The sequence below is a fragment of the Brevundimonas vesicularis genome (genome assembly GCF_027886425.1).
GTDB classification, from domain to species: domain Bacteria; phylum Pseudomonadota; class Alphaproteobacteria; order Caulobacterales; family Caulobacteraceae; genus Brevundimonas; species Brevundimonas vesicularis_C.
Window position 1 is genome coordinate 2,730,806 of the sequence record NZ_CP115671.1, and the last position, 219,784, is coordinate 2,950,589.

Genomic DNA, 219,784 nt, shown 5'->3' on the forward strand with positions numbered 1-219,784 from the left:
GCCAAACGCACCGTCGCCTTCTATGAGGTCGGGCGCAACGCCGACGCCGAGACCGAGCTGCGGTCGGGGCTGCGCACCGCCGTGGGCGATGCGGCCAAGATGTGGACGGCCCTGGCGCGCGCCATCCTGCCGGTCAACAACGGCGACGCCACGCGCATCGATGCGAACCGCTATCCGATGCCGGACCTGGCGCCCGAAGGCGGCTTCGTCATCGAGCGGGCGCTGGTCTATGCCCTGGCGCGCAAGGAGACCGACTTCAATCCCAACGCCCGGTCCAGCGTCGGCGCCTATGGGCTGATGCAGGTCATGCCGACGACGGCGGCCGAAATGACCGGCGATCGCACCTTCGTCTCGGACCCGACCAAGCTTCTGGTTCCGGCGGTAAACATGCGTCTGGGCCAGGCCTATATCAACAAGATGCTGGCCCTGCCGGCCTTCCAGGGCGATCTGCTGCGGGCCGTGGCCTCCTACAACGCCGGGCCTGGGCCGATGCTGGCGGCGGTCAGGAAGTTGGGCGCGGACGCCGACCCCCTGCTGCTGATCGAGACGATCGACGTGCCCCAAGCGCGCGACTACGTCGAAAAGGTTATGGCCAGCTACTGGATCTATCAGCGGCTGTTCGGCGGCCCACTAAAGACACTGGACGCCGTCGCGTCGGGCGCGCGCGCCGTTCCGATGGCGCTGGATTACGTCGCCCCGCCTCCGCAGGCCGAGCCGGTCCTGATCGCCGAGACCACGCCCATCGCCGGCGCGCGCTGACCTCTCAGAAGACCGCGAACAGCAGGCTGGCCCAAAACGCCGCCCCGACCAGGGCCGCAAGCCCATAGGCCATAACCGGATTGAGGCCGCGCTCAGCGGCTTGGGTCGGAGGGCTGGGCAGGATCGGGCTCGTCATCCCCATCGAGATAACAGCGTCCGCTTAACGCTGCGTCAGCCGGGATGGTTGTCGTGCGTTAAGCCCAGCGCGTCGGCTTCCCACTCAAGAAAATGCGGATGGGCCAGCAAGGTCTCGGCATAGGTCCGGGCCGTACCGTCGTCTCCATGGGCTGAGAGGTCCAGCTGGAAATGGCGGATGCGGGCGGCGACCGGCGTGAAGAAGGCGTCCGGCACGGACCAGTCGCCGAACAGATACGGCCCGCCCGCGCCGAACCGCTCACGCAGGCTCCGCCACAGTTCGACGATCCGGCGCAAATCCTTGGCCAGTCCCGGATGGTCCGGCGCGGATGCGCGACTGGGGCCGATCATCCAGTGATCCGGGCCGGTCGAACAGGCCGTGCGCAAGGCGGTGAAGCCGCCGTGCATCTCGCACGCCGCCGAACGCGCCAGCCAGCGCGCATGGGCGTCTGACGGCCAGAGGCGGGCTTGCGGATAGCGTTCGGCCGCCCAGACGGCGATGGCCATCGAATCCCAGATCACCTCGCCTTCGACCTTCAACACCGGGACAAGGCCGGACGGCGAATGCTCACGGATGCGCTGATCGGTGTCGGGCTGGTTCAGCGGCACGATGATCTCGTCGAAGGCCGCGCCGCAATGTTTCAGCACCAGCCACGGCCGCAACGACCACGTCGAATAGGCTTTGTCGCCGATCACCAGTTCCATCACGCGTCTCCTGTCGCCGCCATCAATGGCTCGCCGCCAGCTTCAGCACAACCAGGCCCGATGCGACCAGGGCGACGCCCGCGATCCTGAGCGGCGTCAGCGGCTCGCCCAGAAAGACCGCGCCCGCCACAAAGGCGCCGACCGCGCCGATGCCGGTCCAGATGGCGTAGGCCGTGCCCAGCGGCAGGGTCTTCATCGCCAGCGACAGCAGACCGAACGAACCGATCATGAAGACGATCATCCCCACCGTCGGCCACGGTCGCGTGAAGCCGGCCGACGCCTTCATCAGAAACGCCCAGACGACTTCGAGCAGGCCGGCGAAAACAAGGAATACCCAGGCCATGACATTCTCCCTGCATGGCGTCGGGTCGTCCCGGCGTTGGTCCCATGTGGGGGAGGTCGTCCTCCTGAAAGCGCGCTGAATCTGGGACAACGGCCTCCAAAGTCAACCGCGCCGTCCCGCAAACCTTGACTCCGCGCCCCCCACGACCGACACGACCCGCCCATGATCACGCGCTACTCCCGCCCCGTCGCCGCCGCCATCTGGTCCCAGGAAACCAAGTACAAGATCTGGTTCGAGATCGAGGCCCACGCCGCCACGAAGATGGCCGAGCTGGGCGTGATCCCCAAGGAATCGGCCGACGCCATCTGGGCCAAGGGCAAGGATGCGACCTTCGACGCCGACCGCATCGACGAGATCGAACGCACCACCAAACACGACGTCATCGCCTTCCTGACGCACGTCGCCGAGATCGTCGGCGAAGAAGCCCGTTTCCTGCACCAGGGCATGACCTCTTCGGACGTGCTGGACACCTGTTTCGCGGTTCAGCTGGCGCGCTCTTCGGACCTGCTGATCGAGGGCGTTGATCGGGTTCTGGCCGCGCTGGAGACCCGCGCTAAGGAGCATAAATACACCCCGACCGTGGGCCGTTCGCACGGCATCCACGCCGAGCCCGTCACCTTCGGCCTGAAGCTGGCCGGCTATCACGCCGAGTTCCAGCGCGCCAAACGCCGCCTGATCACCGCCAAGGAAGAGATCGCCACCTGCGCCATTTCGGGCGCCGTCGGCACCTTCGCCAACGTCGATCCGGCGGTCGAACAGTATGTCGCCGACCAGATGGGCCTGACGGTCGAGCCGGTCTCGACCCAGGTCATCCCGCGCGACCGCCACGCCGCTTTCTTCGCCGCCCTGGGCGTCGTCGCCAGCTCGGTCGAACGTCTCGCCGTCGAGATCCGCCACCTGCAACGCACCGAAGTCCTCGAAGCCGAGGAGTTCTTCGACAAGGGTCAAAAGGGCTCGTCGGCGATGCCGCACAAGCGCAACCCGATACTGACCGAGAACCTGACCGGCCTGGCCCGTCTGGTCCGTTCTGCCGTGACGCCCGCGATGGAGAACGTCGCCCTGTGGCATGAGCGGGACATCAGCCACTCCTCGGTCGAACGCGGCATCGGCCCGGACGCCACCATCCACCTGGACTTCGCCCTGCACCGTCTGGCGAATGTGGTCGAGCGGCTGAACGTCTACCCAGAGAATATGCAGAAGAACATCGACCGCCTGGGCGGTCTGGTGCACTCGCAGCGGGTGATGCTGGCCCTGACCCAGGCCGGCGTGTCGCGCGAAGACGCCTATGCCGCCGTTCAGGAGAACGCCATGAAGGTCTGGCGCGGCGAAGGCGCCTTCCTGGATTTCCTGAAGGCCGACGACCGCGTCACCCTGCCCGCCGACCAGCTCGAAGCCCTGTTCGACCTCGGCTACCACACCAAGAACGTGGACGTGGTGTTCAAGCGGGTGTTCGGAGACTGACGTCATGAGCGAGCGCACGATCCGGCTCAATCCCCGGCTCGATCCCCGCGACTATGCGGCGGCCTATGCGCGCGACGGCATGGTGCAGGTGCCCGATCTGCTGGATGAGGTCAGCGCCGAATGGTTGGAGCTTGCGCTCGAACACGACACGGCTTGGCATCTGTCCTTGAAGACGCCGGAAGGCGGCAAGCTGCTGTCGCCGCAAGACATGCAGGCCATGGGCAGAGATGCTATCGGCGCCCAGATGCAGCGCGCGCTGGGGGAGGGTCGCGACGGTTTCTCCTTCATCTATCTGGCTTATCCGATCATCACGACCTTGCTCACCGGCAAGGACGAGGGCCATGCGACGCACGCCCTGGTGCAGTTCTTCAACGACACGCCCTTCACCACATTCGCCAAGGCGGTGACCGGCGAAGCCAGCGTGACCAAGATCGACGCGCAAGCCACCTGGTTCCGGCCCGGCGACTTCCTGACCCAGCACGACGACACGGGCGTGGGCGAGCGACGGGCGGCCTATACGCTGGGTCTGTCGCGCGATTGGCGGCCAGATTGGGGCGGCCAGTTGCTGTTTCACGACGCCAACGGCGATATCGAGCGCGGGTTCAAGCCGGGCTTCAACGTCTGGACGGTGTTCAAGACGCCCCGCCAGCACTCCGTCGCGCCGGTCGCCGCCTACGCCGGCGGCAAGCGCCGCTCGATCACCGGCTGGCTGCGCGACGACCCGCCGGTCAAGTGACGGATCACACGGGCGATCGCAGGCTGGGGTTCGCACCCGTCGTCGATGCGGAAACCCGATTGTTGATCCTGGGCAGTTTGCCCGGCGACGCCTCGCTGAAGGCGGCGCAATACTACGCCCATCCGCGCAACGCCTTTTGGCCCCTGATCGGCGGTGTGTTGGGCGAGGACCTTGTAACCCTTCGCTATGAGCAGCGGCTGGATCGATTGACGGCGCGCGGCGTGGGCCTGTGGGATGTGATTGCGTCGGCGGAAAGGTCGGGCAGTTTGGATGCCGCGATCCGCTCGCCGGAGGCGGCTGATCTGCGCGGCCTGATCGGCAGCTTGCCGCGGCTGAGAGCGGTCGCCTTCAACGGCAAGCTGGCGGCCAAGTTGGGACGGCGCATTATCGGCGACGTCGCAGGCGTTCGCCTTATCGACCTACCCTCATCCAGCCCCGCTCATGCGATTCCACTGCCAAGCAAGGCGAACAGCTGGAATTCGTTGACTGATCTGGTAGAGTGATAGGTCTCTTGCTGCGAAGCAGCATAGAAATGCGCGCGAAAACTGAATGGTGAAGCTGCGATGTCTTGTCGCGCGGCATGCATCCATTGTGCGGTGTCGTGCGTAACGTTCCCGTTACCGCCTTGAGAGCGGCCCAAAGGGAACGAAACACATGACCAAACTTCGCAATCTTATGCTCGTCGCCGTCTCCGGCGGCGCGCTGATGGCGCTCGGCGCCTGCGGCAACGAGCCGGCCGCCACGACTCCGGCGGAATCGACCGCCATGGCTCCGGCCGACGGCGCCGCCATGGCCCCCGCGACCGACCCGATGGTGGGCGGCGCTGCCATGAGCCCGAACGAAACGATCGTCGCCAACGCCTCCAAAGCCTCCAACCTGACCACCCTGGTCGCCGCCGTGAAGGCCGCCGGCCTGGTCGACACCCTGCAAGGCGCGGGTCCGTTCACGGTCTTCGCCCCTGACAACGCCGCCTTCGACAAGATCCCCGAGGCGACGCGCACCAGCCTGATGCAGCCGGCGATGAAGGCTGATCTGACCAAGATCCTGACCTACCACGTGGTCGCCGGTCGTCTGACGGCCGCCGATATCGCAGCCCAGGCCGAGGCCAACGGCGGCACCGCCACGCTGAAGACGGTTCAGGGCGAAGAACTGAAGGTTTCGGCCGGCCCGAACAACACCTGGGTCATAACCGACGCCAAGGGCGGCAAGTCCACGATCACCCAAGCCGACGTGGGCCAATCGAACGGCGTCGTCCACGTCGTCGACACGGTTCTGATGCCGTAAAAATATTTGGTTTTGGGCGGCGACGCCTGAAACCAAATCTCGGCCCTGGTGTTCTTCAGGGGCGCGAGACGCACAGTACGCCGGGTGAGACATCCCCCCAACGTCCCCGGCAAGAAGAAAGGGCCGCACTTTCCCCCGGGTGCGGCCCTTTCGAATTCTCAGATCAGTCCAAAGACCGAGGCAATTACTCGCCGGCGCGAATCTGCTCGCGGGCGATCGAGGCCAGTTCGTCGATCTTGGAGCGAATCTCGCCCTCCGACACCGACAGGCCCGAGGCCTTGAAGTCGCCGGCAACCTTGCGGAACACGTCCTCGTCTCCCGGCTGTTCGAAATCGGCGCGCACTACGGCGGCGGCGTACTGGTCCGCGCTTTCGCTCGACAAGCCCATCTTTTCCGCAGCCCAAAGGCCCAGCATCCGGTTGCGCCGGGCGATGGCCTTGAACTCCTGCTCCTGATCGAGGGCGTATTTGGCTTCGAAGGCCTTTTCCCGATCGTCGAAGGTCGTCATTTCGCTCAGCAAAGCTCCGTCCACCCCGCTAACGTCGGGGCAAGCGCCGTCTATAGACCGCCCGCCCGCGAACGCAACCTGACTTCCGTCGCATGGACATCCTGTCCCCAATGATTGCGGCGCCGGCCATCCTCATTTGTATCGAGGGCCGCCTTCGGCTAAGGAGACCCCGAACGAGATTGACTGCCCGAACGATTCCGAAACGCGCCGCCAGGACCGGGTCTTCCCCCTCCACATATGGCCGCGCGATTTTTGTTTCTGGAGGGCGCCCGTAAGCCGGGACCGGACCATGAACAGCAAGCGCAAGAAGATCTACGAAGGCAAGGCCAAGATCCTGTACGAAGGACCCGAGCCCGGCACCCTGATCCAGTACTTCAAGGACGACGCCACCGCCTTCAATGCGCAGAAGAAGGCCGTTCTCGAAGGCAAGGGCGTGGTGAACAACCAGATCAGCGAGTTCATAATGTCGCGCCTGAACGGCATCGGCGTGACCAACCATTTCATCAAGCGTCTGAACCTGCGCGAGCAGCTGATCCGCGAAGTCGAGATCATTCCGCTGGAAGTCGTGTGCCGCAACATCGTCGCCGGCTCGATGAGCCAGCGCCTTGGCATCGAGGAAGGCACGCCCCTGCCCCGCTCGATCATCGAGTTCTATTACAAGAAGGATGAGCTCAACGACCCGATGGTCACCGAAGAGCACATCACCGCCTTCAACTGGGCCTCGACCCAGGAGCTGGACGATATGCTGGCGATGACGGTGCGGGTGAACGACTATCTTTCCGGCATGTTCAGCGCCGTCGGCATCACCCTGGTCGACTTCAAGATCGAGTTCGGCCGGGTGTGGGAAAACGACTTCAGCCGCGTCCTGCTGGCCGACGAGATCAGCCCCGACAGCTGCCGCCTGTGGGACGCCTCGACCGGCGAGAAGCTGGACAAGGACCGCTTCCGCCGCGATCTGGGCAATGTGATTGAAAGCTATACCGAAGTCGCGCGTCGCCTGGGCATCATGAAAGGCATGCCGACGGTGATTCAGGGAGGACTGCACTGATGGCCCCAACCGCTTCAAGCAAGGTCAAGGTTCACGTCTTCCTCAAGCCGGGCGTCCTGGATGTGCAGGGCAAGGCCGTCGAAGGCGCATTGCAAGGCCTGGGTTGGTCGGGCGTTTCCAACGCCCGCGTCGGCAAGCTGATCGAGTTCGACCTCGCCGGCGCCGAAGACCCGCAAGGCGAAGCCAAGAAGATGTGCGAGCAGCTGCTCGCCAACACGGTGATCGAAAGCTACCGCATCGAGGCGGCGTAAAGCCTGCTGTCTCCTCTCCCATGTCGCGGGAAGGAGACGGTTGCATCCTTCGGCATCGACGCCAGTTTAGCAGACGGCTTGATTGACGGAGCGCCCATGACCTTCACCCTCACCTCCACCGATATCCAGGACGGCGGCGTGCTGCCGGACGCCCAGGTGCACGCCAAGGGCAACCAATCGCCCCAACTGTCATGGTCCGGCGCGCCGGAGGAAACCAAGAGCTATGCGATCACCTGCTTTGATCCCGATGCGCCGACCGGCTCGGGCTTCTGGCACTGGACGGTGGCCAATATTCCGGCGGATGTGACCGAGTTGCCGTCCGGCGCCGGTTCGCCGGGCGGGCATCTGCCCCAAAGCGCCATCCAGGGCCGCACCGACTATGGTCAGCCCGGTTTCGGCGGCGCCGCCCCGCCCCCCGGCCATGGCCCGCACCGTTACATCTTCACCGTCTTTGCGGTGGATGTCGAAAGCCTGGACGTCACCGCCGACAACTCCGGCGCCGTGTTCGGCTTCAACCTGCATTTCCACACCTTGGCCAAGGCGTCGATCACGGCGACCTACGAAAACAAAGCGTGATCGTTGCGGGGCGGCGTCGCCCTTGTGGCGTCATGAACGCTGATTAGTGTGCAGCGCAACATGACCGACGCCGCCCTCGACACCCACCTTCCCGTCCGCTCACGCGGGGCGGTCGCCCTTGTGCTGATCGCCTTGGCCATGGGCGGGTTCGCGATCGGCGTGACCGAGTTCGCGGCCATGAGCATCCTGCCGGACTTCGCCGCCGGGCTTGGCGTCGATGCGCCGACCGCCGGCCATGTCATCAGCGCCTATGCCGCCGGCGTCGTGGTCGGCGCGCCGATCCTGGCCGTTCTGGGCGCGCGATATCCGCGCTGGCTGCTGTTGATCGCCTTCATGGCCCTGTTCGCCATCGGCAATGTGGCCAGCGCCTTGGCCCCGACCTATCACTGGATGCTGGTCTTTCGCTTCCTCAGCGGCCTGCCGCACGGGGCCTATTTCGGCGTGGCGGCCCTGGTCGCGGCCTCGATCGTACCCCTGCATTTTCGTACGCGCGCGGTCTCGACCATCCTGATGGGGCTGACGGTCGGGACCGTTCTGGGCGTGCCTGTCGTCAACATGATCAGCCATGCCCACGGCTGGCGCTGGACCTTCGCCATCGTCGGCGTGCTGGCGGTTCTCACCATGGCGCTGGTCGCTCTGTTCGCACCGCGGGATCCGGCCCACCCCGACGCCAGCCCCTGGCGCGAGTTGGGCGCCTTGAAGCGCAGCCAGGTCTGGCTGACGCTGGGCGTGGGCGCCATTGGCTTTGGCGGCATGTTCGCGGTTTACGCCTATCTCGCCTCGACGCTTGAGGCGGTGACGGGCGCCAGCCCCGGTGTGCTGCCGTGGGTCTTCGCCGTGTTCGGCGTGGGCATGTTCCTGGGCAATATCCTGGGGGCCTGGGCGGCGGATCATCTGGGGTTCAAGGCGGCCGGCGGCCTGTTGCTATGGAGCGCGGCGGCGTTGGCGCTTTATCCGCTGGCGGCGCCCCACCTGTGGGCCGTGATGGTCGTGGTCTTCCTGATCGGCGGCGGAGGCGGCCTGGGTTCGATCCTCCAGACGCGGCTGATGGACGTCGCCGGCGACGCCCAGACCCTGGCGGCGGCGCTCAACCATTCGGCGTTCAACACGGCCAACGCCATCGGCCCGCTGCTGGGCGGGATGGCGATCGCGGCGGGCTATGGCTGGGCCTCGACCGGCTGGGTCGGCATGGGCCTGTCCCTGGGCGGCTTTGTCATCTTCCTGATCGCCTGGCTGACCGGTCGGGCGCGCGCGACGGCCTGACAAGGCGAAAGAACCCTGCTAAAGGCCCGCGCCATGAGCGCAGCCGTCATCGTCTTCCCCGGTTCCAACTGTGATCGCGACTGCAAGGTCGCCGTCGAACGCTCCACCGGCGAGCCGGTCTCGATGGTGTGGCACGCCGAGACCGAACTGCCGCAAGGTCTGGACCTGATCGTCATTCCCGGCGGCTTCTCCTATGGCGACTATCTGCGCTGCGGCGCCATGGCGGCCCAGTCGCCGGTGATGCAGGCGGTCAAGAAGGCCGCGGACGACGGCGTCGCCGTGGTCGGCATCTGCAACGGCTTCCAGATCCTGTGCGAGGCGGGAATGCTGCCCGGCGCCCTGCTGCGCAACAAGGGTCTGAAATACGTCTGCAAGCCCATCGCCCTGACCGTCGCCAACGGCCAGACCCGCTTCACCGCCGGCTATCAGGGCCAGCGCGAAGTGACGATGACCCAGGGCAACGGCGACGGAAACTTCTTCGCCGACGCCGAAACCCTGGCCCGGATCGAGGGCGAGGGTCAGGTCGTCTTCCGCTACGTCGACAATCCCAACGGCTCGGTCAACGATATCGCCGGCATCCAGAACGCGCGCGGCAACGTTCTGGGCATGATGCCCCACCCGGACCGCGCCTTCGAAGCCGAACTGGGCTCCGCCGACGGCGCGACCCTGTTCCAGAGCATTTACGCGGCCGCCTGATCAGTCGGCGTCGTCGACGTCCTGAACGGCCAGGCTTTCGTCCAGTTCGTCAGCGTCGGTCGACGCGCCGTCTTTAGAGCCTTCGTCCTCATCCGGCGTAACCACGCCGCCCGGTTCGCGCTGGGCGGCCAGCTCGCGGGCGCCGACGCCGAGGCCCTGTTCGATGGCGCGGTTGGCGGCGACTTCGTCTTCGAGCGAGGGCTGGGTGTTTTCGGTATCGGCCATGATGGGCTCCTGCGTGTGGAATGCCTCTGACAACCACGCGGTCGAGCCGATTGTTCCTAACGGCCGAAAAACGGCTCCAGACTGGCGCGGGACAGCGGGCGGAAGATCAGGAACTGACCGTCCACCGTCACCGTGACCTCATGCGCTTGAGGGCGCTGCAGCAGAGCGGGATCGTCGAGCGACACGGCGCGGCCTGAGGCGATATCGCGCGCATCCAGCGCCGGCGTCGTCGGCCGCCCGTTCTCGTTGGCGAGAGCCGACAGGAAACCCCGCACCTCATTGGCCTGCTGCTGAGGCGTCAAGGCTGCGCGAACGCGTAACCAGGCGGTCTGGATCGTGGACGGCAGGGGCGCTCCGCTCGTCTGGGCGGACGCCTGGCTCGCTGCCACGACGATCGCGATCATCAGCGCCGGCAGGGAGGCTTTGAGCGTCATGTCGAGCAGGATGAAGCCGCCGCCCGCCAATGCAAGCTTCACTTTTATGCCGCTCGCGGTGAACCTTCTGGCGTGGCGAGGCGTAAAGGCGGGAACAAGCGTCGCATTGGAAATCGAATGTCCTCCATCATCCGTCCCACGCCCCGCCAACGCACCCGTCGTCTGGTCGTCCTGGCCGCCGCCCTGTTCGCCATCGTCGTGCCCCTGGTTCAGAACCTGGCGGGCCTGGGCCTGAACCAGGCCGAGTTCGCCGCAGACGGCAACAGCACCCTGCGCGTTGCGGGCTACGCCTTCTCGATCTGGGGCCTGATCTATATCGGCATTCTGGCCTATGCGATCCGTCAGGCCCTGCCGCAGACCGGCGAAAGCCCGCTGCTGGGCCGGATGGGTCTGCCGTCCGCCGTCGCCTTTTTCGGCATCGGCTTCTGGATCATCGTGGCGGCGCTGAACCTGAAAGCCGCCAGCGTGGGCGTGATCTTCGCCTCGCTGATCGCGTTGTTGCTGCCGATGCTGGCCGTATCCGGCCATATCCGCGCGCTGCGGATGTTCGATCGCGAGCGCATCCTGCTGGTCTGGCCGCTCGCGGCACTGGCGGGCTGGCTGACGGTGGCTGCGCCGTTGAACCTGATCACGACGGCGACCGCGTTCAACGCCCTGCCCGCCGCTCTGCCGCCTGACCTGTGGGCCATCGTCGCCATCGTCGCCGTCACGGTCGTCGCCTTGGCGGTGACGGCGGTGCTGCGCACCCTCGCCTATCCGCTGCCGACGGCCTGGGGCCTTCTGGGCGCGTTCGTCGCCGAACAGGCGGATAAGCCGACCGTCGCCTTTACGGCTCTGGCCGGCGCGATCGTCCTGCTGATTGGCGGCCTGCTGCTGACCTTCCGCCTGCGACCGGGCGTCGAACGCGCTCGCTAAGCCTCAGGGTTTGTCGGTGACCGCGTCGTCCTGAGGCGCATGGTCGTCGGCGCCCACGTCGAAGGCGCCGGTTTCGTCGAAGCCGACGCTGCCGACCCCGACGGCCGAACCGGTCAGCCGCTGACGACGGCTGGCCAGAGCCGCTTGCGGCGCCGCGGCGTCCATCTCCGCAGTGGTTTCAGGATCATTTGAACGATCCATCTGCTGGCCCGAGGCCGGGACGATGCGGTCGGTGTGGGGCTTGCTCACGCCTCGTCCTCCTCGGCATCATCGGCCTGTTTCTGAGCCCGCTCGGCCAAGGCGGAGGCGCCGGCGTCGTCGGCGGCGATCTCGGGCAGGTCGTCATCTTCGGGGGTGGCGGCGGGGTCGATGGGCGTGTCGGTCATAGAGGCTCCTTTGGCTGTCGACGAAATCAACCACCTGCGATGGACGATGTTCCCCGTTCTTGCGCCGCGCGGGCTGACATTCGGCCCATCTGCGGCTAGAAGCGCCGCCCATGAGCGCTCCGCAAAAGACCATGGCTGAACTGGCCGCCGAATACGGCCTGGCCCCCAATGAATATCAGGTCGTCCTCGACCGACTGGGGCGCGAGCCCAACCACGTCGAGCTGGGCGTCTTCTCGGTCATGTGGTCCGAGCACTGCTCCTACAAATCGTCCAAGATCCACTTGGGCAAGTTCCCCACGACCGGAGAGCGCGTCATCTGCGGGCCAGGCGAGAACGCCGGCGTGATCGACATCGACGACGGCGACGCCTGCATCTTCAAGATGGAGAGCCACAACCACCCATCCTACATCGAACCCTATCAGGGTGCGGCGACCGGCGTGGGCGGCATCATGCGCGACGTCTTCACCATGGGCGCCCGGCCGGTGGCCCTGCTGAACGCCCTGCGTTTCGGCGATCCCAGCCATGAGAAGACCAAGCGTCTGGTCAAGGGTGTCGTCTCGGGCATCGGCGGCTATGGCAACTGCGTCGGCGTGCCCACGGTCGCGGGCGAGACCAACTTCCACAAGGGCTACAACGGCAATATCCTGGTCAACGCCATGTGCGTCGGCCTGGCCCGCGCCGACGAAATCTATTATTCGGCCGCGCCGGAGGCGGGCCATGACGTGGTCTATTTCGGCTCCAAGACCGGCCGCGACGGCATTCACGGCGCCACCATGTCCTCGACCGAGTTCGACGACGAGTCGGAGGCCAAACGCCCCACGGTTCAGGTCGGCGACCCCTTCGCCGAAAAGCTGCTGATCGAGGCGACGCTGGAGCTGATGGCGTCCGGCGCCGTCGCCGCCATTCAGGACATGGGCGCGGCGGGCTTGACCTCCTCCTCCGTCGAAATGGCGGGCAAGGGCGGCGTCGGCATCGAACTGAACCTCGATAAGGTGCCCCAGCGCGAAACCGGCATGACGGCCTATGAGATGATGCTGTCGGAAAGCCAGGAGCGGATGCTGGCGGTGCTGAAGCCCGGCTATGAGGACGTCGGCTATCGCATCTTCCAGAAGTGGGGCCTGGACTTCGCTATCATCGGCGTGACCACCGACACCGGCCATCTGGTGCTGAAGCATCACGGCGAGACCGTCTGCGACGTGCCGCTGGCGCCCCTGTTCGACGACGCGCCCCTGTATGACCGCCCGTGGGTCCAGCCGGCGCTTCAGCCCAAGCTGAACCACTCGGACATTCCTGCGCCCGAAAACTGGGCTGATGCGGTGATGAAGGTCGTCGCCTGCCCCGACATGGCCTCCAAGCGCTGGATCTGGGAACAGTACGACCGCCACGTCATGGCCGACACGCTGCAGGACTCCTCGACCGGCGCCGACGCCGGCGTGGTGCGCGTGCATGGCACGGACAAGGGTCTGGCCGTCACCTCGGACTGCACCCCCCGCTACGTCCAGAACGACCCCTATGAGGGCGGCAAACAGGCGGTGGCCGAGGCCTGGCGCAACCTGACGGCCGTGGGCTCGCGTCCGATCGCCATCACGGACAACCTGAACTTTGGCAATCCGCAGCGCCCGGAGATCATGGGCCAGATCGTGCGCGCCATCGACGGGATGGCCGAGGCCTGCCGCGAACTGGTGTTCCCGGTCGTGAGCGGAAACGTGTCGCTCTATAACGAGACCAACGGCGTCGCCATTCCGCCGACCCCGACCGTGGGCGCCGTCGGCCTGCTGCCCAACTACGACGTGGTGACCGGCTTCTCGACCATGGCCGAAGGCGATGCGCTGGTCCTGATCGGCCAGACCCAGGGTGAACTGGGCGCCTCCATCTATCTGCGCGAGGTCCTGGGCCGTGAGGACGGCGCTCCGCCGCCCGTGGACCTAAAGCTCGAAAAGAAGACCGGTGATTTCGTGCGCGACCGGATCGAGGCGGGCGAGCTGACCGTGGTTCACGACCTCTCGGACGGCGGCCTGATCGGCGCCGCCGCCGATCTCGTGCTGGCCTCCGACGTCGGCGTGACCCTGGACGCCTCCAGCGCGGCCCACGCCCACATCTTCCTCTTCGCCGAGGATCAGGCCCGTTACCTGGTCGCCGTCCCCGACGCCGACGCCATCATCGCCAAGGCGCGCGAGGCGGGTCTGCACGCTTCGGTTGTCGGCCATGCGGGTGGCGCCGCCTTCGCCTCCAAGGGCGACAAGGGCGAACTGTTCAGCATCCCTATCGCCCACCTGCGCGAATGGCACGAAGGCTGGATGCCGGGTTGGCTGGGCGACGCCGTATGATCCGCGTCCTGACGCCGCTCGCCCTGCTCGGCCTGCTGAGCGCCTGCGATGGCGGCGGCGATCCGGTGCAGCAGGCGCTTCGGGATACCTCCGCCGCCAACCAGGCTGCGGCGGCGCGCACGACGGAACAGATGGAAGCCGCGGGTCATGCCGGTCACGACATGGGCGGCTCTACCCCCGAAGCCACGTCTGGAGATCGGGCCTTCGCCGCCTCCGAGGCCGAGATGCACCGCAAGATGGCCGCCGCCTCGGGTCAGACGATCGATCAGGCCTATGTCGCCAAGATGATCGCCCACCACGAAGGCGCCGTCGCCATGGCCAAGGTCGCCCTGCGCGACAGCCGCGACCCCGAAATCCGCCGCATGGCCCAGAGCGTCGTCGACACGCAGACGCGCGAGATCGCCGAGATGAAGGCCTGGGCGCCGACCGCCCCTCCGGCGAACTGAGATTGGCCAAGGGACCCTATCGCGGCGGCGGAAAGCCAGCGGCGCCCACCCGCATCAAGGCTCCGTCGACTGGGCGCCCGTCGTCCAAGCCTTCGCAGATCACCAAAGACGAGCTGAGGCATTTCGCCTTTCGTGATCGCTCCAAAGAGGCATTTCTGGACGAGCTCGACCCCCTGCTCCGCGCCTGTTTCAAAAGCGGCTTCACCCGGCCTAACGAGGTCGCCGGCCTGCTGAACAAGGCGGGAAAGAGCACCGCCTGCGGCCAGCCGTGGACGCCTCACCTGGTCTGGGGTCTTCAACGCTTCCTTTTCGAAAGGCGCGAAAAGAAGAGAGCGGCTCAAGCCGCGGCCCCCGCAGCGACGATTTCAAAACCCGCCGTGTCCAGCCAGCGCGCGAAAGATCTGGCTGCTGAAGATATGACGCGCTTGCTCGCCGCGATCGGCAGGGCGCGCCCGTCGCGTTGACTTCGCATTGATCCCGCATGAACGCAGGAGCCGGATGGCGCGTTTCAGAAGCGATGCGCCTGGCTGAACCGGCGACTTGAACAGGGAGCGTCTGATGGACGCGACGACCGCCGACACCATTTTCCGCCCTGCCATACCGCCCCGGCGCGCGGGCAAACCACTGTCGCTGCTGCCCTTCCTGTGGATCAGCTGGCGCGATCCGATCCAGATGTGGTCCGAGCGGCATTTCACCGAGCCGCAACTGCATGGATCTTCGGCCTTTGGCGAAATCCTGGTTGTCAGCCATCCCGAGGGCGTGCGGCATGTCCTGACCGAGAACGCCGCCAACTATGTGAAGGGCGATCTGCAACGGCGTGTGCTGGGGCCGATGCTGGCCGAGGGCCTGCTGCTGACCGAGGGCGAGGTCTGGCGTCGCGCCCGGCGTATCCTCGCGCCCCTGTTCACCCCCACCAAGATGGCGACGCTGAACGCCCGGATGGCCGAGGTCTGTCACACGCGCGTGGCCGCCTGGTCGCTGTCGGCGCGCGGGCGGGTGCTGGATATCGACAGCGAAATGTCGGGCCTGACCTTCGACATCCTGTCCGCGACCATGTTCTCGGACGAGCTGGGCGGTGAGGCGCGCGGTTTCGAGCGGGCGTTGAACCAGTTCTTGGCCAACGGCGCGCGCATCGATCCGCTGGACGTGCTGGGCGCGCCGGACTGGGCGCCGCGCTTGGGCCGGCTGGCCAGTTTCCGCTCGGCCCGCTTCTTCGAGCAGCGCGTCACGAAGCTGGTCGAGGCCCGACGCGCCCGGATCGAGCGTGGCGTCGAAACGGGCGATGCGCCGCCGGCCGATCTGCTCAGCGCGCTTCTGCTGGCGCGGGATGAGAACGGCGGTCCGGGTCTGACCGACGAAGAGGTCGCGGCCAACATTCTGACCTTCATCCTGGCGGGGCACGAGACGACGGCCCGCGCCCTGGGCTGGACCCTGCATCTGCTGTCGCGCCAGCCGGAGTATTTGGCGCGGCTCCAGGCCGAGGCCGACGCCTTCGACGTCTCCGATCCCAAATGGGCCGAGGCCCTGCCCTGGACCCGGGCCGTGCTGGAGGAGACGATGCGCCTGTTTCCGCCCGCCCCGACCATGGCCCGCAAGGCCCTGGCCGACGACGAGATCGGCGGACAGACGATCAAGGCCGGCGCCACCGTCATCATCTCGCCGTGGATCCTCCAGCGTCACCAGCTGTTGTGGGACGACCCAGACGCCTTCAAGCCCGAGCGGTTCCTGCCTGAGAACCGCAAGGCCATTGATCGCTACGCCTACATCCCATTCAGCGCCGGACCTCGCGTCTGCATCGGCGCCGCCTTCGCTCTGCAGGAGGCGATGATCGCCTTGGCCGCCATCCTGCGCATCGCCGATGTCGAGGCCCTGACCACGGTGGAACCCCGTCCGGTCCACCAGATCACCCTGCGCAGCCGCCAGCCCATGCGATTGCGGCTGAGGGCGAGGCGCAGAGGCTGACCGAGCAGCGCCGTCGCCGTTCCGCCACGAACCGTCTATAGGTCGCGCCGACCTTCCCACTGGAGGCGACCTTTGCGCACCGCCATCCTGCTCCCTCCGGGCTGCCTGTTTTCCGAAGCCCAGCCGAACTCGATGGAGACGGTGGTGCGGACGATGGCGGGCGTCGATCAGGGCGGCGAGACGCGCATCTTCTGCTGCCAAGGCGCGGACGACGGCGTTTCAGCAAGCGTGGACGCCCTGCCGGCGGGGCGTAGCCGCATGCCGACACTTGTCGAACGGCTGCGCGCCTTTCGACCTGATGTGATCGAACATCATCAGCAGGTTAAACAGGCGCTGGCGGTGCAGCAGGCCCTGCCCGATACGCCTCACCTGCTCTATCGCCACAACGCCCTGCGCCCGCCGCGCCACCCCATCGACCGATGGCGTTATCGGGCGCGTTATGAGCGGCTGGACGGCCTGGTCTTTGTCAGCGTGGCGGAGCGCGACGCCTTCGTGCGCACCTTCCCCGATCTGCATAACCGGGCGTTTGCGGTGCCCAACCCCATCGACGCCGGCGCGTGGCTGGCCTCGCCCGAGAATCGACAGACGGTGATCGCCTTCGCTGGTCGCGCCATGCCGGAAAAGGGCGTCGATGTGCTGTGCGCCGCCCTGCCCGCAGTTCTGGACGCCCACCCCGACTGGCGCGCGGTGTTGATGCTGAATGACTGGGACGACCACGCCCGATGGGCCGCCCGACACGTCGCGCCTCTGGAACGGCATGGCGACCGGGTGGAGGTGCTGAAGTCCGCGCCCTTGGCCGAGGTTCGCCTGCGGATGCAGACGGCCGCCATCGCCCTGACGCCCTCGGTCTGGGACGAGCCGTTCGGACTGACGGCGATCGAGGCCCATGCGGCCGGCGCAGCCCTGATTTCTTCCGGGCGCGGCGGCCTGCGCGAAGCCAGCGGTCCGCACGCCCTCTACATCGACGCAGTGACGCCGAAGACATTGGCGGCGGCGATGGACCGGCTGATCTCATCACCCGAGGAACGATTGGCGCTGGCGCGATCCGCACAGGCCTATGTGCTGGAGACCCATACGCCCGAGCGCCGCGCTGCCGAGCTGATGGCCGTGCGCCAGACCGTGATCGACCGTCGTCGGGCGCGTCAGACGACCGGGATCGCCTGAGACAACCGCCCGCCGACGCGGATCGGCTCGACCCGCTTGGCCAAACCCGTCCGGTCGTCGGTCTCGACGAAGACCCCGCACACGGTTGCCGGGCCGGAGGCCGGCATGTAGCGGCCGCCCGAAATCCGGGTGGTGAAGCGGCGAAGCGGCTCTTCCTTTTCGTTGCCGATCACGCTGTCGTAGTCGCAGCAGCCCCCGGCATCGGTCTGATAGGCCGTGCCGCCCGGCAGGATCTGGCAGTCGGCGGTGGGCACATGGGTGTGGGTGCCCACGACCAGCGACGCGCGCCCGTCGCAGAAATGGCCCATGGCCATCTTCTCGGACGTGACCTCGGCATGCATGTCCACGATGACGGCGTCGGCCACCGCGCCCAACGGCGCCGCCGCCAGCTCGCGCTCCACCGCGCCGAACGGATCGTCCATCGGGTCCATATGCACCCGGCCCAGCACGTTCATGACTAGGACCGTCCGGCCCGAATGGGTCTCGAACAGATTGGCCCCGGCGCCTGGCGCATCCATCAGGCGCGGATAGTTGGCCGGCCGGATCAGGCGCGGCTCGCGCACGATATAGGTCAGGGCCTCGCGTTGGTCCCAGCTGTGGTTGCCCAGCGTCAGGCAGTCGGCGCCCGCCATGAACAGCTCGCGCGCCGTGTTCTCGGTGATGCCGAAGCCGCCCGCGGCGTTCTCCGCATTCACGACCACGAAGTCGAGCTTCAGGTCCCGCTTCAGGCCCGGAAGATGATCGCTGATCCCGTCACGGCCGGACTTGCCGATGACGTCGCCGAAAAATGCCAGTCTCATGCAAAAAGTCTCATTCGAAAGCCGTATAGCCGGTCTCGGTCAGAACGCCATGCAGTCGAATGTCGTGCGGCTCCAACGCCAGCCGCTCGACCCTTTGGCCGGCGTAGGCGAAACCGATGCGGATGGCGTCGGGTCGCGCGGCGAAGGTCCGGTCATAATAGCCGCCGCCCTGCCCCAGGCGCCCGCCCTGATCGTCAAAGGCCAGCAGCGGCGTCAGGATCAGGTCCGGCATGACGACCTCGGCCAGCGGCAGCGGCGCGGGGCATCCGGCGGCGTCCACCTCCAGCGGCTCACCGGGCGACCAGGCGCGGAACTCCATCGGCGCGTCGCGCTGGACCACGACCGGCAGGCACAGCCGGCGGCCCGCCGCCTCCAGCGCCGCGGCCAGGGCGTCGGTATCCAGCTCCGACCCCATGGCGCGATAGAGCGCGACGATCCGAGCGGCAGGAAGCGCATCGACATGGTCCGCTGCCCGGCTGGCGGCCAGCGGATCTGCCTCGGCCAGACGCTTGCGCAAGGCGCGGGCAGCCGATCGAAGTTCGTGCTTGTCCTGGATCATCGAACCGCCCCTGCGAACGCGTGCTCATGCAGCGAGCCGCCGCGCGGCGAGCGATAGCACATCACGAAGGCGAGGAAGGTGGCGGCGCCGCGCGAACCGTGAAGAACGTTTAAATCCTCTCGACCTGGGTAGCCAGGTGGGCTCCGTATGCCCAAGCCCTCGAGCCCGGACAGGGACAGATCCCTATGAGTGAATTAAGGTCAGAAGGATATGTTGTCTTCGACGTGAGCCGCAGCAAGACCCGCCGTCGATCAAGATAGGCGTTCACCGGCCCCGACGCCAGCATCCGCAGACGAATAATCGACTACAGGTTTTGGGCGATCTTTTCGATCCGTGCGGCGACGGCGTTCAACGCCTCGGCGACCCCGTCCGTCGAGGCCGGAGCCGGGGCTGTCGCTGACGAAGGCCCTGCCTTGCCGGCGTTCAGCCGCGCCTCGTGCAGCTCGTCGGCCAGGATCAGCGCGGACATCAGAAACAGCCGCAGATCGCCGACATGGCCCACGTCGCCTGCGACCTGGCGCACCTGGTTGTCGAACTGTTTGGCCAGGATGCGGACCCGCTCTTCCTGCCCGTCGGCGCAGCCCACCGCATAGGGGCGTCCGTTGACCTCGACCGTCACCGTCGCCATCAGCCGGCCTCGCTTTCGGCCAGGACTTCGCGCACCGCTTGGGCGGCGCGGCCCAGCGCCTCGGACGCCTCGCGCCCGGCGGCCTCCAGTTCGGCGACGCGCTGGCTATCCGCACGCGGCGCGAACAGATCGTCGTCCGCGATCGCGGGCGCCGAGGCGGGCCGCGCCTTCAGCTCCAGGATCTTGCGTTCCAATTCGGCCAGGGCGCGATCGATACGCGCCCGTGCGGCCGTGGTGGCGTCTGCCATCGGTCGCTCCTTTAGATTCTGTATAGAAGCCGAGGACGCGCCGGGGTAAAGGGGCGCGCCCCCTTTTTCCGCCTTCCCAACAGAGGTCTCCACAGTGACCGACGCCAAAACCGCACCAAAGGCCACGCCCGAGCAGATGGCGAACGCCATTCGCGTCCTAGCCATGGACGGCGTCGAGAAGGCCAAGTCCGGCCACCCCGGCATGCCGATGGGCATGGCCGACGTCGCCACGGTGCTGTTTTCCCGGTTCCTGAAGTTCGACGCCTCCCGCCCCGACTGGGCCGACCGCGACCGCTTCATCCTGTCGGCCGGTCACGGCTCGATGCTGATCTACGCCCTGCTGCACCTGACCGGCTACAAGGGCGCGACGAAGGAAGAACTGTCCAACTTCCGCCAGTGGGGCTCCAAGACCGCAGGCCACCCGGAGTACGGCCATATGCCGGGCGTCGAGGTCACAACCGGCCCGCTGGGCCAGGGCCTGGCCACCTCGGTCGGTTTCGCCATGGCCGAGCGCCATCTGGCGGCGAAGTATGGCGATGATCTGGTCGATCACCGCACTTGGGTCATCGCCGGCGACGGCTGCCTGATGGAAGGCGTGTCGCAGGAAGCCATCGCGCTTGCCGGCCGCTACAAGCTGAACAAGCTGCACGTCCTGTGGGACGACAACGAGATCACCATCGACGGCAAGGTCTCCCTGTCGGACACCACCGACCAGAAGGCCCGCTTCAAGGCGGCCGGTTGGGCGGTCAAGGCGATCGACGGCCACGACATGAACGCCATCAAGGGCGCGATGAAGTGGGCCATGCGTCAGGACAAGCCCACCCTGATCGCCTGCAAGACCAAGATCGGCAAGGGCGCCGCCACCATGGAAGGCAGCCACAAGACCCACGGCGCTGCCCTGGGCGCCGCCGAGATCGCCGCCACGCGCCTCGGCCTGGCCTGGGATCACGATCCCTTCGAAATGCCCCAGACCATCGCCGACGCCTGGAAGAAGGTCGGCCGTCGCGGCGCCAAGGACCGCAAGAAGTGGGAGGCCCGCCTCGCCGCCTCGGCCCAGGCCGCCGACTTCACCCGCGCCATGAAGGGCGACCTGCCCGAGGGCGCCTTCGACGCCCTGAACGCCAAGATCGCCGAACTGGTCGAGACCCAGCCGGCCCAGGCGACGCGCCAGTCGTCGGGCGCGGCGCTGGACGAACTGTTCGCCGCCATTCCCGAACTGGTCGGCGGCTCGGCCGACCTGACCGGCTCGAACAACACCTTCGTCAAGGGCACGCCGATCCTGGATGCGCCGACCTATGAAGGTCGCTACGTCAACTGGGGCATCCGCGAGTTCGGCATGGCCGCGGCCATGAACGGCCTGGCCCTGCACGGCGGGGTCATTCCCTACGGCGGCACCTTCATGGTGTTTTCGGACTACAGCCGCCCGGCCATCCGCCTGGGGGCCTTGATGGGCGTGCGCGCCATCCACGTCCTGACGCACGACTCGATCGGGCTGGGCGAAGACGGCCCGACGCACCAGCCGGTCGAACATCTGGCGGCGCTGCGCGCCATTCCGAACCTGCTGGTCTTCCGCCCCGCCGACACCATCGAGGCCATGGAATGCTGGCAGATCGCCCTGCAGACCAAGACCGCGCCAGCGGCCCTGGCCCTGTCGCGCCAGAAGACACCAGCCGTCCGCACCGTCGCCGCGACGGAAAACCTGTCCGCCAAGGGCGCCTATGAGATCAAGGCCGCCAGTGGCGAGGCCAAGGTGACCCTGTTCGGCACCGGCACGGAACTGGCTCTGGCGCTGAAGGCCGCCGAGACGCTGGAAGCCGAGGGCGTGGCGACCCGCGTCGTCTCGGTCCCCTCGTTCGAACTGTTCGAACAGCAGGACGCCGCCTATCAGGCCTCGGTCATCGGCCGCGGCACGGTCCGCGTCGCCGTGGAAGCCGCGATCAAGCAAGGCTGGGAACGCTTCATCGGCGAAGACGGCGCCTTCATCGGCATGACCGGCTTCGGCGCCTCGGCCCCGGCCGAGGTTCTGTACGAGAAGTTCGGCATCACCTCGGACGCCATCGTCGCGGCGGTCAAGGCGCGCCTGTAACGCCCAAGTCCTCTCCCGTGGCGCGACGCTTCACGGGGGAGGATTTCTTTGAAAGCAGAAGCCATGAGCCGGATCGGCGCGATCACCCTGCTGGTCCACGACTATGACGCGGCCATCGCCTTCTATGTCGGCAAGCTGGGCTTCGCGCTCAGCGAAGACACCGACATGGGCGGCGGCAAACGCTGGGTGCGGGTCACGCCCAAAGGCGGCGAGACCAGCCTGTCGCTGGCGCGCGCCACGACCGACGCGCAGAAGGCTCAGGTCGGCAACCAGGCCGGCGGCCGGGTCTGGCTGTTTCTGGAAACCGACGACCTGATGCGCGACCACGCCGCCTGGCTTGCCGCCGGCGTCCACTTCCGCGAAACCCCGCGACATGAGACCTATGGCAAGGTGGTGGTCTTTGAAGACCTCTACGGCAACGCCTGGGACCTGATCGAACCCGCTACCGGAGCCTGACGCCCATGAAACTCGGCACCCCGCTTTCCGACACCGCCGTGCGCGTCATGCTGCTGGGCTCGGGCGAACTGGGCAAGGAGGTCGCCATCGAGCTTCAGCGGCTTGGCGTCGAGGTCATCGCCGTCGATCGTTATCCCAACGCGCCGGCCATGCAGGTCGCGCACCGCAGTCATGTCATCCCCATGACCGACGCCCAGGTGCTGAACGGCGTCATCCTGGCCGAAGCCCCACACTTCATCGTGCCCGAGATCGAGGCCATCGCTACCGAGGTCCTGGCCGATATCGAGGCCGCCGGCATGGCGACGGTCATCCCGACGGCTCGCGCGGTGCAGCTGACGATGAACCGCGAGGGCATCCGCAAACTGGCCGCCGAAGCGCTGGGCCTGCCCACCAGCCCCTACGCCTTCGCCGGCTCGGCCGAGGAACTGGCCGCCGGCGCCGAGGCCGTCGGCTATCCCAACTTCGTCAAGCCGGTCATGTCGTCGTCGGGCAAGGGCCAGTCCTTCGTCGAAAGCGCCGATGAAGTCGCCGACGCCTGGACCTACGCCCAGGACAGCGGCCGCGTCGCCGGCGCCCGCGTCATCGTCGAGGGCCGGATCGACTTCGACTTCGAGATCACGCTGCTGACCGTCCGCTCGCGCGGCGCCGACGGCACGACCCGCACCGATTTCTGCGCGCCCATCGGCCACCGCCAGGTCAAGGGCGACTACGTCGAAAGCTGGCAGCCGCAGGCCATGACGCCCGCTGCGCTGGCCGCCTCCCAGCACATCGCCGCCAAGGTTACTGCGGCCTTGGGCGGTTACGGCGTCTTCGGCGTCGAACTGTTCGTCAAAGGCGATCAGGTCTGGTTCTCCGAGGTTTCTCCTCGCCCCCACGACACCGGCCTGGTCACCTTGGCCAGCCAGACCATGAGTGAGTTTGCGCTGCACGCCCGCGCCATCCTGGGCCTGCCCGTCGACGTGAGCCAGCGCGAACCCGCCGCCAGCGCCGTCATCTACGGCGGCCTGGACGCGCAAGGGATCGCCTTCGAGGGCGTCGCGGAGGCCCTGTCGGTCCCGACCGCCGATCTGCGTCTGTTCGGAAAGCCCGAAGCCTTCGAGCGCCGCCGCATGGGCGTGGCTGTCGCCCGCGGCGCCGACGTCGAACAGGCCCGCGACCGCGCGCGCGAAGCCGCCGGACGGGTCAAAGTCGTTCGGAACTGACACCGCCGTCTCCTCCCCGCTAGCGGGGAGGGGGACCGCGAAGCGGTGGAGGGGTTCCTGAAGTCCCATTGGCGCTCGTGATCCTGTGGAGAACCCCTCCGTCTCTCCGCTGCGCTTCGAGCCACCTCCCCATGAATGGGGAGGAGACGTATTTCTACGACTTTAGTCGATTGGCCTTGTCCCGCATTGTGGTGCAAACCAAGGGCGAGGGTCGCAGTCAGCCGGCCGGGAGGGATCTGTCGTGGGCAAACTCAGCACACCCATAATCTTCGGCGCCATCGCCATCCTGGGGGCGGTGTCCCTCGGCATCATCGCCCTGCATCAGGGCGAAAGCATCAGCGCGGTCTGGATGGTGGTCGCCGCCGTCTGCACCTATGCGATCGCCTATCGGTTCTACAGCCGCTACCTGGCCAACAAGGTCATGCAGCTGAACCCCGCGCGCCTGACCCCGGCCATGCGGCGCAACGACGGGCTCGACTATGTGCCGACGCCCAAGAACGTCCTGTTCGGCCATCACTTCGCCGCCATCGCCGGCGCAGGCCCGCTGGTCGGGCCGGTGCTGGCCGCCCAGATGGGCTATCTGCCGGGCGTCCTGTGGATTCTGGTCGGCGCCGTGCTGGCCGGCGCGGTGCAGGACATGATGGTCCTGTTCATGTCCACGCGTCGCGACGGCAAGTCGTTGGGCGATATGATCCGCACCGAAATGGGCAACATCCCCGGCATCATCGCCCAAGTCGGCGTTTTGATGATCATGGTCATCATCCTGGCGGTGCTGGCCCTGGTCGTGGTCAAGGCCTTGGCCGAAAGCCCGTGGGGCACCTTCACCGTCGCCGCCACCATCCCCATCGCCATCTTCATGGGCCTGTACACCCGCTTCCTGCGGCCGGGCCGCGTGGGCGAGGTTTCGGTGATCGGCGTCGTCCTGCTGATCCTGGCCATCATCGGCGGCGGCCATATCGCGGCCGATCCGTTCTGGGGTCCGGCCTTCACCCTGACCGGCCCGACTCTGGCGATCCTGATGATGGTCTATGGCTTCATCGCCTCGGTCATTCCGGTGTGGCTGCTCCTGGCGCCGCGCGACTATCTGTCGACCTTCCTGAAGATTGGCGCGATCGTGGCCCTGGCCGTCGGCATCCTGATCGTGCGTCCGCACCTTCAGATGCCGGCCATCACCCCCTTCATCGACGGCACCGGCCCGGTCTTCGCCGGCGCTCTGTTCCCCTTCCTGTTCATCACCATCGCCTGCGGCGCGGTGTCGGGCTTCCACGCTTTGATCTCGTCGGGCACCACGCCCAAGCTGCTGGAGAACGAAGCCCAGATCCCCATGATCGGCTACGGCGCCATGCTGTGCGAAAGCTTCGTCGCCGTCATGGCCCTGATCGCCGCCACGGTTCTGGACCCCGCGGTCTATTTCGCCATGAACAGCCCGGTCGCCGTCATCGGCAAGGATGCGGCCTCCGCCGCCGCCGCCGTGGCCCAGTGGGGCTTCCACATCACGCCCGGAGAGCTGGAACAGCTGGCCCGCGACGTGGGCGAACATTCGATCTTGTCACGCGCAGGCGGCGCCCCGACCCTGGCGGTCGGCATGGCGCACATCCTGTCCGGCGTGATCGGCGGCAAGGCCATGATGGCCTTCTGGTATCACTTCGCCATCCTGTTCGAGGCCCTGTTCATCCTGACCACCGTGGACGCCGGCACCCGCGTCTGCCGCTTCATGATCCAGGATCTGCTGGGCGTCGCCGTCCCCAAGATGCGCGAGACCAAGTCCTGGGGCGCCAATGTCGTCGCCACGGCCCTGACGGTCGGGCTGTGGGGCTATTTCCTCTACACCGGCGTGGTCGATCCGCTGGGCGGCATCAACAGCCTGTGGCCCCTGTTTGGCATCGCCAACCAGATGCTGGCCGCCGTCGCCCTGATCCTGGGCACCGTCGTCCTGTTCAAGATGAAGCGCGAGAAGTTCGCCTGGGTCATGGTCGTTCCCGCGACCTGGCTGCTGATCTGCACCCTGACGGCGGGCTTCCAGAAGCTGTTCCACCCGGACGTCCGCATCGGCTTCCTGTCCCACGCCCGCAAATATCAGGAGGCGCTGGGCGCCGGCGAACTGATCGCCCCGGCCAAGAGCATCGGCGACATGCACCGCATCGTCGTCAACGACTACGTCAACTCGACCCTGACGGCGGGCTTCCTGTTCGTGGTCGTCACCATGGTTGTCTATGGCGTCCTGGCGTGCCGCAAGGCCTATGCGAACAACCGCCCGACGGTCCGCGAGTATCCGGAAAGCCACCAACTGACGGCGGCCGACGAGGCGGCGGATGCGGCCCGTGCCTGACGTTCAGGACGACCTGCTGTGCCTGTGTCGCGACACCGCCCTGCGGTGGGGTCGCGGCGTTCGGCGCACGGCCGGCGCCATGATCGGTCAGCCGGATTATCAGGCCTATGTCGATCACGCGGCGACGACCCATCCCGACCAGCCGCCGCTGGACAAGACCGCCTTCTTCCGCCTGCACGAGCAGCGCCGCTTCGGCGGCGCCGGCGGGTTCAAATGCTGCTGATCTAGAGGCCGCTGGCGGGCGTCGAAGCCCTCGCCCGCTCCTCCGCTCGAAGCGCGGCGATCGCCGCCTCCAGCGTCGGGTCGTCGCCCGCGCGGCGCTGGGCCACGGTGCGGGGCGCGGCGATGTCCGGGGTGACCCCCCGCTTCTCCAGCCGAATCCCGCCCGAGGTCACGAAGTCCGCCCGGCTGAGCGTCAGCCGCCCGCCGTCCGGCAGATTGGTCTCTTGGGCGATCAGCACCGATCCCCCCGTCTTCTCGCCCAACACGATGCCGCGCCGCGCCTCCTGCAGGGCGGCCGGTGTCAGTTCGGCGGCGCTGCGGCTGCCCTGATCCACCAGAACCGCCACATCATTGGCCAGGGGATCGCGCCGATCGCCGCAGTCGCCCGCCGCCCTCAGAACCACGGGCCGACCGCTGCGTCCCGTTCGCGTCGCCCAGACCTGATCGCGCGGCAGGAAACAGGTCAGGACCGATTCCGCCTCCATCAGCCGCCCGCCGGGATTGCCGCGCAGGTCCAGCACCACGTCGATATCCGGCGGCAAGCCTTCCAGTTCGCTGCCCATCCAGGCGCCCAGGCCCTTGTCGAACTGCTCGACGCGCAGCACCAGCACCCCCGGTCGCGACTTGTCGGCGGTGAATGGTTTGATGGCCTCCATCACCCGCGGCGTCAGGGCGATCTCGCGCCTCTGTCCCGCATCGTCGGTCAGCACCAGTTGCACCGGAACCCCGTCATAGCTCTCGACGTCCGGTCCCCAGGGCTTCCCGTCGACCGAGTTTAGGGCCCAGCCCATCTGCACCCCCGCCGCCTCGGCCGGTGAGCCGGGCCGGACACGCTCGACGGTCCAGTCGTCCGGCGTCTCGCCCCGCATCAGGGTCAGGCCCATCACGGCGCGCCGGGCGAACTGCGCCTCCTGACGCCGCACCGCCGCCGGCGGGCTGGCCGCCGCATGACCGTCGTCCAGCAGATCCAGCATCGCATTGATGACGCGGTACAGCCCCCGCTCGTCGCTCGCCGCCAAGGCCTGGGGCCGGAACGTCGCCCGCGCGGCGTTCCAATCCACGCCCTGCAGGGTCGGATCGTAATAGCCCCGCCGCACCTCGCTCCACACCCGGTCGAACACCCGCTGGTTCAACCGCGCGCGGTCACGCGAGGGCGCTGTGGCGACGACCGGATCGACAACCGGCGAATCGACCGGTTGGGCCACGGCCGGAACGCTCAGCGGCAGGCCGAGCAACAGAAGGCTGAAAAGCCGGGCGGAAACGCTCAGACGCATGACCATCATCTGACGCCAGTCGCCCGTCTCGCTCAAGTCACGACTGCGCGCTATTCGGGCACCCGCACCCCGTCCCAGGCGAAGACGCCGCCGCTGTCGGCCGGGCTCAGGTTCGACAGCACGGACAGCAGCCGCTCGGCGGAATAGTCGGCTGTGAACAACTTGCCCTCGGCCACCCCCTTCTGAAACGGCGCGCTCAGGTCCGTCGCCACCGTGCCCGGATGCAGACCGGCGATCACGGCCTGCGGATGGCTGCGCGCCATCTCGACCGACAGATTGCGCAGGATCATGTTTAGCGCCGCCTTGGACGCGCGATAGGCGTGCCAGCCGCCCAGCCGGTTGTCGCCTATCGACCCCACCCGCGCCGACAGGGCCGCGAACACAGCCCGCCGATCGCGCGGCATCAGCGGCAGCAGATGTTTCGCCGCCAGCGCAGGCCCCACCGCATTGACGCGGTAGTCCCGCAACAGGTGTTCCGCATCCAACTGACGAAACGACCGTTCCGGCTGACGCCCGTCGTGCAGCACCCCGGTCGCCACCACGATCACGGTTGGGGCCGGCCCCTGGCCGATCCGTTCGGCGGCCGACGCCAAACTGGCCTCATCCTCCAGATCGGCGGCCAAACCTTGCGCGCCCGCCACATCCGCGCCGGACCGCGACACGGCCCAGACTGTATCGAACGCGCCGTCCGCCGCGATCCGCTCGACCATCGCACGGCCGATGCCGCCCGTCGCCCCGATCACCACCGCCGATCCGTTCATCGCGTCTCCCTTCGTCGTTCGTCCCATGATAGGGGCGCGGCATGAGCATCACCACGGTCGGCCTCGATGCCGACGACACCCTCTGGCACAACGAGACGATCTTCCGCCTGACCCATGCGCGGTTCGTCGATCTTCTGGCCGACCACGGCGACGAGGCGACCATCGAGGCGCGCCTGGCCGAAACCGAGCAACGCAACCTGCGGCTCTATGGCTACGGCATCAAGGGCTTCACCCTGTCGATGATCGAGACGGCGATGGAGCTGACGAACGGCGAGGCTCCGCCCCATGTCGTGCGCGAGATCCTGGCCGCCGGTCGCGAGATGCTGGCCCATCCGGTCGAGACCCTGCCCGGCGTGGATGCGGTCGTCGCCGAACTGTCCGAAAAATACCGCCTGGTCCTGATCACCAAGGGCGACCTTCTGGACCAGGAGCGCAAGCTGGCGGCCTCAGGCCTGGGCGACCTGTTCAGCGCCGTCGAGATCGTCTCCGAAAAGGATCGCGCCACCTACGAGCGGGTCTTCAACCGCCACGGCACCGGCCCCGCCGAGGCCGTCATGGCCGGCAACTCCATGAAGTCCGACGTCCTGCCCGCCATCGCCGCCGGCGCCTTCGGCGTCCACATCCCCTATCACGTCACCTGGGCCCACGAGCTGGCCGACGCCCCGGTGGACGAGCCACGCTACGTCTCCCTCGCCCGCATCGACGAACTCCCCAACTGGATCGCGGCGATCGACCAATGAAATATCGACCAAGATGCGCGCTGGTCGATAATTAATTTCAGTCACCGAAATGCAGACGTGCTTCTTTTACGACAGGTTTTGAAATCCTTTTACCCGAGTGACAGTTTGATGATCGCGGCGCTTGACGCAGCCACCTGTGTCAGCTTTGTGCCCATCACATGGCGGTTTGAACATGTTATAGACTTCACAATGCCGCATCTGCTCAGGGAGAATTTATGCGCCATCTTCTTTTGACATCTACTGTCTTGGCGGGCGTGCTCGTTACGACCAGCGTCGCAGCACAAACGACTGAGCAGGAAACGCTCAACGCAGGACCAGTGTCGGCTCAGGCTCAGCCCGCAGATCAGGTTGCAGAAATCGTCGTTACCGGCTCACGCATCCGGCGCGACCCAGTGAACTCGGCGACCCCGCTCATTCAGGTTTCTGGCGAGCAACTGCTGACCACCGGCCAATCGACTGTCATCGACTATCTCGCTACGATTCCGGCCCTGTCGAACTCACAAGTGCCTTCCGACAGCACGGGCGTCCTCGGTATCGGCGGCCTTTCATTCGCCAACCTGCGCTCGCTCGGCGCCGGTCGTACCCTGACCTTGGTCGATGGCCGTCGCCACGTAGGTTCACAGGGCGGCACACTGTCGGTTGACGTCGACACCATCCCCCGACTGTTGATCCAGAACATCGAAATTATCACGGGTGGCGCATCGTCGGTTTACGGTGCCGACGCCGTCTCGGGCGTTCTGAACTTCGTCCTGCGCAAGGACTTCGAAGGTCTGGAATTGGACGCCAACTATGGCATGATCAACGATAACGGCGAAGCGACCCGCCGTGTTTCGGCCCTGCTGGGCAAGAACTTCTTTGACGATCGCCTGAATGTCTACGGCTTCGGCGAATACGAGAAGCTTGACGAAGTGCAGTCGATGGACATCGACTGGCTTCGTAATGCCCGTGGCCTGGTCGGCATCGACGCCGATCCGACCAACGCTCGTTATGACGGCGACCGCGACAACCAGCTGTTTTACGGTTACCGCACCCTCCAACGCCCGCGTTGGGGCCAGACGACCTTGGCTAACAACCAGCAGGCCAGTTCGCTGAACGATCCGGACGTGCCGTACGCCAACTGCGCTAGCGTCGTCACCGCGATCGGCGGCAGCAGCGCGAACTGCTTCTCGGTCGAACCGGGTCGCACCTGGGTGTTCGATGGCACGACCGCCCGTCTGGCCAACTTCGGCCAACGTATCGGCAACACCGGAATCAACCGTCCGCTGACCATCGGCGGCGACGGCGATCAACCGGCCGAGTTCTCGACCATCACGCGCGTCCCCGCCTCGGAGTCTCAGCGTTATCAGGTCGGCGCGAACTTCAAGGTCACCAACGACATCCTGGCCTTCGTCGAAGCCAAATATGTGACCGAAGACACGCACTTCTCGTCTCAACCAGACTTCTACGACTTCATCCTCGGAGATGACCTGCCGAACAGCTTCTACGGTACCGCGACCACAGCGAACCAGATCGGTTCGAACTACAACTTCTTCAATCGCCAAGGTCTGCGTATCGCCGACAACGCCTACATCCCTGACAATCTGCGTCAGGCGATCTACGCAAACCGTATCACTCTCTACAATCCGCCAACCGCGACCGAGCCGAGCACTGTCGCTGGTACGGCCGCAGCCCCTTATGCGCGTCACACCCTGTTCGGCGAAAACCGCGACCAATACAGCACGCGTGACCTGCTACGCTTCGTGGCCGGCGTTCAAGGCAGCTTGGACTCGGTGTCCTTCGTCAAGAACGTCGATTGGAGCCTGTCCTACACCTATGGTCAGGTCGAGGTTGAAGAGACGGAAACCGGCACAGATGCCCTACGGGTCAACTTGGCGGCCGACGCCGTGCGAGACACGGCTGGCATCCTTGGCACGCCCGGCGCCATTGTGTGCCGTTCGCAACTGCTGAACGCTCAAGGCCTCCCGCTAGACGACTACTTCCTGCCCTTCAATGATCTGCGTGACAGCCAGGTCGGTCGTGACGCGGTCGCCAACTGCCAACCGCTGAACATCTTCGGCGTCGGCAACCAGAGCCAAGCTGCTCGCGACTACATCAATGCGTTCGTCAACTACACCGAGCGTAATGAGCAGGAAGACGCCATCGCATCGGTTTCCGGCCAGCTGTGGGACTTCTGGGGCGCCGGTCCGATCGGTTTGGCGTTGGGTTACGAGCATCGTCGCGAATACACCGAAGCTGTCGGACGTGACGCCTCCACTGCCGGGCGTGCGCTGTTCCTGAACGGTGGTCCGGACTTCCCGGGTGCGGAATATACTAGCGACGAAGGTTTCACGGAACTGTCGCTGCCGCTGTTCCGCGACTCCATTCTAGGCGAGTACGCTGAACTGAGCGGATCGTATCGTTACTTTGACTACAGCACTGCGGGAACAGGTGACGTTTACGGCGTGAACCTGATCTATCGTCCGATCCGCGACATCACATTCAAGACCAGCTTCAATACGTCCTTCCGGGCACCTGACCTCAGCGAAAACTTCTCCCCGCTGGGCGAAACTTTCGCCAACGGCTTTGTTGATCCCTGCGCCACAGCAAATATTGCTTTGCAAACGGCGGAAATTCGCGCCAATCGGATCGCCAACTGTACGGCCCTGGCGCAAGCTAGCGGCCTGACCTTCGACTTTGCCGGAAATACTGCAACCAACACCGATGACTTCAACCCGGTGTACGGCAGCGGCGTATCGGGCGTAACGGGTGGCAACCCCAACCTGACACCCGAAGAGTCGGAATCCTTCACCTTCTCGACCGTATTGCAGCCCCGGTTCATTCCGAACTTCAGCTTGGTGCTCGATTACTATGAAATCGAGATTACGCAGGTGATCGCCTTCGTGTCGGCTCAGACTGCCGCCAACAACTGCGTCAATGGCCCGGGTCTGAATAACTCCGCCTGCGCCACCATCTTCCGTAATAATCCGCAGATTCCGTTCGGCTTGGGCGCTCCGGCGAACGATCCGATTGGCGGTTTCGTCGAAGGCGCGCTGAACTATGCGGCCCTGACCACGCGTGGTCTGGACTTCACCGCACGTTATGGTTTCGACTTCGACGAGATGGTTGGCCGCAACTGGGGTCGCCTGGATTACTCGCTGGCGGGTTCTTGGCTGATCGAGCAGGAAAACTTCCTCGACTCTACTAATGCCGCCAACTACACAAGCGACCGTGGCAATCTGTTCTTCCCGAATGTCCGCTTCACTTCGTCGCTTACCTACACGCCCAATGATACTTGGAGTGTCAACTGGTCGGTGGATTGGCAGTCTGCTCAGAACATCAACCGCAACCGTGACTTGATCTTGAACGCCGACAACCGCGCGCAAGATTTGAACAACACCGGTAACTTCATGCGCAACGATTTCACCGTCCGCTACAATGTCCGTGATAATCTGTCGCTGCGTGCTGGCGTCACGAACGCCTTTGACGCGGAACAGGCGCCGCAGTTGGGTCAAACGCTTTACAGCAACTTCGACCCCTACGGCCGTCGTTTCTTCATCGGGCTTAACTACCGCGCCTGGTAAGACGACAAACTGAATGACGAGAAGGGGCGGCCTATGGCCGCCCTTTTTTTATAAGAGCGCCACCTCCCTTGTCAGGCGGCCCCTCCCTCTCTAAACGGGCCGCTTAACCGACAAGCAGACGTGAGCGTCGCAGGGCCAGGCTCTGCGGGGGGCTTCTCGCGCGCGTAGAGAACGAAGGACGACGCACTCCCTTGGACGCCTCGGACATCCGTCATGACGAACGCGACGCCATGGTGCGCGCGGCGCTGGCCGAACAGGGCGACAGCGGCGTGACGCCGCGCCATACGTTGTTTTACTTCTATGGCGAGGGCGACCACGGCGACCTGAACGAGGTCGCCCGGCGCGCCGGCTTTCTGACACGCGGCGCCGACGACATGACGGTGCTCGAAACGACCATGGCGGTGGACGAGGCGTCTTTCGCGGCGACCTCGGCCATGATGCAGACCTGGGCCGCGGCCTTCCAGCTTGAGTATGACGGCTGGGAATGCGCGGTCGTGACCCACTAGCGTTCAATAAGAAGAAGAGCTGGCGATGCCCAAGCGCACAGACATCAAGTCCATCCTCATCATCGGCGCCGGCCCGATCGTCATCGGCCAGGCGTGCGAGTTCGACTATTCCGGTGTTCAGGCCTGCAAGGCGCTGAAGGCGGAAGGCTACCGGGTCATCCTGGTCAACTCGAACCCCGCCACCATCATGACCGACCCGGAGGTGGCCGACGCCACCTATATCGAGCCGATCACGCCCGAGATGGTCGAGAAGATCATCATCAAGGAAAAGCCCGACGCCCTGCTGCCGACCATGGGCGGCCAGACCGCGCTGAACACCGCCCTGGCCCTGCATGAATCCGGCGCGCTGGCCAAGCACGGCGTCGAGATGATCGGCGCCAAGGCCGAGGTCATCGACAAGGCCGAGGATCGCCAGAAGTTCCGCGACGCGATGGACAAGCTGGGCCTGGAATCGCCCCGCTCCAAGGCCGCCCATTCGATGGAAGAAGCGCTGGAGGGGCTGGAGTTCGTCGGCCTGCCCGCCGTGATCCGCCCGTCCTTCACCCTGGCCGGCACAGGCGGCGGCATCGCCTTCAACCGCGAGGAGTTCGAGGAGATCGTCCTGCGCGGGCTGGACCTGTCGCCGACCACCGAGGTGCTGATCGAGGAATCGGTCCTGGGCTGGAAGGAATATGAGATGGAGGTCGTCCGCGACACCGCGGACAACTGCATCATCATCTGCTCGATCGAGAACGTCGACCCGATGGGGGTCCACACCGGCGATTCCATCACTGTCGCCCCTGCCCTGACGCTGACCGACAAGGAATATCAGCGGATGCGGACGGGCTCGATCAATGTGCTGCGCGAGATCGGCGTCGAGACGGGCGGCTCGAACGTCCAGTGGGCGATCAACCCCGCCGACGGCCGCATGGTCGTGATCGAGATGAACCCGCGCGTGTCGCGCTCGTCGGCCCTTGCGTCCAAGGCCACCGGCTTCCCCATCGCCAAGGTCGCGGCGCGTCTGGCGGTCGGCTACACCCTGGACGAACTGACCAACGACATCACCCAGGTGACGCCGGCCAGCTTCGAGCCGTCGATCGACTATGTTGTCACCAAGATCCCGCGCTTCGCCTTTGAGAAATACCCCGGCTCGGAGCCCCTGCTGGGCACCTCGATGAAGTCGGTGGGCGAGGTGATGGCCATCGGCCGCACCTTCCAGGAATCGATGCAGAAGGCGCTTCGCGGGCTTGAAACCGGCCTGTCGGGCTTCGACGAAATCGAGATCGAAGGGGTGGCCGGCGCCGAAGACGACGCCACGGCCCGCGGCGCCGTCGTCCGCGCCCTGGGCGTTCCGACCCCCGACCGCATCCGCGTCATCGCCCAGGCCTTCCGCCACGGCCTGACGGTCGAGGAGGTCAACGCCGCCTGCGCCTACGAACCCTGGTTCCTGCGCCAGATCGCCGACATCGTGCGCGAGGAAGGCCATGTGCGGGTCAAGGGCCTGCCGACCGACCCGACCGAGTTCCGCCGCCTGAAGTCCAAGGGCTTCTCCGACGCCCGTCTGGCTCAGCTGACCGGCCAGAGCGAAAAATCCGTCCGGACCGCTCGTCGCGGCCTGCACGTGCGCCCGGTGTTCAAGCGGATCGACACCTGCGCCGCCGAGTTCGCCAGCGCCACCGCCTATATGTATTCGACCTATGAGACCGGCGCTCTGGGCCAAATCCCCGAGTGCGAGTCCGAACCGACGAACAAGAAGAAGGCCATCATCCTGGGCGGCGGTCCGAACCGGATCGGCCAAGGGATCGAGTTCGACTACTGCTGCTGCCACGCAGCTTTCGCCTTCGACCAGATCGGCGTCGAGAGCATCATGGTCAACTGCAACCCCGAGACCGTCTCGACCGACTACGACACCTCCGACCGCCTGTATTTCGAGCCCCTGACGGCCGAGGACGTGCTGGAGCTGATCGAGGTCGAGCGCTCGAACGGCGACCTGATCGGCTGCGTCGTCCAGTTCGGCGGCCAGACCCCGCTGAAGCTGGCCCACGCCCTGCAGGAGGACAATATCCCCGTCCTGGGCACCAGCGTCGACTCCATCGATCTGGCCGAGGACCGCGAACGCTTCCAGCAGATGCTGGAAGGCATCGGCCTGCGCCAGCCGCCCAACGGCCTGGCCCGTTCGGCCGAGGAGGCCGCGCAGAAGGCCGAAGAGGTCGGCTATCCCGTCGTCCTGCGCCCCTCCTACGTCTTGGGCGGTCGCGGCATGATGATCGTCCACGACCGCGAGCAACTGGACCGCTACGTCCACGAGGCCATGCGCGTCTCGGGCGACGATCCCGTCCTGATCGACCACTATTTAAACCGCGCCACCGAGGTGGACGTGGACGCCCTGTGCGACGACGAGACGGTCTTTGTGGCCGGCGTCCTAGAACATATCGAGGAAGCCGGCGTGCACTCGGGCGACAGCGCCTGCTCCATGCCGCCCTTCTCGCTGCGGCCCGAGATCGTGGACGAGCTGAAGCGTCAGACCACCGAAATGGCCAAGGCCCTGAAGGTGCGCGGCCTGATGAATGTGCAGTTCGCCATCGAGGAGCCGCACAGCGAAAGCCCGCGCATCTTCGTGCTGGAGGTCAATCCGCGCGCCAGCCGCACGGCACCCTTCGTGGCCAAGACCATCGGCCAGCCGATCGCTTCCATCGCCGCCAAGGTCATGGCTGGCGTGCCGCTGAAGTCGTTCGGTCTGACGGACCAGCCTTACGACCATATCGCCGTCAAGGAAGCCGTTTTCCCGTTCGCCCGTTTCGCCGGGGTGGACACCGTCCTGGGCCCGGAGATGCGTTCGACGGGCGAGGTCATGGGCCTGGACTTTAAGCGGCCGGGAGAGGCCGACATGGCCCCCGCCTTCGCCCGCGCCTTCGCCAAGTCCCAGATCGGCGGCGGCACCACCCTGCCGACCTCGGGCTGCGCCTTCATCTCGGTCAAGGATGAGGACAAGCCCTTCATCGTTGACGCCGCCAAAACGCTGCTGGCCGAAGGCTTCAGCCTGATGGCCACCGGCGGCACCCACGCCTATCTGGTCGAACAGGGGCTGGAGGTGAAGCTGGTCAAGAAGGTGCTGGAAGGCCGCCCGCACATTGTGGACGCGATGAAGAACGGCGAGGTCCAACTGGTCTTCAACACCACATCGGGCAAGCAGTCGCTGCAGGACAGCTTCAGCCTGCGTCGCACCGCCCTGATGATGAAGATGCCCTACTACACCACCACAGCCGGCGCCCTGGCGGCGGCCCAGGCCATCGGCGCGATCAAGGCTGGCGACCTGGATGTACGGGCGATCCAGGACTACGCCTGACGTTGACGAAATCTCCGGTTTTCGGCCGCACGCTGCAAGGCTGTAGCGGCCGAACGCCGGAGCCACGCCGATGTCCAATCTCGACCTCGCCCTGATCGCCATCCTGTGCGGCGAAGTCTTGGGATTTCTCGCCTTCGCCAGGGACAAGCAGCGCGCCAAGGCCGGCCTGTGGCGGACTCCGGAATCCACGTTGTTGCTGCTCGGCCTGATCGGCGGGCTGGGCGCCTGGATGGGTCAGCACATCTTACGCCACAAGACCCGCAAGGAGCCGTTCAGGACGCAGTTCGGCCTGGTCGTCCTGCTTAATCTAATCCTGCTGGCGGGCGGCGCCGCCTGGGTCATTCTGTAGCGCGATCGTCCTCGCCCGCTCCATCTTCGCCCGCCACGATCCGGGTCGCGGCCAGGTCGGCGGTGACATTGCCGACGGTGCGGAAGATGTCGGGGATGACCTCGACCGCCAGCAGCAGCGGCAGCACGCCAAGCGGCAGGCCCATGGCCAGGCAGATGGGGCCGATGGCGGCGAAGAAGCTGACCTGGCCCGGCAGGCCGACCGAGGCGATGGACACGGCGATGGCTGTCAGTCCGCCGGCGATCAGTACGCCGAGGCCTAGCTCCACCCCGTGCAATTGCGCCACGTAGAGGCAGACCGCCAGGTTGGCGACCGGGCTTGTGATGCGGAAAACCGCCACCGCCAGCGGCAGCACCAGACCTGCCGACGTCTGCGGCACGCCCAGCCAGTCGCGCGCGCGCTCGATCATGACCGGCAGGCTGGCCAGCGACGACTGGGTCGAGACGGCGACGACCTGGGCCGGGGCCACGGCGCGCGCGAAACGAACCAGCGAAATCCGCCCCCACACAATCGCCACGACATAGATGATCAGGATCAGCCCCATCTGGCTCAGGCAGACGATGGCGACGTAGTGGGCCAGCGTCCCCGCCACCCCCAGGCCCGCACGCAAACCCACGCCCAGCGCCAGGGCGAACACCCCGAACGGCGCGGCCAGCAGCACCCAGTGGACGATGACCACCATGGTCTCGGCCACCGCCTCGAAGAAGCCGGCCAGAGGTCGCCGCAGCTCGGCCTTGATCCGTGTCGCGGCGAAGCCGAAGGCGACGGCGAAGACCACCACCGCCAGCACCCCGTCGTCGGACGCCGCCTTGATGACATTGGCCGGCGCCAGACTGGCCAGGAAGGCGCGCAGGCCGTCGGTGCGCGCCGCCTCGCCCACGGTCGCCAGCGATTCGGCGCTGACGCCCGCCAGCAGGCCACGCCCCGCCTCCGGATCGATCGGCCAGACCGCCAGCAGGCCCAGGCCCGCAAGGATCGCATAGATCGTCGCCCCGACCAGCAGCACCGCGAACACCACCAGCGACCGCACCGCGATCCGGCCCGTCGCCGCCGCATCGGCGATGGAGACGATGCCGGTCACCAGCAGGCTGAACACCAGGGGAATGACGGTCATGCGCAGGGCGTTCAGCCACACCTGGCCCAGGCTCTCGACCACGCCCAAGGCGCCGGTCAGCCAGGCGGCCTGCGACCCTTGCGCCAGGGCGCCGACGACGACGCCGGCGACCAGGGCGGCGATGACGAAAAAGCTCAGAGAGGTGAAGAAGGCGGCGATGCGGGATTGGCTCATGCCCTAGCGCTAGCACCGCTCGGCGCGTCGCGCGCGCCAAACCTTCTGTGGGTCGCTGACAGTTCATGTCGTCGCAGGGCGAACCCCGATCACGCACGGCGCGTTGGGACGACGAAAGGAACTCAATCATGTCCCGTCTGAACAAACTCGTCCCGTTGATCGGCAGCCTGCTGCTCTCCAAGGGCGGCCGCCGCGTCGCCGGTCGTCACGCCGGCAAACTGGCTCTGGCGACCCTGGCCTATGAGGTCTGGCGCGACCGCCGCGAAGGCGCCAAGCCCAAGGTCGCGCCGCAACCCCGCGGACGCTGGAGCGGCCGCCGCCCGCGTTGAGGCCGCAATCGCCGCTCGACTTCTGGGGCGGCGTTGCGAATAGTCACGCCTCGCCGCCCGGAGCCGACCCATGATCAAAGTCCACCATCTGAACGACAGCCGCTCGCAACGCGTCCTGTGGCTACTCGAAGAGCTGGGCCTGGACTATGAGGTCGTGCGCTATGAACGAAACCCCGGAAACCGGCTGGCGCCCCCCGAACTGCTGGCGATCCACCCGCTGGGCAAGTCGCCGGTCATCGAGGACGGCGCGGTCAAGGTCGCAGAGACCGGGGCCATCGTCGAATATCTGCTCGATACCTATGGTCAGGGCCGGCTGCGTCCGGCGGCGGGAACCGAGGACGGCCGTCGTTTCACCTATTGGCTGCACTATGCCGAGGGGTCGGCCATGCCCCCTTTGCTGCTGAAGCTAGTGTTCAGCATGCTCCCACGCCGTGCGCCGGCCCTGCTGAAGCCGATCGTCAATGGCGTCGCCAACAAGGCGATCACCAGTTTCGTCGACCCGCAACTGCGCACCCATGTCGTCTTCTGGGAGGACGAACTGGGCCGCTCGGAATGGTTCGCGGGCGATCAGTTCACCGCCGCCGACATCATGATGAGCTTTCCAGTCGAGGCCGGCGCCGACCGCGCCTTCAATGCCGAGACCAAACCTCATCTGAAGGCCTTCTTGAACCGCATCCACGCGCGGCCTGCCTATCAACGCGCGCTCGAACGCGGCGGTCCCTACAGCTACGCGTGATCGGATCGTGATCGCGGCGGCGCAACCCGCCGTGGTCGAGGGCGTTAAGGTCTCATGCGCCTTCAAACCATTCAGATCGTCGCCGGATTGGCTGCGGCCGTCGCCTTCGTCCTCGCCTTCATGGCGGCAGGAGCCGCCCTGATTTCCGGCCTGTTCATGCTCGCCGGCCTCGCCGCCGTCGGTTGGCTGGCCTATAGCCTCATAAAGGGCGTCCTGCGCCGCGACCACAAGCCCGAACCGCCGGCCCGCGCTTGAGCGGTCAACCGGCGCGGGCATCGCGCTCTTGAATTCCTGAGCGAGAAACCCTAGTCTTGATGCCCGGCCGCGCCCGCCCCGCGGCCTTTTGTGTGCTTATCTCGCGTCTTTCCAGTCTCCGGGCGAACCAGAAAAATCACGACACAAATGGAAAAAGTGCCGATGACGGGCGAGGGCTACCGTGCCCTCGACGATCAACTGAAGCAATTGAAGTCGGTCGAAAGGCCGAGCGTGATCGCCGCCATTTCCGAGGCGCGTGAGCACGGCGATCTGTCCGAAAACGCTGAATACCATGCCGCCAAGGAGCGTCAGGGCTGGATCGAAGGCCAGATCGCCGAGATCGAGGACAAGATCAGCCGCGCCCAGGTCATCGACGTGTCCAAACTGTCGGGCAGCCAGGTCAAGTTCGGCGCCACGGTCACCGTGGTGGACGAAGACACCGAGGAAGAGGCCACCTATCAGATCGTCGGCGAACACGAAGCCGATGTGAAGAAGGGCAAGATCTCGATCGCCTCGCCGATCGCGCGCGCCATGATTTCCAAGGAAGTCGGCGACGTCGTGGAGGTCAACACCCCCGGCGGCGTGAAGGCCTACGAGATCCTCAAGGTCGAGTGGAAGTAACAGTGATGGCGGGGGCAGCGTCCGCGCGCCCCCTCTCGCCCAATCCTTTGGCCATCTGGGTCGTCTCCGACGGCCGCGCTGGCATAGAGAATCAGGCGCTGGGTCTCGCCGAGGCCGTTCAGCGCCTGACCCTGGCCGAAATCACGATCAAACATATCCGCTGGCGGCCGATCTTCGACCGCCTGCCGTCGGCGTTGAAGACCCCGGCTATGCTGGCGTCCGCGCCGCTGACCGGCCCCTGGCCCGACCTATGGATCGCCACGGGTCGTGCGACCCTGCCGCTGTCGACCCGCGTCAAGGCCTGGAGCGGCGGCAAGACCTTCGTCGTCCAAACCCAGGATCCACGCTGGGCCAACGATCGCTACGATCTGATCGTCGCGCCCGCCCATGACGGTCTGTCGGGCGACAATGTCTTTGAAATCACCGGCTCACCCCATCGCATCACGCCGCAGCGGATCGCCGAGGCCGCGCCCGCCTTCGCCGACCGGATCGCCCCCCTGCCTCATCCGCGCGTCGCCGTGCTGATCGGCGGCAAGTCCAAGGCTTTCGACCTGACCGAGGCCCATGCGGCGGACCTGGCCGACCAGATCGCGGACGCCGTGCGAGCATCTGGCGGCGCACTGATGCTGACCTTCTCACGTCGCACGCCCGATGCGGCCAAGGCCGTCATGACCGCTCGCCTGTCGGATCTGCCGGGCTGGATCTGGGACGGGGCAGGCGACAACCCCCTGTTCGGCTTCATGCATTTCGCCGACCACATCCTGGTGACCGAGGACAGCGCCAACATGGCCGCCGAGGCCGCCTCGACCGGCAAGCCGGTCCACGTCCTGCCGATGATCCCGCTGAAGGCCGGCGACAAGTTCGCTCGCCTGTACGACGACCTGCAATCGCGCGGCGCAACCCGTCCGTTCGACGGCGCGCTGGACGGCTGGACTTACGACCCGCTGGCCGAAACCGACCGCGCCGCGCGCGCCGTTCTGGAAGCGTTGCAGACCCGATAGCGAGACCCACCTCCGTTCCTGACGCCGTCACGCCCTATGGTGACGGCCGTCATCAGGAGGCTTCTTCAGAACAGTTCGCAAAAATCTGCACAAAAGTGCACTAAAAGATATTGGAGTGGCCTTTCAGTCGCCGCCACCCCCGCCGCCGCCGTCACAGCCGCTGTCCCCGCTGCAGCCCGAGCCGCTGGGCTGGGACGTATCCGATGACGGCATGACGGCGCCGCCGTCCGATCCGCCGCCCTTTTTGGCCTTCATGTTCGCCGCCCCCATCAGGGCCACGCCGAACCCTGACCCCATGGCGGTGCCCAGGGCCAGACCCAAGGCGACGTTGTCCAATGCGACGCCCAGCGCCACTCCGATCGACAGGCCCATGCCGATCCCGATCGGCAGGAAGGCCACGCTCTTGTTCGTCATCCCCATCTCCCTTGTGGTCCGATGAGACTAGCATCGCGCAAACGGGAATCACCGCCTAAATAGGGGCCATGACCCAAGCTCGTACCGTTCGCGTCGCCATCATCGGTTCCGGCCCCGCCGGCTGGACCGCCGCCATCTACGCCGCCCGCGCCTCGCTGAACCCCGTCGTCATCGCTGGCATCCAGCCAGGTGGCCAGCTGACCATCACCACCGACGTCGAGAACTATCCCGGCTTCGCCGACACCATCCAGGGCCCCTGGCTGATGGAGCAGATGCAGGCCCAGGCCCTGCATGTCGGGACCGAAGTCATCCACGACATCGTGGTCTCCGCCGACCTGTCGCAACGCCCGTTCCGCCTGACGCTGGACAGCGGCGAAGAGATGCTGGCCGAGACGGTCATCATCTCCACGGGCGCCCAGGCCAAATGGCTGGGGCTGGAGAGCGAGGCCGCCTATCAGGGCTTTGGCGTCTCGGCCTGCGCCACCTGCGACGGCTTCTTCTATCGCGGCAAGGAAGTCGTGGTCGTCGGCGGCGGCAACACCGCCGTCGAAGAGGCGCTGTTCCTGACCAACTTCGCCTCCAAGGTCACGGTCGTTCACCGCCGCGACGAGTTCCGCGCCGAGAAGATCCTGCAGGACCGGCTGTTCGCACACCCCAAGGTCGAAGTTATCTGGAACTCGGCGATCGAGGAGATCGTCGGCGTCGTGGACGGCATGGCCAAGAACGTGACCGGCGTTCGGCTCAAGAACGTCCAGGACGGCTCGACCCGGGAAATCCCCGCCGACGGCGTCTTCATCGCCATCGGCCACGCCCCGTCGTCGGAACTGTTCAAGGGTCAGTTGGAGACAAACGCCGGCGGCTATCTGCGGGTCAAGCCCGGCACCGCCTCGACCGAGATCGAAGGCGTCTGGGCCGCTGGCGACGTGACCGACGACGTCTATCGCCAGGCCGTCACCGCCGCCGGCATGGGCTGCATGGCCGCCCTGGAAGTCAGCCGCTTCCTCGCCGAAGAGGACCACGCCAAGGCCCACAACCCCATCAGCCATGCCGAGGCGGAGAAGATCGGGGTCTGGTGACCCCGATCCTGCGCGATCAGTAGGCCGAGGCCTGCGTCAGTTCAGCCAGATCCTCGTCCGACAGCGTCAGAGTCGCCGCCTTCAGCGTGTCGGCCAGTTGGTCGGTCGAGGTGGCGCTGACAATCGGGGCCGTCACGCCCGGCTGGGCCAGCAGCCAGGCCAGGGCGACCTGGGCGGAGGTGGCCTCATTCTTCTGGGCCACGGCGTCCAGAACCGCTAGGATACGCACGCCGCGCTCGTCGAACTTGTCCTTCAGCATCCCCTCGCGCTTGGTCCCGGCGATCTGATCGACGGTCTTGTATTTGCCGGTCAGGAAGCCGCTCTCCAGGCTGAAATAGGTGATGACGCCCAGCCCCTTCTTGACGGCCAGCTCCTGCAACCCGCCCTCGAAGGTGTCGCGGCTGTAGAGGTTGTAGTGCGGCTGGATCGTCGCATAGGCGGCCAAGCCCTCTCGGTCGGAGATCGCCAGGGCCTCGGAGACCTGTTCGGCCGAGTGGTTCGACGTGCCGATGGCCCGCACCTTGCCGGCTTGCACCAGCTCATCCAGCGCGCGCAGCGTCTCCTCCTGCGGCGTCTTCGGGTCGGGCCAGTGGGTCTGATACAGGTCGATATAGTCGGTCTGGAGCCGGCGCAGCGACGCCTCGACCGCCGTCTCGATCCAGGCCGGCGACAGGTCGTTGTGACCCTGCCCCATGTCCGATCCGACCTTGGTCAGGATTTTGACGTCGTCGCGCCGGCCGCGCGCCTTCAGCCACTTGCCGATGATCGTCTCGCTTTCGCCGCCAGAGTGGCCCGGAACCCAGCGCGAATAGGCGTCGGCGGTGTCGATGGCGTCGAACCCGGCCTCGACGAACCCATCCAACAGGGCGAAGGAGGTCGCCTCATCGGCCGTCCAGCCGAAGACGTTGCCGCCGAACACCAGGGGGGCGATGTCCAGGCCGCTGGAGCCGAGCTTGCGTTTGGTCAGGGTCGTCATGGGGAGGTCTCCTTGTAGGGAGGCCTCGACATATGCCGCATGGCGGCGACCGCAACCGCCTAGGCGGTGGTCAGGCGAAGAGTTGAAGACCCGGGGGCGCGTAATCGACCGGCTGCCCCTGGCGACGACGCAGGGCGTAATCCACAGCCGTTTGGACCGCATGTTCGTCTGTCGGTTTGGACAAGACGCCGATGGTGCCGGCGACGCCGTCGCGCACCATGCCGGGGTTCGCCGTCATGAACAGGACGGAGACGCCCATGTCCTGGCCCAGTTCGCGACCCAGGTTGATCCCTGTAGGACCATCGGAAAGGTGGATATCGACCAGCGCCAGATCAACGTCTTTCTCGCTCACCAGATCGCGCGCGGCCTGTGCGGTCGCGGCGACGCCCAGAACCTCGTGACCGAGGTCCTCAAGGACGAACCTAAGCTCCATCGCAACGAGAGCTTCGTCTTCGATGATGAGGATACGCGCAGTCATGGGTTCAATCAGTGCTCGGGAGCGTACGTAACGTCAGTGTGAGGCATTAGTTTCAATAGAGAACTAATTTGTATGTCCGCCCGCCGCTCGGCGTCGGGACAGAGCCGTAGCGGGCAGGTCCACGATGACCTGAAGCCCTTCTGGCCGCCATTCGCGCGACAAACGCCCGCCGAGCTGTCCCTCGACCGAGAGGCTGGCAAGGGATGAGCCGAAGCCGGTGCGTTGCGGCATGCCCTGGACGACCGGACCGCCCGCTTCCGACCAGGTCAGGACGAAGCGGTCCTCCTGCCGTTCCGTCGTCAGGGTGACCACGCCGCCACGCTCGGAAAGCGCGCCATATTTGGCGGCGTTGGTCGCCAGTTCGTGGAACAGCAGCGCCACGGAGGTCGCCGCCTGATCGTCGAAGACGGCGTCCTCGCCCTGAATGACAACGCGCGCCCCACCCGTCTCGTCCGCATAGGCCTTGAACAGGTCGGACAGGAAGGAATGCAGGGTTGTCGCCCCGATCGTGGTCTTGGACGTCTCGGTGTGCGGCCGCACGAACTCATGCGCCCGGGCCAAGGCGGCGATGCGCGTGCGCAGCGAGGCCGAAAACGCCTTGGCCTCCGGATACTGGCGCGCCGACAGGGCGACCAGGGCGGTGACGACGGCGAAGATGTTCTTGATCCGGTGGCTCAGCTCCTGGCTGACCAGCTCGCGGCCTTGCTCTAGCCGCTTCAACTCATCGATATCGGTGAGGGTGCCGAACCAGCGGGTGATCTCGCCCGCCTCGTCGCGGATCGCCACCGCGCGGCCCAGGGTCCAACGATAGACGCCGCTGTGATGCTTCAGCCGATATTCGATCTCATAGGGCTCGCCGGTTTCCAGCGAGTTGCGCCACACGGTCCACGCTCGATCGCGGTCGTCGGCATGGAACATGTCGTTCCAGCCCTCGCCGTCCGTCGAGCCCAGAGGCACGCCCGTGAATTCGTACCAGCGCGCATTGTAGTAGTCGTGAAAACCGTCCGGCAGGGTGGACCACACCATCTGCGGCATGGCGTCAGCCAACACCCGAAACCGACTCTCGCTTTCGCTCAGGGCCACGGCGGTTTCGGCGAGGTCCGTCTCGATGGTCTTGCGTTCGGTGATGTCCACCGCGACGCCGGGGAAGCGGATCGGCTTGCCCTCCGCGTCGAAATAGACCTGACCGCGCGCCAGAATCCAACGCACGTCATCGCCTTGGCCCAAACGATATTCGCTGACGAAGGCACCGTCGTCCGTCATGGCCCGGTCGATCTCGTCGGTGACGCGTTGGGCGTCGTCGGGATGGACGCTGGAGGTGAAAACCTCGATGGCCGCGCCCTCGCGCGCCGCTTCGGGATCCACGCCATACATCCGCGCAAAGCGTTCGTCGGCGATCACGCGGTTCTCAGGAATGTCCCAGTCCCAGGCCCCGACATAGGCTGAGGCCTCCATCGCCAACCGCGCGGTGCGGTGGCTGAGGTCCCGGTCCAACAAGGCGCGACGCAGCTCCAGTTGCGTCATCACCTGTTGCGCCAGGGTCTTGAGCGCCATCAGCTGAAGCTCGGTCAGACCTTGCGGGCGCGGCGTGTCGTCCAGCACGCACAGGGCGCCCAGCGGCACGCCGTCAGGCGTCCTCAGCGGATAGCCGGCATAGAAGCGGATGTGCGGCGCGTCCGTCACCAGGTCATTGTCGATGAAGCGGTCATCCTGCATCGCGTTGGGGATGACCATGACGTCGTCGCCCAGCATCGCGTGGGCGCAGAACGACAGCGGGCGCGGCGTTTCGCGCACTCCCAGACCGACCTCGGACTTGAACCACTGACGCTGGGAATCGACCAGACTGACGGCGGCCATCGGCGCTTCACAGATGCGCGCGGCGAGCGACGCCAGATCATCGAACGACCCTTCGGGCGTCGTATCCAGTACGCCGTAGCTTGTCAGGGCCTTCAGACGGTCGGCTTCGTCCCACCTCGGACAATCGACTTCGGGGTGGGTCAAGCAGGCGTCCTCGCTGGGCCGGTCAGGTCCGGCCATCGACATCAATGCTCGGAGTGGCGAAGCGTTGCAATGCAGGATGTCAGTTCGCGGGGCGACCGACTTCCTCCACGTCCATCGTTGTGACGCCTGTGGGCGCTGGGGCGGCGGGTTTGGTCGACGATGCTGGCCGCTCCAGAACGTTCAGGCGCGCGTTGATGGCCGCAACCTCGTCACGCGTTGGAAGGCGCCGACCGCCCAGGCTGACCACGCCGACGACCCGCTGCTGACCATCGATCTCGACCGTCTTCAACGGCGCGTCTTTCAGCGGAGCGTCGGGATCGGCGCCGCCGGTTGCAGAGCCGGCCGCGATCGTCATACGGGGACGCGAAAAACGCGCCTCGTCGATCGCCGGCTCGCGCCCATTGTAGGTTTTGCGGAAGGCGGCCGTTTCGCCATAGACGCCCTTCCAGCGATAGAAGATGTGCGCGCCGATTTGCGTCACCTTGGCCACCGTCGGCGCCCACCAGGGATGCACATAGTCGGCGTGATAGTGTGTGGCGGTCCCCACCTCCTGAGCCACGGCGCCGTTCAGCGCACGCTCCGCCACCTTGCGCGCCCGCTCCCAAGCCCAGCCGACCGGCGCCTGGCCCAGCGAGCCGTCGCAGGTGAAGCTGAACTGACAGCCGGTGACGCGTTCGGCGCCCTCGAACACCACGCCGCAGACGGTGTTGCCGTAGTTCGGATCGCGCACGCGGTTCAAGACCACCTGCGCCACGCCCGCCTGGCCGTTGTCCGGCTCAAGCGCCGCCTCGTAATAGACCGCCTGAGTCAGGCAGCGCAAAGCCCGCCTGCGATCCTCGGCGCTGCCCTTGAACACGAACGGCAACGCGGGACGCAATGCGCCGGACGCGGGCGCCATGGCCGCGTTCAGACGTTGGGCCTCAAGGCCGCTCTTGCCCGATTCCAGACCTGGCTTGCCGGCCAGCGTCAAGCTCTCCCAGCCCGGCGTCAGTCCGTAGAGAGCCGGCTGCAGAAGGTTGGGATCATGCCGCATGGCGACGGCCAGCTGCGACGCCGTCAATCGCCCCTTGATCGCGGCCAACCCGCCCGCGCCGAGGTCGCCGCCGGTGATGCGCGAGACAGCCTCTGCCGTCCGATCCATATCGGGTCGCACGCTGGACCCCGCCGCCATGGCGACGCCCAGCACCGCGCCGGCCGCGGGCAAGGCCGCCGCCGAACGCCGCAGCGCCTTCCACATCGTCTTCCAGGGCAACCGGGTCATTCAGGGTCCAATAGTCGCGATCGGCGCACCGGCCTTTCGCTGAGATCGCGCGTCTAGTCCGACTTATAGGCCATTTTCCGGCGTCACGACGACCGCCGTTATCAAACCCCCTGCGCGTCAGGGGTGGTCGCTCCAAACGCAAGGTGTAAAACTATGTTCCAGCGGAGCAAACGCGTCGCTGGTGGGGCGAACCGACGATATGAGCGCAGGCGGATCGAAACGGCGGATCGCGGTCATGGATCGCTGGCTGATCGGCCTGGCGCGCTTGTCGACGGCCTCGCCGACGCATCGCCTTTTGATCGGGATCGGCATCGCTCTCGCGGGTCTGGCGATCCGGGCGGCGGCGTCGCCGCTGTATGGCGAGGTGACCGGCTTCACCATCCTGTTGCCGGCGGTGACCCTGGCCGCTCTGGCGGCCGGCTGGACCGGAGCTTTGACGGCGCTGGCGGTGTGCACCGGCGGCGGCTGGGCGATCGTCGCGCTGACGGCCACCGGACGGGATGGCGTGCTTGACGCCATCGGTGGTGCGGCGACCTGGAATTTCGTTCTCGTCGGCCTGTTCATCGCGGCGGTGGGGGCGTCGCTCCGCAAGGCCCTGTCGCGGCTGAGTGAAAGCGAGACCCGGTTCCGCGAACTCGCCGATACCGCCCCCTCGCCGATCTGGCTGCTGGACGCCAAGGGCGAGTTCGAGTTCGTCAACGCCGCCGTCTTCACCCTGCACGGGCTGGACATCGAGGCGGTGCGCGAAGGCGGCTGGAAGACGGCCGTTCACCCCGACGATCTGGAGACCGTAAAGGCGGCCGAGAAGGCCGGTGCCGCTGATCGCAAGCCGTTCCAGATGGAGGCGCGCGTTCGGGGGCAGGACGGCGTCTGGCGCTGGATGCGGGCCGTCGTGCGGCCGCGCTTCGACGGCCAAGGCGTCTTCGTGGGCTATGCCGGCATTTCCTTCGACGTGACTGAAACCCGCGAGGCGCTGGATGCGGCGGCGCGCGCCGCGCGACGTCAGGCGTTCCTGCTGGACCTCAGCGACCGGCTCCGCGACCTGACCGATCCTGAAGACATCATGGCCGACGTGGAGAGCACGCTCGGCGCCCTGCTGGATGTTGAGCGGGTGGGCTATGGCGAGGTGGATCAGTCGGCGGGCGTCGTGTCCATGAGCCGCGATTGGACCGCCGGCGTCGAGAGCGCTCAGGGTCAGTTCAGCCTGAACGCCTTTGGCGAAGGTCTAATCTCGGATTTGAACGAAGGCCGCACCATCCAGATTTCAGATGTGCGCGAGGACCCTCGCACGGCGGCGGTCGCCGACGCCTTCGACGCCATCCAGACCCGTGCCCTGGTGCGCGCGCCGCTGATCCGGACCGGACGTTTGCGCGCGTTTCTCTATGTCCATTCGGCGACGCCGCGCGACTGGACCGAGGCTGAGGTCAGCCTTGTCGAAGAAGTCGCGGCGCGCACCTGGGCCGAGGTCGAGCGCGCCCGCGCGGAAAACGAGACCCGTGAGAGCGAACAGCGGTTCCGCGCCATCGCCGACACCGCGCCGGTGCTGATCTGGGTCACCAAACAGGATCGCACACGCGCCTTCGTGAACCGCGCCTATGTCGATTTCCACGGATCGGACTATCAGACCGTCCTCAACCTGGATTGGCGCAGCGCGCTGCATCCCGAGGATCAGGCGCGCGTCCTGGCGGAATCGATTAACGGGGAAGCGACGCGCGAGCCCTTTTCGATGGAGGCGCGCTATCGCCGTCACGACGGCGAATGGCGCTGGCTGAAGTCCTTCTCCCGTCCCCGTCTGGCCGGTCAGGAGGTTGTCGGCTTCGTGGGCGTGGCGTTCGACGTGACGGACATGCGCACGGCTCAGGCGCGCCTAGAGGAATCCGAGAACCGCTTCCGCACCGTCGCCGACAGCGCGCCCGCCCTGATCTGGATGAGCGACGATGCCGCCCAGATGGTGTTCGCCAACAGGCGCTACCGCACCTTCTTCGGCGTCGAGGCGGACGCGCATCTGCCCGATAGCTGGCGACGCCTGATCCACCCGGACGACGAAGGGGTGTTCGCCGCCGCCTTCATGCGCGCCTTCGAGGCCCGGGATCGATTCGAGGCGCTGACGCGGATCAACCACCCGACGCTCGGTCCGCGCTGGTTGCGAACCGAAGGCGTGCCGCGCTTTGACGCCTCGGGCCTTTTCCAAGGCTATGTTGGCGCCTGTCTAGATGTGACCGACGCCAAGCGGGCCGAAGACGACCTCAAACGCATCAATGAACTGCTGGAAGAAAGGGTTGACGAGGCCCTGATCGAAAAGGCCCAGGCCGAGGCGCAACTGGTCCATGCTCAGCGGATGGAGGCGGTCGGGCGGCTGACCGGCGGGGTCGCACACGACTTCAACAATCTGCTGACCGTGGTGATCGGGGCCCTAGACATCATCCTGCGCAGCGAGGATGCAGCCAAGCGCAAGAAGCTGGGCGAGGCGGCGTTGGCGGCGGCGCGACGGGGCGAGAGCCTGACGCATCAGTTGCTGGCCTTTTCGCGTCGTCAGGCTCTGCGGCCCGAGCCGATCGATCTCAACGCCCTGATCCGCGAGAGTGAACCGCTACTGCGCCGGGCCGTCGGCGAGGCCGTGGACTTCAAGGTCAAGCTGAAACGCGGCGGCGCGCCCGCCAATGTCGATCCGGCCCAGTTCGAAGCCGCGCTGCTGAACCTGATCGTGAATGCGCGCGACGCCCTGGGCGATGTGACCGGGGCCAAGGGCCGCCAAGCCCGCATCACCGTGCAGACGCGGGCCTGCACGGTCGAGGCCGGACAGATCGCAGAGCTGGCGGCCGGCGACTATGTCTGCGTCAGCGTCGCCGACAATGGCGAAGGCATGTCGCCGGACATCCGCGACCGGGTGTTCGAACCCTTCTTCACCACCAAGGGCGTCGGCAAAGGGACGGGCCTGGGGCTGAGCCAGGTTTATGGGTTCGCGCGCCAATCGGGCGGCGGCGTCCAGATCATCTCCGAGCCGGGACGCGGGGCCGAGATCTGCATCTTCCTGCCGCCGCTGTCGGCGGAAGACGCCGCGATGACGTCCAGTCTGGTCGCCGCCGATGGCGCCCCCTTGGTCGAGGGCGGGCGGATGTTGCTGGTGGAGGACGACGCCGGCGTCGCCGCCATCGCGCTCGAAATCCTGGAAGGTTTCGGGCTGGAGGTCGACTGGGCCGAGACGGGCGACGATGCGCTGAAGTTCCTTCAGGCCGACGACTTCGATCTGATGCTGACCGACGTTGTGATGCCCGGCGGCATGAGCGGCATCGATTTGGCGCGCGAGGCGGCGGCGCGCTGGCCGGATCTGCGGATCGCCCTGACCTCGGGCTACGTCGGCGAGGACGTGGATGCGGTGCTGGCCGACACGGTCTGGCCGCTGCTGCGCAAACCCTATTCGTCGGACCAGTTGCGCGCCCTGCTGGAACGCCTCAGCGCCGCGACGACGAACTAACGAAGCAGAACCCGACGGCCAAAGAAAAACGCGCCGCAGCGATGCGGCGCGTCGATCTGTTTGGAGCCGCAGCTGGATTTAGCGGCGGGCCTTGCGGGCGGCGTAACGCGCGTCGCGCTTGGCCTTCTGCTCTTCCTTGGTTAGCTGCTTGCGCGCCTTGCGGTCGGCGCGCTTTTCCGCGTCGATCTCTTCCTGGGCGGCGAGTTCGGCGGCCAGACGCGCGGCTTCCTTTTCAGCCTTTTCACGACGCTGCTCGGCCTTGGCTAGTTCGTGCTGCTGACGCAGAGCTTCCTTTTCGGCGGCGCGCTTTTCAGCCAGACGCTCGAACTCGGGATCGGGCGCGGCGGCCTTGGGCTTGAATTTGGCGAGCAGGGCCTTCTTGGCCTCTTGCTGGGCGGTAATGCGGTCGGAGAATCCGGTCTTCAGATCTTTCATGCGAAAGCGTCAGGGTTCCTTGTGAGCGACCAGGGCGGTCGTCGGGGGTCAGGCTGCGCCACGCACGGCCCGAAGCGGGGCGCACAAAGCCGATAAGCGCGCGAAAATCAAGGTTCGCAGCCCGCAAATCGGCCTGATGCGTCATTTGAAGCGTCGCGGCGGCGTGGCCGCAACACTTCGATCAGATAGGCGCGGCAGCCCTGATCGCAAGCGCGGCGATAAGAGCGTGCGTCGACCGAGGTGGTCTTAGTTCGGCTTTTGCGCTTGGCCGACAGCCGTCCCGGCTGCGCCGCCCACGGCAGCGCCGACCGGGCCACCGACGACCGCGCCGGCGATAGCGCCGCTGGCGGCCTTCTGTTCGATGGTCGCGCCGCAGGCGGACAGGGCGAGCGCAGCCGCAGCGGCTGCGGTCAGGGTGATCATTTTAGTCATGGGCTTCTCTCCAAAGGCCACGCTTGAACGCGAACGCGGCATAGCGGTTCCTGCCTTGGGGTCTAGTTTCGCCGACAACCACCGCCACAATTCTAAACAGCTTTGTTCGCTCCATTTAGTTTGCTGCGATGCAGCATATCTAGACATAACAAGTTCAACAGTTGATGGATACGGTATTCGGCCTGTAGATTTATCCAGTTTTGCCGTTTTGCAGCCACACGGGTCGCCGCGACTGAAAAATACCTACCGAATCCGATGCGTTAACCATCGGATTGCGAATCGAACACATTGAGGCCATAAAAGGCTGGCTAAAGGCCCGTCCTCGACGCCCGGGCCACTGAGCCGAGCGCCGGAATTTGCAGGCTGGACCGCGACCGCAATGGGTCGCCTCGCCGGCAAGACTACCCCGGGGGCCGCGTTTCTCGCCCTGCTGAACAGGACTACCTCGTTGTCGCATTCCTCGCAGACGCGCGCCATTTTGCGCGCCGATCGTGTGGCCAAGATCAAGCCCATGACGGCTGCTGCAGCCTTTGGCGGTCTGTTGGGACTGGCGATCGGATGCGCCTATCTGGGCGGCACGACGGCGCGCGCGACGACGCTGCGCGCCCAGGCCGAACGGATTCAAGGCGCCACCGCCGCCGGTTTCACGGAAGAAGCCCTTGCCGCCGCCGCCGGCGGCCTCGACGCCAGCGCCCTGACCATTGCGCGTCGTCATGATCCCTACACCAGCGCGGGCTCGGCCCAGCGCGATCGCCAGGCCGAACTGCTGGCCGCCCGTCTCGAACAACTCCGTGCGCCCGGCGATCCCAACCTTCGCCGCGCCAGCCTAACCGCACCGACCGCCGCGCCCGCCTTCCGCGTGGCCAACGCCCTGGACGCCAGCCGCGATCTCGATTGCCTGACCCAGGCCGTCTATTATGAAGCCCGCGGCGAAGGCGCCGACGGCATGAAGGCCGTGGCCCAGGTCGTCCTGAACCGCGTGCGCCACCCCGCTTTCCCCAAGACGGTCTGCGGCGTCGTCTTCCAGGGCGCGGCGCGCAGCACCGGTTGCCAGTTCTCCTTCACCTGCTCCGGGGCGATGCGCGGCCGCGTCAACCAGGCTGCCTGGAACCGCGCCAGGACCGTGGCCTCGAACGCCATGTCGGGGTCGGTCTTCTCGCGCGTCGGCAATGCGACCCACTTCCACACCACCGCCGTGACGCCGGGTTGGCGTTCGTCGCTGGTGCAGGTCAGCCAGGTCGGCAGCCATCTGTTCTATCGCTTCGGCGGCCGCTCAAGCACCGGCGGGACGTTCACCTACGCTGCACGCCGCGCGGCGCCGGCGGACCAGCCGCGCCTGATCCAGGCCGGCCTCAACCCGGTCGAAACCGCGCGTCAGGCCGGACAGGCGGTCGCCTATTCGATGGTGCTGGCGCAGGAAGGTCGCGCCCTGCCCGCGCCGGCGGCCCAGTCGACGACGTCTTCGCCTGCCGCCACGCGCGCCGCTGCGGCCCAACCGGCTTCGCGCCCTGCGCGGGCGAACGAAACCTCGGCCAAGACCGACGTCGCCGAAACGGCTTCCAGCCCCGCCTGATCGGCGGAGGCCTGGAGGCCGTCAGAGCGCGTCCAGGCCGATATCCAGAACCGGCGCCGAATGGGTCAGGGCGCCAACCGAGATGACGTCCACCCCCGTCTCGGCGATGCCGCGCACGGTTGTCAGATCGACCCCGCCCGAGGCCTCAAGAACGATCCGCCCTGCGACGCGCGCCACGGCGGCGCGCAGGTCGTCGAGGCTGAAGTTGTCCAGCATGATGACATCGGGCGCCGCGCCCTCGTCGATCAGGGCCAATACGGCGTCCAGCTGATCCAGCCCATCGACCTCGACCTCGACCTTCATCAGATGCGGGGCGAAGGCTTTGGCCCGCCGTACCGCCTCGGCGACCCCGCCGCAGACGGCGACGTGGTTGTCCTTGATCAAGATGGCGTCATCCAGGCCGAAGCGATGGTTGATCCCGCCACCGCAGGCCACGGCGTGCTTCTCCAGCGCGCGCAGCCCCGGCGTAGTCTTGCGCGTATCCGCGATCCGCGCCTTGGTCCCGGCGACGGCCTCGACATAGGTGCGCGTTAAAGTCGCCACGCCGCTGAGCCGTCCGACAAGATTAAGCGCCGTCCGCTCGGCCGAGAGGAAGGCGCGCGCGTCAGCCTCGACAACAGCTAGCATGGCGCCCGCGTCAAAGGCGTCGCCGTCCCTCAGCCGCAAATCGACCGAGGCCTTGGGGTCCATGGCCAGCACGGCCAAGCGCACGCAGTCGATGCCGGCCAGCACGCCGGGTTTCCTGGCCGCAAAGGCCGCCTTCATCCGCGCACCCTCAGGGATGCAGGCCATGGCGGTCACATCGCCCGCCCGTCCCAGGTCCTCGGCCAGCGCCAGCCGCACGACAGGCTCGATCAGGACTTCTGGAAGTCGTCTCATTCCGCCGCCTCCAGCGCCGCCGGGTATGGGATCCGCACTCGCGTATGCACCGCCGCCCCATCCGTTTGCGAATACTCCGACCGGTAGTGCCCGCCCCTGCTCTCGCGCCGGTCCAGCGCCGCCTGGGCAATGAGCCTCGCCGCCAACAGGACGGCCGCCGGCCCGTGCTGGCTCTGCAGCCGGTCAATCAGGGAGATGAGGGTCTGTAGTCCCTCCGCATCACGCACCACACCCGCATGCGCCGTCATGGCGGTCCGCAGTTCGGCCATCGCCGCATCCGGCAGGTCAGGCGAGATATCAGCCGCCAACGCGGGGCCGCCGCCGACTTCCTGGGCCGCCGACCGGCCCGCGCGCCGACCGAAGGCCGCCGCTTCCAGCAGAGAGTTGGACGCCAGCCGGTTGGCGCCGTGAACGCCGGTCGCCGCGCACTCCCCGACCGCATAAAGGCCCGCAACCGTCGTGCGTCCGTCCGCATCGGCGGTGATCCCGCCCATGTGATAGTGGCAGGCTGCCATCACCGGGATCGGGCTGACGCGCGGGTCTAGCCCGGCGCGCATACAGGCGGCGAAGACGGCGGGAAACGCGTGCGGAAACTTGTCCCCGATCGCTGCCCGCGCATCCAGAAAGGCCCCTCGCCCGTCGGCGCGCGCCGCATGGACCGCCCGCGCCACCACGTCGCGCGGTTTCAGATCGGCGTCGTCCGCCTCGCCCAATAGAAAGCGCCCCTGACCATCGATCAGTCGCGCGCCCTCGCCCCGCAAAGCCTCGGTCGCCAGCGGCGCGGGGTCCAGTCCCACGTCGATAGCCGTGGGGTGGAATTGTACGAACTCGGGATCGAGGATTTCCGCGCCGGCGCGCGCGGCAAGGGCCATCCCCTCGCCCTTCAACGCCGCCGGGGTCGTGGTCGCTGCGAACAGACCGCCCGCCCCGCCCGTGGCCAACACCACCGCCGTCGCCGTGATCTCGACCTGGTGGTCGCCGCGCACGACCACCGCCCCGACCACTCGGCCGTCGGCGTCCTGCGACAGGGCCTTCAGCCGCGCGTCGTCCCAGACCTCGATCAACTTCTCGGCTCGCACCGCTGCAACCACGGCAGACAGGATAGCCCGGCCTGCGCCGTCGCCGCCGACCCGGGCCACGCGGGGAACGGAATGGGCCGCCTCCAGGCTGACGACGAAGCCGCCGTCCGCATCCCGGTCGAACGGCGCGCCCAGGGCCGCCAGCCACTCGACCGTCTCGCGCCCGGCGTCGGTCAGGGCGCGCGCCGCGACCGGCTCGACCAGACCCGCGCCCGCCGCCTCGGTATCCCTGGCGTGCAATGCGGCCGAGTCCTGCCCTGTCAGCGCCGCCGCCATCCCGCCCTGCGCCCAGGCGGACGAACAGGCGTTCAGCAAGGGCTCAGGCGTCACGACCAGCACCTTCGCGCCGGCCTTGGCCGCCTCAAGCGCAGCCGAAAGCCCCGCCAGGCCCGCCCCGACGATCAGAGGTCCGTCATGCCGCGTTCGGTTCATCGTCCAAAGCCCAAATAGTTGAGGCCCAACTGCACCGCGCCGGCCGGATCGCCCGCGGTCATCGGCATCAGGGCGCCGACGGCCGCCGCCGCGCACACCGCCAGGGTCAGCAGATAGAGCGCCAGGCTCTTGCCCGCCTCGGACCAGCTCAGCGTGCCCCAGGCCGCACGCCAGACGCCGCGCCGCAGATGCTGAAACAACGCCAAGCCTAGGAAAACTGCCAGGATTGGACGACCAGTCGAAATCCCCCACCAGACCACCGCCACGCCGATGAGCAGCAGCACGATCTGCTCCAGACGCGGATGCACACGCGTCAGCACCGGGCCTAAAGCCTTGGACCCATCCAGAGGCGGGGCCGGCACGAGGTTCACCAGATTGAGCATGGCGATGAAGAAGGCGCCCATCAGCCATTCGTCCTGCCCCAGAACCATCCAGACCGCGACGAAGGGGATCATCGCCAGCAGGCCGAACGCCGGTCCGGCCAGCGACACCAGAACCCCGTCCCACTCGCTCTTCGGCTCCCGCCGCGCCTTGGCCAGACCGCCCAGGAACGGGATGATATAGATGCGGGCCGGCCCCATGCCGAGCTTGTTCGTGGCCAGGGCGTGGCCCGCCTCGTGGACGAACAGGCCGATCAGCACCGCGCCCGCCACGATGGCGCTGCCCGTGATCCACCACAGGAAGCCGCCCATCAGCGCCGTGGACAGCATCGCCCAGACCAGGCTCTGGTCCTTCTCGACCGGCGCTTGGGCTGCGGGCGCCGGCGCAGTCTCACGCGCCGATGTCGTGTCGGGCTTGGCGTCCCACGGTCCCGGCGTGCGGCCCAGAGTACGGTCAGGCGTCTGATCTGTGGTGTCTGTGTTGCTCATGGCGTCCAGATGGGCGCGGACGACCGCCCCGTCGCCGGGACCGATCGCCGCGTCACGCTCAGATCAGCTCCACATCGACGTGGTGGCGCGCCTTGACCAGGTCGTAGCGCGCCGGAATGGCGGGCGGCGGCAGGTCGATCATTCGCTGCACCGCCAGGCGTCCGCGTTCGATCATGTCGGCTGGCACGGTCACCTCGAACTGCATGTTCAGGAGGCAGTCGTGGATGTTCTGCAGCGTGATCCGCTTCATGTGCGGGCACAGGTTGCACGGGCCGATGAACTGCACGCCCGCCACGTCGCCGGCCACGTTCGAGGCCATCGAACATTCGGTGATCATCACCACCTGTCTGGGCCGGCGCGCCTCGACATAGTCGGTCATCGCCGCCGTCGAACCGGCGAAGTCCGCCGCCGCCAGCACATCTTCCGGGCATTCGGGGTGGGCCAGGATTTCGGCGCCCGGATAGGCGGCGCGCATCTCGGCGATGTCGTCCACCGTGAACCGTTCATGCACCTCGCAGCGGCCCTTCCAAGCGATGATCCCGACCGTCGTCTGGGCCGCGACATTGCGCGCCAGGAACTCATCCGGGATCAGAATGACGCGGTCCACCCCCCATTCCCTGGCCGCCCATTCGACCACCTGAACGGCGTTGGCGGAGGTGCAGCAGATGTCGGTTTCAGCCTTCACATCGGCGGTGGTGTTCACATAGGTCACGACCGGCAGGCCAGGATAGCGCTGCTTGATCAGCCGCACGTCCGCCCCCGTGATCGATGAAGCCAGCGAGCACCCGGCGCGCAGATCGGGGATCAGCACGGTCTTCTCGGGCGACAGGATCTTGGAGGTCTCGGCCATGAAGTGAACGCCCGCCTGAACGATCACCTTCGCATCCGACCGCGCGGCTTCCTTGGCCAGGCCCAGGCTGTCGCCGACGTAGTCCCCGACCCCGTGGAAGATCTCGGGTGTCATATAGTTGTGGGCCAGGATCACGGCGTCGCGCTCACGCTTCAGTCGGTTGATCTCGCTGATCAGGCGCGCCTGCGCGGGCCATTCCAGCGGCGTGACGTGATCCTTGACCTTGGCCCACACCCCGGCGGTTTCCCGCTCCAGCTCTTTCGTCAGACCAAAGGCGCCGTCAGCCATGATCATCTCCATACCCTTATGCTCACATTTAGCATAAGCAGGCGCAATGTAGGCCTATGCGGGCGCTGTGCAAGAGGAAATGCATGCCGCTCCTATCCGCCACCGAAGACAAAGATTTGCAAAAACCGTTCCCATTTCGGCGAATATCGCCTAAACGGCAGCCCACTTCTTTGCTTCCAAGCGCCTATCCGCAGCATTTCCATGCAGGACATCATCCGCCGCATCCTCACCGCCCGCGTCTATGACGTGGCGGAGGAAACGCCCCTCGACCCGCTGCGCCGCCTGTCGGCCCGGCTCGAGCGGCCCGTCCTGCTGAAGCGCGAGGACTTGCAGCCGGTCTTCTCGTTCAAGATCCGCGGCGCCTACAACAAGATCGCCGGCCTGTCGGAGGATGAGTTGTCCAGGGGCGTCATCTGCGCCTCGGCCGGCAATCATGCGCAAGGAGTGGCCTTGGCGGCCGCTCGCCGCAATACGCCTGCCACCATCGTCATGCCCACCACGACACCCGGCATCAAGGTGGCGGCCGTCCGGGCCCTAGGCGGCGAGGTGGTTCTGCACGGCGACAGCTTCGACGAGGCCTACGCCCACGCCCGCGAGCTGGAGAGCCGGACCGGCGCGGCGTTCATTCATCCCTTCGACGACCCCGACGTCATCGCGGGCCAGGGCACGGTGGGGCTGGAGATCGCCCGTCAGCACGCCGACCCGATCGAAGCCATCTTCGTGCCCATTGGCGGCGGGGGTCTGGCCGCAGGCGTCGCCGCCATCATCAAATTTCTGCGGCCCGAGACCCGGATCATCGGCGTCGAGCCGGTGGATGCGCCGACGATGAAGTCCGCCATTGACGCGGGCCAGGTCGTGACCCTGGACGAGGTCGGTCTGTTCGCCGACGGCGTCGCCGTGCGTCGAGCCGGGACCGAGACCTTCCGCCTATGCAAAGACCTGCTGGACGAGATCGTGCTGGTGGACACCGACGCCATCTGCGCCGCGATCAAGGACATCTTCGACGACAGCCGCGCCATCGCCGAGCCCTCGGGCGCCGTCGCGCTGGCGGGGCTGAAGGCCTGGGCTGCCGGCCATCCCGGAAGCGGGAGTCTGATCGCCGTCAACTCGGGCGCCAATCTGAACTTCGACCGGTTGCGCCATGTCACCGAACGGGCCGAGATCGGCGAGGGCGCCGAGGCCCTGCTGGCCGTGGCGATGAAGGACGACCGCGACGACTATCGCCGCTTCCTCGACAGTCTGGATGGCCGTTCGGTCACCGAGTTCAACTATCGCTGGTCCGGCGACGGGCAGGCGCAAATCTTCGTCGGCGTCGCCCTGCGAAACGGTCCGCACGAGCGGGACGACCTGATCGCGGCCCTGCGTTCGGGCGGTTACGCCGTCGAGGACATGAGCGACAATGAGACCGCCAAGCTGCACGTCCGCTACATGGTCGGCGGCCGCACGGTGGGCCTGCCGCACGAGCGCATCCTGCGCTTCCAGTTCCCCGAACGCCCCGGCGCCTTCCTGCGGTTCCTGAACAGCCTACAGCCCGCCTGGGCCCTGACGCTGTTTCACTATCGCAACCACGGCGACGACGTCGGCCGGGTGCTGGCGGGCATCAGCGTGCCGCCCCAAGAACAGGATCAACTGACCGCCGCCCTGGCCGATCTGGGCTACCCCTACGTCGATGAAACCGCCAATCCGGCGTGCCGCCTGTTTCTGGACGGCGCGTAACTACGTAGTACGCCCTTAACCGGGCGTTTGCGGGCGGCGGCGCATGAATACAGGCCTACGGAGCCCGTCATGTTCTCGTTCAATCGCCTGTCCATCGCCCTGAAGCTCGCCGTCGTGGCGGGGCTTGCCATCGGCGCCCTGATGATCGTCGCGGCCATCGGCGTGACGGCCTATTCCGGCGCGATCGTCCGCGACATGGCCGGCCGATACGCCGAAAGCGCTGCGCTAGAAGCCTCGCAAGAGATCCGCAACGAGATCGTCTCGGCCGGCACGGGCGCCAAAACCCTGGCCGCGACCTTGGGCGCCGCACGACAGACGGGCCTGACCGACCGCGCCGCCTTCATGGCCTTGGTCAAGCCGAACGCCGAAGCCACCGATCAGGTCATGGGCGCCTGGTTCATGGCCGCCACTGACGCCGTCGGCGCAGACGCCGCCCACATTGGTGATGCGGCGAGCAGTTCGAACGTCAACGGACGACTTTCAATCTATTGGGTGCGTCGTGACGGTCAGATTTCCTTGGAGCCTGAGGCAGACGGCTCGGACTTCGAACAGGCCTATTATACCGAACCGATGGCCAGCGGCGCGCCGGTCGTAGTCGAGCCGTACGAAGAGAACATTGGCGGCGGCAAGGTCGCGATGACCTCGGTCGCCTATCCGGTGCGCGCCAACGGCCGCATCATCGGCGTCGCGGGCCTGGATATCACCTTGGCCAACCTGTCGCAGCGCTTGGCGGCGATGAAGCCGCTGGGCACGGGCCGCGTGACCCTGGTGTCGAACAAAGGCGTCTGGGTCGCCCATCCGGACGCCGCCGTGCGAGGTCAAGCCTATGCGGATGCTGGCGCGGACATCGTGCGCAACGTCATCGCCAAACGCCAGGCCCAGGCGGTCGAGGGCGTCAGCGTGAACGGCGAGCCGGTTCGACGTCTGGTGCAGCCCGTGATCCTGCCCGGTCAAAAGGCGACCTGGGCCGTCGTTCTGGACATCCCCGTCGCGGTGATCGAGGGTCCGGCGCGGCAGTTGGCCTTGATGCTTCTGGTCGGCGGCGTTCTGATCATCGCCGCCATCATCGTCGCCCTTCTGGTCACCAGCGACCGTTTGATACGACGCCCACTTGCGCGTCTGACGGCCGATGTTCGGACCATGAGCGAAGGACGTTATGACGTTCCCGTCGCCGGTGCGGACATGGCCGACGAACTGGGCCAGATTGCGCGGGCGCTCGAAGGGTTCCGGCTCGAGCTTGCGGACGGCCTGGCGCGGCGCGATCAGCAACAGCGAGAACGTGCGGCCGCCGAAACCGATCGTCGCCGGCACGCCGAGGAGACGGAGCTTTTCGCCGCCTCGCAAACGCGCGCCGTCGAGACTTTGGGCGAAGGTCTATCGCGCCTCGCCGCCGGCGACCTAGCCTGGCGGATGCCCGAGGCGGGCTTCACCGCCGACACGCGTCGCATCCCGGAAGATTACAACGCCGCCCTGCATCAGTTGCACTCGACGATGACCGGCATCTGGACCACGGCCCAGTCGATGCGCGGCGGATGCCAGGACATCGCCGCCGCCGCCGACAGCCTGTCGCGCCGCACCGAGCAGCAGGCCGCCGGTCTGGAGCAGACCGCCGCTGCGCTGGACGAGCTGACGCAGACGGTACGCAGCAGCGCCGAAAACGCCGAGCGCGCCCGAGACATCACTCAGGCCGCTCAGGCGGCGGCGGACAAGGGCGAGGCCGTCGTGCAGGACGCAATCGGCGCCATGTCGGAGATCGAGCAGTCCTCGACCCAGATCAATCAGATCGTCGGCGTCATCGACGAGATCGCCTTCCAGACCAGCCTTCTGGCCCTGAACGCCGGCGTCGAGGCCGCCCGGGCCGGGGAAGCCGGACGCGGCTTCGCCGTCGTCGCCTCCGAGGTGCGGGGCCTGGCCGAACGGTCGGCCAGCGCCGCCAAGGAGATCAAGGCGCTGATCGCCCTGTCGCAAAGCAATGTGCAGCGCGGATCCGATCAGGTGTCGCTGACGCGCGATAGCCTCAGCGCCATCGCTGTCCAGGTTGCGGAGGCCAACGCCCTGGTTCGCACCATCGCCGCCGCGACGCGCGAACAGTCGGTCGGCATCGGCGAGATCAATGTGGCGATCAATCAGATGGACCAATTCACCCAGCAGAACGCCGCCATGGTCGAGGAATCCACCGCCGCCAGCCACGCCCTGACGAACGAGGCCGGCGAACTGGAGGGGCTGATCAGCCGCTTCGACCTGGGTCAGACGGCGCAGTCGAGACGCGCCGCCTGATCAGGGAACGGGCGCCGCCCACAGCGCCCGTCTGTCTTCACGCCTTATCGATGGCGGCGGCGATCTGATCGCTGGAATGGCCCGTCAGGTCCTTGGCGATCTCGCCGACCAGCTTGGCTTGAAGGTCTTTGTGCCAATGCTTGCGCAGTTCGCCCAGCGTCTTGGGCGCGGCGATGACCAGCAGCTCGTCGATTTTGTTTGTGACCGACCATTTGTTCAGCACCTCGGCGACGCCCATGGCGAAACCGTCCTCGGCCTGGGTGTCATTGTCTGGGTTCGCCTCATTGGATCGACGGCCGGCCGAACCCGACACCCGATCCGCAATGACCGGGGTTTCCAGCGGCGTCAGCTTCATGTCCGAAGCGTTCGTATTCTTGAACAGGGCCAGCTTCTCGCCATCGACCACCGCCACCAGCGCGCCATTGGAAAGTTTCATCGTCGATACTCCAGTCTGTAGGGATCGAGACAACGAACCGGGACGCAGGCCGTTGCCTCGCGCCGCCGATCCCATAGTGTCGCGCGACAAAACCGCCTGGAGATCAACCATGCCTGACGTCCTGCCACTGGACCGCCGCCGCCTGATGGCCCTGGGCGCATCGGGCGCTGCGGCTGCGATTCTGCCGGGGTGCGCGACCATGACGGCTGCATCACCGCGCCAGACGGTATGGACCTTCGATCGCCTGGCCGACATCGGGGGGATCGAGACCCGCGTGGAGGGCGCGCCGGGCCTGATCGACAGCCCCTTTGGCCGAGCGGTTCAGTTCGACGGCGTGGACGACGCCCTGTTCATCGATCAGCATCCGTTGGCCGGAGCCGAGACCTTCACGTTCGAGGCCCTGTTCCGACCCGACGGCGGCGCCTTCGAGCAACGCTGGTTTCATCTCGCCGAAGAGGCGCCGGCCGGTCAGCCGCCGTCGCAGACGCGCTTCCTGTTCGAGATCCGCGTGGTTCAGGACCGCTGGTACCTGGACGCTTTCACGCGCGGGCCTGGCTACAACCACACCCTGATTTTCCCCGAGCGGCTCCATCCGTGCGGACAGTGGTTCCACGTCGCGCAAACCTTCGACGGCGTCCTGTACCGGGCCTATGTCGATGGGGTCCTGCAGGGCGAACACCCGGTGCCGTTCAAGCCGCAAGGGCCAGGCCGCGCCTCGGTCGGTTGCCGCATCAACCGCGTGAACTACTTCAAGGGCGCGATGCGTCAGGCCCGCTTCACCCACGCCGCCCTGCCGCCCGAACGGTTCACGCGGGGCTAAAGCAGCCGGCCGCCCGCTTCATGCGCCAACAGCCAGCGTTTGCGCTCAAGCCCGCCCGCATAGCCGGCCAACGTTCCATTCGCTCCGATCACGCGGTGGCAGGGCACGATGACGCCGACCGGATTGGCGCCGTTGGCCAGGCCCACGGCGCGGACGGCCTTTGGCGCGCCGATGGCCGCAGCGAGCTGACCGTAGGTGCGGGTCTCGCCGGTCGGAATGTCGTGCAAGGCCTTCCACACCGCGCGTTGGAAATCCGTGCCGCCGGTGCGGACCGTGATGGCGTCGAAGGCGGTCAGGTCGCCGCCGAACCAGGCCTCGACCGCCCGACGGATCGTCTCCTGCGCGCGGCCTTCGGTCAGTACGACCTCACCGTAGTGGCGGCGCAGCAGCAAGCGCAGACGGGCTTCGTAGTCGTGGAAGTCCAATGCCCGCACCGCGCCGTCGGCGTCGGTGACGACCAGCAACTCGCCGACGGGGGACGGGATGCGATCCAGGGTCAGATGCATGTCAGGCTGCTTGGTCATCTCGCCGCTCTTCGCTCAGGGCCCAGTAGAGTGCGCCATAGCCCCGCCATGGCCGCCACGGCTCGGCGCGCGCCAGCAGCGCGGCGTCTGTCGTCGTCAGCCGGTCGCTGGGCGCATCCGCACCGGCATCGATCCAGTCGCCCGCAAGCCGCAACCCCGGCATGGCCGTGATTGCCGCGCGCAGCACGGGGTCGGCCGACAGGTCGCGCGTGATCGCCTCGGGATCGGCGGCGAGATCGAACACCCGTCGAAGCCGCGACAGCACGCCCGACAATGCTTTCAGATTGTCGATCCGCGCCTCGATCGCCGCCTTGCCCGGTTGGGCGGGGCGCACCGTCACCGCACCCTCCGCGCCATCCACGTCGGGGCGCAGCCGCCGCGTCCAGGCGCCGTCCACCACCGCCTCGTCCGCGACATCGCGCGTCGCCAAGGTCGTCATCATGGCGTCCCAGTCATAGGGCGGGCGGTAGGACAGACCGATCTTGATCACCCCGCCCGGTTCCGCCTCGACCTTGCGACGCCGCAGGTCGGACGGTGCGCGCCCATACAGGGCCTGAAACGTCTCATTGAATCGTCGCACGCTGCCGAAACCCGACGCCATCGCCACCTCGGCCATCGACAGGGTGCTCTCGTGGATCAACTGTTTGGCCAACAGCACGCGCCGCGTCTGGGCCACGCTGACCGGGGCCGCGCCCAGATGCTGGCGGAACAGGCGGCGCAGCTGCCGCTCGCCCATGCCCAGCCGTGTCGCCAGTGCGTCCGTGTCGCCGACATCCAACGCCCCCGCCTCGATCAGGGCCAGGGCCCGGCTTACAGTGTTGGACGTGCCGCGCCAGGCGCCCATTTCCGGCGCCGTCTCGGGCCTGCACCGCAGACAGGCCCGCAAGCCAGCCGCCTCGGCCGCTGCGGCGCTGGGGTGAAAGGCCACATTCTCGCGCTTCGGCGTCCGCGCCGGGCAGACGGGCCGACAGTAGATGCCCGTCGAGGTCACGCCGGTGAAGAAACGCCCGTCGAAACGGGCGTCCCGCGCCACGACGGCGCGCCAGCAGGCCTTCTGATCCAACAGCTGATCCATGCCCGCAGGATGCGCCGCCCGCCCGACGATGTCTCGCGGTTTTCGGACATGGATCGGATCAGTCTCTCAGGAAGAACAAGGCCTCCACCGTCGTGTCCAGGGCCCGCGCCAGTTCCAGGGCCAGCACGGTCGAGGGCACGAAGACGCCGTTCTCGACCGTGTTGATGGTCTTGCGCGAGACGCTGGCCTTGTCGGCCAGCCCCTGCTGCGTCAGGCCTGCGGCGGTGCGCGCCTCCTTCAGCCGCGAGCCGAGCCTGGGATCACCCATCGCGACCGGCCTCGCGATCCAGCCAGGCGAATCGCAGACCCGCTGACGCCCCGCCCAGCGCCAGGACATAGGGCAGAGCCAGCACGCCATAGTCCGCGCGCCACAGACCCAGACCCAGCGCTACGGTCACCCCGCCCATCAGCACGACGAAGGCCAGGATCATCGATCGCGCCCGCAGCACCTGCGTCAGCTCGTCTTCCATCAAGCGGCGATTTTTCTGCGCATTCCAATCCCAGCCCATGACGAGCACGGGAATCAGCCAGCCGTACAGAACCGGCAGCAGGATCTGCACATAGGCGCCGAGGTTGTGGTCGCCGCCCAGGACCCTCTGCATGGCAAGATGCGCCTGAGCCATGAACAGCAGCAGCACCAACGGATAGAGGACCAGCTGTTGCGTACGCCCCCGCTGCAGCTTTTCGCGGCGGGCGCCGTCACGGCTTTCCGCCACATCGATCGGCTGACCGGGGCGGCCGCACCAGGCCATCATGGCGCCGATGATCATCAGCCCGAAACCGAAGCCGGCCGCCACCCCCGCGGTCGTCGCCTGATCGCCCTCCGTTCCATGCATGAGCGCGAAACCGGCGCCGCCGGCCAAGGCGGCGGCGCCGATGACGAGCATGGCGACGCCGCCCCACCAGTATCGACGCCGGCTCGACTGCACCCGCAGAACCGCGGCGTTTTCGTCCTTGTTCACGACTTCCTCCTGAAGTAACCTTGAGGTGACATATCACCTATAGGTTACACGCCGTCAAGAGGAGATGTCGCCTTATCGACCGACGACCAGTCGCGCCGCCGCCCGGATGACCCGCACCACCTCTGCGGCGAAGGCCCAGACGACCACGACCATCAGGATCGTCGCCACCCCGCCGACATCGTCGCCGGAGCGGCCGATGAGAACCCGAATCCGATCCACGAAGTCGGTGACGCTGCCGACCCAGATCAGCGGCGACAGCGCCGACCAGAACCAGACCCACAGCAGGCCCCAGGCGGCGGCGATCCCGAAAGCCAGGTCGCCCAGCGCCGTGACCCGCACATTGCCACCCGACGCCGCTCGCATCAGATCGAAGCCGATACGGCAGGCGGCGAACAGGGCGACCGGCCAATAGGCGACCCGCACTATGTCGGCCAGAATGCGCCCGTAATCGACGCCGTCGACGACTCCGGCCAGTTCCTCCGGCCGGATCGGCGCGACCTGCAACAGGCCCGTCCACCACAGCAGCATCACGGTCCAGCCGATGGCGCTGGCCACCGCACGCGCTACGGGCGACATCTCGGCGCTCTTGCGCACGGCGCGGCCTGACTTGGCCTGACCCATGTTCCGTCCCGACCAGTCGCCGTTCGCCAGCTTCTGTCCCCACTGTTCGGCGTCGAAATCGCCACCCAGCTCGAACAGGCCCAGATCCTTGACGCGCCATTTGGCGATGAAGTCAGGCTTCTTAGACTGACGCTCCAGCACGAAGCCGACGGCGGTGAGCAGGCCGACAACCGTGATCGCGCCGCTGATCAGGCTGGAAATGCCCTGCCCGATCGCCTGGCCCACATAGACGTCGCCGACCAGAACCCGCACCGCCAGGCCGATCAGGGTGACGGCCGCCATCACCGTCAGCCCGACCTTCAGCCCGAACATCCACCACGGATAAAGCTCAGGCCCGATCAGCGCCTGCGGTCCTGCGCGATAGCGCGCCGCTACGCTCAGCGGGTGACCGACTTCGCGCAGCAGGCCCTCGACCTCGTCGTCGGTCGGCGCCCGGCCCAGATGCGCCTCCAGCGCCTCCAGACGCCCCATGATCTCGTCGCGCAGCTCGGCGACGATGTCGTCACGGTTGTCCTTCGGCAGCTGGGCCGCCACGGCCTTCAGATAACGCTCGACCAGGTCCATGCCGGTCTCTCCCTCTTTCCCGATGTTCACAGCATCTTCTCCAGCGAGGCCGACAGGCCGCGCCATTCCACGGCGAGCCGTTCCAGCATCGCCTCCCCGCGCGACGACAGGCGGTAGAACCGCTTCTTGCGCCGCTCCTCCTCGCGCCATTCGCTGTCCAGCAGCCCCTGGCTCTCCAGCCGGCGCAGCAGCGGATAGAGGGTGCTCTCCTCCATCTCGACCCCGACCTCGCCCAAGGCGACCCGCAGCGAATAGCCGTATTGCTCGCGTCGCAAGCTCGCCAGCACGGCCAGGATCAACGACCCCCGCCGCAGCTCCAGCCGCAGACTCTCGAACAGCAACGCCTCGTCCGTTTCGCTCACCCGCCACCTCTGTACGTCACATAGTGTGTGATACACAGTGTATGGGACATACGGTGCGAGGCAGTCAAGCGGGGCGTTGCTTTAGATCAAGCCGCCCCGCTACATTCGCGCCATTGGGGAGAGCGTAATGCGTCTGAGTTGGAACGAGATACGCGCTCGCGCGGCGAACTTCGCACGCGAGTGGACCGACGCCTGTTACGAACGTGGCGAAACCCAGAGCTTTTACAACGACTTTTTCGAGGTCTTCGGCGTCAAGCGCCGCCTGGTCGCCACCTTCGAGGAGCCAGTCAAGAAGCTTGGCGAGCGCCAGGGCTTCGTCGACCTGTTCTGGAAAGGCAAGCTGCTGGTCGAGCACAAGTCGGCCGGCCGCGATCTGGACCGCGCGCGCACCCAGGCGCTAGACTACTTCCCGTGCCTGAAGGACCACGAGCTTCCGCGCTACATTCTGGTCTGCGACTTCCAGACCTTCCATTTGATCGACCTGGACACACGCGAGGAGACTCGGTTCGCCCTGGCGGATCTGTCCGATCATGTCGAGGCGTTCGGCTTCGTCGTCGGTATCGAAAAGCGTATCTTCAAGGATCAGGACCCGGTTAACGTCGTCGCCGCCGAGTTGATGGGCAAGCTTCACGACGCGCTGAAGGCATCCGGCTATGACGGCCATCCGCTGGAACGGCTGCTGGTGCGCCTGCTGTTCTGCCTGTTCGCCGACGACACCGGGATCTTCGATCAGCTGGGCCTGTTGGAGACCTACATTCAGGACCGCACGGCCGAGGACGGCTCGGACCTGGGCCCCAAGCTGATCCACCTGTTCCAGGTGCTGAACACTCCGACCGACAAGCGGCAGAAGAGCCTGGATGAGGATCTCAACCGCTTCCCCTACATCAACGGCGACCTCTTCGCCGAGGTTCTGCCCATCCCCGACTTCGACCGGGCCATGCGCGAGCGCTTGCTGGAGGCCTGCGGTTTCTCTTGGCAGAAGATCAGCCCGGCCATCTTCGGCGCCCTGTTCCAGTCAGTGATGAACGCCAAGGAGCGCCGGCAGAAGGGCGCCCACTACACCACCGAAAAGAATATCCTGAAGGTCATCGAGCCGCTGTTTCTCGACGACCTGCGCAGCGAGCTGGCGCGCATCCTCCATCTTAAGCGCGGCCGCGACGCGGCCCTGCGCGCCTTCCAGAACAGACTGGCGGGCCTCAACCTGTTCGACCCCGCCTGCGGCTGCGGCAACTTCCTGATCATCGCCTATCGCGAACTGCGCCTGCTCGAGATCGCGGTGCTGAAGGCGCTCTATCCGTCGGGCCAACTGGACCTGGAGGCCGCTGCCCTTTCCAAGGTCGATGTCGATCAGTTCTACGGCATCGAGATCGACGAGTTCCCCGCCCGCATCGCCGAGACGGCCATGTGGATGATGGACCACATCATGAACAACCGCCTGAGCCAGGAGTTCGGCCGGGTCTTCGCCCGCATCCCGCTGAAAGCGGCGCCCCGTATCGTCCACGGCGACGCTCTAGAGGTGGATTGGACGACTGTCCTGCCGCCCGAACGGTGCAGCTATGTGCTCGGCAATCCCCCGTTCCTGGGCGCCAAGGTTCAGTCCGACGCCCAGCGCGAACAGGTCCGTCGCATCGCCGCCCTGGGCAAGTCCGGAGGCACGCTGGACTTCGTCGCCGCCTGGTTCATCAAGGCATGCGCCTACGTGCAGGGATCACGCGCGAGCATCGGCTTCGTATCGACCAATTCGATCACCCAGGGCGAACAGGTCGCCCAACTGTGGCCCATCCTGTTCGACCGCTACGGGCTGGAGATCGCCTTTGCTCACCGCACCTTCAATTGGGGGTCGGACGCACGCGGCAAGGCCCACGTCCACGTCGTCGCCATCGGCCTCACCCGCCGCGACGACGAACCGGCCGAGAAGCGGCTGTTCAGCTATCCCGACATCAACAGCGAACCGGAAGAGAGCCGGCACGCGGCGCTGTCGCCATATCTGTTTGATGCGTCGAGGCTGGCGAATCGGCATCTAGTGGTGCGAGAGACGGCTTCCCAACTATCAGGTCAACCGGCCCTCAAGACGGGAACACAGCCGATTGACGATGGTGCCTACCTTTTCGACGACGCTGAAAAAACGGGGTTCATCCTGGCGGAGCCAGCTTCGGCGGAGCTCTTCGTGCCGTTCTTGGGGGCCGTGGAATACATCAATGGCAGGCCAAGGTGGCTCCTCAGGGTCCAACTCGCCTCGCCACAGTCGCTTAGATCAATGCCGCTCGTTGTCGAGCGCATGGATCGAGTCCGTCAGTTCCGGTCCGGTAGCGATCGGTCCAGTACCAAGGCGATCGCTGACTACCCCGAGAAGCTAAACGTTGAGGTATTTCCGACTTCGCCCTACCTCGCGATGCCTGAGGTAAGTTCTGAGCGGCGCGACTACATACCGATAGGCTGGCTGGAGCCCCCAACTGTTCCTAGCAACAAGCTTAGGGCCCTTATGAATGCGTCGCGGTGGCAATTTGCTGTGCTGACAAGCCGCATGCATGTCGCATGGTCGCGGTTCATCGGAGGGAAGCTGAAGAGTGATTTCCAGTACTCTGTCGGTTTGAACTACAACACCTTCCCCTGGCCCACGCTCACAGACGCCGACAAGGCCAGACTCGACACCCTCGCCCAGACCGTCCTCGACGCCCGCGCTGCCCATCCCGACGCAACCCTGGCCGATCTCTATGACCCCGACGTCATGCCCGCTGACCTGCGCAAGGCGCACCGCGCGCTCGACCTGGCGGTGGACCGCCTCTATCGCAAGGCGCCGTTCGAGAGCGACCGTGAGCGGGTCGAACACCTGTTCATGCTCTACGAAAAGATGACCGCCGGCCTGCTGGCCAAGCCCGCCAAGCCCAAACGCCGCAAGAAGACCGATGCCTGATGGCCACCATCGCTGACGTTCCCGCCTATCACCTGTTCATGTGGCCGATCGTCGAGCGGCTGCGGGCCAAAGGCCGCTCCATGACGATCGAGGAGATGGTCGATGACGTCGCGACCCACATGGGCCTGTCGGACGAGGTGCGGGCCGTCACCCACGGCAAGTGGCAGGAGAACGCCGTCGCCTATCGCATGGCCTGGGCGCGCAGCTATCTGAAAAAGATGGGCGCCCTTGTGAACAGCGAGCGGGGCGTCTGGACCCTGACACCCAAGGGCGCCGGCATGACCGAGGCGGAGATCGCTGGGATCAAACAGGCCGTTCAGAAGCTCGGCGCCACTGAGCGTGCGGCGAACGCCGCGTTGGCCTCAGTCGTGGAAGATGACCCCGTGCCGGCTGATGTTGGAGCCGACGACTGGAAGGACCGCTTGATGGCCCTCCTGCTCGCGTTGGAGCCGGCCGCCTTCGAACGCCTATGCCAGCGCCTGTTGCGCGAGTTCGGCTTCATCAAGGTCGAGGTGACCGGCAAGTCGGGCGACGGGGGCATCGACGGCACCGGCGTGCTGCGGGTCAATCTGCTGTCCTTTCACGTCCTGTTCCAGTGCAAACGTTATTCCGGCTCGGTCGGCGCCGGAGCCGTCCGCGACTTCCGCGGCGCCATGGTCGGGCGGACCGACAAGGGACTGATCATCACAACCGGGACCTTCACCGCCGATGCGCGGCGCGAGGCCACGCGCGATGGTGCGCCCGCCATCGATCTGGTGGATGGTGATGCCCTGTGCGATCTGCTCAAGGATCGCCGCCTGGGCGTGGCCGTGGAAATGGTCGAACAGGTCACGGTGAACGAGGCCGCCTTCGCGGGGTTCTGACCGCCCGCAACCCTTGCTGTCGTGCGGCGCTATGGCGGGAGACCTTCTCACGCACTAAGTTCTGTTCATGAACCGTTCTTCGACGCCGAAGCCCGCCGCCGCCAAGCCGGCCAAGCCCGTTCACGTGCCCAATCCGGGGGTGCAGGAGGCGTCGGCCGCCTTCCTGCGCGACACGGGCAAGATGCCGATGTTCGCCCCGGTCGCCGGCCCGCGCCTGACGCCGGAGGAGCCGGTCGCCGCGCCCGTCGACTGGGTGCCGCACCGCCCCTCGCACGAGGGCAAGAAGAAGGGCGGCCGCTTCCGGCTGGAAACCAAATACACGCCCGCCGGCGACCAGCCCGCCGCCATCGCTGAACTGGTGGCCCAGGCCCAGGCCGGCGACCGCGATCAGGTGCTGCTGGGCGTCACCGGCTCGGGCAAGACCTTCACCATGGCCAAGGTGATCGAGGAAACCCAGCGCCCTGCCCTGATCTTGGCGCCGAACAAAACGCTGGCGGCCCAGCTCTATTCCGAATTCAAATCGTTCTTTCCCGACAACGCAGTCGAATACTTTGTAAGCTACTACGACTACTATCAACCGGAAGCTTACGTTCCGCGTACGGATACGTACATTGAGAAGGACTCAAGCATCAATGAGCAGATCGACCGGATGCGGCACTCTGCTACACGGGCTATACTAGAACGCGAAGACGTCATTGTTGTGGCGTCGGTGTCCTGCATTTACGGCATCGGGTCGGTTGAGACCTATACGGCGATGACGTTCACGCTGAAGGTGGGGGACCAGATCGACGAGGCGAAGCTGCGGGCGGATCTGATCGCGCTGCAGTACAAGCGCAACGACCTGAACTTCGACCGAGGGATGTTCAGGAAGCGGGGCGATGTGATCGAAATCTTCCCGGTCCACCTGGAAGACCGGGCCTGGCGCATCAGTCTGTTCGGGGACGAGCTGGAGGCGATCCAGGAGTTCGATCCGCTGACGGGCAAGAAGACGGCCGATCTGAACGAGATCACCGTCTATGCGGCCAGCCACTATGTGACCCCGCGCCCGACGCTGAACCAGGCCGCCGCCGGCATCAAGGCGGAGCTGAAGGAGACGCTGGACTGGATGGTCGAGAACGGCAAGCTGCTGGAGGCGCAACGCCTGGAGCAGCGCACCCGGTTCGACCTGGAGATGATGGAGGCCACCGGCAGCTGCGCCGGCATCGAAAACTACAGCCGCTGGCTGACCGGCCGCGCGCCGGGCGAGCCGCCGCCGACCTTCTTCGAATACATCCCCGACAACGCCCTGCTGTTCGTGGACGAGAGCCACGTCACCATCGGCCAGATCAACGGCATGTTCCGGGGCGACTACCGCCGCAAGTCGACGCTGGCGGAATACGGCTTCCGCCTGCCCTCCTGCATCGACAACCGCCCGCTGAAGTTCGAGGAATGGGAGGCCATGCGCCCCCAGACGGTACACGTGTCAGCCACCCCCGGCCCGTGGGAGATGGAACAGGCGGGCGGCGTGTTCGTCGAGCAGGTCATCCGCCCCACCGGCCTGATCGACCCGCCGGTCGAGATCCGCCCCGTCTCGGGCAAGACCCGCAACCAGGTCGACGACGTTATCGACGAGGTCAAGGCGACGACGGCCAAGGGCTATCGCAGCCTGGTCACCACCCTGACCAAGAAGATGGCCGAGGACCTGACCGAATATATGCATGAGCAGGGCATCCGCGTCCGCTACATGCACTCCGACGTCGACACGCTGGAGCGGATCGAGATCCTGCGCGACCTGCGGCTGGGGACGTTCGACTGTCTGATCGGCATCAACCTGCTGCGCGAGGGTCTGGACATCCCCGAGTGCGGCCTGGTCGCCATCCTGGATGCGGACAAGGAGGGCTTCCTGCGCTCGGAGACCTCATTGATCCAGACCATCGGCCGCGCCGCGCGCAACGTGGACGGCCGCGTCATCCTGTACGCCGACCGCATGACCGGCAGCATGGAGCGCGCCATCGCCGAGACCGACCGCCGCCGCGAACGGCAGATGGCCTACAACGCCGAACACGGCATCACGCCCGAAACGGTCAAGCGCGATATCAAGGAGATCATGGACAGCCCCTATGAGTCGCGCGAGATGGATCGCCTGACCAAACCGGGCGTGGCCGAAGCCTCCAAACCCTTCGTCGGCTCCAACTTCCAGGCCGCCCTGCGCGACCTGGAAGGCCGCATGCGCGAGGCCGCCTCCAACCTGGAGTTCGAGGAAGCCGGCCGCCTGCGCGACGAGATCAAGCGCATGAAGCTGATGGACCTGGAGTTCGCCAACGAAGCCCTGACCGGCGCCGGCGAAGCCGTCGACAAGTCGGCGCCCAAACGCTGGCGCGCTGAGGCGGCGGCGGAGGCGCAGGAGCGGTTTAGGAAGGGGCGGTAATTTTTGCCAAACTAAGCAAAATACTTATTATAGAGCGCCTCTCCAAGCTTATTGTATTGACTGGATTTGTAGTCCGCAAAGACAAACTCGTTCAGGCCTTTAAGGGATTTATTATAGGACGCAACATCCGTCACCTTACCATTACGAACAATTCGTCTAAAAAGACTCAAACACCCGTTGATCGTTGTTGTCGTAAGGAAATAGCCTGGAATTTTACGGTCAGTAGTCCAACGCTCAGGCGAGACTTGGGATTTCACCGAAGACATAAATTTCGCCACCTCCATTGAGCAATAGGAAACATAATCTTCTAGAAGAGCGTCATTGCTTCCTTCTTTTAAGTCCTGCTTAGATGGAGACGTCCACGCGTTGAAAAGAGAGTCTGGACCTCCAATACGAACAAGATGAGCTAGCGCATAGCTAACAATAGAAGTCGTTTTCATTTTATCTTGGTCGTAAAAATACTTTTCAAACTGATTTCCTAAAGCACCGCCTCCTTCATTAAGACGATTAATAACTCTTTTTGCTATAGCAACCGCCGAATAAGGCCGTAACAGTATTTCGATTTCTTGCGTAAGGTCAGACTTAACAGCCGTTTGAGTAGAGTTTATTTCCAAGAACAAGTTTGCTTGGAAGCGCATCTTTTCTTCTTCCGACATGCCATTTGGGAATATGATCCCCGTGACAAGTAGGTTTTGTCGCTTTCTGAGGACAGCAATCTCGGCCTCCCCCGACCCTCCTTCGTGGTACGAGAATAACCTATGTTGCCCATCAATAATGCCTATAGTCCCTATTTCGTTGGGTATCTGAATTCTGGCACGTTTAGTCTTTGTAATCTTGGCTGTATCTGTCGTTGCGCCGTTTTCATCAACAATTTTCGTTGATTCAGGAAGGGTAGCGATCACGTTATTTATGAACACCCGTTTTTTTGACCGCAAGTAACGCCGAACTTTCTCAATCTTGGCACTCGAAATCATGCGTTGATACAAGCTCGCCCCTACCCGCCATCCATCTCGCCTGAGGACGTAAGCTCGCTTTAAAAGCGCATCAGGATCGATGTAGAATGAGACGACTTTAAAACCAGCGCCATAGTTGGAGTGCGACTCTGGCAGCACAGAGCCATCATAAACCGATGCTGCTGCTGACGCTGGATCAAGCACTGCCGAGCCGAACTCTGTAACGGGGAGTTCTAGAAATTCCAATATTTCATATCGAGCCGTATGTTTTACTGCTCGAGAAACGCTCTCTAGATATCTCACCACATTGTAGTCGAGGTATTTTACGCTTGGGACTTCGGCTTTTGTCTCATTTGCAACTGGATGACGTGATGCATAAAGGATAAATACTCGACACTGGTCGAGATCATATATACCTGACACGGCCTCCACGAAGGCAGGGAATTTTTCCTTAAGATATACGAGAAACTCTGTCGGCTTCTCTACCATCTTTCGAAACGGGACGGACTTCTTTTTAAGATGTGTCGATACATCGTTCGAAACTGTATATTCTACAAAAACGATCACGTTTTCTAGGTAAAATACATCATCTATGTCGCAGGTGCTCCCATCAAAGGTGAACTCCTTGTCCATCATGCTACCGATTCTTTTGAAACCGGATAAACGGAAGAGCGCACGAACCCTGCTGAAGTGATCACGCTTCAGTATATCTTGAGCGGAAGGCGGAGCTTTCACCTTTTTTATTTTTATGGTCTTTTTCATTCTCCCCTCCCCAGGCGAGTTCAGCCGGCTTCCCGCCATTCTTCCGGAACCAATGCGACTTTCTGCGATGTACTCGGAGCGCTCACAGGACGACCAAGCGGTCGAACTGGCAGGGTCCCGGCGGCGAGTTGCTTCAGGCGTGCGCGAGCGAGCTTTACAAAAACTGGATCGCGATCAATGCCGACGGCTCGCCTGCTTTGTTTCACCGCGGCCAATACGGCTGCACCCGTCCCCACGAATGGGTCTAGGATCAAATCACCTGGTTCGCTGAGCGCTAAGACGCAACGCTCCGCAAGCTCAATAGGAAATTGGCAGGGGTGGTCGGTCTTCTCAGGGTGATTGGCTTTAACATTCGGGATTTCCCACACAGGATTTTCAAGAAAGTCCTTTTCCGCAGAAAATTCCCAATAATCCGAAGGATTCTTGCCCCGTGGGTTCCCGCTCGGCAGGCCCGCTTTAGCCCCCTTACTTTTGGAGTGCCGCTTTCCCGGATACAACTGAGGAATGCGAACTGGATCGAGATTGAACTTATAATCATCCGATTTTGTGAACCATAGAACGGTTTCATATCGCCCAGAAAATCGTCGATCAGAGTTCAAACCAAAATTAAATCGCCAGATGATCCGATTTCTAAGCTTGAACCCGTTCTTCTTGAACAAGTCATAAAACATTATGTCGAGCGGGTAAATTTCTCCCTCTTTGACATAACTTCCGACCTGCCAGCAAACACTTCCAGATGGCTTAACTTTTTCGCAAACGGCATCAACTACAGACGTTTGCCAAACCTTATACTCTTCAAGGCTTCGAGGCTGGTCTCGTTCGTATATTTTACCGATATTGTATGGCGGAGATGAAACGACAAGATCCACCGACTCGGCCTCTACGGACTTGAGCGCTTTCACCACGTCGCCTTGGAGAATTTTCCCTTCCCCCAAGATAGATTTGGTCGGCTCTGAAAGCATGATCGGTCCGATTCGGATGAAGTTGCCCCCACTCTGCACAACCCTGAGGAAATTTCCTAGCGAAACGAGGGGCAGGGCATTCCCTGGCTTTTGACGCGGCAATGGGTTGTCGGCCTGGCAACTTGTCACAGCTCATCCAGCGTCTTGTCCCATTCCTCCATCGTCACGGTTCCCCGCAGCGGGCCCAGATAGAGGTCGATGCCCTGGGAGATACGGCGGTCCTGTTCGGGTTCGATGACGGGGTCGAGGCCGGCGGCGCGGAGCTGGTCCTCGAGCGCGGCGATGCGGCGGTCCAGCTGGACGCGGCGGGCCAGTTGGGCGTGGCCCCATTCGGTGTTGGCGCGCTCCAGCTTCTGCTTCGCCTGCCAGTACTGGCCGCGCAGTTCCCAGTCGCTCTTGTCGCTGGTGTTCATGGCGAAGCGGCGCTCGGCCTCGGCTTCATTGGTCAGGATGTCGAAGACCAGTTGCAGGGGCGCGGTCTTCACCGTCAGGCGGGCGGCGCGGCCGGGGCCGTCGCGGTCGGCCAGTTTGCGATAGGTCTCGGCCAGGGCCGCCAGGGCGCGGGCCTGGGCGAAGTCCTGGGCGTGCAGGGCGCGGCCCGAGGCCTGGGCGGCGGCGCGGGCGAGAGCCGCAGGATCATTGGGGTCGTCGGGCGACAGGTCGGCCGCGTCGTCGGGCGACAGGGGTTGGGGCGCGGGCGTCGCGGCCTCGTTGCGCGGATGGCGGGACCAGCCCTCCTTGGTCGCGCGAGCGCGAATGGAGGCCTCGGTCACGTCGTGGCGGGCGGCGACGGTCTTGGCGTCGAGGCCGGACAGATAGTCCTTTCGGACCTGGGTCCAGACCTCGGGCGGTTTGATTTTGTAGCGGCGTTTTTCCATGCGGGCATTATGGGGCGGTCGCTACCCCAGGCCGGAAGAAGGCCGATTTTCGAGGCTAGAGATTTGATTTTCCACATCGCGACATGTCAGGGGTCACGCGCCAGCTGTGCATGACGCGCGGGTGCGACCGATGATGACGCAGGGGCGTGCGACACCCCCGTCCCATGAGCCAGGGCATACATCGCAAGATCCGGCCGGACGCCGTCTGGGCCGAGGTCAGGAAGGCGTGGGAGGACGGCGAGACCGCGCGGTCGGTCGCCGCGCGCTATGACGTCGGGGTGCACGCCCTGTGGAAGCGGCGCGAGGCGGAAGGCTGGAAACGGCCCGAGCCGACGCTGGCGCCGATCGAGCCGGCGGAGGGCTGGGACCGGCATATCCAGGCGCGGCGCGACGCCTTCAACGCCCAGCTGGAGGACGCGCGGGCGCTGGCGGAATGTCTGGCGGCGGCGATGACGGACGAGCGGCTGAGCCGGGCGCCGCACTGGCATATTCCGTGGCTGTATCACTGGCGCGCGACGCATTTAGGGCCCGAGGCGACGGCGCGGGACCGGGCGCGGGCGATCGAGACGGGCCAGCCGTGGGCCGAGCGGTTCTGGGACGACGACGGGGCGCTGAAGCCGCTGGCGTGGCTGGATCTGGAGATGGCGCGGCTGCATCCCGAGGACTGGCGCGCGGCCATCGGCCTGCCCGACGGCCTGCCCGAGGCGGCGACGCGATACGCGCCCTGAGGGGCGCCGCAGTTGACTTATCGGCGATAAGCGCCCATTTGCGCGGCGTCGCACACTCGCGATCTCCGGCGTCTCCAGCGCGTGTGGGTCCCCTTCGGACCTGTCTGTAGAAGCCGCCGGCCCCTCATATCCATTCGCTGCCCGGACACGCGGGGCGGCGCCCGATCCACCCCGCAGGCCTCCTCCCCGAGGCCCCGTCGGGACTGGCGGTGCGCGGCCCGACGGCGTCATGCCATGGCTGATAGCGCCCTGCCGCTACGCGAAAGATAGACTGCCGTGAGCACCACATTCGAATCCATGGGCCTGAACAAGGCCCTGCTGCAGGCCCTGGCCTCGACCGGCTATACCAAGCCGACCCCGATCCAGGAAAAGGCCATCCCCGACGTCATGGCCGGCAAGGACCTGCTGGGCATCGCCCAGACCGGCACCGGCAAGACCGCCGCCTTCGCCCTGCCGATCCTGCATCGCCTGGCCGAAAACCGCATCGCCCCCAAGCCCCGCACCACGCGCGTGCTGGTCCTGAGCCCCACGCGTGAACTGGCGACCCAGATCGGCGACAGCTTCAAGGCCTACGGCGCGCACCTGGGCTTCCGGGTCGCGGTGATCTTCGGCGGCGTGAAATACGGCGGTCAGGAGCGGGCCCTGCAACAGGGTCTGGACATCCTGGTCGCCGCGCCGGGCCGTCTGCTGGACCACATTCAGCAGAAAAACCTGGATCTGTCCTCGACCGAAATCTTCGTGCTGGACGAGGCCGACCAGATGCTGGACCTGGGCTTCATCAAGCCGATCCGCCAGATCGTCTCCAAGATCCCGGCCAAGCGCCAGAACCTGTTCTTCTCGGCGACCATGCCCGGCGAGATCGGCAAGCTGGCGGGCGAGCTGCTGAAGGACCCGGTCAAGGTCCAGGTCACGCCGCAGTCGACCACGGTGCAGCGTATCAGCCAGTCGGTCGTCTATATCGAACAGGGCCGCAAACGCGCCCTGCTGACCGAGATGTTCTCGGATCCCGAATACACGCGCTGCCTGGTCTTCACCAAGACCAAGCACGGCGCCGACAAGGTCGCGGCCTATCTGGAAGCCGGCGGCGTCGAGGCCGGGGCTATCCACGGCAACAAGAGCCAGCCCCAGCGTGAACGCACCCTGGCCGCCTTCAAGGCCGGCAAGCTGCGCGTCCTGGTCGCCACCGACATCGCCGCGCGCGGCATCGACGTGGACGGCGTCTCGCACGTCGTGAACTTCGAACTGCCGCACGTGCCGGAAAGCTACGTCCACCGCATCGGCCGCACCGCGCGGGCGGGCAAGGACGGCACCGCCGTCAGCTTCGTCGCCGGCGACGAGATGAAGCTTCTGCGCGACATCGAGAAGGTCACGCGCCAGAAGATCCCGGCCATCGACCGCCGTAACGACAAGGCCCTGGGCCAGCTGGACGCCACCATCATGGCCACCGGCGTCGGCAAGAAGGCGACGATGCCGGAACGCGAGGGCGGCGAGCGCAACGAGGGCGGCCAGGGACGGGGCGGTCGCGGCCGTCGCGCGCCACACCGCGAGGGCGTGCGTCCGGAAGGCGGCGGCCAGCCGCACCGCCAGCGTCGCAACCGCCCGGGCGAAACCCCGGCGGCCCCGCGTCCCGAGCGCGCCTACAACCCCCTGGCCGGCGAGCGCGTCCCCTCGATCAACGACAACGTCAAACCGGCCGAGGGCGAAATGAAGCGCCGCCCCCGTCGCCGCCCGTCGAACGGCGGCAAGGGCTACGGCGGCGCCGCCAAGGGCTGAGCCTGAGGATCGGGGAGCGTTTGCTCCCCGACGCCTTCATGTTGAGACAATAAAAAACGGCGGCTCCTGCAAAGGAGCCGCCGTTCTTATGTCAGCCGGTGCTGAGCGGAACTTAGAAGTTCCAGGTCGCGCCCAGCGAGAAGCCGACGCCCGAGCCTTGCGCTTCGCCGCGCAGGTTCGAGATGACCAGGCCGTTGCCATAGACGTCGCGGGTGTCGTTGATCGTCGCGGTGTCGATGTCGATGTAGGTGACGGCGCCGTCGAAGGTCATCGAACCGATCGTCTTGGACAGACCGGCGGCGTAGAGCCAGCGGTCGCCGTCCGGAATACGGGCGGTGCGGTGATCGTCCGAGGTCGGGGTCGGGTCGTAGCCCAGGCCGGCGCGGAAGGTCATCGAGGGATCGATCTTGTAGTCGAAGCCGATCGCGCCGGTGGTGACGTCGTCATAGTCCTGAACGATGGTCGAACGGCCGTTCGCGCCATAGGTCACGCGGATAGCGTCGAACTCGCTCCAGCCGATCTGGTTGACCTGGGCGTTTAGCGTGAGGCGATCGTTGACGGCGTAGCGGGCCGAGACGGTGGCGTACCAGGGCGTGTTGAAGCTGGCCTGGCCGTCGGCCGAAACGTTCGCCGCAGCCAATGCGCCAGTCAGGCCGGAGATGTTCACCGAGCCTTCCAGTTCGTGCTCGATCTTGGAGCGGTACGACAGACCGAGGTCCAGCTTGCCGAAGTGCATTTGGGCGCCGGCGTTCCATCCGTAATCCCAGCCGTCGCCTTCGAGCTGGTTGCGGCCGTCGGTGGCCGAGGGGATCAGCACCAGCGGAGCAACGCCAGCAACGGTCGGCAGGTTCGGCAGCGCCGAGGACAGGGTCGCCTTGGCGTACTGGGCGTCGAAGCCGGCGCCGATGTCCAGCCAGTCAGTGACCGTCATGGCGGCGACCAGGCTGACGTTGGCCGAACGCAGTTCCGACGTCAGGGCGTCGTAGCGGGCGAAATCAGGCTGCTCGTATTTGGTGGTGAAGTTGTAGGGCGCCTGGACGGCCAGACCGACGTTGAAGCGGTCGCCGATCGGCATGGAGACGGCGAAGTTCGGCACGATGCCGCTTTCGACGACGTCGTGGACATGCGGGTCGCCAGCCACAACGGTTGAGCCGCTGAGGATGGTGCCGGCCGGGAACGGCGGCGTCGGGGCAGGCAGGTTGTAGCTGAGCGTGGAGCCGCGGTTGTCGACGTCGGAGTCCAAGATCAGGCCGTGCATGCCGACATAGACTTCGCGCTGGGTTCCGGCGATGGCGGCGGGGTTCCACCACAGCGACTGGACGCCTTTGTCGGCGCCGACGCCGGCGTTGGCGCGACCCTGGCCGCGGGTCGATTGTTCTTGGACATAGAAGGAGCCGGCCATGGCCGGGGCGGCGACGCCGGCCAGCAGGGCGGTCGTCAGGGCGATCCCGCCCACGCGGGCGAAGTTCCTGGAGGTCATTTCATACACCTAAGTAAGCGCCGGCCGCATTACGCGCGGTCGATCAGGGGAGGAGCCCTCTCAGCGTTCGCGGCGCGAAAGCGTTGCGGGCAAGGCCCCCATCGGACCGGAAACAGGCGAAACCGTGGCGCCTGAGCCGCACACGATCACGGCTTTGCGAGGTTACGCAGCGGCAACATCGATGCCCAGATTACGCAGTTCTGCGATCAAATCATGCGCCGCCGCACGGACATGATCGGCGTTGCGGCCACGAATAACCAGATGGGTTCCCATCTCGCCGACGCCGCCATGGCCGAACGGATAGCTGCCGAAGGACAGGTCGCGGTGCTGATTGGCCGCCGCCCGCAGCACATCGGCCACCGCCCCCTCGCCCACGCCGGTGACCTTCAAGGTTTGGACATGAACGATGGCGCCGGTGCGCAGGCGTGGGGCCACGTCTTCCAGCATGGTCTGCATGATCTTGGGCACGCCGGCCATGACGAAGACATTGCCAATCTGGAAGCCGGGCGCATCGGTGACCGGATTGGCGATCAGAACGCCGCCTTCGGGGATGCGCGCCATGCGACGGCGCGCGGCGTTGAACTCGTCGCCATAGCGGCGCGACAGGATCGCCAGCGCGTCGGGATGTTCAGGCAGGGCCACGCCGAAAGCGGCCGCCACGGCGTCGGCGGTGATGTCGTCATGGGTCGGACCAATACCCCCGGTGGTGAAGACATAGTCCCAGCGTGAGCGGAGGGCGTCCAACGCCTCGACGATCCGGCCGTGATCATCGCTGACAACCCGCGCCTCCAGCAGGTCGATCCCCAACGCCGCCAGAAAGCGGGCGATGGTGTTGGTGTTGGTGTCCTGGGTCCGGCCCGACAGGATTTCGTCGCCGATGACCAGGACGGCGGCGGTCGGGCCAGAGCGGTCGGTGTCAGCGTCGGTCATGCGGGAATCCGGGGGCGGGCTTGAGGTTTCATGCTATAACGCCCATCTGCGGCGAACGGATTGCGCCGTATCCCGCCTTTTGCAGACCGATCGCCCCATGTACGAAACGCCCGAACTCGAAACCGACGTCCTGGTCCGCTCCAGCGCCATCCGCATCCATGAGGCGGAAGACTTCGAGGGCATGCGCAAGGCCGGCCGTCTGGTCGCCGAGGCGCTGGACATGATCGCGGCGCATGTGAAGCCGGGCGTCCTGACCAGCACGATCGACGATCTCGTGCGCGAGTTCACCCTGGACAACGGCGGCCTGCCCGCCTGCCTGGGCTACAAGGGTTACGAGAAGACCGTCTGCACCTCGATCAACCACGTCGTCTGCCACGGCATTCCTGGCGACCGGGTGCTGAAGGACGGCGACATCGTCAACATCGACCACACCGTGATCGTGGACGGCTGGCATGGCGATTCCAGCCGCATGTATGCGGTGGGCGAGATCAATGCGCGGGCCAAGAAGCTGATCGACGTGACCTATCAGTCGCTGGATCTGGGCCTGGAACAGGTCAAGCCGGGCAACACCTTCGGCGACATCGGCTATGCGATCCAGAAGTTCGTCGAGGCCCAGCGCATGAGCGTGGTGCGCGACTTCTGCGGTCACGGCATCGGCCGCATTTTCCACGACAGCCCCAACGTCCTGCACTACGGCCGTCGCGGCGAGGGCGCGGTGCTGAAGCCCGGCATGTTCTTCACCGTCGAACCGATGGTGAACCTGGGCAAGCCGCACGTGAAGGTGCTGTCCGACGGCTGGACCGCCGTGACGCGCGACAAGTCCCTGTCCGCCCAGTGCGAGCACACCATCGGGGTGACGGAAGACGGACTGGAAATCTTCACGGCGTCTCCGGCTGGGCTGTTCCGGCCGAACTGAACCCTTGATCCCCAATCGCAATACGCACAGGTTGCGTTGAGCGGGAGGGATCATGCTCGACGACAAGGCGTCCGAAGTCGGCGACAAGCCCAAGCCGCGCCACAGCGGTCATCGCGACCGGCTGCGTGAGCGGGCGGCGAAGGGGGGCCTGGGCGCCCTGCCCGACTATGAGTTGCTGGAACTGCTGCTGTTTCGCAGCGTGCCCTACAAGGACACCAAGCCGCTGGCCAAGGATCTGCTGGCGCGGTTCGGCGGGCTGGAGGGGATCGGGGCGGCCAGCCATGAGGCGATCGAGGATCAGGTGGCGCGATCGATGGGATACGCCGTCGGCAAGGCGACCCGGGCGGTGGCGCTGGACCTTCAGCTGATCTTCGACGTGACGCGGCGGATCGCGAAGGAGCCGACGGCGAAGCGCCCGGTGATCTCGTCCTGGACGGCGCTCCTGGCTTATGTCCGGGTCGCCTTGCAGCACGAGCCGCGCGAGCAGTTCCGGGTGCTGTATCTGGACAAGAAGAACCAGCTGATCCTGGACGAGGTGCAGAACCGCGGCACGGTCGATCATGCGCCCGTCTATCCGCGCGAGGTCGTGCGGCGCGCGCTGGAGTTGTCGGCCAGCGCCCTGATCCTGGTGCACAATCATCCGTCGGGCGATCCGACCCCCAGCCGCGCCGACATCGAGATCACGAAACAGGTTGTGCAGGCCGGCCGCGCCCTTAACGTCGAGGTTCACGACCATCTGGTCGTCGGCCGCGACGGGGTGGCCAGCTTCAAGCAACTGGGCCTGATGTGACCGACAGGATTCTGACGACCGAGCGACTGGTGATGAGCCCCGTCTTGACCGACGATTTCGACGATCTGCTGACCCTTTGGGCCGATGAGGATTTCACGCGCCACATCATGGGCCGGGCGCTGGGGCGCGAAGAGGTCTGGTTCCGGCTGCTGCGCGATCTCGGCCATTGGGCGGCGATGGGCCATGGCAACTGGACGGTCCGGCTGAGGGACGGCGGCGCCTATCTGGGCAGCGTCGGGGTGTTCGACTATCGCCGCGAGCTGGAGCCGCCGTTCGATGCGCCGGAGCTGGGCTGGGGCGTGGCGCCGAGGTTTCAGGGGCGGGGCTATGCGGCCGAGGCCCTGACGGCGGCCCTGGATTGGACCGACCGGAGGCTGGAGGGGCGAACCGTCTGCATGATCTCGCCCGAGAACCTGGCCTCGCTGAAGCTGGCGGCGCGGGTGGGTTATCGCCCCTATGCGACGACGACTTACAAAGACCAGCCGGTCCAGTTGTTCGAACGCCCCCGCCGCGCGCCGTAGGTCGGCATTAAGGATTATCGGGCAAACTGGCGTCCAACGAAGTGTGAGTGCCCGCCATGCCCATGTCCGTGGAAACGCTGCGCCAGCATCTGGTCGAAGCCTTCGCCGACGCCGAGATCGAGATCGAGGATCTGGCGGGCGACGGCGACCACTATCGCGCGCGGATCGTGTCGAGCGCCTTCGCGGGCCTGCCGCGTGTGCGTCAGCACCAGATGGTCTATGCGGCGCTGAAGGGTCAGATGGGCGGCGAACTGCACGCCCTGGCGCTGGAGACCTCCGCGCTGGCCAAGGAGGGCTGACGGCCATGCGCTATCGCCCCTTCGGCGTCTCCGGCTCCGCCATCTCCAACCTGACGCTGAGTTTCGGCGCCGACGTGCTGAAGCGCGGGCGCGAGGCCGGGCTGGACCTGCTGTATTCGGCGCTGGAGGCCGGGGTGAACAGCTATCGGCTGGAGACCGCCGACCCGGTGGCGGCCGAGGTGCTGGGCGAGGCCCTGTCGCATGTGGATCGCAAGCTCGTCTACGTCAGCCTGATGCTGGGCGCCGGCGACGGCCGCGACCAGCAGCGCGACTTTTCGGCCCAGGGGATGACGGCGGCCATTGATCGGGTGCTGCACTTCTCGGGCCTGGGATGGATCGACGTGGCGGTGCTGCACGAGCCGGGCGAGACCGAACTGGCGCAATCGTCGCTCAGCGCGCTGAAGGCCATGCGCGCCACCGGACGGATCAAGCTTTTGGGCATCGCCGGCGGCGGCGACGTGATGGACGCCTATGTGTCGACCGGGGCGTTCGACGCCCTGCTGACGCCGTTCGACATCAACGCCGACTGGAAGATCCGAAACCGCATCCGCTCGGCGCGCGAGCAGGACATGGCGGTCTTCGCCTACGATTTCTACGCCGACCGGCGCGCCCGAGCGCCCGATGCGCCGATCTTCAAAAAGGGGCTGTTCGGCTTCGGCAAGGACAAGCGTCCCGTCGATACGCCCAAGAAGGACGCCTTCGGCTTCCTGTACCGCACCCAGAACTGGACGGCCGAGGCGATCTGCCTGTCCTACGTGCTGACCGACCCGTCGGTATCCAGCGTGATCGTCAATCCGACCGACACCGATCGGTTGGCGACATTGGCCGCCGCGCCCGAGCGGGACATGCCGCCGGGCCTGGCCGCGCAGATCGAGATGGCGCGCGTCGTGGCCAATCAGGCGGCCTGACCAGCCCCAGCGGCTGTGCAGAACGTCGCGGACGCCTTGACCGCGCCCGTTCGGCTCCCTAGCTGACGGGCTTCACGAAAGGCCCTTATCCGTGACCGACACCGCCCAAGCCGCCGATCCCGTTCACGCCTTCATCGGCGAAACCGTCGCCCAGAACGACGTGGTTCTGTTCATGAAGGGCACGCCGGACCAGCCGCGCTGCGGCTTCTCGTCCCTGGCGGTGCAGATCCTGGATCATGTCGGCGCCGGCTTCGTGGGCGTGGACGTGCTGCAGGACGAAGCCCTGCGCGAAGGCATCAAGAGCTTCACCGACTGGCCCACCATTCCGCAGCTCTATGTGAAGGGCGAGTTCGTGGGCGGATCGGACATTATCCGCGAGATGTTCCAGGCCGGCGAACTTCAGGCCCTTATGGTCGAGAAGGGCGTGCCGCTCGGCGAGGCCTGATGGCCAGGAAGACCCTCACGCCGCGCGAGGACCGCGAGGTCTTCGTCGTGCCGCTGGACGTGCGGCCCGAGCACATCGACGCCAACGGCCACGTCAACAACGTCGTCTATGTCGGCTGGCTGCAGGATGCGGGCACGGCGCACTGGAACGCGCGCTTCGACGAGGCGACGCGGATGAAATGGTCGTGGGTCGCGACCCGGCATGAGATCGACTATCTGCGCGGCATCGAGCCGGGCGCCGAGGGCGTGGTCGCCCGCACCTGGGTCGGCGATCCGCAGGGACCGCGCTTCACCCGCTATGTCCGCATCGAGGACGCCCAGGGCCGCGTCTGCGCCCAGGGCGTCACCGAATGGGTGCTGGTGGACGCTGCGACCCTGAGGCCGCAGCGCATTCCGCCAGACATGCTGGTCGTGTTCGAGACGCCTACTTCAGCGGATTGAGGATCCGGGCCGGCGTGCCGGGCTCCAGGCCCAGGTCGGCATAGGTCCAGCGCAGCTCGACGCCGTCCGGGACCAGGGCCTTGCACAGGTCCTGTTTGGTGCGGCGAAGCGTGATCTCGGCTGGCGAGCCGTCCGACACCGACAGTTCGAAATCCGACGCCTGGGTGCAGCCGTTGGAATCGACGCGCGCCCCCAAAGCGCCGTCGGCGAACCGGGCTTCGCGGATGGCCTCGGCCGGCGGGGCGTCGTCGCGGCGCAGGTTCACCGAGACGTTTTCGCCCGCGTCGCTGTCATAGATGACGCAGGCCGACAGCAGCGGCGCGACCAGGGCCGCGATCGCCAACCCCTTAATCATCGGGCCCTTGACCAGGCTGCGCATCACTGACCCGAGGCCGGCGCGGTGATGACGCGCGTGGTCGGCTTTTCAGTCGAGACGATGATACAGCCCGACAGCAGCGGGGCGGCGATGGCGATGGCGAGAGCGAGACGAAGCATTGGTGTGTTCCCCAGTTGAAGCTTGACCCTTTTGTGCCGCGTGGGCCGGGCGTGCACACGTGAATAATCGGAAAGCTGGGTGAACAATCGGAAAGGATCGGGGTTGAACGTGACCGCAACCGCCATAGCTACAGTCCCCCCTCTCCTGCCCCACGGATCGTCCTTCATGAGCCAGCTGTTCTCGCCCCGCGCCGTCGGCCCCCTGACGCTGAAGAACCGCGTCGCCATCGCGCCGATGTGCCAGTATTCGGCCATCGACGGCGTGCCCCAGCCCTGGCACGTGCAGCATCTGGGCCGACTGGCGATCTCCGGCGCGGGACTGGTCATTGTCGAGGCCACGGGAGTCGAGGCGGCGGGACGGATCACGCCGGACGACACCGGCCTGTGGAACGACGCGCAGGAAGAGGCCTTCGCCCGGATCATCCGCGACATCCGCACCTACAGCGACACGCCGATCGGCGTCCAGTTGGCCCACGCCGGACGCAAGGCCTCGACCAGCGCGCCGTGGAAGGGCGGCGGCGCGCTGAAACCCGAAGACGGCGCGTGGGAAACCTTCAGCGCCTCGGCCGAACCGTTCAAGGATGACTGGCACACGCCGACCGCCATGACCCCGGCCGACATGGACCGGGTCGTCGCCGCATTCGAAGACGCCGCGCGGCGCGCGGACCGGGCCGGGTTCGATCTGGTCGAACTGCACGCCGCCCACGGCTATCTGCTGACCCAGTTCCTGTCGCCGGTGTCCAACCACCGCGCCGACGAGTTCGGCGGATCCTATGAGAACCGGGCGCGCTTCCCGCTGCGGGTCGCCCAGGCCCTGCGCGACGCCTGGCCCCGGACGAAGGCGTTGGGCGTGCGCTTCAACGGCTCGGACTGGGTCGAGGGCGGCATCGCCTTGGACGAGGTGACGGCCTTTGGTCAGGCGCTGCACGACATGGGCTATGACTATCTGCACCTGACGTCGGGCGGGAATGTCGCGCGCGCCGACATTCCGGGCGGCGAGCCGGGCTATCAACTGCGGTTCGCCCAGGCCGTGAAAGCGGCGACGCCTGAGGCCGATGTGATGGCCGTCGGCATGATCTTCGATCCGCAGCAGGCCGAAGAGATCGTCCGCTCCGGTCAGGCCGACTTCATCGCCATCGCACGCGCGGCGCTGGACGATCCGCACTGGGCGCACCATGCGGCCGTCGCCCTGGGTGAGGATGAAGGCCTGCCGGTGCAGTATCGCGGCGCCGCCAAGGGCGTTTGGCCCGCCTATGATCGCGCCAACACCCCCGCCTGATCAGGCGGCCTTTTCCATCGAAGGGTCGACGGCCCACAAGACCCGTGCGGCCGCCTGGACTTCCGCCTCGGCCGTCTTCTGGGGGCGGCCGAGCAGATAGCCCTGGACCTCGTCGCAGCCCTGGTCGCGCAGGAAAGCCAACTGCTCAAGCGTTTCGACGCCCTCGGCCAGGACGGGGATATGCAGGCTCTCGCCCAGGGCCAGGACGGCGCGAATGATGGCGGCCGACTGAGGTCCGCCGTCCAGTTCGGACATGAAGGAGCGATCCAGCTTGATCTTGTCGAACGGGAAGGCGCGCAGGGTCGATAGCGACGAATAGCCGGTGCCGAAGTCATCCATGGCGATGGAGACGCCCAGCAGCTTCAACTGACGCAGGACGTGGGTCGTGCGCTCCATGTCGGTGATCATGGCTGTCTCGGTGATCTCCAGCTCCAGCCGCGACGGCGACAGGCCGGTCTCGACCAAAACCTGATGCACCAGGCGCGGCAGGTCGACGTGGCCTAGCTGCACCGGCGACAGGTTGACGGCGATCTTGTGCGGTTCGGTCCAGCTGGCGGCCTCGGCGCAGGCGGTGCGCAACACCCATTCGCCGATCGGCAGGATCAGGCCGTTCTCTTCGGCCAGAGGAATGAAGTCGGCCGGCGAGATGAAGGTCCCGTCCGGTTGGATCCAGCGCAGCAGCACCTCGTAACCCGTGATGTCGCCGGTATCGACGGCGGCCTGCAGCTGCCAGTTCAGGCTGAACTGGCCCTGATCCAGGGCCTCACGCATCTGTTGAGCCATGCGGCGGCGATTGCGCACCGCCTCGTCCATCTCCTCCTCATAGAAGCAGACGTCGGTCCCCAGCGAGGCCTTGGCGCGGTACATCGCCAAGTCCGCGTCATTGATCAGGGCCGACGGGTCGTGGGCGTCGTCGGGCCAGATCGCGATGCCGGTGCTGAGGCCGCAGGCGACCTCGGCATGATCCAGCACGACCGGGGCGGTGACGGCATCGCGCAGGCGCGCGACCAGATCCAGGGCGTCGTCCTTGTGCTGGATCGGCACGACGGCGACGAACTCGTCCCCGCCCAGGCGCGCGATGAATTCGTCGTGGCGCAGGCAGGCGCGCATCCGTTCGGCGATCTGGATCAGCAGTTGGTCGCCGGCGGCATGACCGTGAACGTCGTTAACCTCCTTGAACCGGTCCAGATCCATGGCCAAGAGGGCCACCTTGTTCGGAACGGTCAGGTCGGCGGTCTGGCGCGTCAGCCATTCCAGGAAGGACGAACGGTTGGGCAGGCCGGTCAGGCCGTCGTTGCGCGCCAGATGGGCGATGCGACGCTCCTGCGCCTGACGCATCCGCAGATCGCGCACGGCGTAGATCATGATGTGATCCATACCGCAGTCGCGGCGCACGGCGATCTCGACGGGGATGTCCGCCCCGCCTTCGGCGATCAGTTTGGACTGGCTCAGGCCGTTGACCGCCAGATCGGCGACGCCGGCGATCCAGCGCGACAGCGGTTCGCCGATCAGGGCGTGGTGAGGGACGCCCGCCAGATCGGCGAAGGCGGCGTTGGCGGCCAGGATGACGCCGTCCTGTTCGACCACCATGCCATCGACGCTGCCTTCGATCAGATGATCCAGGCGCGCCTTGGCCTGAAGCCGGGACTGGACGTCCAGGGCGTGGCTGGCGACGCCGGTGCCCAGCATCATCAATCCAACGGCGGAGACGGCGAAGGCCAGGACCAGATTGGTCGATCCGACAGCGCCCATATCGACCAGCGCGCCGACCGGCACGATCGTCATGGCGGCCATGCCGGTGAAATGCAGGGCCACGATGCCGAGGACCATCAGCACGACCGGAACGACCTTGCCGGACTGCCGGGCGCGATTGAACGCCAAGGCGCCCAAGACGACCGCCCCCGCCACGGAGGCGACGACATAGGCGGCCGACCAGTGGATGACGGCGTCGGTCGCAAAGGCCGCCATGCCGGTATAGTGCATGGCCACCACGGTCAGGCCGAACAGCACGCCGCCGATCTCGGCCGAGGCGGGCATCCGGCGCGAAGCCACCCACAGCGCCAGCGCGCTGCCGGCGATGGCGACACCCAGGGACAAGCCGGTCAGGACGGGGCCGTAGCTGATGGTGACGCCGGGCTCATAGGCGATCATCGCCACGAAATGGGTGCACCAGATCGTCGCCCCGGTTGCCACCGCACCCATGAAGGCCCAAGCCAGACGCGTGCCCTTTTCGGCGGCGCGCAGGCGGCGATACAGGCGGAAGGTGATGATCGAACCGATCAGGCACAGGCCGGCGGCCAACGCGACGAGCCAGAGATTGTGGTCGTCGGTCAGGCAGGTGAGAAAGCGCATGAAGCTACAGACCTTGGGAGGACGGTCTGTCGTCGTAGCGGACGTTGCTTAATCAGACGCGCTCGAACAGGCTTAACGAAACGCTACGGCCGTATTCAGGAGCGGGGCATCTGATAGGGGTTGTTGACGCTGACGGGCGAGCCGGGCGTCAGGCCCAGCTCCTCGAACGACCACTTCAGCTCGACGCCCTGGACCAGGTCCTGCTTGCACTTGTCCTCGTCGATGCGGCGCAGGGTGATGACGGCGCTGCCGCCCTGCAGGCTGACGATCGGGATCAGGTCTTCCTTGGCCGTGCAGCCGTTCGAACTGACCCAGAAGACGGCCTGGTCCTTGGTGAAGGCGGCGGCGTGGATCGGCTCCAGCGCGCCGGGCATGCCCGCGGTGGAGACGGTGGGCTCGCCGCGGCTGGCGCAGGCGGCCAGGCCCGCCGATGCGGCGGCGATCAAAGCCAAGCGTTTCATGATGGAGTCGCGCAACTGACGACCTCCCCTGCCTCAAAGCCTGAACCGGCCGAGAATGCGCCTGTTCGCCCTTGGAGGGAACAGGATAAAAAACGAAAGGCCCCGGACGAATCCGAGGCCCTCCAAACTGAACACTTCAAAGGGACCACCACGGGGCTCAAGTAGCCCGAAGGGCGATAGCCCCCTTGAAGAAGGCTTCGTAAGCTCCGCTTACGAAGCGTAGTATTCGACGACCAGGTTCGGTTCCATCTTCACGGCGTACGGCACGTCCGACAGTTCCGGCACGCGGACGTAGCGAACCGAGAACGAGCGGTCCGACAGTTCCAGGTAATCCGGCACGTCGCGTTCCGACGACTGCTGGGCTTCGAGCACCAGAGCCATGTTGCGCGACTTTTCCTTCACGGTGACGACGTCTTCCGGCTTCACGCGGTAGGAGGCGATGTCGACCTTCTTGCCGTTGACCAGGACGTGGCCGTGGCTGACGAACTGGCGGGCGGCCCAGACGGTCGGGACGAACTTGGCGCGGTAGACGACGGCGTCCAGGCGCGATTCCAGCAGACCGATCAGGTTTTCCGAGGTGTTGCCCTTGCGACGCGCGGCCTCGTCATAGGTCTTGGCGAACTGCTTCTCGGTGATGTTGCCGTAGTAGCCCTTCAGCTTCTGCTTGGCCTTCAGTTGCAGACCGAAGTCCGAGACCTTGGACTTGCGACGCTGGCCGTGCTGGCCGGGACCGTAAGAACGCTTGTTGACCGGCGACTTGGCGCGGCCCCACAGGTTCTCACCCATGGCCCGGTCGATCTTGTACTTGGCGCTGTGGCGCTTGGACATTCTATTCTCTTTTCGACGATACGGCCCGGCATCCCCTGGATTGGGAATGCGATCTCAACGGCGGTCCACGCATCTTCCGTCATTCATCCCGGCCCCGCCGAAGCGGACCCGTGGAAGGCGGCGCTTATGGCCAGCGAGGGCGGCGGAGTCAAGCACGGCGGGCCGTTAAGCACGATGGAATGGAACGATCCCGTCGCCCCACCCTTCCCTTGACGCAACCGAACCACGCATGAGGACAAGGAGGAGTGGAATGCAGCCCGAACCCAACAGCTTTCAGACCGGCCTGTCCGACAAGGCCATGCAGACGCTGAAGACGCAGCTGGTCGATCTGGTCGAGCCTTTGAGCGATCATCAACTGCTCGATCTCGCCGACGGCATCCATGAGATGCTGCGCCAGCGTCGCATGGTTCGCCAGCACCATGCCGAGCGCATGAATGCGCGCACCCGGCACGGCGTGGATCTTCGCATCTAGTCCTTCGCGGCCTAATCCTTCGCGGACTGGGCTTCGGAGATGAACATCGCCCGGCCTTCGCGGGTCGCGACCTTGCCCAGGCCCGGGAAGGGGAAGTGATAGGCGTAGATGTGGGCGCCGGAATTGCGCAGCGCCGTCACCTCGTCCAGCCGCGCCTTCAGGCCTGCCGCCTGATCGTCGTCATAGCCGACCTTCCAGTCCGGATGTTCGACCGACAGGATCCAGTGATGCATCAGGTCGCCGGTGTAGAGCAGCTGGTTCTGGCCGTCGGCGATCAGATAGGCGACGTGGCCCGGCGTATGGCCGGCCGTGTCCTGGGATTGGACGCCCGGCGCGACCTCGCCGCCCGGCTCGAAAGCCTGGACCTTGGGCGTGATGATCCGCATCAGATCGGCCAGTTCGGGATTGGCGCGGATGGACGCCCACTCCGCCTGCGACATCCGGATCGCCGCATTGGGGAAGGCCAGGCCGCCGTTGCGGATCAGGCCGCCGACATGGTCAGGGTGGACGTGCGAGATCAGCACGTCGGTGATCGAGGCCGGATCGACGCCCGCCTTTTGCAGGCTGTCCATCAACTGGCCCTTGCCCTCGCCCAGGCCCGTGTCGAACAGCATCGTGCGGGCGCCGTTCCTGACCAGAAGCGGATGGATTTCCAGCATGATCGGATCGGCCGGCTGTCCGGCGGCAGTCAGGGGCGCGGCGACCGCCTGCGGCGTCAGGCCGACGCCGAAGGTCTGGTTGTCGTTCTTGACCGGGTTCTCGCCATCGAACAGGGCGATGGCGTCCAGCGCGCCGATCTTGAAACGATAGACCGGCTTCTCGGCCGGGGCCGCGACGGTCTGGGTGGGGTTGGGCGGCGCGGGATCGCCGGACTTCTGCCCGTTCGCCTGAGGGTTACAGGCCGCCAGCATCAGAGCCGCGAAAGCAGCCCCCGTCATCATCATCCGCATCGCTTCGATCTCCGTTTGCGATGACGCAATCGAAAACGCCCGCCGGAGGTTCCGGCGGGCGTCGTCATCTCTCGATCTCTGGGCTGAACCGGCCTTATTTGGCGGCGGCGTAGAGTTCGTTGACCTTGTTCCAGTTCACCACCGTCCAGAACGACTTTAGATAGTCGGCGCGGCGGTTTTGGTATTTCAGATAGTAGGCGTGCTCCCAGACGTCGGCGCCCAGGATGACCTCGCCGCGCTCGTCCACGACGTCCATCAGCGGATTGTCTTGGTTCGGGGTCGAGGTGATCTTCAGCTTGCCGTTCTGCACGATCAGCCAAGCCCAGCCCGAACCGAACTGCGCGGCGCCGGCGGCGTTGAAGTCTTCCTTGAACTTGTCCATGCCGCCCAGATCGGCGTCGATGGCGGCCTTCAGCTCGGCCGAGGGCTCACCCGCCTGATCGGCCGGGGCCAGCAGTTCCCAGAACAGGCTGTGGTTCCAGTGACCGCCGCCATTGTTGCGCACGGCCTTGGGCGCCGTGGAGATGCTGGTGAAGATTTCCTCCAGCGACTTGCCCTTCAGGTTTTCGTCGGCGTCGACGGCCTTGTTCAGATTGTCGACATAGGTCTGATGGTGCTTGTCGTGGTGGAAGGTCATCGTCTCCTTGTCGATGGCCGGCTCCAGCGCGTCATAGGCGTAGGGCAGCGGGGGCAGGGTGAAGGCCATGGAAGGTTCCTCTCGCGACAAGTTTCCGATGCGCCTCATCTAGGCGCCCGTTCATGAAACCCAAGCGACAGCGCCTGGATTTGTTCCGACTTATCGACCCGTAACGGTCAAGCTGGCAAGTTCGCCTTCAGGCAATCGCGAACGGCGCGCTTCACATCGCCCGGCGCATTGGGCTCGTCCACGCCCTCCGCCGCGAAGACGGCGCGCACGGCGGCGTCCAGCCCCTTGGGCAAGGCCTCGATCACCCGCTTCTGCCCCTTGGCGTGCAGGCAATAGCCCACCTCGCGGCAAAGGGCGGAAAACATCGGTTCGTAGGGATCAGAAGCGCTCATCCCGGCCCCTTAGCATCAGGGGAGCAGACGCGACAGCCAGTGCATCAGGTTCAGCACGAACTGCTGATCGTCATGACCAACCGTATTCAGTCCCATGCGGACAGGCTCGCGATCCAGCTGGTCAGGAAAACGCACGACCTGGGCCGTGAGCATCCCCGCCTCTCCCAGCACGACCACCCGCCCCGCGCCAAAGCGCAACGCCAGACCTTGGGCGGGTAAGGCGGGCCGCGACAACTCGGCAAGGACGACGGCTGGATCCTGGCCGGCCCGAAGCCGCGTCCGGATCGTCTGCAAGGCTTCGAGATCGGGAGCCTCTCGCGCATCTGCGCTCATCGCCAGCAATACGGTTGCGTCTGCCGGCCCCGACAGCGACTGCCCGGTAAAGCTCTTGACGACCTTCAAGTGCTCGCTTTGTTCGCGGCCCTCGACAATCGGATGATCCGCGAGCGCCGGACGCGGAAAGACCAGATTGGCCGTAACGTCGTCGCCCAGGGGCTGGAAGGCGTAGCCCGTGCCCATCGCCACCCCGAATCTGGCCGCCAGGGCTTCGGCGGCGGAACCATGGGGCGCGTGATCGGCGGCCAGAAGCAACGCCCCGCCCTGCTCCACCCATCGGCGGATCGCCTCGATCTCGGCGTCGTCGAAAGCCGAGGCGCGCGAGCCGTCCTCAGGGCGCGCCGGATTGGCGATGACCAACACCGCCACGCCATCAAGCGCGCCGGGCGCATCGAGACGCCCCCGGCTGGCTTCGATCCGATATCCATCGGCCCGCACCAGCGCGGCGAAGCCGGCATAGCGACCTTCGATCGTCTGTTCGCTGCCGTGGCCCTGATCGACAAGCACGACAGGACCAACCATCGCATAGGCCGGCGAGACCACCTTTGGCCGCCAATCCAGATCGCCGACCTGCTCTTGCGCCAAGGCTGAGCCCGCCAGCAGCAGGACTACGACAGCGATCCAACCCCGGCGTCCCATCTGGCGCCTAGACCTTCAAGCGTTCGGCATGGAAGGCGATGTGGTCGGCGATGAAGCTGGCCATGAAGAAGTAGGAGTGATCATAGCCGGGCTGCATACGGATCGTGACCTTCTGGCCGGCGGCGTCGGCGGCGGCCTGGAGCAGCTCGGGCTTCAGCTGCTCGGTCAGGAAGCTGTCGGCGTCGCCTTGGTCGATCAGGATGTCGTCATAGACGCCGCGCGCCGCGCCGGCGGCGATCCGCTTGGCGGCGTCGTGGCGGTCCCACGTCGCACGGTCGTCGCCCAGATAGGCGGTGAAGGCCTTTTCGCCCCAGGCGCATCGGGTGGGCGAGCAGATCGGCGCGAAGGCGGAGACCGAACGGAACAGGTCGGGGTGGTTCAGCGCCAGCGTCAGGGCGCCGTGGCCGCCCATCGAATGGCCGCTGATCGAGCGGACGCCCGTGGTCGCAAACTCGGCGTCGATTAGGGCGATCAGTTCCTCGGTGACATAGGTCTCCATGCGGAAATGCGGCGCCCAGGGCGCTTGCGTCGCATCCAGATAGAAGCCCGCGCCCTGACCCAGATCATAGGCCGGATCGTCGGCGACGCCGTCTCCGCGCGGGCTGGTGTCGGGCGCCACGATGATGACGCCGTGTTCGACGGCGGCCTGGTAGGCCCCCGCCTTTGTGGTGAAATTATCCTCGGTGCAGGTCAGGCCCGACAGCCAGATCAACACCGGGAAAGGCCCCTCGCCCGCCGGCGTGCAGACCGACAGCGTCATCGGCGTGCCGGTCGCTGTGCTGTCGTGCTTCAGATAGCGCAAGGTTCCGCCGTGGACGGCGTGGGTCTTGGTGGTTTCCACTCAGTCGGTCTTTCGATGCATAGCGCAGATCTTGTTGCCCGAAGGGTCGCGCAAATAGGCTAGGATCATGGGGCCGAAGGGGCCCTTACGTTCGCCGGGCGGGTCCTCGATGGCGCGACCGCCGGCCGCGACGCCGGCGTCGTGGAAGGCCTGGACCATATCGGCCGTCTTGGCGTGAAAACCGATGGTGCCGCCGTTGGCGTGGCAGGCCGGCTCGCCGTCGATCGGCGCGCCGATCGCAAAGGCGCCCATGCGGGTGCGCCACCAGTAGCGGCCCTTGAGGTCCGGCCCCTGGCCCGGCTCGACGCCAAGCGCGCCTAGCGCGGCGTCATAGAATTGGCGCGACGCCTCGATGTCGTTGGCGCCGACGGTGACGTGGGTGAACATGGTCAGACCTCCCTCTTTCAGTCCGTTTTCTTAAACAACGAACCCGACGACGCGCAAGGCGTCAGAACACCACGACCGAGCGGATGCTCTTGCCCTCGTGCATCAGGTCGAAGGCCTTGTTGATGTCGTCCAGGGCGAAGGTGTGGGTGATCATCGGGTCGATCTCGATCTTTCCGTCCATGTACCAGTCGACGATCTTGGGCGTGTCGGTGCGGCCGCGCGCACCGCCGAAGGCCGAACCGCGCCAGACGCGGCCGGTGACCAACTGGAACGGGCGGGTGGCGATCTCCTTGCCGGATTCGGCGACGCCGATGACGACGCTCTCGCCCCAGCCGCGGTGGCAGGCCTCAAGCGCCTGGCGCATGACGACGGTGTTGCCGGTGCAGTCGAAGGTGTAGTCCGCGCCGCCGTCAGTCAGCTGGACCAGATGGGCCACGACGTCGGAAACCTCCTTCGGATTGACGAAATGGGTCATGCCGAAGCGACGGCCCCATTCTTCCTTGTCGCCGTTGATGTCCACGCCGACGATCATGTCGGCGCCGACCATCTTCAGCCCCTGGATGACATTCAGGCCGATGCCGCCCAGGCCGAAGACGACGCAGTTGGCGCCGGGCTCGACCTTGGCCGTGTTGACCACGGCGCCGACGCCGGTGGTCACGCCGCAGCCGACGTAGCAGGCCTTGTCGAAGGGCGCGTCCTTGCGGATCTTGGCCACCGCGATCTCGGGCAGGACGGTGAAGTTCGAGAAGGTCGAGCAGCCCATATAGTGGGCGATGGCCTGACCCTTGTAGCTGAAGCGGCTGGTGCCGTCAGGCATGACGCCCTTGCCCTGGGTGCCGCGAATGGCGGTGCACAGGTTGGTCTTGCGCGACAGGCACGACTTACACTGGCGGCATTCCGGCGTGTACAGCGGGATGACGTGATCGCCGACCGCGACCGAGGTCACGCCCGGCCCCACCTCGACCACAACGCCCGCGCCCTCGTGGCCCAGGATCGAGGGGAAGACGCCCTCGGAGTCCAGCCCGTCCAGCGTATAGGCGTCGGTGTGGCAGATGCCGGTGGCCTTGATCTCGATCAGCACCTCGCCGGCGCGCGGTCCCTCCAGATCGACCTCGACAATCTCCAACGGACGTTTGGCCTCGAAGGCGACGGCGGCGCGGGTTTTCATGGCGGGGGCTCCTGAACGATTCCCTCCTCTTCTAGGGCAGGCGCAGGATGGTATGAAGCCGTCATGTCACACACAAACCTCGTCGTCCTGACCGGAGCCGGCATATCGGCCGAGAGCGGCGTGCCGACCTTTCGGGCGTCGGATGGGCTGTGGTGCGGGCATCGGGTGGAGGACGTGGCGACGCCCGAGGGCTATGCGGCCGATCCGGCGCTGGTGCAGGACTTCTATAATCAGAGGCGGCGGCAGTTGGCCGAGGTCCAGCCTAATGCGGCGCACCAGGCGCTGGCGGTGCTGGCGGCGCGGTGGCGGGGCGACTTCCTGCTGATGACGCAGAACGTCGATGATCTGCACGATCGGGCGCATGAAGAGACGCCGCCGGCCGCCGGTTTCGAGCTGATCCATATGCACGGCGAACTGCTGAAAGGCCGCTGCACCCGGTCGGGCGTGGTGATGGACTGGGCCGGGGACATGGCGGCGGACGAGGCCTCGCCGCATCACCCCGAGGGCGTCATGCGGCCGCACATCGTCTGGTTCGGGGAGATGCCGCTTCAGATGGAGCGGATCGAGCGGGCGCTGGAGGCCTGCGACCTGTTCGTGTCCATCGGCACGTCGGGCGCGGTCTATCCGGCGGCGGCGTTCGTGCAGGCGGCGCGATATGCCGGGGCGCGGACTGTCGAGATCAACCTGGAGCCGACGTCGGGGGCGCGCCTGTTTGACGAAGGCGTTTACGGGCCGGCGACGCAGGCCGTGCCGGCCTTCCTCGACACGCTGTAGAGACGAAAACGGCGGCCGCTGCGAAGGCGGCCGCCGTTCCGGCGTTCGAAGTCGAGGCGGCTTAGGCCAGGACGACGATGGTCACGCGGCGGTTCTGCGAACGGCCCTCGGGCGTGTCGTTCGAAGCCACCGGCTGTTCCTGGCCATAGGAGATTGTGGCCATGCGGTTCAGGGCGACGCCCTGCCGGTTCAGGAAGCGACGCACGGCCTCGGCGCGTTGCTCGCCCAGCTGGTCGTTATGCTCGGGCGTGCCGGTCGAGTCGGTGTAGCCCTGGATTTCCAGATAGACGTTCTTGTTCTCGCCCTGCAGACGCTGGGCGAACTGGGCCAGGCGCTGCTCGGCCTCGGACGACAGGGCCGCCGCGTCGGTGGGGAATTTCACGGAATCGTCCGACAGCACGACCTGATAGAGGAACTTGCCCTCGGCCAGCTTGTGCGCGTCGTTGGCGCGTTGCAGGGCCTGGCCTGCGGTGCCTTCGACGGTGGTCACGCGGTTGTCGACGACTTCGACCTGATCACGCACGAAACGATGGCTGGCGCAGCCGCTGGCCGCAAAGCCGAGGGCGATGAGGGCGCCGCCGACGACCGCCGTCCTGAGTTTCGATCTGCTCAAGTTCTGTCTCCTTCTTGCCGGGAGCGCCACACCCAGTTCATGCGCAAGATGAAAATGGCGTATGAGACAAGGCGGAGTAATGACGCGCTTTGGGCGGCATCATGTCAGCTTGACCATAAGCAGATCGAATATTCGCGTTATTCTTGCATGAGCGCGGAACCATCGGCTCAGTGAAGACGTTGCGCCGCCGACGGCCGATGCCGGAGGGCGGACACGCTCATCTATCGCCGCTCTGCGCCGTCGCGCGGTTGTATTCACGACGACGCCACTTTCCTGACGCGACCGAATGTTTTCAACGGAGCCTGGCGATTTTTACAGGCGTTTTGTCCCGATGACCATGCGGCGGCGTGTTCAACTCCCATCACGGATCGGCGATTGAGCGCGGCGCGCACACGGCGCTGGGCGCTGGCGGCGACGCCGATCCTGGCCGCGCATCTGGGGCTGGCGCTGTTGATGCACGGCCAGGCGGAGCCGATCGTCGAGGCGCCGCAGACGCCGCCGATGATGGTCGAACTGGTCGAGCCGCCCTCGCCGCCTCCGCCGCCGCCCGCGCGCGTGATCGCGCCCGATCTCTCGCCAAAGCCCGACGCGCCGGCCGCCGCCGCCCAGGCGGCCGCGCCGGCCAAGCCCGCGCCCCAGCGGCGACCGCCAGCCGTGGCGGCGGCGCGACCGCGACTGGTGGTGAGCAAACGCCCGCCCGACGTCGAACCCCTGCCCGCCGCGCCCGCTCCGCCGGGTCCGCCCCTGCCCCTGCTGGGTGCGGCCCAGATCGCCGGCGCCATGACGGTCGGCGCAGGTTCGGGCGGCGGCGGCGGAACGCGCGTCGGCGGCTCGGGCGGCTCGGGCGGGACTGGCGCCGGTTCAGGCTCGGGCGGAGGATCGTGCGACATGGTGCGCTGGGTTCAGGACGCGGTGCGCGACGACCAGGCCGTGCGCCGCGCCGTCATCGCCGCGTCCCAGGACATGGATGCAAACGGACGCGCCATCCTGGTCTGGAACGGCGACTGGCTGCAAAGCCGCAACCAGGCGGGCAAGGGTCTGGCGGGCGTGCGCCAGGCCATCGCCCTGGAAGTCGCCTTCGCCCCGGCCGAGTGCAAGAGCCAGCGCATGACGGGCCTGGCCGTGCTGAAGCTGGAAGACCGCCCCGGCGGCGCGCAACTGGCCCTGGGCAAGGGCAGCTGGCGCTGGGCGGACCTGCTGGGCGCAGGCTGACGCGCCGACGCCCATTCAGACGGTCGTCGGCAAAAACACCGTCTAATTCGTCTAATTCGTCTGCTTTCTTTCTCCCCGACTATGCGGTGCGCTTCGTGCGAACGAACCGAGACAGGATCGCACGGCTTGGAAGCGTGGGCAGGAAGAAGATGCCGGCGAGAGAGAGAAGATTGAAAACATTAGACTGACCTCAGGCGAATAGGATGGCTGGCCCCACCCCTTAGTGATCGTGCGGCGAGCAGAGCGAAACTGGGGGATCACGAAAGAAAGACGTGCGCGCGGTTGCGCTCCTCTCCTAGGACACGCACCTAGCCTGCCATGCCCGTCTCCCCAGCCTACCGCCCCGAACCGCGTTTCTTTGACTTGGGCGCGGACTATGCCGATGCGGTTCAGGCCGCAGACTTTCCACAGACGATCCTGCGGTTTCGCAACGACCGCGCGGCGGCCGAGGTCGGGCTGGAGGGGCTGAGCGAGGCGGAATGGGTCGCGGCTTTCGGGCGGTTCGAGCCCCTGCCGGGTCAGCCCGGGCCGATCGCTATGCGCTATCACGGGCATCAGTTCCGGCACTACAATCCCGATCTGGGCGATGGGCGCGGGTTCCTGGCGGCGCAGATGCGCGACGCATCGGGCCGGCTGATGGATCTGGGCACCAAAGGCTCTGGCCAGACGCCCTGGTCGCGTGGAGGCGATGGGCGGCTGACGCTGAAGGGCGGGGTGCGCGAGGTGCTGGCGGCGACGATGCTGGAGGCGCAAGGCGTCCCGACCAGCCGCGCCTTTTCGCTGATCGAGACCGGCGAGGCGCTGGAGCGTGGGGACGAGCCGTCGCCGACGCGGTCAGCCGTTCTGGTGCGGCTGTCGCACAGCCATGTGCGGTTCGGGACGTTCCAGCGCGCCGCCTATCTAGGGCGCAAGGACCAGATCGAGGCGCTGATCGAACATGTGCGCAGCCTGTATCATCCGGACGTCGCCGCCGGCGATGCGCCCGGTCTGCTGCGGAATGTCGTCGAGGCCTCGGCGAAACTGACGGCGCGGTGGATCGCGGCGGGCTTCGTGCACGGGGTTCTGAACACCGACAATCTGAACGTCACCGGCGAGAGCTTCGACTACGGCCCCTGGCGGTTCCTGCCCGAATACGACCCGGCCTTCACCGCCGCCTATTTCGACCAGACGGGCCTGTACGCTTTCGCGCGTCAGCCCGAGGCCGTGTTCTGGAACCTGACGCAGCTTGCCGGGTGCCTGAAACTGGTCGCCGAGGTCGAGCCGTTGACCGATGCGCTGAACGGCTTCGGTCCCGCCTATATCCGCGAACTGCGCGCCGCCTTCCTGATGCGGCTGGGCGTCCACAGCCTGGGCGAGGCGGCGGATCAGCGGCTGGTCGATACGACGCTGGCCCTGTTGCGTGAGGGCGGCGCGGCCCTGCGTTGGGAGCCGCTGTTCTTCGACTGGTTCGGCGGCTTCGCCTCCTCGGCCCGCGCCCTGTCGGGACCGCGCGCGAAACGGTATCAGGGCGAGGCCTTCGACGCCTTCCGCTTTGCGTTGATGGAACACGAACCGGACCGGATCGAACGGCTGGAGCATCCGATGTTCGCCGCGCGCGAACCGGAAGAGATGTTGATCGGCGAGGTCGAGGCGATCTGGGCCGCCCTCGCCGACGCCGACGACTGGGCGCCCTTTCAGGCCAAGCTGGATCGACTGGAGACGGCGCGACAGGCCTGGAGCTTCACGGCCTGACGCCGAACCTTACGAAAGCTTCATCTCGTTTATCGATAATTCTCTTGCCTGTTTATCGATAAATCCATATCGATAGTCACCAAGGCGGTCGCGGAGGGCGACCCGAAGGGAAGGGCTTTCGAGATGAAACTGATCGGCAAATATTCAATCGCAAGCGCCCTGCGCTGGTGCTTAGGGTTCGCAAACGTCTTCGTCATGCTGGCGACGATCGTCATGGCGATCTGTTTGCTGGGCAGCGTCATATCGCCGGACTTCGCAGCAGGCTTCATCGACGGAATGAAGGATCTGGACAACAGCACAGCCCGCGATCTGCACTGGCCGGAGCGTCTGACGCTGTTGGGCGCTTTCTTGGCCTGCGGCTTCACCTGGTGGATCATCAATCGGCTGCGGCGCATCCTGCTGTCGGTCAATCAGGGCGACGCCTTCGAGTTCGCCAACGTCAAACGGCTGCAAGGCGTAGGTCTGGGCCTGATCGGCATTCAGCTGACGGCGCTTCTGCTGGTCTTCGTCGCCCCGCAGAGCATCGGCCAGTCACCGTCCGACTATGACTTCGACCTGGGGTCCTGGCTGGGCATTCTGGTGGTCTTCATCCTGGCCGAGGTGTTCCGGCAGGGGTCGGCCATGCGCGACGAACAACTGACCACGGTCTGAGGAGCGCGCGCGATGATCATGATCCAACTGGACCGGCTGCTGCTCGAACGCCGCATGTCCCTAACCGAACTGTCCGACCGCGTCGGCGTCACCCTGGCCAATCTGTCAATCCTGAAGACCGGCAAGGCCCGCGCGGTGCGCTTCTCCACCCTGGACGCCCTGTGCCGCGAACTGGACTGCCAGCCTGGCGACCTGATCGTCCAGACGCCGCGGCCGCAGCCCGAAGACTGAAATCGCGCGTCGCAAATCCTTGTGGGGCATTGGGAATCGGCCCAATGCCCCCGCCCCGTAACAGAAAGTCATCAGCTGATGTCATCAGTTGATGTCATCGCATGATGACAACTATCTGAAGCCCCGCTATATAGGCTTCAGCGAACGGCTCCTGAGGTCGGATCGCAGCCGTTCATGACCTTCAGGCGTCCTCCCCGATGACCACCTCGACCTTCCCCACCGCGCCGTCGCGCAACCGCGCCGCCTACGCCAACATCGCCCTTTGGACGCTGCAGGGCTGGATCGCGATGTTCTTCATCGCCGCCGGCTACGCCAAGCTGACCGAGCCGATGACCAACCTGATCAATCTGATGGGCTGGCCCGCCATCGCGCCCGAGAACATGGTGCGCGGCCTGGGCGTGGTCGAGATCGTTCTGGCCATGGGCGTGCTGAGCCCGCTGATCTCGTGGCGAGTGGGTCGCCCCCTGTTGCTGACGGCGGCGGTCGGCCTGATCGTCATGGAAGCGACGATGATGACGATCCATGCGCTGAGCCAGGACTTCGGACTGGCGGCGGTCAACGCCGTCCTGCTGGCCATCACCGTCCCGGTGCTGCTGGGCCGCCGCAGAGCCTGATTGCTGCAGGCCTGATTGAAAGAGACCGAACGCCGGACCCCTCTCCCCCCCCTGCAGTCCGGCGTTTGCGCCCGGAGCCTCCCCCAAGGCTCCGGGCTTTTTCATGCCTGATCGCCAGTAAGGGAGAAAAGCTTACCCTTACGTGCGCGTAAGCCTCTTCCCTTTACGCGCACGTCAAGTTATGAAGGCGTATGGCCACCGCCGACGACCACCGCACCTATTCCATTCGCCAGCTGTGCCGCGAGTTCGGCGCCACGGCGCGCGCGCTTCGATTCTATGAAGACAAGGGCCTGCTGACGCCCGCGCGCAAGGGCCAGACCCGCGTCTATGACGCGCGCGACCGCGCCCGGCTGAAACTGATCCTGAGGGGCCGCCGCATCGGCTTCACCCTTCAGGAGATCCAGGACATGATGGATCTCTATGATCAGAAGGATCACAACGTCCATCAGATGGCCGTGGCCCTGGTGCGGCACCGCGCCCAGATCGCGGCGCTGAAACAGCAGCTGGAAGACATCGAAGGCGCCATCGAGACGGCCGAACAGGCCTGCGCCTGGATGGAGTCCAAATTGTCCGAACACCGCCCCGACCTGCTGCCGGGCGCCGAAGATTATGAGAAGCTGCTGCGCGCGCGTCTCAACCACGACCACCACCACCCCTTCAAAGCAAGAGCGTAATCCATGGCCTACAAGGCGCCTGTCCGCGACTTCACCTTCATCCTGAATGAAGTGCTGGAGATCGACCGCTACACCAACCAGCCGGGCTTCCAGGACGTCTCTTCGGATCTGGTCAGCCAGATCCTGGAAGAAGGCGCCAAGTTCGCCGACGAGGTCATCGCCCCGATCAACAATCCGGGCGACAAGGAAGGCTGTCACTGGGCCGAGGGCGGCGTGGTGACGGGACCCAAGGGCTGGAAGGAAGCCTATAAGGCCATGTCCGAAGCCGGCTGGATGGCGCTGGCCGCCGACCCGGCGTACGGCGGTCAGGGCATGCCCAGCGTGGTGGCCTCGGCCTTCGGTCAGATGACGGCCGGCGCCTCGGCCGCCTTTTCGATGTATCCGGGCCTGACGGCCGGCGCCTATGCCGGCATCCACGCCAATGCCTCCGAAGAGCTGAAGCAGAAGTATCTGCCCAAGATGGCGACCGGCGAATGGTCGGGCACGATGAACCTGACCGAGCCGCAGTGCGGCACGGATCTGGGCATGGTGCGCACCAAGGCCGTGCCGAACGGCGACGGCTCCTATTCGATCACCGGCCAGAAGATCTGGATCTCGGCGGGCGAGCACGACTTCGCCGACAACATCATCCACACGGTGCTGGCCCGCGTCGAAGGCGCGGTTCCGGGCATCAAGGGCCTGTCGCTGTTCGTCGTGCCAAAGTTCCTGGTCAATGAGGACGGCTCGCTGGGCGAGCGCAACAGCCTGGAATGCGCCGGCCTCGAGCACAAGATGGGCATCCACGGCAACGCTACGGCGGTCATGCAGTATGACGGCGCCAAGGGCTGGCTGATCGGCGAAGAAGGCCGCGGCATGAACAATATGTTCGTCGTGATGAACGAGGCCCGCCTCGGCACCGGCCTGCAAGGCCTGGCCATCGGCACCGCCGCCTATCAGGCCGCCGTCGAGTTCGCCAAGGACCGCCTGCAAGGCCGTTCGCTGACCGGACCGAAGAACCCGGACGGCCCGGCAGACAGCATCATGGTCCATCCCGACGTGCGCCGCATGCTGCTGGAATCCAAGGCCTTCGTCGAAGGCGGCCAGGCCTTCATCCTGTGGACCGCGCTTCACGCCGATCTGGAGAAGTCCGAGGACGCGGCCGTGGCCCAGAAGGCCAAGGATTACATGGGCCTGCTGACGCCGGTGCTGAAGGCCTATTTGACCGACAAGGGCTTCCATGTCGCGTCTTTGGGCATGCAGGTGCACGGCGGTTCTGGCTACACCGAACACTTCACCGCCTCGCAGTATCTGCGCGACGCCCGCATCACCATGATCTACGAGGGCACCAACGGCATCCAGGCGCTGGATCTGGTCGGCCGCAAGCTGCCCGCCAACGGCGGTCGCGCCATCATGACCTGGTTCGGCGAGATCGACGCCTTCGTCGCCGAGAACAGCGGCAATGAGGCGATCAAGCCCTTCGTCGACGGCCTGGCCGACGCCAAGGCCAAGCTGCAGGACGGCACCATGTGGCTGATGCAAAACGGCATGGCCAATCCGGACAACGCCGGCGCCGCATCGACCGACTATCTGAACGTCTTCGGCCTGACGGCTCTGGCCTATATGTGGGCGCAGATGGCCAAGGTGGCTCAAGCCCAGGTCGAGGCCGGTTCGACCGACCCCTACTACGCCACCAAGCTTCAGACCGGCCGCTACTTCGTCGAGCGCATCCTGCCCGACGCCGAAGCCCATCTGAAGAAGATGAAGACCGGCGCCGACGTGCTGATGGCCATGCCGGCCGAGGCGTTCTGATCTCAAACTGACGACGAAACGGGTCGGCGATCTCGCCGGCCCGTTTTTCTTACCGACCAGACGGGCAAAAGCCCGCGAACCTCAGGGACGAAACCGATGAACGTGCTGGGCAGCCCCGATCCCGATTTCATGCGTGAAGAAGAGATCACCCTCTTCTCCGACAGCGTCGGCAAATGGATCGACGAGCACGCGCCGCTTGAGAAGGTGCAGCAGTGGATCGCCGACTCCTCGGTGCCGCGTCAGCTGTGGAACGACGCGGGCGAGGCGGGTCTGCTGGGCCTGTCGCTGCCGGAAGAGGACGGCGGCTTCGGCGGCGACTATCGGCACGAGGTCGTCCTGATGCGTCAGCTGGGCTGGAAGGGCGCGGACCACTTCGGCATCTCGCTGCACAATGCGATCGTCATGCCCTACATCTGGCATTACGGCACCGAGGAGCAGAAGCAGCGCTGGCTGCCGCGCCTGCAATCGGGCGAACTGGTCGGCGCCATCGCCATGACCGAACCGGGCGCCGGCTCGGACCTGCAAGGCGTCAAGACGACGGCGGTCAAGTCGGGCAACGGCTATGTCGTCAACGGCTCCAAGACCTTCATCACCAACGGCCAGCTGGCCAACTTCCTGATCGTGGTCGCCAAGACCGATCCGGCCGAGGGCGCCAAGGGCACCTCGCTGATCGTGGTGGAAACCGATGGCGCGGAAGGGTTCGAGCGTGGTCGCAACCTGCATAAGATCGGCATGGAGGCCAACGACACCTCCGAACTGTTCTTTAACGACGTGAAGGTCCCCGGCGACAACATCATCGGCGGGACCGAAGGCCAGGGCTTCGTCCAGCTGATGCAGCAGCTGCCCCAGGAGCGGCTGAACATCGCCGTCCAGGGCGTCGCCGCAGCCGAGCGCGGCCTTGAGGCGACCCTCGCCTACGTCAAGGAGCGCAAGGCGTTCGGCAAGCGGGTCATCGACTTCCAGAACACCCAGTTCAAGCTCGCCGAGGTCAAGACCAAGCTGACCGTCGCCAAGGTCTTCACCGACCACTGCATCGGCCTGCATCTGCAGGGGAAACTCGATGCCGCCACCGCCTCCATGGCCAAATACTGGGTCACCGACATCCAGGGCGAGACCATCGACGAGATGCTCCAGCTCCACGGCGGCTATGGCTATATGAACGAATATCCCATCGCCCAGCTGTACAAGGACGCCCGCGTCCAACGCATCTACGGCGGCACCAACGAGATCATGAAACTGCTGATCGCGCGGACGCTCTGACAGCCCGCTTGCCCAAATGTACAGAATTCTGTACATTTGGGCCATGAATGCGATGTCCGTCACCGAACTCCGCAAGAACCTCGCCGCGGCCATCGACCGGGTGACGGCGGATCATGACTATACCATCATCACACGCGAAGGCGGTAAGCCGGCGGCGGTGCTGATGTCGCTGGAGGACTTCGCCTCGTGGCAGGAGACGGAGTATCTGCTGCGCAGCCCGGCGAACGCCGCGCGGTTGCGTGAAGCGATCGCCGAACTCGATGAGGGCGGCGGTCAGGTTCGCGAACTGATCGAAGAATGAAGCTGACCTTCCAGACCTACGGGTGGGAGGATTACCTTCACTGGCAAGACCATGATCGAAAGATGCTGCGAAAGCTCAATCGGCTGATCATGGAATGCCAGCGGACGCCTTTTTCCGGGACTGGAAAGCCAGAACCCTTGAAGGGCGATTTTGCGGGATGGTGGTCGCGACGCATCGACCGGGAACATCGGCTCGTCTATCGCGTGACGGACGATGCGCTTTTGATCGCCCAATGCCGCTATCACTACGACCGATGATCCGCCTTTACGTCACATCGCCGCTCGCCGCCGCCGCTCCCGTCCCGCCCACCTTGGACCAGTCGCGCTATCTGACCCAGGTCATGCGCTTGAAGGTCGGGGACGACCTGCTGGTGTTCAACGGGCGCGACGGGGAGTGGCGTTGCACGGTCGCGGAAGTGCTGAAGAAGGGCGTGATCCTGCGCGCCGAGGAACAGGTGCGACCCCAGACCTTTGGTCCCGATCTGGAACTGATCGTGGCGGTGGTGAAGAAGGCTCGCGTCGAGACCATTGTGGAGAAGGCCGCCGAGCTGGGCGCGCGCCGGGTACGACTGGTCCTGACGAAACGCACCAACGCCGACCGCATCCGCCTGGACCGGCTGGACGCCATCGCCGAAGAGGCCGCCGAACAGACCGGGCGGATGGACGTGCCCGCCGTCGATGATCCGATCAAGCTGGACGCCCTGCTGGACGGCTGGGAAACCGGACGCCGGCTGATGTTCTGCGACGAGACGGGCGGGGCGCCCGCCGTCTCGTCCCTGCACGACGCAGGCGAAGGCCCCTGGTCCATCCTGATCGGGCCGGAAGGCGGGTTCTCGCCGGAAGAGGGCAAGCGGCTGCGGTCCCTGCCCTTCACCACCGCCGTGTCGCTGGGCCCGCGCATCCTGCGCGCCGACACCGCCGCCATCGCCGCCATGACCCTGTGGCAGGCGGCCGTCGGTGATTGGGAACGCTAACTTTTAATCCCGCTCATCCCCGCGAAAGCGGGGACCCAGGGCTTTGTGCGATGACCATCAACATCATGCGCCTGCGGCCATCTCGGACGTTCGCGCGGCGAAAAACTGGATCCCCGCTTTCGCGGGGACGAGCGGATTTCATTCCACCCCTTGAGGAACTTGGCTTTAGCCGCCATCTAGCCGCGACAGCAGGGGTTACAGATGGCCGAGAACGCGCCGCTTTCCAGAGACGCTCTGATCGAGGCCATGTCCAAGGGGATCAAGCCCAAGGACCAGTGGCGCATCGGCGCCGAGCACGAGAAGTTCGGCTTCGACAAGACCACACTGGCGCGCCCCGCCTATGACGGACCGAACGGCATCAAGGCGATGCTGGAGGGGCTGCAACGCTTCGGATGGTCGCCCGTCGAGGAAAACGGCTTTCTGATCGGACTGGAGCGCAGGAACAGCGAAGGCTTCGTCGCCTCAGTCAGCCTGGAGCCCGGCGGTCAGTTCGAGCTGTCGGGTGCGCCGCTTCTGACCATCCACGACATCTGCAACGAGACCGGCCAGCATCTGATGGAGGTCAAGCAGGTCGCAGACCAGATCGGCGTCGGCTTCCTGGGCGCCGGCTTCGACCCGCTGTGGACGCGCGAACAGGTGCCGGTCATGCCCAAGGGCCGCTACGACATCATGCGCGCCTATATGCCCAAGGTCGGCACCCTGGGCCTGGACATGATGCTGCGCACCTGCACCATCCAGGCGAACCTGGACTTCGATTCCGAAGCCGACATGGTGATGAAGTTCCGCACCTCCCTGGCGCTGCAACCCATCGCCACCGCCCTGTTCGCCTGCTCACCCTTCACCGAGGGACGGCCTAACGGGTTCCTGTCGGCCCGGGCCAACGTCTGGACCGACACCGACGCCGACCGCACCGGCATGCTGGGCTTCGTGTTCGAGGAAGGATTCGGCTTCGAGCGCTACGCCGACTATGCGTTGGACACGCCGATGTATTTCGCCAAGCGCGACGGCCATTATGTCGACGCCTCGGGCCAGTCGTTCCGCGATTTCCAGGCCGGCAAACTGCCCGCCCTGCCCGGCCAGTATCCGACCCTGAAGGACTGGAACGACCACCTGACTACCCTCTTCCCCGAGGTGCGGCTGAAGGCCTATCTGGAAATGCGCGGCGCCGACGGCGGGCCGTGGAGCCGGATTTGCGCCCTGCCCGCCCTGTGGGCCGGGGTTCTGTATGACGCGCCGTCGCTGGCCGCCGCCTGGGACCTGGTCAAGGACTGGGACATCGCCGACCACGAACGCCTGCGCCGCGACGTGACCCGCCTGGGTCTGAAAGCCGAGGTGGCGGGCCGATCGGTGCGCGACATCGCCGTGGACCTGGTGAACATCGCCAAACAGGGGCTGAAGAACCGCGCCAAATTCTCGGGCGGCATGGTGGATGAGCGCGGCTACCTGTCGGAACTGGAAGACATCGCCGACAGCGGGATCACCCCGGCCGAACGCCTGCTGGACCTGTATCACGGCGCCTGGCAGGGCGACGTGAAACGCATCTACGCCGATTTCGCCTACTAGGGCGTTGTGTAGTCCGAGCAGTCGGGCAGCGGGGTGTCCGGCCGGTATTCGCCTGCGTTGGCGTCGAAGGCGAACCGCCGGGTAAAGCTGCATTTCGGATCGCGTGCGGTGACCAGGTCGGCGCGCTTCAGCGGCGGCTTCTCCAACGAATCCTCGGATCGCGAGGCGCCGCGCGGATAGGCCGTCGCCGTCGTCTCATAGGTCAGGACCGGCATCGCGTCCGCCGCGTCGCTCGCGGTCAGGGTCGCCGCGAAACTGTATTCGTCATGACAGGCGCCGGCGCGCTGGGTCATGTCCTCCTCGCTGAAACAGGCCCGGATCATCAGCGAACCCTGGATCGGCACGGTCAGCACCGGCGCGGCGCCGGCCTCGCCGTCCGCATCCAGCCGATAGAGTCGCAACTCGGTCGCCTGTCCGCCGCCGCCGGAATACATGCTGCGGCTCTCCATCTCGACCCCGGCCAGAAACCCGCCGTCCGACAGCCGGATCAGGCCATTCCATGGCTTGTAAATTTCCACCTCGCCCGACGCCTCTTGCGGCGCGGCCGGCAGGGCGTCTGGCGCACGGACGACCGGGGTGAAGACCGGCTCGCCGTCACGCGTCTGCTGCGTCAGACCGACACACTGAGCCCCGTCGTCCGTACAGGCCCGATCCTCGGCCAGGGTCAGGGGTTCGATTCCGTCCCCTGATAGCGGGGATTGGAGCATGGCGATCGCGGCGAGAAGCAAGATCATGAGTTGTTCCTAACCGACACGGCGCACGACGCCATCGGCTCTTTTCGATCCTTTGCAAAGGCGAGCTTAACCGATGCGCCGTAACATGGGTCTCAGTTCGAGAGAGTGCGCAATGACCTGTTCGCCCGTTGCGGCCCTGGCCTTCCCCACAGCCGATGTCGATCTGGACACCTTCTTCGATGTGTCGCTGGATCTGCTGGTGGTGCGCGAGCTGGATGGGCGCGTGGTCAAGGCCAGCGCCTCCTGGTTCACCATGCTGGGCTATCGCCCCGACGAGATCGAAGGCCAAGGCCTGTTGCGGCTGATCCACCCGGACGACCATGCCGCCACCCGCCAGAGCATCGTCGAGGTCGAAAACCGGCGGCCGGGCGATCCAGTCCTGGGTCAGGTCAACCGCTATCGCCACAAGGCTGGTCATTACGTCACCGTCGAATGGCGCGCCCATCGTCAGGGCGACCGCATCTATGGCATCGCCCGCGACGTGACCGAAAAGGTCGCCGCCGAACGCGCCCTGCGCGAGGCCACCGCCGCCGCCGAGGCCGCCAACCGCGCCAAATCCGACTTCCTGGCCAATATGAGCCATGAGATCCGCACGCCCCTGAACGGCGTGATCGGCATCGTCGACGCCCTGTCGCGCACCGAGCTGACGCCCGAGCAGGCCGAGATGGTGGCCCTGATCGCACGATCCGGCGTGACGTTGGAACGGCTGGTGTCCGACATTCTGGATGTGTCCAAGATCGAGGCCGGGCATCTGGACCTGGAAAGCCGGCCTTTCGATCTGGACGAGGCCATCGCCGCCCCGCTGGACGTCATGCGGTTGAAGGCCGAGGCCAAGGGACTGACCTTCGACATCCGCCGCGACGCCGATGCGCGCGGAATGTTCGTCGGCGACAGCACCCGCATCCGTCAGGTGCTCGACAATCTGCTGTCCAACGCCATCAAGTTCACCCATCAGGGCTCGGTCGGCGTCGCCCTTGCTGTGGACGAGGATTCCGACGGCCTGACCCAGCTGACGCTGCGGGTCGAGGATACCGGCGTCGGCTTTTCTTCCGACCACGCGGCCCGGCTATTCGATCGGTTCAGCCAGGCCGACAGCACCATCACGCGCCGGTTCGGCGGCACGGGCCTGGGCCTGTCGATCTGTCGTTCGCTGGTCGAACTGATGGGCGGGCGGATTTCCGCAGCCTCCACGTCGGGCGTCGGCAGCCAGTTCACCGTCGAGATCCCCCTGACGCGCGCCGCCTCCCTGACCGAACACGATGCCCAACGACGCGCGCGTTCGGCCGAGGCCAACCGCCCCCTGGCGCCCCTGCGCGTGCTGCTGGCCGAGGATCACCCGGTCAACCAGCGCGTCGTGCAGTTGATCCTGGCGGCGCACGCCATGCAGGTCGTCACCGTCGCAGATGGCGAACAGGCCCTGGCCGCCTTCCAGTCCGAGACCTTCGATCTGATTCTGATGGACATGCAGATGCCGGGCATGGACGGCCTGACCGCCACCCGCGCCATTCGCAGGGTAGAGGCCGCCCGCCCAGAACAGGCCCGCACGCCGATCATCATGCTGAGCGCCAACGCCATGATCGAGCACCGCGACCAGGCGCGCGATGCCGGCGCCGACCTGCACGTCCCCAAGCCCATCACCGCCGCCAGCCTGCTTGCCGGCATCCAGGCGGCGACCGCGTCCTGATCCGACGTTGACAAAGTTTGCCAAGTGCCCATTCTCCTTGAGAGGAGGCCGACCATGGCGACGATGAACATCTCCCTGCCCGATCCGATGAAGGCCTGGGTCGAGGAACAGGCGAAATCCGGGCGCTACGCCAATACGTCGGACGTGGTGCGCGACCTGATCCGCCGCGAGCAGGTCAAGGCCGAGAAGATCGCGCATTGGCAAAGGCTGATCGTCGAGGCCGACGCCTCCGGTGTTTCCGACCAGTCGCCACGTGAAGTGATCGAGGAACTGCGCGCCCAGTTGCGTCGCGCCTCTTGATGCTCCGCCTAAGCCGCGCGGCGCGGGCGGACTTGCAGCAGGTCTATCTGCAAGGCCTCGAGCTGTTCGGGAGCCGTCAGGCCGATGACTATATCGAGGGTCTGTTCGCGAAACTGGACTTGCTTGCCGATTTTCCACGTCTTGGGGCGGCTCGACCGGAGTTGAGCGCGGACGCCCATGTGATCTTCTACAAAAGCCACGCCATTCTCTATCGAATCGACGATGCGGACATGTTCGTTCGACGCATTCGGCACGCGCTTGAGGACTGGCAGTCCGACGCGCCAGGCGTCGGATCGAGCGACGAACGGAGCGAACCATGACCCATTCCATCCATGTCGGCATCGGCGGCTGGACTTATGAGCCTTGGCGCGGGGTCTTCTATCCTGAAGGCTTGGTTCAGAAGCGCGAGCTGGAATATGCGGCGTCGAAACTGACCTCGATTGAGATCAACGGCACCTATTATTCGACCTTCAAGCCTGACAGCTGGAAGAAATGGCGCGACGAGACGCCGGACGGCTTCGTCTTCTCGGTCAAGGCCAGCCGCTATTGCACCAATCGCAAGGTGCTGTCCGAGGGCGCCGAGAGCTTCGACAAATTCCTGAGCCAAGGCCTGACCGAACTGGGCGACAAGCTGGGGCCAATCAACTGGCAGTTCATGGGCACGAAGAAGTTCGATGTCGAGGACTTCGAGGGATTCCTGAAGCTGTTGCCCAGGGAGAAAGACGGAGTGCGGCTGCGGCACGCGCTGGAGGTTCGCAACCCGACCTTCGCCACCGAACAATTCTATGACCTGGCCCGCAAATACGGCGCGGCCATCGTCTATGCGGTCGATGACGAGGAGCCGACCTGGCCCCAGATCGACGAGGCGACCGCCGACTTCAGCTACGCCCGGCTGATGTCCAGCCGCGAGGATGAGCCGACCGGCATGACGGCGACCGAGCTGAATGCGGTGGCGGATCAAGCGAAAACCTGGGCTAAACGCGGCGAGGTCTTCGCCTATTTCATCTCGGGCGCGAAGGTGCGGAACCCGGCGGCGGCTCAGGCGCTGATCGCCAAGCTGAAATAGCGGTCCGTACGCTTGCGGACCCGCGGCCGCCCTCTCATCTGAGGCCGGCTCACTGCAAAGCCTGAAGGACTTTTCCCATGCCGATCGCCACACGCGCCTTCGCCGCGACCGCCGCCGACAAGCCGCTGACGCCCTACAGCTTCGAGCGGCGTGATCCGGGTCCGGACGATGTGCTGATCGACATCAAATATTGCGGCGTCTGCCACTCCGACCTGCATGCCGCGCGCGGCGAGACGGGCGGCACAGCCTTCCCCTTGGTGCCGGGTCATGAGATCGCGGGCGTGGTCAAGGCGGTCGGATCGAACGTCACCCGCTTCAAGGAAGGCGACCGCGTCGGCGTCGGTTGCATGGTCGACAGCTGCCGTGAATGCGCCTCCTGCCAGGAAGGCGTCGAACAATATTGCATCCCCGGCTTCACCGGCACCTACGGCGGCAAGGACAAGAAGGGCGGCACGTCGGAAGCCATCACCCAGGGCGGCTATTCCGACCACATCACCGTCGATCAGCATTTCGTCCTGTCCATCCCCGACAGTCTGGCGCTCGACGTCGCCGCCCCCCTGCTGTGCGCCGGCATCACCACCTATTCGCCGCTGAAGGAGTGGGGCGTGGGACCCGGTTCCAAGGTCGCGGTCATCGGCCTGGGCGGTCTGGGCCATATGGCCGTCAAGCTGGCGGCGGCGATGGGGGCGGAGGTCACCGTCCTGTCCACCTCGGACCGCAAGAAGGCCGACGCCGAACGAATGGGCGCCAAACACTTCCTGATCAACTCCGACAAGGATGCGATGAAGGCGGCGGCCGAGAAGTTCGACCTGATCATCAATACCGTCTCGGCCACGCACGAGATCGCCAGCCACATTCAGCTGCTGGCGCGCGACGGCACCATGATCATGCTGGGCCTGACCACCGAGGGCCTGCCGGTCTTCGCCCTGCCCCTGCTGTGGCGTCGTCGCCGCATCGCCGGCTCGTTGATCGGCGGCATTCGCGAAACGCAGGAGATGCTGGACTTCTGCGCCGAGCACGGCATCGCCTGCGACATCGAGACGATCGCTCCGGATCAGATCAACGACGCCTATGAGCGGATGCTGAAATCCGACGTCCGCTATCGCTTCGTCATCGATATGGAAAAGCTGGCCGCCTGATCGCCGGGACGAAGATCAACGAAACGCGACGGAGGCATGAAACTTCCGTCGCGTCAGATTCTCGCCTTGCGCGCTAGCGCTCGCACGTTAATCCTGAACTCCGACAAGGCCTTCTAAGGGTCTGCATAGGGACAGGAGACGATATGGCGCGCGTAGCTTTCGTGACGGGCGGGACCCGGGGCATCGGCAAGGCGATCGTTCAGCGCCTTCACGAGGACGGCTTCAAGGTCGCCGCCGGCTATTCCGGCAACGACGAGGCGGCCAGGGCCATCGCCGACGCGCTGGACGTCATGGTGGTCAAAGGCAACGTCGGCAGCTTCGACGACTGCGCCCGCGCGGTGAAGGAGGTCGAGGATCAGCTCGGTCCCATCGACATCCTGGTCAACAACGCCGGCATCACCCGCGACGGCTTCTTCCACAAGATGAGTCACGACCAGTGGTCCGACGTGATCCGCGTCAACATGGACAGCGTCTTCAACATGACGCGCCAGGTCATCAACGGCATGCGCGACCGGGGCCACGGGCGCATCGTCAACATTTCCTCGATCAACGGTCAGAAGGGTCAGATCGGCCAGACCAACTATTCCGCCGCCAAGGCCGGGATGATCGGCTTCACCAAGGCGCTGGCTCTGGAGAATGCGCGCAAGGGCGTGACGGTGAACTGCATCGCGCCCGGCTATATCGACACCGAAATGGTTGGCGCCATGGACCCCAAGGTGCTGGAGGGCATCATCAGCCACATCCCCGTCGGCCGCCTGGGCAAGGGCGAAGAGATCGCCGACATGGTGTCCTGGCTGGTGGGCGAGCGTGCCGGATATGTCACAGGCTGCACACTGTCGCTGAACGGCGGTCAGTACCTGGTGGGTTGAGGCGGGCTTCGCCCAAAATCCGCCGCGCGCGGGTTTCATCAAGTCTGTCATGAAGTTGTTGGGATCGGTCAGGGCGAAAAAATCGCCACGCGTGACCGCGATGGCGGTCGCCGTCATCGCGGTCATCGGCGTGGGCGTCGTCGCGCCCGTGGTCTTCCCGTCCGAAAGCCACGCCCAGTCCCGCCGGACCGTGCCGCCGACCGCCCGCTACGTCAGCAGCAGCGGCCAGGGTTTCATTCTGGACACGTCCGGCTCGCGCCCCTTGATGCGCTTGGAACGCTCGACCGAGGTCTGGGTCTTGCGGCCCACGCCCGCCCCGCGTGGCGACATCATCTATCGCAACGACAACGGCGATCAGGTGCTGCGCGTCACGCCCGACGGCGCCGTCACCTTGTATACGACCGCGACGCCCCAAGGCTCGCCCGCCTCGCGCGTCGGCGAAGCGCAGGGCCTGGCCAGCGCGGCCATGACGGGCGCTCAGCTTGTCGAATATTTCATGCGCCAGAGCTACCGCGCCAGCACGGCGATGGGCCGGCTGATCGTCATCGACGTGGATATCCAGCCCGGCTCGGAACAGGTCGCCGCGGACACCGTCTCGGCCGCCAGCGACGCCATCGTGCGCATGGCGCGGTCCTCCAACCTGCGCGCTCAGGTCGAGCGGGTGCGCCGCGTCGTGGTGTCCGATCAGGGGCGTCCCGGCGTCAGCCTGATCCAGGGCACGCTGCGGATCGTCATCGACGCCGACGCCGGCATCGCCGGCCGCCCGTCTTCGGCCCGCATCGTGCGGGTCGTGGGCGGGGACGCCCTGAACCGCTAGCCCTGGAAGCTGTCCTTGGCCGCCCGGCGCGCGGCGAACTGATCCGCATCCGTGGCGGTCAGGAACGGATTGAACCGCTTCTCCACCCCCAGCATCGTCGGCACGGTCGGCTCGCCGCGCGCGCGCGCCGCGAAGATCGCCTCGGCATGGGCGGCGACTTCTGGCCGGTCATCCAGGCTCAGGGTGAAGCGCGCGTTTGACGCCGTATATTCGTGCGCGCACCAGATCACGGTCTGGTCGGGCCAGGCCTTCAGCCGCTGCAGGCTCTCGAACATCTGCTCGGGCGTGCCCTCGAACAACCGGCCGCAGCCCAGGGCGAACAGGGTGTCGCCGGTAAAGGCCAAGCCGTCCGCCGGCGCATGAAACACCACATGGCCGAGGGTGTGGCCGGGCGTTTCGGTGACCTCGAACCGCGTCTCGCCCACCATCACCACATCGCCGTCAGCGATCACCCGGTCCAGCGGCGCGACCTTTCGCACCTCTTCCGGCCCGATGATATCGCAAGCCCAGTCGGCCTTCAGCCGCGCGTTGCCCTCGGTGTGATCGGGGTGCCAGTGGGTGTTCAGGATCAGGTCCAGACGCCCCCAGCCCAGGCCTTCCAGCTCCTCCAGAATGCGCGCCGCGTCCGGCGTATCGACCGCCGCGACCACGCCGGTCGCGGCGTCGCGGATCAGAAAGCCGTAGTTGTCGCTGCGGCAGGGAAACAGATGCACATCCAGGGTCATGCGCCCATCCTAGCAGCAGGGCCGCCGACAGGCCTATAGTGGGCTCATGCGGCGCAGCATCGACGAGCTTCGAACCTTCTACGGCGAGCCGACCGGCGCGTTGGCGCGACGGCTGGTGGCGCGACGGTTGGACGACGCCTGGGGCGAGGCGGCCGATTGCGACGTGCTGGGCGTCGGTTACGCCACCCCTTGGCTGGACGCCTTCGTCGGCGCGCGGCGCGTCGTCGCGGCCATGCCGGGCGGGCAAGGCGTCGAGCATTGGCCGACGGTCGGTCGCAACCGCACCCTGCTGGTGGATGATCGCCGCCTGCCCTTCCCCGCCGGAGCGTTCGACCGCATCCTGCTGGTTCACGCCCTGGAAGAGGCCGACGATCCCGCCGCCTTGCTGATGGAAGCGGTGCGCGCGCTTTCGCCGACCGGGCGCATCATCCTGGCGGCGGCGGCGCGCGGCGGCCTGTGGGCGCGAGCGGACAACACCCCCTTTGGTCACGGCCGCCCCTTCACCCGGCGCCAGTTGGAACGGCTGGTGCGCGATGTCGGGCTGGAACCGATGGCCTGGTCCCAGACGCTTTATGTCCCGCCTTGGGGGCCGATGCTGCCTCTGGCTGACGGTTTCGAACAAGTCGGTCGCCGGGTGTTTCCCGGAACCGCCGGGCTGATCCTGCTGGAGGCCTCGCGCCACAGCTACGCCCGCATCCGCCCCAGCGGCCATGCCCAGCGCGTCGCCGCCCCCGTCCTGGCGCCCCAACCCGCCGCCTCCGTCTCTTCGCGAGGCGAACATCGCGACTGACGGCGAGTTGACCGTCGCCCCATCTGGCGGGCCGGGCGAAACCGCCTTATGGCGAAGGCCATGCACCGACTGATCCTGATGCGGCACGCCCAGGCCGAAGCCTCCGCGCCCTCCGGCGGCGACGAAGCCCGCCCCCTGTCCGCCGGCGGCCGCGCCGAGGCTCTGCTGATGGGGCGCGCCCTGGCCGAGCGGGGCCTTAAGCCGGACCTTGCCCTGGTGTCCACCGCCGTGCGCACCCGCCAGACCTGGGAGCAGATGCACGACGCCTTCGGCGATGTGGAAGTCCGCGACGAGGACGCCCTCTACAACGCTCCCTCCGACGTGATCCGCCGCTTCGTCGAGGCCAGCGAGGACGAGGCGGGCTGCCTGCTGATCCTGGCCCACAATCCGGGCATCCACGTCCTGGCGGCCGAATATCTGATCGAAAGCGCCGCCTCGCCGGCCGTGGTGGACACGCTGTCGGCCGGCTTCCCGACCGGCGCCGCCGCCCTGTTCAGCGTCGATGTCGCGGGGCGCTGCACCTACGAAGGCTTCCTGACGCCGCGCTCGCTGGGCGCGCCATCCGCATGACCGACATCGCCTACAAGATCGTCGACGCCGCCGAATGGCGCGCCGCCGTCGCCGAGGGCCGATACGACGGCGCACCCGTCGATCTGGCCGACGGCTACATCCATATGTCGACCGAGGCGCAGTTGGCCGAGACTGCGCGACGGCATTTCGCCGGGCGCGGCGACCTGCTGCTGCTGACCGTCGATCTCAGCGGGTTCGGCGACGACCTGATCTGGGAACCGTCGCGCGGCGGCGATCTGTTCCCGCATCTCTACGCCCCCCTGCCCGTCGGCGCCGTCACGGCCTCGCGCGCCTTCTCGGTCACGGCCGAGGGCGAGATGGCGTTCGAGGACGACCGATGAGTCTGGCTGATGTGGGCGCCGCCCTGCTGCGTCGGCTCGATCCGGAGCAGGCGCATCAGTTGGCGATCAAGGGGCTGGCGCTGGCTCCATTGCCGACGCCGCCTGCGGACGATCCGATCCTGAGAACACAGCTGGCGGGGCTGGACCTGCCCAATCCGGTCGGTCTGGCGGCGGGTCTGGACAAGAACGGCGAGGCCCTGCGCGGCCTGTCGCGCCTCGGCTTCGGCTTCGTCGAATGCGGCTCGGTCACGCCCCGACCCCAGCCCGGCAATCCCAAGCCGCGCCTGTTCCGCCTCAGCGAGGACCGGGCGATCATCAACCGGATGGGGTTCAACAACGCCGGGCTAGACGCCTTCGCCGAGCGGCTGGACCAGCGCCCGACGGGCGTCGTGGTCGGCGCCAATCTGGGGGCCAACAAGGACACCGAGGACAAGGCGACTGACTATGTCGCCGGTCTGCAACGCCTCGCCGGCCGCGCCGCCTACTTCACCGTCAACATCTCCTCGCCCAATACGCCGGGCCTGCGCGCGCTACAGGGCCGCGAGCAGTTGGACGACCTTCTGGGTCGCATCAACGCCGCCCGGCCGGCTGCCGCACCTGACCGCGTGCCCGTCTTTCTGAAGATCGCGCCCGATCTGATCGCCGACGAGATCGGCATGATCGTCGAGGCCTCGCTGGCCCATCGGATCGACGGTCTGATCGTGTCCAACACTACGCTGGAGCGCCCCGAGACCCTGCGCTCGCCGGACGCCCACGAGACCGGCGGCCTGTCCGGCGCGCCCATTCGTCCCTTCGCGGAAAAGGCCCTGCGCGCGGCGGCCGAGGCCGCAGCCGGCCGTCTGCCGCTGATCGCCGTCGGCGGCATCGACAGCGGGGCCGAGGCCTATGCCCGCATTCGCCTGGGGGCATCGGCGGTCCAGATCTATTCCGCCCTGATCTACGAGGGGCCGGGCCTGGTCGCCCGTATCAAGCGTGACCTGGCCGCTCGCCTTCGCGCCGACGGTTTTTCCTCAGTAGCAGACGCGGTCGGCGCGCCCCGTTGACGGAGCGTTAGTGTCGACACGTCTAGGGTGACCGATGCGAGCGATCTGCGTTCGTCATCCGAGAGCCTGAATGAAATCGACCGCCGTCGATATCGCTGAAAGCAGCTGGACCGCCGCCGTTCGCCAACGCTCGGCCGCTGCGGTGCAACGGCTCGTGGCGGCGGCGGCTGTCGCCCTGGTGGTGACGCCGATGGTCGGGGTGCGGTTCACCTTCGGCTGGGTCGTGCTGTATATGGCGGTCCAGGCCATGGAAGTGGTCGTCTATCGACCGATCCTGAAATCGCCCGACGAGCTGTCCACGGGACGCAAGCTGGCGATCCTAGCCGTCGTCTTCGCCAATTCGACGGTCTTCTCCTCGCTTTCCCTAGTCCTCTGGTGGATCGGCGGTGCGATTGGCGGCGTCTGCGCCGTCCTGATGCTGACTGCGGTCATGCTGACGGCGATCGTGAACGCCACCCGATGCCAGGCCGTGATGATCGCCGGCCTCGCGCCGCAGGTCGGCTTCCTGCTGGCGACACCCTTCTTCGTCTATGCGCTGCACGCGCCCGGCCCGCTGGTCATGTCGGCCGCAGCGGCCGTGGTGCTGTTCACCTTCTATGTCGCCATCACCGGTCAGCGCATGGTCGAGGCCAGCGTCACCGTCGTCCGCGCCCACGCTTTGGCCGAGGATTCCCGTCTCAGGGCCGAGCGCAGCCTGGCCGACCACACCACCTTCCTGGCCGCCATCGGCCATGACCTGCGCACCCCGATCGGCGCGATCCTGGCCGGCGCCGCCGAGTTTCGCGCGCCCGACGCCCAGTCGCGCAACAGCGCCAATCTGATCACCGACGCCGGCCTGATGATGAAGGCCCTGCTGGACGACCTGCTGGACCACACCCGGATCGGCGCCGGGCGAATGACGGTTGAGGCCAAGGACTTCGACCTGCGGCAAATGCTGGCCCAGACCCTGATGCTGTGGCGCGGCGTCGCCGACGCCAAGGGGCTGAAGCTGCGCATCGAGGGCGCCTCGGCCATGCCGCGCCACGTCAAGGGCGACGTCATGCGCATCCGTCAGGTGCTGAACAACCTGATGTCCAACGCTATGAAGTTCACCGAGCAGGGCCAGATCACCCTGCGGGTCCAGGCCTGGCCCGAGGAGCCGTCGGGATACGCCCTGCTGTTCGAAATCGTGGACACGGGACCGGGCATGACGAGCGACCAATTGGCCCGCCTGTTCACCCCGTTCGACCAGACCGCCGACGGCGTCTCCGCCCGCTACGGCGGCTCGGGCCTGGGTCTGGCGATCAGCCGCAACTTGATCGACCTGATGGGCGGCCGACTGACCGTGCGCAGCGCGCCGGGTCAGGGTTCGCGCTTCACCGTCTCCCTGATCCTGCCGCGCGGCGACGAGGCGGCGCAGATCGTCGAGGTCGTCGATGAAAGCCGCCTGGATATCGCCCGCTCGCTGACGCCCTCGGTCGCGCCCACGCCCCAGCCCGCGGCCGTCGCCCCTTCGCCCGCGCCTGAGCCCGAGCCGGTGGCTGCGCCCCCTGCGGCCGCCGACGAGGCCGAAGACCAGCCGCTGCGCCTGCTGGTCGTGGACGATCACGACATCAACCGCCGCGCGGTGCAGCTGATCCTTCAGCCGCTGGGCTGCGAGATCACGACCGCCGCCGACGGCTTGATCGCGCTGGAACGCTGTCAGGAGGCGGTCTTCGACGTCATCTTCATGGATGTCCGGATGCCCGAGCTGGACGGGAGAGAGACGACGCGTCGCCTGCGCGCCGGCGGCGGACCCAACGCCGCCACCCCGGTCGTCGCCGTCACCGCCGACACCGCGCCCGAGGACGTCGCGGCCTGTCAGGCGGCCGGCATGGCCTATTTCGTCTCCAAGCCCCTGACGCCGCCCGCCCTGATCGGCGCCTTGCAGCACGTCCTGAACGACACCGCCGCTCAGGCCGCGACCGAGGCCGCCTAACCCCGGACGGCCGTGATAAGGCGCGCGGCGAAATCAGGCTGTTTCATCTCGCATTCCCAGACGATTACCACGCGCCAGCCTGACGCCTCCAGCGCCTGAACAGCGGCAGCGTCGCGCGCGCGGTTTCGGCTGATCTTGGCGATCCAGTAATCGGCGTTGGTCTTGGGCTGGCGTGATCCACGGGCGCAATCATGGCCGTGCCAGAAGCAGCCGTGGACGAACAGGGCGACCTTGCGGCCCTTCATCACCACATCCGGACGGCCCGGCAGACCCATGCCGCCCAGCCGATAGCCGATCCCGGCCGCACGCAGGATTCTGCGCACGGCCAGTTCCGGCGACGTATCCCGCCCCTTCACGCGACGCATCACGGCGCTGCGCTTCTCGGGGCTGAACACATCCGTGTTCACGATCAATCCACGCTCAAGTGGCGAAGCGGTAGCGTGGATTGATCCAACTTAAAGCTGCGCCAGCAGATGCTCGGCCGAGGACACCTTGAACTCGCCGCCCTGCTCGATGTTCAGCTGCTCGACCACGCCGTCCTTAACCAGCATGGAATAGCGCTGCGAGCGCTCGCCAAGGCCGAAGCCCGTACCGTCCAGCACCAGACCCAGGGCGCGGGTCAGTTCGCCGTTGCCGTCGGCCAGCATGACGATGCTGTCGTCGGTGATGCCCTGGCTCTCGCCCCAGGCCTTCATGACGAAGGCGTCGTTGACCGAGATGCAGGCGACCGTATCGACGCCCTTGGCCTGGATGTCGGCCAGATGATCCTTGAAGCCCGGCAGGTGACGCGCCGAGCAGGTGGGGGTGAAGGCGCCAGGCACGGCGAACAGGGCCACGGTCTTGCCGGCGAAGATGTCGTCGGTGCTGACGGGCTTGGGGCCCTCGGCGGTCGCTTGGGCGAGGGTCGCGTTGGGGATGCGATCGCCGATCTGAATGGTCATGTCTGTCTCGCTGAGTTTGGGGCTGACGGGGTAGGAAACACCGCCTGCGACACATAGAGCGCGCCGACGGGACCGCAAGCGTCCGCTCGACTTGCATGCGCCGCTTTCGCGACCGATGATCGGATCATGAGCGAAGCCTCCACCCTGACCGGCCGACTGCTGGTCGCCATGCCCGGGATCGACGACGCCCGGTTCGAACACGCTGTCATCCTGATCTGCGCCCACGGGCCGGATCACGCCATGGGCCTGCGGCTGGATCGTCCGGCGCCGGGCGTCGATCTGAAGACGGTTCTGGACAAGCTGGACGCGCCGGCGCCCGATCAATCCATCGGTCGCGCGGTCCTGATGGGCGGACCGGTCGAGCGCGAGCGCGGCTTCGTGCTGCATACCGACGACTGGACGGTCGGCGACGACACCCTGGCCTTTGGCGACGGTCTGGCGATGACCGGCACGCGCGAGGCGCTGGCCGCCATGACCGACGAGATCGCCGGTCCGCGCCGATCGGCCCTTCTGCTGGGCTACGCCGGCTGGGGCGAGGGGCAGTTGGAGGAAGAGTTGGCCGACAACGTCTGGCTGACCGCCGACGCCGATCTGGACTTGATTTTCGACGGCGAACACACGTCGAAATGGACACGCGCCCTGGCCCAGCTGGGCGTGGACGCGGCCATGCTGTCGAGCCAGGGCGGCCGGGCCTGAGGCCAGACCGCCCCGCTTGACGATTAGAAGCGGTAGTTCATGCCGATGCGGAACATGTGCGTTCCGAACTTGCCGTTGCTGCGCACCATGTCCGTGCCCGTCGTGTTTGGGGCCAGGACGAACGGGTTGGTGGCGGGCGCCGTGCCGCGGCCGACGCGAATGACCGGGCTATCGACGTCCAGCGAGGTGTAGAGGTATTCGCCGCTGACCGTCAGGCCGCGACCCAGGGCGTATTCCACGCCGCCGCCGGCCTGCCAGCCGTCGCCGTCATCGCCTTCGCTAGTCTCGGTGAAGCTGTTGGCCAGGTTCGACGTGCGGAAACGGTTTTCAAACTTGCCATAGGCGTAACCGCCGGTGCCGTAGATCAGCGCCGGTCCGTAGGCGTAGCCCAGCTTCAGGCGCGCGGCCGCCGTGCTCTGCAGCTCGCGCGTGAAGGTGTAGAAGGCCGGGGTGGTCGAGAAGCCGGTCACCGAGTCTTGGACATTGTTGACGCTGTATTCGGCCAGGGCGCCGACCACGAAGTTGCCGAATTGCATGTCGTAACCGGCGCGAACGCCCGCTTCGACGCCGTCGTTGTCGTCACGGCAACCGGTGCCGGGCGCGGTGCTGGTCGCCATGCCGCCGCAGAAGCCGGGGCTGAAGGCGTTGGCGCCGACGGTAGCAGGGGCGACCGGTACGGTCGTGACCTGATCCCCATAGATGCCATCGAGGTTGCGGTCGAAGCGCAGGGTCTCGTCACCGTCGTCGTTCGACTGGTTGTAGCCGCCGAAGATGCCGATGTAGGGGCCGGACCAGTCGGGGGCGACGGACTGGGCCAGGGCGGGGGTGGAAACCATGGCCAGGGCCAGGGCGCTGCAGGCGAGGGTCTTGATCATTTGGGGAGGCTTTCGTGCCGAAAGTGCGGGTGCGACATCCCCGCTCGCCGTCACAAAAGCCGAGAGCGGCCACAGGTTCCCCGCCCTCACGCCGCCAAATGTCGCACATCCAAAGGCCCAGGTTGAACGTAGGCCGCCTTAGCGCGTCGCCATCGAAACCAGAAAGGCGATCAGCAGGACAAGGCTGACGCCCTGCCAAAACCGCACTGGATCACGCTCGATCAAGGACAGTTGTCGCGGCGGCGGGGCGGCGACGGCGCTGCCGGTTTCCAGCACATGGATCAGTTCCTCGACATCCTCGAACCGCTCGTTCGGATCGACGGCGACGGCGCGCATGATGGCCGCCTCCAGCCAGGCGGGCATATCCGGCCGGTGTCGCGTCGGCGGTGCGGGCGCCCGGTCAAAGCGCGGCGCATCGGCCGGATCCACCTCTCCCCACGGATAGGTTCGGGTGAACAGCCGGTATAGCGTCACCCCCAGGGCGAACTGATCCGTGGCGGCGTCGCCGCTCTCGCCCGCATACATTTCCGGCGCCTTATAGCCCGCGGTGCCGGGCGCCTCGGCCTCGGCGAACTCCTCGGCCAGCCTCAGCCGCGCGACGCCCAGATCGACCAGTTTCAGCCCGCCCTGTGTCTCCAGGATCACATTGTCCGGCTTGATGTCGCGGTGCGTCACGCCCGCGCGGTGCAGGGCCGAAACCGCCCGCGACAGGCGCAGCGCCACGTCGATCCCCTCTGCGATCTCGAACGGCCCCTCCTGCGCCAACCGCGCATGCAGGGTCTGACCGGCATGAAAGGGCTGGGCGATATAGAGGCGGCTCTGGCGACCGGCGTCCAGGCTCAGCACCTTGCCGACGAAGGGGCTGTCGATGCGCCGCCCGATGAAGGCTTCGCGCAGAAACGCGGTGCGCGCGCCGCGTTCGGACACCACGGCGGGCTTGGGAAACTTCAGCACCACCATGCCCGCGTCGCCCTGCGTATCCTTGGCCAGAAACAGGGTCGTATAGCGCCCGTCCGCCACGACCCGCTGAAGCGCGAAGCCGTCGACGTTGTCGCCGACGGCGGGCGGCGGCAGGATGGCCAGCCCTTCCGCCTCGGCCGTGATCGCCTCCCAGTCGGGCGCGCCGGTGCGGACCACGTCGATGACGATGGCGGTGGCGTTGTCGCGCGGCCCCGCCGCCTCGACCTCGGCCAGGATCGCGTGTGCGTCCGCATCGGGCGAGCTGCGCCGTCCCAACAGGCTCGCGATCACCGCATCGGCCAGCACCCCATGCACCCCGTCGGTGGTCAGCAGCAGCCGGTCGTGCGGCTCCAGCCGCACTTGCCGGACGTCCAGCTTCACATCCGCCTCGATGCCCACGGCGCGGTACAGCACATGGCTCAGCCCCTGCTGGGCCCGCGTGTGATCTTCCGTCAGCCGCGTCAGAACCCCGTCGCGGAAATGCCAGGCCCGGCTGTCGCCCACATGAAGCGCAGTCGCCTCGCGCCCGCGCAGGATAAGGGCGGTAAAAGTGGTCGCCGCCCCCTCCATGGCCGGATCGATCCGCCCGCGCGAATGGAGCCAGCGGTTGAAGCCTCGCAGCGCCTTGATGCCGTTGGCGGCGATGCCGTTCAGCGGATTCTGATCCAGATAGCCGTCGATGAAGCTGCGCGTCGTCAGCTCCGCCGCCATCCGCCCAGCCTTCGATCCCGACACCCCGTCGGCGATCACCGCCACAACCCCATGTTCGCGCTGCTCGGCCGCCGTGCCGATATGGACGCCGCCGAAGTCCTGATTGTCCGCCTTGGGCCCCTGCAAGGTCGCAAAGCCGGCGGCGATCTCCAGTCTGGCGTCGGTCATGGGCGGAACTGTCGTCGAAAGACGGCCCGCTGAACAGAGGTCTCAGAGCGCGAGGACGGCCCGCACCGCGACATAGGCGGCGACCACCAAGATCAGGCCCGCGAACAGGATGCGCCCAAGCCGGGCGTTCGATCCCAGCCGGCGCGCCAGCGGCAGGCCTGCCGCCGTCCCGGCGACCCCGCCGACCGCCATGGCGGCGACCAGGCCCGGATCGACCCAGCCCGACAGCGCATAGTTGCCCGCCGTCGTCGCTCCGAATGCGGCGACGCTGAGCAAAGATGTCGCCTGGGCGGTCGCCAGGCTCATGCCCGTCGACGCCATCAGGCCGGGCACGATCAGAAAGCCGCCGCCGATGCCGAAGAAGCCTGCGGCCGAGCCGACGCCGGCGCCCGCCACGCCGACGCGCGGCGACATGGACCAGTTCAGTCGGGGTTCGACCCGGGCAATCGCCGCCTTGGGACGCAGCATCGACGCGCCCACGGCCGCCATGGCGACAGCGAAGATCAGCAGCAGCTGATGGCCGTCGATCATCTTGGCCAGGGACGAACCGAACCAGGCCCCAGCCGCGCCGGTGACGGCGAACAGGGTCGCGCAGGGCCAGCGTACCCGCCCTGCCCTGGCATGACCGGCCAAAGCCGTCAGGGCGTTCAGCGCCACCCCCGCCGCCGACACGCCGATGGCGACATGCGGATCGGCGACGCCGACGACATAAAGCAGCAGCGGCACGGCCAGAACCGACCCGCCGCCGCCGAACAGGGTCAGCAACAGGGCGACGACGCCGCCGCTGAAGGCGGTCAGGACCAGCGGGGTCAGTTCGGTCGTCATCGGATCACGCCGCTCTTGTCACGGGCCGGGTCGCGGCTCTGTTCCACGGCATGACGGCCAGCAGCCGCGCCATGCCGCAAAAGCCCGTCGCGCCCGCGACGAACAGGCCCGCGCCGACAAAGGCCGACAGACCCCAAAAGCCCGGATGCACCAGCAGGCCCAGCGCCGCGCCGAGCAGGATCAGGCCGCCCGCGACCATCTGCACCTGACGCATCAGTTCGATCGGCTTTGAACGATCGGCATGGGTGGCCAGGCCCTGCGCCTTCCAGGCGTCCAGCCCGCCTTCCAGAACAAAGGCTTGGCCCATCGTCTTGGCCGCCAGACGCTCGCAGTTGACGCCCGTCCGATTGCCGGTCCGGCAAGTGAAGATGACGTCGCGCCCGTCGACGGCCGCCGGCGTGTAGGCGTCGAAGGCCGACAGCGGCGCATGAACGGCGCCGACGACATGCTCTCTGGCGAACTCGTCGTGCTCGCGGATGTCGATCAGCACGGCTGTATTCTGCTTCAGCCGGCGCGAAACCTCGGCGGGGGAGAGGGGGGTCAGGACGCTCATGGGGATCATGCCTTTTCGGAAGAAACAGGGGGACAATAGATTTCGGCCAGCACGGCGATGACCTTCAGGACGGCCGGATCGGCGATGCGGTAGAAGATGGTCGTGCCGTCTCGACGGGTGCTGACCAGCGCCTCGTCGCGCAGCTTGGCCAAGTGCTGGGACAGGGCCGATTGCGACAGGCCGACCTGGGGCAGCAGTTGGCCTACGGACATCTCGCCCTCGCCCAACTGACACAGGATCATCAGCCGCTTCTGATTGGACAGCGCGCGCAGCAGCGCCGCCGCCTCGCCCGCGCTGGCCTGGAAACGCTCAAGTCCGATGGTTTGAAGGTCGATCATGGGGCGCAATATATGCGCACTTGCTAAATAAGCAATGCCTAATATATTGGATCGCGAAAGGAGCGTTCTCCATGGCCCAATCTCCCGACGTCCGCGGCTTTTTCGATCCCGCGACCCACACCGTCACCTATCTGGTCAGCGACCCCGCGACGGGTCAGGCAGCGATCATTGACCCCGTCCTGGACTTCGACGCGCCCTCGGCCCGCACCTCGACGCGATCGATCGACGCCGTCACGGCGGCGCTGCGGTCGGAAACGCTGACCTTGGCCCTCGTGCTCGAAACCCACGCCCACGCCGACCACCTGACGGCGGCGGCGCACCTGCGTGCGACGACGGGCGTGTCGATCGGCATCGGCGGGCGGATCACCCAGGTTCAGTCGGCCTTCGGTCCCCTGTTCGGCGCCGACGATGTGCGCCCGGACGGCGCCGTCTTCGATCATCTCTATGCGGACGGCGACGCCTTCGCCCTGGGCGATCTGAAGGTCGAGGTGATCCACACGCCCGGCCACACCCCCGCCTGCGTCAGCTACCGGATCGGCGACGCGGTCTTCACCGGCGACACCCTGTTCATGCCCGACTACGGCACGGCGCGAACGGACTTTCCCGGCGGCGACGCCCGGACCCTGTATCGCTCGATCCAGCGCCTTCTGGCCCTGCCGGACGAAACCCGCATCTTCGTCGGTCACGACTACCTGCCGCAGGGCCGCACCGACTACCGATTCGAGACCACCGTGGCCGCACAACGCGCGCAGAACATCCACATCGGCGGCGGCGTATCGGAGGACGCCTTCGTCGCCATGCGAGAGGCCCGCGACGCCACCCTGGGCGCACCGCAACTGATCCTGCCCTCGCTTCAGGTCAACATCCGCGCCGGCGACCTGCCGCCCCCCGACGCCAACGGCCAGCGCTACCTGCGCCTGCCGCTAAACGCGATCTGAGCCCTAAGCCGACCGCTGCTTCAGCGGCGCGGTGCCATCGGCCAGGCTTTCGGCCAGATAGACCTCGGCCTCCTGCGCCGGCAGGGCGGGCGCATAGCCGAAGCCCTGACCATAGTGGCATTGCGCGTCCAGCAGCAGGCGGGCCAGTTCGGCGTTCTCCACCCCCTCGGCGACGACCTCCAGCGACAGGTCGCGACCCAGGTTGACCACCGACTTGACGATCTTGGCAGAGCCCTCGTCCTTGTTCATCGTCAGCACGAAATAGCGGTCGATCTTCAGCGTATCGAACGGCAGGCGCGCCAGATAGGACAGGGACGAGAAGCCGGTGCCGAAGTCGTCCAGCGCCAGCGAGGCCCCGACGTCTTTCAGCGATTGCAGCACCTCGGCGGCGCGGGCGGTGTCGCGCATGATGTCGCCTTCGGTGACTTCCAGCTTCAGCGCGCCCCTGGGCAGGCCCGTTTCCTTGATGATGCGCGCCACGTCCTCGCACAGATGCGGGCGCTCGATCTCGCCGACCGACAGGTTGACGCTGCAGAACAGCTTGCCGGCCAGCGGATGGCGTTCGATCCATTCCGCCAGCTGCCGCGCCGACTGGGTCATCATCAGCAGGCCCAGGTCGTTCATCATGCCCAGGTCGGCGGTCAGACCCAGGAACTCGTCAGGCGGCACCAGACCCCGGCGCGGGTGACGCCAGCGCGCCAGGGCCTCGAAACCGGCGACGGCGCCGGTGTTCAGGTTCACGATCGGCTGGAAGAAGGGCACGATCTCGCCGCGCACGAAGGCGTTCCTCAGATCCGCCTCCAGCGCCAGACGGCTCAGGCTGTCGCTTTCAAGCGCCCGGCCATAGGCGGCCGATCCGCCGCGCCCGGCGCCCTTGGCCGATTCCACCGCCAGCTCGACCCGGCGCAACAGTTCGGCGGCGTCGGGCGCATCCGGCCCGCCCTCCACCATCACCGCCCCGATGGAGACGGTCGGATAGATGTCGAAGCCCGCGACCCGCAGCGGCTGCTCCAGCGCGTCTCGAACGCGGTAGCTGGTGTGCGAGGCGGTCTTGGGCACGATGATGGCGAACTCATCCTCGCCGATCCGCGCGGCCGAGGCGTCCTTGTTGAAGGCGGCGGCCAGACGCGAACCCAGGGCCGACAGCACCAGGTCGGTCCGCTCGTGCCCCAGCGCCTCGTTCAGGCGCCGCAGCCGGTCCACGTCGCCGACAACGATTTCGTATTCGCCGGGCTGGGTCAGCACCTCGCTAACGCGGGCCAGAAAGGCGCGACGATCCAAAAGGCCCGTCAGCGTATCACGGTCCGATCCGGCGAACTTGGTCTCCAGCGCCACGACGCCGGCGGCGCGCAGGCCGTCCTCCAGCCAGACGCCACGCCACAGACAGGTCTCGGACCCACGCATGCGCAGACGTACGGCGATCTCGGCGCCCTCGTCCTGGGGTTTGAGCATCCGCTCGGCCAGGCTGCGATCCTGCGGCATGGCCAGGGCGACAAATCCGGCGGCCGTGCATTCCGGCGCCAAAGGTCCCAGGCCCAGCGATCGTGTAGCCCCGGTGAAACGCAGTTCGTCCGCCGCGGGCGTCCAGACCCACAGGGCCGTCTCGGCGGCGGCCAGCGCCTCGATGGCGGTCGTGGCGTCCCAGGCCAGCGATCGGGATCGTGGTGTCACGCGTCTCGCCCTTCCAGACGGCCCCCGGCCGTCAACGCTCGTCCTCGACCAGGCCGAACAACAAATGGTCTGCCCACTCGCCGTTAATTTTCAAATAAGCGCGAGCCCGACCTTCGTTGCGAAAGCCGGATTTCTCCAGCACCCGTCGCGACCCGTGGTTGGTGGGAAGACAGGCCGCCTCCAGCCGGTGCAGCTTCAGCTTGTCGAACGCGTATCCGACGACGGCCCGAACGCCCGCCGTCGCCACGCCCTGACCGGAAAACGGCTGGCCGATCCAGTAGCCCAGCGTCCCCGTCTCGGCGACGCCGCGCCTCACGTTCGACAGGGTCACCGCCCCCGCCAGGGTCTTGCCGTCCTGAACGAAGACGAAGAAGGGCCAGGCATTGCCGAGTTCCATCTCGCGGGCATAGATCGACAGCCGGCGCCGGAAGGCCGCCTTGGTCAGGTCGTCCTCGGGCCAGGCCGGCTCCCACGGTTGCAGATAGTCGCGCGAGCCGTCGCGCAGCGTGGACCAGGCGGCGTAATCGGCGGCGCGCGGCGGGCGCAGCAGCACGCCGTCCCCCCGGATCACGGGTCCGGCCACATCGCTCATCCAGTCCAGAAGCGCCATCGATGGGGACTATAGCATCAAGATTCGGCTCTGAACCTTACGGTTCGGCCAAAAGTGTCGCTGTCAGTTTCAGCGCCAGGTCGCGGCCCAGTCCCTCGGGCGCGCCCAGCATCGGCGTCAGGATGTCCCCGATCAGCCCCTCGGCGAAGGCCATATAGGCCGCCGTCACCACCAGGGCCTTGGCCCGCTCGGCCGCCCTGGGATCCTCGGGCGCCATGGCCGCCAGCCGCTCGGCCAGATCGCGCACCACCTCGGCGAAGCTCTCCGCCCGGCCTTGCTCGCGCGCCAGCGCCAGCCAGGCCGCCATCTGAGAGGCCCCGCCCGGCCCGAAGGCGTCGAACACCACGCCCATCAACCGCCCCGGCTCGACGCCGTCGCGCCCCTCTCCCACGCCCGCGTTCAGGCCCGCCTCGATCCGCTGCGCCAGATCGCGCACCATCGCATCCATCAGCGCGCCCTGAAGCCCGGCCGCCGAGCCGAAATGATGGATCAGATTGGCGTGACCTACGCCCATCCGCTCGCCCACCGCCTTCAGCGTCACCGCCGCCGGCCCGCCCGACAGCAGCAGGTCGCGCGCCGCCTCCAGCGCCTCTTCGCGCGCCACCGCCCCGCGTCGTCGCTTTACCGGACCATTAGTTGACATTGATGTCAGTTAACTCCATCCTCTGCTCGAAATCGAGGAGCAGAACCATGGCGAAATCCGCCACCCCCGCCGACCTCCAGATCAAGCCGCGCGACCTGCATATCGACCGCGAGGCTCCGACGCCACGCTGGTGGCTGAACGGCGACCCGTTCGGCACCGCCGTGATGAACGCCCTCAGCCTCACCTTCCCCGACGGCGAGCGGTTCTTCATCCAGTCGGTCAAGCGGTTCGCCAAGGACGCGCCCCCGGCCCTGGCCGCCGACATCCGCGCCTTCACGGTCCAGGAGGGCGCCCACACCCGCGAACACATGGCCTTCAACGCCATCACCGAACGCGCCGGCTACGACACCGCCGAGATCGAGGCCTATGTCACAGCGCGGCTCGACATCGCCCGCGCCCGTCCGGCCCTGGCCCAGCTGGCGGCGACCATGGCGCTGGAGCATTTCACCGCCGCCTTCGCCCATCGGCTGCTGGCCGATCCGGAGCTGCTGAAGGGCTCGCCCCACGACCTGGCCCGCCTGTGGCGCTGGCACTCCATCGAGGAGATCGAGCACAAGGGCGTGGCCTATGACGTCTTCCTGCACGCGACCCGGGACCTCAGTCCGCTGAAGCGCTGGCGCATCCGGCGCTGGGCCATGTTCCTGACGACCCTGCTGTTCACCCGCACGGTGCGCGAGACGACCTTCATGCTGCTGAAGCAGGACGGCATCGTCGGCTGGCGCGCGCGTCTGGGCCTGTTCCGCTGGCTGTGGCTGAAGCCGGGTCTGTATCGCCGGATGATCGGCGACTACCTGGCCTTCTACAAACCCGACTTCCACCCGTGGCAGATCGACGACCGCGACCTTATCGCGGACGCGGAGGCCGGCCTGGCCCAACCGGCCTGACTCCTAAATCCGACCCCGCGACGGAGTTTTCGCCCAAAGGCGTTACAGTGTGCGGGGGACGGACGAGGAGAAGGCCATGGCTTCATCACCGACCGACGCCGCCGTCGCCCTGACGCGCCTGGGTCTGGGCGCCCGGCCTGGCGAGATCGACCGCGTCGTCGCTGATCCGCGCGGCTGGGCCATGGGCCAGATTCGGTCCCAGGGCGCGCCCCAGCCGTCTGGCCAGTTCGCCGACACCGCCGAACGCGTTGGCCAATATATCGACTATCAGAGCGACGCCGGCCTGGTCCGCCGCGACCGACGCGCCGCCGCTCCGGCGACGGCCGACGCCGCGCCCGCCCTCTCGCCAGCCATGCCGGACGCCGCCGATCCGCAAGCCGTCGCCCGGTGCGAGGCTCGTCAGGCCGCCCGCCGCGACATCACCCAGGACACGGCGCAGGAGTTCCTGGCTCGCGTCCAGCTCGGCGCGACCACCGACGACGGCTTCGCCGAGCGCTGGGCCTGTTCTGGTCGAACGCCCTGACCGTCTCGGCCGCCAAGTTCGCCAGCGGCGCCTTCGTCGGCCAGTATGAGCGCGAGGCCATCCGCCCCCACGTCTTCGGCCGGTTCGAGGATCTGGTCCTGGCCGCTGAACAGCATCCCGCCATGCTGCTCTATCTGGATCAGGCCCGCTCCGTCGGTCCCGACAGCTTGGCCGGCGCCCGCCGCAACGCCGGGCTGAACGAGAACCTGGCCCGCGAGATGATGGAGTTGCACACCGTCGGCGCCGACGGCGGCTATACGCAGGGCGACGTGACCGAACTGGCCCGCGCCCTGACCGGCTGGTCCGTTCCCGCCGCCCGCGACCAGCGTCAACCGAACCGTCTGCGGCGCGCGCGCAATATGGCCGCCCAGGCCGAGCCCGGTCCCGACGGCTTCGTCTTCCGCGCCAATGTGCACGAACCCGGCGCCCGCACCGTGATGGGCAAGACCTATCCCACGGCGGGCCTGGCCCAGGGTCAGGCCATCCTGCGCGACCTGGCCCGGCATCCCGCGACGGCCAAACGTCTGTCGCGCCGTCTCGCCGCCCATTTCGTCGCCGACGATCCGCCGCCCGCCCTGGTCGCACGGCTGGAACAAGCATGGACCGGATCCGGCGGCGATCTGGCCCAGGTCGCCCGCGCCCTGATCGACGCGCCAGAGACCTGGGCGCCTCAGCCCGCCAAGATCAAGACGCCCTACGACTTCATCGTCTCAGCCCATCGCGCGCTGGGAACCCAGCCTCAGCGGATTCAGCCGCTGCGCCAGGCCCTGCTCGACATGGGCCAGCCGCCGTTCGCGCCCCCGTCGCCCGAGGGCTGGCCCGACACGGCCGCCGACTGGGCCGGCCCAGACGCCCTGGTCAAGCGGCTGAACTGGTCGCGCACCGCCGCCGATCTGGCGCAAGCAAGCGATCCCAATGCCGTCGCCGCCTCCGCCCTCGGCCCGCGCCTCGGCGAACGCACCCGCCTCGCCGTCGCCCGCGCCGAAAGCCGGCCCGAGGCCCTCACCCTTCTGTTCATGTCGCCGGAGTTCCAACGCCGATGACCGCCCTCAACATGAACCGCCGCCATCTGCTGGCCGCCGCCTCCGCCGGGGTCGGCCTGGCCTTCGCCGGACGGGTCGCCGCCCAGACCGCCGGCCCCGCCAACAAGCTGGTCGTCGTCATCGCGCGCGGCGCCATGGACGGCCTGTCGGTGACCGTGCCTTACGCCGATCCGAACTACGTCCCTTTGCGCGGCGGTCTGGCCATCGCCGCGCCCGGCGAGGCGAACGGCGCCCTGGCCATAAGCGAAGGCGTCGGCCTGCACCCGGCGCTGGCGGGCCTGCACGCCCTTTATGGTCAGGGTCAGATGCGGTTCGCCCCCGCCGTCGCCCTGCCCGTGCGCATCCGCTCGCACTTCGACGCCCAGGACGTGCTGGAGAACGGCGGCGAAGGTCTGCGCCAGCAATCCGACGGCTGGCTGAACCGCGCCATCGTCGCGGCCGGCGGAACGTCGCTGAAAGGCCTGTCGATCGGCGCCCAGACGCCGCTGATCCTGCGCGGCGACGCCCCCGTGTCCAGTTGGGCGCCTGGCGGTCTGGTGCGCGACGGCGACCGCATCGCCTCCCTGCTTCAGGACCTCTATGTCGAGGATCCGATGCTGGGCCAAAACCTGGCGCGGGGCCTGGCGACCGAGCATCTGGTCAGCATGGAGGGCGGCGACCAACGCCTGCGTCGCAACGACGTTCAGGGCCTGGGCCAGGCCGTCGCCAAGCTGATGACCGGACCGGAGGGCGCCGACATCGTCGCCGTCTCGCTGGACGGCTGGGACACCCACGCGGGTCAGAGGGCGCAACTCCAGACCCGCCTGACGGGTCTGGATCAACTGGTCACAGGCCTGAAGGACGGGCTGGGCGAGGCCTGGTCGCGCACCGCCGTCGTCGTCGCCACCGAGTTCGGCCGCACCGCCCGTGCCAATGGCACCCAAGGCACCGACCACGGCACCGGCTCGTCGCTGTTGCTGGCGGGCGGCGCCGTCAAGCGCGGCGGCCCCATCGGCGACTGGCCGACCCTTGCCGACAACCGCCTGTTCGAGAACCGTGACCTGGCCCCGACCCTGGATATCCGTTCGGTGTTCAAGGGCGTGTTGCGCGATCATATGGGCGTCGACCGCGCCGCCCTGGACGCCCGCGTCTTCCCCGGCAGCGCCGCCGAAGCGCCGGCCATGGATGGACTGGTCTAGCCGTCACGCTTGCTTTTCGCGGCGCAACATCGCATCAGGACGCCATCACCTTGGACCCGGCCCTGTTCGCAGGCGACGGGTGGCTATCCCCGCCGCCGATCCGCTGGGAAACCGAGCCGCCAGAAACCGAAGCATCGGTAAGGCTCATCCAGATGAAATCCTGAAATGTCCATTATCGCCTCCGCGCGCCAGCAATGGCTCGCCAATCCTCGCCGCGATCTTCTGGCGGGGACCGTCGTGGCCCTGGCCCTGATCCCCGAAGCCATCGCCTTTTCCATCATCGCCGGCGTCGATCCCGCCGTCGGCCTCTACGCCAGCGTGGTCATCGCCGTGACCATCGCCTTCGTCGGCGGCCGGCCGGCCATGATCTCGGCCGCGACCGGCGCCATGGCCCTGCTGATGGTCACGCTCGTGCGCGACCACGGGCTGGAATATCTCTTCGCCGCCTCGATCCTGTGCGGCGTGTTCCAGATTGTCATCGGCCTGCTGAAGCTGGGCCGCTACATCAAGTTCGTCAGCCGCAGCGTCATGACCGGCTTCGTCAACTCCCTGGCCATCCTGATCTTCCTGGCCCAGATGCCTGAGCTGATCGGCCGGGGCTGGATCACCTACGCCCTTGTCGCGGCGGCCCTTGTCGTCATCTACGGCTTTCCACGCCTCACCAAGGCCGTGCCCTCGCCCCTGGTCGCCATCGTCGCCATCAGCGCCCTGGTGATCGTGCTGAATCTGGATGTGCGCACCGTCGGCGACATGGGCCAGATGCCGACCAGCCTGCCGATGTTCCACCTGCCCGCCGTCCCCCTGACGTGGGAGACGCTGGTCATCATCGCGCCCATCTCGGCGACCGTGGCCTTCGTCGGCCTGCTGGAAAGCCTGCTGACCGCGAACCTGATCGACGACATCACCGACACCCCGTCGGACAAGGATCGCGAGACGCGCGGCCAAGGGATCGCCAACGTCCTGTCGCCCCTGTTCGGCGGCATGGCCGGTTGCGCCATGATCGGCCAGTCGATGATCAACGTCACCTCGGGCGCGCGGGGACGACTATCGACCCTGTGGGCCGGGTTGTTCCTGCTGTTTCTGATGCTGGCGCTTCAGACCTGGGTCGCCCAAATCCCGATGGCGGCCCTAGTCGCCGTCATGATCATGGTCTCCATCGGCACCTTCGACTGGTCCTCGGTGATGAAGCTGCGCTCCACCCCGCTTCAGTCGTCCATCGTCATGATCGCCACGACCGTGACGGTCGTCGCCACCCACGACCTCTCCAAGGGCGTCATCTTGGGGGTGCTGCTGTCGGCGATCTTCTTCATGCGCAAGGTCGGCAAGACCATCGCCGTGACCGAGGTCCCGACGCCGGGACCGGGCGTGCTGCGCTACCGCGTCTCAGGCCAGCTGTTCTTCGCCTCGGCTGATCTGTTCGCCGCCAGCTTCGAGCATCACGGCCAACCCACGCGCGTCGAGATCGATCTCAGCGACGCCCATCTGTGGGATCTGACCGGCGTCGCCGCCGTGGACAAGGTCGTCTTCCGCTACCGCCGTCAGGGCGCGGAGGTGCAGGTTTTGGGCATGAACGACGCCGCCCGCACCCTGGTCACGCGGGTGGGGCGGTTCGAGAAGATGCATCTGCCGGACGGCGCCGGCGCGCATTGAGCCGTCAGGCGGCGTTGGAGGTCGGTTCGAGGTCGGGCTTGGGCATCTTGCAGATGCGGTTCAGGTCGGCCCGGATCGAGCTGCCCTGGAAGTGCGAGATTTCGGCGCCCGAATAGCCCTCTCCCGACAGCGCCTTGACGACGTCGCCGGTGTTCAGACAATCGTTGGTCCGAGCGAGCTGGTAGGCGCGCTCCACGACGTGGGTGCGGTTCATGTTGGAAGCCTTTCGTGCCTTCCAACAACGCGCGCCAAGCTAAACCGTTCCCATTATTGGATTTTCGGCCCGACCGGCCCGCGCTTGCATCTGTCATGAATATCTGCGCACATAGAGCTCGTCGATCTCTCTGCGTAACGCCCACTCTCTCTGCGAACGCACGAGTCAAGGCCGCTCCCATTCAGACCCGACAGGCCGCAGGGACGTTCCCTCGGTCAATTTCTAACGGAGGTCTCAAAATGGCTACCGGCACTGTCAAATGGTTCAACCCGACCAAGGGTTACGGCTTCATCCAACCCGACGACGGCGGCAAGGACGTCTTCGTCCACATCTCGGCCGTCGAAGGCGCTGGCCTGCGCGGCTTGGATGAAAACCAGAAGGTTTCCTACGAGCTGGAACGCGACAAGCGTTCGGGCAAGGAATCGGCTGGCCAGCTGCAAACTATCGGCTGATTTCAGCGTCACAGCTGAACTGGCGACGGCGGCTCCTCACGGAGCCGCCGTTTTCAATTGATCTGCGGCTGGATGCTAAAAGCGGATGATCCGAACGTGTCAGGGGCGATTAGCGAAACCGAGGCGCAACCGCTTTAGGGGTGGCCTTTTAGCCGTTCTGCCGCAGCCTGCATCCGAGCATTCGCTTCCCGCCCCATCTCTCGACATTCCGCCGCAGTTTTTTCAGGGCGGCTAGGGTCTGCGAGACCTTGCTCATACCCCTGCCTAAAACTCGAGACGAGCCAAGTCGGCACCCCTGGAGGTGCCTGATCGGAGGTGAGGCCATCCAACCGCGCCTTGGCACCGACTGGTAGGTGAGCGGCGCACGTGCCGGCGTATCTTCCCCAACCCATGAATGCGGCGACTGCTTCGGCGGTTTCAGGGTTCGCGGGAGTGATGATCGGGGGTCCTGCATTCTGTCCCATAAGGCCGGCACTTAGAAATGCGGCAATAATCATCTTTCTCCCCGTACCGAGCAGAGGGTGGCGGCGGACACCCCGCATGATCCTTACACACTACTAGCTCGTTGGGGAGAGTCGTAACGACGATCACCCGAATAACCGCAACAGGTCGAAGCGAGAAACTGCTTCAACTCTGTCATTGCAGCCCAGCAAACTGTCTCACGCCTTTGTCTTGTCGATCCAGGCGGCGAAGGCGTCGGTGAAGCTTTTCAGGAAGGTCTTGGTGTCGTCCTTCTTCAACTTGCCGTTCTCGTCCAAGAGGTCGGCGACATTGCCGATATAGGCCTCGGGCTGCTGCATCGTCGGCATGTTCAGGAACACCAGCGGCTGGCGCAGGTGGTGGTTGGCGCCGAACGCCGCGACGGCGCCGGGCGAGACGCTGACGATGGCGGCGGGCTTGCCCTGCCAGATGCTGTGGCCATAGGGACGCGAACCGACGTCCAGGGCGTTCTTCAGCGCGCCGGGAATGGAGCGATTGTATTCGGGCGTGACGAACAGCACCGCCGCGGTCGTCGCCACCTCCTCGCGGAACCGCTCCCAGGCCGGCGGCGGGTTGTCGGTCTCCAGGTCCGGGTCATAGAGCGGCAGGTCGCCGATCTCGACCGGCTCGATCTCCAGCCCCGGCTCAGCCAGCGCCTTCAGCTCCATGCCGATGGCGCGCGAATAGGAGCCTTTGCGCAGGCTGCCGACGATCAGGGCGACGCGGACGGTCATGGAAGGTCTCCGGGCTGGACGGGTTCAAGCGCCAGCATAACCGATCCGCGCCCCGGCGCGTTCCCTCAGCCCGCGAACAGGGCCGCCGCGAAGGCTTCGCCCGCCGGTGCGGCCGACTTCGGGCCCAGGACGGCGCTGGCCGCTTGGCCCGAGGCAAGCACCCGGCCGCCGACCGCGCGCACATCCTCGATCGTCTGGGCTTCCAGTTGCTCGGTCATCGACAGGCTGGAGCGCGGGGCGCCGAAGACCAGGGTCTGGGCGGCGTTGCGCCCCGCGCGGCTCATCGGATTTTCGTCGGACATCCACAGGCCGGCCTTCATCACCGCCTTGGCGCGCGACAACTCCTTTTCGGTCGGCCCGTTCTCGGCCAGGGCCCGCACCTCGGCCGCCGAGACCTCGGCCAGTTCTTTCGCCCGATCCGCCGCCGCCCCGGCGTAGATGCCCAAGACGCCCGTATCCTCATACGGCTCCTGATAAGCGTCGATGGCGTAGGCCAGGCCCCGCTCCTCGCGCGCGCTCTGGAACAGGCGCGAGGCCATGCCCCCGCCCAGAATCTCGCCGAACAGCCGCATGGCCGAAAGCGCCGGATCGGTCGCCGAAAGCGCCGGCAGTTGGAACACCAGATTGGCCTGTTCGATCTTGCGCGTCAGCTTGGCATGGCCGCCGACGAAGGCGGCCGGCGCGGGCGCGTCAGCCGGCGTCGCGACCGCATCGCCGAACCACCGCTCGGCCAGGGCAAGCAGTTCGGTCTCGTCCACCGCGCCTGAGACCGACACCACCATCCGGTCGGGCGAATACAGCCGCGCGCGCCACGCCTCGACCGACGCCTTGTCGGCCGGCTTAAGGCTGGCGACAGAGCCCAAGATGGGGCGACCCAGCGGTTGCTTGGCGAAGGCGCGCGTCTGCACCATCTCGAACACATGGTCGTCGGGCGTATCGAAGGCCTCGGCGATCTCCTGGGCCACCACGTCCTTTTCGCGCTCGATCTCGGCAGGATCGAGCGTCGGGCGGAACACCAGGTCCGACAGCACCTGCATGGCCAGCGGCAGCGAGCCGTCCAGCCCCCGCACCTCGAAACTGGTCCGCTCATAGCCGGTGGAGGCGTTGATGGTGCCGCCCTCGGCCTCGATCCGTTCGACGATTTCGCGCGCGGCCATGTCGCCGGCGCCTTTGAACACCAGATGCTCCAGCAGGTGCGACCAGCCGGAGCGATCCAGCGGCTCCCACCGCGCCCCGCCCTTGACGGTGACGACGACGGCCAAGGTCTTCAGCCCCGGCATCGGATCGCAGATGACGCGAACGCCGTTGGACAGGGTGTGAAGCGTAGCGGTCAGGACCCTAATCTTTCCTATCGCCGCGCACGCGATGCGCGGCGGCTTGAGAACCGTCTTTCTTGGTGCGACGGCGAAGCAGGGCCACATAGAAACCCGCAAGCGCGATCGCCAGTCCGAACCACGTCAGGGCGTATCCGAAATGGTTGTTGGAAAAGGCCGCAGGCGGCGCTGAAGGCCTCAGCGCCGGGAACTCGGGATTGACGGCGGTGATGGCGAACACGGCCTCGGGTCGCACCGGCCCGGAGACGTTCAGCGCCTTGGCCATCGCCGCCGTGTCACGGGCGTAGAAGCGGCCGTCGCGCGGCGCGGGGCTCATGGCGCCGGGCTTGTCGAACGTTCGGAACTCCCCGACCATCACCAGCGGCAGGGTGGTTTCGACCACGCGCGGACGCGCCGTCACGCCGTCGCCGACAAAGCCGCGATCGACCAGCAGGGTGAAATCCGCCCCCGCCGGCTTGCACGCCGAGATCAGCCGCACCCCGGCCTCGCCGTCATGAATGCTCTGAAGCTCGACAAAGGGCGCGCTGGCCAGGCCCGGACAGACGATCAACGCCTTCCTGAACTCCAGATTCCCTTCCGCCAGCACCTGCTCCAGCGGCGCGGGCGGTTTCGCCGCCGCCGCATCGGCCGCCGCGATCAGCCCTTCCTTCCACTCCAGCCGCTCGACCTGCCACACGCCCAGCCCGATCAGCAGGATCAGGCCCAGCACCGTCAGCACGGTCAGGATCCAGGGAAAACGCTTCATCGCTGGTTCCGATATTGCAGCCCGATCATCAGTCCCCGCCCCGGCCGCATCAGGGCCAGCGACAGGGCGACCACCAGCGGCAGCCAGACGACCAGATGCACCCACATGGGCGGATGGTATTTGATTTCGACGAACAGGGCCGAGAAGCCGACGATCAATCCGGCGATCTGCATGATGAAGCTGGCGGGGCCGTCGCCCGTCTGGATGATGGAATAGTCCAGACCGCAGGCCGTGCAGCCGGGCGCCACCTTCAGAAAGCCCGCGAACAGCGCGCCCTGGCCACACCGGGGACACCGCCCCCGCAGCGCCCACCGCACCGGCGTGTCGGAAACGACGACGGCGCGGGACGATGGCTCGTCCCGCGCCGCTGCGATGTCTTCAGGGCCGTCTTGGATCAACCGAAAACGACATAGACGAAGGCGAACAGGAACAGCCACACCACGTCCACGAAGTGCCAGTACCAAGCCGCCGCCTCGAAGCCGAAATGCTTCTGCGGGGTGAAGTCGCCCTTCAGCAGGCGGATCAGGCAGACCGCCAGGAAAATGGTGCCGATCAGGACGTGGAAGCCGTGGAAGCCCGTCGCCATGAAGAAGATCGAGCCGTACAGGCCCGAGTTCACGGCCTCTTCGTTGAAGAACAGCTTCTCGTGCAGGATGTGGTTGTACTCATAGGCCTGGACGCAGGTGAACAGCACGCCCAGGGCCACGGTGATGATCAGGGCGATCTTGGCGCCCTTGCGGTCGCCGACCTGGATCGCGTGGTGGGCCCAGGTGACGGTGCAGCCCGAGAGCAGCAGGGTCACTGTGTTCAGCAGCGGCAGCTGCCACGGCGACAGGACCTCGACGCCCTTCGGCGGCCAGGTCGACCAGGCCTTGGCGGTGTCGGCCCAGGTGCCGACTTCCGGCGTCAGCGCCCGCGATTCATGGAACAGGGCCATGTCGAAGAACATCCAGAAGAAGGCGACGAAGAACATCACCTCCGATGCGATGAACAGGATCATGCCGTAGCGCAGGCCCAGCGACACGACCGGCGTATGGTCGCCCGCCTTGGATTCCTTGATGACATCCGCCCACCAGCAGAAGGCCGAGATCAGCACGCCGGCCAGACCGGCGAAGAAGACGCCCGGCTTGCCTTCGGCCAGGAAGTTGGCGGCGATCGGGCCGCCGTCCGCCGGCGCCAGGCCCTTCATCCAGATCACCGCGCCGATGAACATGATGGTCGCAGCGACCGATGACACCAGAGGCCAGGGGCTAGGCGCCACCAGGTGGTAGTCGTGCTGCGGAGTGGCGTGGGCGTCAGCCATGAATCGCGTCTCTTCGTCGGCCAGAGTCGGTTGTTATAGCGGCTATAGCGTTCGATTTTCCCCGACGCCAGAGCCACGCCGTCTTTCCGCCTTGTTCGGGCATGCGGACGGGGCTCAGCTCTTGCGGGCCATTGGATCGGCGGGGTCGTCCGGGCTGTCGCCCAATGCGCCGCCCATGCCCATTCCGCCTCCCCCCATGCCCGCGCCCATCGCTGCGCCCATGCCGCCCCCGCCCTCGCCACGGCCGCCCGTTGCGCCGGCCCCGGCGCCGCGGCCTCCGGTCGAGGACGGGCGCGTCGGGCCTTGCAAGGGCATGTCCGGTCCGGTCGGCACGGGCGCCAAGTCCAGCGCCTGACGGATGAAGTCGCGCAGCGAAACGACCAAATCATGCGTCCGCACCGGCCGCCCGGCGACCAGTTCACGCGCCGCCTGTTGCGCCAGTCTCACCTGGTCCTCGGTGCCCAGCAGGATGATATCCGCAAGACTGGCCTCGACCGCGTCGCGGATACGCCGGGTCCGGTCCGACCCCGCCGTCGCCTCGGCGCTGAGATCCAGTCCCGCCTCGCCTTGCGAGACGTTGCGGCGGCTCAGGTCGCGCTTGTGCGTCGGATCGACGGTCAGGTCGCCGGTGAAAGACCCGCCCAGCACCTTATAGGCGGCGATCAGGGTCTTTAGCCGTTCGTTGATCTGGCGGTTCATCCGCTCGCGCCGCTGCTGGATAGTGAACATCATCACCAGCCGGATGCCCATGCCGATCAGCGTCACGAGCGCCAGCCCGACCAGGGTCAGCAACAGACTGTGCCAGTTGGTGAAATCCAGACCGCGCAAATTCCGTCTCCGTCTGGCGTGCAGCGTGCACCTGTAGGTGAAACGCGCGCAGACGCGAACGGCGCCGCGTGATCAGCCGTTCATCGCCGCGAACGCCTTCGCCGAAAAGGCCGACAGCGGCTGGGGAAGGTCGTCCAACGCGAACCAGCCGATGTCCGACAGCTTGTCTGGCTCGGTCAGAGACGGCTCGCCGGTGAAGTCGCGGGTGACATAGATCAGCGACACCCAGTGCTGGCCGTCGGCCGGAATGATCTCTTCGGCCAGGCACAGAAAGTCGACAGCGCCGATCTTCAGCCCGCTCTCCTCCTCGGCCTCGCGCCGCGCGGCGTCGATGGAGCGCTCCATCAGGTCGACCTTGCCGCCGACGATGTTCCAGAACCCGGCCTCGGGCGCCTTCAGCCGCTTGCACAGCAAGACCCGCCCGTCGGCGCGCTGGATCACCAGCCCGCAGCCGACGCCGGGAAAGTCCACCCCCGGCTTCATGCTCACGCCTTCGGCGCGTCCACGGACGGATAGAAGGTGTAGCTCAGGGTGATGTCGCGCGCGCCCTTGGCCTCACGGTCCGTGGCCAGTTCGGGGGCGATGAAATACTGGACCGGGAATTGGCGCGTCTCGCCCGCCGCCAGCGTCTGGTCGGTGAAACAGAAGCATTGCAGCTTCTGGAAATACGGCCCCGTCTGCTCCGGCGAGACATTGTAGCTGGCGCGCACCTGGATCGGCTTGTCCGAGGTGTTGGTCACGTCGAAATAGGCCAGGCCCGTCTCGCCGATCCGCACCCGCTGGGTCGACTGCTCGGCGCGGAAGGTCATCGGCACGCCGCGCACATTGGTGTCGAACCGCACCAGCACCGTCTCGTCCAGCACGGTGTCGGAGGCCTTGTCGGCCTTCATCGTCGTGCCGCCGAAGCCCGTGACCTGGCAGAACATCCGATAGAGCGGCACAGCCGCAAACGCCGCCCCGGTCATGCCCATCACGCCGAAGACGCAGATGATGGCGATCAGATTCTTGCGGCCCGCCTTCATGGCTGGGAGGTCTCCACCGCCGTCGCCAGCGCGCGCTCGGCCGCCTGATTCTGTTGCAGGCGCAGCACCGTGGTGGCGAAGACCAGCACGATGAAGGCCACCAGCGCCGAGGCGATCCAGACGTTGCGACGCTTGCGCGCGCGAAGTTCCTCAGGCGTCAGACGCATGGTTTTACGCTCCCAGACCGGACAGGGCCTCGACCAGCAGCGCCGAAAACAGCGCCATCAGATAGAGGATGGAAAAGGCGAACAGGTCCCGCGCCGGTTTGGCCTGGACCTTGACGTCATACAATGCGGCCTCGCGTCCCACGGCCTCGGCCTTGTCCGGCTCGTCGCCGGCGCGCGAGCGATAAAGGCGCACCGCCAGGCCGAGGAAGCCCAGGCCGCCCGCGACCGACACGACCAGATAGATGATCCCGCCCAGGCCCGCGAAGGCTGGGGCGATCGCGACCGGCACGAAGACCAGGGTGTAGAGCAGGATCTGCAACCGCGTGGACTTGGCGCCCTTGGCCACCGGCATCATCGGAATGCCCGCCTTGGCGTAGTCGCCGGCCGAATACAGCGCCAGCGCCCAGCTGTGCGGCGGGGTCCACAGGAAGATTATGAGAAACAGCAGCCACGCCTGCCACGGCGCATGGCCCGTCGCCGCCGCCCAGCCGATCACCGGCGGAAAGGCGCCTGCCGCGCCGCCGATGACGATGTTCTGGGGCGTCCGCCGCTTCAGCAGCAGGGTGTAGAAGCCAGCATAATAGACGATGGTCATGGCCAGCAGACCGGCCGCCAGCCAGTTGGTGTTCATCCCCAGAAGCATGACCGAGAACAGGCTCAGGATGACGCCGAAGGCCATGGCGTCGTTCTTGCGCACACGCCCCGCCGCCACCGGCCGGCCGCGCGTCCGCCGCATCAGGGCGTCGGTCTCGCCTTCCAGCGCCATGTTCAGCGCCCCGGCCGCCCCCGCCCCCACGGCGATGCACAGGATGGCGATGGCCGCGACCAGCGGATTGACCGATCCCGGCGCGACGATCAGCCCGGTCGCGGCGGTAAACACCACCAGCGACATCACGCGCGGCTTCAACAGCTGGAAGAAATCCTCCGGCTGGGCGGTCGAGATGGCGGGGCGGGTCTGAACTTCGGTCATCGGTGAGGGCCGCATAGCATACCCAAATGAAGAAGGCCGCCCCTTCCGACGGAAAGAGCGGCCTTCGATTTCATATTGCTGGAAAGGCTTAGTGCTCTTCCGCCTTGATGACCGGCAGTTCGTTGAACTGGTGGGCCGGGGGCGGCGAGGACAGGGTCCACTCCAGGGTCGTGGCGCCTTCGCCCCACGGATTGTCGACGCCCGGACGACGACGGATCGCCGCCTCGGCCAACATGATCAAGAAGACCAACACGCCGACCGCCGTGATCGCATAGCCGATCGACGAGACGTGGTTCCACAGGGTGAAGGCTTCCGGATAGTCGATGTAGCGACGCGGCATGCCCTGCAGACCCAGGAAGTGCTGCGGGAAGAACACCAGGTTCACGCCCACGAACATGATCCAGAAGTGGGTTGCGCCCAGGAACTCGTTGTACTTCACCCCGAACATCTTCTCGAACCAGTAGTAGAAGCCCGCGAAGATCGCGAAGACGGCGCCCAGCGACAGCACGTAGTGGAAGTGCGCCACCACATAATAGGTATCGTGCAGGCTGTAATCGATGCCGGCGTTCGACAGGACCACGCCGGTCACGCCGCCGACGGTGAAAAGGAAGATGAAGCCGATCGCCCACAGCATGGGCGTCTTGAAGCTGATGGAGCCGCCCCACATGGTGGCGATCCAGCTGAAGATCTTCACGCCCGTCGGCACTGCGATGATCATGGTGGCGGCGATGAAATAGGCGCGCAGATTGATGCTCATGCCGACCGTGTACATGTGGTGCGCCCACACGATGAAGCCGACGAAGCCGATGGCCACCATGGCGTAGGCCATGGCCAGATATCCGAACACCGGCTTGCGGCTGAAGGTCGAGACGATGTGGCTGATGATGCCGAAGCCCGGCAGGATCAGGATGTACACTTCCGGGTGACCGAAGAACCAGAACAGGTGCTGGTACATGATCGGGTCGCCGCCGCCGGCGGGATCGAAGAAGTGGGTGTGGAAGTTGCGGTCCGTCAGCAGCATGGTGATGGCGCCGGCCAACACGGGCAGCGACAGCAGCAGCAGGAAGGCAGTGATCAGCACCGACCAGGCGAACAGCGGCATCCGGTGGATCGTCATGCCCGGCGCGCGCATGTTCAGGATGGTGGTGATGAAGTTGATCGCGCCCAGGATCGAGCTGGCGCCCGCGACGTGCAGGGCGAAGATGGCCAGGTCGAAGGCGGGGCCCACGTGGCCCGTGGTCGACAGCGGCGGATAGGCCGTCCAGCCTCCGCCGAAGCCCTTACCCGGTCCGCCGTCGGTGAACATCGACAGGATCAGCAGGCACCAGGCGGCGACCAGTAGCCAGAACGAGATGTTGTTCATGCGCGGGAAGGCCATGTCCGGCGCGCCGATCATGATCGGCACGAACCAGTTGCCGAAGCCGCCGATCATGGCGGGCATGACCATGAAGAAGATCATGATCAGGGCGTGGGCCGTGACGACGGCGTTATAGCCGTGCTTGGATTGCTCCACGAGACCCAGCAGCTGGATCGACGAGCCTTCCTTGAAGATCTGGATGCCCGGCTCGGCCAGTTCCCAGCGGATCAGGCCCGACAGAGCGCCGCCCACGATGCCCGCCATGATGGCGAACATCAGATACAGGGTGCCGATGTCCTTGTGGTTGGTCGACAGGAACCAGCGGGTGAAGAAGCCCAGCTTGTGGTCGTGATGGTGGTCGTCGTGAGCGTGACCGATGTGGGTCGCGTCGCGGGTTACGGTAGCGTCAGCCATGTGTCTCTGTTCGCCTCTTACTGGGCGGCCGGCGCGGCAGACGCCGCGGCGGGAACGGGTTGGTCGGCGGTGGCGCCGACGGGGGCGGCGACCGGGGTCGCGGCGTCGGCGGCGGGCGCAGGCGCGGCTGCGGCCGGAGCGGCGGCTGCGGCGGGCGCGGCGACCTTGGGCGTCATCGAACCGCCCTTGGAGGCGATCCACTGTTCGAACTGGGCCTGGGTCACCACCCGGATCTCCAGCGGCATGAAGGCGTGGTCGACGCCGCACAGTTCCGAGCACTGGCCATAGAAGACGCCGGTACGCTCGGCCTTGAACCAGGTGGTGTTGATGCGGCCGGGAACGGCGTCGGTCTTCAGGCCGAACGCCGGCAGGGCGACGGCGTGGATGACGTCCGAGGCGGTGATGACCAGTTGCACCGTCTTGCCGACCGGCACGACCATCGGCTCGGTCGCGGCCAGGCGATAGGGCACGCCCTTGGCCTTGGCTTCCTCTTCCGGGAGCATGTTGGAGATATATTCCGCGACGCCCTGGTCCGGATACTCATAGGCCCAGTTCCACTGGTTGCCGGTCACCTTCACCGTCAGATCCGGCGACGGCATGTCGTGATAGGCGAACAGCAGGCGGAACGAGAACAGGGAGATGAAGACCAGGATCAGCACCGGCAGCACGGTCCAGATGATCTCGATCGTGGTGTTGTGGCTCCAGCGCGCAGGCGTCGGATTGGCCTTCTTGTTGTAGCGGAACACGATCCACGCCAGCAGGCCCAGCACCAGCAGGGTGATGGCCGTGATGATCGGCATCAGGATCACGTCGTGGAAGAAGTGCGCATCATGCTTCAGCGGCGACGCCGCCGGTTGCAGCGTGATGCCGCCCGGGGTCGGCTGACCCATCAGGTCCTGCGCCCACGTCGGCGCCGCAGCGAACATCGCCAGTCCGGCGCCCAGAACGATGGAGGACGCGCAAGTCGCGGCCTTCTTCAACGTCCCTTGGGCTCGCTTGCCCATCCCCATATGAGACTTCCCCATAAAACCGTTATGCAGCAGATACTTGCGAATGGCTCGCAAGAGATCACGCTGGCGCGATTCCCACGCCCGGCGTTCTCGGTCACCTATCGGATCGCTTTCGGCTTGCCAAGCGATCAACGGCGCTCAGGCCGCAAAGCCGCCTTCAGCCGGCCTCGATTAAATCGCTGTCATGTTTCGATAGCTACCTTGCGTCACAAGATACCTTGTCGTAGTCAATGGTCATCAACGGGAGAGCCGAGGTGCCAGAAACTATCGAGATACAGCTGAAAAAGGGCGTTCTGGGGCTTTGCGTCCTGGCCCTTCTGAACCGGGCGGACAGCTACGCCTACGAGATCGCCAGCCGCCTGTCGGACGCGATCGATATGGGGGAAGGCACGATCTACCCCCTGATGCGCCGCATGCAGTCCGAAGGACAGGTCGAGACCTACCTGGTCGAATCCTCCGCCGGACCGTCACGCAAATACTACCGACTGACCGAAGCGGGCCGGGGGGCCCTCGCCGCCCAGACCGCCGAATGGTCCGCCTTCACCAAGGCCGTCGACGCCATCGTGGCGAACGACGCCGATCAGGGAGCCGCTCAATGACGCGCGCCGAATTCATCGATCGTCTGAAGGAAGGCCTCGTCGGCCTGCCGACCACGACCGCCAACGACATCATCGCCGACTATCAGACCCACTTCGACGACGGCATCGCCGCCGGCCGCACCGAGGCCGAGGTCGCCTCCGCGCTCGGCGATCCGGTCCGCCTGGCTCGCGAACTGAAGGCCGAGGCCGGCATCCAGCGCTGGCATCAGGAGAAGAACCCCTCCGCCGCCGCCGGCGCCGTCTTCGCGGTCCTGGGCTTGGGGGCGCTGGACATCCTGATCCTCCTGCCCCTGCTGATGGGCGTGATCGGGACCGTGTTCGGCTTCTTCATCGCCGCCATCGGACTGTTCATCGCAGGCGGCGTGATCATGGTCGCCGGTCCCTTCGCCGGCTTCCCCGGCGGGCCGTTCGCGGCGATCCTGATGGGGCTGGGCCTGATGGCCGGCGCCGTCTTCATCGGCGCACTGCTGACCATCTTCACCATCTGGCTGGTCAACGGCGTCGTCTGGTTCGCCCGCCTGCACTACCGCCTGCTGAAGCCGGCGCTTGAGCCGACCAGCGTTCAATCCACCTCGACCTCGGGAGTCTCGGCATGATCCGCACCCTGTTCATCATCGCCGGCGCCGCCCTGGTGCTGTGCCTGGTCACCGTCGGCGGCGCGCTGGCGATCGGCGGCCATGACCTCCAGCGCCACGGCTGGGCCTGGACCATCAAGGACCAGGACGGCGAGACCATCCGCTTCGAGCGGGTCAAGGGCGGCGCGACCGACGACCTCGGCCCCCTCACCACCCGCACCCTCGCCTGGACCGGCGGCGAGACCCTGACCGTCGATTCCAGCATCGACGTCGACTATGTCCAAGGTGACGCCAACACCGTCGTCATCACCGGGCCCAAGGGTCTGACCGACCGTGTCCGTCTGGTCGACGGCCGCCTCGATCTGGGCGACGGCGACGAGCGGGTCGTGTTCGGCTGGAGCAACGGCAACTTCTCCGCCCGCTCCGAGCGCGACGAACTGAAGGTCGTCATCACCGCGCCCAAGGTGAACCGCTTCAACGCCAAGGGCTCGGGCGACCTGCAGATCACCGGCTATGACCAGCCGTCGCTGACGGTCGACATCGCAGGCTCGGCCGAGGTCACCGCCTCGGGTCGCACCGACGAGCTGAAGCTGGACATCGCAGGCTCCGGCGATGCGTCCCTCGGCGACCTGGCGACCCGCGACGCCTGGGTGGACATCGCCGGCTCCGGCGACGCCCGCATCGCCCCGACCGGCGACGTCAAGGTCGCCATCGCCGGCTCCGGCGACGTGGCCCTGGCCACCCGCCCCGCCAACCTGAACAGCACCGTCTCCGGCTCCGGCGACGTCTATCAGGACTGACGGTCACACCGATCGCCGACGGAAAAGGGGCTGATCCACCAGCCCTTTTTTCATGCGCCATCCTTCGAAACGGGGGGTGACGCCTTCACCCCTCGTCCCCTTCGCGCTAAGTCAGCCGCATGACTTTCGCTCCCCTCCCCGACGCCGGCGCCAACTGGGTCGATCGGCATGCGCCGGAGGGGCTGAAGCCGTGGTTGAAGCTGGGGCGGTTCGATCGGCCCATCGGCATCTGGTTGCTACTGCTGCCTGGGTGGCAGGGGATCGCCCTGGCCTTGGCGCAATATCGGCAGGCGCCGGGTCTCTATGATCTGTGGCTGTTTATCGGCTTCGGCATCGGCGCTTGTCTGATGCGAGCGGCGGGGTGCGCCTTCAACGATATCGTCGATCGGGATTTCGACGCCCAGGTCGCCCGCACCGCCCAGCGCCCCATTCCGTCTGGCCGGATCAGTGTCAAACAGGCCTGGGCCTTCGTGGTGGGATGCAGCCTAATCAGCCTTTTGATCCTGTTGACTCTGCCGACCGTCGCCATCGGGCTGGGCGTCGGGTCGCTGGTGCTGGTCGCGGCCTATCCCTTCATGAAGCGGATCACCTGGTGGCCCCAGGCCTGGCTGGGCCTGACCTTCAACTGGGGCGCCCTGATGGGGTTCGCCGCCGCCCTGCCGCTGGCGGCGGCCGCCTTGCTGCTGCCCGCCGATCTCGCCGGCGAGTTCCGGCCATTCCTATGGTCACCCGCCGGCAACAGCGGCCATGCGATCGCACTAGCTTGGCAGGCCTATATTCCCGCCGTCCTGCTGTGGATCGGCGGCGTCTTCTGGACCCTGGGCTACGACACCATCTATGCGCTTCAGGACATCGAGGACGACGCCATGATCGGCGTGAAATCCTCGGCCCGTCGCCTGGCCTCAGCCGTGCAGCCGGGCGTGGCGGTCTTTTATGGCCTGACAGTAATCCTTGCCGCCCTGACCGGCCTCGCCGCGGGGCTTGGGCCGCTGTTCTGGCTCTGTCTGGTGATCTATGCCGTCCATCTGGCGTGTCAGGTCATCCGGCTGGACCGCAACGACGGCGCCCTGGCGCTGAAACTGTTCAAGTCCAATCGCGAGGCCGGTCTGATCCTGCTGGCCGCTATCGCCCTTGGCTCAATCTCCCTGTGATCCCCCGATGATGGAGTTTCCCATGTCGCGCACCGCCCGCACCCTGCTGCTGTCCGCCGCTGTCGCCGCCACGCTTTGTGCATCTCTGGCCGCCTGCCAGCGCAAGGAAGACAAGGCCCAGGCGCCGGCCGCGCCGGCTCCAGTCGCTGCGCCGGCCGTGTCGAATACCCCCGTCGGCTATGACAGCAAGACCCCCTACGCCGCCGTCAAACTGACCCTGCCGCAGGCGATCAAGACCACGCCCGCCCTGCACGCCGCCCTCTATGCCGACACGGTGCGCGACCTGAAGCAGTTCGAGGAAGGCGCCCAGGCCGATCTCAGCGAGGCCGGCGGCGGCCCGAATCCTTATGAAAAGACCATCGCCTTCACGCCCGGCGCCGAGACCGGCAAGCTGGTCAGCCTGGCGCGCACCGATTTCGAGTTCACCGGCGGCGCCCATCCCAACACCAGTTTCGACGCCGTGATCTGGGACAAGACGACCAACAAGCGGCTGGGCTTCGCCGACCTGTTCCGACCGGGCGCCGACCTGTCGGTTCTGGACAAGGCCCTGTGCGCCGCCGCCAACGCCGCCAAACAGGCCCGTTCGCCGGGCTCGGAGGCCGCGACCCTGGACGGCAAGATGTGGACCTGCCCCAAGGCCGTCTCGACGCCCTTCGTCCTGACGCCGGGCGCGACGCCGGGCAAGGCGGGCGGCGTGACCTTCTTGCTGGGGCCCTATCAGATCGGCCCCTATTCGGACGGCCCCTACTGGATCGCCCTGCCGCAGAGCGTCTTCCGCGCCCTGCTCAACCCCGCCTACGCCGACCAGTTCGACGGCGTCCCGGTCAAGGCCGGCGACGTGACGCCGAAAAACGGCTGAACCAATCCTCCCCCGTTTGCGGGGGAGGATCTTCAAGGCTCACTTCGCCAGAAACGCGTCGATCAGTTCGGCGAACCGCTCGGGCTGATCGGCCATGATGAAGTGTCGCGAGCCGTCGACGCGGATCAGGGTCACGCCGGGCAAGGCCGCATACTCTCGCGTCCACATCGCATCGGCCATCGCCGCCGGCGCCCCGCCGTCTGCGTCGGCGGCGTAAAGCGCCGTCACCGGCGTCGTCATGTCCGCCAGCCCCGGCCGCGCATCGGTGGTCATCACATCCTTCATCGCCGAAGCCATTGCATGACGGTCGGTCGCCAGCGACCACGCCACGATCCGCGCCTGTTCCGACGGGGTGCGCGACAGGCCCTGCGCCGTCGCCTCCTGCTGAGTGCGGAAGCTCGCCGTGTCCGCTGACAGGATCATGCTGGCCGCCTGATCCGCGAAAGGCTTTGCGCTCTCTGCCGTCGCGGTCGGGCCAAACATGGCGCTGTAGAAGGGCAGCGAGTCGACCGTCATTACCCGCCCGACCAGATCCGGCTGCTGTTGCGCCAGCAGAAGTCCGCTCAGACCGCCCATCGAATGGCCGATCACCGCCGGCCGATCCAGCCGCGCCTGGCGGATGTAGCGCGCCAGTTCATCCACCTCGGGCTGGACAAAGGCGCCGTCGCCGTGCGCCCAGGGTTCGCCGGCGAAACCCGCCAACTGCACCAGATGAACGCGGTGCGACGCCTTCAGCCGATCCGCTGTCGCTCGCCACACGTCGCGCGAAGACGCCAGTCCGGGGATCAGGATGACGTCGTGGCCTTGGCCCACCACCTCGACCGACAGCCGGTCGGAGACGAAGTGCGTGGCGGAGGAAGCCACAGGTGGCTCGGCTTGGGCTCGGGCCTGATCGCTAGCCACAGCACAGGCGATCACGACGCCCAGGATGACGGCAAGGCGCGACGGGGCGAAGACGCCCCGGCAAGGGCGAATGACGTTCGACATCACAGTCTCCAATTGTAAGGTTATTCTGACTTTTCGGTCAGCCCGCGTGCGGGTTTTCAAAGATCTCTTCGACCGGCCGCGCGAACACGGCGGCGATCCGGTAGGCTAAATCCAGCGAGGGGTCGTGCCGCTCCGTCTCCAGGGCGATCACCGCCTGACGCGAGACCCCCAGCGCCTGACCCATCTGTTCCTGGGTCCAGCCGCGCTCGACGCGTAGAAGCTTCAGACGGTTCTTCATCGGCTGCTCCGGATGAAGGGCGAAACGACGCCGTACAGGCCCCAGAAGACCGGAACGATCAGCCAGGTCTGCATATGCGGCGCGCCGGCGAAACTCTCGCCAAAGCCCCAGAACGTCGCCACGGCCATCGCCAGCCCCGCCGCCACTATGAACTGTTTGGCGGTGACGCCGCGCACGAACTCGTCGCTCTCGCGCATCAGCGCCAAGGTCGCCCAGATCTGCCCGATTACCGGCGCCGACACCGCCGCCGCCAAGACCCAGGCCGCCGGCTTGCCCATCAGATCTTCGAAGGCGTCGGTCGTCATCATCGCGACACAGATCGCAACGTAAGGCACGGAGAAGGCCATTGTGCGAACGATGTAGCGTCGATGCGCAGGCGTTCCGGTCTTCCAGGCGGTGAACATATCGGCTCTCCTTGTGTAAGGACAACCTGACACCGTCCGAATGTCATGTCAACCTGACTTTTTGTCAGGCGCGCCCAACATTCTTGCGTTGCTTTTCCAGACGCGCGTCAGACGTTAGACTTACCGCATGTCCGCCGCCCCGCGCATCGCCCCGTCGGCCCTGTTCACGCCTCAGGAATGGGCGCCGTATCAGATACGCTCGGCCTGGGTCGGCCCGCTGCTTGTGGCTCACTGCTGGGCCGTGATCGCGCTGGCTGTGATCGCGGGCGTCCTGATCCCATGGCTGATCCCGCTGTGCGTCATGATCGTCGGCACGCGCCAACTGGGTCTAGCCATTCTGATGCACGAAGCGGCGCATGGCGGCCTGTCGAGGTCGAACCGCCTGAACGATTTTCTCGGCCACTGGCTATGCGCCGTGCCGATCGGCGCCAGCCTAAAGGCCTATCGTCCCTATCATCTGACGCATCACCGCTTCGCCCAGCAGGCCGAGGATCCCGATCTGATGCTGTCGGCGCCGTTTCCCGTCAGCCCGGCCTCGCTGCGCCGCAAGCTGATCCGCGACCTGACGGGCCAGACCTTCTTCAAGCAGCGGGTCCTGCTGCCGCTAGCCCAAGCGCAAGCGCGCTCAAGCAGCCCAAGGGGCGATAGCGCGAAAGGAATGAGCGATAGCGCCCATGATTACGAGTCGATCGTGACAGGCCGATCCATCCTGCCCTTCCTCGCCTTCAACGCGGTCCTGCTGGCGGGCTTCATCGCCGCCGGCGTCTGGTGGGCCTTTTTCGTGTTGTGGCTGCTGCCGATGGCGACGTGGTTTCCGATGGTGACGCGCCTGCGAAACATCGCCGAACACGCCTGCGTCGAGGGTTCGTCGGCCGACCCCTTTCGCGCCGCTCGCACCACCAAGGCCAGCCTGTGGGAACGCGCCTTCATCGCGCCCTACTGGGTCAACTTCCACGCCGAGCACCACCTGTTCATGCATGTGCCCTGCTGGAAGCTGCCGCGCCTCCACCGCGCCATCCATGCGAAACCGCAAGCCGAGGCGATGGAGGTCGCACCCGGCTATGCCAGCGTGCTGAAGGCTGTTACGCGCCAGCCGGAATGACCTTCCTCGATCCCGCTGCCTTCATCCGTGACAACACGCGGCTCCAGCCCGTGCCGCATGCGCCGGAAATCTCTTTGTGGCTGGCCGACGAGATCACGCCCATCTGGCGGCTGACGGAAGAAGAGCTGGGCGAACTGGGGGTGCCGCCGCCCTTCTGGGCCTTCGCCTGGGCCGGCGGACAGGCGCTGAGCCGGTATCTGCTGGATCATCCGCAGGAGGTCGTCGGCAAGCGCGTATTGGACTTCGCCGCCGGTTCGGGCCTGGTCGGCGTGGCGGCAATGAAGGCGGGGGCGACCCATGTCCTGTGCGCCGACATCGATCCCTTCTGCCAGGCCGCGGTTGCCGCCAATGCGACGGCGAACGGCGTGATGCTGGACTTCACCCAGGCCAATCTGCTGGACGCCGCCCCGCCGGATGTGGACGTCATCTGCGCGGGCGACATCTGCTACGAGCGCCCGATGACCGACGCCGTTCTGGCTTGGCTGGCCCAGGCCCGCGCCAGGGGCACACGGGTCCTGATCGGCGATCCGGGACGCACATATTTCCCGCGCACGGGCCTGGATTTCCTGGCCGAATACCGCGTCCCGACCTCGCGCGAACTGGAGGACCAAGAGATCAAGCGGTCCTCCGTCTGGGCGATGCCTTAAGCGGCGGCTTGGCCCTCGTGACGGCCTTCGGCGAACTCCTCGATCATCTTGGCGTTGAAGGCTGGAATGTCATCGGGGCAACGGCTTGTCACCAGGCCCTGATCCACCACCACCGCCTCATTGACCACATTGGCCCCGGCGTTCTTCAGGTCGGTGCGGATGCTCTCGAAGGCCGTCATCGTCCGCCCCTCGACCACGCCCGCCTCGATTAGCAGCCACGGCGCGTGACAGATGGCGGCGACCGGCTTGCCGGCGTCGAAGAAGGCCCGAACGAACTTCACGGCGTCCTCGTCCGCCCGCAGCAGGTCCGGGTTGGCGACGCCGCCCGGCAGCAGCAGGGCGGAATAGGGCGAAGCGTCGACCGCCGCCACCGCCTTGTCGGCCGTGACCTTGTCGCCCGGCGTCAGATGGTCGAAGCCCTGGAACTCGCCGGCCTTCAGCGACACGATCTCGACCACCGCGCCCGCATCCTTCAGCGCCTTCATTGGTTCATTCAGTTCGACCAGCTCGACGCCATCGGTCGCCAGGATGGCGACGGTCTTGCCGGAAAGGGATTGGGCCATGAGGAATGCTCCGTTCGTAAAGGGGGTTCGGCGCGATGAACCCACGGCGCCTCAAAGGGTTGCGGCTCCGCTTGGCGGCGATGGCGCGCGTCCCCACATCGTGTCCATGCGATCGCTCCTGACCCTGACCGCCCTGTTGGCCGCTGCCGCCACACCGGCGTTGGCCCAGACCTATCCGCAGGCCGGCCAACCCTACGGCGCCTATCCGGGCGGCGTTCCCGCCGCCATCGCCGACCAGCACCGTTATGAGAACGACCGTCTGCGTTCTCAAGCGCAGTCGAACGCGGACCAGGCGCGTCAACAGCAGATCGAGACCCAGCTTCGCCTGCGCGCCATCGAAGGCGCACGCGAACCCACCGCTGCCCAGCCCTTGCCGCCCCGCCCGCTCTACAGCCCCGAACAGGAGCGGACCTTGCGCCAGTCCGCTGCCGAGCGCCGCCAGCAGACGGCCCAGGGCATGAGCCAGATCGACAACTGGCTGGCCCGTTCGCAATGATGCGTCCGAACTGACGCATCCCTTCCCTTGCACCCGCGTTCCTGCCTAGCTTAACCAGGATCGGGCGGAGGATAGGGCATGCGCTGGCAGGGTGGACGGACAGGCGGCGGCGGCATCGAGGATCGGCGCGGGCTGGGCGGCGGCGCCATCGCTGGCGGCGGCCTGGGCGTTGGGGTGCTGGCCATCATTGGCTATCTTGTCTTCGGCATCGATCCTTCGACCACGACGCAGCTCGCCAGCCAGTTCGGCGGCGTCGGCGCCGAACAGCAGCAGGGTCAGACCGGCACGCCCAAGGATCAGGCGGGTCAGTTCGTCGATGTTATCGGCGGCAACATCAACGACGTTTGGGCGCAGAAGCTTGAGGGCTATCAGCGGCCCAACGTCGTCATCTACAAACAGGGCACGCCCACCGGCTGCGGTTATGGTCAGTCGGCCATGGGCCCCTTCTATTGCCCCAACGACAAGACGGTCTATCTGGACCTCGGCTTCTGGCAGGAGATGGAGACCAAGCTCGGGGCCTCAGGAGCCGACTTCGCCCGCGCCTATGTCATCGCCCACGAGTTCGGCCACCACGTCCAGACCCTGACCGGCACCTCCGATCAGGTTCGCCAGGCCCAGCAGCGCGCCTCCGGTCAGGCCGAAGCCAACCAGTATTCCGTCGCGCTGGAGCTTCAAGCCGACTGCTACGCCGGCGTCTGGGCCCGGAACGCCTCGGCCGTTTCGAACGGTCAGGTCGCCCTGGATGCTGGCGAGTTCGAGGAAGGCATGAAGACCGCCCAGGCCATCGGCGACGACACCCTGCAACGGCGCAGCGGCGGCCGCGTCTCTCCCGAAAGCTTCACCCATGGCTCTTCTGCGCAGCGGGTGGAATGGCTGCAACGCGGCTATCAGTCGGGCGATCCGGCCTCCTGCGACACCTTCAGCGGCGCCTGATCGCCGCTCCCCCCCTCAGAACGATTGATTGACTGACGATGCACGACCGCGCCGGCACGACCGCACGCCCCGAAGACCTGATCGATCTCGACGCCCTGCTCGACGCCTATGAGACGACCCGGCCCGACATGGGCGATCCGCAGCAGCGGGTCGTCTTCGGCACCTCGGGCCACCGCGGCTCCAGCTTGGACGGCGCCTTCAACCAGGCGCACATCTTGGCCATCGCCCAGGCGATCGCCGAATACCGCGCGGCGCAGGGCGTCGACGGCCCACTGTTCCTTGGTCGCGACACCCACGGCCTGTCCGAGCCCGCCTTCCGGACGACGCTGGAGGTGCTGATCGCCAACGGGGTCGAGGTGCTGATCGACGCCCGCGACGGCTTCACCCCTACGCCGGCCGTTTCGCACGCAATCCTGACCTACAACCGCACGAACAGCCGGCAGGCGGACGGCGTGCTGATCACCCCGTCGCACAATCCGCCGCGCGACGGGGGCATCAAATACAATCCCCCCTCCGGCGGCCCGGCCGGGGGCGAGGCCACATCCGCCATCGCCGCCCGCGCCAACCAGTTGATCGAAGGCGGCCTGACCGAGGTCCGTCGCGTCCCCTTCGCCCAGGCGCATGCGGCGGCGGGCCGGTTCGACTACCTGTCCGCCTATATCGACGACCTGCCCAACGTGCTGGACCTGGACGCCATCCGCAACGCCGGCGTCCGCATCGGCGCCGATCCGCTGGGCGGCGCGGCCGTGGCCTATTGGGGCGAGATAGCTGAGCGCCACCGACTGGACCTGACCGTCGTCAACGACGCCGTCGATCCACGCTGGGCCTTCATGCCGCTGGACGCCGACGGCAAGATCCGCATGGACTGCTCATCGCCCAGCGCCATGGCCGGTCTGATCGGCATGATGAAGGGCGGCTCGGCCTATCACGTCGCCTTCGGCAACGACGCCGACGCGGATCGCCACGGCATCGTTACGCCCGACGCGGGCCTGATGAACCCCAACCATTTCCTGGCCGCCGCCATCGCCTATCTGTTCGCGAACCGACCCGGCTGGGGCGCGGACGTGGCGGTGGGCAAGACCCTGGTCTCGTCATCGATGATCGACCGCGTCGTCGCCGGCCTGGGTCGCCGCCTGCTGGAAGTTCCCGTCGGCTTCAAACACTTCGTGCCCGGCCTGCTGGACGGCACGGTCGGCTTCGGCGGCGAGGAATCAGCCGGGGCCTCCTTCCTGCGCCACGACGGCACGGTCTGGACGACCGACAAGGACGGCATCCTCCTGTGCCTGCTGGCCGCCGAGATCCAGGCCCGCACGGATCAGAGCGCCAGCCAACTCTACGCCGGCCTGACCGACCAGTACGGCGCCCCCGCCTACGCCCGCGTCGACGCCCCGGCCAATCGCACCGAGAAGGCCCGGCTTGCCGCGCTCAGCCCCTCGGACGTGACCGCGACCACCCTGGCTGGTCAGCCGATCACCGACATTCTGACGAAAGCCCCCGGCAACGGCGAGGCCATCGGCGGGCTGAAAGTCGTCACCGCCGACGCCTGGTTCGCCGCTCGTCCCTCGGGCACCGAAGACGTCTACAAGATCTACGCCGAATCCTTCCTCGGCCCGGACCATCTGCCGACCGTTCAGGCCGAGGCCAGGGCCGTGGTGGCGGCGGCTCTGGCGGGCTGAAGTCGGTGTGTGTCCGCCGTTTCGAGATTTTCGCGGACTATTTCCAGTTCTACGTTTGCGACGAGACCTACGTCACCGACACCGCCGCCCTGTGGAGCTCGGACAGCGACCCCATGCTGGCCGTCAGCCCCGACCTGATCGCGATCGGCACGGTTCGCAACATGCTGGTCCCGGTCGAACTTGAAATCCTGACCACAGCGCCGACGCCCGACGCGGACGCCTGGGACCAGATGCGCGACTGCGGCCTTCGCCTGGCCAGCGGCGCGCTGATCGTGTTCGGCTGCACGGACGATCCGGATCAGGCCGAGCGGATCGCCGTGCCCGCCGGCGACTATGCGGCCCGCATTTCGCACGGCGGACTGAACACCCTGTCCGAAGACGGGCTTGACGGCGACGACCGCTATCGCATCCAGCTCTGGCCGGGCGCGGTTCGGCCCATCACAGTGCTCAAGCCCCGACCGTAATCTCCATCGGCCGTTCGACGAACAGGCCGGGGCCGCCCAGGTCCAGCGCAAGCCGCCGGTTCTCGAAGGCGGCCATGCCGATCAGGGCCTTGGGGAAGCCCGGCACGGCGACGTCGTCATAGATGGCGACCGTCGCCTGACGATACAGTTCGTCGCCGATGGTCAGGGTGCGCACGACGACGGTCTCGGCGCGCACCGTGCCGCCCAGGACGATGCTTTGACCCGGCGTGCGTTCGCGGCCGTCCAGCAGGCCAGCGGCCTCGGCCGTCTCGCGCGTGACGGCCAGCACGGCCGAGGCGCCGGTGTCGATCACCGCATTGACCGTCGCCCCTTCCAGGGTGATACCCGCCTGCAGGGCCTTGCCGGCCCGTGTCACCGGCACGGGCTTCAGCGACGACGACGGCGTCCAGCCCTCGCGCGGCAGGAACCGGACCCGATGCTCCGCCGTGTCCAGCTCCAGCACCAGTTCACGCAGCACGTCCTGCCCCAGGATCAGCGCCGCACCCAATCCCTGATCGCTGGCCAGGGGCCCCAGGCCGAGGATCGCCGCCCGCAATCCGGTCAGCCGCAAGCCGCCGATCGCCACATCCAGCGTCGTCCCGCGTCCGACCTGGGCGTCGCCGCCGACGCCGTAAGCCACCATCGGGATATTGAAGACGTTGGTCAGGCCCAGCCGCTCGACCAGCGACCGGTCGATGACCGAATACTGCGCCCCGGAATCGATCAGGGCCCGCACGGGCTGTCCGTTCACCGTCACCTCGACCGTCGGAGTCGGCGCGCGCGGCTCTGCATAGGGCAGCCAGCCGCTGGAGCCGTTCGCCGCGAAGGCGACCGTCGGCCCGCGCCAGACCACATGGTCGCGCAGCCACCAGGCCCCGCCTGCGCCGCCGGCGACCAGCCCCAGCCGGATCAGAAGATCGCGTCGTCTCATGCTCCTGACATGGACCGTCGCAGCGATCCGCGCCAGCGGGGCGATGTCGCAACCCCTTTTGCAGGACCGACGACATTGCCCCTGAAACGGCAAAAATGTGCGCCTAAACCGCCACTGCAACGTCCCGACGCGGATAGTCGGGCCACAGTCCGCGAAAACCCGACAAAATCATCCAGAAAGCGGGTGACGCCGCCGCCCCGTCTGGCTACGACCATCGGCGTCATGAGCACCTCCAGCGCCCGCTACGTCTCGACCCGAGGCCAATCGCCCGAAACCGATTTCTCCGACGCCCTGCTGCGCGGCATCGCCCCCGACGGCGGCCTCTATATGCCGACCGCCTGGCCCGGTCTGTCGCCCGAAGCCTGGACGGGAACGGCCGATTACAAAGCGATCGCGCTGCAAGCCATCGCCCCCTTCATCGGCGACGCCCTGCCCGCCGGCGCGCTGGACCGCGCGCTGGACCGACTGACCGCCGGGTTCGACCATCCGCTGGTTACGCCTCTGGTCGAACTAGAGCCGGGCCTGTTCGTGCTGGAGCTGTTCCACGGCCCGACCGCCGCCTTCAAGGATCTGGCGATGCAGCTAGTCGCCAGCCTGACGGACGAGGCGCTGGCCGCCTCAGGCGAGCGTCTCACCATTCTGACCGCCACCTCAGGCGACACCGGCGCCGCCGCCGTGCGCGCCTTCGCCGGCGCCACGTCGGTCGATCTGGTGGTGCTCCACCCGCTGGACCGCGTCTCGCCGGTTCAGCGCAAACAGATGACGACGGTCGAGGCCGACAATGTCCTGAACCTGGCCGTGCGTGGTGATTTCGACGACTGCCAGCGTCTGGTGAAGGGCCTGCTGGCCGACGAGGCCCTGCGCGAACGCGGCCGCCTGTCTTCGGTCAATTCGATCAACTGGGCGCGGCTGGCCGGCCAGATCCCCTACTATGTCTCCGCCACGGCCCAGTTGGGCGACGCCGCGACCTTCGTCGTGCCGACCGGCAACTTCGGCGACGCCTTCGCCGGCATCGCCGCCACGAAGATGGGCCTGCCGTCGAACGGCTTCGTCGCCGCCGTGAACCAGAACGACGCCCTGGCCCGCGCGCTGAACGACGGCCTGTATTCGCGCCGCCCGGCGGTCGAAAGCGGCAGCGTGTCCATGGATGTGCAGGCGCCGTCCAACTTCGAGCGGCTGGTGTTAGAGGCGACGGGTCGCGACGCCGAGGCGACGCGCACCGTATTCGAAACCTTCGCCCGTGACGGCGCCATCGCCTTCGATCCGGACCTTCTCGCCGCCCTTCGCGACAAGGTCTCGGCGGTCTCCATCGACGAGGACGAGACGCGCGCCGAGATCGCCCACGCCTATGAGGCCTGGGGCCGCGTCGTGTGTCCGCACACGGCCGTGGCGCTAGCCGCCGCGCGTCGGCAGGACCGCTCGAAAGGCCCCGTCGTGGCCCTGTCCACCGCCCATCCGTCCAAGTTCGGCGACTTCGTCTCGAACGTCCTGGGCTTCGAACCCGAACCCGCAAACGTCATCGCCGCTCTGGGCGACAAGCCCGAGCGGTTGACGATCGTCGATGGGACGATGGAGGCGGCGCGTGACGCCGTGGCGGCCTTTTCAGGCCGCCACTAAAACGTCTTAGCGACGGCCGCCGCCGGTGAGGGCGCGCAGCAGAAGCAGGCCGACGCCCGCGACCGACAGGGTCGTGACCAGCGGACGCTTGCGCGCCTCGGCGGCGACGGTGCGGGCCTTGTCGCGGTAGTCGACGGGGACCTTCTCGACCAGGCGATCGACCGAATCCATCGCCTTGCCGAAGGTTTCCAGCGAGCGGCCCTTGGCGTCGTTGTAGGCGCCTTCGACCTGCAGCTTCTGGTCGCCGACCAGCTTGCCGACGCCTTTTTGGAACTTGCCTTGCGCCTGCGAGGCGGCGCCGTTGATGGTTTCGTCAGTCATGATCTTCGTCCTCGGGGAGCGGCGGACTTCGCCGTTGCACCATCAAAATCCCGGCCAAGCTTTCGGTTCCAGCGACGAAGCCGCGCAGGCGCCTCAGGCCGGTTCGGTCGCGCGCCAGTGGTCCATCCGACGCAGGAAGACCGCCGGATCCTTGGGCGTCACCAGATTGGCGGGATCGTGGAAAATGCGGTCGTGCAGCCGGGTCACGGTGAACCGCAGGGCCGCCGCTTCGCCCAGACGCGGCAAGGCCGCCCGCTCGGCGCCGTTAAGCGGCCGCACGGATTCATAGCCGCGCTGGAAGGCCGTCAGGGCGTCCGGCATGGGTCGCCCCTCGGCGTCGAAGCCCCAGGCGGAAAGAGCGATGGCCAAATCATAGGCGAAGGCGCCGCTGCAGCCGAAATAGAAGTCGATCACCGCCGAAACGGCGTCGTCCTCGAACAGCACATTGTCGGGGAAATAGTCCGCATGGATCGCCCCGGTGGGCAGATCGGTCGTAAAGGGATCGCGCAGCCGCGCCAGCGAGGCGTTTACCTGATCCAGCAGCCGTCGATCCTCGCCCGAGGCCCCTTGAGCGCACCGATCGGCCAGCCGACGCCACATGGCCGGCCCGACCGGATTGACCCGTTTCAGATCAAAATCAGCCGCCGTCAGATGAAGCCGCGCCAGCACCGCCCCCGCCGTCGCCTGATCGGCCGATGACGGCGTGCGCAGCCAGGCGCCGGTCTTCCATTCGATCACCGCCGCCGCCCGGCCGTTCAGTCGTCCCAGCCAGGCTCCCGACCGGTCCTCGATCGGCGTCGGGCAAGGAAAACCGCGCGCCGCCAGATGCGCCGTCAGCCCCAGACAGAAGGGCAGCGAGGCCTCGTCCGTCCGTCCCTCGAACAGGGTCAGCACAAACCGGCCGCGCGTCGTGTCCAGGCGATAGTTTGTGTTCTCCACCCCCTCGGCGATGGCCGTCAGTTCGACCACCTCGCCGATGTCGTAGCCGGCTAGGAACGCCTTGGCGTCGGCGATGGAAACGGGGGTGAAGACGGCCATGGCCTTAGTTTAGGCCCGCATCGGCGCGCCGTGCACGCGTGATCTCGGCCAGGTCCGCCATGATGCTCTCGGTCGTGGCCCAACGCCCGGCGCCCCGGCCCCGGCAGCGCCAGACGCGGCCGTCGGCGCCATAGACCTTCAACGCATTGCCCTCGCCGCGCAGGGTCGAGAACAGCGGATCGCCATGGTCGGCGTTCAGCGACACCGACGGGCGGATCACCCCGTCCTTCAGATGGGCGGCGCCGATCTGGCGAACCCCGCCGGCGGCCGAGGTCGCTTCGGTCAGGTGATCGCGCGGCACGTCGCCATCGGGCGAGCGACCGAACGCTTCGTGGCACAGCAGCCGCACCTTGGCCGCCGCATCCAGGCCTTCCAGATCCGAGGACGGATCCTCCTCGGCAAAGCCCGCCGCGCGGGCGTCCGCCAGGGCTTCGTTGAAGGCCGCCCCGTCGCCCAGCCGCTCCAGCATGAAGTTGACCGTGCCGTTCAGCACCGCCTCGAAGCCGACCACCTCGCCGGCCGCACGGGCCGCGCGGACCGTCTCGATCATCGGCGATCCGCCCCCGACCGAGGCCGACCAGAAGATGCGTCGGCCATTGGCTTTCGCCAGTTCTTGCAGGCCGCCCGGATCGCGGCTGACCGCCTGCTTGTTGGCGCTGGCGACATCGCAGCCGGCCTCGAGCGCAGCGCGGATCACCGCGTGGCCCGCCTCGCCTTCCGACAGGGCCTCCAGCACAATGTCGGGCTTCCTGGCCCAGAGGTCCGCCGGGTTGGAGGTGAACAACGAGGCCGGACAGTCCACGTCGCGCGCCTTTTTCGGATTGCGGACCAGCACGCCCACGACCTCGTAGCGAGGATCATCGAGCAGCTTGGCCAGCACGCCGCCGCCGACCACGCCGCATCCGGCGACCGCGACCTTCAGCGGCGGCAGGGCGGGCGCGGGACCGGGCGGCGCCGACTTGTCGCCGATGACCGTGCCGTCGGCGCGATCCAGCGCCGCCACCTCGATCTCGACCCCGCGGCTTTCGCCCAGGTCGATGGCGTCGTGCTGGACCAGAGCGCCGCCGAGCTTGCGCGCCACGTCCCACGATGCGCGGCGATAGCGCAGGGCTGGGGCCGTCTTGTCGTTGGGGTCGTGGTCGTAAAGGCCGTCCACGTCCTTGACCAATCGCACCTTCTTCAGCCCCAGCTCAGCGGCCAGGAAAACCGCCGTCAGGTCCGATCCGCCGCGTCCCAGCAGGGCCACCTTGCCGTCCGGCCGCACCGCGCCGAACCCGGGCACCACCACCACCTCGTGCCGATCCAGCGCCTGTTTCAGATGGTCGGGTCGCAGGCCGCAGGGGCGCGAATGCTCCGGCTCGCCCTCCGCCACGATGCCCAGTTCGCGGACCGACAGGGCGCAGGCGTCCAGGCCGATCCGGTCGCAGGCGATGGCCACGAGCGCGGCCGATTTCTCCTCGCCCAGGGCCACATAGCCGGGCAGCAGGTCGTTGGAATGGGCCAGGCCCAGCGCCCGCGCCTCGCCCAGCAACCGGTCCGTCGCCCCGCCGAAGGCCGAGACCACCGCCACCACCTTTCGGCCAGCCCGCACATGGCCATAGACGGCCGAGGCGACCAGCGGCGCCTCCGCCGGGCTGCGCAGGATGGACGAGCCGAACTTCAGCACCACGACCTCTGGTGCAGGCTGACTGCTGGGGTCGAGGCTTTCGGATTTTTCTACGACGGCGAGTTGGGCGGACATCGGGTTCTCGGGAAAGGTCGGGATGGGGTGGGGTGAAAAGAAAAACCCCGCCTGGGGGACCGGGCGGGGTTCGGGTTCTGCGGTTGCCGGGGTTCGGCGCGCTAAACTCGTCCCGCCCGTTCGGGCATGGTGGTGGTGCCGGTGGTACCGCCGATAATCGTGCCGCCGAGAGTCATGCCGAAACGCGTCGCGGCGAGGCCGGCGACGGTCGAAACTTCGGCGATGAGCGAGCGCTGTTGCACAGGGCAGGTCCGGTTGAAATCTGAGCCTAGGGTGATCGGACGACCCTGACCTTGTCAAGTCGCATTGGATGATTTTTTCACGACACGTCGCTTATTGTGCGTTTTCACCCCCATCGCGTCGAGCCAAGCCGTCCATGAGGTTGAATTTTTCGCTTGACCGGCGCCGCCCGGATCATCAACGTAAAGTCACTCATCAAGACCAGCCGAGGGATTAGGCCCTTTGACGCTGGGGCAACCATCGGGTCTCACAGCTCGAAACGGTGCCAACTCCTGCGGGGTCCTTCGGGGTCGCGAGAGATGAGTGGAGCATCGACGAGACGACGCTCCACGCTCTGTCACCGCATCGAGACTTGCTGAGCGAGAACGATGCGGAACGACGATGACCCTGGCCGAAACCACCCTGCTCGAAGACCCGGACTGTCGCCGCGCGACAGCCCTTACCCCTGTCCGCGAACCGACGCGTGAGCGCGGCGGCGCCCGCGACGTCATCGTTCCCATTCCCGCCGACTTCCGCCTCGCCTCGAGCGAAAAGCTGAACCAGCCCAATATCGTCGGCCGCCTGCACGGGCGAATCGGCGCCCCTGTCGTCGTGGTCGCCGGCGGCATCTCGGCCGGACGCTTCGTCCATCGGACGGAGACCAACGGCCTGGGCTGGTGGTCGGGCGCCGTTTCGGTGCGCGGGCCCATCGACCTGAGCCGGCTTCAGGTCCTGGCCGTCGATTTCGCCCCCGGCGCCGAGTTCCTGGATGCGCCCGTCACCATCACCACCCAGGATCAGGCCCGCTTGCTGGCCTTGGTGCTGAACCATCTGAAGATCGAGCGCGTCGCCGCCTTCGTCGGCTGCTCGTACGGCGGCATGGTCGGCCTGGCCTTCGCCGAACTGTTCCCCGATTGGGCGGAGCAGCTGATCATCGTGTCGGCCGCCCACCGCGCCCATCCCCAGGCGACCGCCTGGCGCGGCATCCAGCGCCGCATCCTGCAGTTCGCCGTCGCCGCCGGCCGTCCGGAAGAAGGCGTCGCCCTGGCCCGCGAACTGGCCATGACCACCTATCGCACGGCCGAGGAATTCGACGACCGCTTCGACACCACCGCGCCCTCAGCCGTCGGCGGCGCCTATCCCGTCTGCGACTATCTGACGGCGCGGGGCCAGGCCTACCGGACCCACACCACCCCGGCCCGCTGGCTGTCGATGTCCGATTCTCTGGACCGCCACAGCGTGACGCCGGAAGCCATCACGACCCCCGTCACCCTGATCGGCTTCACCTCCGACCGTCTGGTGCCGATCGACGACATCCGCGAACTGGCCGCGCGGTTGCCAACCCTGTGGCGCTTCGTCGAGGCGCCCTCTCTCTATGGCCACGACGCCTTTCTGAAGGAGGACGCCTTCGTCGGCGACATCCTCCGCGCCGCCTTGAAGGATATCAAAGCATGACCGCCCGTCCCGCCAATCCGCACACCATCGCCGCCCGCACGGGCGTGGACATGGACACGGCCCATGGCGCGGTCATGCCGCCGCTGTATCTGTCGTCCAACTATTCCTTCGCCGGCTTCGATCAGAAGCGGAAGTACGACTACAGCCGTTCGGGCAATCCCACCCGCGACGTGCTGGCCGAGACCCTGACCGAGTTGGAAGGCGGCGCCGGCTGCGTCATCACCGCCACCGGCATGGCGGCGGTCGACCTGCCCCTGACCCTGCTGGAGCCGGGCGACCTGCTGATCGCGCCGCACGACTGCTACGGCGGCACCTGTCGCCTGCTGAACGCCCGCGCCCGAAAGGGACATTTCGAACTGCTGCTGGTCGATCAGGGCGATCCCGTCGCCTTCGAGGCCGCCCTGGCGCTGAAGCCCAAGCTGGTGCTGGTCGAGACCCCGTCCAACCCGCTGCTGCGTCTGGTCGATGTCGCCGACATCTGCACCCGCGCCCATGCGGCGGGCGCCAAGGTCGTGTGCGACAACACCTTCCTGTCGCCGGCGCTGCAGAACCCGATCAAACTGGGCGCTGACTTCGTGGTCCACTCGACGACCAAGTTCATCAACGGCCATTCCGACGTGGTCGGCGGCGCCGTCATCTCGGCCGACGCCGAGGATCACCAGACCCTGGCCTGGTGGGCCAACTGCACCGGCGTGACCGGCTCGCCCTTCGACGCCTATCTGACCCTGCGCGGCGTGCGCACTCTGTTCGCGCGCATCGAGCGGCAACAGGCCACGGCCGGCAAGATCGCCGAAAAGCTGGCCGCCCACCCGGCGGTCAAGGCTGTCCACTATCCGGGCCTGAAGTCCCACCCCAACCACGCCCTGGTCGCGGCTCAGCAGGCCGGCCCCGGCGCCATGCTCAGCTTCGAACTGCAGGGCGGTACGGACGCCGTGCGCGATCTGGTCGAGACGCTGGAGATCTTCACCCTGGCGGAATCGCTGGGCGGCGTCGAAAGCCTGATCGCCCACCCCGCCACCATGACCCACGCCGCCATGACGCCGGAACAGCGCGCGACGGCCGGCATCGGCGACGGCCTGGTGCGCCTGTCGGTGGGTCTGGAGCATGTCGAGGATTTGATCGCCGACCTGTTCCCGGCGCTGGACGCCCTCGTCCCGGCGAAGGCGGAAGCGGCGTAACTTTTTGCTTGCAGGAGGGGCCGAACCGGGGCAAATGCGCCGCCCCGGCCGCGGTCCCTTCGTCTATCGGTTAGGACGTCAGGTTTTCAACCTGAAAAGAGGGGTTCGACTCCCCTAGGGACTGCCACCGGCGGCGCCTTTGCAGCGCCCTTCCCGACCATCGTCGAGCGAACGCTCCGATCCCGGATTAAGATTTCGGTAACTATTTTGTTCGGAAACGGGCAGTAAGTCTTTCGATTCACGGACTTTTTTCGGACGCAGTCAGGAACTATCCACAGGGACTGTGGTTAACCCCTCGTTAGCTCGGCGCAGAAGCGCCTCTCCCTCCTGCACCGAGATACTCATGTTTATCGCCATCGCCCGCCCGGCGGTGGAGCCCAAAGGCCCCGACGCCGTCGCCGTCCCCGGCTCTCCCGCCATCGCCGAACTGTCGCCCCGCGCCCTGCATGCGCGCCTTCTCCAGAACGCCGCCCTGCGCCGCCTGCGCGGACTGGAGCGCCGCAGAGAGCAGCGTCTCGAAGACGCCGACTATTGGCTGCATGCCGCACCGATCGCCGTCCGGAAAGCCAGCGCCCTGCGCGAAGAGCGCAGCTTCTCGCCGATCCCCTGACAGTCGCCACACACCTCTGAATACATACGAGGGTGATTTGGGGTTGATTTACCGACCCTCGGTATCCGACAAGAGCGGATGGGCGAAGTCGGATCGGCGCTGTCATCTGCGAAGGCGATCCTGGTCACGGGCGGCGCGGGCTATATCGGCGCCCATGTGTGCGAGGCTCTTGCTGCCGCCGGCTATCTGCCCGTCACCTATGACAATCTGTCGACCGGCCGGCGCCGTCTCGTGCGCTGGGGACCGCTGGTCGAGGGCGATGTCTGGGACGCGGACAAGGTGCGCCACACCCTGATCGCCCACGACATCAGTGCCGTCATGCATTTCGCCGGCTCGTCCGTGGTCCCTGAATCAGTGCGCGCGCCGCTGGACTACTATCGCAACAATGTCGGCGGTCTGTTCGGCCTGTTGGGCGGGATGCGAGAAGCGGGCGTAAACCGGCTGGTCTTTTCCAGCACCTGCGCCGTCTATGGCGATCCCGGCGACGATCCGATCACGGAGGCGACGCGGCTGGCCCCCGTCACCCCCTATGGCCGCTCCAAACTGGGCTGCGAACAGATCCTGTCGGACGCCAGCGCAGCGCACGGGCTGAACGTCATCGCGCTGCGTTATTTCAACGCCAGCGGCGCCTCGGCGTCAGGCCTGATCGGCGAAGATCGGCCAGTCGAGACCCATCTGATCCCGCGCGCCATGATGGCCCTACGCGGCCAGATCGACGATTTCGCCGTTCATGGGACCGATTATCCGACGCCCGACGGCACGGCGGTGCGCGACTATGTCCACGTCTGCGACCTGGCTCGGGGCCATCTCGCCGCCCTGACGCAGTTGCTCGGCGACCGACGCGGCTTTTTCGCCTGTAATCTGGGGGCGGGTTGCGGCCATTCGGTGCGGCAGGTGCTTGAGGCTATCACAAACCATAGCGGCCTCCGCCTGCCCGACGCAGCCGGAGCGCGCCGTGCGGGCGACCCGCCGCATCTTGTGTCGGACATCACCCTGGCGCGCCAGGCGCTGGGCTTTGCGCCACGCCAATCGGACCTGGCCTCCATCGTCGCCAGCGCCTGGGCCTGGCACAGCCGGCTCAGCGCAGTTCGGGCATCCGCCGCCGCAGCGAGGCTTTCAGCTTTTCGAACTTCTGCCCCGCCGACTTGGGCCTTACCCGCCGACGCAGCTCCAGCCCGCCACCCCATAGCGCATGGACCGGCGCTTCAAGATGCGGATGGCGATCATGCTGATGGACGATGGGGCTGATGGTGGCGTCGGGATTGACGACCTTGCCCCCTTCAAACCTCAGCGTTTCGCCGGGCGTCAGGCCCAGGGTCGCCACACGCCCGTAGTTGGGGCGCAAGCGCATCGCCGTCAGACCCTGATGGATCGCCATGTTGAAGGCCGCCTGATCGGCGCCGAACGCCCCGCCGATCTCGGATCGCGGCGTCGCCGCCAGCGATAGAATCAGTCGCGACAGGCGCGAGACCTCGGCGCGCGGCCCAACGATGGTGCCGACGCACAGACAGGCCTTGTCGGCCAGTTGCCGCGCCTGGGCGTCGCCGAACAGGGCGCGTAGATACTTCATGTTGAAGGCATGATCGGCCAGCGGCGTCTCGGCCTCGACATAGGCCTCAAGTCCCTCGGGCGCCGGATCGAAGGGCGGCGCCTGGAAGATCACATCGCGCACGTCGCAGGCCAGGGCGGCGCCGGGTCGGTCGCCCAGCAGTCCGGCGAAGGCCACGAACCGCTGCATCACCGGATGCGGCGCCCATCCGCGCCAGACCGGCGCATCGACGGCGGTCACCCGATGCTGGGCCAGAAAGGCGCGCAAAGCCGGTTCGGCGTCGACCACCAGGGCTGCCGGACCATCGAACACGGCCCGCAGCGACAGGACGAAGGGCGCGATGTCGGCCGCGTCGTATCCGGTGGCGTAGCCGACAACGACATCGCCGTCCGGCAGGGGCGTAAACCGGCGAGCGACCTCGAACGCCTCGGCCAGCCAGTCCAGATAGTCCGACCGAACTGCCCCCTGTTTCATGGCGTCAGCGGTCGCCCATCAGATCGGCGAACCGGTCGAACAGATACAGGCTGTCGGTCGGCCCGGGCGAGGCCTCGGGGTGGTGCTGGACGCTGAAGATCGGCTTGTCCTTGACCGCGATGCCGCAGTTGGTGCCGTCGAACAGACTGACGTGGGTCTCGGTCACGGCGTCGGGCAGGCTGTCGCGATCGACGGTGAAGCCGTGGTTCATCGACACGATCTCGACCTTGCCGGTAGTCAAATCCTTGACCGGATGGTTGGCGCCGTGGTGGCCCTGATCCATCTTCACCGTCTTGGCGCCCAAGGCCAGGGCCAGCATCTGGTGGCCCAGGCAGATGCCCATCAACGGTTTGCCGCTGGCGACCAGCTTCTGGATTTCGGGCACGGCGTATTCGCCCGTCGCGGCCGGATCGCCCGGACCGTTGGACAGGACCACGCCGTCGGGATTGCGGGCCAGAACCTCTTCCGCCGTCGTCGTCGCCGGGACCACGGTAATGCGCGCGCCGGTCGAGGCCAGGGCGCGCAGGATGTTGCGCTTCACGCCGTAATCGATGACGACCACGTCCTTGCGGCCTTCGGTCTTGGGGTGCCCCTCCGGCCAGTCCCACAGACCCTCGTTCCATTCGAAGGCCTGCAGGGTGGAGGCGGGCTTGGCCAGGTCCAGACCGACCAGCCCGGTCCAGCCCTTGGCCTTGGCGACCAGGGCCTCCAGGTCAAAGTTTCCGTCAGGGTCGTGGGCGATGACGGCGTGCGGCGCGCCCTTGTCGCGGATGATCTTGGTCAGGGCGCGGGTGTCGACCCCGGCCAGGCCCACGACGCCGCGCCGCTTCATCCAGTCGTCGAAACTGGCGTCCGAGCGATAGTTGGCCGGATCGGTCGGAACGTCGCGGAAGATGGCGCCGCGCGCCGAGGTGTCGGACCCGCCGCCCATCTGCTCGATGTCTTCGACATTGGTCCCCACATTGCCGACGTGCGGGAAGGTGAAGGCCAGGATTTGGCTCATGTAGGACGGGTCGGTCAGGATTTCCTGATAGCCGGTCATGGCGGTGTTGAAGACCACCTCGCCCAGGGCCGAGCCGACGGCGCCCACGCCAATGCCCTGCAGGATCGTGCCGTCTGCGAGCGCGAGGACGCCGGTAGCGCCCGGAAGAATCTTCGTCGTCATGGGCGCGCTCCTAAAATCGAATCCGGCCGATACGAAGGCCGAAGGCAAACGGCGGCGTCGTTAAGCCCTGCCGCCTGCCCCGTCAACGTGGCGCGCGTCACCGCCCGTCGGTGATGGACGCCGGACCGATCAGCTGGAACGTCGCCTTGGCCCCGCCCTGGGCGTGCGGCGCCAGCCAGACGTCGAACAGACCGGGCTCGATGCGCCAGGTCTCGTCCGCGCCGATGAAGCCCAGCTGACGGGCGTTCAGGGTGAAGCTCACCTTCGTGCTCTGGCCCGGCTTCAGCGACACCCGCTTGAAGTCCTTCAGCAATCGGCCCGGCTGGGTCAGGCTGGCGACCCGGTCGTGGATATAGAGCTGCACCAGCTCCTCGGCCGGATGCGGCCCGGTGTTGGTCACGGTCACGGCCAGGTCCAGCGTGCCGGCCCAGGCCAGCCTGTCGCTCTCCATCTCGACCGGCCCATAGCTGATCGCGCCATAGGTCAGGCCATAGCCGAAGGGATAAAGCGCCGTATTCGTCGTCTCGCGATAGCGGGCCTTGTATTCCTCGCTCGCCAGATCGGGATTGGCCGGGCGGCCGGTGGTCTTGCGGTCGTAGGAATAGGGCTGCTGGCCCGACTTGTGCGGGAAGCTGACTGGCAGGCGCGCGGACGGGCCGTGATCGCCGAACAGGACGTCGGCGACGGCATGGCCCATCTGTTCGCCCAGGAACCAGGTCACGACGATGGCCTGGGCGTTCTTCACATTGCCTTCCAGCGCAAGCGCCCGGCCGTTCCTCAGCAGGATGACCATGGGCTTGCCCAGCGCCGCCATGGCGTCGACCAGGGCGACCTGCGGCGCGGGCACCACAATCTCGGTGCGCGACTGGGCCTCGCCCGACATGTTGGTCGCCTCGCCGATGGCCAGGACGATGACCTCGGCGTCGCGGGCGGCGGCGACGGCCTGCTCGATCCCGCCGTCCAGCGGCGTCTCGACGCCCGAGCCGCGTGCGAGGGTCAGGTTCTGCGGATCGCTCATGGCCGCGCGGAAGCCCGTCTCCAGCGAAACGCGTCGCTCGGGCGCGCCCCAGATGGTCCACGGCCCCCAGACATTGTCCACGTCGTCGGCGAACGGGCCGACCAGGGCGATCTTCTGACTCTTCTTCAGCGGCAGCAGGCCGTTGTCGTTCTTCAGCAGCACGACCGACTTGCGGCCCGCCTCGCGCGACAGCTCGACGTGATCGCGCGACCCGACCACCGCCTTTTCACGCACCGGATCGGTGCCGCGATAGGGGTCGTCGAACAGGCCCAGCGCCGCCTTGGTGTTGAGGACGCGGCGCACCGCCTCGTCCAGGCGCGCCATCGACACCTCGCCCGAGGCGACCAGGCTGGGCAGATGTTCCAGATACAGACCCGACACCATCGACACATCGACCCCGGCGTTGAAAGCCAGGCGGGCGGCGTCGCGGCCGTCCTCGGCGAAGCCGTGGGCCACCAGCTCCTGCTCGGAGGTGTAGTCGGAGACGACGAAGCCCTCGAAGCCCCATTCGCCGCGCAGGATGTCGGTCAGCAGCTTGCGGCTGCCCGAGGCCGGCACGCCATTAACGTCGTTGAAGGCGCTCATGATCGACAGGGCGCCGGCGTCCACCGACGCCTTGAACGGCGGCAGGAAGACCCCGCGCAGCGTCTGCTCGCTCATGTCGGTGGTGTTGTATTCGACCCCGCCGACGGCGGCGGAATAGGCGGCCATGTGTTTGGCGGTGGCCAGGACCGCGTCACGGTCGTCCAGACCCTTTTCGCCCTGGAAGCCGCGCACGCGGGCGGCGGCCAGCAGGTTGTTCAGCAGAACATCCTCGCCCGCGCCCTCGACGTTGCGGCCCCAACGCTGGTCGCGCGCCACGTCCACCATGGGGGCGTAGGTCTGGTGAACCGCCGACGCCGCCGTCTCGACCGCCGCGGCCCGCGCCGTGCGCCGGGCCAGTTCGGTGTCGAAGGCCGCCGCCTCGGCCAGGGGCACCGGGAAGATGGTCGATAGGCCGTGGATCACGTCCGCTGCGAACAGCAGCGGGATTTTCAGCCGGCTCTCTTCCATCGCCACGCGCTGGATGCGACGGCCCGCCTCGGCGCCGATGCCGTTGAACAGCGACCCAACCTTGCCTTCGCGGATCAGGGCGGTGACGCGCGCGGGATCGCCCGTGCCGTCCAGCGGGTTCACCGCCGTGGGCATCCAGCGGAACGGATCAGCCAGCAGGTTCAGCTGCCCCGCCTTCTCCTCGACCGTCATGGCTGCGATCAGATCCTCGATCTTTTGGCGGTGACGGGCGACGGTGCGGGACGCTTGGGCGGAAACAGGCATGGGGAACACTCCGGCGCCCATCAGGGCCAAAAGCCCCAGGCCAGACAAGAAATTTCTACGGGAAGCCGCAGGCTTGAGAGGTCGCGTCATTTAGGCTGGCGCTCCTTTCGGGGGACAATCGAGCAGCGAAGCGAGAGGCCTAGCCTCTCGGCCCCGACGGCTTCAACCCCCGCCTGCCATGTAAATCGATGTAACGCCTCGCTGCGCGGTCACGCCGCGTTTCGTCGCCATCATCCCAAGGCGATGTCCAGGAACATCATTCCGACCAGGCCGATCATCAGGCCGATCATCGACCCCTCGCCCTTGGACTTCTCGCGGGTCTCGGGAATGATCTCGGCGGTGACGACATAGATCATCGCCCCCGCCGCCAGCCCCAGCCCCCACGGCAGGGCGCCGGGCAGCAGATCGACCACGCTGGCCCCAATCAGCCCGCCGACCGGCTCGACCAGGCCCGACGCCAGCGCCGCCGCGAACGCCGGCCAGCGACCGTATCCCAGGGTCGCCATCGCCGCCGACACCGCCAGCCCCTCGGGCATGTTCTGGATGCCGATGCCGAGCGCCGTGGACAGGCCTTGGTGCATGTCGCCGCCGCCGAAGCTGACGCCCACCGCCGCCCCCTCGGGGAAGTTGTGCAGGGTGATGGCGATGATGAACAGCCAGATGCGCCGCGACAGGTCGCGCGATCCCGCCGGTCCGATGGCCAGCATGTCCACCGGCGCGAACCGGTTCATCAGGCCGATCACCGTCGCCCCGATCAGCACCGCCGCCCCCATGACGCCGGCCGCCGCCGCCTGGCTGGCCCCGCCCGCCTGCAACACATCCACGCCGGGAATGATCAGCGAGAAGAAGGAGGCCGCCAGCATGACCCCGGCGGCGAAACCCAGCAGGGCGCTTTGGGTCTGCACCCCCGCCTTGCGGAAGAACAGCAGAGGCACGGCGCCCACCGCCGTCATCATGCCCGCCGCCAGACTGCCCAGACCGCCTGCGGCGATGGGGGAAAGGGATTCCATCATCCGTCTGCATTGCGGCGAGACACGGCAAGAGACAAGCCCGAACCGTGGCGTTAGAGAAAGCTTCATGTCCCAGCGCGCCGCCCTCACCGTCGGCCCGAACGCTGCGTCGGCGCTGGGCGCCGCCCGGCGGGTCGTGGTCAAGATCGGATCCTCCCTGCTGATCGACGCGGCCACGCGCCAGCCGACGCGCGACTGGCTGGCGGCCGTCGCTTCGGATCTCGCGGCGATGAAGGCAGAAGGGCGCGAGGTCATCGTCGTCTCGTCCGGCTCGATCGCCCTGGGCCGAGGACGGCTGCCCGCGCTGGGCGCACGGCTGGAGGACAAGCAGGCGGCGGCCTCGGTCGGACAGTCCCTGCTGATGGCGGCCTGGTCCGGGGCCTTGGACCCGCACGACCTGATCGCGGGCCAGGTGCTGCTGACGCGCGACGACACCGAACGCCGTCGGCGGTGGCTTAACGCCCGCGCGACCGTCGAGGCCCTGTTGACCCACGGCGTCGTCCCCATCGTCAACGAGAACGACACGGTGGCGACCGAAGAAATCCGTTACGGCGACAACGACCGGCTGGCGGCGCGCACGGCCCAGCTGACGCGGGCGGACCTGCTGGTCCTGCTGTCGGACGTGGACGGTCTTTACACCGCCGATCCGCGCCGCGATCCAAACGCCGCCCATCTGCCCCTGATCGAGACGCTGAGCCCAGACATCCTGGCCATGGGCGGGGGCGCCAACGCCGATGCCGGCGTCGGAACCGGCGGCATGGCGACCAAGCTGGCGGCGGCCCAGATCGCCCGCTCGGCCGGATGCGCCACCATCATCGCCTCGGGTCAGACCCTGTCGCCGCTCAGCGCCATTCGCGACGGCGCCCGCGCCACCCTGATCGCCGCCCCCGACGGGCCGATGGCCGCCTACAAACAGTGGATCGCCGGCAGCCTGTCGCCAACGGGGGTCCTGACGCTGGACGCCGGCGCCGTCACGGCGCTGAAGGCGGGCAAGAGCCTGCTGCCCGCCGGAGTCACGGGCGTCTCCGGCGCTTTCGAAAAGGGTGACTGCGTGCGGCTGATCGATCCGAACGGTCGGGCCGTCGGCGTGGGTCTGGCCGCCTACGCCGCCGACGAGGCTGCGCGCCTTCGCGGCCGCCGCTCGGACGAGATCGAGACCCTGCTGGGCTATCGCGGGGCCTCGGTCCTGATCCACCGCGACGACATGGTGCTGGACGACCGATGACCGACCTCAAGACCCGAATGCTCGACCTGGGCCAGCGCGCCCGCACCGCCGCCGTGCTCTTGCGCGAAGCCCCCGCCGCCGCCCGCACCCGCGCGCTGGAAATCCTGTCCGCAAAGCTGACGACGGCCGAACCCGACATCCTCGCCGCCAACGCCCGCGATGTGGAGGCCGCCCGCGCCAATGGCATGACGGAGGCCCTGATCGACCGGCTGTCGTTGAGCCCCGCCCGCATCGCCGGCATGGCGCAGGCGGTGGCGACCATCGCCGCCGTGCCCGATCCGCTGGGCGTCGAGACCGAACGCTGGACCCCCGCCAACGGTCTGGACATCGCCCGCGTCCGCACCCCGATCGGCGTGCTGGGCGTCATCTACGAGAGCCGCCCCAACGTCACCGCCGACGCCGCCGCCCTATGCATCCGCTCGGGCAATGCCGCCATCCTGCGCTGCGGCTCGGACTGCCTTCAGTCCTCCCTGGCCATCGCCGCCCTGATCGCGGAAGCCCTCGCCGAAGCCGGCCTGCCCGCCGATGCGGTGCAATTGGTCGACACCCCCGATCGCGAAGCCGTGGGCCTGATGCTGACCGGGCTGAACGGCGCCATCGACGTCATCGTGCCGCGCGGCGGCAAGAGCCTGGTCGCCCGCGTCCAGGCCGAGGCGCGAACGGCCGTGCTCAGCCACCTGGAAGGCCTGAACCACACCTATCTGCATGAGGCCGCCGATCTTGAGACCGCCCGCGCCATCGTCCTGAACGCCAAGATGCGCCGCGTCTCGGTCTGCGGCGCTACCGAGACCCTGCTGGTGGACCGGGCGGCGGCCCAGCTCCTGCTGCCGCCCGTCGCCGCCGACCTGATCGCCGCCGGCTGCGAACTGCGCGGCGACGCCCACGCCCGCGCCCTGGTCCCCGCCATGACGCCCGCGACCGAGGCCGACTGGACCACCGAATATCTGGCCCCGATCCTCGCCGTCCGCGTCGTGGACGATCTGGATGCCGCCACCGATCACATCGCCCGCTACGGCTCGGGCCACACAGAGGCCATCGTCACCACAGACGCCCACGCCGCCGAACGGTTCGCCGCCAAGGTCGACAGCGCCATCGTCCTGATCAACGCCTCGACCCAGTTCGCCGACGGCGGCGAGTTCGGCTTCGGCGGCGAGATCGGCATCTCCACCAATCGCTTGCACGCGCGCGGCCCGGTCGGGGCCGAGCAACTGACCACCTACAAGTATGTGGTGCGCGGCCAGGGCCAGATCAGGCCGTAGGTCGCGCACGCTCTCCCTCCCCGTTCGGGGAGGGTGGCTGAGCCGAAGGCGAGGCCGGGTGGGGGCGGCTGGCGACATCCCGCTGAATGAGAAAAGGCGGCTCGTTTCCGAGCCGCCCCCACCCGGTCGCTGGCGCGACCACCCTCCCCCGTGGGGGAGGGAGATTGGTGCTTCGTCACCTCAGCCGCGCTGCGGCAGCGCATAGGCGATGACGTAATCGCCCTCCGGCGTTTCCATGAAGTGATGGCCGGCGGCGACGATCACCAGATACTGGCGGCCGTTCTGTTCGTAGATCATCGGGTTCGCCTGGCCGCCGGCGGGCAAGACGTCGGACCAGACGGTCTTGCCCGTCTCGATATCGATGGCGCGGATCAGGTCGTCGGTCGCTGCGGCGATGAAAATTAAGCCGCCGGCCGTGACCACCGAGCCGCCGTTGTTCGGCGTGCCGATCTCCAGCGGCAGCATCGAGGGGATGCCGAACGGGCCGTTCTTGCGCGCCGTGCCGAACGGACGATCCCACAGGGTCTTGCCGCTCTGCACGTCGATGGCCCGGATGCCGCCGTACGGAGGCTCCTTGCACAGCAGGCCGGTGAAGGGCATCCGCCAGCCGGCGTTGACGTCGATCGCATAGGGCACGCCCATCTGCGGATCGCCCGCGCCCTCGGCCTTGGCGCCCTCGCCGGTCGTTTCCTCCTGATAGCGGGGGTCGTCGCGGGGGAACCAGCCCAACCTGTTCGCCTCGGCGCGCGGCACCAGACGATTGTAGTTGGGCATGTCGTTATAGTTGGCGATGATCACGCCGCGACGCGGATCGAGCGCCACGCTGCCCCAGTCTGAACCGCCGTTGTAGCCCGGATATTCGATAAAGCGACGGTCGGCGGTCGGGGGCGTAAACTGGCCCTGATACGACGCCTTCTTGAACTGGATGCGGCAGATCATCTGATCGATCGGCGACATGCCCCACATGTCGACTTCGCGCAGGTCAGGCTTGGCCAAGGTGTTGAACAGCGAATAGGGCTGGGTCGCCGCACGCTGCGCCGGTTCGACGCCGCCGCGCGGGGCCGGACGATCCTGAACGCCGTGCAGGGGCTGGCCCGTGCGGCGATCCAGCACGAAGATTTCGCCGCGCTTGGACGGCAGGATCACCGCCGGCGTCACGCCCCCTGCGGTCGGCATGTCGACCAGCGTCACCTGTGAACCCAGGTCATAGTCCCAGACGTCGCGGCGGACGGTCTGATAGCGCCAGCGCGGCTTGCCGGTCGTGACGTCCAGCGCGACCAGGGCGCTGGAATACTGGTTCTCCTGGGGCCGGCGCAGCGACGAATAGTAGTCGGCGGCCGAGTTGCCCATCGGCAGATAGACCAGGCCCAGGGCTTCGTCGCCCGTCGCCGTCGTCCACATGTTCGGCGTGCCCGGCGTATAGGTCTGACCGGCCGGTGGAGCGGTGGTGATGTCGGGACGCATCATGTCCCAGGCGAAGCGCAGCTGACCGGTGACGACGTCATAGCCCTGGATGACGCCCGAGGCGTTCCACCGTTTCTGGCCGTCCAGCACCTGATGGCCCGTGACGATGACACCTCGCACGACGACGGGCGGCGAGGTGATCGACACCATGCCGGGATAGGGATTGCCCATCCCTTCCTTGATGCTGACGGCGCCGTTGGTTCCGAAGGCGGGGCAAGGCACGCCGGTGCGCGCATCGACCGCGATGATCCGGCCGTCCAGCGTGCCTTCGATGATGCGCGTCGCGCAGGGCTGGGCCTGGTCGACGTTGGGTGTGGCGTAATAGGTCACGCCCCGGCAGGCGGCGGTGTAGGGGATCTGCTCGTCCGCCACCTTGGGATCATAGGCCCATTTCTGCCGACCTGTGTCAGCGTCCAGGGCGAACATCTTGTTGCGACCCGAGCAGAGATAGACGGTGTCGGCGATCTTCAGCGGCGTGGTCTCGGCGCCGAACCGTTCGCCGGGCAGATCGCCGGTGCGGAAGGTCCAGGCCCGCTCCAGCTGCCGGACGTTGGTCTTGTTGATCTGATTCAGCGGCGAATAGCGCTGGGCCGCGTCCGATCCGCCATAGGCGGGCCAGTCCATGCCGGCCTTGGTCAGGGCGGGATCGCCGAACGGTCCGCGCGCGCCGGGCACTGGGCTGTCGACGCCAGGCGCGTTGATCTGACCGACCACCAGGCCGAACACGACCGTCAGGACCGCCAGACCAAGCGCGCCGAGGCCCGCCGTCTTGCCGCCGCCGCGCGAACGCAGAACAGGCAGGGTCGCCACCACCAGGAACATCAGCACCAGCGGCCCGACCAGGCGTGGGATCATGGCCCAACCGTTCAGGCCCTTCTCCCACAGCGCCCAGATCACTGTGGCGACGAAGACCGCGCCATAGAGCCAGGCCCCACGCACGTCGCGATAGACAAGCAGAAGGCCCGACACGATCAGCGCCAGGCCCGCGATCAGATAATACCAGGAGCCGCCCAGCATCGCGAGCTGAACGCCGCCGACCGTCAGAACCAGACCGATCACGGCCAGCAGGACCCCAAGCATCAAGGTCAGCCATCCCCCAAGGCCGGTCGGGGTTGTCCATCGGGGCATGGGCGCACTCTCTGTGGTCTGCTGAAATCAGTCCTTCGAACGCCTCGAGACTGCGCCGGTTCCTATTGTCGCACCCCTGGAACAAAATCCTGTTGCGGCGCAAACGGCCAACATCAGCAACTTTTGACGAAGAAACGCGTCAGATTGGATGATTTATTCTTTTTGTTTCGCTGAGAACGCCTCGCGGCAATAATATTTGCCTCTAACGCGTCGTTTGCGGCATATGCGAGATATGCACAAGACCCTGAAGCAAGGCGGGACATTCGTCGTCGAACCCCGCCGCCTGTCCAAGGCCTCGGCCGAACTGCGCGCACGCGGTTTCGGCGAGATCACGATTCCGCCCTCCACCGAGACGGCCGAGAAACAGGCGTCGCGCTGCACCGACTGCGGCGTGCCCTTCTGCCAGAACGCCTGCCCGCTTCAGAACAACATCCCCGACTGGCTGCGCCTATCGGCCGAGAACGAGCCGCGCGAGGCCTGGCGGGTGGCGTCCCTGACCTCGACCATGCCCGAAATCTGCGGCCGCATCTGTCCGCAGGACCGGCTGTGCGAAGGGTCGTGCACATTGAACCAGTCCGGCTGGGACGCCGTGACCATCGGCTCGGTCGAGGCCTGGCTGGGCGACCAGGCCTTCGCCAACGGCTGGGTCGAGCCGATCCGCCCGGCGGCCGAACGCGGCGAAACCGTCGGCATCGTCGGCGCCGGCCCGGCCGGTCTGGCCGCCGCCGACCGCCTGCGCTGCGAGGGCTATCAGGTCACGGTCTATGACCGTCACGACCGCGCCGGCGGGCTGCTGATCTACGGCATCCCCGGCTTCAAGCTGGAAAAGCACGTCGTGCAGCGTCGCGTGGATCGGCTGATCGACGGCGGCGTCCGGTTCGTTCTGGGCTGCGAGGTCGGCAAGGACGTGACTCTGACCGAGCTGCGCGCCCGCCACGACGTCGTCCTGCTAGCTATGGGCGTCTATCAGCCGCGCATCCTGTCCGCTCCCGGTCGCGGGCCGGATTCGACCGTCGCCGCCCTGTCCTATCTGACCCATCAGAACCGGCGCGACCTGGGCGACGCCGAACAGGACGGCTGGCACGAGGCGCGCGGCAAGCGGGTCGTCGTCATCGGCGGCGGCGACACCGCCATGGACTGCGTCCGCACCGCCGTCCGTCAGGGCGCGGCCAGCGTCACTTGCCTGTATCGTCGTGACCGCGAGAATATGCCGGGCTCGGCCCGCGAAGTCGTCAACGCCGAGGAAGAAGGCGTCGTCTTCGAATGGCTGGCAGCGCCCAAGGCCCTGCTGTCGCAAGGCGACCAGGTCACGGGCGTGCGCGCCGCGCGCATGCAGTTGACGGAAGGCCTGCCCGGCCAGCGTCGCGACATCGTGCCCGTGCCCGGCGCCGACTTCGACGTGCCGGCCGACATCGTCATCGAGGCCTTGGGCTTCTCGCCCGAGCCGTTCGCGGCGCATGAGGCCGATTTGCGCCTGCGCGACGACGGCACCATCAAGGTCGGCTCCATCAGCTTCGCCACCAGCCTGCCCGGCGTCTTCGCCGCCGGCGACGCCGTGCGCGGCGCATCGCTCGTCGTCTGGGCCGTCCGCGAAGGCCAGGACGCCGCCGCCGAGATCGATCGCTACTTCAAGACCCGCACCGAGGAGGTCGCGGCATGACCTGGTTAGACAAGTACAACGACACCCGCGACCGGCTGGAAGCCGGCAACGCCTATGACCGCGCCTCCGAGCGCGACGCCTGCGGCGTGGGCCTGGTCTGCTCCATCGACGGCACGCCGCGCCGCGACGTGGTCGAATATGCGATCCGCAGCCTGAAGGCCGTGGCCCACCGTGGCGCGGTCGATCCTGACGGCCTATCGGGCGACGGGGCCGGCATCATGGCCGAGCTGCCGCAAGGCTTCTTCGCCGAACAGGTGGCCTCGATCGGTCAGTCCCTGCGTCCCGGCCCGATCTGCGTCGGCCAGGTCTTCCTGCCGCGCACCGATCTGGGTGCCCAGGACCGCGCCCGCGCCATCGTCGAGACCGAGGCCCTGCGCGGGGGCTTCTGGATCTACGGCTGGCGTCAGACGCCCATCGACCTGTCGGTCGTGGGAACCAAGGCCGGCGCGACCCGGCCCGAGATCGAACAGATCATGCTGGCCCCGCCGCTGGACGACGCGGGCCAACCACTGGACGGCGAGGCGCTGGAGCGCGAACTGTATCTGTGCCGCCGCCGCATCGAAAAGACGGTCAAGACCGAGAACCTGGCCGGCGTCTATATCTGCACCCTGTCCGCGCGTTCCATCGCCTACAAGGGCATGGTGCGGGCCGAGTTGCTGGGCGACCTGTATCCCGACCTGGAGGACCCGCGCTTCGTCTCGGCCTACGCGGTCTTCCACCAGCGCTATTCGACCAACACCTTCCCCGAATGGAAGCTGGCCCAGCCCTTCCGGATGATGGCCCACAACGGCGAGATCAACACGCTGAAGGGCAACCTCAACTGGATGAAGTCGCACGAAATCCGCATGGCCGCACAGGCCTTCGGCGACCGCGACGGCGAGGTGAAGCCGGTGGTCCAGCCGGGCGGGTCGGACTCGGCGGCCCTGGACAATGTCATGGAGGTGCTGGTCCACGCCGGTCGCCCCGCCCCGATGGCGAAGGCCCTGCTAATCCCCGAGGCTTGGGCCAAGGACGATGTGGTCATGCCCGCCGAACACCGGGCCTTCTACGCCTATTGCAACGCGGTGATGGAGCCGTGGGACGGCCCGGCCGCCATCTGCGCCGCCGACGGCCGCTGGATCGTGGCGGGCAAGGACCGCAACGGCCTGCGTCCCCTGCGCGCCGTCGAGACGGTCGACGGCCTGCTGATGGCGGGTTCCGAAGCCGGGCTGGTGCCGATCCCCGAGAGCCGGGTGAAGCGCCGCCTGCACATTGGCCCCGGCAAGCTGATCGCGGTCGATCTGAAGCACGGCCGCGTCTATGATGAGCATGAGGCCATCGACGCCCTGTCCGCCGCCCACCCCTATACCGAGTGGCTGGACAATATGGTGGATCTGGAGCCGATCATCGGCCCCGGACCCGAGCCGCGCTCGGCCTCGGGCGAGGCCCTGACCCGCCGCCAGATCGCCGCCGGCTACAGCCGCGAGGACCTCGACCTGCTGCTGGATGCCCTGGTCCGCGACGGCAAGGAGGCGGTCGGCTCCATGGGCGACGACGCCCCGCCCGCGGTGCTGTCGGCCCTGCCCCGCCCGCTGTCGCATTACTTCCGCCAGAACTTCAGTCAGGTCACCAATCCGCCGATCGACCCGCTGCGTGAAGCGGGGGCCATGAGCCTGAAGACCCGGTTCAAGAACCTGGGCAATATCCTGGCCGAGGAAGAGGCCCAGACCGACGTCTTCGTGCTGGACAGCCCGGTCCTGACCAACGGCATGTACGAGCGGATGGTCGAGACGGTCGGCGCCGGTTCGACCGTGGTCATCGACTGCAGCTATGACGTGCCGGGCGAAGAGGCCCGCTCGGGCGCCGGCCTGCGTGCGGCGCTGGACCGGATCATGGACGAGGCCGAGGCCGCCGCCCGCGACGGCGCCGCCCTGATCGTGCTGACGGACCAGGCCGGATCGGCGGATCGTCTGGCCGCGCCGATGATCCTGGCCACCGCCGGGGTCCACGGTCGCCTGACCAAGGCGGGCCTGCGCTCCTACTGCTCGATCGTGGTCCGCACGGCCGAGACGCTGGACCCGCACGGGTTCGCCGTCCTGGTCGGGGTCGGCGCCACCACCGTCAACGCCTGGCTGGCCCAGGACCTGTTCCAGGAACGCCTGGACCGGGGCCTGTATCCCGGCCTGACGCTGCGCGACGCCTGTCTGAACTACAAGGCCGGCATCGAGGCGGGCCTGTTGAAGACTCTGGCGCGCAAGGGGATCAGCGTCATCTCCGCCTATCGCGGCGGCTGCGAGTTCGAGGTGCTGGGCCTGTCGCGGGCGCTGACCGCCGAGTTCTTCCCCGGCGCCCCGTCGCGCATCTCCGGCATCGGCCTGGCCGGCCTGGAGCAGGCGGCGATGAAGCGGCACCGCATCGCCTGGGGCGAGGCTGTCCCTTCCCCGGCCATCGGCGGCTTCTTCAAGATCCGGTCGGGCGGCGAAGCCCACGCCCACGAGGCCAAGACCATCCACCTGCTGCAGGACGCCTGCAACCGTGGCGATTATCGCCGCTTCAAACAGTTCTCCGAGGTCGTCCGCGCCCAGGCCGACCTGTCGTTGCGCGACCTCCTGGACTTCCGCGAAGGCACGCCCATTCCGCTGGACCAGGTCGAGAGCGTGTCGGACATCCGTCGCCGCTTCCTGACCCAGGCCATGTCGCTGGGCGCCCTCGGCCCCGAGGCGCACGAGACCCTGAACATCGCCATGAACCGCATCGGCGCCCGTTCGGTGTCCGGCGAGGGCGGCGAGGATCCGGAACGTTATCACCCGCGCCCGAACGGCGACGACGCCAACTCGGCGGTCAAACAAGTCGCCTCGGGCCGGTTCGGCGTCACCGCCGAATATCTGAACCAGTGCCGCGAGATCGAGATCAAGGTGGCCCAGGGCGCCAAGCCCGGCGAGGGCGGGCAACTGCCCGGCTTCAAGGTCACCGAATTCATCGCCCGGATGCGCCACGCCGTGCCTGGCACGACCCTGATCAGCCCGCCGCCGCACCACGACATCTATTCGATCGAGGACCTGGCCCAGCTCATCTACGACCTAAAGGCCATCAATCCGGATGCGCGCGTCACGGTGAAACTGGTGTCCGCCTCGGGCATCGGCGCCATCGCCTCGGGCGTGGCCAAGGCAAACGCCGACGCCATCCTGATCGCTGGCCACAACGGCGGCACCGGCGCCTCGCCCCAGACCTCGATCAAGCACGCCGGCCTGCCGTGGGAAATCGGTCTCGCCGAAGCCCACCAGGTGCTGACGCTGAACAATCTGCGCGGCTCGGTCACGCTGAGGACCGATGGGGGCGTCCGCACCGGCCGCGACGTGGTCATCGCCGCCATGCTGGGCGCCGAGGAATACGGCGTCGGCACCGCCGCCCTGATCGCCATGGGCTGTCTGATGGTGAGGCAGTGCCATTCCAACACCTGTCCCGTCGGCGTCTGCTCCCAGGACGAGCGGCTGCGCGACAAGTTCACCGGCACGCCTGACAAGGTGGTGAACCTGTTCACCTTCATCGCCGAGGAGACGCGAGAAATCCTGGCCTCCATCGGCGCGCGCACGATGGACGAGATCATCGGCCGCACCGATCTGCTGCGTCAGGTCCGTCGCGGCGGCTCGCACCTGGACGACCTGGACCTGAACCCCCTGCTGGTTCAGGTGGACGAGGGCGCGGCCGGCAAATGGGCCGACAAGACGACGCGCAAGCCCATCGCCGACAGCCTGGACGCCGCCGTGCTGAAGGACGCCGTGCGTTTCCTGGATCGCGGCCAGACGCTGGAGCTGTCCTATCCGCTGAACAACACCCAGCGCACGGTCGGCGCGGCCCTATCATCGGCCATCGTGCGCCGCTTCGGCGCGCAAGGCCCGGCGGGCCGTCTGAAGCTGCGGCTGGAAGGCATTGCGGGCCAGAGCTTCGGCGCCTTTGCGGCCAAGGGTCTGGAACTGCACCTGACGGGCGAGGCCAACGACTATGTCGGCAAGGGGCTGTCGGGCGCCGAAATCTCGATCCGCACGCCCGAATGGCGCGAGGATCAGCTGATCTGCGGCAACACCACCCTGTATGGCGCGACCTCCGGCCGGCTGTTCGTCGCCGGCGCGGCGGGCGAGCGGTTCGCGGTCAGGAACTCCGGCGCCGAGGCCGTGGTCGAGGGCCTGGGCGCGCACGGCTGCGAATATATGACCGGCGGGCGCGTGGTCGTCCTGGGCTCGGTCGGCTGGAACCTGGCGGCAGGCATGAGCGGCGGCGAGCTGTTCGTGCTGGACCAGCCCGGCCATGCCGAGCGCGCCCTGAACGGCGACCTGGCGGGCGTGACCGACATTGACGCAGAGGCGGCCGATCGACTGAAGGGCCTGATCGAGGCCCATCTGGCGGCGACGGCCTCACCCCTGGCGCGGCGTCTGCTGGCCGATTGGGACAACAGCCTGAACCGCTTCGTCCGCATCGTGCCCCTGACCGACATCGTCGCCCGCACGGAACGCCTGAAGACGTCCGCCTGATCTCCGCCGCCTGCCTTAGAAAGCCGCCATGACCCGATCCGCCGCCCTCGCCGTCACGCTCGTCGCCGGGGCGGCGGCCTTCGCCTCACCGGCCCTGGCGGCCCCAACCCTGGCGGACCCGGCCCTGCTGGCGCATCAGGCGCCGCTGATCATCGATACGGCGGCGACGGCCTGGATCCTGACCTCCACGGCCCTGGTCCTGCTGATGACCCTGCCGGGCTTGGCCCTGTTCTACGGCGGCATGGTCAGGAAGAAGAACATCATCAGCGTCGTCGCCCAGTCGGCGGCCGCCTTCGCCATCGTCTCGGTCCTGTGGTTCCTGGTCGGCTACAGCCTGTCGTTCGGCAAGGGACCGGAGGCGGCCAATGGCTTCATCGGCGGGGTGCAAGCGGCCTTCCTGAACGGCGTCACCGCCCAAACGGCCCACAGCCTGCTGCCCGGCCTGCCTGAGCTGCTGTTCGTCGCCTTCCAGATGACCTTCGCCATCATCACCCCCGCCCTGATCGCCGGCGCCTTCGCCGAGCGGATGAAGTTCTCGGCCAGCCTGCTGTTCTTCGCCCTGTGGCACCTGATCGTCTATGCGCCGATCTGTCATCAGGTCTGGGGCGGCGGCTATTTGGGCGGGCTGGGCGTGCTCGACTTCGCGGGCGGCGCGGTCGTCCACGTCAACGCCGGGATCGCCGGTCTGGTCTGCGCCCTGGTGCTGGGGCCGCGTCACGGTTTCGGGCGCGACAACATGGCCCCCGCCAACCTGGTCTACAGCGCCATCGGCACCGGCCTGCTGCTGGTCGGCTGGCTGGGCTTCAACGCCGGATCGGCAGGCGCGGCCGATGCGCTGGCCGCCACGGCCGCCTTCAACACCATCCTGGCCGCCGGCAGCGCCGCCCTGGGCTGGATGACCATCGAATGGTTCGATCGCAAGCGCCCGACCCTGCTGGGCCTGCTATCGGGCGTCGTCGGCGGTCTGGTCGCCATCACCCCCGCCGCCGGTTTCGTCGATCCCAAGGGCGCCTTCTTCATCGGCCTGATCGGCGGCCCGGCCTGCTATGCGGGCGCGGTCTGGCTGAAGCACGCGCTGAAATACGATGACAGCCTGGATGCGTTTGGCGTGCACGGCGTCGGCGGCATCGTCGGCGCCCTGCTGACCGGCGTCTTCGCCACCACGACCGTCAACGCCCTGTCGGAGGGGGCGACCGTGTGGAAACAGGCCGTCGGCCTGGTCGGCGTCATCGTCTGGAGCGCGGCCGGCACCTTCGTCGTCCTGATGATCTGCAAGTTCACCACGGGCCTGCGCGTCACCAAGGACGAAGAGGTCGAGGGGCTGGACTATACCCAGCACGGCGAGGCCATCCACTGACCCCACAGGGGCTGCCGGTTGATCCCGCCCTCGCCAGCCCCCATCTTCATCTGTGACGGACGGTCTTGCCGATTGCGGGAGACCGACCGCTCGGTCGCTGACGCAAGGACCCCAGATGACGACGACGCGCACCATCCTGTTCGACAGCCCGTTCCTGCTGGGCTTCGAACACACCCGCGCCCTGATCGACCGCGCCGCCAAGGCCGCGGCCGAAAGCTATCCGCCCTACAATGTCGAACAGATCGGCGATGCGGGCGTCCGCATCAGCCTGGCCGTCGCTGGGTTTGCGCCGGACGAACTGGCCATAACTCTGGACGGCCGCCAGCTGACCATCGCCGGCAAGCGCGACGACGCCGGCAGGGGTGAACAGGCCTTTCTGCATCGCGGCATCGCGGCGCGTGGCTTCGTTCGCAACTTCGTCCTGGCCGACGGGCTGGAGGTCGAGGGCGCCCGGCTGGAGCACGGCCTGCTCCACGTCGACCTGATCCGGCCCGAGGCTGAGCGCCAGGTGCGGCGCATTCCCATCACGTCCGGGCCCGTCACGGCCGGGTGAAAACCACAGCCATTCGAACCGCCCGGCGATCCGGGCGTTGTCAAATATGAAGGAGGCGGTCCTAATGACGCCGATGACGATGACCAAGGAAGACTTTGCCGGACTGGGCGCCCCCGACCTCGTGTATGTGCGCGAGATCAAGGCTTCGGACCTGCTTGAAGAAGCGGTCGAGATCAAGGACGTGGATCTGAACCCCGGCCAGATGCTCTATGCCGTCCACAGCGCCGACGGCGAGCGTCTGGCGGTCATGATCGACCGCGACACCGCCTTCGCCGCCGCCGTGGCGCACGAGCTGGAGCCGGTTTCCGTTCACTAGTCTTATGGATGGCGGCGCGCAGGCGCCGCCGTTTCAGGCCGCCGTCGCGGCCGTGGCGTCCTTGACGAACAGGGCGCGGATCGCATCGGTCGTGCGCGCCTGTCTCAGTTGTTCCCGCAGTTCGGGCGACCGCAGCGCGCGCGACACCGCCGCCAACGCCCTCAGATGCTCGGCGCCCGCCTTGGGCGGTGCGAACAGGCCGACGATCAAATCGACCGGCCGGTCGTCCACCGCATCATAGGCCACAGGCGTATCCAGTCGCACGAACACCGCCGTCACCTTCTCGACCTCGGTGAGACGCGCGTGCGGCACCGCGACCCCTGCTCCCAGCCCGGTCGATCCCAGCGTCTCGCGTTCCATCAAGGCGTCGAAAATACGGGCTTCGTCGAGGCCCAGCGCATGCGACGCCGCTTCGGCCAGGGCATGAAGCGCCTGTCGCTTGGACGACGCGCCGCTGCGCAGCACCACGCCCTTGGGCGCGAGCAGATCACCGATGTCCATTACACAACCTCGATACACGCAGAAGACAACGGCGCGGCCGCCCGTTTAGAGACAACCGCGCCGAAGTCAAACTGAGGCTTAGTTCACCGAACCGTTGGACTTGGCCGTCCGTTCGGGATCGATCCATCCCACATTGCCGTCCGGACGACGATAGACGACCGCCAGACCGCCGTGCGCCGCGTTACGGAACAGCACGACCGGATAGCCCGTCATGTCCAGCTCCAAAACGGCCCGTCCGACCGTGATGGTGCGGATTTCGTGCTCGGTCTCGGCGATGACCATGCCCACCGGCGGCGGGCCGTCGTTCTCGCCGGTGTCGCCGAAGACGTCGTCCTCCACGCTGTCGGGATCACGCAGCACGATGCTGCGTGCGACTTCGCGGGCGGCGTTTTCGGTCTTCTCGGGCGACAGACCCTTGGGTCCGATGTGGTGGTCCTTGAGCCGGCGCTTGTAGCGGCGAACCCGCTTTTCGAGCCGATCCAGCGCCTCGGTGAAGGCCGAGTGAGCGTCGCCGCCCATTCCGGTCGTCACCAGGGTCTGGCCCGACGCGAGGCGGACCCAACAGTCCACCTTGAAGTTGTGGCCGTCCTTGGACACCACGACCTCGGCGTCTTCACCGCCTCGGGCGAAGTATTTTCCGACCCCGTCTTCGAGTTCCTGGGAGATGCGCGAGCCTAACGCTTCGCCGACATCCACTTGCTTGCCGCTGACTTGGACTTGCATGCCGATAGAACGCGCCCGACCCGATTTGGTGTCAATCCAGATCACCGATTTGTGGTCACGCTTGGCCGAGTATGTCAGCCCGTCTTCATCATCCGGCGGCGCTCGACCGAGGACGGAATCCTCAAGGCTTCCCGATATTTGGCCACGGTGCGGCGGGCGATGTCGATGCCCGTTTCCTTCAGGATTTCCACGATCCGGTCGTCGGACAAAACGTCACCCTCAACCCCCTCGCCGTCGATCATGGATTTGATCTTGTGACGGACGGCTTCGGCCGAATGGGTCGATGCGCCATCCACCGACTGGATGGCGGCGGTGAAGAAGAATTTCAGCTCGAACACGCCCCGCGGCGTGGCGATATATTTGTTCGAGGTGACGCGGCTGACGGTCGATTCGTGCATGCCGATGGCGTCGGCGACGGTCTTCAGATTGAGCGGCCTCAGGAACTCGACGCCGAAGGCCAGAAAGGCGTCCTGCTGGCGCACGATCTCGGACGAGACCTTCAGAATGGTCTTGGCCCGCTGATCCAGCGACTTGACCAGCCAGTTGGCCTGGGCGGCGCAGTCGGCGACGAAGGTCTTTTCGGTGTCCGATCGCGCGCCGGCCTGAACCAGGCCGTGATAGCGTTTGTCGACCAGCAAGCGCGGCAGGGTGTCGGCGTTCAGCTCGACCCGCCAGCCGCCGGCGGGATCGGGCCGTACATGCACATCGGGCACGACCGTTTGCGCCGGCTCGCCGCCGAAGCCTGCGCCCGGACGCGGCGTCAGCGCCCGCAGTTCGGCGATCATGTCGGTCAGGTCCTCGCCATCGACCTCGCAGACGCGGCGCAGGCCCGCCAGATCGCGCTTGGCCAGCAGGTCCAGATTGTCCAGCAGGGCCGCCATCGCCGGATCGAACCGATTGCGCTCGATCAGCTGCAGCTTCAGGCATTCCGGCACCGACCGCGCCATGATCCCGGTCGGCTCGAATCCGTGGCAGACGCCCAGCACCGCCTCGATGCGCGCCAGCGGCACGCCCAGCCGGTCGGCGAATTCGGTCAGTTCCCCGCGCAGATAGCCGCCTTCGTCGGTCGCATCGATCAGGGTCAGGGCGATGCCGTGGTCGGCCGGCGTCAGGCCCGCGCTCGACGCCTGGGCCTGAAGATGCTCCCACAGTGTCAACTCATGCGCGTCGGGCCGCTCGCCCTCGCCCTCGAACATCTGGCCGCCCTTGCCGGCGCTGGACCAGTCCGACAGCCCCGGCTGCGCCTCATCAGTCATCCGGTCGCTGGTGCGCTCGCCGGGCGCCGCGTCGCCATAGACGTCGTCGGAACCGGCGTCCATCGAGGACGCTGCTGCGTCCGCGACCCCGTCGCCGAAGGACATTTCGCTATCCGAAGCCGCCTCGACGCGCTCGACCGGTTCGGGCGTCTCGCTTTCCGGCTCCTCGCGTTGCAGCAGCGGATTGCGTTCCAGCTCGGCCTCGACGAAGTCCTCCAGCTCGAGGTTCGACAGTTGCAGCAGCTTGATCGCCTGCTGCAGCTGGGGCGTGATGACCAGCCCCTGCCCCTGCCTGACCTCTAACCTCTGCCCGATCACGTCCGAAATCTTCCCGCCCGGCCGCCGAGTGGCCCGGAACTTGCTGGGACAGAATGTCGCCGAACCGGTTAACGCGAGACGAACGCGGCCTCAGACCCTTTCGTCATCCTCCGGCAAGCCGCGTCTTCGCGGCGCAGACCGGGGGACCCAGCGGCGCCGCAGGCGATGCTTCAGCCGCACGATGTTGGAAAATCCTAGTCCGCGACAGGTTCGCGCTGTCGCGCGCCGCTGGGTCCCCCGGTCTCGCTACGCTCGCCGGAGGATGACGACACCGGCAGATCAGATGTAGTTTTCGCCCAGATACACCCGGCGCACTTCGGCGTCGTGGATCGCCTCGTCGGACGTGCCTTCGAACAGCACCGCGCCGTTCGAGATGATCGACACCCGGTCGGTGATGTCCAGGGTCTCGCGCACATTGTGGTCGGTGATCAGCACGCCGATGCCCTGGCTGGCCAGATAGCGGATCACGGTGCGGATGTCGGCGATGGCCAGGGGGTCGATGCCGGCGAAGGGTTCGTCCAGAAGCATGAAGGACGGCCGTCCGGCCAGCGCCCGCGCGATCTCCACCCGCCGTCGCTCGCCGCCCGACAGGGCCGTCGCCCGCGCATGGCGCAGATGGTCGATGTGCAGCTCGTTCAGCAGCCGGTCGGTCTCGGCGCGGATCTGGTCGCGCGGATAGTTCAGCTCGACCACCGCCTTGACGTTCTGCTCGACCGTCATGCCGCGAAAGATCGAGGCTTCCTGCGCCAGATAGCCCAGGCCCATGCGGCTGCGCTGATACATCGGTTGGCCGGTGATGTTCTCGCCGTCCAGCCAGATTGCGCCCGAATCCGGCGGGATCAGGCCGGTGATCATGTAGAAGCAGGTCGTCTTGCCGGCCCCGTTGGGACCCAGCAAGCCCGCGACCTCGCCGCGCTGCACCATCAAGGACACGTCGCGCACCACCTGACGCTGGCCGAACGACCGCGCCAGGTTCATCACCCGTAGGCCCTTTTCCGCAGGCGCAGGCGCTACTGCGGCCGGTTGGGGCCGCTCGTCCAGGTTCAGGGCTGACAGTTCCTTGCGCGCCAAATGCTCAGGTCCGTGACGGCCAGACGGCCTCAGTTCGAGTTGGGATAGAAGACGCCCTGCACGCGGCTTCCGGCGGCGCCGCGCGGCGCGCCGTCCATGCGGGCGGTCTCGGTGTTGATGTTGTAGACCAGGCGCGAGCCGGTCAGGACGTTCTTGCCCTGGGTCAGGATGACGTTGCCCGTCACCACGATCTCGCCGTTGCCCAGGTTGTAGACAGCGCGGTCGCCGCGCATCGACTGGTCTGGCGTCACGAAATAGACCGTGCCGCTGGCCTCGGCGCGTTGCAGATCGCCGCCCTCGCCGCTGACCAAAGTCAGGGTGTCGGCGCGGAAACGATTGCCGCCCTGCGTCGCCTCGGCCCGGCCGCGCAGGATGATGCGGTTGGGGGCGTATTCGACCGAGTCCGCGCCATAGGCGACGGGCTGATTGGTCGCCTGAGCCTGCGCGTCCACCAGGGCCGGCATGCCCACGACGGCGGCCGCCGCGACGACGGCCAGCGTCTTCGAAATCTTCGTCACGATCATCCGCCTGACCCCTTGGGCGTCAGAACGCCCTTCACCTTGTTGTCGCCTGCGCCGTCGAACACGACGCGCTGTCCCTGATCGTAGATCGCATAGGACGATGCGTTGATGGTTCCAATAGGGCCGGAACCCTGAACGCCCTTTGAACCGGTGACGTTTCCGGTCGAGGTGTCGACCACCGCCTCGGGCGTGGTCAGGACAAAGCCCGTCCCGCCGTCCGAAATGCGCACGTTCGGACCGATCGTCACCGTCTTGGCCTGCTCGTCATAGATGCCGCCGTCGGCGGTCAGTTCGGTGACCTTGCGTCCACCCAGGTTCAGCTTCAGCGCCGGGCCGATCAATTTGAACTTGCCGGTATTGGGGTCACGCACAGCGCCCTGGGCGCCGACGGTGAAGGCGCGGCCTTGCGCGTCCTGGCCGTGGAACAGGGGGGCGTCCAGCCGGACTTCCTGGCTCTGGCTGGCCTTGCGCTCCACCCCCGACATGACGGTGCGGAACACGGTCCAGGTCAGGGCGCCGCCCGCCAGCACCAGGATGACGATCGGCAGGACGCGGCGATAAAGCTTCACCCGCCGCGAGCGCGCGCGCCAACGGGCGCCGGCCAGGGCGACCCTGGCCTCGTCGGCCTCGATGCGGGACTGTTCGCCGTGTTCGGTCAAGCGCGCCTCAGCTGTGGGCGAAGATGTCGGTCTCGTCCCAGCCGGCCAGGTCGAGCGCCGACCGCGTCGGCAGGAAGTCGAAACATTCAGCGGCCAGTTCGGTTCGCCCTTCGCGCGCCAGCATCATATCCAGCTTGGCCTTGGCCGCGTGCAGATAAAGGACATCCGACGCCGCATAGTCCAGCTGCGCCTGGCTCAACGTCTCGGCGCCCCAGTCCGAGGACTGCTGCGCCTTGGACAGGTCCACGCCCACCGTCTCGCGCACCACGTCCTTCAGCCCGTGCCGGTCAGTGTAGGTGCGCGCCAGCTTGGAGGCGATCTTGGTGCAATAGACCGGCCGCGTCTCGACGCCGAGGTGCAGCAGGAACATGCCGATGTCGAACCGGCCGAAATGGAAGATCTTGGTCACCGCCGGATCGGTCAGCACGCGCTTCAGGTTAGGACAATCATAGGCCGGCCGGTTCAGCCGCACGACATGGGCGTTTCCGTCGCCCGACGACAGCTGCACCACGCACAGCGGATCGCGGCGGAAACGCAGCCCCATCGTCTCGGAATCGATGGCGACCTCGGACCCCAGGTCCAGATCGTCGGGCAGGTCGCCCTCATGCAGGTAAACGGTCATGCTCAGGCTCTTACACGGCGAACACGGCGCGCGAAACGGGCAAGCTTATTCACGAAACGGCCTCAAGCAGGAATGCGCCGCGCGCATTCCGATAGGCCACAAAAAATGCCGCCGCGCGCGAGGCGATAGGCCAAAACAAAGAAAGCGCCGCACCGTTCGGTGCGACGCTTTCTGAAAGATGGTGCCCAGAAGAGGACTCGAACCTCCACGGCCGTTAAGCCACTGGCACCTGAAGCCAGCGCGTCTACCAATTCCGCCATCTGGGCCCCGTCGGCAGCGCCTTGCGGCGTTTCCATCGGGAAGGCGCGGACCTCTAAGGGAGGCTCCGTGCGGGGTCAACAAGGATTTCTCGCCTTTGCGAGATTTCTTGCGCACGCAGCGCGGCAAGCCTGGCCGCACGTCGTTTTCGATCCGCGTTCGGTGGCGACTTAATGGGCGCTAAGCCTGTTTTCTAACCCCGCCTTGAGGCCAGGTTGTCTAGAAGTGCCTGATGGCGGACCCGTCTCTCAGCCCCTCTGCGCCAGAGCGCTTCGCCACGGAGCGCCGCGCCCGGCCGCGCGCGCCGTTTCGCCAGAACCGCCGCGCCCACGAGCGAGTGACGATCCTGGGTCAATCGATGGATCTGGTGAAGCCGGAAGAGGTGCTGCACCACATTCAGAAGGCGGTGCGACAGGGCGAAAAAAGTCTCATCGCCAATCACAATCTGCACAGCCTGTATCTGATGCGGAAGCGACCTGAACTCGGCGCCTTCTACGATAGGGCCGATCTGATCGAGGTCGATTCGACGCCGCTGCTGGCCTTCTCGCGCGCCCTGGGCCTGCACAGCCGGGGCTTTCACCGCTGCACCTATCTGGACTGGCGCGACCATTTCTGGAGCGTGGCGAACCGTCAGGGCTGGCGCGTCCTGTCCGTCGGCGGCGCGCCTGGCGTCGGCGACGAGGCGGCCCGCCGGCTGAAGCTCCGCTATCCGGAAGCCGACATCGCCATCCACCACGGCTTCTTCGACGCCCGGCCCGGTTCGTCCGAGAACGCCGCCGTCCTCGATCGGATCACGGCCTTCCAGCCCCACATCCTGTTCGTCGGCATGGGAATGCCGCGCCAGGAGTTATGGATCGCCGACAATTTCGAGCGCCTGCCCGATTGCGTCATCCTGTCGGTCGGCGCCGCCTTCGACTATGAGGCGGGGGTTCAGAGCGCGGCCCCGCGCTGGATGGGACGCGCCGGCATCGAATGGGCCTATCGCCTGCTGCATGACCCGAAACGACTGTTCGTCCGCTACTGCGTCGAGCCCTGGACGCTCCTCCCGCTGGCCCTGCGCGATATCCGCCAGGCCAGGGGTCGCAACCGCTGATCACGTTATTCCTACTGGTCAGATAGATATTTATCGCCATGATCCCTCTGGACCGCCGCGTGTTATCGACAGCGACGGAAACGGGAAACGGGGGTGCGCGTGCCGCAGCAGAATGGACCGCATGTCGCCATCGTCGGCGCGGGTTTCAGCGGTCTGCTGACCGCCGTCAATCTGCTGAAGGCCTCGCGCGATGTGCGCGTCACCCTGATCGAACGGCGCGGCGTTTTCGGTCCCGGCACCGCCTATGACACGGGCAATCCCAGCCATCTGCTGAACGTCCGCCTGGACAATATGAGCGCCTTTCCCGACCAGCCCGCCCACCTCGCCGACTGGCTGGCCGAACAGCCGTCGTGGCGCGCCCAGGACGGCTTCATCACCCGCGGCGTCTATGGCGACTATCTTCAGGCCTTGCTGGACGAGGCGCTGGACGACGCCCCCGACCGCCTGACCCTGATCGGCGCCAAGGCGCAATCCATCGATCGCCAGGACGACGGCTGGCGCATCGTGACCAGCGACGGAGAGGTCGCGGCCGATCAGGTCGTGCTGGCGCTGGGCAATCTGGAGCCCGCCTCGCCCCCTGGCGTCGAGGACGCGGTGCGCGCCTCGCCCGCCTATGTCGAAAACCCCTGGCGGTTCGATCCTCAGACGGCGCGCGACGCCCGCAACGTCCTGCTGATCGGGTCGGGCCTGACGATGGTGGATGCGGCCATCACCCTGCGCCGGCCCGGACGCCGCCTGACCGCCCTGTCGCGTCACGGCCTTCTGCCCCGGGCCCACGCGACCGTTCCGCCCACACCCTATGTCGGCGCCTTTTCGGGCAGCCCGGCCGAAATCCTGCGTCAGATCCGCGCCGCGACGGCCGAGGCGGACTGGCGCGCCGTGTTCGACCGCCTGCGCCATTCCGCGCGCGACATTTGGCGCGGCTGGTCGCGTGCCGAGCGCAGCCGCTTCCTGCGCCATCTGCGCCCCCTGTGGGACGTGCATCGTCACCGCCTGTCGCCCGGCCCGGCGCGCGACATCCATTCCATGCTGGCCGGCGGCGAGCTGACGATCCTGGCCGGCAAGCTGACCGAGCTGAAAGCGACCGACGTCATCGAGGTATCGTGGCGTCCGCGCGGAAAGAAGCGCGCCATCAAGGAGCGGTTCAACCTGGTCGTGAACTGCACCGGGCCGCTGGGCGTGATCTCAAAGAGCACCGAACCGATGATCCGCGACCTCCTGAACAAGGGCTACGGTCGCCCCGACCCCTTGGGCCTAGGCCTGCAGGTCGATGACGAGGGCGGTCTGCTGGACGGCGCGGGCGCCCCCGCGCGCGGTCTTCACGCCATCGGCCCCCTGACGCGCGGCGCCTTCTGGGAAATGACGGCCGTGCCCGACCTGCGCGGCCAGGCCCGCGATCTCGCCGCCCGTATCCTGTCGCACCGCCCCTAGACCGAAACAACCGACGCGTTTAGCCTTCACACCCGAAACGATCGGGGGCGATGACATGGGGGCAAGGACAGGCATCGGCCTGCTGGTGGCGATCCTATCGCTGGGCCTGACGGCCTTTGCGCCTCAGAGCGTGTCGGACTATCGCCTCGCCTCCGCCGACAAGGTGCGCATCGACGTCTTCGGCGAGGCGGCTCTGGGCGGCGAATTCGTGATCGACGCCAACGGCCGGATCGCCCTGCCGCTGATCGGCGAGGTTCAGGCCGCCGGCCTGACGGGCGCCCAGCTTCAGGACGCCGTCGCTCAAGCCTTGAGCCAGGGCTATCTGAACCAGCCGCGCGTCACCGCCCAGGTCCTAACCTATCGGCCGATCTACATCCTGGGCGAGGTCAATCGGCCAGGTGAATACCCCTATCTGCCGGACCTGACGGTGTTGAACGCCGTGGCGACGGCGCAAGGCTTCACCTATCGCGCCAACACGCGCCGCGTCTTCGTGCGTCGCGCCGGATCACCGGTCGAAGAGGCCCAGCCGCTGACCGCCGATGCGCGTGTTTCGCCCGGCGACACCCTGCGAATCGGCGAACGCTACTTCTGACCCGCCGTCAGATTGGCATCGCCATGATTTCCTTATAGGCGGAAATCACCTGATCGCGGACCGAGATCACCGTTTCCAGGGACGCCTCGGCCGAGCTCAGCGCCGTGACCACATCGATCAGATTGCCCTGACCCTGGACCGAGCGGGTCATCTGGGTTTCGGCCGCGCGCGACTGCTGGGTCATGTCGGTCATGGCGTTCTTGACCAGGTCGGCGAAGCCGCCGTCTCCGACGCCGGGCGCCTGGGCTGCTGTCGGCATGGCGCCCTGAACGGCGGCATAGGCCTTGGCGGCCATCATCGGATTCATGGCCTAGCCCTCAGCGTTTGATGATGTCGAGGGTGCGGCTGTCCATCGACCGCGCCGTCTCGATGACGTTCAGATTGGCCTCATAGGCGCGCTGCGCCTCGCGCATGTCCATCGCCTCGACCAGGGTGTCGACATTGGGCCGCATCACATAGCCTTGCGCGTTCGCGGCCGGGTGCGACGGGTCATAGTCCATCTTGAAGTCGCCCTGGTCGGGCCGAACCTCGGCCAGGGTGACGCCGGTCGCCCCATCGACCTCGCGCGCCTGGAAGACCGGGATCTGGCGGCGATAGGGCTCGCCGCCCGGCGTGCGCGCCGTCGACTGGGCGTTGGCGATGTTCTCGGCGATCACGCGCATGCGCGACTGCTGCGCCTTCAGGGCCGAGGCCGCCACCGCCATGGCGCTGTTCGAAGGGGGGATGGGATCAGGCATGGGTCAGTTCTTCTCGGCCGTCGGCTCAGGCGCCCGGCCGCTTGGCGGCCATGCGGATCATGGACATGGATTTCTGGTAGAAGCCGATGGCGGCGTCATAGGCCATGCGGCTCTCGGCCATCTTCAGCATCTGCTCTTCGACCACCACCGAATTGCCGTCCAGCGTGGTCTCCGAATCGGGCGCCTTGGTCGGGGCGAACCGCACCGGCGAACCGGCCGGCGCGATATGGGCCGCATTGGTGCGCACCATCTGCAGCCCCCCGCCCGCGCGCATGGCGGCGGCGAAGTCGGTCGGCTGTTTCAGGTCGCGCCCGACGAAGCCCGGCGTATCGGCGTTGGCGACGTTCTCGGCGATGACCCGCTGGCGGGCGTCCAGCCAGCCCAGCCGGCCCTTGATCTGCCCCAGCAGCGGTATGTCGGCGACGCCCATGGCGGTCTCCCGTGCGACGCGGATGCGCGCGATGGGCAGAAAATGCCGCCTGGATGGTTAATAGGGGGTTATCTCAACGGGTCGTTAACCGTGGTGGTTAACATTCGCAGTCTAATCGCGGACTGCGCGGGGCCTTTGCAGCGTCATGAATTTCCTCGATCTCGCCCGGGCGGTCTTCGGCCTGGCCTTCACCCTCGGCCTGATCGGGATCGCGGCCTGGGCTGCGCGCCGCTATGCGCCGCAAATTCTGGCCCGGCTGAATGCAGAGCGCGGCGAGCGCCGACTTCAGGTCGTCGAGACCCTGGTGCTGGACCCCGCCCGTCGCCTCGTTCTGGTCCGCGTCGATGACGAGGAGCGGCTGATCCTGCTGGGCGAAGGCCGCGAACTGATCGAACCGCGCCAGCCCTCTCTCGGCAAAACAGGAGGCGGCCAGTGAAGCCCGCCGTCTTCGTCAAGCCGACCGGCGCCGAGCTGAAGCGCGCGGCCCTGCTGTCGCTGTTCACCACCCTGGTCTGTCTGGCCTGGCCCGTCGCGGCCCTGGCTCAGCAGGCGGCGCAAAGCGGCTCGGCGCTGAACATCGACCTGGGCACCGGCGCCGGCCTGACCCAGCGCGTGGTCCAGCTGGTCGGTCTGATGACCGTCCTGTCCCTGGCGCCGTCGATCGTCATCATGACGACCAGCTTCGTGCGGATCATCGTGGTCCTGTCGCTGCTGCGCACGGCGCTGGGCCTGCAACAGTCGCCGCCGAACGCCGTCCTGGTGTCTCTGTCGCTGTTCCTCAGCGCCATCGTCATGGCCCCGACCTGGCAGGACGCCTATGATTCGGGCATCCGTCCGCTGATGGATCAGCAGATTGAACTGCCCCAAGCCTTCGATCAGGCGTCCGAACCCGTAAAAACCTTCATGCTGGCCCAGGTGGACCGCGGGGACCTCGCCCTGTTCACCCGGCTGTCGAAGATCGACCCGCCCCAGAACGTCCAGGACCTGCCCCTGCGCGTGGTCACCCCGGCCTTCATGATCAGCGAGCTGAAGAAGGCCTTCGAAATCGGATTTCTCCTTTTCGTTCCGTTCCTTGTGATCGATCTGGTGGTGGCCAGCGTGCTGATGTCCATGGGCATGATGATGCTCCCTCCGGTGGTGGTCTCCCTCCCCTTCAAGTTGATCTTTTTCGTGCTGGTGGACGGCTGGCGATTGGTCGCCGGAAGCCTGGTCGAGAGCTTCCAGCGGGCGTCCGGTACCGGATAATCCCCCGCCCCATATGGCTTTAAGCGTCATCGGCGCTTGCAAAGCGTAGGGAAATCCGTGTTGATCACCCGGTCCTCGCTCGGAATCGGGCGACTAACACTGGAAACGCTTCTTATGACCACTCAAGCCGAACTGATCGCCGCCGTCGCCAAGGACGCTGGTGTTTCGCAGGCCGACGCCGGCAAGGTGCTGACCGCGATCGTCGAAAACATCCACTCGACCCTGAAGTCGGGCGGCGACATCCGCATCTCCAACCTGGGCGTCTTCGACACCGCCGACCGCGCCGAGCGCGAAGGCCGCAACCCGGCTACCGGCGCGACCATCAAGATCGCCGCCTCCAAGGCCGTGCGCTTCCGCGTCTCCAAGCCGCTGAAGGACGCCGTCAACGGCTAAGCCTTCTCGGTCCTGCGATGCAGGACCGGCAATGCTCGACGGGCGGGGGTCGCGACGCGATTTCCGCCCGTTTTAATTTCAGGCGGCGCTCTTGGCGTCGGCTTCTTTTCTGAACGCCTGTTTGGCGCTGTTGACCCAGCCGACGAAGGTGTCGGCCTGGCTGGACAGATTGGCGAAGTCGCCCGTCCCCGCCACGCCTGACAGATTGTCGTCCAGCGCGACCCGCAGCGCCGCCGCCGAACGCGCGCCGGGAACCATCGGCCCAAAGCGCCCGCTCAGCCGCTGCAACGCGGCCCGATCGCCCGACAGCGAATAGCCGACGCCCGCCCGGATCAGCCAGCTTTCCTCGGCCGGCGTCAGCGGCGTGGTCGCGGTCTTGTAGCGATCGCCCAGCCGCGCCTCATAGATCGGCGCCGCCTCGCCCCACTTCTGCTGCTTCCAGAAGATATCGGCCCGCACCTCGCGCGCGGGGTTCGACTGATCCCGGTCCAGCACCTCGAGCGCATGGTCGAACCGGCCCAGATCCATCAGGGCGCGCGCCTCCAGCGCCCGACGCTCGCTGTTCATCGCATTGGGCAGCAGGGTGGTGCGCGAGCCCCAGATGGCCTGCAACGCCTTCTCCGGCTGACGGTCCATCAGATAGACGGTGGCCAGATTGGTCGCGACCTGGGCCTTGGCCACCCCGTCCAGACGCTCATCCACCTGGTGCTTCAGCAATTCGGCGGCCTGATCCAGCAGGTCCACGTCGATCAGCCGGCGCGACAGACGCCGCACCATCTCGTCGCCGTCCGCCCCGATGGGCGTCAGTTCGCGGAAGTCATAGAACAGCGCCAGCGCCTGCACCGGCTGCAAACCGTCCGCCGCCCCGTCCAGGAACAGGGCGCGGAAGGCGTTCGCCTGATCCGCCTGCACCTCGGCTGCGCCCGGCACGCCAGCCATCCGCTTGCCCGCGCCGCGCAGGGCGTCCAGCGCCTCGCGGTATCGCCCCTGTTGCAGATAGATGCCTGACAGTTTGCGCACGACCGCCATCTCGGTCGCGTCCCCGCGCCAGCGCCATTTCAGCTGTTCCAGCTGGACCGTCGCCTGATCCGGCGTGATCGCGCCCTTGTCCAGCTCCAGGCTGATGGCACCCAATTTCGCCGGCGTGGCGATCCCGTCTAGCGGCGCGCGCGCCACGGCCTTGTAGACCGCCAGCGCCCGGTTCTTGTCGCCGTTCAGCTGGAACATCCGGGCCTGCACCAGCCGCGCGGTCAGTTGATCGACCGCCGGCGCATCCTGGCTGAATACATAGGCCAACAGCTGCTGGGCGGCGGCGAGATCGTTCAACTGGATCGCGGCCATGGCGTGGGCCGCGCCGAACCGCGCGCGCCATTCCTTGGGGAAGCTGTCGATGGCCGGTGCGCCGGCGGCGAAGTTGCGACGCGCCCCCTCCCAGTCGCCCATTTCGGAGGCGATATAGCCCAGCCAGACCTTGGTCGCCGGATCGCCCGCCAGAGCCGCGCCCGCGAAATCGACCTGGGCCTCCTCCAGCCGCCCGACGCCGACGCGCGCCACCCCGCGCAGGCCGCGCACTTCGGGCTCCCCTTGCAGGTTGGGCGCCTTGGCGATCAGGGCGTTCAGCACACCAATTGCCTCATAGTTCAGGCCCGACCCGACCAGGAACCGCGCCAGCGCCATCCGCGCCTCGATCGGCGCGCGCGGATTGTCCGCCGCCGCGATCGTCTCCAGCCCGGCCGCATCCTGCAGCCGGCGATAGCGGTCTGAAAATCCCGCCTCGCCCGTCGCGGCCCAGGCCTCGTCGATCAGCGCCGGATAGGCCGCCCGCTTGGGCGCATCCGCATTGTGGTCGCCCGTCTCCAGCCCGGCCGCCGGCGACGACAAGGCTAGCCCCTTGGGCCGGCTCAGGGTCACCAGGTCGCCCGCCGCCTCGATCTTCAGGTCGTCGGCCGACGTCTCGACCGCTAGGCCCTGCGCGGTCGGGATTAGGCTCAGATCGACCGTGCGCCGTCCGCCGGCGTAGCTCTTGCCGGGCGCCAGGGCCGTGACCGCCGCGAAGCGGTCGCCGACCAGCGGATCGGTCAGCCAGACCGCCTTGGTCGCCCCGGCCATCTGCGCCACCAGCACCGGCGCGCCGTCGTCGGACCGGCCGACCTCGACACCGCCCGCCGCGCCGTCTGGGCCGCCCAGCGTCACGGTCCAGGTCCCGCCCTGACCCTGCGCCGAGACGCCCAGCCCCTCAGGTTCGGCGATCCTCAAGGCCGTATAGCCCGGCCCGGCCGCCCACTGGGCGTTCTTGGCCGATCCCAGCGCCTTGGCGCCGCTCATATCCATGCGGGCGGCGGTGTCGAACACGACCCATACGGCATCGCCCCGGCGGAAGACGGCCGCCCCCACCGGCGCGCCCCAGTCGAAGGTCAGGACCGTCTTACCGCCGGCCGTCTCGGCCCGCACCGGCACCACGGCCTTGGTCGTCTGCGGCGCGGCGGCGTCCCCGCCCTCCGGCGCCTTGCCGGGCGCATAGAGGTTCAGCCATACCGCCCCGTCCGCCACGCCCGAGCGCGCATCCGCACCCTGTTCCAGCGTCAGGATCAGGTCCGTGCCGCCCGCGCCCCGGCTCGGCCGCGTCTCGACCGACTTCACCCCGGCCGGCGGATCGACCTTCAATCGCGAGACGTCGGGCGCAGCGGTGGTCCCCAGCCGAACGACGACCTTGTCGCCCTCGCGGCTGATGCGCGAGCGCACCCCGATCACGCCGCCGAACTCGACCTGCGTGAACTCGGCGTTTGCGCCGATATTGATGGACAGCGGATCGCGCGACTGGCCGACTTCCTGGGCCAGCGGCGCCATCGGCGCGAACACGACGGCGCCGGCCGTGGCGGCGGCCACGGTCGTCTTCAGGATGCGCTTTGTCGGCGAGGCCCCGGACATATCTCCCGACCCATGCCGCACAAGGCCTTTAATCGCAGTTAACCGCCGTTCACCGTGATGATGGATGGCGTTAGGACAACCGGTCCACGCGACAGCGCCGTTTTAAGCGCCCATAGTCGTCCCATGACCGATTATCCTCGCCTCAGCACCCTGAAGACCGGCTTGGCCTGTCGCTGCCCCCGCTGCGGCAAGGGACCGCTTTTCAAAGGCTACCTGACGCTACAGACGGAATGTCCTCAGTGCGGGCTCAGCTACGCCTTCGCCGATCCGGCGGACGGCCCGGCCTTCTTCGTCATGACGGCCGTCGGGGTGGTGGGGATGATCCTGCTGATGGTGTTCGACTTCACCGTCCATCCGCCGATCTGGGTGCATCTGGTCGTGACCCTGCCGATCCTGGTCGCCCTGTGCCTGGGGTGCCTGCGCCCCTTCAAGGCCTGGCTGGTCGCCGAACAATACGTTCACAAGGCCGCCCCGCCCGAGTTCTCCTCGAACGGCAAGCACGGTCCTTTCTAGGGTTCGATCACCGTCAGTTCGGGCCAGCGCGCCCGCGCGCTGTCGACGGCCTTGGCCCAGCCCCTGGCCACCGGCCGGTTCGGGTTGGGCCGGATCGTCATCGCGAACACGTCATCCAGCCCGAACGGCGCGGCGACGCTGAGGCTGTCGTCCGCCTCCAGCCGCACCCCGACCGCAAAGGTCGGCGCCACGAACCGCCCCAGCGCCTCATCTGTCGAATGCAACGGCGCATAGGGTTCGCCGAACCGGTTTTGGAACCACAGATGCACCCGCGCCTGGTTGCGGACCTCGACCTGGCTGCGGAACGGTTCGTCGAAGGCGGCGGCGACGCGTTTGATGACGACGTCCTCGGCCTCGTAGGACAGGTCCGAACCGTCGAAATAGGCCAGGTCGTAGTCCTTGACCCCATAGCCCGCCGGCCGCCCTGTCCGGGCGTTCCACACGGCCTGATAGACCGCTCCCGACACCAGCCGCCAGTCGGGCAGGTCCAGCGCCCGGACGGTCGTCAGGACGTGCATCAAACCAGCGTCGGCGCGCACGATGGCGGCCAGTTCCGCCTCCAGGTCGCTCATCCCCGCACCGGCCAGCCGTGATCCAGCGGTCCGTGCCCGCCGCCCAGGCCCGGCGCCCGGCGGATCGCCTCGCCGACATAGGCCCAGGCCTCAGCCACCGCGACCTCCAGCGGCCGGCCCATCGCCAGCCCGGCGGCACAGGCGCTGGCCAGGGTGCAGCCGGTGCCATGGGTGTGGCGGGTGTCGACCCGCTCGGCCTCCAGCACCGTCTCGCCGTCTGCGGTCATCAGCAGGTCGATCACCGTCGGCCCCGACACATGCCCGCCCTTCATCAGCACCGCCCGCGCCCCCAGGGTCAGCAGCGCCTCGCCCGCCCGCCTCTGGCCGTCCAAGTCGTGGACCGCAAGGCCCGTCAGGGCCTCGGCCTCGGGCGCATTGGGCGTCAGCAGGGCCGCGCGCGGTATCATCAGCCGCTTCACCGCCTCGACCGCCGTATCCGGCAACAGCGGATGGCCGCCCTTGGCCACCATGACCGGATCGACCACCGCCGGGGCGTCCGCCTCGTCCAGCAGGGCGGCGACCGTTTCGACCACCTCGACCGAGCCCAGCATGCCGGTCTTGACCGCATCGGTCCCGATGTCCTCCAGCACCGCCCGCGCCTGTGCTGCGATCAGATCCAGCGGCAGCGGATGGACCCCGTGGACCCCCAGGGTGTTCTGCACCGTGATGGCCGTGATCGCGGTGGCGGCGAACCCGCCCATCATGGTCACGGCCTTGATGTCGGCCTGGATGCCCGCGCCCCCGCCGCTGTCCGACCCGGCCAGGATCAAGACCCGTCCTTGATGAAGCGCGCTCATGCCGCCGCTCCCGAAAACAGTTTCAGCCCGACGATGCCCGCCACGATCAGCAGGATGCACACGGCCCTGACCGCCGTCGCCGGCTCGCCATAGACCAGGATGCCGACTACCGCCGCGCCCACCGCCCCGATGCCGGTCCAGACGGCGTAGGCCGTACCGATCGGCAGCTTCTGCGTCGCCACCCACAACAGGATCATGCTGCCCGCCAGCGCGATCACAACCCCCAGGGATGTCCACGGCCGGCTGACGCCGACGTTCTTGAGGCCCGAGGCCCACAGGACCTCCAGCAGACCAGCGACGACCAGCGTCGCCCACGGATTGATCGACATCACCCAGGACATGGCGACCAGATGGAACACGCCGCGGTCCGGAGCAAGCCGCGATCAGCCGCCCAGCGGCCCCTTGAAGATGAAGAAGGCCCCAAGCGCGATGAAGGCGAAGCCGACCAAATGGTTCACCGTCAACTTCTCGCCCAGATACAGGACCGAAAAGCCGGCGAAGACCAACAGGGTGATCACCTCCTGCATCGTCTTCAGCTCGGCCGGCGAATAGACCTGGATGCCGATCCGGTTGGCCGGCACCGCCAGCCAGTATTCGAAGAAGGCGATGCCCCAGCTGGCCATGACCAGCAGCCACAGCGGCTTGTGATCGAACTTCAGATGGCCGTACCAGGCGAAGGTCATGAAGACGTTCGACAGGCACAACATGACGATGGGGGCGATGTAGGCGGTCAGGGGCATGGGCAGATCAGGGCTGTTGCAGACCTGCCCTCTACACCGGCTGCGACCGTCCGTCGCGGGCCTTCAATCCGCCGCCGTCACCGCCGCCTGAACCCTCAGCGCCTGCACCGTCTCGCGCACGTCGTGGACCCGCACCATCCGCGCCCCGCGCCGCGCGCCTTCCAGCGCCAGGGCCAGTGACCCGCCCAGCCGATCGGTTGCCGCGACCGCCGTCGCATCGATGGCCTGGATCGTGCGCTTGCGACTGGCGGCGTACAGCACCGGAAAGCCCAGATCGACCAGCGCGTCCAACCGCGCCGTCAGCGCCATGTTATGCGCCAGCGTCTTGCCGAACCCGATGCCGGGATCCAGCCAGATCCGCTCGCGCGCCACGCCCGCCGCCATCGCCGCCTCGGCCCGCCCGCGCAGATAGTCCCGCACTTCGACCACCACATCGTCATAGCGCGGGTCCGCCTGCATCGTGCGGGGTTCGCCCCGCATGTGCATCAGCACCACGTCGCACCCCAGTTCGGCCGCAACCGCCGCACTGTCGGGCGCGTGGCTCAGCGCCGTCACGTCGTTCCACATCGTCGCCCCGGCCGCGACGGCGGCGCGCGCGACGGCGGGCTTCATCGTGTCGATGCTGATCGCCCCGCCCCACCGCGCGCGGACGCCGGCGATGACCGGCGTGACCCGCTCGATCTCCTCGGCCTCGCCCACCGGCTCGGCCCCCGGCCGGGTGCTCTCCCCGCCGATATCGAGCACATCGGCCCCGTCCTCGACCAGCCGCATGGCCTGATCGATCGCGCCTTCAGTCGAGGCCCATCGCCCCCCGTCCGAGAAGCTGTCGGGCGTCACATTGACGATGCCCATCACCTGCGGAATCGACACGGTCACGCCCTCTTCTGCGGGTGGGGCGTCTCGCCCCGTTTCAGCATCTCCACCAGGCGGGCGATGGCCTTGACGCGGCCCGCCGGGGTCTTCGGCGCCTCGGTGCGATAGGTCAGGGCGAACCGGTTCTGCGCCGTCAGGGTGTCGAACGTCGCCCGTGCCTGCGGCTCCGCGTTGATGGCGGCCATCAGGTCGTCGGGCGCGGTCGAGCCCTTGATGCGGTAGGCCGCGTCCCAGCGCCCGTCCGCCTTGGCCGCCTCGACGTGTTTCATCCCGTGCGGCGTCATCCGCCCTTCCTCAATCAGACGCGCGACATTGGCGACGTTGATCTGGCTCCAGACGCTCTTCTTACCGCGCGGCGAGACACGTTGCAGGAAGCTGTCAGCATCCAGGCTTTTCTTGATCCCGTCGATCCAGCCCCAGCACAGGAGCACATCCACCGCCTCGACCCAGGTGATCGAGGCGACGCCCGACTTGACCTTGAAGATGCGGATCCAGAGCTCGGTCTCGCGGTCGTGGTTCGCCGCCAGCCAGGCCTCGAACGCCACGGGCGTCTCGAACGCCCGCACCTTGTCCGGATCAACGACCATCGGCGCCATCAGGCCGACCGCCCGATCAGACCGCCCAGCACCTCCAGATAGGCGGCGAAGGCCTTGCGGCCGGCGGGGGTGATGGACACGCGGGTCAGGGGCTTGTTGTTCACGAAGCTCTTGGCCACGGCGACGTATCCCGCCTCCTCCAGCTTCTTGATATGGACGGACAGATTGCCCTGCGTCGCTTCGAGAACGGTCTTCAGCTCGGTGAAGTCGGCGGCCTCGGCGTCGGCCAGATAGACCATGATCCCCAGCCGCATCCGGCCGTGGATGACCTCGTCGATCTTGCCGAGTGCGTCCAGCCCCATGGATCAGGCGACGTCCGCATCATTGGCGCGGGCCTTGAGCGCCGCACGCGTCATGACCCAGCCCGGCCCCGCGAACAGCACGAACAGGGCGAGGGTGCAGACGTAGAGATAGACCACCGCGTCGCGAACCAGCACGCCCAGCGCGACCGCCGTGATCCAGCCGCCCAACGACGTCGCCAGCATCCATGGCTTCTTCTTCAGACTGTAGGCCACAAACCAGGCCGCCGACTGAAGCGCGAAGATCATCGCCGGATAATAGAGCCAGACCGCGAAGTCCTGATCGCGGCGCGCGCCCACGCCGAACACGATGATGATCGCCAGATTGGCCATGCCCGCGCCGCTGAAGGCCGCATTCAAGGTGCGAGTGACGATGGGGCCGGCCGTCCCCGTCTTGCGGTCCTCACGCACGGCCCAGGTCAGGACGATGAGGAAGGCGACCGTGATGGCGACCACGAAGCTGAGATTTCCCAGCGGCGGCCAGCGCACGATCCCCCACACCTGACCGATATGGAACAGGCATTGCAGACCATAGAGCAGACCGCCCGCCAGATAGGCGACGCCCAGCGTCAGTGTCGCTCTGGGATTATTGCCGCCCTGAACAATGGCCTTCATGAAGGCCAGGTCGGCCTCGGGGCCGGTGCGGGACTTGTCGGACATCGCTGTGTGATTCCTGTGCGACGGGCGCGTCCCTCGGATGGACGCCGCCGGAAGGGTTTGCAAATTATTCGGCGGGGACCAAGGCAGGCGCAGGCCGGTTGCGCCACGGCACGCGCCGGCCATCCAGCCACCGTCCCATAAAGCTGTGGCGGATCAGCAGTTCGTAGGACGCCAGGCACACGGCAAAGACGCCCGCCGACACGCCGATCAGCTTCACCCACCACGGCCCAGCCCAATCCTGCACCCAGACCTGGGCCAGCATGACCAGCGGCAGATGCACGATGTAGATCCAGTAAGAGGCGTCGGAGAGGTAGCGCTGAACCGGACTGTGGCCCGAGGCGAACCGCAGGCACAGTCCCATTGCCGCCAGGGCCGAGGCATAGACGGCGACCGCCGTGACGGCGGCGGCCAAGGCCTTGCCGACCGTCGGCTCACCCATCGGCGCGATGCTCGGGCCGCCCGCAAGGATATAGGCCGTCACACCCGAAACCAGCGCCACGCACAGGAACAGCGGCGACCATTTGGCGATACGGTCCAGCAGATCACGCCGCCGGTCCAGCACGAAGCCCAGGCCAAAGGCGAGGCCGAATCCGATCAGGGCGGAGGTGTCAGGGATCAAGCCCGCGTCCGGCGTCGGCACGGCGAAGAAGGCGATCCACTTCGGATCCAGCCACAGCGCCAGGGCGAGCGGGGCGGCAAGCACGGCAGGCGTCCACGGGCCGATTAGCGCGCCGGTGATTCTGTCCACGACCGGACCCGCTCGACCCGCGCGATCCAGCATGCCGAGCACGGCCCGCACGATCAGGACGACGGCGTAGAAGAGCGTCAGCACCCACAGAAACCACAGGTGGGTCAGCGGAAAGTTGGTCCAGTCATACGTCGGTGGCGGTGGCGGCGGCGCGCCGGGCGTCACCAGACCATTGGCATGAGCGTTCCAGACCAGGGCCGTAACGATCCCCGCCATGACCGGAAACCAGAAGGCCGCCAGCGGCCCGGCGATCCGCACCACCCGATCCTTGGCGAAGGCGACCCAGCCTCGCCGCGCCAGCATCCTATGGGCGAACAGACCCGCGATGAAGAAAAAGGCCGTCATGCGAAACAGATGAATGGCGAAGAATAGCCAGGCGGCGCCGATCGACCGGCTGTCGTCCGCCACGATCCAGATCTGCTGCGGGACGAAGGACAGACTGGCGTGCAGCACGACGCCCAGCAACAGCGCACCCGCCCGCAGCGCGTCGAGCCCGTGCAGACGCTCGGCTTGACGCGTTTCAAATGCCGACATGACGACCCCTCCTTAGATTGAGGTCGCCACATCTCACAGACTGGTCTGTAATGCAAACTTGTTCGTCACAACCACGTCGTCACCCTCGGGCTCGACCCGAGGGCCGGGTCGTGCGCCGCATTTCGTCAAAGGCGCCGCAGAGCCCGATTCGCAGCCGATCCTCGGGTCGGGCCCGAGGATGACGACGTAGAGTAGAGAGAGAGAGAGAGAGAGAGAGAGAGAGAGAGGGCGTCGTCCCAAAAGAAAAACCCGCCGGGAGATCGCTCTCCCGACGGGTCCATCTTCAGATCAAGCCTGGGTTCAGTGAACCGTCGGCACGCTGGTCGCGGCCGGGGCGGCGACCGGGACCTCGATGTCTGTGCCGTCCGACACCGGCGTCACCGGCACCGAGACCGAAGGCCCGGCGTTGGGGAAGTTGTTCTCGTCGCGGTTCGGCGCGACGCCCTTCTCCAGCAGGTCCTTGATCTCCTCACCCGACAGGGTCTCGTATTCCAGCAGGGCCTGAGACAGTTTCTCGTGATCCTCGGCCTTGGTGGTCAGGATGGTGCGGGCCTCGTCCCAGCCCGAGGTCACCAGACGACGGACTTCCTCGTCGATGGTGCGCGCCGTCTCTTCGGAGATGTTCTGGCTGCGGGCGACCGAGTGGCCCAGGAAGACCTCTTCCTGGTTCTCGCCGTAGGCCACCGTGCCCAGCTTATCGGAGAAGCCCCAGCGGGTGACCATGGCGCGGGCCAGTTTGGTCGCCTGTTCGATATCCGAGCTGGCGCCCGAGGTGATGTTTTCCGGCCCGAAGATCAGCTCCTCGGCGACGCGGCCGCCCGCCATGATGGCGATCCGGTCGATCATCTGCTGATATTTCATCGAATAGCGGTCGCCTTCCGGCAACTGCATCACCATGCCCAGCGCCCGGCCACGCGGGACGATGGTCGCTTTGTGGACCGGGTCAGCCATCTTGACGTTCATGGCGACGATGGCGTGACCGGCCTCGTGATAGGCGGTCAGGCGCTTTTCTTCCTCGTTCATCGCCATGGAGCGACGTTCGGAGCCCATCAGCACCTTGTCCTTGGCGTCTTCGAAGTCGCGGTGGGTGACCATGCGACGGTCCTTGCGCGCCGCCGTCAGGGCCGCCTCGTTGACCAGATTGGCCAGGTCGGCGCCCGAGAAGCCGGGCGTGCCGCGCGCGATCGTCTTGACGTTGACGTCGGCGGCCAGGGGCACATCCTTCATGTGGACGCGCAGGATGCGTTCGCGGCCCGAGACGTCGGGATTGGGCACCACCACCTGGCGGTCGAAACGGCCGGGACGCAGCAGGGCCGGGTCCAGCACGTCGGGACGGTTGGTCGCGGCGATCAGGATGATGTTCTCGGACGCCTCAAAGCCGTCCATCTCGACCAGCAGCTGGTTCAGCGTCTGTTCGCGCTCGTCATTGCCGCCGCCCAGGCCTGCGCCCCGGTGGCGACCGACGGCGTCGATTTCGTCGATGAAGATGATGCAGGGCGCGTTCTTCTTGGCCTGCTCGAACATGTCGCGAACCCGCGACGCGCCGACGCCGACGAACATCTCGACGAAGTCCGAACCCGAGATCGAGAAGAAGGGCACGCCCGCCTCCCCCGCGACCGCGCGCGCCAGCAGCGTCTTGCCGGTGCCGGGAGGGCCGACCAGCAGGGCCCCCTTAGGAATCTTGCCGCCCAGACGCTGGAACTTGCCCGGATCCTTCAGGAAATCGACGACCTCCTGCAGTTCGTCCTTGGCCTCGTCCACGCCGGCGACGTCGTCGAAGGTCTTGCGTCCCTTGTGCTCGGTCAGCAGCTTGGCCTTGGACTTGCCGAAGCCCATGGCGCCCTTCGCCCCGCCCTGCATCTGGCGCATGAAGAAGATCCACACCCCGATGAGCAGCGCGATCGGCAGGATGCCCAGCAGCAGGCTCATCCAGATCGACTGGCCGCCCGACTTGGCGTCGATCTCGACGTTGGCGGCCAGCATCTGGGCCACCAGCTGTTCGTTTGGATAGACGGTGGTGGAGGTGAAGCGTTCGCCGTTCTTCAGCTCGCCGTTCACCTTGTCCAGGCGGATGGTCACCTGTTTGACCTCGCCCGCGTTCACGCGCTGCACCAGCTGGGAATAGCTTATGGCCTCGGGCTTGCCGGCCGGCTGGCCCGTCACGCCGTTCATGGCGCCGCCCTGCGACAGCGCCGCATAGCCCGCCAGCAACGCCAGAATGATCACGCCGGTGATCGCCAGATTACGCAGGTTCATTGAGGTCCTCGGTCGTCCGCGACCCCGGTGGGATCGACGGTCTGGATGTGTCTGTCTGGGAAAATAGGGGCTTAATCAGCGTTACGCTATCGGGTGGCGGAAATCAGGTCGTCTTCGTGCGTCGTTTCGTCCAGCGCCAGCCTGAGCCGTTCCGCGACAAGGCCGCGCCGTTCGACCCCTTCGCCTGCAAGAACCGGGGCCACCGCGTCGTCCCTGATCAACACAGGCCAGGCCCATCGCGTCGCCGCCGGCAGCCGATTGATCTCGGCCCTGTCGGCGTCCGACAGGCTGGCCAACCGCCCCCGCGCCGCCACGACGGACCAGCCGGCACGATCGGCGCAGAAGACGAACCGCCCGTCCCACACCGCCTCGACGCCGGGCGTCAGCGCCAGCGGCGAAATGTCTCGTCTGCGCAGCTCGCCGGCCTCGCGCATCAGCCGCGCCGTCGCGCCGACGGCCTCGATCCGCGCCCCGCACAGGGTCGCCGCGAAATCCTCACCCGCCTTCAGCCGCGCCATCAGGGCTTCCAACCGCGCGCCGCGAGGCGGCGTCGATCCGCCGCCGACGCAGACCAGGGCCGCCGCCAGCGCCCGCGCGCCCACGTCGCGATCCACATACGCCATAGCCTCGCCGTCCATCGTCGGCCGCGCGCGGGTTTTCGACGGCGCCTGATCGATCGACCGGGGCGCCGCGCCCGCCAGCGCCTGCCGCGCCCGGCTGCGGCCGAAGCGGGGATCGGCGTTGGCGGGATCCTCGATCCAGTCGGCCCCCTGCGCCGCCAGCCAGTCCCGCAAGCCCGCCCGCCGCTCGCCCAGCAGCGGCCGCAACAGCATCAGGCCTCGACCCTCGGGCCAGGCCGGCGACGGCGACCATTCGCGCACCCGTCCCAGCGTCGAGCCTTCGCTCCGCATCAGATCGGCCTCGGCGATGTCGTCGGCGGTGTGGGCGAACAGGACGACCGAGGCCCCCGCCTCGCGCGCCGCATCCGCAATCAGCGCATGCCGCGCCGCCCGCGCCGCCGCCGTCAGCCCGGCCGCGGGCTTGTCCCCGTCCCAGCTCAACCCGCGCCAGTCGGCCCCGGCGTTCCGCGCCGCCCGGCCCGCAAAATCGGTCCAGCGGCCGCTGTCCGCACTCAGCCGATGATCGACGGTCAGGGCCAGCACCGAACGCCCGCGCGTCCGCGCCCAGTTCGTCGTCAGCAGCAACAGCGCAATGGAGTCTCCGCCCCCCGACAGGGCCAGCGCCACCGGCCGACCTGTATCGCGCGTCAGTCGCGCATCCAGCCGCGCGAAGACCCGCGCTCTGAGATCCGGGTCAGACGTCAGGCGCAGGCGCCCGTCGTCTTCAACTGCGCCGCCCGCGCCTTTTGCGGGTCCGAAGCGGCGGGCGCATAGCGACGTGTGAATTCAGCCAGGGCCGCGCACCCTTGCGGCTTCCGCTGCGTCGCGAACAGGGCGTCGGCCAGTTTCAGCGTCGTATCCGCCGCCCAGCCGATGCGCGGCCAGTCCTTCAGCGCGGCGGCGTAATAGGGCACCGCCCCCGCCCTGTCGTTCGCCGCCACCCGCAGGTCGCCCAGGCGAGAGTTGGCCTCGCGCGATTGCGGCGTATCGGGCCAGGCCGCGATCACCGTTTCCAGCGCCCGCTCGCCGCGTGGCTTGTCGGTCGACAGCAGGGCCACCGCCGCCGCCAGGTCGCGGGTCGCATCGCCGGTCGGCGAGGTCGCCTCGATCGGCGCATTGAGCTCGGCCTGGGTCTCCAGCTTCTGCAACCGGCCCTCGGCGTCCGCCAGACGCGTCTTCAGCGTCTCGTTCTCGCGGGTGGCCTCGTCCAGCTGGAAGGTTAGACGCTCGTTGTCGCCGTTGATCCGGCGCACCGTGGCCTCCAGGTCGCCCAGGCGTCGGTCCATCAGGGCGAACTGCCCCTGCAGCGTCACCACCTCGGGGTCCGGCTCGACCAGCACGGGCTGGCCAGCGGCGTTTCTCTGGGTCAGGGCGCGCTCGAGCCGCCGCACATTGCGGTCCAGCTGGTCCAGGCGGCGATTGTCCCACTCGGTCCGCTCCATGATGTTGGGCTGGGCCTGCTGGGCGACCGCGCCGCCCCCGATCAGTAGGACGCCAAGGGCGGCGGCGGCGAGGAGATGAACGCGAGAGATCGAGAGCTTGGTCATGCGTCTAGCTTTCACCGATTTGGGGCCGCCGCAAGGCCGAGCTAGTGGCCGAGACCCAGATAGACGATGGCCGCGAAGAACAGGCCGACGACGATGTTGCAAAACACCAACAGAGCGATCGTCCGCCACAGGGCCGAGAACCACGACAGCGAATAGGCGCCCTTCATCTAGACGAACACATGCACGGGCACGGCCAGCAGCCCCAGCGGAATGACGATGCCGCCCAGCCACCCGGCGATCGTCGCCGACAGCACCATCAGCATCAGCAGCATGGCCATGAAGGTCAGCGAATACAGAACGAACACCCCGTGGTCGTACAGGGTGAAGCCCCGTTTCCACAGAAACAGCAGGGCCACGAACGGGATCGACAAGGGCACCAGCAGGAAGGCGAACTTGTACACCGTCTGCTGAAACTTATAAACCGCCAGGTCCGGGTTCTGCAGCTTCTTCAACACCGTGGCGCCGATGCCGTGGCCTTCCTTCTTGGCATCCTTGCCCATGACCTTCAGCTTGGTCTCGCCGCTCTCGCCGGTCGCCATGTCCTTGATCCCGGCTTGCCAGCTGCCGGGCTTCAGACCGTCGGCGCGGCCGTCGCGCTGCTCGATCTCCAGCTGGGCCAAGGCCGCGCGGCGGTCGTCGACCAGCTTTTGTCCGGCGTTGATCGCCATCTGCATCGTCGGGTCCGGCTGGGCGCCGCTTTCGGCCCGCATCTGGACCAGGGCCTTTTCGGCCTCGGCCAAGCCGACGCGCTGGGACGCGATCCGTTCGCTCATCTCCGCCGCCTCGCCGGACTTCGATTCCGGGTGCGGCATGAAGCTGAGCGCGAAGAACATCACGAACAGGGTGAACAGGAAGATCGCCAGCGGCGAGACGTAGCGCGTGCGTTTGCCCTCGACCCACTCGCGCGTCAGCTTTCCGGGATTCGCCCACAGCAGCGGCAGGGTGCGCCAGATGCGGGCGTCGAAATGCATGACCCCGTGCAGCAGCTCTTCGCCCAGATGCAGCAGGCTGCGATGGATATGGGTCGGCTGGCCGCAGTTTGCGCAGAAGTTGCCGCTCGTTTCCGCCCCGCAGTCGGAACAGACGCCGTGGGCGTGGGCCTCGCCGGCCTTGCCCGTCGGCTTTTCAATCGCGCCTGCGACCAGTCCGGCCGTGACGACGGCGCCCGCCCCTTCGATATCCATTCGCTGATCCCCCGATCCCTGTGACGACGTATCTGCCGCCCGCCCGGCGTCAGGACAAGCGCGGAAGCGAAAAGAGGCGCCGACCCTGCGGCCGGCGCCTCCTTCAGATCAGCCGATCAGCCGGTCGTCAGCGCGGCGCGCCCGAGACGATAGCGGTGTGGGCGTTGCGGTTGCGGGCGAAGGCGTCCTCGTTCGAACCCTCCGCGATCGGCCGCTCCTTGCCGAAGCTGATGGTGTCGATCCGGCCGGCCGGAATGCCCCGGTTGATCAGATAGGTGCGCACCGATTCCGCACGGCGGGCGCCCAGCGCCAGATTGTATTCACGCGTACCGCGTTCGTCGGCGTTGCCTTCGATGCGGACCGTCACGGACGGATAGCGCTGCAGCCACTGAGCCTGGGCGTCCAGGCGCGGCATGGCCTCGGGACGGACCTCATAGGAGTCCAGGTCAAAGTAGATGCGGTCGCCAACGTTGACGACGAAGTCCTGTTCGGTGCCCGGCGCGGCCGAACCCATGCTTCCGCCGGTTACCGGACCGGTCGGCGCGGTCGGATAGGCCGGACCCGTCGGTTGCGTCGTCCCGTCGTTCGGACCGGGCACGCCGGTCTCGACCGGGGGCTTTCGGGTGCAGGCGGCCATGGCGGCGACGGCGCAGCCGACCATCGCCAGTTTGAGAATGCGGGAAGTCTTCATGGGGTCGTCTCCTGACGTATCGTTTCTGGCAAGGGGCGGGCCTCAAGCTTGGCTTTACTGTCTGCCTCGGGCGATTTTTCGACGCTAGAGGCGATAACGCACAGTTGAGCTTTAAGGCTCCGACGGTGTCGGTGCGGCGTCTAGGCGGGGCAGCTGTCGGCGCCCTGGTTCACGCCCAGATTGCTCGGGCCGCGGTCCAGCAGCGGCGACCAGGCCGGGTCGGTCCCGCGCCCGTTATAGCCCGCCTGCGACACCACGCGCCCCGACAGGTCCACGGTCCACAGACGCGTGTCGCCGCCCGGCGTCTGGCGCGCAAACATCACGTATCGGCCGTTCGGCGCCCAGTTCGGGCCTTCCTCGAAATAGCTGGACGACAGGATGCGCTCGCCCGAACCGTCGGCGTTCATCACCCCGGTCGAGAACCGGCCGCCACCCTGTTTGGTGAAGGCGATCAGATTGCCGGTCGGGCTCCAGGACGGGGCCGTATAGATGCCGCCGCCGCGCGAGATCGGTCGTTGGCCCGATCCGTCCGACCGCATGACATACAGGCGCGCCGAACCCGAGCGGTCCGAGGTGAAGACGATCTGGCTGCCGTCCGGGCTAAAGGACGGCGAGGTGTCGATACCGGGGTCGCTGGTCAGGCGCGTGATCTGGCGGCTGCGCAGGTCCATCACATAGACGTCGGTATTGCCGCCCCGGATGATCGAAAACGCGATCTTGTTGCCGTCGTTGGAGAAGCGCGGCGCCAGCACCTGACCGTCAAACTCGCCCAGGCTCTCGCGCCGGCCCGTCGTCAGATTATACAGGTAGATGCGGCTGTAGTCCTTGCCCAGCGCCACATAGGTGATCTCGTCCGGCTGCGACAGCGAGAAGCGCGGCGACATGATCACCTCGTCGCCCTGCGTCAGATAGGTCGGATTGAATCCGTCCTGATCGGCGATGGTCAGGCGGTTGATCCGGTTCAGCTGCGTGCCCTCCTCGGACACGAAGATCACGCGGGAATCGAAGAAGCCGGCTTCGCCGGTCATGCGCTGATAGATGACGTCGGAAATCTTGTGCGCGATCCGGCGCCACTGCTCCTGGGTCGCGGTGAACTGATAGCTGACCAGCTGGCACTGGCGGTAGGGGTCATACAGGCGGAAACCCACGTCCAGCCGCCCGTCGCCTCGCGTCGTCACACCGCCGTATAGCACCGCCTGCGCGCCGATCTGGGTCCATTGGGGAAAGTTCGGCGCATTGGCCAGGGTCAGGCCGGTCTCGATGAAGCTGGAGGGGTTCAGCGGCTCGAAGAAGCCCGACCGCTTCAGATTGGCGCTGACCACATTGGAGATGTCCGACCCGTGCGTCCCGGCGAACGGCACGACCGCGATCTGAAGGGGACGCAGCACGCCCTGATCGATCTCGACCTCGACCGGCTGATTCTGCTGAGGCGTCTGCGCCGCCGTCGTCAGAGGAGCCGCCATCGCGACAGCCGCCACGGAGGCCAGAAGAAGGTTCAGACGCATCAGATGCTCCCATAAGTCTCGAAGGATCGCCGCCCCTTATCGCCGGGTCGTTCGACTTTCGCCAGCTTCACGGGGAATAGGGCGACATTCGGGACGGGGAACCATCTTGGCGTTTGTTTCGGATGAGTTATTCTGACGTCATGCGCACCACCCTCACGCTGGACGATGACGTGCTGGACGCCGTCAGGATCATCGCCGCCAGCACGGGTCAAACGATGGGTCAGGTCGTCTCCCATTTGGCGCGAAGCCCATTGGAAAAGACACCGCGAAAAATCAGTTATCGCAACGGCGTGGCCCTGCTGCCTGATCGCGGCGGCCCGGCGATTACGACTGAACACGTCAACGCGCTTCGTGAGGAATTGGACTGGCCGTCGTCCGTCTCCAAACGAGCGTCTGACGCCTAGCGATTGCGGCACGCCCGTTCGGTGTTGAAGGTCGGGCGATAGACCCCGCCGGGGAAACCCTGCGGCACGTCGAAGGGCGCGGTCTGGCGCAGGGCGCGCAGGGCGCCGTCGGCGGCGGCGCGATAGACGTTCGACGACTGAGCGTTGATCAGGCTGGGCCCGCGCGTGATCCGTCCATCGGAAGACAGGGTCAGTTCGACCTGGATGCGTAGCTGGTCCGCGCCGGGGATGTCGCAGGGCAGGATCCAGTTCGGATAGACCTGATTGAAGATGGCCGTGATCTGCGGGCCCGTGGCCTGGGACGCCGCGCCCGCCCCCTGCTGCCCCGTCGCCGGGCGGCCGCGATTGTTGGTCGGGCGCGTCGGGCCGGCCAGGGCGTCCAGATCCAGGCTCGGCTCGGTGCGCTGGGGCGCCGGGCGGGCGGGCGCGGGCGTCGCCGGGCGCGGGGTCGGCTGGGCCTTGGTCGGCGGCGCCGGCGTCGGCGGCTGGGGTCGAGGCGTCGGACGCGGCGGCGTCGGGGTCGGCGTGGGCTTCGGCGTCGGCGTGGGCGTCGGAGCCGGGCGCGGCGGCGTGGGCCGCGGCGGGGTCGGGGTCGGGCGCGGCTGGGGTTGCGGCGGCGTCGGTTCGGGCGTCGGCGGCACGGGATCGGGCTGCTGCACCGGGGCGGTCGCCGCGTCGTCGGGCGAGGGTTCGGGCTGCGGATTGTCCGCCGGCGCCGCCTGGATCACCTCCTCCGAGACGATGGTCACCGGCACCGAGGCGACCAGCGGCGTCTCGTCCTCGTCCGTCTTGTGCGACACCATCACGAAGGCGAGCGCGACCACCCCGGCGTGCAGGGCGAGCGATCCGAGGATGGCGGGGCTCGGCCGACGCAAAGAATTCAGGCCTCCGGCGCCGTGTCGGTGATCAGGTTCAGCTTGGTGAAGCCCGAGGCGCTCAATCGCGCCATCACCCGCGCCACCGCCTGATAGGGCGCGCGCCCGTCGGCCCGCACGAACACCGGCCGCTCGACCGCCTTGTCGGCGCCGCCCGCCTCGGTCAACAGGCGCGTGGACAGGGCGTCGAACGCCGTCTCGCTGTCGCCGACGAAGATCGCGCCCTGCTGGTCGATGCTGACCGACAGGGGTTCGGACTTGATCTCGACCGCGCTGGCCTCGGTCTTGGGCAGTTCGACCGGCACGCCCACCGTCAGCAGCGGCGCCGAGATCATGAAGATGATCAGCAGCACCAGCATCACGTCCACCAGAGGCGTGACGTTGATCTCGGTCAGAGGCCCCTTACGCGCCCTGCGTCCCCGGCGCCCGCCGCCGCTCGCACCACCACCCAGAGCCATGGCTCAGACGCCCCGCTTCAGGCTGAGGTCGCTTGACGGCGGGGGCGGAGGCGGCGGGGCCGACGGGCTGCCCAGTCGGCGCGCCACGGCGGCCTGCAGATCGTCGGCGAACGCCTCCAGCCGGCCGACGAACTTGCCCGCGTCGATCGAGAATTTGTTGTAGGCGATATAGGCCGGGATGGCCGCCGCCAGGCCGATGGCCGTGGCGAACAGGGCTTCGGCGATGGCCGGCGCCACCGTGGTCAGATTAGTGTTGCCCGCCGCCGCGATCCGCCCGAACGCATTCATGATGCCCCACACCGTGCCGAACAGGCCGATGAAGGGCGAGGCCGTAGCCACCACCGACAGCACGCCCAGGCCGTTCTCGATCCGCTGGCCCTCGCGCGAGATCAGGCTGTTCATCGCCTTGTCGATCCGCACCAGCAGCAGTTCGCCCTGGTGCTCGTTCAACGCCCCGCGCTGACGCGCCTCGCGCCAGTCCGACAGGGCGATCACCAGCATGCGCGGCAGGGCGTGGTCCGGCTCGGGTCCGGCCTGGGACGCCACTTCTTCCAGCGACCGACCCGACTGAACCGACTTTTCGAAGTCGTCGGCGCGCTTGTTCAGCGCCGTGAACCGCACCGCCTTGTCGATGATGATCGTCCACGACCAGATCGAAGCCGCCGCCAGCCCGATCATCACGCTCTTGACCACCCAGTCGGCGGTCATGAACAGCTCGACCGGGTTCATCATCGCGGCGTCGACAGGCGTGGTCATTCAGGCGCTCCGGGCGGAATCGAGATCGTCACGTCCCCTCTTCGACCGAGCGGACGTGACCATTGTGTGGCGTCCGGCCCGTTTAGCCCCGACCCGTCCGCCCGTCATCTGACAGGCGCGTCATA

At 66.9% G+C, this 219,784-nt stretch carries 232 protein-coding genes, 2 tRNA genes, 1 other RNA gene, 1 pseudogene, 1 riboswitch and 1 other annotated feature (1 of these 238 only partly in view); of the genes and pseudogenes, 116 read left to right on the forward strand and 120 right to left on the reverse strand.

What is annotated here, in order from left to right:
• Positions 1-759, forward strand: the 3' portion of a protein-coding gene (locus PFY01_RS13845; RefSeq protein WP_271041717.1) for a lytic transglycosylase domain-containing protein. Its footprint begins 927 nt before the window's first position; the window shows 759 of its 1,686 coding nt (coding positions 928-1,686); its start codon lies beyond the left edge, outside the window; the stop codon is at positions 757-759.
• 4 nt (positions 760-763) lie between these two features.
• Here PFY01_RS13845 and PFY01_RS13850 read toward each other — a convergent pair whose 3' ends face one another.
• From PFY01_RS13850 to PFY01_RS13860, 3 genes are read right to left on the reverse strand one after another with little or no spacing between them, the layout of a single operon-like run.
• Positions 764-901 carry a hypothetical protein gene (locus PFY01_RS13850; protein ID WP_271041718.1) on the reverse strand — a complete coding sequence of 46 codons (138 nt, stop codon included), beginning with the start codon at positions 899-901 and terminating at the stop codon, positions 764-766.
• Positions 902-930: 29 nt separating this feature from the next.
• A complete protein-coding gene (locus PFY01_RS13855) occupies positions 931-1,599 on the reverse strand; it encodes a glutathione S-transferase family protein (RefSeq protein ID WP_271041719.1) in 669 nt (222 codons plus the stop codon).
• 22 nt (positions 1,600-1,621) lie between these two features.
• On the reverse strand, positions 1,622-1,942 hold the full coding sequence (locus PFY01_RS13860) for a DMT family transporter (protein ID WP_271041720.1): 321 nt from the start codon (positions 1,940-1,942) through the stop codon (positions 1,622-1,624).
• 162 nt (positions 1,943-2,104) lie between these two features.
• Between PFY01_RS13860 and purB the strand changes: the two genes are divergently transcribed.
• The 4 genes from purB (at position 2,105) to PFY01_RS13880 (ending at position 5,423) form a co-directional block, all read left to right on the forward strand.
• Positions 2,105-3,403 (forward strand): adenylosuccinate lyase, encoded by a 1,299-nt coding sequence (gene purB, locus PFY01_RS13865; protein ID WP_137722239.1) that lies wholly within the window; start codon positions 2,105-2,107, stop codon positions 3,401-3,403.
• Between the two features lie 4 nt (positions 3,404-3,407).
• The gene (locus PFY01_RS13870) at positions 3,408-4,139 is read left to right on the forward strand and encodes a 2OG-Fe(II) oxygenase (RefSeq protein WP_199059060.1); all 732 of its coding nucleotides are present in this window, start codon (positions 3,408-3,410) and stop codon (positions 4,137-4,139) included.
• Positions 4,136-4,642, forward strand: a complete 507-nt coding sequence (locus tag PFY01_RS13875) for a DNA-deoxyinosine glycosylase (protein ID WP_271041721.1) — start codon at positions 4,136-4,138, stop codon at positions 4,640-4,642. The genes PFY01_RS13870 and PFY01_RS13875 overlap by 4 nt, the downstream gene beginning before the upstream one ends.
• 151 nt (positions 4,643-4,793) lie before the next feature.
• Positions 4,794-5,423: a fasciclin domain-containing protein gene (locus PFY01_RS13880; protein WP_271041722.1), complete on the forward strand. Its 630-nt coding sequence runs from the start codon at positions 4,794-4,796 to the stop codon at positions 5,421-5,423.
• A 184-nt stretch (positions 5,424-5,607) separates the two neighbouring features.
• Here PFY01_RS13880 and PFY01_RS13885 read toward each other — a convergent pair whose 3' ends face one another.
• Positions 5,608-5,931 (reverse strand): DUF1476 domain-containing protein, encoded by a 324-nt coding sequence (locus PFY01_RS13885; protein ID WP_039244540.1) that lies wholly within the window; start codon positions 5,929-5,931, stop codon positions 5,608-5,610.
• A gap of 289 nt (positions 5,932-6,220) precedes the next feature.
• Between PFY01_RS13885 and purC the strand changes: the two genes are divergently transcribed.
• The 5 genes from purC to purQ all read left to right on the forward strand — a co-directional run bounded on the left by purC (position 6,221) and on the right by purQ (position 9,765).
• A complete protein-coding gene (gene purC, locus PFY01_RS13890; protein WP_055752965.1) occupies positions 6,221-6,979 on the forward strand; it encodes a phosphoribosylaminoimidazolesuccinocarboxamide synthase in 759 nt (252 codons plus the stop codon).
• On the forward strand, positions 6,979-7,230 hold the full coding sequence (gene purS / locus PFY01_RS13895) for a phosphoribosylformylglycinamidine synthase subunit PurS (protein ID WP_055805975.1): 252 nt from the start codon (positions 6,979-6,981) through the stop codon (positions 7,228-7,230). Before purC ends, purS begins: the two co-directional genes overlap by 1 nt.
• A gap of 96 nt (positions 7,231-7,326) precedes the next feature.
• Positions 7,327-7,806, forward strand: a complete 480-nt coding sequence (locus PFY01_RS13900) for a YbhB/YbcL family Raf kinase inhibitor-like protein (RefSeq protein WP_271041723.1) — start codon at positions 7,327-7,329, stop codon at positions 7,804-7,806.
• A 60-nt stretch (positions 7,807-7,866) separates the two neighbouring features.
• Positions 7,867-9,069 carry an MFS transporter gene (locus PFY01_RS13905; protein WP_271041724.1) on the forward strand — a complete coding sequence of 401 codons (1,203 nt, stop codon included), beginning with the start codon at positions 7,867-7,869 and terminating at the stop codon, positions 9,067-9,069.
• Positions 9,070-9,102: 33 nt separating this feature from the next.
• The gene (gene purQ, locus PFY01_RS13910; RefSeq protein WP_017504766.1) at positions 9,103-9,765 is read left to right on the forward strand and encodes a phosphoribosylformylglycinamidine synthase subunit PurQ; all 663 of its coding nucleotides are present in this window, start codon (positions 9,103-9,105) and stop codon (positions 9,763-9,765) included.
• Here purQ and PFY01_RS13915 read toward each other — a convergent pair whose 3' ends face one another.
• Both PFY01_RS13915 and PFY01_RS13920 read right to left on the reverse strand, forming a co-directional pair.
• Entirely contained in the window at positions 9,766-9,990 is a 225-nt protein-coding gene (locus PFY01_RS13915) for a hypothetical protein (RefSeq protein WP_271041725.1), read from the reverse strand. It abuts the gene before it with no gap.
• Between the two features lie 56 nt (positions 9,991-10,046).
• The gene (locus PFY01_RS13920) at positions 10,047-10,466 is read right to left on the reverse strand and encodes a hypothetical protein (protein WP_271041726.1); all 420 of its coding nucleotides are present in this window, start codon (positions 10,464-10,466) and stop codon (positions 10,047-10,049) included.
• A gap of 75 nt (positions 10,467-10,541) precedes the next feature.
• Here PFY01_RS13920 and PFY01_RS13925 point away from each other — a divergent pair, with 75 nt between their 5' ends.
• The gene (locus PFY01_RS13925; RefSeq protein WP_271041727.1) at positions 10,542-11,339 is read left to right on the forward strand and encodes a hypothetical protein; all 798 of its coding nucleotides are present in this window, start codon (positions 10,542-10,544) and stop codon (positions 11,337-11,339) included.
• 3 nt (positions 11,340-11,342) lie between these two features.
• Here PFY01_RS13925 and PFY01_RS13930 read toward each other — a convergent pair whose 3' ends face one another.
• Positions 11,343-11,588 (reverse strand): hypothetical protein, encoded by a 246-nt coding sequence (locus PFY01_RS13930; protein ID WP_055752957.1) that lies wholly within the window; start codon positions 11,586-11,588, stop codon positions 11,343-11,345.
• Positions 11,585-11,725, reverse strand: a complete 141-nt coding sequence (locus PFY01_RS13935) for a hypothetical protein (protein WP_153922446.1) — start codon at positions 11,723-11,725, stop codon at positions 11,585-11,587. The genes PFY01_RS13930 and PFY01_RS13935 overlap by 4 nt, the downstream gene beginning before the upstream one ends.
• Positions 11,726-11,835: 110 nt before the next feature.
• Here PFY01_RS13935 and purL point away from each other — a divergent pair, with 110 nt between their 5' ends.
• From purL to PFY01_RS13960, 5 genes are all read left to right on the forward strand, one after another.
• Complete coding sequence (purL, locus tag PFY01_RS13940; RefSeq protein ID WP_271041728.1) at positions 11,836-14,052, forward strand: phosphoribosylformylglycinamidine synthase subunit PurL; 2,217 nt, start codon at positions 11,836-11,838, stop codon at positions 14,050-14,052.
• A complete protein-coding gene (locus PFY01_RS13945) occupies positions 14,049-14,498 on the forward strand; it encodes a DUF305 domain-containing protein (protein WP_066549998.1) in 450 nt (149 codons plus the stop codon). Before purL ends, PFY01_RS13945 begins: the two co-directional genes overlap by 4 nt.
• Positions 14,499-14,500: 2 nt before the next feature.
• Entirely contained in the window at positions 14,501-14,962 is a 462-nt protein-coding gene (locus PFY01_RS13950; protein ID WP_271041729.1) for a hypothetical protein, read from the forward strand.
• A 94-nt stretch (positions 14,963-15,056) separates the two neighbouring features.
• Entirely contained in the window at positions 15,057-16,460 is a 1,404-nt protein-coding gene (locus tag PFY01_RS13955) for a cytochrome P450 (RefSeq protein WP_271041730.1), read from the forward strand.
• 72 nt (positions 16,461-16,532) lie between these two features.
• A complete protein-coding gene (locus PFY01_RS13960; RefSeq protein ID WP_271041731.1) occupies positions 16,533-17,624 on the forward strand; it encodes a glycosyltransferase family 4 protein in 1,092 nt (363 codons plus the stop codon).
• On the opposite strand, the gene PFY01_RS13965 is transcribed toward PFY01_RS13960, so the two are convergent.
• The 5 genes from PFY01_RS13965 to PFY01_RS13985 all read right to left on the reverse strand — a co-directional run bounded on the left by PFY01_RS13965 (position 17,603) and on the right by PFY01_RS13985 (position 19,859).
• On the reverse strand, positions 17,603-18,424 hold the full coding sequence (locus PFY01_RS13965; protein ID WP_055752952.1) for a TIGR00282 family metallophosphoesterase: 822 nt from the start codon (positions 18,422-18,424) through the stop codon (positions 17,603-17,605). The two genes, PFY01_RS13960 and PFY01_RS13965, sit on opposite strands and share 22 nt — an antisense overlap.
• A gap of 10 nt (positions 18,425-18,434) precedes the next feature.
• Complete coding sequence (locus PFY01_RS13970) at positions 18,435-18,983, reverse strand: 5-formyltetrahydrofolate cyclo-ligase (protein ID WP_271041732.1); 549 nt, start codon at positions 18,981-18,983, stop codon at positions 18,435-18,437.
• 80 nt (positions 18,984-19,063) lie between these two features.
• Positions 19,064-19,224: non-coding RNA, 6S RNA (ssrS, locus tag PFY01_RS13975), on the reverse strand.
• A 63-nt stretch (positions 19,225-19,287) separates the two neighbouring features.
• Positions 19,288-19,611: a cell division protein ZapA gene (locus PFY01_RS13980; protein WP_055752950.1), complete on the reverse strand. Its 324-nt coding sequence runs from the start codon at positions 19,609-19,611 to the stop codon at positions 19,288-19,290.
• Positions 19,611-19,859, reverse strand: a complete 249-nt coding sequence (locus PFY01_RS13985; RefSeq protein ID WP_153922428.1) for a hypothetical protein — start codon at positions 19,857-19,859, stop codon at positions 19,611-19,613. The genes PFY01_RS13980 and PFY01_RS13985 overlap by 1 nt, the downstream gene beginning before the upstream one ends.
• Positions 19,860-19,995: 136 nt before the next feature.
• On the opposite strand from PFY01_RS13985, the gene tkt reads away from it, so the two are divergent.
• From tkt to PFY01_RS14010, 5 genes are all read left to right on the forward strand, one after another.
• A complete protein-coding gene (gene tkt, locus PFY01_RS13990; protein WP_420197076.1) occupies positions 19,996-21,945 on the forward strand; it encodes a transketolase in 1,950 nt (649 codons plus the stop codon).
• A gap of 63 nt (positions 21,946-22,008) precedes the next feature.
• Positions 22,009-22,401, forward strand: a complete 393-nt coding sequence (locus PFY01_RS13995; RefSeq protein ID WP_271043071.1) for a VOC family protein — start codon at positions 22,009-22,011, stop codon at positions 22,399-22,401.
• A 5-nt stretch (positions 22,402-22,406) separates the two neighbouring features.
• Positions 22,407-23,603, forward strand: coding sequence for a formate-dependent phosphoribosylglycinamide formyltransferase (gene purT / locus PFY01_RS14000; RefSeq protein WP_271041734.1), 1,197 nt, complete (start codon positions 22,407-22,409; stop codon positions 23,601-23,603).
• Between the two features lie 241 nt (positions 23,604-23,844).
• Positions 23,845-25,932 (forward strand): carbon starvation CstA family protein, encoded by a 2,088-nt coding sequence (locus PFY01_RS14005; protein ID WP_271041735.1) that lies wholly within the window; start codon positions 23,845-23,847, stop codon positions 25,930-25,932.
• Complete coding sequence (locus tag PFY01_RS14010; protein ID WP_369814622.1) at positions 25,925-26,155, forward strand: YbdD/YjiX family protein; 231 nt, start codon at positions 25,925-25,927, stop codon at positions 26,153-26,155. Before PFY01_RS14005 ends, PFY01_RS14010 begins: the two co-directional genes overlap by 8 nt.
• Position 26,156: 1 nt before the next feature.
• Here the strand turns inward: PFY01_RS14010 and PFY01_RS14015 are convergent, their stop codons facing one another.
• Entirely contained in the window at positions 26,157-27,464 is a 1,308-nt protein-coding gene (locus PFY01_RS14015; protein WP_271041736.1) for a S41 family peptidase, read from the reverse strand.
• 14 nt (positions 27,465-27,478) lie between these two features.
• The gene (locus PFY01_RS14020) at positions 27,479-28,189 is read right to left on the reverse strand and encodes an SDR family NAD(P)-dependent oxidoreductase (RefSeq protein WP_271041737.1); all 711 of its coding nucleotides are present in this window, start codon (positions 28,187-28,189) and stop codon (positions 27,479-27,481) included.
• Between the two features lie 41 nt (positions 28,190-28,230).
• On the opposite strand from PFY01_RS14020, the gene PFY01_RS14025 reads away from it, so the two are divergent.
• The 5 genes from PFY01_RS14025 (at position 28,231) to PFY01_RS14045 (ending at position 36,669) form a co-directional block, all read left to right on the forward strand.
• Entirely contained in the window at positions 28,231-28,929 is a 699-nt protein-coding gene (locus tag PFY01_RS14025) for an HAD family hydrolase (RefSeq protein WP_271041738.1), read from the forward strand.
• Positions 28,930-29,144: 215 nt separating this feature from the next.
• On the forward strand, positions 29,145-32,489 hold the full coding sequence (locus tag PFY01_RS14030) for a TonB-dependent receptor domain-containing protein (RefSeq protein WP_271041739.1): 3,345 nt from the start codon (positions 29,145-29,147) through the stop codon (positions 32,487-32,489).
• Positions 32,490-32,680: 191 nt separating this feature from the next.
• Positions 32,681-32,995, forward strand: coding sequence for a ribonuclease E inhibitor RraB (locus tag PFY01_RS14035; RefSeq protein ID WP_038293704.1), 315 nt, complete (start codon positions 32,681-32,683; stop codon positions 32,993-32,995).
• A gap of 25 nt (positions 32,996-33,020) precedes the next feature.
• Positions 33,021-36,320 carry a carbamoyl-phosphate synthase large subunit gene (gene carB, locus PFY01_RS14040; protein WP_271041740.1) on the forward strand — a complete coding sequence of 1,100 codons (3,300 nt, stop codon included), beginning with the start codon at positions 33,021-33,023 and terminating at the stop codon, positions 36,318-36,320.
• A 70-nt stretch (positions 36,321-36,390) separates the two neighbouring features.
• Positions 36,391-36,669, forward strand: a complete 279-nt coding sequence (locus tag PFY01_RS14045; protein WP_271041741.1) for a DUF1294 domain-containing protein — start codon at positions 36,391-36,393, stop codon at positions 36,667-36,669.
• Here PFY01_RS14045 and PFY01_RS14050 read toward each other — a convergent pair.
• Positions 36,659-37,957: a dicarboxylate/amino acid:cation symporter gene (locus PFY01_RS14050; RefSeq protein WP_271041742.1), complete on the reverse strand. Its 1,299-nt coding sequence runs from the start codon at positions 37,955-37,957 to the stop codon at positions 36,659-36,661. The genes PFY01_RS14045 and PFY01_RS14050 overlap by 11 nt on opposite strands.
• Before the next feature lie 128 nt (positions 37,958-38,085).
• Here PFY01_RS14050 and PFY01_RS14055 point away from each other — a divergent pair, with 128 nt between their 5' ends.
• The 5 genes from PFY01_RS14055 (at position 38,086) to PFY01_RS14075 (ending at position 40,899) form a co-directional block, all read left to right on the forward strand.
• The gene (locus PFY01_RS14055) at positions 38,086-38,286 is read left to right on the forward strand and encodes a cysteine protease (RefSeq protein WP_271041743.1); all 201 of its coding nucleotides are present in this window, start codon (positions 38,086-38,088) and stop codon (positions 38,284-38,286) included.
• A 70-nt stretch (positions 38,287-38,356) separates the two neighbouring features.
• Positions 38,357-39,022, forward strand: a complete 666-nt coding sequence (locus PFY01_RS14060) for a glutathione S-transferase family protein (protein WP_271041744.1) — start codon at positions 38,357-38,359, stop codon at positions 39,020-39,022.
• A 54-nt stretch (positions 39,023-39,076) separates the two neighbouring features.
• Complete coding sequence (locus tag PFY01_RS14065) at positions 39,077-39,277, forward strand: hypothetical protein (RefSeq protein ID WP_055806048.1); 201 nt, start codon at positions 39,077-39,079, stop codon at positions 39,275-39,277.
• A gap of 147 nt (positions 39,278-39,424) precedes the next feature.
• Positions 39,425-39,898: a transcription elongation factor GreA gene (gene greA, locus PFY01_RS14070; protein ID WP_055752933.1), complete on the forward strand. Its 474-nt coding sequence runs from the start codon at positions 39,425-39,427 to the stop codon at positions 39,896-39,898.
• Positions 39,899-39,903: 5 nt separating this feature from the next.
• The gene (locus PFY01_RS14075; RefSeq protein WP_271041745.1) at positions 39,904-40,899 is read left to right on the forward strand and encodes a mitochondrial fission ELM1 family protein; all 996 of its coding nucleotides are present in this window, start codon (positions 39,904-39,906) and stop codon (positions 40,897-40,899) included.
• 123 nt (positions 40,900-41,022) lie between these two features.
• Here the strand turns inward: PFY01_RS14075 and PFY01_RS14080 are convergent, their stop codons facing one another.
• Positions 41,023-41,313, reverse strand: coding sequence for a hypothetical protein (locus PFY01_RS14080; RefSeq protein ID WP_271041746.1), 291 nt, complete (start codon positions 41,311-41,313; stop codon positions 41,023-41,025).
• Positions 41,314-41,381: 68 nt separating this feature from the next.
• Here PFY01_RS14080 and trxB point away from each other — a divergent pair, with 68 nt between their 5' ends.
• Positions 41,382-42,389 carry a thioredoxin-disulfide reductase gene (gene trxB, locus PFY01_RS14085; RefSeq protein WP_271041747.1) on the forward strand — a complete coding sequence of 336 codons (1,008 nt, stop codon included), beginning with the start codon at positions 41,382-41,384 and terminating at the stop codon, positions 42,387-42,389.
• A 16-nt stretch (positions 42,390-42,405) separates the two neighbouring features.
• Here the strand turns inward: trxB and PFY01_RS14090 are convergent, their stop codons facing one another.
• From PFY01_RS14090 to PFY01_RS14105, 4 genes are all read right to left on the reverse strand, one after another.
• On the reverse strand, positions 42,406-43,365 hold the full coding sequence (locus PFY01_RS14090) for an aldo/keto reductase (protein ID WP_333780221.1): 960 nt from the start codon (positions 43,363-43,365) through the stop codon (positions 42,406-42,408).
• A 70-nt stretch (positions 43,366-43,435) separates the two neighbouring features.
• Complete coding sequence (locus PFY01_RS14095; RefSeq protein WP_271041748.1) at positions 43,436-43,843, reverse strand: response regulator; 408 nt, start codon at positions 43,841-43,843, stop codon at positions 43,436-43,438.
• Between the two features lie 63 nt (positions 43,844-43,906).
• Positions 43,907-45,844: a PAS domain-containing protein gene (locus PFY01_RS14100; protein ID WP_271041749.1), complete on the reverse strand. Its 1,938-nt coding sequence runs from the start codon at positions 45,842-45,844 to the stop codon at positions 43,907-43,909.
• A 79-nt stretch (positions 45,845-45,923) separates the two neighbouring features.
• A complete protein-coding gene (locus PFY01_RS14105) occupies positions 45,924-47,105 on the reverse strand; it encodes a cell wall hydrolase (RefSeq protein ID WP_271041750.1) in 1,182 nt (393 codons plus the stop codon).
• A 235-nt stretch (positions 47,106-47,340) separates the two neighbouring features.
• Between PFY01_RS14105 and PFY01_RS14110 the strand changes: the two genes are divergently transcribed.
• Complete coding sequence (locus PFY01_RS14110; protein ID WP_271041751.1) at positions 47,341-50,580, forward strand: PAS domain S-box protein; 3,240 nt, start codon at positions 47,341-47,343, stop codon at positions 50,578-50,580.
• 78 nt (positions 50,581-50,658) lie between these two features.
• Here the strand turns inward: PFY01_RS14110 and PFY01_RS14115 are convergent, their stop codons facing one another.
• Both PFY01_RS14115 and PFY01_RS14120 read right to left on the reverse strand, forming a co-directional pair.
• Positions 50,659-51,015 (reverse strand): DUF6481 family protein, encoded by a 357-nt coding sequence (locus PFY01_RS14115; protein ID WP_055752926.1) that lies wholly within the window; start codon positions 51,013-51,015, stop codon positions 50,659-50,661.
• 246 nt (positions 51,016-51,261) lie between these two features.
• The gene (locus PFY01_RS14120) at positions 51,262-51,447 is read right to left on the reverse strand and encodes a hypothetical protein (RefSeq protein ID WP_055806925.1); all 186 of its coding nucleotides are present in this window, start codon (positions 51,445-51,447) and stop codon (positions 51,262-51,264) included.
• A gap of 511 nt (positions 51,448-51,958) precedes the next feature.
• Between PFY01_RS14120 and PFY01_RS14125 the strand changes: the two genes are divergently transcribed.
• Positions 51,959-53,020: a cell wall hydrolase gene (locus PFY01_RS14125; protein ID WP_271041752.1), complete on the forward strand. Its 1,062-nt coding sequence runs from the start codon at positions 51,959-51,961 to the stop codon at positions 53,018-53,020.
• A gap of 21 nt (positions 53,021-53,041) precedes the next feature.
• Here PFY01_RS14125 and nadC read toward each other — a convergent pair whose 3' ends face one another.
• The 4 genes from nadC to nadA are packed head-to-tail and all read right to left on the reverse strand — an operon-like array spanning position 53,042 to position 57,429.
• On the reverse strand, positions 53,042-53,899 hold the full coding sequence (gene nadC / locus PFY01_RS14130; RefSeq protein WP_271041753.1) for a carboxylating nicotinate-nucleotide diphosphorylase: 858 nt from the start codon (positions 53,897-53,899) through the stop codon (positions 53,042-53,044).
• Entirely contained in the window at positions 53,896-55,410 is a 1,515-nt protein-coding gene (locus PFY01_RS14135; RefSeq protein ID WP_271041754.1) for an L-aspartate oxidase, read from the reverse strand. The genes nadC and PFY01_RS14135 overlap by 4 nt, the downstream gene beginning before the upstream one ends.
• The gene (locus tag PFY01_RS14140; protein WP_271041755.1) at positions 55,407-56,279 is read right to left on the reverse strand and encodes a metalloprotease; all 873 of its coding nucleotides are present in this window, start codon (positions 56,277-56,279) and stop codon (positions 55,407-55,409) included. The genes PFY01_RS14135 and PFY01_RS14140 overlap by 4 nt, the downstream gene beginning before the upstream one ends.
• Before the next feature lie 58 nt (positions 56,280-56,337).
• Positions 56,338-57,429 carry a quinolinate synthase NadA gene (gene nadA, locus PFY01_RS14145; protein WP_271041756.1) on the reverse strand — a complete coding sequence of 364 codons (1,092 nt, stop codon included), beginning with the start codon at positions 57,427-57,429 and terminating at the stop codon, positions 56,338-56,340.
• Between the two features lie 189 nt (positions 57,430-57,618).
• Here nadA and ilvA point away from each other — a divergent pair, with 189 nt between their 5' ends.
• Together ilvA and PFY01_RS14155 are read left to right on the forward strand one after the other, a co-directional pair.
• Complete coding sequence (gene ilvA / locus PFY01_RS14150) at positions 57,619-59,133, forward strand: threonine ammonia-lyase, biosynthetic (RefSeq protein ID WP_271041757.1); 1,515 nt, start codon at positions 57,619-57,621, stop codon at positions 59,131-59,133.
• 69 nt (positions 59,134-59,202) lie between these two features.
• The gene (locus PFY01_RS14155) at positions 59,203-61,410 is read left to right on the forward strand and encodes a methyl-accepting chemotaxis protein (RefSeq protein WP_271041758.1); all 2,208 of its coding nucleotides are present in this window, start codon (positions 59,203-59,205) and stop codon (positions 61,408-61,410) included.
• A gap of 37 nt (positions 61,411-61,447) precedes the next feature.
• Here the strand turns inward: PFY01_RS14155 and PFY01_RS14160 are convergent, their stop codons facing one another.
• Positions 61,448-61,846 (reverse strand): host attachment family protein, encoded by a 399-nt coding sequence (locus tag PFY01_RS14160; protein ID WP_271041759.1) that lies wholly within the window; start codon positions 61,844-61,846, stop codon positions 61,448-61,450.
• Positions 61,847-61,955: 109 nt separating this feature from the next.
• On the opposite strand from PFY01_RS14160, the gene PFY01_RS14165 reads away from it, so the two are divergent.
• The gene (locus PFY01_RS14165; RefSeq protein ID WP_271041760.1) at positions 61,956-62,666 is read left to right on the forward strand and encodes a LamG-like jellyroll fold domain-containing protein; all 711 of its coding nucleotides are present in this window, start codon (positions 61,956-61,958) and stop codon (positions 62,664-62,666) included.
• On the opposite strand, the gene PFY01_RS14170 is transcribed toward PFY01_RS14165, so the two are convergent.
• The 6 genes from PFY01_RS14170 to PFY01_RS14195 all read right to left on the reverse strand — a co-directional run bounded on the left by PFY01_RS14170 (position 62,663) and on the right by PFY01_RS14195 (position 66,774).
• Positions 62,663-63,190, reverse strand: coding sequence for a methylated-DNA--[protein]-cysteine S-methyltransferase (locus tag PFY01_RS14170; protein WP_271041761.1), 528 nt, complete (start codon positions 63,188-63,190; stop codon positions 62,663-62,665). The two genes, PFY01_RS14165 and PFY01_RS14170, sit on opposite strands and share 4 nt — an antisense overlap.
• A complete protein-coding gene (locus tag PFY01_RS14175; protein ID WP_271041762.1) occupies positions 63,174-64,265 on the reverse strand; it encodes a bifunctional transcriptional activator/DNA repair enzyme AdaA in 1,092 nt (363 codons plus the stop codon). Before PFY01_RS14175 ends, PFY01_RS14170 begins: the two co-directional genes overlap by 17 nt.
• Before the next feature lie 58 nt (positions 64,266-64,323).
• Positions 64,324-64,533, reverse strand: coding sequence for a helix-turn-helix transcriptional regulator (locus tag PFY01_RS14180; protein WP_017504712.1), 210 nt, complete (start codon positions 64,531-64,533; stop codon positions 64,324-64,326).
• The gene (locus tag PFY01_RS14185; RefSeq protein ID WP_271041763.1) at positions 64,526-65,227 is read right to left on the reverse strand and encodes a hypothetical protein; all 702 of its coding nucleotides are present in this window, start codon (positions 65,225-65,227) and stop codon (positions 64,526-64,528) included. Before PFY01_RS14185 ends, PFY01_RS14180 begins: the two co-directional genes overlap by 8 nt.
• 72 nt (positions 65,228-65,299) lie before the next feature.
• A complete protein-coding gene (locus tag PFY01_RS14190) occupies positions 65,300-66,442 on the reverse strand; it encodes an HAAS signaling domain-containing protein (RefSeq protein WP_271041764.1) in 1,143 nt (380 codons plus the stop codon).
• Positions 66,439-66,774 (reverse strand): PadR family transcriptional regulator, encoded by a 336-nt coding sequence (locus PFY01_RS14195; protein WP_039244374.1) that lies wholly within the window; start codon positions 66,772-66,774, stop codon positions 66,439-66,441. Before PFY01_RS14195 ends, PFY01_RS14190 begins: the two co-directional genes overlap by 4 nt.
• Positions 66,775-66,901: 127 nt before the next feature.
• On the opposite strand from PFY01_RS14195, the gene PFY01_RS14205 reads away from it, so the two are divergent.
• The 3 genes from PFY01_RS14205 (at position 66,902) to uvrB (ending at position 72,958) form a co-directional block, all read left to right on the forward strand.
• On the forward strand, positions 66,902-69,688 hold the full coding sequence (locus PFY01_RS14205; RefSeq protein ID WP_333780222.1) for a DNA methyltransferase: 2,787 nt from the start codon (positions 66,902-66,904) through the stop codon (positions 69,686-69,688).
• A complete protein-coding gene (locus PFY01_RS14210; RefSeq protein ID WP_271041767.1) occupies positions 69,688-70,551 on the forward strand; it encodes a restriction endonuclease in 864 nt (287 codons plus the stop codon). Before PFY01_RS14205 ends, PFY01_RS14210 begins: the two co-directional genes overlap by 1 nt.
• A gap of 67 nt (positions 70,552-70,618) precedes the next feature.
• The gene (gene uvrB, locus PFY01_RS14215; protein ID WP_271041768.1) at positions 70,619-72,958 is read left to right on the forward strand and encodes an excinuclease ABC subunit UvrB; all 2,340 of its coding nucleotides are present in this window, start codon (positions 70,619-70,621) and stop codon (positions 72,956-72,958) included.
• 11 nt (positions 72,959-72,969) lie between these two features.
• Here the strand turns inward: uvrB and PFY01_RS14220 are convergent, their stop codons facing one another.
• From PFY01_RS14220 to PFY01_RS14230, 3 genes are all read right to left on the reverse strand, one after another.
• The gene (locus PFY01_RS14220; RefSeq protein WP_271041769.1) at positions 72,970-74,673 is read right to left on the reverse strand and encodes a DGQHR domain-containing protein; all 1,704 of its coding nucleotides are present in this window, start codon (positions 74,671-74,673) and stop codon (positions 72,970-72,972) included.
• Between the two features lie 20 nt (positions 74,674-74,693).
• Positions 74,694-75,635: a DNA-methyltransferase gene (locus PFY01_RS14225; RefSeq protein ID WP_271041770.1), complete on the reverse strand. Its 942-nt coding sequence runs from the start codon at positions 75,633-75,635 to the stop codon at positions 74,694-74,696.
• A gap of 125 nt (positions 75,636-75,760) precedes the next feature.
• Complete coding sequence (locus PFY01_RS14230) at positions 75,761-76,513, reverse strand: hypothetical protein (protein WP_271041771.1); 753 nt, start codon at positions 76,511-76,513, stop codon at positions 75,761-75,763.
• Positions 76,514-76,677: 164 nt separating this feature from the next.
• On the opposite strand from PFY01_RS14230, the gene PFY01_RS14235 reads away from it, so the two are divergent.
• Together PFY01_RS14235 and PFY01_RS14240 are read left to right on the forward strand one after the other, a co-directional pair.
• On the forward strand, positions 76,678-77,241 hold the full coding sequence (locus tag PFY01_RS14235; RefSeq protein WP_091749655.1) for a hypothetical protein: 564 nt from the start codon (positions 76,678-76,680) through the stop codon (positions 77,239-77,241).
• Between the two features lie 276 nt (positions 77,242-77,517).
• Complete coding sequence (locus PFY01_RS14240; protein WP_420197026.1) at positions 77,518-79,014, forward strand: DEAD/DEAH box helicase; 1,497 nt, start codon at positions 77,518-77,520, stop codon at positions 79,012-79,014.
• A 112-nt stretch (positions 79,015-79,126) separates the two neighbouring features.
• Here PFY01_RS14240 and PFY01_RS14245 read toward each other — a convergent pair whose 3' ends face one another.
• A complete protein-coding gene (locus PFY01_RS14245; protein WP_271041772.1) occupies positions 79,127-80,494 on the reverse strand; it encodes an OmpP1/FadL family transporter in 1,368 nt (455 codons plus the stop codon).
• Positions 80,495-80,656: 162 nt separating this feature from the next.
• The gene (locus tag PFY01_RS14250) at positions 80,657-81,424 is read right to left on the reverse strand and encodes a competence/damage-inducible protein A (protein ID WP_271041773.1); all 768 of its coding nucleotides are present in this window, start codon (positions 81,422-81,424) and stop codon (positions 80,657-80,659) included.
• A gap of 97 nt (positions 81,425-81,521) precedes the next feature.
• Here PFY01_RS14250 and map point away from each other — a divergent pair, with 97 nt between their 5' ends.
• From map to PFY01_RS14285, 7 genes are all read left to right on the forward strand, one after another.
• Positions 81,522-82,340 carry a type I methionyl aminopeptidase gene (map, locus tag PFY01_RS14255; protein WP_271041774.1) on the forward strand — a complete coding sequence of 273 codons (819 nt, stop codon included), beginning with the start codon at positions 81,522-81,524 and terminating at the stop codon, positions 82,338-82,340.
• Between the two features lie 52 nt (positions 82,341-82,392).
• Complete coding sequence (gene radC / locus PFY01_RS14260; RefSeq protein WP_112863607.1) at positions 82,393-83,130, forward strand: RadC family protein; 738 nt, start codon at positions 82,393-82,395, stop codon at positions 83,128-83,130.
• On the forward strand, positions 83,127-83,651 hold the full coding sequence (locus tag PFY01_RS14265) for a GNAT family N-acetyltransferase (protein WP_271041775.1): 525 nt from the start codon (positions 83,127-83,129) through the stop codon (positions 83,649-83,651). The genes radC and PFY01_RS14265 overlap by 4 nt, the downstream gene beginning before the upstream one ends.
• Before the next feature lie 56 nt (positions 83,652-83,707).
• Positions 83,708-83,950 (forward strand): BolA family transcriptional regulator, encoded by a 243-nt coding sequence (locus tag PFY01_RS14270; protein ID WP_271041776.1) that lies wholly within the window; start codon positions 83,708-83,710, stop codon positions 83,948-83,950.
• A gap of 5 nt (positions 83,951-83,955) precedes the next feature.
• On the forward strand, positions 83,956-84,858 hold the full coding sequence (locus PFY01_RS14275; RefSeq protein ID WP_271041777.1) for an oxidoreductase: 903 nt from the start codon (positions 83,956-83,958) through the stop codon (positions 84,856-84,858).
• Positions 84,859-84,949: 91 nt separating this feature from the next.
• On the forward strand, positions 84,950-85,303 hold the full coding sequence (grxD, locus tag PFY01_RS14280; RefSeq protein ID WP_017504696.1) for a Grx4 family monothiol glutaredoxin: 354 nt from the start codon (positions 84,950-84,952) through the stop codon (positions 85,301-85,303).
• Positions 85,303-85,743 (forward strand): acyl-CoA thioesterase, encoded by a 441-nt coding sequence (locus PFY01_RS14285; RefSeq protein WP_271041778.1) that lies wholly within the window; start codon positions 85,303-85,305, stop codon positions 85,741-85,743. The genes grxD and PFY01_RS14285 overlap by 1 nt, the downstream gene beginning before the upstream one ends.
• Here PFY01_RS14285 and PFY01_RS14290 read toward each other — a convergent pair.
• Positions 85,727-86,122 carry a hypothetical protein gene (locus PFY01_RS14290; RefSeq protein WP_271041779.1) on the reverse strand — a complete coding sequence of 132 codons (396 nt, stop codon included), beginning with the start codon at positions 86,120-86,122 and terminating at the stop codon, positions 85,727-85,729. The two genes, PFY01_RS14285 and PFY01_RS14290, sit on opposite strands and share 17 nt — an antisense overlap.
• A gap of 282 nt (positions 86,123-86,404) precedes the next feature.
• On the opposite strand from PFY01_RS14290, the gene PFY01_RS14295 reads away from it, so the two are divergent.
• Entirely contained in the window at positions 86,405-87,517 is a 1,113-nt protein-coding gene (locus PFY01_RS14295) for an NADH:flavin oxidoreductase/NADH oxidase (RefSeq protein ID WP_271041780.1), read from the forward strand.
• Here PFY01_RS14295 and PFY01_RS14300 read toward each other — a convergent pair whose 3' ends face one another.
• From PFY01_RS14300 to rpsD, 3 genes are all read right to left on the reverse strand, one after another.
• The gene (locus PFY01_RS14300) at positions 87,518-89,869 is read right to left on the reverse strand and encodes a bifunctional diguanylate cyclase/phosphodiesterase (RefSeq protein ID WP_271041781.1); all 2,352 of its coding nucleotides are present in this window, start codon (positions 89,867-89,869) and stop codon (positions 87,518-87,520) included. It lies immediately after the preceding gene.
• A 95-nt stretch (positions 89,870-89,964) separates the two neighbouring features.
• Positions 89,965-90,345, reverse strand: coding sequence for a hypothetical protein (locus PFY01_RS14305; protein ID WP_082464942.1), 381 nt, complete (start codon positions 90,343-90,345; stop codon positions 89,965-89,967).
• Between the two features lie 195 nt (positions 90,346-90,540).
• The gene (gene rpsD, locus PFY01_RS14310; protein WP_055806141.1) at positions 90,541-91,158 is read right to left on the reverse strand and encodes a 30S ribosomal protein S4; all 618 of its coding nucleotides are present in this window, start codon (positions 91,156-91,158) and stop codon (positions 90,541-90,543) included.
• 250 nt (positions 91,159-91,408) lie between these two features.
• Here rpsD and PFY01_RS14315 point away from each other — a divergent pair, with 250 nt between their 5' ends.
• Entirely contained in the window at positions 91,409-91,630 is a 222-nt protein-coding gene (locus tag PFY01_RS14315; protein ID WP_055806144.1) for a hypothetical protein, read from the forward strand.
• 11 nt (positions 91,631-91,641) lie between these two features.
• Here PFY01_RS14315 and PFY01_RS14320 read toward each other — a convergent pair whose 3' ends face one another.
• From PFY01_RS14320 to PFY01_RS14350, 7 genes are all read right to left on the reverse strand, one after another.
• Complete coding sequence (locus PFY01_RS14320; RefSeq protein ID WP_271041782.1) at positions 91,642-92,580, reverse strand: MBL fold metallo-hydrolase; 939 nt, start codon at positions 92,578-92,580, stop codon at positions 91,642-91,644.
• Positions 92,581-92,674: 94 nt separating this feature from the next.
• Positions 92,675-93,286, reverse strand: a complete 612-nt coding sequence (locus PFY01_RS14325; protein WP_017504687.1) for a superoxide dismutase — start codon at positions 93,284-93,286, stop codon at positions 92,675-92,677.
• Between the two features lie 107 nt (positions 93,287-93,393).
• A complete protein-coding gene (locus tag PFY01_RS14330) occupies positions 93,394-93,618 on the reverse strand; it encodes a hypothetical protein (RefSeq protein ID WP_039244260.1) in 225 nt (74 codons plus the stop codon).
• Between the two features lie 15 nt (positions 93,619-93,633).
• A complete protein-coding gene (locus tag PFY01_RS14335; protein ID WP_271041783.1) occupies positions 93,634-94,593 on the reverse strand; it encodes a DUF4350 domain-containing protein in 960 nt (319 codons plus the stop codon).
• Positions 94,594-94,600: 7 nt separating this feature from the next.
• A complete protein-coding gene (gene fghA, locus PFY01_RS14340; RefSeq protein WP_271041784.1) occupies positions 94,601-95,434 on the reverse strand; it encodes an S-formylglutathione hydrolase in 834 nt (277 codons plus the stop codon).
• Complete coding sequence (locus PFY01_RS14345; protein ID WP_271041785.1) at positions 95,435-95,821, reverse strand: VOC family protein; 387 nt, start codon at positions 95,819-95,821, stop codon at positions 95,435-95,437.
• Between the two features lie 61 nt (positions 95,822-95,882).
• Positions 95,883-96,989, reverse strand: a complete 1,107-nt coding sequence (locus tag PFY01_RS14350; protein WP_153925925.1) for an S-(hydroxymethyl)glutathione dehydrogenase/class III alcohol dehydrogenase — start codon at positions 96,987-96,989, stop codon at positions 95,883-95,885.
• Between the two features lie 63 nt (positions 96,990-97,052).
• Here PFY01_RS14350 and PFY01_RS14355 point away from each other — a divergent pair, with 63 nt between their 5' ends.
• Positions 97,053-97,763 carry an NAD-dependent deacylase gene (locus PFY01_RS14355; protein WP_271041786.1) on the forward strand — a complete coding sequence of 237 codons (711 nt, stop codon included), beginning with the start codon at positions 97,053-97,055 and terminating at the stop codon, positions 97,761-97,763.
• Positions 97,764-97,824: 61 nt separating this feature from the next.
• Here the strand turns inward: PFY01_RS14355 and PFY01_RS14360 are convergent, their stop codons facing one another.
• Complete coding sequence (locus PFY01_RS14360) at positions 97,825-98,376, reverse strand: OmpA family protein (protein WP_271041787.1); 552 nt, start codon at positions 98,374-98,376, stop codon at positions 97,825-97,827.
• 375 nt (positions 98,377-98,751) lie between these two features.
• On the opposite strand from PFY01_RS14360, the gene PFY01_RS14365 reads away from it, so the two are divergent.
• The 12 genes from PFY01_RS14365 (at position 98,752) to PFY01_RS14420 (ending at position 109,374) form a co-directional block, all read left to right on the forward strand.
• On the forward strand, positions 98,752-99,588 hold the full coding sequence (locus tag PFY01_RS14365) for a hypothetical protein (RefSeq protein ID WP_271041788.1): 837 nt from the start codon (positions 98,752-98,754) through the stop codon (positions 99,586-99,588).
• Positions 99,589-99,906: 318 nt separating this feature from the next.
• Positions 99,907-101,319: a protein adenylyltransferase SelO gene (locus tag PFY01_RS14370; protein ID WP_271041789.1), complete on the forward strand. Its 1,413-nt coding sequence runs from the start codon at positions 99,907-99,909 to the stop codon at positions 101,317-101,319.
• Positions 101,320-101,442: 123 nt separating this feature from the next.
• A complete protein-coding gene (locus PFY01_RS14375) occupies positions 101,443-101,970 on the forward strand; it encodes a DUF2975 domain-containing protein (RefSeq protein ID WP_039244777.1) in 528 nt (175 codons plus the stop codon).
• A gap of 12 nt (positions 101,971-101,982) precedes the next feature.
• Positions 101,983-102,201, forward strand: coding sequence for a helix-turn-helix domain-containing protein (locus tag PFY01_RS14380; protein WP_271041790.1), 219 nt, complete (start codon positions 101,983-101,985; stop codon positions 102,199-102,201).
• 197 nt (positions 102,202-102,398) lie between these two features.
• Positions 102,399-102,815, forward strand: coding sequence for a DoxX family protein (locus PFY01_RS14385; RefSeq protein WP_153923116.1), 417 nt, complete (start codon positions 102,399-102,401; stop codon positions 102,813-102,815).
• Between the two features lie 191 nt (positions 102,816-103,006).
• Positions 103,007-103,489 (forward strand): MerR family transcriptional regulator, encoded by a 483-nt coding sequence (locus PFY01_RS14390; protein WP_039244783.1) that lies wholly within the window; start codon positions 103,007-103,009, stop codon positions 103,487-103,489.
• A gap of 3 nt (positions 103,490-103,492) precedes the next feature.
• Entirely contained in the window at positions 103,493-105,277 is a 1,785-nt protein-coding gene (locus PFY01_RS14395) for an acyl-CoA dehydrogenase C-terminal domain-containing protein (protein WP_174085315.1), read from the forward strand.
• A gap of 96 nt (positions 105,278-105,373) precedes the next feature.
• The gene (locus PFY01_RS14400; RefSeq protein ID WP_055806174.1) at positions 105,374-106,537 is read left to right on the forward strand and encodes an acyl-CoA dehydrogenase family protein; all 1,164 of its coding nucleotides are present in this window, start codon (positions 105,374-105,376) and stop codon (positions 106,535-106,537) included.
• 43 nt (positions 106,538-106,580) lie between these two features.
• Positions 106,581-106,838, forward strand: a complete 258-nt coding sequence (locus PFY01_RS14405) for a type II toxin-antitoxin system Phd/YefM family antitoxin (RefSeq protein ID WP_271041791.1) — start codon at positions 106,581-106,583, stop codon at positions 106,836-106,838.
• Positions 106,835-107,095, forward strand: a complete 261-nt coding sequence (locus PFY01_RS14410; RefSeq protein ID WP_271041792.1) for a Txe/YoeB family addiction module toxin — start codon at positions 106,835-106,837, stop codon at positions 107,093-107,095. The genes PFY01_RS14405 and PFY01_RS14410 overlap by 4 nt, the downstream gene beginning before the upstream one ends.
• Complete coding sequence (locus PFY01_RS14415; RefSeq protein ID WP_271041793.1) at positions 107,092-107,811, forward strand: 16S rRNA (uracil(1498)-N(3))-methyltransferase; 720 nt, start codon at positions 107,092-107,094, stop codon at positions 107,809-107,811. Before PFY01_RS14410 ends, PFY01_RS14415 begins: the two co-directional genes overlap by 4 nt.
• Positions 107,812-108,012: 201 nt before the next feature.
• Entirely contained in the window at positions 108,013-109,374 is a 1,362-nt protein-coding gene (locus PFY01_RS14420; RefSeq protein WP_271041794.1) for a glutamate--cysteine ligase, read from the forward strand.
• Here PFY01_RS14420 and PFY01_RS14425 read toward each other — a convergent pair.
• Positions 109,371-110,108: a hypothetical protein gene (locus PFY01_RS14425; protein ID WP_271041795.1), complete on the reverse strand. Its 738-nt coding sequence runs from the start codon at positions 110,106-110,108 to the stop codon at positions 109,371-109,373. The two genes, PFY01_RS14420 and PFY01_RS14425, sit on opposite strands and share 4 nt — an antisense overlap.
• A 112-nt stretch (positions 110,109-110,220) precedes the next feature.
• Here PFY01_RS14425 and PFY01_RS14430 point away from each other — a divergent pair, with 112 nt between their 5' ends.
• From PFY01_RS14430 to PFY01_RS14460, 7 genes are all read left to right on the forward strand, one after another.
• A complete protein-coding gene (locus tag PFY01_RS14430; RefSeq protein WP_271041796.1) occupies positions 110,221-111,792 on the forward strand; it encodes an ATP-binding protein in 1,572 nt (523 codons plus the stop codon).
• Between the two features lie 54 nt (positions 111,793-111,846).
• Positions 111,847-112,092, forward strand: coding sequence for a type II toxin-antitoxin system ParD family antitoxin (locus PFY01_RS14435; RefSeq protein ID WP_045809783.1), 246 nt, complete (start codon positions 111,847-111,849; stop codon positions 112,090-112,092).
• Entirely contained in the window at positions 112,092-112,412 is a 321-nt protein-coding gene (locus PFY01_RS14440; RefSeq protein ID WP_271041797.1) for a type II toxin-antitoxin system RelE/ParE family toxin, read from the forward strand. Before PFY01_RS14435 ends, PFY01_RS14440 begins: the two co-directional genes overlap by 1 nt.
• Positions 112,409-113,158 (forward strand): DUF72 domain-containing protein, encoded by a 750-nt coding sequence (locus PFY01_RS14445; RefSeq protein WP_271041798.1) that lies wholly within the window; start codon positions 112,409-112,411, stop codon positions 113,156-113,158. The genes PFY01_RS14440 and PFY01_RS14445 overlap by 4 nt, the downstream gene beginning before the upstream one ends.
• A gap of 77 nt (positions 113,159-113,235) precedes the next feature.
• Entirely contained in the window at positions 113,236-114,297 is a 1,062-nt protein-coding gene (locus PFY01_RS14450; RefSeq protein ID WP_066549790.1) for an NAD(P)-dependent alcohol dehydrogenase, read from the forward strand.
• Positions 114,298-114,440: 143 nt separating this feature from the next.
• Positions 114,441-115,166 (forward strand): acetoacetyl-CoA reductase, encoded by a 726-nt coding sequence (gene phbB / locus PFY01_RS14455; RefSeq protein WP_066549787.1) that lies wholly within the window; start codon positions 114,441-114,443, stop codon positions 115,164-115,166.
• A gap of 100 nt (positions 115,167-115,266) precedes the next feature.
• The gene (locus PFY01_RS14460; protein ID WP_271043074.1) at positions 115,267-115,983 is read left to right on the forward strand and encodes a DUF4908 domain-containing protein; all 717 of its coding nucleotides are present in this window, start codon (positions 115,267-115,269) and stop codon (positions 115,981-115,983) included.
• On the opposite strand, the gene gloB is transcribed toward PFY01_RS14460, so the two are convergent.
• A complete protein-coding gene (gene gloB, locus PFY01_RS14465; protein WP_271041799.1) occupies positions 115,980-116,708 on the reverse strand; it encodes a hydroxyacylglutathione hydrolase in 729 nt (242 codons plus the stop codon). The genes PFY01_RS14460 and gloB overlap by 4 nt on opposite strands.
• 46 nt (positions 116,709-116,754) lie before the next feature.
• On the opposite strand from gloB, the gene PFY01_RS14470 reads away from it, so the two are divergent.
• The 5 genes from PFY01_RS14470 (at position 116,755) to PFY01_RS14490 (ending at position 121,409) form a co-directional block, all read left to right on the forward strand.
• A complete protein-coding gene (locus PFY01_RS14470; protein WP_271041800.1) occupies positions 116,755-117,498 on the forward strand; it encodes a class I SAM-dependent methyltransferase in 744 nt (247 codons plus the stop codon).
• A gap of 60 nt (positions 117,499-117,558) precedes the next feature.
• Positions 117,559-118,068, forward strand: a complete 510-nt coding sequence (locus PFY01_RS14475) for a SixA phosphatase family protein (RefSeq protein ID WP_271041801.1) — start codon at positions 117,559-117,561, stop codon at positions 118,066-118,068.
• A complete protein-coding gene (locus tag PFY01_RS14480) occupies positions 118,065-118,409 on the forward strand; it encodes a DUF952 domain-containing protein (RefSeq protein WP_271041802.1) in 345 nt (114 codons plus the stop codon). Before PFY01_RS14475 ends, PFY01_RS14480 begins: the two co-directional genes overlap by 4 nt.
• Positions 118,406-119,452, forward strand: coding sequence for a quinone-dependent dihydroorotate dehydrogenase (locus tag PFY01_RS14485; protein ID WP_271041803.1), 1,047 nt, complete (start codon positions 118,406-118,408; stop codon positions 119,450-119,452). Before PFY01_RS14480 ends, PFY01_RS14485 begins: the two co-directional genes overlap by 4 nt.
• 70 nt (positions 119,453-119,522) lie before the next feature.
• A complete protein-coding gene (locus PFY01_RS14490) occupies positions 119,523-121,409 on the forward strand; it encodes an ATP-binding protein (protein ID WP_271041804.1) in 1,887 nt (628 codons plus the stop codon).
• On the opposite strand, the gene PFY01_RS14495 is transcribed toward PFY01_RS14490, so the two are convergent.
• Both PFY01_RS14495 and PFY01_RS14500 read right to left on the reverse strand, forming a co-directional pair.
• Complete coding sequence (locus tag PFY01_RS14495; protein ID WP_271041805.1) at positions 121,406-121,816, reverse strand: very short patch repair endonuclease; 411 nt, start codon at positions 121,814-121,816, stop codon at positions 121,406-121,408. The genes PFY01_RS14490 and PFY01_RS14495 overlap by 4 nt on opposite strands.
• Positions 121,817-121,864: 48 nt before the next feature.
• On the reverse strand, positions 121,865-122,350 hold the full coding sequence (locus PFY01_RS14500) for a peroxiredoxin (protein WP_271041806.1): 486 nt from the start codon (positions 122,348-122,350) through the stop codon (positions 121,865-121,867).
• A 126-nt stretch (positions 122,351-122,476) separates the two neighbouring features.
• On the opposite strand from PFY01_RS14500, the gene PFY01_RS14505 reads away from it, so the two are divergent.
• On the forward strand, positions 122,477-123,046 hold the full coding sequence (locus PFY01_RS14505) for a YqgE/AlgH family protein (protein WP_174085350.1): 570 nt from the start codon (positions 122,477-122,479) through the stop codon (positions 123,044-123,046).
• Between the two features lie 23 nt (positions 123,047-123,069).
• On the opposite strand, the gene PFY01_RS14510 is transcribed toward PFY01_RS14505, so the two are convergent.
• The 5 genes from PFY01_RS14510 to PFY01_RS14530 all read right to left on the reverse strand — a co-directional run bounded on the left by PFY01_RS14510 (position 123,070) and on the right by PFY01_RS14530 (position 127,476).
• Positions 123,070-123,921, reverse strand: coding sequence for an outer membrane protein (locus PFY01_RS14510; protein ID WP_055806234.1), 852 nt, complete (start codon positions 123,919-123,921; stop codon positions 123,070-123,072).
• A gap of 138 nt (positions 123,922-124,059) precedes the next feature.
• Entirely contained in the window at positions 124,060-125,760 is a 1,701-nt protein-coding gene (locus PFY01_RS14515; protein ID WP_271041807.1) for a bifunctional protein-serine/threonine kinase/phosphatase, read from the reverse strand.
• Between the two features lie 42 nt (positions 125,761-125,802).
• Positions 125,803-126,585 carry a sulfite exporter TauE/SafE family protein gene (locus PFY01_RS14520; RefSeq protein ID WP_271041808.1) on the reverse strand — a complete coding sequence of 261 codons (783 nt, stop codon included), beginning with the start codon at positions 126,583-126,585 and terminating at the stop codon, positions 125,803-125,805.
• A 4-nt stretch (positions 126,586-126,589) separates the two neighbouring features.
• Entirely contained in the window at positions 126,590-127,138 is a 549-nt protein-coding gene (locus PFY01_RS14525; RefSeq protein WP_271041809.1) for a rhodanese family protein, read from the reverse strand.
• A gap of 5 nt (positions 127,139-127,143) precedes the next feature.
• The gene (locus PFY01_RS14530) at positions 127,144-127,476 is read right to left on the reverse strand and encodes an ArsR/SmtB family transcription factor (protein WP_271041810.1); all 333 of its coding nucleotides are present in this window, start codon (positions 127,474-127,476) and stop codon (positions 127,144-127,146) included.
• 71 nt (positions 127,477-127,547) lie between these two features.
• Between PFY01_RS14530 and PFY01_RS14535 the strand changes: the two genes are divergently transcribed.
• Positions 127,548-128,414, forward strand: a complete 867-nt coding sequence (locus tag PFY01_RS14535; RefSeq protein ID WP_271041811.1) for an MBL fold metallo-hydrolase — start codon at positions 127,548-127,550, stop codon at positions 128,412-128,414.
• 3 nt (positions 128,415-128,417) lie between these two features.
• Here PFY01_RS14535 and PFY01_RS14540 read toward each other — a convergent pair whose 3' ends face one another.
• Genes PFY01_RS14540 through PFY01_RS14550 form a run of 3 tightly spaced genes read right to left on the reverse strand, consistent with a single transcriptional unit; the run spans position 128,418 to position 131,299 of the window.
• The gene (locus PFY01_RS14540; RefSeq protein ID WP_137722340.1) at positions 128,418-130,085 is read right to left on the reverse strand and encodes a putative bifunctional diguanylate cyclase/phosphodiesterase; all 1,668 of its coding nucleotides are present in this window, start codon (positions 130,083-130,085) and stop codon (positions 128,418-128,420) included.
• A gap of 31 nt (positions 130,086-130,116) precedes the next feature.
• Positions 130,117-130,695, reverse strand: a complete 579-nt coding sequence (locus PFY01_RS14545; RefSeq protein WP_039244861.1) for a GNAT family N-acetyltransferase — start codon at positions 130,693-130,695, stop codon at positions 130,117-130,119.
• 37 nt (positions 130,696-130,732) lie between these two features.
• Positions 130,733-131,299: a helix-turn-helix domain-containing protein gene (locus PFY01_RS14550; protein WP_271041812.1), complete on the reverse strand. Its 567-nt coding sequence runs from the start codon at positions 131,297-131,299 to the stop codon at positions 130,733-130,735.
• An 86-nt stretch (positions 131,300-131,385) separates the two neighbouring features.
• Between PFY01_RS14550 and PFY01_RS14555 the strand changes: the two genes are divergently transcribed.
• The 5 genes from PFY01_RS14555 to PFY01_RS14575 all read left to right on the forward strand — a co-directional run bounded on the left by PFY01_RS14555 (position 131,386) and on the right by PFY01_RS14575 (position 136,616).
• On the forward strand, positions 131,386-132,222 hold the full coding sequence (locus tag PFY01_RS14555; RefSeq protein WP_199059570.1) for a metal-dependent hydrolase: 837 nt from the start codon (positions 131,386-131,388) through the stop codon (positions 132,220-132,222).
• A 76-nt stretch (positions 132,223-132,298) separates the two neighbouring features.
• Positions 132,299-132,745 carry a hypothetical protein gene (locus PFY01_RS14560; RefSeq protein WP_271041813.1) on the forward strand — a complete coding sequence of 149 codons (447 nt, stop codon included), beginning with the start codon at positions 132,299-132,301 and terminating at the stop codon, positions 132,743-132,745.
• The gene (locus tag PFY01_RS14565) at positions 132,742-133,788 is read left to right on the forward strand and encodes a DUF1800 domain-containing protein (protein ID WP_271043075.1); all 1,047 of its coding nucleotides are present in this window, start codon (positions 132,742-132,744) and stop codon (positions 133,786-133,788) included. The genes PFY01_RS14560 and PFY01_RS14565 overlap by 4 nt, the downstream gene beginning before the upstream one ends.
• Positions 133,785-134,966, forward strand: coding sequence for a DUF1501 domain-containing protein (locus PFY01_RS14570; protein WP_271041814.1), 1,182 nt, complete (start codon positions 133,785-133,787; stop codon positions 134,964-134,966). The genes PFY01_RS14565 and PFY01_RS14570 overlap by 4 nt, the downstream gene beginning before the upstream one ends.
• Before the next feature lie 49 nt (positions 134,967-135,015).
• Positions 135,016-135,079 (forward strand) — a sequence feature (sul1 is cis-regulatory element that is thought to sense ions involved in sulfur or methionine metabolism; They are found in Alphaproteobacteria).
• 58 nt (positions 135,080-135,137) lie between these two features.
• Entirely contained in the window at positions 135,138-136,616 is a 1,479-nt protein-coding gene (locus tag PFY01_RS14575; RefSeq protein ID WP_333780233.1) for a SulP family inorganic anion transporter, read from the forward strand.
• Between the two features lie 4 nt (positions 136,617-136,620).
• Here PFY01_RS14575 and PFY01_RS14580 read toward each other — a convergent pair whose 3' ends face one another.
• Complete coding sequence (locus PFY01_RS14580) at positions 136,621-136,830, reverse strand: hypothetical protein (RefSeq protein WP_055753991.1); 210 nt, start codon at positions 136,828-136,830, stop codon at positions 136,621-136,623.
• A gap of 239 nt (positions 136,831-137,069) precedes the next feature.
• Here PFY01_RS14580 and PFY01_RS14585 point away from each other — a divergent pair, with 239 nt between their 5' ends.
• Complete coding sequence (locus tag PFY01_RS14585; protein WP_008260410.1) at positions 137,070-137,282, forward strand: cold-shock protein; 213 nt, start codon at positions 137,070-137,072, stop codon at positions 137,280-137,282.
• A 659-nt stretch (positions 137,283-137,941) separates the two neighbouring features.
• Here PFY01_RS14585 and PFY01_RS14590 read toward each other — a convergent pair.
• From PFY01_RS14590 to coxB, 12 genes are all read right to left on the reverse strand, one after another.
• A complete protein-coding gene (locus tag PFY01_RS14590) occupies positions 137,942-138,496 on the reverse strand; it encodes an NADPH-dependent FMN reductase (protein ID WP_271041816.1) in 555 nt (184 codons plus the stop codon).
• Positions 138,497-138,561: 65 nt separating this feature from the next.
• Positions 138,562-139,776: a M16 family metallopeptidase gene (locus PFY01_RS14595; RefSeq protein ID WP_271041817.1), complete on the reverse strand. Its 1,215-nt coding sequence runs from the start codon at positions 139,774-139,776 to the stop codon at positions 138,562-138,564.
• A gap of 58 nt (positions 139,777-139,834) precedes the next feature.
• A complete protein-coding gene (locus PFY01_RS14600) occupies positions 139,835-140,575 on the reverse strand; it encodes an SURF1 family protein (RefSeq protein WP_271041818.1) in 741 nt (246 codons plus the stop codon).
• On the reverse strand, positions 140,572-140,973 hold the full coding sequence (locus tag PFY01_RS14605) for a DUF983 domain-containing protein (protein ID WP_271041819.1): 402 nt from the start codon (positions 140,971-140,973) through the stop codon (positions 140,572-140,574). Before PFY01_RS14605 ends, PFY01_RS14600 begins: the two co-directional genes overlap by 4 nt.
• Positions 140,970-141,878 (reverse strand): cytochrome c oxidase subunit 3, encoded by a 909-nt coding sequence (locus tag PFY01_RS14610; RefSeq protein ID WP_055806286.1) that lies wholly within the window; start codon positions 141,876-141,878, stop codon positions 140,970-140,972. The genes PFY01_RS14605 and PFY01_RS14610 overlap by 4 nt, the downstream gene beginning before the upstream one ends.
• A 114-nt stretch (positions 141,879-141,992) precedes the next feature.
• Complete coding sequence (locus tag PFY01_RS14615; RefSeq protein WP_271041820.1) at positions 141,993-142,706, reverse strand: hypothetical protein; 714 nt, start codon at positions 142,704-142,706, stop codon at positions 141,993-141,995.
• A gap of 72 nt (positions 142,707-142,778) precedes the next feature.
• Positions 142,779-143,189: an NUDIX domain-containing protein gene (locus PFY01_RS14620; protein WP_271043076.1), complete on the reverse strand. Its 411-nt coding sequence runs from the start codon at positions 143,187-143,189 to the stop codon at positions 142,779-142,781.
• A 2-nt stretch (positions 143,190-143,191) separates the two neighbouring features.
• Positions 143,192-143,728: a cytochrome c oxidase assembly protein gene (locus PFY01_RS14625; protein ID WP_045809756.1), complete on the reverse strand. Its 537-nt coding sequence runs from the start codon at positions 143,726-143,728 to the stop codon at positions 143,192-143,194.
• Complete coding sequence (locus tag PFY01_RS14630; protein WP_017505721.1) at positions 143,725-143,895, reverse strand: hypothetical protein; 171 nt, start codon at positions 143,893-143,895, stop codon at positions 143,725-143,727. The genes PFY01_RS14625 and PFY01_RS14630 overlap by 4 nt, the downstream gene beginning before the upstream one ends.
• A 4-nt stretch (positions 143,896-143,899) precedes the next feature.
• The gene (cyoE, locus tag PFY01_RS14635) at positions 143,900-144,865 is read right to left on the reverse strand and encodes a heme o synthase (RefSeq protein ID WP_055754184.1); all 966 of its coding nucleotides are present in this window, start codon (positions 144,863-144,865) and stop codon (positions 143,900-143,902) included.
• An 88-nt stretch (positions 144,866-144,953) separates the two neighbouring features.
• Positions 144,954-146,636: a cytochrome c oxidase subunit I gene (gene ctaD, locus PFY01_RS14640; protein WP_055753981.1), complete on the reverse strand. Its 1,683-nt coding sequence runs from the start codon at positions 146,634-146,636 to the stop codon at positions 144,954-144,956.
• A gap of 17 nt (positions 146,637-146,653) precedes the next feature.
• Positions 146,654-147,640 carry a cytochrome c oxidase subunit II gene (gene coxB, locus PFY01_RS14645; protein ID WP_165118813.1) on the reverse strand — a complete coding sequence of 329 codons (987 nt, stop codon included), beginning with the start codon at positions 147,638-147,640 and terminating at the stop codon, positions 146,654-146,656.
• A 260-nt stretch (positions 147,641-147,900) separates the two neighbouring features.
• Between coxB and PFY01_RS14650 the strand changes: the two genes are divergently transcribed.
• From PFY01_RS14650 to PFY01_RS14670, 5 genes are all read left to right on the forward strand, one after another.
• Positions 147,901-148,245 carry a PadR family transcriptional regulator gene (locus tag PFY01_RS14650; RefSeq protein WP_039244893.1) on the forward strand — a complete coding sequence of 115 codons (345 nt, stop codon included), beginning with the start codon at positions 147,901-147,903 and terminating at the stop codon, positions 148,243-148,245.
• Positions 148,242-148,841, forward strand: coding sequence for a DUF1700 domain-containing protein (locus PFY01_RS14655; RefSeq protein WP_055753979.1), 600 nt, complete (start codon positions 148,242-148,244; stop codon positions 148,839-148,841). The genes PFY01_RS14650 and PFY01_RS14655 overlap by 4 nt, the downstream gene beginning before the upstream one ends.
• Positions 148,838-149,620 carry a GIN domain-containing protein gene (locus PFY01_RS14660; RefSeq protein ID WP_271041821.1) on the forward strand — a complete coding sequence of 261 codons (783 nt, stop codon included), beginning with the start codon at positions 148,838-148,840 and terminating at the stop codon, positions 149,618-149,620. The genes PFY01_RS14655 and PFY01_RS14660 overlap by 4 nt, the downstream gene beginning before the upstream one ends.
• 119 nt (positions 149,621-149,739) lie before the next feature.
• Entirely contained in the window at positions 149,740-150,771 is a 1,032-nt protein-coding gene (locus tag PFY01_RS14665) for a UbiA family prenyltransferase (RefSeq protein ID WP_271041822.1), read from the forward strand.
• A 22-nt stretch (positions 150,772-150,793) separates the two neighbouring features.
• A complete protein-coding gene (locus PFY01_RS14670; RefSeq protein ID WP_271041823.1) occupies positions 150,794-151,630 on the forward strand; it encodes a DUF3298 and DUF4163 domain-containing protein in 837 nt (278 codons plus the stop codon).
• A 39-nt stretch (positions 151,631-151,669) separates the two neighbouring features.
• Here the strand turns inward: PFY01_RS14670 and PFY01_RS14675 are convergent, their stop codons facing one another.
• Genes PFY01_RS14675 through PFY01_RS14685 form a run of 3 tightly spaced genes read right to left on the reverse strand, consistent with a single transcriptional unit; the run spans position 151,670 to position 153,259 of the window.
• Entirely contained in the window at positions 151,670-152,617 is a 948-nt protein-coding gene (locus tag PFY01_RS14675) for an alpha/beta fold hydrolase (RefSeq protein WP_271041824.1), read from the reverse strand.
• 37 nt (positions 152,618-152,654) lie between these two features.
• The gene (locus PFY01_RS14680; protein WP_066626879.1) at positions 152,655-152,855 is read right to left on the reverse strand and encodes a helix-turn-helix transcriptional regulator; all 201 of its coding nucleotides are present in this window, start codon (positions 152,853-152,855) and stop codon (positions 152,655-152,657) included.
• Positions 152,852-153,259: a hypothetical protein gene (locus PFY01_RS14685; protein WP_271041825.1), complete on the reverse strand. Its 408-nt coding sequence runs from the start codon at positions 153,257-153,259 to the stop codon at positions 152,852-152,854. The genes PFY01_RS14680 and PFY01_RS14685 overlap by 4 nt, the downstream gene beginning before the upstream one ends.
• Before the next feature lie 127 nt (positions 153,260-153,386).
• Between PFY01_RS14685 and PFY01_RS14690 the strand changes: the two genes are divergently transcribed.
• Both PFY01_RS14690 and PFY01_RS14695 read left to right on the forward strand, forming a co-directional pair.
• On the forward strand, positions 153,387-154,361 hold the full coding sequence (locus tag PFY01_RS14690) for a fatty acid desaturase family protein (RefSeq protein WP_271041826.1): 975 nt from the start codon (positions 153,387-153,389) through the stop codon (positions 154,359-154,361).
• Complete coding sequence (locus PFY01_RS14695; protein WP_271041827.1) at positions 154,358-155,008, forward strand: class I SAM-dependent methyltransferase; 651 nt, start codon at positions 154,358-154,360, stop codon at positions 155,006-155,008. The genes PFY01_RS14690 and PFY01_RS14695 overlap by 4 nt, the downstream gene beginning before the upstream one ends.
• Here PFY01_RS14695 and PFY01_RS14700 read toward each other — a convergent pair.
• Positions 155,005-155,571 (reverse strand): type 1 glutamine amidotransferase domain-containing protein, encoded by a 567-nt coding sequence (locus PFY01_RS14700; RefSeq protein ID WP_271041828.1) that lies wholly within the window; start codon positions 155,569-155,571, stop codon positions 155,005-155,007. The genes PFY01_RS14695 and PFY01_RS14700 overlap by 4 nt on opposite strands.
• Before the next feature lie 106 nt (positions 155,572-155,677).
• On the opposite strand from PFY01_RS14700, the gene PFY01_RS14705 reads away from it, so the two are divergent.
• From PFY01_RS14705 to PFY01_RS14720, 4 genes are all read left to right on the forward strand, one after another.
• Positions 155,678-156,067, forward strand: coding sequence for a hypothetical protein (locus PFY01_RS14705; RefSeq protein ID WP_271041829.1), 390 nt, complete (start codon positions 155,678-155,680; stop codon positions 156,065-156,067).
• Between the two features lie 78 nt (positions 156,068-156,145).
• Entirely contained in the window at positions 156,146-157,000 is an 855-nt protein-coding gene (locus PFY01_RS14710; protein ID WP_271041830.1) for a neutral zinc metallopeptidase, read from the forward strand.
• A 38-nt stretch (positions 157,001-157,038) separates the two neighbouring features.
• Positions 157,039-158,676 (forward strand): phosphoglucomutase (alpha-D-glucose-1,6-bisphosphate-dependent), encoded by a 1,638-nt coding sequence (pgm, locus tag PFY01_RS14715; protein WP_271041831.1) that lies wholly within the window; start codon positions 157,039-157,041, stop codon positions 158,674-158,676.
• Positions 158,677-158,681: 5 nt separating this feature from the next.
• Positions 158,682-159,140: a hypothetical protein gene (locus PFY01_RS14720; RefSeq protein ID WP_271041832.1), complete on the forward strand. Its 459-nt coding sequence runs from the start codon at positions 158,682-158,684 to the stop codon at positions 159,138-159,140.
• Here PFY01_RS14720 and PFY01_RS14725 read toward each other — a convergent pair.
• On the reverse strand, positions 159,124-160,071 hold the full coding sequence (locus PFY01_RS14725) for a retropepsin-like aspartic protease (RefSeq protein WP_271041833.1): 948 nt from the start codon (positions 160,069-160,071) through the stop codon (positions 159,124-159,126). The genes PFY01_RS14720 and PFY01_RS14725 overlap by 17 nt on opposite strands.
• 183 nt (positions 160,072-160,254) lie before the next feature.
• Between PFY01_RS14725 and thrC the strand changes: the two genes are divergently transcribed.
• Positions 160,255-161,688: a threonine synthase gene (gene thrC, locus PFY01_RS14730; protein ID WP_271041834.1), complete on the forward strand. Its 1,434-nt coding sequence runs from the start codon at positions 160,255-160,257 to the stop codon at positions 161,686-161,688.
• Positions 161,689-161,694: 6 nt separating this feature from the next.
• Here the strand turns inward: thrC and PFY01_RS14735 are convergent, their stop codons facing one another.
• From PFY01_RS14735 to PFY01_RS14745, 3 genes are all read right to left on the reverse strand, one after another.
• Positions 161,695-162,009 (reverse strand): CsbD family protein, encoded by a 315-nt coding sequence (locus PFY01_RS14735; RefSeq protein WP_055806344.1) that lies wholly within the window; start codon positions 162,007-162,009, stop codon positions 161,695-161,697.
• Between the two features lie 93 nt (positions 162,010-162,102).
• Entirely contained in the window at positions 162,103-163,047 is a 945-nt protein-coding gene (gene thrB, locus PFY01_RS14740) for a homoserine kinase (protein ID WP_271041835.1), read from the reverse strand.
• Between the two features lie 4 nt (positions 163,048-163,051).
• A complete protein-coding gene (locus PFY01_RS14745) occupies positions 163,052-164,788 on the reverse strand; it encodes a Gfo/Idh/MocA family oxidoreductase (RefSeq protein ID WP_271041836.1) in 1,737 nt (578 codons plus the stop codon).
• Between the two features lie 429 nt (positions 164,789-165,217).
• A riboswitch (SAM riboswitch) is annotated at positions 165,218-165,334 on the forward strand.
• 75 nt (positions 165,335-165,409) lie between these two features.
• On the opposite strand from PFY01_RS14745, the gene metX reads away from it, so the two are divergent.
• From metX to galE, 5 genes and pseudogenes are all read left to right on the forward strand, one after another.
• A complete protein-coding gene (gene metX / locus PFY01_RS14750) occupies positions 165,410-166,462 on the forward strand; it encodes a homoserine O-succinyltransferase MetX (protein ID WP_271041837.1) in 1,053 nt (350 codons plus the stop codon).
• Entirely contained in the window at positions 166,459-167,640 is a 1,182-nt protein-coding gene (metB, locus tag PFY01_RS14755) for a cystathionine gamma-synthase (protein WP_271041838.1), read from the forward strand. The genes metX and metB overlap by 4 nt, the downstream gene beginning before the upstream one ends.
• Positions 167,641-167,692: 52 nt before the next feature.
• Positions 167,693-167,767: transfer RNA gene (locus tag PFY01_RS14760), tRNA-Glu, on the forward strand.
• A gap of 216 nt (positions 167,768-167,983) precedes the next feature.
• Entirely contained in the window at positions 167,984-168,250 is a 267-nt protein-coding gene (locus tag PFY01_RS14765; protein ID WP_039244738.1) for a hypothetical protein, read from the forward strand.
• A 78-nt stretch (positions 168,251-168,328) separates the two neighbouring features.
• A pseudogene (galE, locus tag PFY01_RS14770) lies at positions 168,329-169,270 on the forward strand (UDP-glucose 4-epimerase GalE); the annotation flags it as partial.
• A 58-nt stretch (positions 169,271-169,328) separates the two neighbouring features.
• Here galE and PFY01_RS14775 read toward each other — a convergent pair.
• The 4 genes from PFY01_RS14775 to PFY01_RS14790 all read right to left on the reverse strand — a co-directional run bounded on the left by PFY01_RS14775 (position 169,329) and on the right by PFY01_RS14790 (position 174,783).
• Positions 169,329-170,273, reverse strand: coding sequence for a hypothetical protein (locus PFY01_RS14775; RefSeq protein ID WP_271041839.1), 945 nt, complete (start codon positions 170,271-170,273; stop codon positions 169,329-169,331).
• 4 nt (positions 170,274-170,277) lie between these two features.
• Positions 170,278-171,438 (reverse strand): glutamine-hydrolyzing carbamoyl-phosphate synthase small subunit, encoded by a 1,161-nt coding sequence (carA, locus tag PFY01_RS14780; protein ID WP_271041840.1) that lies wholly within the window; start codon positions 171,436-171,438, stop codon positions 170,278-170,280.
• A 97-nt stretch (positions 171,439-171,535) separates the two neighbouring features.
• Complete coding sequence (locus tag PFY01_RS14785; RefSeq protein ID WP_271041841.1) at positions 171,536-173,773, reverse strand: glycoside hydrolase family 3 N-terminal domain-containing protein; 2,238 nt, start codon at positions 173,771-173,773, stop codon at positions 171,536-171,538.
• Between the two features lie 230 nt (positions 173,774-174,003).
• Positions 174,004-174,783 (reverse strand): ZIP family metal transporter, encoded by a 780-nt coding sequence (locus tag PFY01_RS14790; RefSeq protein WP_045809883.1) that lies wholly within the window; start codon positions 174,781-174,783, stop codon positions 174,004-174,006.
• A gap of 67 nt (positions 174,784-174,850) precedes the next feature.
• On the opposite strand from PFY01_RS14790, the gene proB reads away from it, so the two are divergent.
• Positions 174,851-176,008, forward strand: a complete 1,158-nt coding sequence (gene proB / locus PFY01_RS14795; RefSeq protein WP_271041842.1) for a glutamate 5-kinase — start codon at positions 174,851-174,853, stop codon at positions 176,006-176,008.
• Entirely contained in the window at positions 176,005-177,267 is a 1,263-nt protein-coding gene (locus PFY01_RS14800; RefSeq protein ID WP_271041843.1) for a glutamate-5-semialdehyde dehydrogenase, read from the forward strand. The genes proB and PFY01_RS14800 overlap by 4 nt, the downstream gene beginning before the upstream one ends.
• A gap of 180 nt (positions 177,268-177,447) precedes the next feature.
• On the opposite strand, the gene PFY01_RS14805 is transcribed toward PFY01_RS14800, so the two are convergent.
• Positions 177,448-179,859, reverse strand: coding sequence for a membrane-bound PQQ-dependent dehydrogenase, glucose/quinate/shikimate family (locus tag PFY01_RS14805; protein ID WP_271041844.1), 2,412 nt, complete (start codon positions 179,857-179,859; stop codon positions 177,448-177,450).
• Positions 179,860-180,091: 232 nt separating this feature from the next.
• Between PFY01_RS14805 and PFY01_RS14810 the strand changes: the two genes are divergently transcribed.
• The 5 genes from PFY01_RS14810 to PFY01_RS14830 all read left to right on the forward strand — a co-directional run bounded on the left by PFY01_RS14810 (position 180,092) and on the right by PFY01_RS14830 (position 188,253).
• Positions 180,092-181,519, forward strand: coding sequence for an NAD(P)-dependent oxidoreductase (locus PFY01_RS14810; protein ID WP_271041845.1), 1,428 nt, complete (start codon positions 180,092-180,094; stop codon positions 181,517-181,519).
• Positions 181,516-186,027, forward strand: coding sequence for a glutamate synthase large subunit (gene gltB, locus PFY01_RS14815; protein ID WP_271041846.1), 4,512 nt, complete (start codon positions 181,516-181,518; stop codon positions 186,025-186,027). The genes PFY01_RS14810 and gltB overlap by 4 nt, the downstream gene beginning before the upstream one ends.
• Positions 186,028-186,055: 28 nt before the next feature.
• Positions 186,056-187,384 (forward strand): ammonium transporter, encoded by a 1,329-nt coding sequence (locus PFY01_RS14820; protein WP_271041847.1) that lies wholly within the window; start codon positions 186,056-186,058, stop codon positions 187,382-187,384.
• A 115-nt stretch (positions 187,385-187,499) separates the two neighbouring features.
• On the forward strand, positions 187,500-187,937 hold the full coding sequence (locus tag PFY01_RS14825; RefSeq protein ID WP_271041848.1) for an Hsp20 family protein: 438 nt from the start codon (positions 187,500-187,502) through the stop codon (positions 187,935-187,937).
• Positions 187,938-188,001: 64 nt separating this feature from the next.
• On the forward strand, positions 188,002-188,253 hold the full coding sequence (locus tag PFY01_RS14830) for a DUF1150 family protein (RefSeq protein WP_017506777.1): 252 nt from the start codon (positions 188,002-188,004) through the stop codon (positions 188,251-188,253).
• A gap of 33 nt (positions 188,254-188,286) precedes the next feature.
• On the opposite strand, the gene ptsN is transcribed toward PFY01_RS14830, so the two are convergent.
• The 8 genes from ptsN to PFY01_RS14870 form a co-directional block, all read right to left on the reverse strand.
• A complete protein-coding gene (gene ptsN / locus PFY01_RS14835) occupies positions 188,287-188,754 on the reverse strand; it encodes a PTS IIA-like nitrogen regulatory protein PtsN (RefSeq protein WP_137722378.1) in 468 nt (155 codons plus the stop codon).
• Positions 188,755-188,832: 78 nt separating this feature from the next.
• Positions 188,833-189,477 (reverse strand): ribosome hibernation-promoting factor, HPF/YfiA family, encoded by a 645-nt coding sequence (gene hpf, locus PFY01_RS14840; protein ID WP_055754032.1) that lies wholly within the window; start codon positions 189,475-189,477, stop codon positions 188,833-188,835.
• Between the two features lie 74 nt (positions 189,478-189,551).
• Positions 189,552-191,051, reverse strand: a complete 1,500-nt coding sequence (gene rpoN, locus PFY01_RS14845; RefSeq protein ID WP_271041849.1) for an RNA polymerase factor sigma-54 — start codon at positions 191,049-191,051, stop codon at positions 189,552-189,554.
• A gap of 279 nt (positions 191,052-191,330) precedes the next feature.
• Positions 191,331-192,122: an LPS export ABC transporter ATP-binding protein gene (gene lptB, locus PFY01_RS14850; RefSeq protein WP_271041850.1), complete on the reverse strand. Its 792-nt coding sequence runs from the start codon at positions 192,120-192,122 to the stop codon at positions 191,331-191,333.
• Positions 192,123-192,151: 29 nt separating this feature from the next.
• Positions 192,152-192,646, reverse strand: coding sequence for an LptA/OstA family protein (locus PFY01_RS14855; RefSeq protein WP_045809724.1), 495 nt, complete (start codon positions 192,644-192,646; stop codon positions 192,152-192,154).
• Positions 192,643-193,302, reverse strand: a complete 660-nt coding sequence (gene lptC, locus PFY01_RS14860) for an LPS export ABC transporter periplasmic protein LptC (protein ID WP_045809723.1) — start codon at positions 193,300-193,302, stop codon at positions 192,643-192,645. The genes PFY01_RS14855 and lptC overlap by 4 nt, the downstream gene beginning before the upstream one ends.
• Positions 193,303-193,309: 7 nt before the next feature.
• Entirely contained in the window at positions 193,310-193,924 is a 615-nt protein-coding gene (locus tag PFY01_RS14865; protein WP_153923049.1) for a ribonuclease D, read from the reverse strand.
• A 179-nt stretch (positions 193,925-194,103) separates the two neighbouring features.
• A tRNA-Leu gene (locus PFY01_RS14870) sits at positions 194,104-194,190 on the reverse strand.
• A gap of 224 nt (positions 194,191-194,414) precedes the next feature.
• Between PFY01_RS14870 and PFY01_RS14875 the strand changes: the two genes are divergently transcribed.
• The 3 genes from PFY01_RS14875 to PFY01_RS14885 all read left to right on the forward strand — a co-directional run bounded on the left by PFY01_RS14875 (position 194,415) and on the right by PFY01_RS14885 (position 197,298).
• Positions 194,415-195,275 carry a WecB/TagA/CpsF family glycosyltransferase gene (locus tag PFY01_RS14875; protein ID WP_271041851.1) on the forward strand — a complete coding sequence of 287 codons (861 nt, stop codon included), beginning with the start codon at positions 194,415-194,417 and terminating at the stop codon, positions 195,273-195,275.
• Positions 195,276-195,374: 99 nt separating this feature from the next.
• Positions 195,375-196,706, forward strand: a complete 1,332-nt coding sequence (locus PFY01_RS14880; RefSeq protein ID WP_271041852.1) for an FAD/NAD(P)-binding protein — start codon at positions 195,375-195,377, stop codon at positions 196,704-196,706.
• A 55-nt stretch (positions 196,707-196,761) separates the two neighbouring features.
• The gene (locus tag PFY01_RS14885) at positions 196,762-197,298 is read left to right on the forward strand and encodes a polysaccharide biosynthesis/export family protein (RefSeq protein ID WP_271041853.1); all 537 of its coding nucleotides are present in this window, start codon (positions 196,762-196,764) and stop codon (positions 197,296-197,298) included.
• A 7-nt stretch (positions 197,299-197,305) separates the two neighbouring features.
• Here PFY01_RS14885 and fliE read toward each other — a convergent pair whose 3' ends face one another.
• The 3 genes from fliE to flgB are packed head-to-tail and all read right to left on the reverse strand — an operon-like array spanning position 197,306 to position 198,465.
• Positions 197,306-197,605 carry a flagellar hook-basal body complex protein FliE gene (gene fliE, locus PFY01_RS14890; protein WP_271041854.1) on the reverse strand — a complete coding sequence of 100 codons (300 nt, stop codon included), beginning with the start codon at positions 197,603-197,605 and terminating at the stop codon, positions 197,306-197,308.
• Between the two features lie 10 nt (positions 197,606-197,615).
• Positions 197,616-198,035 (reverse strand): flagellar basal body rod protein FlgC, encoded by a 420-nt coding sequence (flgC, locus tag PFY01_RS14895; RefSeq protein WP_369796239.1) that lies wholly within the window; start codon positions 198,033-198,035, stop codon positions 197,616-197,618.
• A 25-nt stretch (positions 198,036-198,060) separates the two neighbouring features.
• Positions 198,061-198,465, reverse strand: a complete 405-nt coding sequence (gene flgB / locus PFY01_RS14900) for a flagellar basal body rod protein FlgB (RefSeq protein ID WP_271041855.1) — start codon at positions 198,463-198,465, stop codon at positions 198,061-198,063.
• Between the two features lie 145 nt (positions 198,466-198,610).
• On the opposite strand from flgB, the gene PFY01_RS14905 reads away from it, so the two are divergent.
• The 3 genes from PFY01_RS14905 to PFY01_RS14915 all read left to right on the forward strand — a co-directional run bounded on the left by PFY01_RS14905 (position 198,611) and on the right by PFY01_RS14915 (position 200,103).
• Positions 198,611-198,901 (forward strand): FliO/MopB family protein, encoded by a 291-nt coding sequence (locus PFY01_RS14905; protein ID WP_039244767.1) that lies wholly within the window; start codon positions 198,611-198,613, stop codon positions 198,899-198,901.
• Entirely contained in the window at positions 198,898-199,710 is an 813-nt protein-coding gene (fliP, locus tag PFY01_RS14910; protein WP_039244769.1) for a flagellar type III secretion system pore protein FliP, read from the forward strand. The genes PFY01_RS14905 and fliP overlap by 4 nt, the downstream gene beginning before the upstream one ends.
• Before the next feature lie 114 nt (positions 199,711-199,824).
• On the forward strand, positions 199,825-200,103 hold the full coding sequence (locus PFY01_RS14915; protein WP_017506838.1) for an HU family DNA-binding protein: 279 nt from the start codon (positions 199,825-199,827) through the stop codon (positions 200,101-200,103).
• Between the two features lie 78 nt (positions 200,104-200,181).
• Here PFY01_RS14915 and PFY01_RS14920 read toward each other — a convergent pair whose 3' ends face one another.
• Entirely contained in the window at positions 200,182-203,031 is a 2,850-nt protein-coding gene (locus PFY01_RS14920) for a tetratricopeptide repeat protein (RefSeq protein ID WP_271041856.1), read from the reverse strand.
• Between the two features lie 123 nt (positions 203,032-203,154).
• Here PFY01_RS14920 and PFY01_RS14925 point away from each other — a divergent pair, with 123 nt between their 5' ends.
• On the forward strand, positions 203,155-203,544 hold the full coding sequence (locus tag PFY01_RS14925; protein ID WP_153923044.1) for a DUF983 domain-containing protein: 390 nt from the start codon (positions 203,155-203,157) through the stop codon (positions 203,542-203,544).
• Here PFY01_RS14925 and PFY01_RS14930 read toward each other — a convergent pair.
• The 16 genes from PFY01_RS14930 to tolB form a co-directional block, all read right to left on the reverse strand.
• A complete protein-coding gene (locus tag PFY01_RS14930; RefSeq protein WP_271041857.1) occupies positions 203,541-204,116 on the reverse strand; it encodes a nucleotidyltransferase family protein in 576 nt (191 codons plus the stop codon). The two genes, PFY01_RS14925 and PFY01_RS14930, sit on opposite strands and share 4 nt — an antisense overlap.
• Complete coding sequence (gene thiD / locus PFY01_RS14935; RefSeq protein ID WP_271041858.1) at positions 204,113-204,913, reverse strand: bifunctional hydroxymethylpyrimidine kinase/phosphomethylpyrimidine kinase; 801 nt, start codon at positions 204,911-204,913, stop codon at positions 204,113-204,115. Before thiD ends, PFY01_RS14930 begins: the two co-directional genes overlap by 4 nt.
• On the reverse strand, positions 204,910-205,254 hold the full coding sequence (locus PFY01_RS14940; protein ID WP_137722388.1) for a DMT family transporter: 345 nt from the start codon (positions 205,252-205,254) through the stop codon (positions 204,910-204,912). The genes thiD and PFY01_RS14940 overlap by 4 nt, the downstream gene beginning before the upstream one ends.
• Positions 205,255-205,296: 42 nt before the next feature.
• The gene (locus PFY01_RS14945) at positions 205,297-205,653 is read right to left on the reverse strand and encodes a DMT family protein (protein WP_055806433.1); all 357 of its coding nucleotides are present in this window, start codon (positions 205,651-205,653) and stop codon (positions 205,297-205,299) included.
• A gap of 63 nt (positions 205,654-205,716) precedes the next feature.
• Entirely contained in the window at positions 205,717-206,505 is a 789-nt protein-coding gene (gene folP / locus PFY01_RS14950) for a dihydropteroate synthase (protein ID WP_271043077.1), read from the reverse strand.
• Positions 206,506-206,525: 20 nt separating this feature from the next.
• Positions 206,526-207,122 (reverse strand): YdeI/OmpD-associated family protein, encoded by a 597-nt coding sequence (locus PFY01_RS14955; protein ID WP_271041859.1) that lies wholly within the window; start codon positions 207,120-207,122, stop codon positions 206,526-206,528.
• The gene (locus PFY01_RS14960; RefSeq protein ID WP_271041860.1) at positions 207,122-207,424 is read right to left on the reverse strand and encodes a winged helix-turn-helix domain-containing protein; all 303 of its coding nucleotides are present in this window, start codon (positions 207,422-207,424) and stop codon (positions 207,122-207,124) included. Before PFY01_RS14960 ends, PFY01_RS14955 begins: the two co-directional genes overlap by 1 nt.
• A 3-nt stretch (positions 207,425-207,427) precedes the next feature.
• Positions 207,428-208,081, reverse strand: coding sequence for a hypothetical protein (locus PFY01_RS14965; RefSeq protein WP_271041861.1), 654 nt, complete (start codon positions 208,079-208,081; stop codon positions 207,428-207,430).
• A 64-nt stretch (positions 208,082-208,145) separates the two neighbouring features.
• Positions 208,146-209,363, reverse strand: a complete 1,218-nt coding sequence (locus PFY01_RS14970; RefSeq protein ID WP_271041862.1) for an acyltransferase family protein — start codon at positions 209,361-209,363, stop codon at positions 208,146-208,148.
• A gap of 300 nt (positions 209,364-209,663) precedes the next feature.
• Positions 209,664-211,619, reverse strand: coding sequence for an ATP-dependent zinc metalloprotease FtsH (ftsH, locus tag PFY01_RS14975; protein ID WP_055753954.1), 1,956 nt, complete (start codon positions 211,617-211,619; stop codon positions 209,664-209,666).
• Positions 211,620-211,705: 86 nt separating this feature from the next.
• Positions 211,706-212,866 carry a tRNA lysidine(34) synthetase TilS gene (gene tilS / locus PFY01_RS14980; RefSeq protein ID WP_271041863.1) on the reverse strand — a complete coding sequence of 387 codons (1,161 nt, stop codon included), beginning with the start codon at positions 212,864-212,866 and terminating at the stop codon, positions 211,706-211,708.
• A 74-nt stretch (positions 212,867-212,940) separates the two neighbouring features.
• On the reverse strand, positions 212,941-213,786 hold the full coding sequence (locus tag PFY01_RS14985; protein WP_271041864.1) for a tetratricopeptide repeat protein: 846 nt from the start codon (positions 213,784-213,786) through the stop codon (positions 212,941-212,943).
• Between the two features lie 41 nt (positions 213,787-213,827).
• Complete coding sequence (locus PFY01_RS14990; RefSeq protein ID WP_271041865.1) at positions 213,828-213,953, reverse strand: hypothetical protein; 126 nt, start codon at positions 213,951-213,953, stop codon at positions 213,828-213,830.
• Positions 213,954-214,970 (reverse strand): DUF3667 domain-containing protein, encoded by a 1,017-nt coding sequence (locus tag PFY01_RS14995; protein WP_271041866.1) that lies wholly within the window; start codon positions 214,968-214,970, stop codon positions 213,954-213,956. It lies immediately after the preceding gene.
• Between the two features lie 127 nt (positions 214,971-215,097).
• Positions 215,098-215,661, reverse strand: a complete 564-nt coding sequence (gene pal, locus PFY01_RS15000; RefSeq protein ID WP_271041867.1) for a peptidoglycan-associated lipoprotein Pal — start codon at positions 215,659-215,661, stop codon at positions 215,098-215,100.
• A gap of 140 nt (positions 215,662-215,801) precedes the next feature.
• Positions 215,802-217,166, reverse strand: a complete 1,365-nt coding sequence (gene tolB / locus PFY01_RS15005) for a Tol-Pal system beta propeller repeat protein TolB (RefSeq protein ID WP_112861281.1) — start codon at positions 217,164-217,166, stop codon at positions 215,802-215,804.
• 140 nt (positions 217,167-217,306) lie between these two features.
• On the opposite strand from tolB, the gene PFY01_RS15010 reads away from it, so the two are divergent.
• Positions 217,307-217,570 (forward strand): CopG family transcriptional regulator, encoded by a 264-nt coding sequence (locus PFY01_RS15010; RefSeq protein ID WP_271041868.1) that lies wholly within the window; start codon positions 217,307-217,309, stop codon positions 217,568-217,570.
• Here the strand turns inward: PFY01_RS15010 and PFY01_RS15015 are convergent.
• Genes PFY01_RS15015 through tolQ form a run of 3 tightly spaced genes read right to left on the reverse strand, consistent with a single transcriptional unit; the run spans position 217,567 to position 219,659 of the window.
• Positions 217,567-218,445: a cell envelope integrity protein TolA gene (locus PFY01_RS15015; RefSeq protein ID WP_271041869.1), complete on the reverse strand. Its 879-nt coding sequence runs from the start codon at positions 218,443-218,445 to the stop codon at positions 217,567-217,569. The genes PFY01_RS15010 and PFY01_RS15015 overlap by 4 nt on opposite strands.
• A 5-nt stretch (positions 218,446-218,450) precedes the next feature.
• Entirely contained in the window at positions 218,451-218,903 is a 453-nt protein-coding gene (locus PFY01_RS15020) for an ExbD/TolR family protein (protein WP_271041870.1), read from the reverse strand.
• Between the two features lie 3 nt (positions 218,904-218,906).
• Positions 218,907-219,659 (reverse strand): protein TolQ, encoded by a 753-nt coding sequence (gene tolQ / locus PFY01_RS15025; RefSeq protein ID WP_271041871.1) that lies wholly within the window; start codon positions 219,657-219,659, stop codon positions 218,907-218,909.
• Positions 219,660-219,784 lie beyond the last annotated feature (125 nt).

Bases quoted from the DNA above. Each gene is read 5' to 3' on its own strand.
- PFY01_RS13850 (WP_271041718.1), bottom strand. From the start codon at position 901: ATGGGGATGACGAGCCCGATCCTGCCCAGCCCTCCGACCCAAGCCGCT.
- PFY01_RS13855 (WP_271041719.1), bottom strand. From the start codon at position 1,599: ATGGAACTGGTGATCGGCGACAAAGCCTATTCGACGTGGTCGTTGCGG.
- PFY01_RS13860 (WP_271041720.1), bottom strand. From the start codon at position 1,942: ATGGCCTGGGTATTCCTTGTTTTCGCCGGCCTGCTCGAAGTCGTCTGG.
- purB (WP_137722239.1), top strand. From the start codon at position 2,105: ATGATCACGCGCTACTCCCGCCCCGTCGCCGCCGCCATCTGGTCCCAG.
- PFY01_RS13870 (WP_199059060.1), top strand. From the start codon at position 3,408: ATGAGCGAGCGCACGATCCGGCTCAATCCCCGGCTCGATCCCCGCGAC.
- PFY01_RS13880 (WP_271041722.1), top strand. From the start codon at position 4,794: ATGACCAAACTTCGCAATCTTATGCTCGTCGCCGTCTCCGGCGGCGCG.
- PFY01_RS13885 (WP_039244540.1), bottom strand. From the start codon at position 5,931: ATGACGACCTTCGACGATCGGGAAAAGGCCTTCGAAGCCAAATACGCC.
- purC (WP_055752965.1), top strand. From the start codon at position 6,221: ATGAACAGCAAGCGCAAGAAGATCTACGAAGGCAAGGCCAAGATCCTG.
- purS (WP_055805975.1), top strand. From the start codon at position 6,979: ATGGCCCCAACCGCTTCAAGCAAGGTCAAGGTTCACGTCTTCCTCAAG.
- PFY01_RS13900 (WP_271041723.1), top strand. From the start codon at position 7,327: ATGACCTTCACCCTCACCTCCACCGATATCCAGGACGGCGGCGTGCTG.
- PFY01_RS13905 (WP_271041724.1), top strand. From the start codon at position 7,867: ATGACCGACGCCGCCCTCGACACCCACCTTCCCGTCCGCTCACGCGGG.
- purQ (WP_017504766.1), top strand. From the start codon at position 9,103: ATGAGCGCAGCCGTCATCGTCTTCCCCGGTTCCAACTGTGATCGCGAC.
- PFY01_RS13915 (WP_271041725.1), bottom strand. From the start codon at position 9,990: ATGGCCGATACCGAAAACACCCAGCCCTCGCTCGAAGACGAAGTCGCC.
- PFY01_RS13925 (WP_271041727.1), top strand. From the start codon at position 10,542: ATGTCCTCCATCATCCGTCCCACGCCCCGCCAACGCACCCGTCGTCTG.
- PFY01_RS13935 (WP_153922446.1), bottom strand. From the start codon at position 11,725: ATGACCGACACGCCCATCGACCCCGCCGCCACCCCCGAAGATGACGAC.
- purL (WP_271041728.1), top strand. From the start codon at position 11,836: ATGAGCGCTCCGCAAAAGACCATGGCTGAACTGGCCGCCGAATACGGC.
- PFY01_RS13945 (WP_066549998.1), top strand. From the start codon at position 14,049: ATGATCCGCGTCCTGACGCCGCTCGCCCTGCTCGGCCTGCTGAGCGCC.
- PFY01_RS13955 (WP_271041730.1), top strand. From the start codon at position 15,057: ATGGACGCGACGACCGCCGACACCATTTTCCGCCCTGCCATACCGCCC.
- PFY01_RS13965 (WP_055752952.1), bottom strand. From the start codon at position 18,424: ATGAGACTGGCATTTTTCGGCGACGTCATCGGCAAGTCCGGCCGTGAC.
- PFY01_RS13970 (WP_271041732.1), bottom strand. From the start codon at position 18,983: ATGATCCAGGACAAGCACGAACTTCGATCGGCTGCCCGCGCCTTGCGC.
- PFY01_RS13980 (WP_055752950.1), bottom strand. From the start codon at position 19,611: ATGGCGACGGTGACGGTCGAGGTCAACGGACGCCCCTATGCGGTGGGC.
- PFY01_RS13985 (WP_153922428.1), bottom strand. From the start codon at position 19,859: ATGGCAGACGCCACCACGGCCGCACGGGCGCGTATCGATCGCGCCCTG.
- tkt (WP_420197076.1), top strand. From the start codon at position 19,996: ATGGCGAACGCCATTCGCGTCCTAGCCATGGACGGCGTCGAGAAGGCC.
- PFY01_RS13995 (WP_271043071.1), top strand. From the start codon at position 22,009: ATGAGCCGGATCGGCGCGATCACCCTGCTGGTCCACGACTATGACGCG.
- purT (WP_271041734.1), top strand. From the start codon at position 22,407: ATGAAACTCGGCACCCCGCTTTCCGACACCGCCGTGCGCGTCATGCTG.
- PFY01_RS14020 (WP_271041737.1), bottom strand. From the start codon at position 28,189: ATGAACGGATCGGCGGTGGTGATCGGGGCGACGGGCGGCATCGGCCGT.
- PFY01_RS14025 (WP_271041738.1), top strand. From the start codon at position 28,231: ATGAGCATCACCACGGTCGGCCTCGATGCCGACGACACCCTCTGGCAC.
- PFY01_RS14030 (WP_271041739.1), top strand. From the start codon at position 29,145: ATGCGCCATCTTCTTTTGACATCTACTGTCTTGGCGGGCGTGCTCGTT.
- carB (WP_271041740.1), top strand. From the start codon at position 33,021: ATGCCCAAGCGCACAGACATCAAGTCCATCCTCATCATCGGCGCCGGC.
- PFY01_RS14045 (WP_271041741.1), top strand. From the start codon at position 36,391: ATGTCCAATCTCGACCTCGCCCTGATCGCCATCCTGTGCGGCGAAGTC.
- PFY01_RS14050 (WP_271041742.1), bottom strand. From the start codon at position 37,957: ATGAGCCAATCCCGCATCGCCGCCTTCTTCACCTCTCTGAGCTTTTTC.
- PFY01_RS14055 (WP_271041743.1), top strand. From the start codon at position 38,086: ATGTCCCGTCTGAACAAACTCGTCCCGTTGATCGGCAGCCTGCTGCTC.
- PFY01_RS14060 (WP_271041744.1), top strand. From the start codon at position 38,357: ATGATCAAAGTCCACCATCTGAACGACAGCCGCTCGCAACGCGTCCTG.
- PFY01_RS14065 (WP_055806048.1), top strand. From the start codon at position 39,077: ATGCGCCTTCAAACCATTCAGATCGTCGCCGGATTGGCTGCGGCCGTC.
- greA (WP_055752933.1), top strand. From the start codon at position 39,425: ATGGAAAAAGTGCCGATGACGGGCGAGGGCTACCGTGCCCTCGACGAT.
- PFY01_RS14075 (WP_271041745.1), top strand. From the start codon at position 39,904: ATGGCGGGGGCAGCGTCCGCGCGCCCCCTCTCGCCCAATCCTTTGGCC.
- PFY01_RS14080 (WP_271041746.1), bottom strand. From the start codon at position 41,313: ATGACGAACAAGAGCGTGGCCTTCCTGCCGATCGGGATCGGCATGGGC.
- trxB (WP_271041747.1), top strand. From the start codon at position 41,382: ATGACCCAAGCTCGTACCGTTCGCGTCGCCATCATCGGTTCCGGCCCC.
- PFY01_RS14090 (WP_333780221.1), bottom strand. From the start codon at position 43,365: ATGACGACCCTGACCAAACGCAAGCTCGGCTCCAGCGGCCTGGACATC.
- PFY01_RS14095 (WP_271041748.1), bottom strand. From the start codon at position 43,843: ATGACTGCGCGTATCCTCATCATCGAAGACGAAGCTCTCGTTGCGATG.
- PFY01_RS14105 (WP_271041750.1), bottom strand. From the start codon at position 47,105: ATGACCCGGTTGCCCTGGAAGACGATGTGGAAGGCGCTGCGGCGTTCG.
- PFY01_RS14110 (WP_271041751.1), top strand. From the start codon at position 47,341: ATGGATCGCTGGCTGATCGGCCTGGCGCGCTTGTCGACGGCCTCGCCG.
- PFY01_RS14115 (WP_055752926.1), bottom strand. From the start codon at position 51,015: ATGAAAGATCTGAAGACCGGATTCTCCGACCGCATTACCGCCCAGCAA.
- PFY01_RS14120 (WP_055806925.1), bottom strand. From the start codon at position 51,447: ATGACTAAAATGATCACCCTGACCGCAGCCGCTGCGGCTGCGCTCGCC.
- PFY01_RS14125 (WP_271041752.1), top strand. From the start codon at position 51,959: ATGACGGCTGCTGCAGCCTTTGGCGGTCTGTTGGGACTGGCGATCGGA.
- nadC (WP_271041753.1), bottom strand. From the start codon at position 53,899: ATGAGACGACTTCCAGAAGTCCTGATCGAGCCTGTCGTGCGGCTGGCG.
- PFY01_RS14135 (WP_271041754.1), bottom strand. From the start codon at position 55,410: ATGAACCGAACGCGGCATGACGGACCTCTGATCGTCGGGGCGGGCCTG.
- PFY01_RS14140 (WP_271041755.1), bottom strand. From the start codon at position 56,279: ATGAGCAACACAGACACCACAGATCAGACGCCTGACCGTACTCTGGGC.
- nadA (WP_271041756.1), bottom strand. From the start codon at position 57,429: ATGGAGATGATCATGGCTGACGGCGCCTTTGGTCTGACGAAAGAGCTG.
- ilvA (WP_271041757.1), top strand. From the start codon at position 57,619: ATGCAGGACATCATCCGCCGCATCCTCACCGCCCGCGTCTATGACGTG.
- PFY01_RS14155 (WP_271041758.1), top strand. From the start codon at position 59,203: ATGTTCTCGTTCAATCGCCTGTCCATCGCCCTGAAGCTCGCCGTCGTG.
- PFY01_RS14160 (WP_271041759.1), bottom strand. From the start codon at position 61,846: ATGAAACTTTCCAATGGCGCGCTGGTGGCGGTGGTCGATGGCGAGAAG.
- PFY01_RS14165 (WP_271041760.1), top strand. From the start codon at position 61,956: ATGCCTGACGTCCTGCCACTGGACCGCCGCCGCCTGATGGCCCTGGGC.
- PFY01_RS14170 (WP_271041761.1), bottom strand. From the start codon at position 63,190: ATGACCAAGCAGCCTGACATGCATCTGACCCTGGATCGCATCCCGTCC.
- PFY01_RS14175 (WP_271041762.1), bottom strand. From the start codon at position 64,265: ATGGATCAGCTGTTGGATCAGAAGGCCTGCTGGCGCGCCGTCGTGGCG.
- PFY01_RS14180 (WP_017504712.1), bottom strand. From the start codon at position 64,533: ATGGGTGATCCCAGGCTCGGCTCGCGGCTGAAGGAGGCGCGCACCGCC.
- PFY01_RS14205 (WP_333780222.1), top strand. From the start codon at position 66,902: ATGCGTCTGAGTTGGAACGAGATACGCGCTCGCGCGGCGAACTTCGCA.
- PFY01_RS14210 (WP_271041767.1), top strand. From the start codon at position 69,688: ATGGCCACCATCGCTGACGTTCCCGCCTATCACCTGTTCATGTGGCCG.
- uvrB (WP_271041768.1), top strand. From the start codon at position 70,619: ATGAACCGTTCTTCGACGCCGAAGCCCGCCGCCGCCAAGCCGGCCAAG.
- PFY01_RS14220 (WP_271041769.1), bottom strand. From the start codon at position 74,673: ATGAAAAAGACCATAAAAATAAAAAAGGTGAAAGCTCCGCCTTCCGCT.
- PFY01_RS14225 (WP_271041770.1), bottom strand. From the start codon at position 75,635: ATGCTTTCAGAGCCGACCAAATCTATCTTGGGGGAAGGGAAAATTCTC.
- PFY01_RS14230 (WP_271041771.1), bottom strand. From the start codon at position 76,513: ATGGAAAAACGCCGCTACAAAATCAAACCGCCCGAGGTCTGGACCCAG.
- PFY01_RS14235 (WP_091749655.1), top strand. From the start codon at position 76,678: ATGAGCCAGGGCATACATCGCAAGATCCGGCCGGACGCCGTCTGGGCC.
- PFY01_RS14245 (WP_271041772.1), bottom strand. From the start codon at position 80,494: ATGACCTCCAGGAACTTCGCCCGCGTGGGCGGGATCGCCCTGACGACC.
- PFY01_RS14250 (WP_271041773.1), bottom strand. From the start codon at position 81,424: ATGACCGACGCTGACACCGACCGCTCTGGCCCGACCGCCGCCGTCCTG.
- map (WP_271041774.1), top strand. From the start codon at position 81,522: ATGTACGAAACGCCCGAACTCGAAACCGACGTCCTGGTCCGCTCCAGC.
- radC (WP_112863607.1), top strand. From the start codon at position 82,393: ATGCTCGACGACAAGGCGTCCGAAGTCGGCGACAAGCCCAAGCCGCGC.
- PFY01_RS14270 (WP_271041776.1), top strand. From the start codon at position 83,708: ATGCCCATGTCCGTGGAAACGCTGCGCCAGCATCTGGTCGAAGCCTTC.
- PFY01_RS14275 (WP_271041777.1), top strand. From the start codon at position 83,956: ATGCGCTATCGCCCCTTCGGCGTCTCCGGCTCCGCCATCTCCAACCTG.
- PFY01_RS14285 (WP_271041778.1), top strand. From the start codon at position 85,303: ATGGCCAGGAAGACCCTCACGCCGCGCGAGGACCGCGAGGTCTTCGTC.
- PFY01_RS14290 (WP_271041779.1), bottom strand. From the start codon at position 86,122: ATGCGCAGCCTGGTCAAGGGCCCGATGATTAAGGGGTTGGCGATCGCG.
- PFY01_RS14295 (WP_271041780.1), top strand. From the start codon at position 86,405: ATGAGCCAGCTGTTCTCGCCCCGCGCCGTCGGCCCCCTGACGCTGAAG.
- PFY01_RS14300 (WP_271041781.1), bottom strand. From the start codon at position 89,869: ATGCGCTTTCTCACCTGCCTGACCGACGACCACAATCTCTGGCTCGTC.
- rpsD (WP_055806141.1), bottom strand. From the start codon at position 91,158: ATGTCCAAGCGCCACAGCGCCAAGTACAAGATCGACCGGGCCATGGGT.
- PFY01_RS14315 (WP_055806144.1), top strand. From the start codon at position 91,409: ATGCAGCCCGAACCCAACAGCTTTCAGACCGGCCTGTCCGACAAGGCC.
- PFY01_RS14320 (WP_271041782.1), bottom strand. From the start codon at position 92,580: ATGCGGATGATGATGACGGGGGCTGCTTTCGCGGCTCTGATGCTGGCG.
- PFY01_RS14325 (WP_017504687.1), bottom strand. From the start codon at position 93,286: ATGGCCTTCACCCTGCCCCCGCTGCCCTACGCCTATGACGCGCTGGAG.
- PFY01_RS14330 (WP_039244260.1), bottom strand. From the start codon at position 93,618: ATGAGCGCTTCTGATCCCTACGAACCGATGTTTTCCGCCCTTTGCCGC.
- PFY01_RS14335 (WP_271041783.1), bottom strand. From the start codon at position 94,593: ATGGGACGCCGGGGTTGGATCGCTGTCGTAGTCCTGCTGCTGGCGGGC.
- PFY01_RS14345 (WP_271041785.1), bottom strand. From the start codon at position 95,821: ATGTTCACCCACGTCACCGTCGGCGCCAACGACATCGAGGCGTCGCGC.
- PFY01_RS14350 (WP_153925925.1), bottom strand. From the start codon at position 96,989: ATGAAAACCCGCGCCGCCGTCGCCTTCGAGGCCAAACGTCCGTTGGAG.
- PFY01_RS14355 (WP_271041786.1), top strand. From the start codon at position 97,053: ATGTCACACACAAACCTCGTCGTCCTGACCGGAGCCGGCATATCGGCC.
- PFY01_RS14370 (WP_271041789.1), top strand. From the start codon at position 99,907: ATGCCCGTCTCCCCAGCCTACCGCCCCGAACCGCGTTTCTTTGACTTG.
- PFY01_RS14375 (WP_039244777.1), top strand. From the start codon at position 101,443: ATGAAACTGATCGGCAAATATTCAATCGCAAGCGCCCTGCGCTGGTGC.
- PFY01_RS14380 (WP_271041790.1), top strand. From the start codon at position 101,983: ATGATCATGATCCAACTGGACCGGCTGCTGCTCGAACGCCGCATGTCC.
- PFY01_RS14385 (WP_153923116.1), top strand. From the start codon at position 102,399: ATGACCACCTCGACCTTCCCCACCGCGCCGTCGCGCAACCGCGCCGCC.
- PFY01_RS14390 (WP_039244783.1), top strand. From the start codon at position 103,007: ATGGCCACCGCCGACGACCACCGCACCTATTCCATTCGCCAGCTGTGC.
- PFY01_RS14395 (WP_174085315.1), top strand. From the start codon at position 103,493: ATGGCCTACAAGGCGCCTGTCCGCGACTTCACCTTCATCCTGAATGAA.
- PFY01_RS14400 (WP_055806174.1), top strand. From the start codon at position 105,374: ATGAACGTGCTGGGCAGCCCCGATCCCGATTTCATGCGTGAAGAAGAG.
- PFY01_RS14405 (WP_271041791.1), top strand. From the start codon at position 106,581: ATGAATGCGATGTCCGTCACCGAACTCCGCAAGAACCTCGCCGCGGCC.
- PFY01_RS14410 (WP_271041792.1), top strand. From the start codon at position 106,835: ATGAAGCTGACCTTCCAGACCTACGGGTGGGAGGATTACCTTCACTGG.
- PFY01_RS14415 (WP_271041793.1), top strand. From the start codon at position 107,092: ATGATCCGCCTTTACGTCACATCGCCGCTCGCCGCCGCCGCTCCCGTC.
- PFY01_RS14420 (WP_271041794.1), top strand. From the start codon at position 108,013: ATGGCCGAGAACGCGCCGCTTTCCAGAGACGCTCTGATCGAGGCCATG.
- PFY01_RS14425 (WP_271041795.1), bottom strand. From the start codon at position 110,108: ATGATCTTGCTTCTCGCCGCGATCGCCATGCTCCAATCCCCGCTATCA.
- PFY01_RS14430 (WP_271041796.1), top strand. From the start codon at position 110,221: ATGACCTGTTCGCCCGTTGCGGCCCTGGCCTTCCCCACAGCCGATGTC.
- PFY01_RS14435 (WP_045809783.1), top strand. From the start codon at position 111,847: ATGGCGACGATGAACATCTCCCTGCCCGATCCGATGAAGGCCTGGGTC.
- PFY01_RS14440 (WP_271041797.1), top strand. From the start codon at position 112,092: ATGCTCCGCCTAAGCCGCGCGGCGCGGGCGGACTTGCAGCAGGTCTAT.
- PFY01_RS14445 (WP_271041798.1), top strand. From the start codon at position 112,409: ATGACCCATTCCATCCATGTCGGCATCGGCGGCTGGACTTATGAGCCT.
- PFY01_RS14450 (WP_066549790.1), top strand. From the start codon at position 113,236: ATGCCGATCGCCACACGCGCCTTCGCCGCGACCGCCGCCGACAAGCCG.
- phbB (WP_066549787.1), top strand. From the start codon at position 114,441: ATGGCGCGCGTAGCTTTCGTGACGGGCGGGACCCGGGGCATCGGCAAG.
- PFY01_RS14460 (WP_271043074.1), top strand. From the start codon at position 115,267: ATGGCGGTCGCCGTCATCGCGGTCATCGGCGTGGGCGTCGTCGCGCCC.
- gloB (WP_271041799.1), bottom strand. From the start codon at position 116,708: ATGACCCTGGATGTGCATCTGTTTCCCTGCCGCAGCGACAACTACGGC.
- PFY01_RS14470 (WP_271041800.1), top strand. From the start codon at position 116,755: ATGCGGCGCAGCATCGACGAGCTTCGAACCTTCTACGGCGAGCCGACC.
- PFY01_RS14475 (WP_271041801.1), top strand. From the start codon at position 117,559: ATGCACCGACTGATCCTGATGCGGCACGCCCAGGCCGAAGCCTCCGCG.
- PFY01_RS14480 (WP_271041802.1), top strand. From the start codon at position 118,065: ATGACCGACATCGCCTACAAGATCGTCGACGCCGCCGAATGGCGCGCC.
- PFY01_RS14485 (WP_271041803.1), top strand. From the start codon at position 118,406: ATGAGTCTGGCTGATGTGGGCGCCGCCCTGCTGCGTCGGCTCGATCCG.
- PFY01_RS14490 (WP_271041804.1), top strand. From the start codon at position 119,523: ATGAAATCGACCGCCGTCGATATCGCTGAAAGCAGCTGGACCGCCGCC.
- PFY01_RS14500 (WP_271041806.1), bottom strand. From the start codon at position 122,350: ATGACCATTCAGATCGGCGATCGCATCCCCAACGCGACCCTCGCCCAA.
- PFY01_RS14505 (WP_174085350.1), top strand. From the start codon at position 122,477: ATGAGCGAAGCCTCCACCCTGACCGGCCGACTGCTGGTCGCCATGCCC.
- PFY01_RS14510 (WP_055806234.1), bottom strand. From the start codon at position 123,921: ATGATCAAGACCCTCGCCTGCAGCGCCCTGGCCCTGGCCATGGTTTCC.
- PFY01_RS14515 (WP_271041807.1), bottom strand. From the start codon at position 125,760: ATGACCGACGCCAGACTGGAGATCGCCGCCGGCTTTGCGACCTTGCAG.
- PFY01_RS14520 (WP_271041808.1), bottom strand. From the start codon at position 126,585: ATGACGACCGAACTGACCCCGCTGGTCCTGACCGCCTTCAGCGGCGGC.
- PFY01_RS14525 (WP_271041809.1), bottom strand. From the start codon at position 127,138: ATGAGCGTCCTGACCCCCCTCTCCCCCGCCGAGGTTTCGCGCCGGCTG.
- PFY01_RS14530 (WP_271041810.1), bottom strand. From the start codon at position 127,476: ATGATCGACCTTCAAACCATCGGACTTGAGCGTTTCCAGGCCAGCGCG.
- PFY01_RS14535 (WP_271041811.1), top strand. From the start codon at position 127,548: ATGGCCCAATCTCCCGACGTCCGCGGCTTTTTCGATCCCGCGACCCAC.
- PFY01_RS14545 (WP_039244861.1), bottom strand. From the start codon at position 130,695: ATGGCGCTTCTGGACTGGATGAGCGATGTGGCCGGACCCGTGATCCGG.
- PFY01_RS14555 (WP_199059570.1), top strand. From the start codon at position 131,386: ATGGCGAAATCCGCCACCCCCGCCGACCTCCAGATCAAGCCGCGCGAC.
- PFY01_RS14560 (WP_271041813.1), top strand. From the start codon at position 132,299: ATGGCTTCATCACCGACCGACGCCGCCGTCGCCCTGACGCGCCTGGGT.
- PFY01_RS14570 (WP_271041814.1), top strand. From the start codon at position 133,785: ATGACCGCCCTCAACATGAACCGCCGCCATCTGCTGGCCGCCGCCTCC.
- PFY01_RS14580 (WP_055753991.1), bottom strand. From the start codon at position 136,830: ATGAACCGCACCCACGTCGTGGAGCGCGCCTACCAGCTCGCTCGGACC.
- PFY01_RS14585 (WP_008260410.1), top strand. From the start codon at position 137,070: ATGGCTACCGGCACTGTCAAATGGTTCAACCCGACCAAGGGTTACGGC.
- PFY01_RS14590 (WP_271041816.1), bottom strand. From the start codon at position 138,496: ATGACCGTCCGCGTCGCCCTGATCGTCGGCAGCCTGCGCAAAGGCTCC.
- PFY01_RS14595 (WP_271041817.1), bottom strand. From the start codon at position 139,776: ATGCCGGGGCTGAAGACCTTGGCCGTCGTCGTCACCGTCAAGGGCGGG.
- PFY01_RS14600 (WP_271041818.1), bottom strand. From the start codon at position 140,575: ATGAAGCGTTTTCCCTGGATCCTGACCGTGCTGACGGTGCTGGGCCTG.
- PFY01_RS14610 (WP_055806286.1), bottom strand. From the start codon at position 141,878: ATGGCTGACGCCCACGCCACTCCGCAGCACGACTACCACCTGGTGGCG.
- PFY01_RS14620 (WP_271043076.1), bottom strand. From the start codon at position 143,189: ATGAAGCCGGGGGTGGACTTTCCCGGCGTCGGCTGCGGGCTGGTGATC.
- PFY01_RS14625 (WP_045809756.1), bottom strand. From the start codon at position 143,728: ATGAAGGCGGGCCGCAAGAATCTGATCGCCATCATCTGCGTCTTCGGC.
- PFY01_RS14630 (WP_017505721.1), bottom strand. From the start codon at position 143,895: ATGCGTCTGACGCCTGAGGAACTTCGCGCGCGCAAGCGTCGCAACGTC.
- cyoE (WP_055754184.1), bottom strand. From the start codon at position 144,865: ATGACCGAAGTTCAGACCCGCCCCGCCATCTCGACCGCCCAGCCGGAG.
- ctaD (WP_055753981.1), bottom strand. From the start codon at position 146,636: ATGGCTGACGCTACCGTAACCCGCGACGCGACCCACATCGGTCACGCT.
- coxB (WP_165118813.1), bottom strand. From the start codon at position 147,640: ATGGGCAAGCGAGCCCAAGGGACGTTGAAGAAGGCCGCGACTTGCGCG.
- PFY01_RS14655 (WP_055753979.1), top strand. From the start codon at position 148,242: ATGACGCGCGCCGAATTCATCGATCGTCTGAAGGAAGGCCTCGTCGGC.
- PFY01_RS14660 (WP_271041821.1), top strand. From the start codon at position 148,838: ATGATCCGCACCCTGTTCATCATCGCCGGCGCCGCCCTGGTGCTGTGC.
- PFY01_RS14665 (WP_271041822.1), top strand. From the start codon at position 149,740: ATGACTTTCGCTCCCCTCCCCGACGCCGGCGCCAACTGGGTCGATCGG.
- PFY01_RS14670 (WP_271041823.1), top strand. From the start codon at position 150,794: ATGTCGCGCACCGCCCGCACCCTGCTGCTGTCCGCCGCTGTCGCCGCC.
- PFY01_RS14675 (WP_271041824.1), bottom strand. From the start codon at position 152,617: ATGTCGAACGTCATTCGCCCTTGCCGGGGCGTCTTCGCCCCGTCGCGC.
- PFY01_RS14680 (WP_066626879.1), bottom strand. From the start codon at position 152,855: ATGAAGAACCGTCTGAAGCTTCTACGCGTCGAGCGCGGCTGGACCCAG.
- PFY01_RS14685 (WP_271041825.1), bottom strand. From the start codon at position 153,259: ATGTTCACCGCCTGGAAGACCGGAACGCCTGCGCATCGACGCTACATC.
- PFY01_RS14690 (WP_271041826.1), top strand. From the start codon at position 153,387: ATGTCCGCCGCCCCGCGCATCGCCCCGTCGGCCCTGTTCACGCCTCAG.
- PFY01_RS14695 (WP_271041827.1), top strand. From the start codon at position 154,358: ATGACCTTCCTCGATCCCGCTGCCTTCATCCGTGACAACACGCGGCTC.
- PFY01_RS14700 (WP_271041828.1), bottom strand. From the start codon at position 155,571: ATGGCCCAATCCCTTTCCGGCAAGACCGTCGCCATCCTGGCGACCGAT.
- PFY01_RS14705 (WP_271041829.1), top strand. From the start codon at position 155,678: ATGCGATCGCTCCTGACCCTGACCGCCCTGTTGGCCGCTGCCGCCACA.
- PFY01_RS14710 (WP_271041830.1), top strand. From the start codon at position 156,146: ATGCGCTGGCAGGGTGGACGGACAGGCGGCGGCGGCATCGAGGATCGG.
- pgm (WP_271041831.1), top strand. From the start codon at position 157,039: ATGCACGACCGCGCCGGCACGACCGCACGCCCCGAAGACCTGATCGAT.
- PFY01_RS14725 (WP_271041833.1), bottom strand. From the start codon at position 160,071: ATGAGACGACGCGATCTTCTGATCCGGCTGGGGCTGGTCGCCGGCGGC.
- PFY01_RS14735 (WP_055806344.1), bottom strand. From the start codon at position 162,009: ATGACTGACGAAACCATCAACGGCGCCGCCTCGCAGGCGCAAGGCAAG.
- thrB (WP_271041835.1), bottom strand. From the start codon at position 163,047: ATGGCCGTCTTCACCCCCGTTTCCATCGCCGACGCCAAGGCGTTCCTA.
- PFY01_RS14745 (WP_271041836.1), bottom strand. From the start codon at position 164,788: ATGTCCGCCCAACTCGCCGTCGTAGAAAAATCCGAAAGCCTCGACCCC.
- metX (WP_271041837.1), top strand. From the start codon at position 165,410: ATGACCCTGGCCGAAACCACCCTGCTCGAAGACCCGGACTGTCGCCGC.
- metB (WP_271041838.1), top strand. From the start codon at position 166,459: ATGACCGCCCGTCCCGCCAATCCGCACACCATCGCCGCCCGCACGGGC.
- PFY01_RS14765 (WP_039244738.1), top strand. From the start codon at position 167,984: ATGTTTATCGCCATCGCCCGCCCGGCGGTGGAGCCCAAAGGCCCCGAC.
- PFY01_RS14775 (WP_271041839.1), bottom strand. From the start codon at position 170,273: ATGAAACAGGGGGCAGTTCGGTCGGACTATCTGGACTGGCTGGCCGAG.
- carA (WP_271041840.1), bottom strand. From the start codon at position 171,438: ATGACGACGAAGATTCTTCCGGGCGCTACCGGCGTCCTCGCGCTCGCA.
- PFY01_RS14785 (WP_271041841.1), bottom strand. From the start codon at position 173,773: ATGCCTGTTTCCGCCCAAGCGTCCCGCACCGTCGCCCGTCACCGCCAA.
- PFY01_RS14790 (WP_045809883.1), bottom strand. From the start codon at position 174,783: ATGGAATCCCTTTCCCCCATCGCCGCAGGCGGTCTGGGCAGTCTGGCG.
- proB (WP_271041842.1), top strand. From the start codon at position 174,851: ATGTCCCAGCGCGCCGCCCTCACCGTCGGCCCGAACGCTGCGTCGGCG.
- PFY01_RS14800 (WP_271041843.1), top strand. From the start codon at position 176,005: ATGACCGACCTCAAGACCCGAATGCTCGACCTGGGCCAGCGCGCCCGC.
- PFY01_RS14805 (WP_271041844.1), bottom strand. From the start codon at position 179,859: ATGCCCCGATGGACAACCCCGACCGGCCTTGGGGGATGGCTGACCTTG.
- PFY01_RS14810 (WP_271041845.1), top strand. From the start codon at position 180,092: ATGCACAAGACCCTGAAGCAAGGCGGGACATTCGTCGTCGAACCCCGC.
- gltB (WP_271041846.1), top strand. From the start codon at position 181,516: ATGACCTGGTTAGACAAGTACAACGACACCCGCGACCGGCTGGAAGCC.
- PFY01_RS14820 (WP_271041847.1), top strand. From the start codon at position 186,056: ATGACCCGATCCGCCGCCCTCGCCGTCACGCTCGTCGCCGGGGCGGCG.
- PFY01_RS14825 (WP_271041848.1), top strand. From the start codon at position 187,500: ATGACGACGACGCGCACCATCCTGTTCGACAGCCCGTTCCTGCTGGGC.
- PFY01_RS14830 (WP_017506777.1), top strand. From the start codon at position 188,002: ATGACGCCGATGACGATGACCAAGGAAGACTTTGCCGGACTGGGCGCC.
- ptsN (WP_137722378.1), bottom strand. From the start codon at position 188,754: ATGGACATCGGTGATCTGCTCGCGCCCAAGGGCGTGGTGCTGCGCAGC.
- hpf (WP_055754032.1), bottom strand. From the start codon at position 189,477: ATGCAAGTCCAAGTCAGCGGCAAGCAAGTGGATGTCGGCGAAGCGTTA.
- PFY01_RS14855 (WP_045809724.1), bottom strand. From the start codon at position 192,646: ATGATCGTGACGAAGATTTCGAAGACGCTGGCCGTCGTCGCGGCGGCC.
- PFY01_RS14865 (WP_153923049.1), bottom strand. From the start codon at position 193,924: ATGACCGTTTACCTGCATGAGGGCGACCTGCCCGACGATCTGGACCTG.
- PFY01_RS14875 (WP_271041851.1), top strand. From the start codon at position 194,415: ATGGCGGACCCGTCTCTCAGCCCCTCTGCGCCAGAGCGCTTCGCCACG.
- PFY01_RS14885 (WP_271041853.1), top strand. From the start codon at position 196,762: ATGGGGGCAAGGACAGGCATCGGCCTGCTGGTGGCGATCCTATCGCTG.
- fliE (WP_271041854.1), bottom strand. From the start codon at position 197,605: ATGAATCCGATGATGGCCGCCAAGGCCTATGCCGCCGTTCAGGGCGCC.
- flgC (WP_369796239.1), bottom strand. From the start codon at position 198,035: ATGCCTGATCCCATCCCCCCTTCGAACAGCGCCATGGCGGTGGCGGCC.
- flgB (WP_271041855.1), bottom strand. From the start codon at position 198,465: ATGGGCGTCGCCGACATACCGCTGCTGGGGCAGATCAAGGGCCGGCTG.
- PFY01_RS14905 (WP_039244767.1), top strand. From the start codon at position 198,611: ATGAATTTCCTCGATCTCGCCCGGGCGGTCTTCGGCCTGGCCTTCACC.
- PFY01_RS14915 (WP_017506838.1), top strand. From the start codon at position 199,825: ATGACCACTCAAGCCGAACTGATCGCCGCCGTCGCCAAGGACGCTGGT.
- PFY01_RS14920 (WP_271041856.1), bottom strand. From the start codon at position 203,031: ATGTCCGGGGCCTCGCCGACAAAGCGCATCCTGAAGACGACCGTGGCC.
- PFY01_RS14925 (WP_153923044.1), top strand. From the start codon at position 203,155: ATGACCGATTATCCTCGCCTCAGCACCCTGAAGACCGGCTTGGCCTGT.
- PFY01_RS14930 (WP_271041857.1), bottom strand. From the start codon at position 204,116: ATGAGCGACCTGGAGGCGGAACTGGCCGCCATCGTGCGCGCCGACGCT.
- thiD (WP_271041858.1), bottom strand. From the start codon at position 204,913: ATGAGCGCGCTTCATCAAGGACGGGTCTTGATCCTGGCCGGGTCGGAC.
- PFY01_RS14940 (WP_137722388.1), bottom strand. From the start codon at position 205,254: ATGTCCTGGGTGATGTCGATCAATCCGTGGGCGACGCTGGTCGTCGCT.
- PFY01_RS14945 (WP_055806433.1), bottom strand. From the start codon at position 205,653: ATGCCCCTGACCGCCTACATCGCCCCCATCGTCATGTTGTGCCTGTCG.
- folP (WP_271043077.1), bottom strand. From the start codon at position 206,505: ATGGGCATCGTCAATGTGACGCCCGACAGCTTCTCGGACGGGGGGCGA.
- PFY01_RS14955 (WP_271041859.1), bottom strand. From the start codon at position 207,122: ATGGCGCCGATGGTCGTTGATCCGGACAAGGTGCGGGCGTTCGAGACG.
- PFY01_RS14960 (WP_271041860.1), bottom strand. From the start codon at position 207,424: ATGGGGCTGGACGCACTCGGCAAGATCGACGAGGTCATCCACGGCCGG.
- PFY01_RS14965 (WP_271041861.1), bottom strand. From the start codon at position 208,081: ATGTCCGACAAGTCCCGCACCGGCCCCGAGGCCGACCTGGCCTTCATG.
- PFY01_RS14970 (WP_271041862.1), bottom strand. From the start codon at position 209,363: ATGTCGGCATTTGAAACGCGTCAAGCCGAGCGTCTGCACGGGCTCGAC.
- ftsH (WP_055753954.1), bottom strand. From the start codon at position 211,619: ATGAACCTGCGTAATCTGGCGATCACCGGCGTGATCATTCTGGCGTTG.
- PFY01_RS14985 (WP_271041864.1), bottom strand. From the start codon at position 213,786: ATGACCAAGCTCTCGATCTCTCGCGTTCATCTCCTCGCCGCCGCCGCC.
- PFY01_RS14990 (WP_271041865.1), bottom strand. From the start codon at position 213,953: ATGAAGGGCGCCTATTCGCTGTCGTGGTTCTCGGCCCTGTGGCGGACG.
- PFY01_RS14995 (WP_271041866.1), bottom strand. From the start codon at position 214,970: ATGGATATCGAAGGGGCGGGCGCCGTCGTCACGGCCGGACTGGTCGCA.
- pal (WP_271041867.1), bottom strand. From the start codon at position 215,661: ATGAAGACTTCCCGCATTCTCAAACTGGCGATGGTCGGCTGCGCCGTC.
- tolB (WP_112861281.1), bottom strand. From the start codon at position 217,166: ATGCGTCTGAACCTTCTTCTGGCCTCCGTGGCGGCTGTCGCGATGGCG.
- PFY01_RS15010 (WP_271041868.1), top strand. From the start codon at position 217,307: ATGCGCACCACCCTCACGCTGGACGATGACGTGCTGGACGCCGTCAGG.
- PFY01_RS15020 (WP_271041870.1), bottom strand. From the start codon at position 218,903: ATGGCTCTGGGTGGTGGTGCGAGCGGCGGCGGGCGCCGGGGACGCAGG.
- tolQ (WP_271041871.1), bottom strand. From the start codon at position 219,659: ATGACCACGCCTGTCGACGCCGCGATGATGAACCCGGTCGAGCTGTTC.